Source organism: Clostridium sp. D33t1_170424_F3 (assembly GCF_015667585.1).
GTDB lineage: Bacteria > Bacillota > Clostridia > Oscillospirales > Acutalibacteraceae > Anaeromassilibacillus.
Genome location: NZ_JADPEG010000007.1, coordinates 1 through 178175 on the forward strand (window position 1 = coordinate 1; position 178175 = coordinate 178175).

Consider the following 178175-nt stretch of genomic DNA (forward strand, 5'->3'; position numbering starts at 1 on the left):
AGTTGACCGACCGCGACTTTATTCTACCAGAAGGTTTTTTCACTATTTAATCTTTTTTACTCTCCCCGGCTTAGCCGGGGGTTGTCCTTTTGCTAAAGCTGATTAAATCAAGAAGCTGTGCCGCTCATGTTTGAGCGGCACAGCTTCATTTTGTACATAAAACCAACGGTCCTCCGGCCAACCTTCCCGACGCTCAGAGAACTGGTAAATGTAATGTGATAAATTCTATTTCCACAATGCGCTTCCGTCATAGGCCTCCATGGCGGCCTCATAGTAGCCCAGCCGCTTGCACTCCTCGATCACCAGGCGATAGATTCTCTGAAACGCCTCAGCAGTCTTTTCGGAAAAGGCGGCATAATTTCCGGCGGAGAGCAGATCGACCGCTTTTACGCATTGCTCATGAATTTCGCAGTTCACAGCCGTTTTAGTTGTATTAAGCAGGGCCGGAATACTGCGGCCAATCCGCAAATTCCTCTGCAGGAGTGCGTAAACGCCATTCAATGCGTCAATACCCGTATGCTTGATGATAAAATCCAGAAGTACGGCGGGTGTACGCCCATACAGGTACTCTTCATTCCAAAGGCGGTCAATTCTGCTTTTTACCGCCTGAATCTCTTCCTGTGTAATGCGCGGTGCGGCACAGCCGGCTGTTCCCTCAATTGTTAAGGACAGCAGTTCCAAACTGTCCAGATAGCGGCGAACCTGATTGGCAATTAAATGGGCAGGAATCTGAATTTTTTTCAATTCCTCCAGATCCATTTCTACAAAGATGCCATTCCCGCGTACCGTTTTTACAACGCCCCATTCCTGCATTATTTGAATCGCTTTGATAGTTGTATCCACACAAACGCCGTATATTTCCTGCAGCTCCTTGTGCGTGGGCAGTTTGTCTCCCCGTTTGTACCGTCCAACTGCAATCAGACCCAAAAGATCCATGTACACCGCCGCGTGTCTTACTTCGGCGCCTGATAAAAGTTTTTCCAGTTGTTTTCTTCCGAGAATGACCGCCGAGTCAGAAGGCGCATAGAACGCCGGACTGTTTCCATATGTAAATCCATACAGCCCGGACATATCGTCAAAAGGAGCGCTTTCCGGAGCGCCGTCGCCTTCAATAATCCGCATAAACCCCTGCAGCTGTTCGTAATACCTGGCCCGGCTCAAAGTGTCATCCTGCAATGGTTTAAGATCTGCAAGACCCAGACTGTCCACCGCCCGAAGGCTTAGATCATTTTCATTTCGTGCAATGAAGAATCTCCAAAAACGCTTTGATAATCGCCAAAACTCGTCAGCGTTTTCAATCCTCATATTGTTCAGAATTTTGTGCGGTATTTTCAGGTCCGCTTTTTTGCAAAGAGAAATCCCGTTTTTAATCACGGGATAACACAATAGTACGCCCGTTCTAAGTACGTCGTCTGTGACTACAGCGTCTATTTTCTCCAGTGCAAGCATGGCCGTTCGATGAACGGCATTGCAATTATAGCTTACAACAGGGCGCCTCCGCTGTTGCGTATCAATCAAGCCTTTTTCTTTCAGCATCTTCAATGCGCGGCGAATGGTCTTTTCCGAGGTCCCGAATTCCTCGCACAAATGGATGCGTGAAGGAAGGCTTGCGCCTGTTGACAGCAGCCCGCATTCAATCCTGTTCTTGAGAATCTGAAAAACCCGCTCATACATCATAATATCATAACTCAAAACCATCTTCGCCTTTCGTCATGTGGCCTCTATTCTTTTTCAGCCTGTTTCGTCCAATGCCTCTTGCATACACGCTATCCATGATGAACGGCTTCTCGTTCTGGATACGACGACGAACGCTCCTCATTTTGATTATTATAAGGCAGAGTTCCTTATTTTGCAACTGCAACGGAATCCGCCAGTCTGCACCGCCTTCGCATCAGGGCTAAAAGATAAACGCCTGTCAAAGACCAAAGCCGCGTTTGAATCTGTTTGTTCGCCACCACATTCTCTTCCGCCGGCTTATCTCGAATTGCTGTTGCAAAAAAAGGGCAATTGTACTATACTTAATTTTGGTTAGGTTCCAAGAAAAACATGTTTGCCAGAACGCACTTTCAAGCGTAACGATATGTGTTGTTTCCGATTGCAAGGGGGACTATCCCTTCAAGCTTACAGATTTGGATTCAACGGTTTTGGAGCGCCTGTACCTTCGTGTGCGGGCAAAAGTGAAATCGTGAGCGGCCGACGATTGCGGCGCAAAATCAGGGTGAAAAGGAGCGTAATGCTATGAATAGGGCGAAGCGAAAAATTTTTCCCTTGTTTTTATTGTTCGCCGTTGTCGTCACTCTGCTGTCCGCCGGCTATTGGATCTATCAAAAAAGCGTCCGGGAGGTCATACACGCCACAACCGTATCCTTTATGGAACAGATCGCCGAGCACGACCGGCAGAACATGCTCAACCAGATGGACAGCAAATGGAAGGACCTGATGACCATTACAAACCGTGTAAACGCCGCCAGGGAGTACTCGCTGGCGGAGGCTTTCACCGACATGAAACTCAACGTGGTCTCCGGAACGTTTCAGCGGCTGTATCTGGTGACGAACCAGGGAAGTGTGTATTCCCATACCGGCCTGAGAACGGCTTTAAATGACATGACCTGGAAGGATGACTATCTGACCGCTGACGGCTCCTTCGCGTCCATCTATCGCGAGAGCAGCCGCGAGCACTGGGGCGAATACATGATCTGCGGGGCGAATCTGGCCGAGCCCGTCCAGTGCGGCGAAGAGCGGGTGGCCGGTATTGTCGGCCTGGTGCCCATCTCCTCCATCGAGGCACAGATGCGCCTGGAGAGCTTTGACCAGATGGGCATGACCGTCATTATCCAGTCCAACGGCGAGATCGTGACGTCCAGTACGGTCTACGAGGCCGACAGCTCCAACAACTACCTGCGCTTCCTGGCAAACGCCGGACTGCAGAAGGGTTACACCCAGGCTGAGATCCAATCCGCCATCCAGCAGGGAGAGCGGCAGCTCTTCCGGTTTTCTGTGGACGGCAAAGGGTTTTATACGCTGATCGAGCCGCTGAATGACAAGTACCATTCCGGCTGGAGTCTGGTTGTTCAGCTCTCCGACAAGATCACAACGGATCAGGTCCGCAGGCTGCTGGTGCAGTCGCTGGTGTTCTTTGTGCTGATCGGCATCGTGTGCCTGGTAACCGTGGCTTTCATCTACCGGCAAATGAACGAGGTGAAAACGCTCCGCATTGTGGAGCAGACCAAGACCAAATTTTTGGCAAATATGAGCCACGAGATCCGCACGCCGCTCAATGGTATCTCGGGATTGTGTTATCTGATGCAGGAAAGCCTGGACGACAGGGCGAAAATGTCCGAGTACCTCCAAAAGGCGCTCGTGACAACCACATTTTTGCAGGACATCATCAACGACGTCCTGGACATGTCCAAAATTGAAAGTGGACAGCTGGAGCTGATCTGCCGGGATCTGGACCTGAACGCGTTTTTGTCTGAGATCAACAAGCTGCTGGAAACGCAGGCCAATGATAAGGGGATTGCATTTACAATGGAATACCAGGACCTGAAACAAAATTGGGTCATAGGCGATGAGATCCGCCTCAAGCAGATTCTGATGAACATCCTGGGAAACGCCATCAAATTCACGCCGGCGAATGGCTCCGTCAAGCTGACCGCCACACAGACGCTGGATAACGAAACCGCAAACACCATCTTCATCATCCGGGATACCGGCTGCGGCATGAGCCAGGAATTTCTGGAGCGGATCTGGCAGCCCTTTGAGCAGGAGAACCGGACGATCTACAAAAACGGTACGGGCCTCGGCACTACGATCAGCAAGAATCTGGTGGAAAAGATGGGCGGGACCATCTCTGCCGACAGCAAGCCGGAGCAGGGCACTGCCTTCACCATCACGATCCCTCTCCTGATTGCAAAGAGTCCCGGCCCGGCGAAAGAGCAGGCTTCCCGGAAAACCACAGTCGATGTAAAAGGCAGGCACATTTTGGTTGTGGAAGACAACGAGCTGAACAGGCTGATTATCACAACAGTCTTGGGAGCGCAGGGGTGTCTTTTGACGGAAGCCGTCAACGGCAAGGAAGCCGTAGATATTTTCGAGGCCAGCCCGGAACACGCCTTCGACCTGATCCTGATGGATGTGCAGATGCCGGTGATGGACGGGTACGAGGCGGCCCGCCGCATCCGGCAGAGCGGCCACCCGGACGCCAGGACCGTCATCATCTTCGCCGTGACCGCCAATGCGTTCCAGGAAGACCTGGACAGGGCATTGGCAGCAGGGATGAATGACGCGCTCACAAAACCGCTGGATATTGCAAAACTGTTGGATAAAATCGCATGTTTGGAAATGGAGAGAGAATGAAGTGAAGCGGATATTCTGTATATGTTTGGCGCTTGCCATCAGTTTTTCCCTGGCGGGATGCCAGTCTCCATCTCTTAACAATGAGAAGCCGCAAACGATCGCCCTGAAAATCACCACGCCCCCCATCGGGCTGGGCGACGTACCGGGCGTGGGCGAATCGGAAAGCAGCGACATGCTGGCTCTGGCAGCGGAACGGTTCAGCGCTCAGTATACGGCCTATGACGTGCAGGTTGAGATCAGCCGCTACAATTACACGGACGAGAAAGAGCAGCTGCTGGACAAGATCGGCACGGAGGACTCGACGGACATCTTCTTTGCCGGCTCCTGGAACACCTCCGCCTGGGCGGACAAGGGGTGGCTCGTCCCGCTGGACGACATCATCGACGAGGAGCTGCGCTCGGACATCAGCGAGACCCTCTGGAACCAGAACACCTACAAGGGGCATGTCTACGTCATTCCCTACCATCAGCTGCAGAATACGCTGGCTGTGAACAAAACCTTGATGGAGCGGGCAGGGCTGGACGCCTTCATCCCTGAGCCGGACACCATCGCCCACTGGTCCACGGAGGAGTTCAACACAGTATTTGCGGGCCTGAAGGCGTCCATTGCCGATGAGAGCACCTATGTGTTCATGATGTACGCCCTCAACAGCCAGGGGGACAGCCATATCATGACGCTGCTTCAGGCGATGGGCGGCAGTCTGTATGACGAAAACGGAAATTTTGCCGTGAATACGCCGGAGGGCATCGCGGCGCTCACCTGGCTGAAAACCCTCGACGAGCAGGGCTATGTGCCAAAGGCCGCGGAAAACATTGCATTGATCGACGCGCTCGATCTGTTCGGCAACGGACAGCTGGCCATCTGCATGTCCAACCTGACCAATCTGTGGGATTATCGCGCCCAGGGTCTGGATGTGTTCCCGGTCAACTTCCCCAGCATGGACGGCCGCGGTTATGCCGTCGCCACCACCAACGGCTTCTGTGTGTTCGACAACGGCGACCCGGAGAAAGTCCAGGTGGCAAAGGATTTTATCCGCTATATCTATACGGACCCGGAATTGATGAAGTATACGCTGGGGACTCTTCCGGTCAACGATTCGGTCATGGAGCAGTACGGCGATGAAATCTGGATGCTGAATGCCTACAGGGAGAACAGCGAAAATCTCACCACCATCGTCCGCCTGGACAATCTGAATTGGCAGGGGGTGCGGGATGTGTTCTATCTCAACATTCAGGACCTGCTGCGGGGAACGAAGACCCCGGCTGAAGTCGCAGCCTCTATCGACGAGACCTGCAATGCCGCGCTGGAACAGGGACGATCGGCGCCGGAGTCAAAATGACGATTCTTCCGGGATTGGCGGAGCCGCACCGGGGAAATCATCCAATAAGACAGAGAGGTGGAGGATCATATGATCCTCCACCTCTCTGTCTTATTGGATTGCCGTTTGGTTTCTCCCACCATGGAGAAACCCATTTGGGGCCTTTTTCATCTGTTTCAGCGCAGATTATCCTTGAAAAAACGCTCCAGCTTATCGAAGGGAATACGATCTGTGCGGTCGTAGAGGTCGATGTGCTCCGCGTCCTCCACCACATACAATTCCTTGGGCTCTTTCGCTCTCGCAAAGGCATTTTCACTGAAGAATTTGGAGTGAGCACGGTCGCCCACAACAAACAGGACGGGCCGGGGCGAAATCTCGTCGAGGAAACCCAGCAGGCGGAAATTCAGCAGCGCCAGGTCGCTTGTGGTGGTAAAGCCGCCGCGGGCGTTGGGGTGATGGCCCCGCTTGAGGGCGTAAAACCGCATCCACTCGTCTGTGACGGGATCCAGGCCCTCCGGTACAGTATCCAGCGCCATTTCAGGAAAATAGGGGTTGTACTCAGGGGCCCCGTTCTCCGCGTCCGCCCACCGCTGGCGGGACAACTTCTCCTTGGCGGCCTGCAACGCCTCTGCATCCATGGAGTCTCTGCCCGCCGCGCTCATGTCGTACATGCTGCAGGTGGCCACGGCCTTGATCCGGGTGTCGCACTGGGCAGCGGACAAGGCGAAGCCGCCGGAGCCGCAGATGCCGATGACGCCGATCTTTTCCCGGTCCACAAAGGGCTGCAGGCCCAGGTAGTCCACTCCCGCGCTGAAATTCTCGGTAAAAATGTCAGGAGAGGAGACGTGCCGGGGTTCGCCTGCCGACTCGCCCATAAAGGACTGGTCGAAGGTAAGCACCACAAAACCACGCCGGGCCAGTTCACCGGCGTAGACGCAGGGGCCCTGCTCTTTGACGCCGCCGTAGGGCGCGCCCACAATCAGGGCGGGGTACTGTCCGCCCCTGTCCATATCCCCGGCGGTATAGAGGTCGCCCGCAATGTCCATCCCATATCGGTTTTGGTAGCGCACGCCGGTCCGGCTGACGCCGCCGCTCAGTTCAGAAATATAGCCGCTCATGTCAGTTCCTCCCACTTCTTATCGATTTACTGTATACCGCAGCCAGACAGCGCTGCCGTCCAGCACGTCCGCACTTTTCAGGGTAAAACCCACCGGGTCGTCGGTGCTCAACCCCTCTTTGGTCTGGAACAAGGTTTGGGTGGTGGTAGAACCGTCGGCGCAGGGGGCCATTACGACGCTCACTTCATCGCACATTCCCTGCTGAATAAAGGACCAGTTGAGCACGCCGCCGCCGCCCAGCATCAGGGTTTCAATCCCAAACAGGGTTTTCAGCTTTTCCAGGGCCAAGCTGTAGTCCAGGCTGTCCTCTCCCGCCACAATATAGGAAATCCCCAGCCTGCGCAGCAGTGCCTTGTAGGCGTTGGACGCTTTCCCGGTGAGAACCTCCAGCACATGGGCGGCGGTGTCCTCATAGGTGAGGGTGTCGCTCTCCCAGCCCAGCCGGCCGGAAGGGTCGATGGAGACGTAGTACATATCCGTTTTCCTGGCTACAAAGTCTCCCTCCGGCACGGCGGGAGCATTCTCGTCCAGGTCGGGTTTGCGGTAAAAGGTGAAATTGTCGTCGGTGGTCACCCGGCCGGACAGCCAGCCCTGATGCCGGTAGGTCCGGTCTTTACCGAAAGCAATCCTGTAAAAGGCGTCTCCCGCAGGGCCGCACTCCGGCGCCTCCATATAGTTACCCATGATCTTGCCGTCCAGCGAGGTCAGCATATGGCAGAAAATATAGGGTCTGTTCATTGGTTTTCCTCCTTTAAAGTCTGTATCCAGCGGTCGACGTCCGTCTCAGAGGTGCGCAGGGAACGCCCGTCAAAACGAATATCCATCCCCTTTTTGACCGTGGCCCCGGCACAGGCTTTCTCAAAATCCTGGAATGTATGGCCGATCCAGCCGCCGTTGGTAGCAAACGGATATACGGTTTTTCCCGTCCAGTCCGCCATGGACAGCACGGTCTTAACCGCCGGGGCGAACGTGTACCACCACACCGGCGTGCCCAGAATCACCGCGTCATACCCGGCGATGTTGTGGGCCAGGGGTTTGAGTTCCGGCTCAAAGCCCGTGTTTACCTCCTGCTGCCCCTGCTCCACCACGGCGTTGTAATCGCCGGAATAAGGGGCCGCCGTTTCAATCTCCGCCATATCGCAGCCCAGGGCGGCTTGAATGCGCCGGGCAATCGAGCGGGTATTCCCACCATAAGAATAATATAAAAGCAACGTTTTCATAAGATTTGTCCTCCTGCTTGTCTGATTCTGTGTGGTCTGACATCGTATCTTTGCCAGTTCAAGGATATCTTACAACCTGGAGTGCACTTCAAGTCAAGAGGAAAAATAAAATTGAGGAAAATTTTTAAAATTCTGTATCGTGGGAAAGATGGCAAAGGAGTTGGGCGTGGTCCCTTCAACTTTGCAGCCAGAAGTAAAAATAAAACCCGGAAGCCCAACCGCATTCGTTGGACTTCCGGGTTTTATGTTTGGAGCGGGAAACGGGGTTCGAACCCGCGACATTCAGCTTGGGAAGCTGACGCTCTACCACTGAACTACTCCCGCATAGCTTCATTATTTTATCACAAAGCTCCGGCTGTTTCAAGCCTCTTTTTCCAGAAACCGGATTTTTATAATGCGAAGAGCAATGAAAGAAAACACAAAACAGGTATGCAGCCTCAAATAAACGGACTTTTTCTTAAAACTTACAGTTTTGTAAGATGCGTCAACCCCGCTGTGTCTCATAGCAATCTGCTGGTATAATACTATTATAAAAGTTTATTTACAGGGGGAACGCTACATGAATAAACTCCTGCTTTTGGAAGACGACATCAGCCTGATCGACGGGCTGCAATACGCTTTAAGAAAAAACGGCTATGCCTTTGAAACCGCGCGGACCGTGGGTGAAGCAAAGGCACTCTTGGAACAGCAGTCATTCGACCTCCTGCTCCTGGACGTGACCCTGCCCGACGGGACCGGTTTCTCCGCCTGTGAATGGGTCCGTGGTCGGGGCAACCGCGTGCCAATCATCTTCCTGACCGCTTCGGATGAGGAGGTAAACGTTATCCGCGGCCTGGACAGCGGCGGCGACGATTACATCACCAAACCTTTTCGGATGGGAGAGCTGTTTTCCCGCATCCGCGCCCTGCTGCGCCGGACCGGGCGGGCGGATGCGCCGGAAAGCGGGGAGATTTTATGCGGGGACCTTGTCATTGATCTGTTGAAGAGCCGCGCCATCCTCCGGGGAGCTCCGCTGGATCTGACGCTGGGCGAGTACAAGCTGCTCTGTCTGCTGGTGCGGAATACGGGCCGCGTGGTTTCACGCCAGTCGATCCTGGATACCCTTTGGGATCAGAACGGAAATTTTGTAGATGATAACACCCTGTCCGTCTATGTCCGCCGCCTGCGGGAAAAGGTTGAGTCGGACCCCTCGCATCCGGCACATTTGACGACGGTGCGTGGCTTTGGGTATCAGTGGAATGAGGTGTCGGTATGACGCTTTTACGGGACAAACAAAACCGATGGTATCTGCTGGCTGTATCCTTACTCTGCGCTTCTCTGATCGCAGGCTGTCTGCTGTTCTGCGCCGGGCAGGCGCAGGCGGCCCGGACGATGCTGCTGGAACGGGAACAGGCCATCGCCGGAGGACTGCTGGAACGGGACGTGCCGCAGGAAACAATCGCGGCCGCCTTGGGCAGCGAGGCGGACCGCGGACCGGGGCGGGAACTGCTGGCCCGGATTGGACGGACGGAAAACATGCCCGGACAACTGTTCCCCACGCTCCGGGCTTTTGAACAGAACACGGTCTGGAATCTTTTGCCGGGTATGATTCTGTGCGCGGCATTGCTGCTGTGCGCGGCGCTGCTGTTCCTTCTCCGGTTGGACGGCCGATACCGCGGCGCGGAGCAAATCGTCCGCTGTTTTGCATCCGGAGACTTTTCTTCCCACCTGCCCCGTACCGGCGAGGGAACGTTGGCGCGGCTTTTTGCGGCGGTGGACGCCTTGGCCTGCGCACTGCAGGCCAAGGGAGAAACGGAACACAGGACAAAAGAATTTCTCAAAAATACGATTTCAGATATTTCTCACCAGCTTAAAACGCCTTTAGCCGCTCTGCGGATGTACCATGAAATTATTGAAGAGGAAGCTCACGATTCGGCGGTTGTAACGGAGTTTTCGCGGAAAATGGAAAAGTCTTTAGACCGCATGGAGAGGCTGATTCAATCCCTCTTGAAAATCACCCGTCTGGACGCAGGCGGTATTATCTTTGAGCGAAAGCGGGTCCGCGTATCCGGCCTGGTCAGCCGGGCAATGGCAGAGCTCGGAACCAGAGCGGAACTGGAGCAGAAGGCCGTGGCTGTAAATGGGCGTTCGGAGGACACCGTCGTCTGCGACCCGGAGTGGACAAGCGAGGCCGTCGGCAATCTCATAAAAAATGCGCTGGACCACACTTCACCCGGAGGACGTATTGCCATCTCCTGGGAACTCTCCCCCGCCGTCGTCCGTATCACCGTTTCAGACAACGGGTGCGGCATTGCGGCCGAAGACATTCATCATATTTTCAAGCGGTTTTACCGCAGCCGTCATTCCCTGGACCGCCAGGGCGTGGGACTGGGTCTGCCGCTGGCAAAGGCGATTATCGAGGGACAGGGCGGCGTGCTGACCGTCCGCAGCGCGCCGGGCGAAGGCGCCGCATTCACCATCTCCTTTCTTACGGAAGCGTAAGCTGAAATTCATCTGATTGTAAGCTCCGGCTGGTATCCTTTTGTTACAGGAGGTACCGATATGAACCATTTACACTTAGAGAATGCTGTATGGAAAGGTGGAACAACTGATGCGTATGTTACTTTTTGAACATCCTGGGAAGTCTGCCCTGCTGCGGGCCGCCTTCTTCGGTCTGATGGGCAGCTTGACGCTCCTTTTTCCGGAATTTTTATTCAGCGGCGTCTTTTACGCCCTTCTGGTTGGATATTGCCTGCTGAATGGTATCTTTCGCACGGCGCGTTTCTTTCTGCGTAAGGACGCCAGAACGCCCTTATCCTACGCAAACCTGGCTGCAGGCTGCCTGATCCTGGTCTTCGGCGTCCATTGCGTCGTCTTTGCCCGCTATCTCGTCCAGGTCACGCCCGTCCTCCTGAGCAGTCTCCTGCTGTTGGAAGGCGCCGCCTATGTTGCGGCCGCCTGCCACGCGGGAATCGCTTTGCGCAGGCGCGTTCTTCTCCCGCTGGCAGTCATGACGCTGCTGGGCGCTTTGGCGGTCTTTATTTTCACCTTCGGCTTCGGTGCCGGCGGCCTGACAGGTCTTATACAGGTATCCGGCGCCTCCCTGCTGATTTCCTGTGCCTGCGGCGGGGCCCTCTGCCTGACGTACCGCCGCCCACAGAAGCTTTGCACGGAAGGAGAGAACTGATATGAATCTTTTGGAGGTCAAAAACCTGAATAAGACCTACGGAACCGGTGAAACATCCGTGCAGGCGCTGAAGGATGTAAGCTTTTCGGTACCGAAGGGGGAATTCGTCGCGGTGGTCGGGGAATCCGGCTCCGGAAAAAGCACCCTGCTCAACTGTATTGGCGGGTTGGATAACCCCACCTCCGGCACGGTGCTGCTGGACGGCGAAAACCTGTTCGCCATGAAGGAACAGGAGCGCACCGTCTTCCGCCGGCGGAATATCGGCTTCGTATTTCAATCGTTTCAACTGGTGGGCGAACTGACGGTGGAACAGAACATCGCCTTTCCCATGCTGTTGGATTACCGGAAGCCCGATCCGGGACGGATCGAAGAAATCCTGCAGGTTCTCGGTCTGCGCGAGCGGCGCCATCACCTGCCCAGCCAGCTTTCCGGCGGCCAGCAGCAGCGTGTAGCCATCGGCCGGGCCCTGGTGATGAAGCCCATGCTGATTCTGGCGGACGAACCAACTGGTAATCTGGACAGTAAAAACAGCCAGGACGTCATGGAACTGCTGGTGCAGGCCTCCCGCCGCTTCCAGCAAACCATCCTGATGATCACTCACAACGCCAGCCTGACCTCCTCCTGCGACCGTGTGCTGCGGGTGGTGGACGGCGTGCTGACCGATTTGGGCGGGGTGAGGGAATGAAACGCTATCTCGATCTTGTTCCGATCTCCGCACGGGTTCACAAAAAGCAAAACCGGATGTCCATCCTCTGCATCGTCTTCTCCGTTCTCCTCGTCACAGCAATTTTCGGTATGGCTGATATGTTTCTCCGCAGCCAAAAAATCCAGTCGTATAAGACGGACGGCAACTGGCACGCAGCCTTTAAACAGATCAGCGATGAGGACGCGGCACTGATCGCCGCACGTCCGGACGTGGAGGCCATCTCCTGGTACGACGTCTATAACTACCAGGCGGAGCCGGACTGTTCCCTCGGCGGAAAGCCAGCGGCAATCTGCGGCTTTGACGCAAGCTTTCTCTCAAAAATTCACACCGGCATTCCTCTGCTGGAAGGCCATTTCCCCGCCGGAGGACAGGAAGCCTTGGTGACGCAGAACGCGAAGAAAGCGATGAACCTCAAGCTGGGAGACACCATCACAGTGAAAATGCCGGAAGGAAATCCGCTGACGTTTACGATTTGCGGATTTGCAGAAAACACGTCCATGATGCTGCGCTTTGACGCCTACGGCGTTTTTCTCCCGACGGAACAGTACCGGGCAATTCCACAAATAGCCGCGAAAAACGCGGGGACCGTTCCCGGGATGTACTATGTCCAATTCTCTCCTTACAGCAATATTCAAACAGCCATAGCTGACATTCAATCACAGCTTGCACTTCCCGACGACCGGGTCGGACAGAACTTTAAGCTGTTGGGGCTCATGGGGCAGAGCGACGATCCGACGATGCTGGGGCTTTATCTGACGGCGGCCATCCTTGTCTTCCTGGTGCTGTTGGCAGGCGTCCTGATGATCGCCAGCAGTTTGAACAGCAACGTGGCCCAGCGCACCCAGTTTTTTGGGATGCTGCGCTGTATCAGTGCCACACCCAGGCAAATAATCCGGTTGGTGCGCACCGAAGCCCTCTCCTGGTGCCGGTTTGCAATTCCGCTGGGCCTGGGAACCGGCGTCGCGGCAATCTGGATATTGTGTGCCGTCCTGCGATGGCTCAGCCCTTATTATTTTGCAGATATGCCCGTGTTTGCCGTGAGCATCCCCAGCCTTCTGGTCGGTGCGGTTGTCGGCTTACTGACCGTTCTGCTGGCGGCCAGGGCCCCGGCCAAAAGAGCCGCGCGGGTCTCCCCGCTGACGGCGGTGTCCGGCAACGCGGATAGCGCCGCTCCAGCCCGGAAGGCTGCCAATACCGCCTGGTTGAAGGTGGATACGGCTCTGGGCATTCATCACGCCAAGGCAAACCGGAAAAACCTGCTCCTGATGGCCGGTTCCTTTGCCTTAAGCATTATTTTATTCCTGTCCTTTTCTACGCTCATCAGCTTTATGAACCACGCCCTCACGCCGCTGGATCCCACAACGCCCGATCTCTCGGTCGTCAGCCCCGACAGCACCCGTTCCATCAGCGGCAAACTTTTGGCGTCTCTGCGGGACAACCCGGCTGTAGAGCGCGCCTACGGTCGGATGTTCGCCTACGACGTCCCCATCACGCGCGGCGAGCTGCATGGCACCGCCGACCTGATTTCCTATGAGGAGCATCAGTTCCGGTGGGCGGAACAGGCGCTGCTGGAAGGGTCGGTGGAATCGGCTGACTCCGATACGGGGACCGCTCTGACGGTCTACAGCCCGGACAATCCGCTGCGGCTGGGCGACGTTGTCACGCTGGATTGCAACGGTACACCCAAAGAGTTGAAAATCGTCGGCGTCCTCTCCGACAGCGTCTTCAGCACCGGCAAGGGACTTGGAAACGTGATCTGCTCCGAGGGCACCTTCCAGGACCTCTTTGGTGCGGGAGGATATACCATCATCGACCTGCAAGTCTCCCGGGAGATCACCGAAAACGAGGTGGAGGCAATCCAAACGCTGGCCGGACCGAATGTGAAATTTTCGGATCGCCGCGCCAGCAATGCCGAAGTGACCGGGGCATATCTCGCCTTCTCTCTCTTTGTTTACGGGTTCCTGACCATGATTGCACTGATTACCGTTTTCAACGTCGTCAACAGTCTCTCCATGAGCGTTTCCGCCCGAATGCGGCAATACGGCGCCATGCGTGCCATTGGCATGAGCGGCCGTCAGCTCATCCGAATGGTAACGGCCGAGGCGGCAACCTATGCCACCGCAGGCAGTCTGGCAGGCTGCCTGCTTGGCCTGCCCGTCCACTGGTTTCTCTTCAGCAAAATGGTGACATTCCGCTGGGGTGACCCATGGCAAATTCCTGCCATCCCTCTCTGCATGATCATCGCCCTGGTCGCCGTAACGGCATTCCTTGCGGTGCGCGGGCCGGCAAGGCGCATCCGGGCGTTGTCCATCGTGGAAACCATCAGCGCAGAATAGCATTCTATTATTTAAAGGGAGCACACGTTTTTTGCTACGTGCGCTCCCTTTTTTGCGCTACAATGATATGTACTGCTCCGTTTTGCCGAACACGGACAAGTTCCATATATTTTTTATTCTATTATTTCAACCGGTATCCGCCGGATACAACGGCATTTTCTTCCTTATCGTTTTTTGCCCAGCACCATTTTCACCACTTATAAAATTATGCCAATGTGTTTTATTTTACATAATCCCTGTATTTCCCTCCATCCCCATTGGGCTGGAATAAAGAATTCCACATTTTCCACTGGGTTTTCAACCGGCTAAAGAGGCAACTCTGCCCTGTTTCTATCGCTTTTCCACCACTTTGTTATGTTCGCAAACAGAAAACCGTTGAAAATCTTGACCGTTTTCCACTTTACATAATCTTAACAAAATCCGACAACCGCCCGCAAAACAAAAGGAGCGCCGGTTCCACATCCCGGCACTCCTTTTTCATGAAAAAGCTATTTTTATTTTCTTACGCTTTGTCGGCAATTTCCTGCTGTACCTTGGCGATGAATTCTTCCACGCCCATACTGCCCAGGTCGCCGTCTTTACGGCTGCGGACCGCAACGCTCTCCTGCTCCGTCTCCTTATCGCCGACAACCAGCATATACGGAACCTTCTGGAGCTGCGCCTCGCGGATTTTATAGCCAATCTTTTCGCTCCGCAGGTCGTTCTCCACACGCAGGCCAGCGCTGACCAGCGCCTTTTCCAGCTTCTCCGCGTATTCCTGGTTGCGCTCGGAAATCGGCAGGATTTTGACCTGCACCGGAGCCAGCCACATCGGGAACGCGCCTGCATAATGCTCCGTCAGGATGCCGATAAAGCGCTCAATGCTTCCAAATACCACACGGTGAATCATGATCGGGCGGTGCTTTGCGCCGTCCGCGCCGGTGTATTCCAGTTCAAAACGCTCCGGCAGCTGGAAGTCCAGCTGGATGGTGCCGCACTGCCAGGTTCTGCCGATGCAGTCGGTCAGATGGAAGTCGAGCTTCGGGCCGTAGAACGCGCCGTCGCCCTCGTTGACCTCGTAATCGTAGCCCAGTTCCACAATGGCGTTGCGCAAAGCTTCCGTCGCTGTTTCCCAAACGGACTCGTCGCCCATGTGGTCCTCCGGCATCGTGGAAAGCTCAATGTGATACTTAAAGCCGAAGGTGCTGTACACCTGGTCGATCAGGCGGACAACGCCCTTGATCTCATCCTTGATCTGGTCCGGCGTCATGAAGATATGCGCGTCGTCCTGCGTGAAGCAGCGCACGCGCATCAGGCCGTGCAGCGCGCCGGAAAGCTCGTGACGGTGCACCAGGCCCAGCTCGCCGATCCGCAGCGGCAGATCGCGGTAGGAATGCAGCTTCGTCTTGTATACCAGGATGCCACCCGGGCAATTCATCGGCTTGATGGCGTAATCCTCGTCGTCAATGACGGTGGTATACATGTTCTGCTGATAGTGGCCCCAGTGGCCGCTGCGCTCCCAGAGCTTGCGGCTCAGAATCATCGGGCTGGAAATTTCCTGATAGCCCGCCTCGCGGTGAATCTGGCGCCAGTAATCGACGAGCAGGTTTTTCAGCACCATGCCCTTCGGCAGGAAGAACGGGAAACCCGGGCCCTCGTCCATGATGGTGAACAGCTCCAGATCCTTGCCCAGCTTTCTGTGGTCGCGCTTCTTGGCTTCCTCCAGCATGGTGACATACTCGTCCAGCTCGGACGCCTTCGGGAAGGAGATGCCGTAGACACGCTGTAACATCTTGTTGTTCGCGTCCGCGCGCCAGTAAGCGCCTGTGCAGTTGAGCAGTTTAACCGCCTTGACCTGGCCTGTGGTCATCAAATGCGGACCGGCGCAGAGGTCTGTAAAATCGCCCTGCTTATAGAAGCTGATCTTCTCCCCCTTGTTGGAGTGCTCTTCAATCAGCTCCACCTTATAGATCTGGCCGTCCTTCTCCATCATCTCCTTGGCCTCTTCCGGAGTCAGCTCAAACTTCTCCAGCGGAAGGTTCTCCTTGATGATCTTCTTCATCTCGGCCTCGATCTTTTCCAGATCTTCCGGCGTCAGGGTGCGCGGCAGGTCCATATCGTAATAGAAGCCGTTATCAATGGCCGGACCAATGGCGAAGACCGCGCCCGGGAACAGGTGCTTAACCGCCTGCGCCATGATGTGGGAAGACGTGTGCCAATAGGCGTGCTTGCCTTCCGCGCTGTCAAACGTAAGGATTTCCAGTGTGCAGTCCTTTGTCACCGGGGTGCGCAGGTCAACCGCTTCCCCGTCAATTTTTCCGCCGCACGCGGCTTTGTAGAGGCCCGCGCCGATGGATTTTGCAATTTCCGCGACGGTTGTTCCAGCCTCATACTCCCGGACGTCGCCTTTTAATGATACTTTTACCATATCCGTTACTCTCCCTTGTCATAGAATCTTTCCAAATGAAATAAAAAAAGCCCGCCCCTCGCAAAAGGGGCAGGCTGTTCCTGCGGTTCCACCCTGATTCGGCAGCAAAGTGCTGCCCTCATTGCGGCCTGTAACGCGGCCAGACGGCATGCCTTACACGAACCATTCGCTTGCGGCACGCACTCAGAGGCGGTGGCCCTTGCAAACTTCCCTGCCGCACACGCTTTCAGCTATTGCGCGCGCTCTCTGCTGCACGGAATCCGCGGCTTCCTCATCAACGCTTTTTCCTTTAAAATTCATTTTAATCTTAGCACCCGTTATCCGGATTGTCAAGTGAAAAGTCCTTCCCTTTTTTCTCCTCTTTTAGAACAATCTTCCCCATTTAATTCTACATAATAACAAAATAATATTTTATTCATAATTTATACATATTGCCCTTAAAATTCTTGACATTCAGGTATAAAACGTAATACAATTACTTCTATGATGCAAATGTTTTGCACCGTGGGCGTAACGCACCCACGCAATACCATTGTAACGATTACAAAATTTTCAGAGGATGGCCGTTTATAACGCCGGCCATCCCCTGAGGAAACGCTGAAACAACCCGCATACAATCACGCCGGCGGCTTTGCACCCCGGATTTTGTGTTAAAAATACCTTGAAATAACGGAATAGGATGGATAGGCTTATTTTTTGCGCGCTTTTTTACCGGATAACACCGGCGTAATTGCGCACGGTTTGCGTCAGCGCTTCCTTGCAAAATCAAGACAAGGAGGTGCCAACAATTTTGATTCCTATTGTAGTATGTATCATCATCGCGCTGCTGTGCGCGGTGATCTCTGGCGTAATCGCTTTTTTGGCAGGTGTGTCCCACCGGAAGAAAATTGCTGAATTTACCATCGGCTCCGCGGAGCAGGAGGCCAAACGGATTGTGAGCGACGCGATCAAAACCGCGGAGGCCAAGAAAAAAGAAGCCGTTTTGGAAGGCAAGGACGAAATCCACCGTCAAAGAGCGGAAGCGGAAAAAGAGCTGAACGAACGCCGGAAGGAAGTACAGCGGCAGGAGCGCCGCATTCAGCAAAAGGAAGAAACACTTGACAAAAAGCTGGAGAGCTTAGAGGCAAAGGACGAGATTCTTAACAACAAAAACAAGCAGGCAGACGAACGATTGGCAGAAGCGGAAGCTGTAAAGAAGAGCCAGTTTGAAATGCTGGAGCGCATTTCCGGTTTCACTGTGGAACAGGCAAAAGATTTCCTCATGAAAAACCTGGAGGATGAACTCACGCATGAAAAGGCCGTCAAACTCATGGAGTTTGAACAGCAGACGCGCGACGACGCGGAAAATTCCGCGCGCGAGATTATCTCCATGGCCATTCAGCGTTGTGCGGCAGATCATGTGGCGGAGGCGACGATTTCTGTTGTGCCGCTGCCCAACGACGAGATGAAGGGCCGCATCATCGGCCGTGAGGGACGGAACATCCGCGCGATCGAGACGATGACCGGCGTCGACCTGATTATCGACGATACGCCGGAGGCCATTACGCTGTCCAGCTTTGAGCCGGTCCGCCGCGAGGTGGCCCGCATTGCGCTGGAAAAACTGATCTCCGATGGCAGAATTCACCCCGCCCGCATTGAAGAAATGATTGAAAAGGCGCGCCGCGAGGTGGACGCCACGATCAAACAGGAGGGTGAGCGCGCCATCATCGAGGCCGGCGTAAACGGGATTCATCCCGAACTGGTCAAGCTGCTGGGTCGTCTGCGTTACCGCACCAGCTACGGCCAGAACGTTTTGAACCATTCCCTGGAGGTCGCGTACCTGTCCGGCGTCATGGCGTCGGAGCTGGGGCTTGACCCGACCATTGCCCGCCGCGCAGGCCTCCTGCACGACATCGGCAAAGCGCTTGACCATGAAATTGAAGGCTCGCACGTCGACATCGGCGTGGATGTGGCCCGCAAATACAAGGAAAGCGAAACCGTTATTCACGCCATTCAGGCCCACCACGGAGACGTGGAAGCCAAGACCGTTATCGCCTGCATCGTACAGGCGGCGGACGCCATTTCGGCTGCAAGGCCGGGCGCGCGGCGTGAAAACCTGGAAAATTACATCAAACGTCTGGAGAAGCTGGAGGGAGTCGCTTCTTCCTTTGAAGGTGTGGAGCGCTGTTACGCCATTCAGGCGGGCCGCGAAATCCGCATCATGGTGAAACCGGACATCATTACGGACGACCGGATGATCCTGCTGGCGCGGGACATCTGCCAGAAGATCGAGAACGACCTGGAATACCCGGGCCAGATCAAGGTCAACATCATCCGCGAGAGCCGCGCAATCGAATACGCAAAATAAACAGACCAGGGGCGGGCAGCAATGCCCGCCTTTTTATTTTAAAAAGCAGTTCTCAGGCAATACTGATACAGGGGGCGATTCTATGCCGCGCTACGCCATGCTGGCGCAGGGACGAGTACAGGGCGTCGGGTTTCGCTGGGCCGCCCAGCGGGACGCACAAGCACGCGGGCTGACCGGATGGGTCCGCAACCGGCCGGACGGCTGTGTAGAGCTTGAGGTACAGGGGGATCCCCCCGCCGTTTCGGCGTTCTCCGCCGCCCTGCGCCGCGGAACCGGCTACAGCCGTCTGGAACGCCTGGATATCCGCGAAATCCCGGAGCTTCCGGAGAAACAGGGGTTTCGTGTGCGCGTTTGACTGAAAACAGAAAAAGGGATGAAACATATGAATATTCTCGCAATCGGGGACGTGGTCGGCAGCATCGGCTGCAAATTTCTGCGCGCCCATCTGCCCCAGCTCAAAAAGTTCAAGGGGATCGACCTCGTGATCGCCAACGGAGAAAACTCGGCGGACGGCAACGGGATCACTCCCACGTCTGCAAATTTTCTCTTTGACAGCGGCGTGGACGTAATTACAGCGGGCAACCACACCTTCCGCCGCAAGGAGAGCTATGAATTTTTCGACTCCTGCGAGTCGCTGCTGCGCCCCGCCAATTTTCCCGCAGGCGCGCCGGGCCGCGGCTTCTGCGCAGTGGATATGGGCCGCATCCAGGTGGGCGTGATCAACCTGATGGGCGTTGTATACATGGAAAGCATGGATTCCCCGTTCGATATTGCGGACCGCATTTTATCCGAAGGGACGCCGAAAATCACGCTGGTGGACTTCCACGCGGAAGCCACCGGGGAAAAACGCTCCCTCGCCTATTATCTGGACGGGCGCGTCTCCGCTGTATTCGGTACGCACACGCATGTGCAGACGGCCGACGAATGCATCCTGGAAAACGGCACGGGCTATATCTCCGACCTGGGGATGACCGGCCCGGTCCACTCCGTCCTGGGCGTCAAACCGGAACTTGTGATTCAGAAAATGCGCACCAAAATGCCCGTCCGGTTCGACATCGCGGACGGCCCCTGCGAGATGGACTGCGCGCTGTTCCAGATCGACGAAAAAACTGGGAAAACGCTGGAAATCGAGCGCCTGCGCCTCGCCTGAACCCGACAGAAAGCAAGATAATTCCCATATATTTTCCGCATCATATTGCAAGTCTATGCAAAATGTTTTATGATTAGAGTGTAAAAATTCATAGGACGTAGGAGGGATGGCTATGGAACCTTTAAAAGTGTCATCAAAGTCCGCACCAAACGCAGTCGCCGGCGCGATTGCAGGGGTCATCCGAGAGTCCGGCGCCGCCGAGATCCAGGCGGTTGGGGCTGGCGCCGCCAATCAGGCAATTAAAGCGGTTGCCATCGCACGGGGGTATCTTGCCCCGGCAGGGATCGACCTCATCTGCATTCCCGCTTTTGCAAGTGTAGAAATCGACGGCGAGGAACGCACTGCTATCCGTTTGATTGTCGAACAGAGATAGTACGGAAACAACTTTGACAGTAACCATCTCACCACTCACATAATACCAATTCCTCCACTACGTTTCCATAAAGCATTGAGTTCCCCGTTCTTTACAGCGGGGAACTCTTTTTTTGATAAACGCCGATGTTTTCGACTATCTCCCCCTTTTTCTGGCAATAATATCGATTGAATCTGCTGCAAGAGTATGTTATAATATTCAAATAAATGTCCGGATAAAATAGCGTATAGGAAAAATAAAGAGAACCGTATATGAAAAATGTTACCAAGGGAGTGTTCGCAGTGATAAATGGAATTGAGTTGAGGGACGCCATGATTTCCGGCGCCAACAATATCGCCAAGTATAAAACCTCTGTCGATGAGCTGAATATTTTCCCCGTGCCGGATGGAGACACCGGAACCAATATGAGCATGACAATGGCTTCCGCCGCGCGGGAATTGGAGAATGCGGAAGGCGGCGCCGGTGAGATTGCACACAAGGCGGCTTCCGCTCTTTTGCGCGGAGCCAGAGGCAATTCCGGCGTCATCCTCTCCCTTTTGTTCCGCGGCTTTTCCAAAGGCATCGAGGGCTGCAGCACCATCAGCGGAACCGATCTGGCCAACGCGCTTGGAATGGGCGTGGAAGCCGCCTACAAGGCCGTGATGAAACCTACCGAGGGCACTATCCTGACCGTCTCCCGCGTTGCCTGTGAAAAGGGCAAGGCGGCGGCGGAGATCGACGACGACCCGGTTTACGTCTGGAGCGCCATCTGCAAGGGCGCGGCGGAAGCGCTGGAAGAAACCCCGGAGCTGCTCCCCGTACTGAAAAAGGCAGGCGTTGTGGACGCGGGCGGCAAGGGCCTTTGCCATATCTTTGACGGCATGATGTCCGTCTTCAAGGATCACACCATCATTCTCAACGATGCGGCGGAATTCAATAACAACCTCACTGCAGATGAATTCTTCCGCAACGCGGCGGCAGAATTCGACCAGGAAATCCACTTCACCTACTGCACGGAGTTCATCGTTGGACGCGACCCGGACTGCGTAAAGGACCCGCAGGACCTGCGCCAGTATCTGGAGGGCATCGGAGATTGCGTCGTCGTTGTGGACGACGAAGAGATCATCAAGGTGCATGTGCACACGGAGGAGCCGGGCAACGCCCTGCAGGCGGCGCTGGTCTTCGGACAGCTCCTGACCGTTAAAATAGAAAACATGAAGGAACAGCACAGAAAGGCGGCGGAAGCAAACGAGGCCGCAAAGGCAAAGGCCGCAAAAAAGTCCCTGGCCCCTGCTGAGCCGACGGAAGAGATCGGCTTTGTGGCGGTGGCCGCGGGCGACGGATTGCAGACGCTGTTCACCGACCTCGGCTGTACCCATGTGGTCAGCGGCGGACAGACGATGAACCCCAGCACCAACGATATCCTGGAAGCGGTGCGCGCCACACCGGCTAAGACGGTCATCGTTCTGCCCAACAATAAAAACATCATTATGGCGGCGGAGCAGACCGTTCCGCTGATCAAGGACCGCAAGGTCATTGTTCTGCCGACCCGCACCGTCCCGCAGGGGCTCTCCGCGATGCTGGCGTTCGATCCGGACGTTTCCACCGAGCAGAACGCCGTTTCCATGATGGAGGCCGCGGGAAACGTACAGACCGGCACCGTCACCTTTGCGGCGCGCGATTCCGAATTCGGCGGTCACAAAATCCGCGAGGGCGACATTCTGGGCCTGCGCAACGGGAAAATGGAACTGATTGAAAAGGACATTGTCCACACCTGCAGCAAGCTGACCCGTTCCATGGTCAACCGCAGTACCTCCTTCATCACCATTATCTACGGTTCCGACATCACGGAGGCACAGGCGAACGACGCGTACAATCGGATTAAAACCAAGATCAGCAGCGACATCGAGGTCACGCTGGTCAACGGCGGCCAGCCCGTCTATTACTTTATCGTTTCCGTTGAATAAAACTGTCTGTCCAATATAAAACAGAGGCTGTTTTATATTGGCAGCATACACAAATAACCGGCCGCATTTGATGATCCCCCCGCCCTTAGCGGGGGGAATCGCTTTTCTACTGCCAATCTTTCATGTAAGGCGCGTTGTGATACGGCCACTTCATTTTTGCACTGTTCTGGAGGTGAATTTCTTGTCGTTGTTTCACAGGCCCATACGGGAACTGAAGGGTGTAGGCGAAAAGCGCGCCAAACTGTTCGCCAAAATCGGCGCGCCGAGCGTCGGAGCGCTGCTGCGCCTCTACCCCCGCGCTTACGAGGACCTGTCTCATCCCTGCCTCATCCGGGAAGCGCCGCTGAACGAACCCTGCGCGATCCGCGCGACCGTATACCGCACGCCGTCGGAAACGCGCATCCGCGGCGGGATGCTGCTCTGCAAACTGCGCGTCACAGACGGCGCGAGCGATATGGAGGTCACCTTTTTTAATAATCCCTACGTCAAGGACCGGCTGCAGGAAGGAGAAACCTATCTGTTCTACGGCAAAGTCCATTCCAACTTTTTAAAGCGCGAAATGCTCGCCCCGGAGTTTTATCCCATCGGCGCGTATCCGGCCATCTGTCCGGTCTACCGGCAAACGCAGGGACTCAGCTCCCGCATCATATCCAACGCGGTGCGCAACGCCTTTCTTCTTCTTCCGCAGGAGCTTCGCGACCCCATTCCGGAGCCGCTGCGCCTGCAATACGGCCTGTGCCCGCTGCGGACGGCGCTGGAACATATCCATTTTCCCGATACAATGGAACAGCTGCGCGCCGCGCGCTACCGCCTGATCTTTGAGGAACTGCTTGTTCTGCAGCTGGGCCTGCTCCGCATGAAGACACGGGAAAAGGAGGAAAACCGCCTCCGCTTGACGCAGGACTGCACGGAAGCGTTTTTCCGGCTGCTCCCTTTTACACCCACGCAAGCGCAAAAACGCGCCGTACAGGAAGCCATGGAGGATATGCAAGGCGGCCATCCGATGAACCGGCTGGTGCAGGGCGACGTCGGTTCCGGTAAAACAGCGGTCGCCGCCGCGCTTTGTTATTGCGTGGTGGAAAACGGGATGCAGGCCGCGCTGATGGCGCCCACGGAAATCCTGGCCCGCCAGCACTTTGATTCCCTCTCCGCCATGCTCGCTCCCGCCGGCATCCCGGTCGCCCTGTTGACCGGCTCCATCCCCGCCGCACAGAAAAAGAAGCTAACGGAACAGCTCAAAGCAGGGGAAATTCGCTTTGTCATCGGCACGCACGCCCTGCTCTCTGAGGGGGTTTTCTTTCAAAAGCTCGGGCTGGTTGTCACAGATGAACAGCATCGCTTCGGCGTGGCGCAGCGGGCGGCGCTGGCCTCCAAGGGGGACAACCCGCATCTGCTCGTCATGAGCGCTACGCCCATTCCCCGCACGCTGGCGCTGATGATCTACGGCGACCTGGACCTCTCTATCCTGGATGAGCTGCCCCCAGGCCGGCAAAAGATTGAAACATATGCCATCGACAGCGCCAAGCGGCCGCGCGCCTTCCACTTTTTGCAGCAGCATATCGCACAGGGACAGCAATGCTACATCATTTGTCCGATGATCGATGAGAGCGACAGCGACATGGCTTCTGTGACGCAATACGCGGAAAAGCTCCGCACGGAATGGATGCCCCACTGCCGCGTCGGCCTGCTGCACGGCCGCATGAAAGCCAGGGAGAAAGAATCCGTCATGGGGGACTTCTCCGCCGGACGGATCGACGTACTGGTCTCCACGACCGTTGTGGAGGTCGGCGTGGACGTGCCAAACGCAACCGTCATGCTGATCGAGAACGCGGAGCGCTACGGTCTTTCCCAGCTGCATCAGCTCCGGGGGCGCGTCGGGCGCGGGACGCAGCAATCCACCTGTATTCTGGTTTCCGATGCGCAGAATGAGGAGGCGCTCACGCGGCTGTCCGTGATGTGCCGCACCTCAAACGGCTTTGAGATCGCCGACGAGGATTTAAAGCTGCGCGGGCCCGGCGATTTCTTCGGCTCCCGCCAGCACGGCCTTCCGGACATGAAAATAGCCGACATGGCGCAGGACATGGAGACGCTCAAACATGCGCAGGAGGCCGCGCGCGGCATTTTGACGCAGGATTTCTCGCTGGAAAAACCGGAACACCGCGGCCTGCGCGCAGAAATCAACCAGCTTTTTCAAACGCTTGCGGGCGGATAAATAAAGCCGCTGTCAGATAGAAAATCTGACAGCGGCTGTTTTCGTTTTAGGGACGTGCCCTTCCACTTCTCCTGGTTCTTTATTTTAAAAGTTGCCGGAACTAATAAATTACTGTATCTGAATTGCCGCCGTACTGCCGCCCTCCGGATTTTTACCGACAACAATCTGCGCCGCGATGCGGTTTTTCAGCTCGCTCACATGGGAGATGATGCCGATGGTGCGCCCCATGCTCTGCAGCTGCGCCAGCGCCTTCATCGCGGTATCCAGCGTCTCCTGATCCAGCGTGCCGAAGCCCTCGTCGATGAACAGTGAATCGAGGTGCACGCCGCCCGAATAGCTCTGTACCACGTCGGAGAGGCCGAATGCCAGCGACAGAGACGCCAGAAACAGCTCGCCTCCGGAGAGCGTCTCCACCGCCCGCGCGCCGCCGGTATAGGCGTCAAACACCTGCATATCCAGCCCGCTCAGCGCATTGCCTCCCGTTGGCCCGGTGACGCGGTTCAAACTGTACCGCCCGGAACTGAGCGTGGCAAAAAACTGATTGGCGGAGGTGAGAATATCGTCCAGCATAACGCCCAGCACAAACTGCTGCAGCGGAATTTTATACGCGTTCTTTCCGGAGAGCAGCATTGCCAGACGGCTGCTGCGCGCATACGCCTGTTCCACCTGTTTCCCCTCCTGCTCCAGCCGTTCCAGCCGTTCCAAAGACTGAAGCGCGGAAGCAAGGCCCTGCTCCAGCTTGCCGGACGATTGCGCCAATTCTCCCACGCGCTTCTGTGCCTGTGCCTGCGCCTCTCTGACAGCCGCCAAATCGGGCATCGTCTTTCCTTCCAGCTCCGTTTCCAAGGCGGAAATCTGTTGGCGGGCGCTTTCCCGTGCGGCCTTATAAGCAGTCAGCGCCTGTTCCAACATCTGGATCTGTTCCGGCGGAAGCAGAAGCGCCGCGTAATCCTCCTCCGGGTGCAGTCCGGCCTGCAGCACGGCGTCATCCAGCTGCTTTTGCGCAGCCTGTACGGCTGTCTCCGCCTCTTTTTGCGCCGTTTCCATCGCTTTACAGGCTGCTTCCGCCGCTGCCGCTGCGCTTTCCGCATGCGCAGCGTTTTGTTCCAGCTCTTCCGCGCGCGCCGCACTGCCCCTGCTTTGTGCGCGCACCTCTGTAAGCTGCCGGTCGATCTCAGGCAGGGCCCGCAAATCGCCCATCGTTTGCTCCAATTCGCGCAGGGCCGCGGCCTGTCCTTCCAGCATATTCCGCAGAGCGGAAACGGCGTCCTTGCCCGCGTCGCAGTCCTTCCGCGCCTGTTCCCGCTGCTCCTGGCGCTCTTGCAACCGCTTTTGCGCGCGTTCCAACCGATCGGCGGACTGCCGCGCCTTTTGCAGCGCTTCCTGCGCCGCCTGCAATCGCGTGCTGGGACGCGCCGGGGCCGGATGATGCGCCGACCCGCAGACCGGGCAGGGCGCGCCCTCCTGCAAATGCTCCGCCAGCGCGGCGGCCGCATCCGTATCCATCAGCCGCTGTACTTCCTGCAACAACTGCGGCATGCGGGAAATCTCCCGCTGTACCCGCTGAATGTAGGTATTGCCGTCCCGCAGCTGCTGCTCCGCCGTCTGCAGCCGGGCAACGGCTTCCTGTTGCTTCTTTTCCTGCTCGTTGATACGCTTTTGTGTATCCGCGCAGCGCTTCTGGACATCCTGATACCGTACGGCGCTTTCCCGGATACGCAACAAATTGGCTTCCTTCTGGGACAACAGGGGCAGGTTTTGCCGGCATTGTTTCGCCAGCGGAAGCTGTTCCCGTGCCGATCGCAACGCCTTCTCCGCCGCCTGGAACCGTTCCCGCGCCGCCTGGAGTGACCGCTGTTTCAGGGCAAGCTCCTTTTGCGCCGACTGGCAGGCGGTAAAGTAAGGATAGACGCCCGCCGCGCGCCGGGTCTGTTCCAGCTTTGCGCGGTTCTTTTCCATTTCGGCCGCCCGGCCTTCCAGTTCCTCCCATCGCTTTTTCAGCTTGCCCAGAGATGAAAATTGCTCCGTGAGCGCTTCCGCCGCGCGCACGGACGCATTCTGCTTTTGCAACGCTTCCTCCGCCGCCTGCCGCTCCTTTTGAACCTGTGCCAGCTGCTTTTCCATCTCCGCTTTTTTCTGCTCCAGCCGCGGCAGATTGTCCACGGCCTCCTGTTCCAGGATGGATTTCTTCGCCGCCTCAAGCTCCCCAGCCTCCCGGCTGAGCGACGACGCCATTTCTTTTAAGTTGCGCGTCGCGCGCTCCCAGCGAACGGTTGCAAACAGCGTCTGGAAAATCTGCGTCTTGTCGCGCGAACTGGAGAGCAGCAGTTTTAAAAAATCTCCCTGCGGCAAAACAATGACCTGGGAGAACTGTTCGCAGGTCAGGCCCAGCAGCTCTTCCGCCTTTTCCCGCACACGGGCTTCCGCGCCGGAGAGCAGAAGCTCCCATTCGCCGTCCTTCAATCGGTAGCAGGCGTGCGACTCCTTGGTTTTCAGCGCACCGCTTCCGCGCGCCTCGTACAGCGACTGGGATCGGGCAAAACGGTATCTCTCCCCCGCCAGCTGAAAGGTAAATTCCACCAGCGTTTCCGCACCCATGGGCGCCGCTGCGCTGCGCATGCTGCTCCAGCTTCTGCGGCCGCCCGTCGCCTTGCAGTACAGGGCAAAACACATCGCGTCCAGAATGGTCGTCTTCCCGCCTCCGGTGGCCCCGGTGATCAAAAAGATCGCGTTGTCGCCCAGTTCGGTGAAGTCCACAACCGTGCGATTCAAATAAGAGCCGAAGGCCTGCATGGTCACGGTAATCGGCTTCATTCCTCCGCACCCTCTTTCCCGTTCATCGCCCGCCGGAACAGCGCGCGGTCCTCGTCATCCGCCTGTGTGCCGCAGATCTGCTTAAGGAATTCCTCAAAGATGGCGGTATCGTCCGTCTTGCGGTGCAGCAGCTGTTCCCGCAGGCCCGCGTTGTCCCCGCTGCCCGCGCGCGCCAGCCACTCGGAATTCAGCCCCAGCAGATTAGGGAAGTATGGGCGCAGCCGGTCCATCGGCATATAGACCGGGGATTCGTCCAGCAGATGCACATAGAGATAGTCCTCGCTTGGATTCTCCCTCCCCTGCGCCAGAAGCGTTTCCATCGTGCCGGAAAGCAGGCGCAGGTCGCGCAGCGGCTGCACCGGAATCTGTTCCGTTTCCACCGTTCCATCTTCAATGTGCACCATGGCGACCGATTTCCTGTGGTCCGCCTCGTCAAAGGAATACTTGAGCGGCGAACCGGCGTACCGTCCGTTCGGCCCCGCCTTCTGCGGCCGGTGCAGATGCCCCAGCGCCACATAGGAAAAGCCCGCGAAGCAGGCGGGCGGAACCTCGGAGCTGCCTCCCACAAAGGTAGGGCTTTCAGAAGAGGAGGTTTCGCCGCCCATTACAAAGCAGTGCGCCGCCAGTAAATTGACGGCGTCCGGCTCAAACGACGCGCGCAGCTTGTCCAATACCGCCTGGTATGACTCCTGAAAGCCCCTCACCTCTTCCCCTAAAAACTGCCGCGCCTGTACAGGGTCAAAATACGGAAGCAGATACAGGTTGACATGCCCCGGCAGCCGGACCGGTGTGAAAGCGTCCTCAATCTTTGTGGCAATGGTCACGCCGCACTGGCGCAGGAGGTCTGCGCCCAGCGTCATCCGCTCTGCGCCGTCGTGGTTGCCGCTGATCACCGCCAGCGGTATATGCAGGCGGTGCGCCTCCGAGACAAAGCGGTCAAACAGCCGGATCGCCTCCGTGGGCGCGATCTGGCGGTCGAATACGTCGCCCGCCAATAAAAGTAAATCGGGGCGCTCCCGCTCCATAAGGGGCAGGAACACCCGGTCGATGAAATACGCCTGGTCCTCCAGCAGGGAACGCCCAAACAGCATTTTCCCCAGGTGCCAGTCGGAAGTATGCAAAATTTTCATAGCGGCACAACCTCGTTGAATACGGAGTAGGTCTTGGCGGTGATCTTCCGGTCGATGTGCAGCGAGCCAAAGAACCATTTGTCATAGTCTACACGTTTGACCAGCTCGTCAAAAAAGGCGTCCAGCTGGTTGGTACTGTCCTTTGGGTTGACTTTCATGGCAGGCATCCCGGGCGCGGGCTCATGCGTAAGAATGTAATCCACTTTAAATGCATGTTCACGCAGGCGGTTCACCGCCTCGCGCAGTTCCGTCAGGCTGGGCATCTCCCGTTCCCACCACTTCCCGGCATCCACATACATCTGTTTTTCAGCGCTTTCCCCGCCGCCGAAGACAAAGAGCTTTTTCCCCTCGATCTCATAAATCTGGCCGCGCAGCAAATGCAGCACATTGTCGTTGATCTTCTGGACCTTTCCGCCGTTCCAGTCCGTCTCCGGATACTGGTCCAGAAGGTCAAAATTCTCGTGCGTACCGTCCACAAACAGAATCCGGTACTTCTTACCGCCGAGCTTTTTCAGGTTCTTTTCCTCTTTTGGCCCGCCATCCCAGAGGAATCCAAAATCGCCGCAGACAATCAGCGTGTCCCCCTTTTTGAGCTTCCGCAGGCGGGAATCCTCGAAGCGCGCCATTTCCCCATGCATATTCCCTGTGATATAAAGCAAAGAGCATCCCCCTTTTAGCCTGCCGAACCGCAGGCAATGGTTTTCTGAAGAAAAGATGAAGATTTTGATACGAACCTTTATCTTTCCATAAATAACTGGTATACTTTTACAAGACTTTCCCTGTATTGAAAGATCTGATATTTTATAATCATATCACATTGGAGGCAAAAGTTCCATGAAAAAAAAGCTCTTTCCCCTTTTGTGCCTGATCCTGATGGTTTGTATGCTTGTGCCGTCCTATGCAAGCGCCGCCACGTTTAATATTGACTTTGAAACGAATTCCGCGGCGATCGAGCTGATCAACCTGGACACGGACACCATCGTCTACCAAAAAAATGCGGACGCAAAACGGGCGCCGGCTTCCACCACCAAAATCATGAGCTTCATCGTCGTCAGCGAGCAGATTGAAGACCTGGAAAACACACAGGTTACCGTGACAAAGGAAGTGGTGGACCGCTTGCTGGGGACCGGCAGCTCCCTCTCCGGCATCAAGGAAAACGACGTGCTGACCGTGATGCAACTGCTCAACTGTATGATGGTCCCGTCCGGCAACGACGCCGCGCTGGTGCTGGCCGACTATATCGGCAACGGCAACGCCGACGCCTTTGTGGAACTGATGAACCAGAAGGCACAGGAGCTGGGCTGCGTCAACACGCATTTTATGAACCCGCACGGCCTGCACGACGACAACCACTACACGACGGCGCACGACCTGTATCTCATTACAAAATATGCGATGACCCTGCCGCACTTTACCGATATCACTGACCAGACCCGCTATACTTATACGCCCGCAGGCGGACCGGAAGCCGGTCAGGAGCGCACACTTGTCACCACGAACCGGCTGATCGACCCGAACCTGGACCCCAGCCTTTATTACCGCTATGCGCGCGGCATCAAGACCGGGTCCCACGACCAGGCGGGCTATTGCCTCGTTTCCTCCGCCACCAAGGGCGGGTACAGCTACATGTGCGTCGCGCTGGGTTCCCCCAGTGTGGATGAAAACGGCAACAAGATTACGAACCGCGGCGAGATGATCGACAGCAAAAACCTCTACGAATGGGCCTTTAACAACTTGGAAATGAAGGATGTGCTCAACAGCGAGGATTCTGTGGGAGAAATCCAGCTGGACTATGCCTGGAACAAAGATAAGCTGCTGCTGGTCCCCGCCAAAAACTATTCCACCATCATGCCGGACAGCGTCGACGTCTCCAGCGTGATCCTCACCAAAAATCTGCCGGAAAGCGTGGAGGCCCCGATCAAGAAGGGCGATAAAATCGGCACCGCCACCCTGAGCTATGCGGGACAGGAGCTGGCCACGGTCGATCTTGTCGCCGCGGAATCCGTGGAGCGCAGCGAGCTGCTCCACTCCGTGGATACGGTTAAATCCATCTTCACCTCCACCTGGTTCCTGGTGATCGCAGGAATTATCCTGGTACTGGTTCTGATTTATATCGTACTGGCGCTGATTTACAACCGCAAAAAGAAAAATCTGCGCAAGGTAAAGAAATACAGGCGCATGTAAAAAAGTATAAACGCAAAGAGGCCGGGAGTCTTTCCATTGGTTTGGGAAGATTCCCGGCCTCTTTCATGTTACAGCAATGCTATAAAATGCCCTGTTTGCGTTCCTGCAACCGTTTCTCCCGGCACAAAAAAGCCCCGCCTGTTTTCACAGACGGGACTTTGGTTACGGAAGAAATTATTTCACTTCGACTTCTGCGCCTGCATCGGCCAGCTTCTTGCTGATCGCATCCGCATCGTCCTTGGAGATGCCTTCCTTGACAGCCTTCGGAGCGCCGTCGACGACTTCCTTGGCTTCCTTCAGGCCCAGGCCGGTGATCTCGCGGACAACCTTGATGACAGCGATCTTGTTTGCGCCAGCGCCCTTCAGGATGACGTCAAACTCGGTCTTCTCTTCAGCAGCCGGAGCAGCGCCAGCAACCGGAGCGGCAGCAACAGCAACCGGAGCAGCAGCGGAAACGCCGAACTCCTCTTCGAGAGCCTTAACGAGCTCGGAGAGCTCCAGAACGGTGAGAGCCTTTACATCTTCAATCAGCTTAACAACTTTATCAGACATGATAATACCTCCATAATTTTAAAGTAATTTTTGGTGCGCCAGCGGCGCCGGTTTGGTAAAAAAACAATTACGCGTTTGCAGCCTGTTTCTCTGCAATTGCATTCAGCGCGACAACCAGGCCCTTCATGGTACCGTTCAGCACGGTAACAAAGCCGGTAATCGGTGCGTTTAAGCCGCCCAGTGTCTGTGCAATGAGCACTTCCTTGGAAGGCAGCTTCGCAAGATTCTTGACGCCTGCTTCGTCGATGACGTTGCCGTCTACGAAGCCCGCTTTAATCTTAAAGGTCTTGCTTTTCTCAGCAAAATCAGAGAGTACCTTGGCGCTGCCAACGTAGTCTTCATTGCTGATCGCGATCGCTGTGGTGCCCTCCAGAACGGAATCGAGACCCTCGATGCCGGCTTCCTTCAGCGCCAGTTTCAGCAGGGTGTTTTTCACGACCTTGTAGTCGCCCACCTCGCGCAGCTGCTTACGCAGTTTTGTATCATCCGCAACCGTGATGCCCTTGTAATCTACAATGACGCCGGTGCAGGCAGCTTTCAGATTCTCAGCAAGCTCTGTAACGACCTGCTTTTTTTGTTCCAGTATCTTCTCGCTTGGCAAATGGATTCACCTCCGTAACCGAAATTGCATTTCATAACGGGTCGGGCAAATAAAAAGCCCTTCCCAAAACCGGGAAGGGCGTAAAAACAAACTGAATCAAAAAAATCCAGAAGGTTTCTCCGGCTCTATCCTCGGCAGGCTGGGATTCCCCATTACGCAATGCGCCTGCTGTCTTTGAATAAAGAACAGCGAAATATGGAACTTTCCTGTTTACACGGGAAAGCGATATTAATCATAACACAGGGACAATCCCTTGTCAAGGGTTTCAGCCAACCTTGTTCGGGTTCATCTTGACGCCGGGGCCCATGGTGGTGGCAACCACGCAGGACTTGATATACTGGCCCTTCGCGGCGGCCGGCTTTGCCTTGATGATTGCGCCCAGCAGCGTATCGAAGTTCTGCTGGAGCTTTTCCGGACCAAAGGAAACCTTGCCAATGACGCAGTGAATGATGTTGGTCTTATCCAGACGATACTCGATCTTACCGGCCTTGGCGTCTGTAATCGCCTTGCCGATGTCGCGGGTAACGGTGCCGGCCTTCGGGTTCGGCATCAAGCCGCGCGGGCCGAGGATCTTACCGAGACGGCCGACCAGACCCATCATATCCGGGGTTGTGATCAGAACGTCAAAGTCCATCCAGTTTTCGCTCTGGATCTTCTGGACCATTTCTTCTGCGCCTACAAATTCTGCGCCGGCAGCTTCTGCGTCTTTCGCAGCGTCTCCTTTGCAGATTGCCAGAACGCGCACGGTTTTACCGGTGCCGTTCGGCAGAACGATCGCGCCGCGGACCTGCTGGTCTGCATGGCGGCTGTCAACGCCCAGCTTTACGTGGACCTCGACGGTCTCGTCAAACTTGGCGGTGGAAGTCTTCACGCATGTTGCAAGCGCTTCGTCCGGATCATAAAACTTGGAACGGTCAATCAGCTTGGCGCTGTCGACATATTTCTTACCGTGTTTCATTGGTTTTCCTCCCTATTGAGTGGTAAAATCGGATTTGTTCCTCCCACCCGGGTGATCAATCTACGACTTCAATGCCCATGCTGCGCGCTGTGCCCGCGATCATGCTCATCGCAGTTTCCACAGAGGCCGCATTCAGATCCGGCATTTTCTGTTCCGCAATCTTCTTGACCTGCTCACGGGTAATCTTTGCTACCTTTTTCTTATTCGGTTCGCCAGAAGCGGATTCAATTCCGCAGGCCTTCTTGATCAGAACGGCCGCAGGCGGCGTTTTTGTGATAAAGGTAAAAGAACGGTCTGCATAAACCGTGATGACGACAGGGATAATCAAACCTGCGTCTGCCTTTGTGCGCTCGTTGAATTCCTTTGTGAACGCCATAATGTTGACGCCATGCTGACCGAGAGCCGGACCAACAGGCGGCGCCGGCGTTGCTTTGCCAGCCGGTATCTGGAGCTTAATCAAGCCCGTAACCTTTTGAGCCATTTACTTGCACCTCCAAAATTCGTGGTAGATGGCGGAGCGGGCGTTTCACCCGTTCCTCCCACAGGGGGCAGAGCCCCTCATAATAAGCGGTCTCCCGCGTATTATTGTTACCATGACGCGCCGGACGCTGTGAGTAGGCCGTCCGCCGGACTTATTCCATTGCCTCCGCCTGGTCGAGCTCCAGCTCCACCGGCGTTTCGCGTCCAAACATGCTCACAGTTACACGGACGCGGTTCTTTTCCAGGTCGACCTCTTCCACCGTGCCGACAAAGCCCTCCAACGGACCGTCGACAATCTGGACGGAGTCGCCCACGCTGTAGGAAACCTCTACCTCGCGCGTCTCCACGCCGAGCTTCGCCACCTCTTCGCTGGTGAGCGGGATCGGTTTGGAGGACGGGCCGACAAACCCGGTGCAGCCGCGGATATTGCGCACCACATACCAGGACTCGTCCGTCATCACCATCTTCACCAGCACATAGCCGGGGAAGATTTTGCGCTCGACTTCGCGCTTTTTGTTGTCCTTGATCTCGGTCACCGTCTCCGTAGGGACACGGATTTCCTGGATCAGGTCGTGGAGCTGGCGGTTTTCCACCGTCTTCTCCAGATTCGAGGCCACCTTGTTTTCATACCCGGAATAGGTATGCACAACGTACCATTTTCCCTCTTCGGGCATAGCAATTCCTCCGCTCCTTACTTGGCGATGTTCATGATCAGACCAAGCAGGTTCATAAACGCGGTGTCCAGGCCGAAGATGAACAGACCAATGATGATGATGGTCACCAGCACGACGCCTGTGTTTTTAAACACGCTCTTCGGAGCAGGCCACACGATCTTCTTGATTTCACTTTTGACATCGCGAAGGAACTTTGCCGTGTTCTTGAAAAACCGGACGAAAGCGTTGTCTTTCTTCTCGGATTTTTCAGCTTTTGCGGCTTTGTCGGCTTTCGCCGGCTTCTCAGCAACGTTTACTGATTTCTCAGTATCTTTTACTGACTTTTCCGTGTTTTCTGGCATCTCTTTGTCCCTCCGTCCGGATTACTTCGTTTCCTTATGAAGCGTGTGCTTCCTGCAGAAACGGCAGTACTTGTTCATTTCCAGCCTGTCCGGATCATTCTTCTTGTTTTTCATGGTGTTGTAGTTGCGCTGTTTGCACGCTGTGCAGGCTAATACGATTTTCACTCTCATGACGGCACCTCCCGTTATACGGAACAATATTTAGACTCTCTTTTTGGAGTCACAGCCTCCCTCTGAAAAGGGCGCAAAAAAATAACCCCTTTATGAGGTAGTATTACTATACCATAGCGCGCCCTGTTTGGTCAAGGGAAAATTTGAAAAAAGCGAGGAACCGCGCGCGGTTCCGTCGGAAAACGCACGCCCTCCCCGCTGTGATTCCACCGTTTACCGCAGGTCGTTGAGTTTCTCTGCGGAATATTTCTTTTCCTTCTTCTTTTTCTCCGGTTTGACTTCCTTGCCGCGGTATTTCAGCGCCGCCTTGTGCGCCTCCTTCAGCTCCTTGCGGAACTGCGGCTCCATCTTTTCCTTCACGCCGCCCTGGTCCCGCATTCCGTTGAGCAGCACGATCGTGATGATGGAGCGCACGTCCATGTCGCCCGCCACATACATATCGCCCAGCACCTCACAGAGCTTGCGGAGCTTATCCGGATTGCCGCCCGCGAGCAGGGATTCCATCTTCGGCAGCACATGCTCTCTGGCAAACGTTACGCCGCGCACCATGCCGTACCATGAGCGCTCCTCGGCGATTTCCGAGCGCAGGTCCGGGAACACGCCGACCAGGCGGTTAAAGAAGAACAGCGGGTCCGCGTTGTTCTCGTCGCCCTTGCGGCGCTTCTTCGCCGTCTGCACGGCGGCAATGCGCTTGGGGCCTTCGATCGTCTCTATAAAGTCGTTGGCAATGCTCTCCGCCTCCGACATGCCGCTGGTTCCCGCCTCCGGGTCGAACAGCCAGCGGGAGATCACTTTCCAGTTCTCGTCCGGGCCTTCGTCCGTCATCGGGCAGGTGCGCAGCTCAAACTGCTTTTTCTTTTCATCAAAAAACACGCTGTACGCGAGGTTTTCCCCGGTAAACAGCGCCGTCGTGCCGGCGCCCTCCACAGCGGACACCCCGCCCTTCTGGAAACCCTGCGGCGCGAGCGCCTCCCCGGTTCTGCCGGCGATCAGGTCAAATACCTTCTGTTCCAAAAATCATCACTCCTGCTTTTTCAAAATCGGGGCTGTTGCAGGGCCCCGAACGGTTTTCATCTGCTCTGTCTTTTCCAGAACCCATGCGGACGCGGCCTGTGCGGGTTCAAGTCCTGTCACCCGCACCACGAACCGTATTTCACAAACCGGCCGGAAAAGAATGTCCTTTTGATTATACTACATATTCCTTTTTTTGTCACCATACATTATATAGAGGGAATCCGGCCCGTTTTCATATTGCCCACGGATTTCCCCGGGCGGCCCGATTATTTGGCGAATGTAGTGATTGCGCGGGTTCCGGTGTTGTGTTATCATATATATTTACAGGACCCGACGAAAAGGGTCCCGGGCCAACTGTATCTGAAAAACATATCAGGAGGTTCTATTCTATGGAAAAACGCAGAATTGTCGTGATCTTCGGCGGCTGTTCCTCCGAGCATGAGGTCTCCCGCCTCTCCGCAAAGTGCATCATCGACAACCTTCCAAAAGATAAATACGAGGTGCTCACCCTGGGCATCGACAAAGCCGGGCGCTGGCTGCTGACGGACAGCGCCAGCGACGACATTGCCAGCGGCGCGTGGGAGCAAAACCCCAACAACCGTCCCGCGTCCCTCTCCCCGGACCGCTCCATCGGCGGGCTGCTGGTGCTGGACGGCAGCGGTCGCTGCGAGATCGTCAAGATCGACGTGGCCTTCCCGGCGCTGCACGGCAAGAACGGCGAAGACGGCACCATCCAGGGGCTGTTCCAGCTCTCCGGCATCCCGTTCGTCGGCTGCCGCACGCTGGCTTCCGCCGTCTGCATGGATAAAGCCGTGGCCCACACACTGCTGACCGGCGCGCGCATCAAGCAGGCCAACTACCTCTGGTTCTTTGCCTGCAATTACAAAACCGGCGCGGATAAGATCAAGCTGAAGGTGGAAGCGCGCCTGGGCTATCCGGTGTTTGTCAAGCCGGCGAACGCGGGCTCTTCCGTGGGCGTCAGCAAGGTCAACTGCGAGGCGGAACTGGACGCTGCCGTCGCCAAGGCCGCCAACGAGGATGACAAGGTGGTCATTGAGGAATGCATTGTCGGGCAGGAAGTGGAGTGCGCCGTATTGGGCAACGAAAAGCCGGAGGCCTCCATTGTGGGCGAGATCGCTCCCTCCGCCGATTTCTACGACTACGACGACAAATATAAAAACGGCACCTCCCAGCTTTATATCCCGGCGCACCTTTCGCCGGAGGTCAGCGAGACGCTGCGCCACACTGCGGAGCGCGCCTACCGCATGCTGAGCTGCACGGGCCTGGCCCGCGTGGACTTCTTTGTGCGGAACGGCGACGAAATCCTGCTCAACGAGATCAACACCCTGCCGGGCTTTACCTCCATCAGCATGTATCCTAAACTTTGGGAAGCCTGCGGCGTCTCTATTCCGGAGCTGCTGGACCGTCTGGTCGGCCTGGCCTTTGAGAACCAATAAAACAGGAGCGGGAAAGCATGGATAACCGACCAATCGGCGTGTTCGACTCCGGCCTCGGCGGCCTGACCGCCGTCAAAGAGCTGCTGGAGATCCTGCCGCAGGAAAACATCATCTATTTCGGCGACACCGGACGCGTCCCCTACGGCTCGCGCAGCCGGGAAACCATTTTGAAATATGCCGCGCAGGACATTCATTTTTTAAAGGAAAACCAGGTAAAGCTGATTGTCGCGGCGTGCGGCACCGTGAGCTCCGTCATCGGCGCGGCCGGCCAAAAACCGGACCTTCCGTTTGTCGACGTTCTGCACCCCACCGCGCTCGCGGCCTCCAAGGCGACCCGCAACAAGCGCGTTGGGGTGATCGGCACCACCGCCACCATCCGCAGCGGCTCCTATCGCCGGGCGCTGGCGGAGATTGACCCCGGCATCACGGTGTACGACCGCGACTGCCCGCTGTTCGTCCCGCTGGTAGAAAACGGGTTTGTCGACCCGGAGGACCCGGTCCCGCGCATGGTGGCGGAGCGGTATCTGACGGAGCTGCGGGACGCCGGCGTGGATACGCTCATCATGGGCTGCACCCATTACCCGATCATCAGCCGCGTCATCGGCGCGGTGATGGGCAGGGACGTGACGTTGATCGACAGCGGGCGCGAAACCGCCTTTTTCTGCGGCGAGCTGCTGCGGGAGCAGGGGCTGCTCTGCGACCGGCCCGCCGCCGGGGACTGCTCGTTCTACGTCAGCGACCACGTGGAAAACTTCTCACATATCGCGGGGATTTTCCTGGGCCGCAACGTGGACCAGGACGTCCGGCAGATCGACATCGACCGCTATTGACCCCCACAGGGAGGATGAATAAATATGCAGGAAAATTATCTGATCGATATTCTGGGCCGCCAGAAGGTGGACGACGAATCGGGCGAAATCCAGGTGACGACGCTCGGCTCCTATGTCAAAAAGGGCAACAACCGATATATTACATACAAGGAATATGACAACGAGGAAAACGGCAAACCCATCACTTCCGTGCTGAAGATCGAGGGCAGCCAAAAGGTGACGCTGATGCGCGGCGGTGCGGACGGCACCCGGCTGGTTCTGGAGAACGGCAAGCGCCATCTCTGCCAGTACGACACCGGCTACGGCCACATGATGGTGGGCATCTTCACCAGCAGGCTGCATTCCAGCCTGACGGACGAAGGCGGCAAACTGGAAGTGCGTTATACGCTGGACATCAATTCCAACCTGTCCAGTTCCAATGAAATACTGATTACCGTCAAGGAGGCAGAAAACAAAGATGTCAAAATTAGTGCAGCAGGCAACCAATAATCTACGGGAAGTGATCCTCGCGGCGATTGCCCGCGCGGCAGAAAAGGGCGAACTGCCCGAAGCGGAGGCCCCGGCTTTCACGATTGAAGTTCCCGCGGACCGCGCCCACGGTGATTGGGCGACCAACGCCGCCATGGTGAGCGCGCGCGCGTTCCATATGGCGCCCCGCAAGATCGCGGAAGCGATCACCAACAATCTGGCGCTGGACGGCACCTATTTTGACCGCTTTGAAATCGCCGGTCCCGGCTTTATCAATTTTTTCCTGAACCGCCAGTTCTATTCGGATGTTCTCAAAGACATTGAGGCGCTCGGCCCGGATTACGGCCGCAGCGATTACGGGCAGGGCAGGAAAATCATGGTGGAGTACGTCTCCGCCAACCCGACCGGTCCCATGCACATGGGCAACGCGCGCGGCGGCGCGCTGGGCGATTGTCTGGCCTCCGTGCTGGACGCGGCGGGCTATTCCGTCTGGCGTGAATTCTATGTCAACGACGCGGGCAACCAGATTGAGAAATTCGGCAACTCTCTGGAAGCGCGCTACCTTCAGATTTACAAGGGCGAGGACGCGGTGGAATTCCCGGAGGACGGCTATCATGGCGACGACATTAAGAAACGCGCCGCGCAGTTCGCGGAAGAGAACGGCGACCGCTATGTGGACGCCAACCCGGCGGAGCGTCAGAAGGCACTGGTCGCCTTCGCCCTGCCGAAGAACATCGCCAAAATGCAGGCCGATCTTGCCAAATATGGCATTCAGTACGACGAATGGTTCCTGGAAAGCCGCATCCACAACGACGGCGAGCTGGAAGAGACCATCCAGATTTTAAAGGACAAGGGCATGACCTACGAGAAGGAGGGCGCGCTCTGGTACCGCGCAACCGACTTCGGCGCGGAAAAGGACGAGGTGCTGGTGCGCCAGAACGGCAACCCCACCTACTTTGCCGCGGATATCGCCTACCACCGCAATAAATTTGCGAAGCGCGGGTTTGACCGCTGCATCGACGTCTGGGGCGCGGACCACCACGGCCACGTGGCGCGTATGAAGGCCGCAATGGACGCCGTCGGCCTGGACGGCAGCAAGCTGGACGTGGTGTTGATCCAGCTGGTTCGTCTGGTCAAGGCGGGCGAAGTCGTCCGCATGAGCAAGCGCACCGGCAAGGCGATCCAGCTGGCGGATCTGCTGGACGAGGTCCCCGTGGACGCGGCGCGCTTCCTGTTCAATATGCGTGAGGCCACCTCCCAGATGGACTTTGACCTCGATCTTGCGGTACAGCAGGACTCCCAGAACCCGGTTTACTATGTGCAGTACGCGCACGCACGCATCTGCAGTATCCTCAAGGCGCTGGAAGCCGAGGGCATCAAGCCCCGCACCTGCACCGATGAAGAGCTGGCGCTGCTGACCTCCCAGGAGGAGATCGAACTGATCCGTCACCTCTCCGCCTACACGGACGAAATCGTGGCCGCCGCAAAGGATTACGACCCGGCGCGCATTACGCGCTATGTCATCACGCTGGCCACGCTCTATCATAAATTTTACAATACCTGCCGCGTCAAGGACGCGGAGGACGGCCTGCGCGCCGCGCGCATCTGCCTCTGCAAGGCGGTTGCGACGGTCATCCGCAACGTGCTGTCCCTTCTCAAGATTTCCGCACCGGAAGTCATGTAACCACTGATTTTTACATTAGGAGACAAGAAATGGACGATTTCCCTTATCCGTTACCCCTTTTGCTGGACGGCGCGACGGATACCAACCTGATCGCCGCGGGCATGCCCGCCGACATCCGGCGGCCCGGCGGTCCCGGCATGGAACAATGGATTTTAGAACATCCGGAGGCCCTGACCAGGCTGCAAAACGCCTATATCAACGCGGGCGCGCGGGCCGTCTATGCCCCGACGTTTGCCGCAAACGCCGCCTGCCTGTCTCTGTATGGGCTGGAAAACGAGGTGGCGCGGCTCAACACGGAGCTGGTCAGGCTGAGCCAAAGCGTTGCCAAACCGCGCGGCGTGCTGGTGGGCGGCAACGTCTGCCCCAGCGGGCTTTTTGTCCCCCCCTTCGGAGAATCCGACTTCGACGACATTTATGATCTTTACCGCGAACAGATTCGCGCATTGGACGAGGCGGGTGTGGACTTCATCGCCATCGAATCGCAAACCTCACTGGCAGATATGCGCGCGGCGGTGCTGGCGGCCCGCGCGACCAACCTGCCCACCTTTGTCACACTGACGCTGGACGAAAGCGGGCGAACGGTGACCGGCTGTTCCCTGTTGCCCGCTCTGATTACATTGCAGGTGATGGGCGCGGACGCCGTCGGTCTGAACGGCCCCGTCGGCCCCATGCTGGAACAGCTGGAAGAAGTGCGCGCGCATACCGCGGTTCCCATCATCGTCAAGCCCTCCGCGCTGGCGGAAGACGGTTCCCTGCTCTCTCCTGAGCAATTCGCGGAGCATGCAAAGCAGCTTTTGGAGGCGGGGGCGCATATCTTTGGCGGATGCAGCGGCGCCACCCCGGCGCACATCGACGCGCTGGCGGAAATGCTGTGCGAATGCTCCCCGATGCGCGTACCGGAGGAGCCCGATTCCTACGCCGCCGCGATCGAAACGGAGGCTTTTTTCCTGGGCGACGACATCGTCTTCAGCGAACCGCTGGCCTGTACCAGCCATCTGGATGAGGATCTGATCGACTTGGACGACGACCGCTGCAACGCGGCGCTGGTGGAGGTGGAGAGCGTGGACGACGCACTCATCCTGTCGGAAAACAGCGGTATGACGCGGCTGCCCATCGCCGTACACTGCGACAGCGCGCCCGTACTGGAAGCCGCCCTGCGCTACTTCCAGGGCCGCCTGATTGTAGACAGCGAGTGCCAGCTGGAAGACGAGGTACTGGAACCGCTGGCTTCCAAATACGGAGCCATTCTCTATTAAATATCAGAGAACAGCCACGATATGGTCACTCTGAATCCTGTACAAAAACCGGCATTTCCGGAGCCTTGAAGGCTTTCGGAAATGCCGGTTCTTTTATTGTCTCTTATATCTTACGTTTCCTCGCCAAGCACAAGATCGTCCCGCCCGGTGAACACCTCCATGGTCATCCGCACACCAAGCCGGTAGCCGTGAATGAAACGGTCGGTCTTCGACAACGAGCTGAGCGCCGTCTCCGCCTCGATCAGCTTCCCGAACAATTCCTTTTCCGGCTCGTTCAGCGCTTCCCGGAGCATGTCCTCCGCTTCGCAGACCTGTTTCAGCGCCTTGTCATACACGGACCCGCGCCGGAAGGTCCGGTCCCGTATTTGCAGATTGCCTTTTGCAAACTGTTCCAGATAGCTTGTTTCCATATGTACCATCCTTTACATGATTTTTCACAACGCCTTGCCAGACCGCGGCGCACATGGTACAATATTTGTGCGGCGGTCCGGCAAGGGCTGTTGTGGGGGGAAAGTGGTGTTTACGTTGTTCGACGGTGCGCACCGCTTTCCTTTTTTATTTTTCGAGGGCTTCTATTCCATCACGTAATCCCTGAGGCCGCGAAACGCCCTTTTTCCTACAGTATTCATCAAGCTTTTTTAACTCTTCCTCTGTAAGGCGTACATCCACTCGCAAGTTTTTTGGATTCTCTGCAATGGGGCGTCCTCTCTTTTTGTTTGGCATGTACTCCCCCCTTTCCTGCCAACATAATAATCATAAATGTTTACCGCCAGAAAGTCAAGAAATATTTTACCGCCAAAAAATATTTGCTAATCTACATCCTTCTTATTTTTCCTGACCGTCATACATCATTTTAATACCGCGCCGGATCACTTCCGCTTTGGAAATTTTCATATTCATGCTGCATTCTTCCAACCTTTTAGAAGAATCTTCATCCAAGCGGATTTTCAGTACGATATTTTTAGGATTGTCTGTCGGTCGGCCTAATTTTTTCTCGCCCATTGTGTACCTCCTTTTTTATGAATCATTAGTAATACCATACTTTACAGGCCCATGAAAATCAATCCTATTTTGCTTATGTGAAATAATTTTACCTGATATATCCAATATCCTTCTTTATATCTGAAACAACCTAAAAAGAGGACGCTGCATCGCGTCCTCTTTTTATTCTCTTATCATGCCGTTTCAAAAAACTGCTTTTCAGGAAAGAGGCGTTTCGCCCTCTTCCTTTTCTTTACATAACTCTTCTATTTGCTCCCACTCCACGAGCGTATCGGGAGATTCTTCTTTCTGTTCGGCATATTCCAGCCCGTCGGTTTCCTCCGGCTCTGGGGTCGGCCGGCCCCGCGGCGAATCCGTCCAGCTGGAGAAGGCAAGGTAGATACCGGTGCAGGCCAGAAAAACGGCAACAATCGAGGCGGCCACGGACCAGTTTTCGATCCCGGCCGGCCCCAGCACCATTGCCACCAGACAGAGGATGGTCCCCACCTCATAAAAAATAAAGGAAAGTTTATGATCCGTCACTGCAATTCCTCCCGAAAAGATCGTTTAAAGGCGTTCCAACGCCCGGCTGAGGGCGGCAAACTGCTCCATCGTCAGCTGTTCCGCCCGCGCGTTCTGCGCGATACCAGCCGCGTCACAGGCCGCGGCAATTCGCTCCTTGGGAATTGACAAACCCGCTGCAATCGCATTAAGAATGGTCTTTCTGCGCTGGCCAAACGCCGCTTTGACCAGTGCGAAGAACTTCTTCTCATTGGGAATATCAATTGCGGCCTCCGGGCGCACATCCAACCGGATCACTGAGGAATCCACGTTGGGCGGCGGCAGGAAGCTCCCGCGCGACACCTGGAACAGCACACGCGGCTCCGCATAATACTGCACCGCCACGCTGACCGCGCCGCACTCCCGTTTGCCGGGCTGGGCGCAGAGCCGCTGCGCGGCCTCCTTCTGCACCATCACCGTCAATCCCGCGATGGGCAGCCGCTCCTCCAACAGACGCATGATGACCGGCGAGGTGATGTAATACGGCAGATTGGCGCAAACCACCACCTGCATCCCGGGGAATTCCTCCCGCAACAGCTTTTGCAAGTCCACCTTTAAAATATCGTCGTTGACCACTTTTACATTGCCGTAGGGCGCGAGCGTCTCCTCCAACACCGGGAGAAGCCGTTTGTCCAGCTCGACGGACACTACTTTTTCCGCGCGCTTCGCCAGCTCCACGGTCAGCACGCCGATGCCGGGGCCTACCTCCAACACGCCCACACCCGGCGCCGCGCCGCACTCCTCCGCCATACGCGGGCAGACCGACGGGTTGATTAAAAAGTTTTGGCCCAGAGACTTGGAAAACGTAAACCCATGGCGGGTCAGCAGCGCTTTGATGGCGCTGGGATCGGACAACCTGAATGTTTCCTGCAAAATGGCAACCTCCGAACGCCCGGATTGGGCTGATTTAGTATAAGTTTTAGTATATCATATTAATTTCCGATTTGCCATTGATTCCACCGTGAAAATCCTCTATCATAAATGTTGACCATATTTCGACACAGAGAGAGGGAACACCTATGCAGCGAACTGACAAAGAAAATTATTATCTGGATATTGCCGAAACCGTTTCCGAACGCGGCACCTGCCTGCGCCGCAATTTTGGCGCTATTATCGTTCACAATGACGAGATTGTTTCCACCGGTTACAACGGCGCGCCGCGCGGCCGCAAAAACTGCATCGATACCGGCGTCTGCATTCGGGAAAGCCTCGGCATCCCGCGCGGGGAACGATACGAAGTCTGCCGCGCGGTACACGCGGAGGCCAACGCCATCATCAGCGCCGCCCGGCGCGATATGATCGGCTCCACCCTGTATCTGGTCGGCAGGGACGCCAAGACCGGAGAATATGTGGAAAACCCGTCCAGCTGCTCCATGTGCAAGCGGCAGATCATCAACGCGGGCATCGCGCGCGTGGTCATCCGCCTGAACAAGACGGAGTTCACCAGCGTGGACGTCATGGACTGGGTCACCTTTGACGAATCACTGGAGGGCATCTTCGGCTATTGATGCATTTTCAGCATATAAAAGCAACCGTTCTTCGGTTCGGAAATCCCGCGAAGACATGTTTTTTATCCGGACATGAAAATTGCATATAAGAAAGGAAAGAGTGAACGGGCCGCGCATTCCGTTCACTCTTTCCTTATACGAAAATAAACCTTGTAATCTGTTCCATAAGGAAAACCGCCGCCGTAGACCCTACCGCCACGGTGAGCAGTCCCTTGTCCCGGTAAGCCAGCAGCAGCGCAACGACCATCCCGATGGAGGCGCACAGCACACTCTGCATCGTCACCGCTTCCGCAGTGGAAAACAGAATAGCCGGGAAGGTCATGGCCGCCAGCACCGCATACGGCACATAGGCCAAAAAGGAACGGATAAACCGGTTCTGAATTTTCTTTTTAAAAATCGCCAGGGGCAGCACGCGGATCACGTAGGTAACAACCGCCATCACAGCGATGGAAAGCAGGATACGCGTGTAGTCGATCATCCTTCCCCACCCGCCTTTTCCGGTTCCGGCGCTTCCTCGTCGATCGGGTAGCGCGCCGCCGCATAAGCGGATACCAGCACGGCGCAGATAATGATTACCCAGCCGGAGGAAATCTGGTTCAGCAGCGGCAGCCATTTAAACGCACAGCTCAGCACGATGGACAGTACGACAACCACAGCGACCGGCCTCGCCTTGCGGGCGGGCGGGATAATGATCGCGATGAACATGCCGTAAATCGCAATGCCGAGCGCGTCGCGCAGGGACATCGGCAGCAGCCCCGCCGCCGTCGCCCCCAGGAAGGTCCCCAGCGCCCAGCCCGCATAGGGGGTAACAATCAGACCGGACAGATACTTCGCGCTGACTTCCTCCTTCTGCTGGATCGCCACGGCGAAGATTTCATCCGTGATGCCGAAGGCCAGGATCCACCGCTGCAAATTTGTCATTTTCGCCTCCACCTTTTGGGAAAGGGAGAGCGACATCAGCATATAGCGGATGTTGATAATAAACGTAGTGATTGCAATTTCTATGTACATACCGCCCGTCAAAATGAGCTGCGTACCCGCCACCTGGCCCGCGGAGGTCAGATTGGTCATGGAGATCAGCAGCGCCACCCATACGGGCAGGCCGCCCTGCGTCGCCAGGATGCCGAACGCAAAGGACACGCTGAGGTATCCCAGGCAGATCGGCATGCCGTCCTTCAGCCCTTTTTGAAAGGTCAATGTTGATTGTTCCACTCTTTTGCTTCGCTCCAATATTTCTTTTTACAGCAGGCTGCAGACCAGGTCTCCCATCTCCTCGCAGGTCACGGTCTTCATGCCTTCCCTGGCGATGTCCGCGGTGCGTGCCTGCTTGAGGGCGGCGGAAACCGCGTTTTCAATCGCCTTGGCCGCTTCGGGCTGGTTCAGGGAATATTGCAGCATCATCGCAACGGAGAGGATCGTCGCCAGCGGGTTCGCCTTGCCGGTGCCCGCGATGTCCGGAGCGGAACCGTGGATCGGCTCATACAGGCCTGACTGGTCCGCGCCCAGGCTGGCGGAGGCCAGCATGCCGATGCTGCCGCTGATCATGGACGCTTCGTCGGAGAGGATGTCTCCAAAGATGTTGGAGGTGACAATGACGTCAAACTGCTGCGGGTTGCGCACCAGCTGCATGGCGCAGTTATCCACATACATGTTGCTCAGTTCCACATCCGGAAACTCTTCCGCGCCGATGCGGGCGACCGTCGCACGCCACAGGCGGGAGGATTCCAGCACGTTGGCCTTATCCACGCTGCACAGCTTCTTGCCGCGCTTGCGCGCCATGTCGAACGCCACGCGCGCGATGCGCTCAATTTCCGGCACGGTGTACATTTCGGTATCGTAGGCCGCTTCCGCGCCGTCGACCTCTTTGCGGCCGCGCTCGCCAAAATAGATGCCGCCGGTCAGCTCGCGCACCACCATCACGTCCAGCTTGCCGCCGATGATTTCCGCCTTCAGCGGAGAAGCGTCGCGCAGCTCGTCAAAGATGACCGCCGGGCGCAGGTTGGCAAACAGGCCCAGCGCGCCGCGGATCCCCAGCAGCCCCTTTTCCGGCCGCTGGTCGCCCGGCAGGGTATCCCATTTAGGGCCGCCGACCGCGCCCAGGAGCGTGGAATCCGCCGCTTTGCACTTGTCAATAGTGTCCTGCGGCAGGGGCGTGCCGGTTGCGTCGATGGCGCTGCCGCCCAGCAGGGCTTCGTCGTAGCTAACGCGGAAATCGAATTTTTCCGCCGCCCGATCCAGCACCTTGACCGCCTGATCTACAATTTCCGGGCCGATTCCGTCGCCCTTCAGCAATACAATTTTATATTCGTTCATCTATGATTTCCTCCTGATTTTTCTGTATGATATTTACGCATCCCTTCGGGAACAACCTATGTCTGTCCCGCGCGGGCAAAGCGTTAATTTATGCCTCTTGCTCGCCGCTGGCGCGGTTGATGGCGCAGATGATACCCTTGATGGAGGCCAGGCTGATATTGCCGTCCATACCGACGCCAAAGACCGTCTCGCCGTTCGGCGCCGTCAGCTGGATATAGGAAATCGCCTTGGAATCCGCGCCGGCGGAAACGGCGTGTTCACGATAAGTGATGAATTTATAGTCTTTAATCCCCACGGTGCGCAGCGCCTTAAAGAACGCATCAATCGGGCCGTTACCGGTCGCACTGACAATGTGATCCTCATGCATGAAGCGCAGATTGCCTTCAAAGTGCACGATGGTCTCGCCCTCTGCGTCGTTCTCTTCATACAATTTGTATTTCTTGAGATTGTAGGGATACCGCAGGTCCAAATACTCACGGCGGAAAATCGCAAAGATTTCGTTGGGCTGCATCTCGCGTCCCGCCTCGTCGCAGGCCGCCTTGACCATTGCGCCGAACTCGGGGTGCATCGCCTTGGGCAGCTCGTATCCAAAATTCTGCTGCATGATAAAGGCCGCGCCGCCCTTGCCGGACTGGCTGTTGATCCGGATGATCGGCTCGTATTCTCTGCCGACGTCCGCCGGGTCGATCGGCAGGTACGGCACCTCCCAGTATTCCGTGCCGCTCTGGCTCATGTATTCGACGCCCTTCTTGATCGCGTCCTGATGCGATCCGGAGAACGCCGTAAACACCAGGTTTCCCGCATAGGGATGGCGGTCATGCACCTTCATGCGGGTGCATTTCTCATAAATTTCACGCACGTCCTTGACATGGGAGAAATCCAGCTCCGGATCGACGCCCTGGGAATACAGGTTCATCGCCACATTCATAATATCGGCGTTACCGGTGCGCTCGCCGTTGCCGAAGAGCGTTCCTTCCACACGGTCCGCCCCTGCCAGGATGCCCAACTCCGTCGCGGCGGTCGCGGTGCCGCGGTCGTTGTGCGGATGCAGGCTGATAATCAGGCTGTCACGGTCTTTGATCTTACGGCAGAAATATTCGATCTGATCCGCATGATGGTTCGGGGTGCTCATCTCGACGGTGTTGGGCAGATTCAAGATCAGCTTGTTTTCCGGCGTGGGCTGGAGAACATCCATGACCGCTTCACAGATTGCAACGGCGTTATCCATCTCCGTGCCGGAAAAGCTCTCCGGAGAATACTCGTAGCGGATATTCATGCCGGTGCGCGCGACTTCCTCGTCGGTCAGTTCCTTGATGAGCTTTGCGCCGTTGACCGCAATATCGATGACGCCCTGCATATCGGTCTTGAAAACCACCTTGCGCTGCAGGGTGGAAGTGGAATTGTAAAAATGGACGATGACATTTTTTGCGCCCTTGATGGCTTCAAACGTCTTTTTGATCAGATGCGGACGCGCCTGCACCAACACCTGAATGGTCACGTCGTCCGGAATCAGGTTCCGGTCAATCAGCGTGCGGCATATTTCATATTCCGTTTCGGACGCAGACGGGAATCCAATTTCAATTTCTTTGAACCCGATGTCCACGAGGGTCTGGAAAAAGAGCAGCTTTTCTTCCAGATTCATCGGGTCGATCAGCGCCTGGTTGCCATCGCGCAGGTCCACGCTGCACCAGGTCGGGGCCTTTGTAATCACTTTGTCCGGCCATGTGCGGTCCGGCAGTGCGACCGGCTCAAAGGGAATATACTTTTTAAAGCGTTCGTACATATCAATTTCCTCCTATTAAAATAAAACATATAATACAGAATAAAAAAGCCCCGAACTTCTATCAAGAAGTTCGGGGCGAATCATCAAATCCGCGGTACCACCCAAATTCAGCGCAAAAGCGCCCTCAAGCCTCCAACAAGGCCCCGGCCTGTAACGCCGCCACGCGTCCGGTTCTACCAAAGAGTTCAAACCGGCAGCTCAGGGATGAGCTATACACACGCATCTTCCCACCGGTTCGCACCAATCACCGGCTCTCTGGAGAAAAGAAACCTGTCTTATTCCCGTCATTGCCTTTTAATATGTTACTATCATAATAGCGCCGCCGTCAAAAAATGTCAAGGGGTTTTCTCATCTTTTTCAATGTAACGGCTGAATGCGCGGTCCGCCGCCTCGCGCGCAATATCCGTCAGCTGCTTTTCCTCGGTCTTCTCCTCTCCATGTCCTTTGGGAAGGATGTCGTACACCTCCGCCACCATGGAGCGCATCCAGAGGCCGGGCGTAATGCGCATGGAATAACCGCAGCCGTTTTCCGTCATCCAGTCATAAAAACTGGCGCGCGGCAGGCCGTACGCGGAAAGAATGGACATCAGCGTGCCGCCGTGCGCGACCACCACTGCGGAGGTCGTGCCGGAACGCAGCATATCTTCCACCAGCTTTTCAAACGCTTTACAGGTGCGGTAGACCAGCTGCGCGGTGCTTTCCCCATTGGGCGGCGCGGCGTTATGACCGTTCTCCATCCATTTGAGGAAATTTTCATCCTCCGCCGCAAGCTGCTTGGCAGTCTTGCCCTCCCAGTCGCCAAAGTCGCATTCCCGGAAGTCGTCGATCACCTCCGGCCGTGCGTCCGGATACAGAATGCGCAGCGTTTCCCGGCAGCGGGTCAACGGGCTGGTATAATACGTCTGCGCCAGCGGATAGCCGTATTTCTCCTTCAATTCCTGTAACGCGTCGATTCCCTCCTGCGCCAGCGGAGAATCGGTTCTGCCCACATATTGTCCCAAGAGGTTTCCTTCCGTCAGCCCGTGACGGATCAAATGAATGGTGTAAGATTTCATACGCAGCGGCGCTAAACGGCTAAAAAACATCCTTTTCCCTGCCCTTGCGCCTGCAACCACCTTTCCAGATTGTAAATTATGGTTTATTTTTACAGTTTAACCGCTGAGTCTTGTGCCGAAAAATTTGTCGCATACTGTATCTAGCGGTTTACAAAATGTTGTATTTAGTATATACTTTACTGTACGTTATCCCATTTTACCTGCTATTTCGACAAGCGCCGCAGGCCTCTGCGGCTTAAGTGCGCCCATTTTGGGGCGCCGGACTGCGGTGCTTGTAACAATATCCAACAAACGGGGTGGAGGATCGAAAATGAATCATCATTTTCCCAGGATTATTACGCTCTTGCGCAAGGAACGCGGCTTGAGCCAGAAAAGCGCCGCAGAACAGCTCGGCGTTTCCCAGGCGTTGCTTTCGCACTATGAAAAGGGCATCCGCGAATGCGGGCTGGAGTTTGTCGTCCGGGTTGCGGACTTTTATAATGTTTCCACAGATTATCTTCTCGGCAGAAGCCCGCACCGCACCGGCGCGATGATCACCGTCGAGGACCTCCCGGAGCCGGACGCCGCCGGCAAGGAAAATGTATTTAAAGGCAGCTTGCTGCCCACGCTGAATAAAAAGCTGATTGCCAATTCCCTGAACATCATTTACAGCATCCTGCAAAAATGCAATAACAAGCACCTGACCACGGAGATTTCCGCTTTTTTGAGCGTTGCGGTCTACAAGGCGTTTCGCCTGTTGTATTCCTCCAACGGGAAAAATCCACAGGGGCTGTTTTCCATTTCACAGAGATTGAGCAACGGCCGCGCCAATGCAGCGCAGGAAGTGGCTATCTCCAACGCGGAAGCGCTTTCCTGCGGCGAAAACGTGGACGATATGGAGGGATTGGACAAGGAATTGCTTCCCGTGCTCTCGCCGGAACAGCTTTCCGCCGAATATCCGCTGTTCTCCTCCTCCCTGTTTAACCTGATCCAGAATGCGGAAGCCCGCATGGGCAGCAAAAAGCAGGGAAACACGCCGCGTACAAAAGCCAAAAAATAGATGATTTTATTATAGCAGATAAATAGTAGAATGCAACCAGCAGATCAGACAAGCCGTTTGTTTTAAAACAAACGGCTTTTTATGATTCCTCCAGCAAACAGGCCGCTGGCTCTGCCGGTGATAATCTGAATCCATGATTCAAATTATCTTTTCCCCATCGTGCGGGCAATCACAAAAACGCCCGCCAGCGTTTCGCCTATAGACAAGCCTAATAGCAAGCCTGAAACGATGTCACGGGCCACCGATCCCGCGTAAAAATGTGAAGCAGCGTAAAAAATGATTCCGACACAAATGAGGACTATACCCAGCAACAGATTTTTTTGTTTATCCAGATTCTGTACGCGTTCCAACATGTCCAATATCTGCTGTTCGTCATAAATGCGAATACTGTCCTTTTCCTTCATTTCTCCATCCATTAATTCAGCAACTGTCATGTCCAATTCTTTGCACAGCGCTTCTATTACGCCATAGTCGGGCATGCATTTCCCGGTTTCCCATTTTGAAATGGTTTTGTTTGACACGTTAAGCTTTTCAGCAAGCTGTTCCTGCGTCAGGTTTTTTTCCTTGCGCTTTTTCATGATGAATTGCCCGATTACAATTTGATTCATTCCACACGCCTCCGATCTGTTTTATGCTGATTTTACTATTTTCAACTTGAAAATCACATCCCCTGTTGAGCGAATCCGGGTGGAATCATGGTTTTCTATTCATGTCCAACCGGTTTTCTGTGGACTTTTCGCGTTTTCAAGGCTGTAATATCGGTATTTGCTGATAGTCTGTCCCACATCTTTTCCCGCAATCTTACAGACCATCTTGCCCCATGGAAAATATGATTCTATAAAGTTAAATACCGAATAGACAATCCCGCCGGTTCATGGTAGAATAAAGCAAAATCAAGAATCATAAAGAAGGGCATATTGTGATGAAAAGAACGCTGATTGCTGCTTTTTGTATATTCGTAATGCTTTTTAACGTCTTTGGCTGTTCCGCAGACATAAGCGAGGAGGACGCCCGTCTCCTGTCTGATACAACGGATATTTCCGGTATCGAAATCCCGGAAAATGTCCGGGTGGTCGCTTTGGGAGAATCCACACATGGGACAAAGGAATATCACATCATGCGCAAAGACGTGTTCTCCCATCTGCTGGATACCTACGGCTGCCGGACGTTTCTTTTGGAGGCTTCCTTCGGAAGCTGTTTGTATATCAATCAATATATCCTTGGAGGTTCTGAACCCGGCACCGCGGGCGAAGCCATACAATATCTGGAGTCCTGGGTATATCATACAAACGAATTCAAACAGCTTATCGAGTGGATGCACGATTATAATCAAACCGTGGAAAAGGACAAACAACTCCATTTTTACGGCGTCGATATGCAGGAAGGCGCCCACGCCAGTGCGTATCTGTTATCCTATATCCGGTCTGTTTTCCCTGATAAGGCCAACGATTATGAGCCGCTGCTGTCTGTATTGAAAGATCCGTCTTACCCGTTAGAGGGACAGGACACATCCCCTGTCAGGAACGCTTTGGAACAGATTCAGGTGGAGATGGAGCAATCACAGGATCAATACATAGAAAACAGCAGCCTATCTGAGTTTCAAATCGCCCGGGAATGCATACAGGCATTAAAAGAATTCGTTATGAGCCTTTCTTTTAAATATGTTGACCCGGAAAAGGACCTGGAGAAATTTGCCGAAGGCTGCGCATTGCGCGACTCCTGTATGGCGGCCCGCGTTGAAACGATTCTGGCGTTGGATCAGGCCGATATGGTGTTCCTCACCGGGCACAACGCTCATGTAACACGCCGGTCCGCCATCCGGGAGGGGATTCCCCCTGTAAAGGCGATGGGCGAGCTTTTGTCAGACCGGCTGGGCGATGCATATTTTTCCATTGGCACCGCGTTTTGTGAAGGAACCCTAAAGGCAATTGACTATAACCAGGGCGGTTTTAAAGAGTTTTACGTCAAAGAGACACATCCGTTTATCAAACTTTTCGCGAATCTGCCGGGTCAAAATTGGTACATAAATTTTTCCGATATAAAAGAAAGCGATCCCGCCATGCAATACCTGGAAGAAGAACACGACATCCTGAATGTGGGCGCCGTGTACAGCCGGGAGCTGGACTTTGAAGGGAACAAGGACGTCATGGCCGTCCGTTTTCCAGCCACTCTAAAAAATGAATGGGACGGGATGCTCATTTATAAAAAGACCAACCCCACGATCATCCGCACACGATTTTAAAACATGAATTCGTTTCTGCTGCCTGACAGGAGAATCGCTGAGTGTATAAAGCAAGCCGCTTTGTTGCTGGACAAAGCGGCTTTTCCATTTTCAGATTTTGTTAAGATTTTCGTCAGATAAAAATGAAACAACACTTCCCATCCTGTGGTGTAATAGCAATCAGAAAGGGAGTGTTCTTTTTGTCTTACGAATCCAATGTCAACCGCCGCAGAACCGCTTCTTATGGAAAACGGCCAAAAAAGAAGCGGCCTCCGGTTTTTCTTTTCATCCTGCTTTGCGTACTGTGTATCGTTGCATTTATCACCGTACGGGATTTCAATCCCCCGCTTCAGACAATTTCAGGCCATCGCGCGGAAAACGTGCAGAGCTTGCTTTCTTCCGGGACTCTGCCAGCCGTCGCGGAGCCGGAGTCCCTGTACAGCCGCTGTGTTGTGCTGGAGGATTTACAGAGCGGCGCCGTTCTGCTGGACAAGCAGGGCGCGGAAAAAGCCTATCCCGCATCTCTCACCAAGATGATGACGGCGCTCGTCGCCCTGGAATGCTTTCCAGACCTCAGTCAGACCGTCGTTTTGACAGATCGGGACTTTGCCGGCCTGTTTGAACAAAACGCTTCCATGGCCGGTTTCCAGCCGAATCAGGAGGTGCAGATCCATGACCTCCTATACGGCCTGATGCTTCCCTCAGGCGCGGAGGCAGCCGCCGCGCTTGCCAACCACGCCGCCGGTTCACAGGAGGCTTTTGTCGAACTGATGAACCAGAAAGCCCATGCACTGGGAATGGATGACACGCACTTTGTCAACGTCACCGGCCTGCACGACTCGGAACACTACACAACCGCAAGGGATATGACCACGCTTCTGTATACCGCTTTGCAAAATCCTGATTTTCGGGCAATCTTCACCGCTGAACGCCGCTCCACGCGTGAAACCGCCACCCATCCGGGCATCACCTTTTACAGCACCCTGTTTCAGGACTTGGACTCCCCCGCTTTTTCCGGCGGACAGCTTCTGGGCGGCAAAACCGGCTATACACAGGAAGCGGGCCTGTGTCTGGCAAGCCTGGCGGAAAAGAACGGCAGGGAGTACATCCTCATCACCATGGACGCGCCGGGCGATCACAATACAGAGCCACTCCACATTCTGGACGCACTCACAGTCTATGAAGCCATATTATCGTGACAGACGCTCCATTCTCCTGCGGGCCAGCAGCTTTCTGACCGCCCGCCGTCCCTGGAGAGTCGGCGCTGCGTAGCCCTTGCACAGGCATGGCAGGTTAAAAAGATTGTCCGGCATCTGCGCCGCCTCCAATGCGGTTTTGCACAGCAGCGCATATAATTCGCTTTTGTAATAGATTGTATGGTCGCCGGCGACCACGGCCGGGGCATCAAAATGAATTTGAATGAAACCGGCTTCTTCTAGCTCCCGCAGCGCGGCGCTCCGCTCTTTTACCGTTTCCATCGAGTCCTCTGGTCTCTGAATCCACACGTTGTCCAGCGCGGTCATTGCCAGATCCTCTTCCCGGTCGTTGCGCAGTTCAAACCGGGCTACCGGGAATCGCTCCCAGCGCATCTTTAATAGCATCTTTTTCTGTAATGTTGACAGGTGCATTTATTCCACATTCCTTTCAAGATCATATAAGGCCGTACTGTATTTCATCGCCAGGATACGCAGAACCGATTCATCCAGCCGTTCTTCCGAGACGACGCCGTCCTGCACCGCCGTCAGCAGCGCGCGGTAATCCGCCTCGATACTAGAAGACAGCAGCAGGTCGTTTCCCGCGTTCACTGCCGCGGGGCAGGGGTTTTCTCCATCTGTATACGACGGAATCGCCTGCATGGAGAGATCGTCTGTCAGAATCAAACCGGTAAACCCCAGCTTGTCCCGCAGGATTTCATGCACCTGTGGGGAAAGCGACGCCGGCCGGTCCGGGTCCATACACTCCACAATGTTGTGGGAAACCAAGACCATCGGCGCGCCCGCCTCGATCCCCGCCGCAAACGGAAGAAAATCTTCCTGTTCAAACGTTTCATAGGGCCGTTGGTCCACCGCCACGCCGGTGTGCGTATCTACATTATTCCCATATCCGGGAAAGTGTTTGAGCGTACAGGCCATCTTCTGACTATTATACGCCAGGACGGAGGTTTTTACAAAATCCGCCGTCTCCCTGCCTTCTTTGCCGAAGGAACGCGCATAGATAAAATCGGACGGATCCGTGGAAACGTCCGCGTCCGGCGCAAAGTTTACATTGATCCCCAGTGATTGCAGCAGCTTTACTTTTTGCAGGGTATCCTCCGTAATCCCCTCCATCCCGCCGCTTTGGAAGACCGCCTGCGGGGAACGGAATGGCTTCTCCGCCAGCATGGGCTTCCGGCTGACGCGCACCACCGTGCCGCCCTCCTCATCTACCGCCAGCAGCATGGGGATTTCACTCGCCTGCTGATAGGCGTCCAGTTCCGCCCGCACCTGCTCCGCCGTCTTACCGTCGAAGTCCCTGGCAAACAGCATAAAACCGCCCGGCTGATATTGCCGGACCGTATCCAGGGCATCTTCCGCCGGACAACGGAATAAAAACATCTGCGCCACCTTTTCCTCCAGCGTCATCGTATCCAGCTCTTCCCTTGCTGCCGCATAGCCCTCTGCAAACAGGCCGTAGGACGGCTGCTCTTCTTTCTGTTCCGCTTCGCTGGAACTTATCGGCTGCGCATCGGACGACGGCTCTGCCGCCTGTGCGGAGCTGCTCTGCACAACGGAAGCAGATGGAGCAACCGAGCTGTCCGCTTCCACATCTGCCGTTCCGCATGCTGAAAGAACGCAAAGCAGCAAGGCAGCCAACAGGCACGCAAAATCTTTTTTTAAATGAAACATTTTCCAATTTCCCCTTATAAATTCGAAAGGGCTGAACCACAATTGACAGAGCACACAAAAACCGGCCAAATTTGATGATTCCCCCCGTTAAAGTCGGGGGGAATCATTCTTATCCTGCCAATCGTTTGTGCAAAACCTGCATTGTGGTCCAGCCACTTATATTGACGCCAACTCCGTTTATTCCTTGACCAGCTCGCGGTAAACGCGCATATAATCGTTGGCGGATTTGCCCCAGCTGTTGTCGCAGCGCATGGCGCGCTCCACCAGGATTTTCCATCCCTCCTGATTATAATAGCCTTCCAGCGCACGGTGCACCGCATGGAGCATGTCGCCGCTGTTGTAAGTGCGGAAGGTAAAGCCGTTTCCGCTGCCGTCGCCGCTGTCCTGAATAGAATCCTTCAGTCCACCGGTCTCACGCACTACCGGAATGGTTCCATACCGCAGAGAGATCATCTGGGACAACCCGCAGGGCTCGCTCTTGCTGGGCATCAGGAAGATGTCCGCACCCGCATAGATTTTACGAGAAAGCTCCGGCACAAAACCAAAACAGGCGCACAGGCGGCCTGGATACTTGTTCTGCATCTCGCGGAAGAAATTTTCGTACTCAAAATCACCGGAACCCAAAATGGCAAACTGCATATTGGTCTCCCACATCAGCTGATCCAGCGCTTCCTTGACGAGGTCGAGCCCCTTGTGGGACACCATGCGCGTAACCATGCCAACCAGCGGCACATTCGCATCCTGCGCAAGGCCCAGACGCTCCTGCAGCGCGCGTTTGTTCTCCGCCTTATTGCTGAAATCATCCGCCGAGAAGTTTGCATAAATATCCTTATCGGTAGCCGGGTCATAGCTGATGGTGTCGATGCCGTTCAGAATACCGCAAAGCTTCCAGGCCCGCTCGCGAAGAATGCCGTCCAGCTCATGGGAATACCATGGGTCCAGAATCTCCTGCGCGTATGTCGGACTGACGGTCGTGACCTTGTGGGCTGTCTCAATCGCGCCCTTCATCAGGTTAACGCAGTCGTCATACTCCAAAATATGGTTTTCGGACTTCGGGATACCCAGAACGTCCTCGACCAGCTCCTTGCCGTACTTGCCCTGGTACTGGATATTGTGAATGGTGATAATCGTCTTAATGCCGCGGTACCACTCGTTATTCGCATAGAAAATGCTGTAATAGATCGGCACCAGAGCGGTCTGCCAGTCGTTGCAGTGGATGATGTCCGGCTTAAAATCGATATACGGCAGCATTTCCAGCGCCGCGCGGGACAGGAACGCAAAGCGCTCCGCGTCGTCGTAGTGGCCGTACAGGCCCTTGCGCTTGAAATAGTACTGGTTGTCGATCAGGTAGTAGATGACGCCGCCGGAGCGCGCCTCAAAGACGCCGCAATACTGCCTGCGCCATGCCACCGGTACAGAAAGGCTGGTAACAAACCGCATATTATCGCGCAGTTCCTGCGGAACCTCCTCATACAGCGGCATCACAACGCGGCAGCCGACAAGCCGCGCGCGCAGCGCCTGCGGCAGGGAACCCGCCACATCCGCCAAACCGCCGGTCGCTGCAAACGGCCGGGCCTCACTGGTACAATATAGAACTTTCATACTGACTCCCCCTTTTTCTCACACCGTGCATACACCGGCAGATTTTTTATACAACGCTGCCCTTGCTGATAAAGACCGGGTAGGACTGGAAGCCCATCAGGGACCGGTCGTTCTTGATGACAACGTCCTTGTCGATGACGACATAATTCAATTTGCAGTTCGGGCCGATCACGCTGTCCTGCATGATTACGCAGTTTTCCAGCTTAGCGCCTTTGTCCACGCGAACCCCGCGGAACAGGACACAGTTTTCAACCGTGCCCTCAATGATGCAGCCGTCCGCAATCAGAGAATTGCTCACACTGGAGCCCAGGCCGTATTTGGCGGGCATATTGTCGCGCACCTTGGTGTAAATCGGCCGGTTGGGGTCGAACAGCTGGGTGCGGACCTTCGGCAGCATCAGCGCCATGTTCGCCTCAAAATAGGAATTCATGGAGCAGATGTTCTGCACAAAGCCGGTGTACTCGTAGGCATAGATGCGGTAATTCTCAATGTTGCGCTGCAACAGGTCGCGCTTGAAGTTGTACAGGTTGCGGCTGACGCAGTCGTTGACCATCTGAATCAACAGATCGCGGCGCATCAGCAGCATGCTCATGCCAAAATTGCACTCGCCGCTGACCTTCGGATTAATCAGCAGGTCGCGCACACGGCCGTCTGGATCGATAGAGTAGACCGTGGGATCGTTGATCATCTTCGGCAGCTTGCCGTAACGGTATACAACGGTAATATCCGCGCCATTTTTGAGGTGCGCCGTCATCACTTCGCTGTAGTCGATGTTACAGATGACGTCGCAGTCGCTCAGAATCACATATTCCTCCTGGGAATTATTCAGAAAACGCATGACGGAAGCCAGCGACTCGATCCGGCTGTTGTAAACAGTGGATTCATGCCCAAACGGCGGCAGCATAAACAGGCCCGCGCTCTTGCGCGAGAGGTCCCATGCTTTGCCGGAGCCAAGATGATCCATCAGGGACTGATAGTTACCCTTGGTAATGACGCCGACCTTGTTGATGCCGGAGTTTACCAGGTTGGAAAGCGGAAAATCGATCAGACGGTACCGGCCGCCGAACGGCACGGAACCCATGGTGCGTTTTTCCGTCAGCTCGCGAATTTTTTCCTCATGGACGTTTGAAAACAAAAGTCCCAGTATGTTGTTTCCGCGCATCATTTTGTCCCCTCCTCTGCAAGCGTTTCCGCATCAATCATTGCCTTGGGGGGCACGGTGGTTCCCGGCGCAATCACACAGCCGTTACCAACGACCGCAACGCCCCATTCGTCCTTATTTTCAATATCTTCCGGCCGCGCGCCAACCACGCTGCCCTTGCCGATCACCGCGTCCTCCGCAATGATCGCGTATTGTACGATCGCATTTTCCTCAATGCGCGCGCCCGGCATGATAATGGAATCCTTCACCTGCGCGCCGGGAGCAATATACACGCCGGCAAATAGCACGGCGAAATCGATCTCTCCATAGACGTTGCAGCCCTCCGCAACAAGGGAGTTCTGCACCTTGGCATCCTTCGCCACATAGTGCGGCGGCATAACCGGGTTGCGGGAATAGATTTTCCAGCTCTCCTCGCTCAGGTCGAGGTCCACATTCGGATTGAGCAGGTCCATATTGGATTCCCACAGGCTCTCAATGGTGCCGACGTCCTTCCAGTAGCCCTGGAAGGGATAGGCAAACATGCGCTCGCCGGCGTTCAGCATGGCGGGAAGCACGTCCTTGCCAAAGTCGTTGGAGGACTTGGAATTGGCCTCGTCCGCCTCCAGGTACTTGCGCAGCTTGCTCCAGGTGAATACATAGATGCCCATGGACGCCTTGTTGCTCTTCGGCACCTTCGGTTTCTCGTCGAACTGATAGATGGAACCGTCTTCGTTGGTATTCAGAATGCCAAAGCGGGAGGCCTCCTCCATCGGAACCTCAATCACCGCAATGGTACAGGCCGCGTCGTTTTCCTTGTGGAACGCCACCATTTTGGAGTAGTCCATTTTATAGATGTGGTCGCCCGAAAGCACCACGACGTATTCGGGATTGTAACGCTCAATAAAATTGATATTCTGATAGATGGCGTTGGCCGTGCCCTTGTACCAGTCGGACTTTCTGCTGCGCTGGTACGGCGGAAGCACCCGCACGCCGGCATTCATGCTGTCCAGGTCCCACGGCTGGCCGCTGCCGATGTATTCATTGAGCAGAAGAGGCTGATACTGTGTAAGAACTCCTACACTCTCGATACCGGAGTTTACACAGTTTGAAAGCGGGAAATCAATGATCCTATATTTTCCTCCGTACGGCACCGCCGGCTTTGCCAGGTTTTTGGTCAGCACACCGAGTCTGCTGCCCTGTCCACCCGCAAGGAGCATCGCAACGACTTCTTGTTTTGGCAACATGTTAATTCCTCCTTGGCTAAAATATTTTCTATTTGTTTTCAAGCGTCCGCTAAAGTACGACTCATCCCTCTTCCGTCTCCACTTTCTTTTTACGGGTCCGGGTAGTTTTCGGCTTTGGCTCTGTTTCCCCTGTTTTAGCTGTTGTGCTCTTCCGGGCGGAAGTGCTCCTGCTCTTTGGCTTTGCCGCCGCCTTTTTTGTCGTTTCTCCCGCAGCCGCGGTCGCTTTGCTGGTGCGTTTTACTTTCTTGCGTTTACATTTGAGATAGATAACAGACATAGGCGCCAGGTGCAGGCTGATGCTCTGCTCGCTGCCGTGCATCGGCTCCTTGTCCCGCGTTTTAATATTGTCCCCGTTTGTAATGCCGCTGCCGCCGAACACCGCTGCGTCGGTGGAAAACACCTCCGCGTAAACGCCCGCATACGGCACGCCGATACAGTAGGACTCCCGTTCAACCGGCTGGAAATTACAGACCGCGATGACTTCGCCGCCTTCCCTGTCGATGCGGCGGAACGCAATGACGCTCTGGTTATAGTCGTCGTTGGAAATCCACGAGAAACCGTCCCAGGCAAAATCCACTTCCCAAAGGGATGGGTTTTCCAAATAGAACCGGTTGAGTGCTTTGGTAAACTCCCACGCCTGTTTATGATGCACATCGGAAAGGCAGTCCCAGTCCAATCCCTTTTCAAAATTCCATTCCATATCCTGCGCAAACTCGTTGCCCATGAAATTCAGTTTTTTGCCCGGATGCGCCATCATATAGCTCATAAAGGTCCGGAAGCCGGCGTACTGCTGCTCCAGCTCCCCGGGCATCTTTTTCAAAAGGGAGCATTTGCCGTGCACAACCTCGTCATGGGAGATCGGCAAGACATAGTTCTCCGAAAAAGCGTAAAAGAAGGAAAAAGTGATATTGTCGTGATTAAACTTCCTGTAGATCGGGTCCAGAGACATGTAGTGCAGCATGTCGTTCATCCAGCCCATGTTCCACTTGTAGTTAAAACCAAGGCCGCCGCAGTAAACCGGTTTGCTGACCATTGGCCAGGAGGTGGATTCCTCCGCGATCATCATAACCTCGGGGAACAGCTCAAAAATAGACTGGTTCATTTTCTGCAGGAACGCGACCGCTTCCAGGTTCTCCTTGCCGCCGTTCTTATTGGGGACCCATTCGCCGTCCTTGCGGCTGTAGTCCAGATAGAGCATGGACGCGACGGCGTCCACGCGGATTCCGTCAATGTGGTATTTCTCCAGCCAGAACACCGCGCTGGAAATCAGGAAACTGACCACCTCGTTACGTCCATAATCGAATACCAGCGTGCCCCAGTCCTTGTGCTCTCCCTTGCGCCAATCAGCGTATTCATAGCAGGCTGTGCCGTCAAATTGTGCCAGTCCCACTTCATCCTTGGGGAAATGCGCCGGAACCCAGTCCATGATGACGCCGATTCCCGCCTCGTGCAGCTGGTCCACAAATTTCATAAAATCCTTTGGCTCACCGTAGCGGGAGGTCGGCGCGAAATAGCCCGTTACCTGATACCCCCAGGAGCCGTCAAATGGGTATTCCGTGATCGGCATCAGCTCCACATGCGTGTAGCCCATTTCTTTTATATAGGGAATCAGCTCTTCCGCAACCTTTTCATAGGAAAAGACGTTTCCGTCTTCGTACAGCCGCCAGGAGCCCAGGTGCAATTCGTAAATGTTAACCGGCTGGCTGTAATGCGGTTGATCCTTTTTGTGCTGGTACCAGGCTGCGTCGTTCCACGCGTAACCATCAATATCATAATAACGGGACGCGTTACCGGGACGCGTCTCAAAATGATACGCGTACGGATCGCTTTTCATGACCTTTTTTCCGGTTTTTCCGGTAATACTGAATTTATAAATTTCAAACAGAGGGAGAGCAAACGGCAGATAACATTCCCAAACGCCGTCGCTGATTTTTTCCAGCGGATGCTTTGTCTCATCCCAATCGTTAAAAGGACCTACGATGGAAACTGCCTGTGCGTTCGGCGCCCATACGCGGCATGCCATCGCCTCTTTTCCATCCACTTCCGTTTTATGTACGCCCATGAACTCATAGGCCTTTATGTTGGTCCCCTGATGGAACAGGTAAAGCGGGAAATTATTTTCTTCCGTTTTATTGACATTCGGCATTGAAACCAGCTCCCCTTCAGACATCTTTTTTCTTAGATTTATCATACCACAAATTGACAAAATAGCAAGCCTTTTTGGTTGTTTAATTGGATTTTCTATGGATGTATATAAAATATTTTGGTCACTTTGTTACAAAGCGACTAAGTTTTCCGATCCAATGTACGCTATTTCCAAAGGAAATTATAACACAGGGCCCGTGTCGCAATTTGTAAACAAGCCCTGCAGAAAGCCAGACATTGAAAATCGCCTGTGGAAATTCTTCTGTTCCCTGTTTACAGGAAAAGGCGTCCCCGCTTTCCTTGTTATGGAAAACGGGGACGCCTTTTCAAATCACAGGGAATCCAACAGGTTATTAAAGTCTTTTTTTACATTGTGAACACACCGGTCCTTGATCCGGCACAAAAACGCCATTGCATGGTCGAACTGCTGGCAATACCAGTACGAAATGGTTGGCAGCAACGGACAAAGCTCTGATTCCACCAAGTTATTCCATCCCATTTCCGTCAACGCATACCCTTCATAATAATCGACAAAGCGATTAAACGTCTCATTATAATTCGCTGGAGGCTGCGGCCGAAAACCATTCAGCTTGCTGATCATTGCAAGCAGATTAATGTACATATAGTTTTTTGCAATCCTGCCGTCTCTGATCAGAAAACCAATGGAAGGGCCGTCGACAATCCCCTTATCTTCCAGCGCCTCATCCAAAGTAATTCCATCAAAAAAGTAAGCTAAGAGCCATTCGTAGGAACGGTTTTTCGCTTCAAATCTTCTTGCGATCTGATTCAGCAACGGCAGAAACAGATTCCGTTCGCAGCGTCCCGGCTGCATATCATACAACATGAACAGGAAATTTTCCTCCCGGATTCGATAGCTGTTATCACACACCCATTTTTGCAGCAGCCTTCCCTGTGTCTCATCGGAAAGGCTTGTCGTATATACCGCCGCAAAATATTCCTGAAAAGACCGGTGGGAAAAGCGCAGATTAACCCCGTCTTCGATCAGCATACAGACCGAATGCGTCAGGTCGTAGATGAAATTCTGTACATCCAGGCCGTCCATACACAGTTTGATGCGGGTTTCGTTCAGAAACGCGTGCAGCTGCGCCTCCGTAAATTCATAGACCCCTTTAAAATACGTCTTAAAACAAAAGTGCGCAAAAACATTTTTAAATTCATTATAGGGCAGGCGGCTGCGGATATCCCGCACAAACGCGCCTTTTGTCGCGTCGTGGCTGTTAAAAAGCGTCAGAAACGCCTGCTCATAAAAATCGTTCAGCCGGTCCGGAATGGAAGCATGCTCCTCATAGGTCAGCAGCATGATCGTCAATAGCAGCGGATTGGAAGCAAAAGACTCGTGCTCGTCGTACAGAGAGCGGTCCAAATCCCGCAGGAATTTCCGTTTGACCTCCTCGTCGTATTGCAGCTTGCGAACCAGCGACAACGCCTGTTCCTTCGTCAGATTTTCCGCCTCCAATTCCAAAAAGCTGTTCCAGCCGATAAATTCGCGCATGGGGCGGGAGGAAATAATGAAATAGTTATCCGGGTACCGGTCGGAAAGCGCCACCAACGCCTTGGCCAAGGCATCCATCTTTTCCTGTTTGATCTCGTCATACCCGTCAAACAGGAACACGTAGCATCCGGCTTCCAGACTGTAGTCAAAATACTTTTTTTCCATCTGAAAGCCCAGTAAACACATGTTGCGGTAGATGCATTCATCCAGCTGGATATCCTGCTCATTCATCGAACGCAGTTCCACAAAAATTGGAATGAGATTGGTGTTTTGAATCGTATTCAGAAAAAAATGCTTCAGCATGGTTGTTTTTCCGATGCCGCCCGTCCCACTGATAATAATATTGTGTCCAAGATTCAAAATATTCATGATCTGCCGGGTAGAAATCTCTTTCCCGCTCATGGACACGCCGACGCACTCGTAAAAATCATACAGATATTTTGACTCCTTGCGGTACAGCAGCGTCTTCATCTTGCTGCACTTTTCAAACGCCTGCTGCAAATACTGCGTAAAAGCGTCCCGGTAATCGATCTCCGATTTTGCCGCGTTTTCCTGCAGCTTATCCCGAACCGTTTCAAAAATTTTCTTTGCGCAGACCTGTACCAGCTTGGAAATAGAATCCGATGCAATTTTGTTTATATCAACCGGCTGTGTGTAGCTGATTCCGCTGTCCGCCATCGCCCGTTTCCACCCTTCTTCCGCATTTTCTTTCATTATCCTACAAAAGAAAGCGCACTGTCAAGGCAAAGGAAATAAAAAAGCGCCTCTGTTCTCCGCAAATGCGGAGAACAGAGGCGCTGTACCATTTCAGTGGAAGAATGGCTGCAAGCCATTTTTCAGCAAACGCTGAAATCAGGCGTTGTCCACCTTGACCATGTGCTGGATGAGGTCGAGAACCTTATTGCTGTAACCCCACTCATTGTCGTACCAGGAAATCAGCTTGACAAAGTGGTCGTTCAGCATGATGCCGGCCTTCTCATCAAAGATGGAAGTGTGCGGATCGCCCAGGAAGTCGGAAGAAACAACAGCCTCATCGGTGTAACCGAGGATGCCCTTCAGCTCGCCTTCGGAAGCTTCCTTCACAGCCTTGCAGATCTCTTCGTAAGTGGTCGGGGTGGCCAGGCTCACGGTGAGGTCGACAACAGAAACGTCCAGGGTCGGAACACGCATGGACATACCGGTCAGCTTGCCCTTAACGGACGGGATAACCAGTGCGCAAGCCTTCGCAGCGCCTGTGGAGGACGGAATGATGTTGCCAGCCGCCGCACGGCCGCCGCGCCAGTCCTTCATGGAAGGTCCGTCAACAGTCTTCTGGGTAGCGGTTGTGGAGTGAACCGTAGTCATGAGGCCTTCCACAATGCCGAACTTGTCGTTGATAACCTTGGTCAAAGGAGCCAGGCAGTTGGTGGTGCAGGACGCGTTGGAAACAACGGTCATGTCCTTGGTGTAGGTGTCGAGGTTTACGCCGCATACGAATGTGGGCGTTTCCTTATCCTTTGCAGGAGCGGAGATAACAACCTTCTTTGCGCCGGCCTTGATGTGAGCGGAAGCCTTTTCGGTGGTGCAGAACACGCCGGTGGACTCCACAACATACTCAGCCTCAACATTGCCCCACGGAATATTGGCAGGATCCTTTTCCGCAAAGACGTTGATCGCTTTGCCATTGACAACGAGCTTGCCGTCTTCCGCCTTGACGCAGCCGTCAAAACGACCGTGCATGGTATCGTATTTGGTCATATAAACCATGTAGTCGAGGTCGATGAACGGATCGTTGATGCCAACAATCTCAAAGGTTTCCGGCTGTGCAACGGCAGCACGGAAAACCAGGCGGCCAATGCGGCCGAAGCCATTGATGCCAATTTTAATAGACATAGAACTTGTACCTCCTGAAATTTATAATTAGTCTGTCCTACTTATTATTCTAAAGCATTTGCCCAGAGAATACAATACTTTGACATAAATTTAACTTACATTTTTTCAAATATTTTTCCTGTTTCCGGCTTATTCTTCTTCTTTCAGGGTTTCCGCCGCGGCAGAAAGGCTCCACTCCCCCTGCGGGAGATGGCGCGCGGCCAGCAGGAAAGCAGCAATATATCCAGCCATCGCCAGATTGACCAGATGCATGCTGTTCGTCAGTAAGCCGGGAACGGTCCTGCCCATCACCGCCATCAGCAGTGTCGGCACGGACGTGACCAGGGAAAGCAGGATCGCCGGCAGTCCCATCCCATAGAGTAAGCGGCCGCTTTTTCGCCCCTCTATTCCGGCAAACAGCTTGGACTGCGCAAACAGAAATAGCAAAAGCAAAACCATGGAGAACATATCGTAGACGTTCTCTGAAACGTTGACCACCGCTGTGTAGGAGATAAACAGATAAACCAGGCTGACGCATCCCCAGAGCGAGGGGAGCAGCGCGACCAGCGGGTGCTTTCCCATCGGATTTCCGCCAGTTCCAAAACCGTAGGCAGTCAGCAGCAGGGAGACTGCCGCCGCGATTCCGACCACCGCCAGGAAGATGCCCACCACATAGACCGGCATGATGTTTTTTTCTGCGGCGACCGCCTCTGCGAGCCGCTGATTGTTTGCAAAGATGCTTTGAATGGAGTCAAACAAAATCAGCACGCCCGTCAAGCCGGAAAGAACCGCGCACGGCGCGCTTTGCAGCGGCGCGTAGCGCACGGGCGTATCCTTGCTCCTCGCGCTGATGATCAGGCATGCCACGAATGCCGCCAGCATCACGGCCACCAATACGACGGTTGAAACGGCGCCGCCGTTCAAAAATCCGGTATCCTCGTCCAAAAGCGCAAGCAGCTGGTATAAACGCACGGGCAGCGCAACCGCCAGAGCAGCGCAGAAAACAATCCAGGCGTGTTTGATTGACATGATCGGACTTCCCCTTCTTATGTAAAATCGTTGTATGGTATCATTTTTTAAAGCGGACTGTTATTCATTGTACACAATCGCACTTAGTTTAATTTTCTTATACAATATATTCACAAGAATATTCCAACGAAAAAGCGGCTCCCCACGCATGCGCACGAGAAGCCGCCGGTGTTTTTGAGGACGCACTCAGCCCCGTTTCTCAATCGGCATATAAAGTCGGTTCTGCGCCAGCGAACGGTAGGCCGGGCGCATGATACGCCCGCAGGTTTCCATTTCTTCAATGCGGTGCGCACACCAGCCCGCGATACGGGACACTGCGAACATCGGCGTATACAGATCGCTGGGAATCCCCAGCATCTCATAGACCAGGCCGGAATAAAAATCGACATTGGCGGAGATCACTTTTGTATCGTTCTTCACCTTAGCAAAGACGTCGGGCGCCAGCTTTTCCACACGCTCGAACAGCTCGAATTTGCGGAGCAGGCCGTGCTTCTCCGCCATTTCGCGGGCATTTTTCTTCAAAATAACCGCACGCGGGTCGGAAAGCGTATATACCGCGTGCCCCATGCCATAGATCAGGCCGGAGCGGTCGCCAGCCTCCTTGCGGACGATCTTTTCCAAATAACTTTCCACCTCGTCCTCATTCTCCCAGTTCTCCACATGCTCCATCAGGTCGTCCATCATCATCATGACGCGGTGGTTCGCGCCACCATGGCGGGGCCCCTTCAAAGAGCCGATCGCCGCGGAGATGGAAGAGTAGATATCCGTGCCCGTGGAGGACAGCACGCGCGCCGTAAAGGTGGAATTGTTGCCGCCGCCATGCTCCGCGTGCAGAATCAGACAGATATCCAGCAGCTTGGCCTCTTCATCCGTAAAGACGCGGTCCGGGCGGATCGCATTGAGAATCGCCTCCGCAGTGGAGTGGTTCGGATTGAGCGGATGGAAAAACATGCTTTCTTTGTCAAAGTGGCGGCGTTTTACCTGATAGGCATAGGTCATAATGGCGGGCAGACGCGCAATCAGCTGGATCGCCTGCCGCATATTGTTTTCCAGGGAAGAATCGTCCGGCTGTTCATCGTAGGAATACAGGGCCAGCACAGAGCGCGCCAGCTTATTCATGATGTTGCGGGACGGCGCTTTGATAATCATGTCCTCCGCAAAATATTCCGGCAGTTCCCGGAAGCTGTTTAAAAGCCTGTTAAATCCGTCGAGCTGGTGCTGGGCCGGCTGCTGGCCGAACAAAAGCAGCCAGACCACCTCTTCAAAGCCGAAGCGGTTCTCTCTGGTACAGCCTTCCACAATATCGGAGACACTGATGCCGCGGTAGGTCAGTTTGCCTGCGTCCGGAATCCGCTCCCCGTCGTTGATCAAATAGCCATGTACATTACAGATGCGGGTCAGGCCCGCCATGACGCCGGTTCCGTCCGGATTACGCAGGCCGCGTTTGACCTGATACAAATCGAATTTTTCCGGTGGAATCTGGTTGTTGGCGCGGAACTCCTCGCACAGCGTCTGAAATCCAATCCGCTGATCCTGCTGCATATCTCCCATATTAACGCACTCTCCGTTTCTCAGCCTGCCGCAGAGCCGATCCGCGTTTCCACGCGCCCTACAGCGACAAATTTATCCATTTCGTTACAGTACCATATATTTTATAGGAACACTGTGTTAAAGTCAATTCCAGATTGGGCAATCTTGGCCTTCTTCATGCAGTGAAAATTGTTGAATATTTCATTTTTATTTCTATTTCAAGCGGTATTGCGCGAATTTTGGAATCCGTATGCATAATCCATGAAAAACGCATGTAAAAATGGAATAGCCCACCATGATACTGAACATGCAAACCACGTTTGCGGAGGTGTAAATATGAAAGGTACAACCATTCTGTGTCTGCTCCTGTTCCTGTCCATGCTGTTAATTCCCTTTCTATCGGTTGGCGCCGAGCTTTCGGACAAGACGCTCCCCAACGCACCCAAGATAACGGAATCCGCTCCTGCCGTACAGCCGACAGGCGATTCGTTCCGCATCCTGGACGAATCCACCCAGCAGGTCCTAACCGTCAGCGATGCCGACTTTCTATACGGCGCTATCGTTACGGAGATGGGACCCGCCAGCGAACCGGAGGCTTTGAAGGCGCAGGCTGTCGCCGCCTATACCTACTACAGCCGCCTGCGAAAGCAGGCGCAGGAGAAAGACGCTGATTCCGATTTTACCGCCGACCCGCAAAACTGGAAGGTCTACGTAACCAGGGAACAGATGCAGCAGCGCTGGGGCGATCAATTCCAAGGCTATTACGATAAGCTCACCTCCGTTGTCAACGACGTCGCGGGCAAAGTGCTGGAAAGCGACGGCGAGTTAATCGACGCCACCTACTTCGCGATCTCTTCCGGCAAAACGGAAAGTTCGGAGGACGTCTGGGGCGGAAAGCTGGATTACCTGGTCCCGGTCGCCAGCCCCGGCGACATGCTGGCAAACGGATACCAGACCACCGTCACCCTCTCCGCGGAGGAATTCAAAAACGCTGTTCTGAAGGTATTGCCTGAGGCGAACCTTTCCGGCGATCCCTATTCCTGGGTGGGCAACGCACAGCGCACCAATTCCGGTACGGTGGAAACCATCGCCATCGGCGGGCAGGAGATGAAAGGCGACGCGGCACGTTCCGCCTTCGGCCTGCGCTCCGCCAACTTTACTGTCAGCTATCTGGACGGCGTATTTTCCTTCCTTGTCAAGGGATACGGGCACGGCGTCGGCATGAGCCAGACGGGCGCGCAGTTCATGGCGGAGCACGGCGCGACCTATGAGGAGATCCTCGCCTGGTATTATCCCAATACCACACTGACCAACTTGTAAGCGCTTTTTTCCGCTAAATTCGATTCAAAAACACTTATTATACGTATATATTAAATAGATTATTACTACTTGTATTATAGCAGCCATAAAAAAACCGTATTGGGAAAACCCCAATACGGTTTTTCAGGTTTTGAAACATCTATCAACTATCAATTTTCAAAGATAGGACAGGTTATTGGACCATACCTGTCAGACTATCATTCTCTATTTTTCTCAGATAAAGATTTTATCATATCTTTTACCAGGTTTTTATCTTCGTCGCTTAAAGAGCGGTACTTCTTGAGAAACCACTTGGCTTCTTCGTCAAGCATTGCATCTTCAAATGGCTGATCACTTGCCCAAAAGTCCAGAGATGTATCAAAAAATTTGCTGATTTACGCAATGTCGTTAATTTCATTCCCTCGCACCCTTTTTTATACCAACCGTCTATTATTTGTATAGGGTATACCATATGCTCGAAGAATACAATCCCATAAAAAGCGCGGAGATTGCCACCGAGCAAAATTACAACACGATCGACGGTGTTCTGAACAACCAGCTACCCGCCCCGGAGCAGAAGAAAAAGCCGGATTAGGTAAAATCGTATTTGTGTGATTTCTGAAAAAGTATGCCGCCGATCGGTGGAAAAACAACTAATTAAAAAAAACTTTGAAACACCTTTGCCCCAAGGTAGTCTTATGGTCGAGGAGGTGAATAAATGACGGACTTTGAGAACATCTACAACGAATACTTTCACGACGTATATAAGTATATGTTGTCCCTTTGCCAGAATGAGACGATGGCAGAAGAAGTAACACAGACTACATTTTGCAAAGCGATGGAGGGCATGAACAATTTCAAGGGAAATTGCAGCCATTTTGTCTGGCTATGTCAAATAGCAAAAAACACATATTTTACATTATACAAAAAACAAAAAAGGGATGTTTCAACATCTGAGCTTGATGCATCTTTGGTGGCACTTCCCAATTTTGAAAATGAGTATATAGATAGCGAAACTTCAAAGCGATTGCACCAATTACTTCACGAGTTGAATGAGCCATACAAGGAAATTTTTATGCTAAGAGTATTCGGAGAATTACCTTATTCCCAGATTGGGGAACTATTCGGCAAAACCGAAAGCTGGGCACGGTTAATTTTTTATCGTGCAAAAAAAGAGTTATGGAGGCGATTAAATGAACATAAATTGTGAAATGATCTGCGATTTACTACCACTGTATCACGATGATGTTTGTAGTAACAGCAGCAAATTATTGGTAGAGGAACATCTGCAAAACTGTGAGGCTTGCCGCAAAGAACTCGCTATGATAGATGCAGAACTGGCGGCACCGCATATAAAGCCAGAAAGCGAAAAAGCCTTTAAGGCCGTTTCATCTGCATGGAAAAAAACAAAGAATAAATCTTTCGCTAAGGGAATTGCTATTGTAGTAGCGGCGCTTCTTGTTATTGTTTCCGTGTTTCATTTTTCATTCTCACTCAAAACTATGGAGGGGGCAAGTATGACCGGGTATATTGATGATGGTGATATTTGCCTTGTATCAAAATTAGCATACAGTACAAATGCCCCAACTGCTGGTGATGTGATTTTTGCAAGAGTTGAAATTGAGGGGCAAGTTTATGATGATATTGTCCGGATTGTCGCACTTCCCGGAGACACACTCTCCATAGAGAACGGAACATTGTATGTAAACGATAAAGTGAACTCCTATTACGGGAAAGGTACTGTGTTGCCGTTTGATATGGATGGAACAATTACGCTCAATGCAAATGAATATTTTGTTATGGGTGACAACCAATCACACTCCATTGACAGCAGAAGCACATCCTATGGCTTACTTTCCAATGATGAAATCAAAGGGAAAGTTCTTTATGTATCTTCGCCGCTTTCAAACCCGTTTATTGAGGAAACAACCGCCAGTGCGGTAAATTGAACAGGCTTTTGACAGAGTACCCTTGTTCAGCTTATCTCTATCCATTGTTGATAAAAAGCAAAAACATATTCTTCCCTGCGCCATAATCAAAAAGGGGCTGTTTTTTTGCTAACGCCCGATAAGGAAGTTATTTGAAAACACATCAGAATACTAACCATTACGGGCGTTGCAAAGGCGAAAGACACCGAGAAAGGTAGAGATACTTTTCTCGGTGTCTTTTCTGTATAAAAAATCAAATCGCACATTCGTAATTATTCTCCCGCTTGTTTACAATATAAACAAGGAGGTCAAAGCTATGCGAGAACAGAAATACTATTTGGTTTTTGATGAAATTGAGCGAGGTATTATTATACGAAGTCTGAACGAATTGCGTAACCGCTTGCTTTCAGAAGGCAGATACACAGATGCAGTGGATGAATTGCTCATAGAATTTGCAAATACCAAGAAAAAGAAATTCAAAATCATATAAGGAGGACAACACAATGGCAAAATCAATCTTTGAAGAAATGGGCTGTACATACGAAATGCAGGGCGATTACCGTATTCCCTGCCTTACCTTACCAACCGAAAAGGAACAGCCGATAGGCTTATTCGGGAAGCGGCACTTGCGGTATCTAAAGGAACATCACAGAATTACATACACCAATCTGCTCACAAGCGGCTGGCTGAATACTTACCTTGCCGACATTGACAGGCAGGCACAGGAACGCTACGAAACGCTCACGGAGCAGATGAAACAGGCACAGGGTATCACGGAGCAATTAAAGGCAGAAAACGCTTTAGAATGGACAGGGCGAATGAATAACATACGGGCGTGTGCGATGGAGATTATCAACGAGGAAATCATTTACTCATAGTAAAAATAGCGACAGGGATGTTTTAAGTCCTTGTCGCTATTTTCATACATAGCCTATGTTAATTTGTTTTTCATCTCATCAACAAGTAATTCGGCAATCGGGGTAAACACTTGATATTTTTTCCATATTACATACATCTTTGTTTCAAGAGGTGGATTCAACGGACGAAAAGTGAGAGGGCTGTTTGTGCCTGTATCAACTAAATTATCGAAAGATAGCATATAGCCGACGCCCTCTTTCACAAAAACAGAGCCATTGTAGGCAAGGTTGATTGTACCCGTCAAATCTAACATATCTGCCTTTTCTCCGCACCACCTCGGAATATCAACCTGCATAGCCTGAGCCGAACAAATAATAGGAAGTCCTATTAAATCGTCTACTTCGATACTGGTCTTGCTTGTCAATGGGTCGTTTTTTTTCATAACAAGACCCCAAGCATTTGTTTCAGGCACTTCGATATAGTTGTACTTTGACAGATTGGGCGGCTCAACAATTACCGCAAAATCTATAAGCCCTCTGTCAAGGCGTTCTACAACCTGTTCTGTGTTTCCACTTGTCAGATGATAGCGAAACAGCGGATAATCCTCTCTAAATTCTTTAATTATGCGTGCCAAATATTTAATTTGGTGAGATTCTGCACATCCGATATGCACCTCGCCGCCTGTGACTGTATCAAGAGCATTAAACTCATCGGTGGTTTTATCAACCATATCCAAAATATCTTCGGCTCGCTTACGCAGCAGCATTCCCTCATCAGTAAGTGTAAGCCCCGCACTTCCACGGCGAAACAACTTTTTACCGAGTTCTTTTTCTAATTCTTTCATTTGCTTTGATAAAGTCGGCTGTGAGATGTGGAGTGTTTCGGCTGCTCTCGACATATTGCCAACTCTTGCAATTTCCAAAAAGTAACGAAGTACACGAATTTCCATAATTAAATTCTCCTGTTTAGATTACTGCTTACATTATATCAAGCTTGTGTTATTCCTGTCAAGAATAACACGATATGATTTATAAGTATTAGACATATCAGGATTGCGTGGATATAATTAAATTACAGGAGGTGCAAATGATTGGCTGAAGCAACGGATACAAAAGGTATTATTTATCAAAACTTAAAAGACGCAGGCTGTGATGATGTACTTACTGAAAAATGTATGTCCTTTTTAGAAAGCGGTGACGCAGGGGATATGCTACCTCTGCTAAAAAAATACAAGCGTAGCTTACTCGGTAAAGTACGAAAGGAACAACAGCAAATTGATTGTCTTGACTATCTGATTTATAAACTTCAAAAAGAAACAATTTAGGAGGCTTTTATTATGATGAACTTTAATTTTAACAACCCCACAAACCTTTATTTCGGCACAGGTGCTTTGAATGAACTTGGCAACCTTGCAATGCCCGGCAAGAAAGCAATGGTACTGATTTCAAACGGCAAATCCACAAAGGTAAACGGCTATCTTGACCGCACCCTTGCACAGCTTGAAAAAGCAGGTGTGCAGACGGCGGTTTTCGATAAGATTATGGAAAATCCCATTCGTGAGGTAATTATGGAGGGTGCCGCTTTTGCAAGAGAAAACGGCTGCGATTTTATTGTTGCTCTCGGCGGCGGTGCGGTGCTTGACAGCTCTGTTGCCATTTCTGCAATGGCAACCAATGACGGCGACCTTTGGGATTATGTTGTCGGCGGTACAGGTAAAGGGCAGCCGCTTGTAAATAAAGGACTTCCCATTGTTACCATTACCACTACCGCAGGAACAGGCTCAGAAATGAATTGTTGGGGTGTTATTTCAAACCTCGAAACAAAGGAAAAAATCGGCTTCGGCAATCCTGTACTTACCCCTGTTTTAGCAATCGTTGACCCTGAACTAATGGTAACAGTACCACCGAAATATACCGCTTTTCAGGGCTTTGACGCATTGTTCCACAACACAGAAGTTATGATGTCAAACGGTGTCAATATTTTGAGTGAAACGATTGCTTTTTCTGCAATCGAAAATATTGCAAAGTATCTGCCCCGTGCTGTAAAAGACGGAAAAGACCTTGAAGCAAGAGAACATATTGCCTACGGTAGCACAATGGCGGGTATTACGATGCAACTTACTTCTACTACTGCACAGCACAGTATGGAACACGCGATGAGTGCATACCACCCTAATCTTCCTCACGGAGCAGGCTTGATTATGATTTCAAAGGCATTTGCAGAGTATTTTATTGAAAAGCACGCTTGCGATGACCAGTTTATCAAAATGGCTAAGGCTATGGGAATAACAAATGCCGATAAACCAGAGGACTTCATCACGGCACTTGTAGTTTTGCAGGAGGCTTGCGGTGTTGCCGACCTAAAAATGAGTGATTACGGTATTGAAAAATCCGAGTATATGACTTTGGCCGTAAACGCCAGAGAAACAATGGGCGGTTTGTTCCTTGCTAATCCTTGTGAACTGAACGATGAGGACTGTGCAGGTATTTTTGAGAAGTCATATAGGTAAACGAGGAACTATTTTATGAATATGCAAGAGGCATTAGAACGTTTAAGAAATGGACAAATGGCGGCAGGCGGCTCAGAACTGCATAGCTTTATGCACCAACTTGCAGAAGAAGCTATGCAGATAACGGCAGAACTGAACGGCGGTTATCACGAAGTGGCGGAAATTCGCCGCCTGTTCTCAAAGCTGATAGGCAAGCCTGTTTCCGATACATTCTCAATGTTTCCACCCTTTTATTCGGAATGTGGAAAAAACATTTTTATTGGTGAAAATGTTTTTATCAACTGCTGCTGCCACTTTCAAGACCACGGCGGTATTTATATCGGTGACGGCTCTCTGATTGGGTCAAATGTTGTTATGGCAACAATTAACCACGGTCAAAATCCGATAAATCGGTCAGACAATTACCCTGCACCTATCCACATAGGCAAAAAGGTATGGATAGGCTCACACGCTACTATTTTGTCGGGTGTAACTATTGGAGATAATTCGATAGTTGCCGCAGGTGCGGTGGTCACAAAAGATGTGCCTGCAAATACGGTGGTAGGCGGTGTACCTGCTAAAACAATCAAAAAAATTTTAGAGGAGTGATAAAAGTATGCTGAGAAAACTATTGTCATTTATTCTTTTGCTTACAATATCCTTTTCTTTAGTGGCTTGCAGTTCAAATAAAACTAATTTGTCTAAAGAACACCAAGACCCTACTTCAAAAGCAGAAGATGTTGAAAGTCTAACACCAACAGAAGGTATTGAAAACAAACCAACGAAGGAGGAGAACAAAGTGTTAGTTGTCTATTTTTCTGCTACAGGTACAACTAAAACATTGGCAGAGTATTCTGCTGACATTTTGGATGCAGATATTTATGAAATTGTGCCAGAAATTCCTTATACAGAAGCAGACTTAGCTTATTATACAGGTGGTCGTGCCGATAAAGAACAAAATGACCCGACTGCTCGCCCCGCTATTTCAGGTAGTGTAAAAAATATGGAACAATACGACACCGTGTTGCTCGGCTATCCGATTTGGCACGGACAGGCACCGAGAATTATCAGTACCTTTTTAGAAAGCTACGATTTTTCGGGAAAAACTATTTTACCATTCTGCACTTCTCATAGTAGTGGAATTGGGTCAAGTGCTGCCGAGCTTCAATCTCTTGCAGAAAATGCTAAATGGCTTGAGGGTAAGCGTTTCTCCGCCGATACCTCGAAGGAAGATATAGCGGCTTGGCTTGAAGGAAATGGGCTACACAAAACTTCTACTGCACAGGTGGGAAAATTCGATTTTGAAAAACATACCGTGCTTCTCAATAGTGGTTACGAAATGCCGATTATGGGGCTTGGAACTTACAGCCTTTCAGACGAGGATTGCTATAATTCCGTAACCACGCTGTTAGAGAATGGTGGTCGTTTGATTGATACTGCCTATATGTATCACAATGAAGCAGCCGTCGGCAAAGCCGTGAGAGAGTCAAGCGTACCGAGGGAGGAAATCTTCGTTATAACAAAACTATATCCCAACCAATTTTCGGATGCCGAGAGTGCCATAGATGAAGCTTTGGAGCGTATGGGACTTGATTATGTGGATATGATGTTACTGCACCACCCCGGTACAGATGATGTAGCCGCATACAAAGCGATGGAACAGGCAGTTAAAGATGGAAAAATTCGCTCTATCGGTTTGTCTAATTGGTATGTGGAAGAATTAGAGGACTTTTTACCACAAGTGAGTATCACACCTGCGTTGATACAAAATGAGATACACCCTTATTATCAGGAAAATGATGTAATTCCGTATATTCAAGAAAAAGGTATCGTGGTACAAGGTTGGTATCCGCTCGGTGGCAGAGGTCATACCGCAGAGCTTTTAGGAGATAATACTATCTCCGCTATTGCAAAGGTACACGGAGTATCGTCCGCACAGGTAATTTTGCGTTGGAATTTACAAAAAGGTGTTATCGTTATTCCAGGCTCAGGTAATCCAGACCATATCAAAGAAAATCTTGACTTGTTCGGCTTTGAGTTGACAGACGAGGAAATGAAACAAATTAACGCACTTGACCGAAACGAAAAGCACGATTGGTATTAAATTTTATGGTTACAAAAACAGAATGGATACTCTGTCCTGTCTGCGGAAGCAAAACCCGACTGCGAATAAGGAAAGATACAGAACTTAAAAATTTCCCCTTATACTGCCCTAAATATAGACAGGAAACACTTATAGAAGTGGAAAATTTTCAAATAACCGTTATCAAAGAGCCAGACGCTTTGGACGCAGAGCCGATGAACAAGTGAGCAATCACAGTTTGTTGGCTCTGTTTTTATAACCATAGCTAGGATAAGCCCACCGAATAAAAAAACGGTGTTTTGGTGGGCTGTCTTGTCACGCCCGAACAGAATGACGATTACCCTCCAGACCCGTTTTTGAGTTTGGAGAGATTTTTTATGTGTTGGTCGGTTTCGGCTACACCGCTGCTTATCAGAAGCAGCAGCTACCTATATAGTATCACGGATAAGTGAGGATAAATCGTTAAAAAAATCCTCGCCTGTGTGTGGTACTCTTATACTTTACAAGTAGAAGTTACAAATCTGCTTTATAGAAACAATTATGATTATTGCCGTAAGGGTTATTGTACCTTTGCGGCTTTCTCTGTTGGTTGTCGTTCCCCACCTCTCAATCTGGATTTTCAAAAAAATTCAGATTGGAGGAAATAAAGAATGGCATATAACCACGGCAAAGAGGAACGCAAGTGGCGTATCTGGAAAGAAGCCGAAGAAAAGATATTAAGGAGCTGCGGTGTACCCGAATGTATCATCGAGCAGCTCCGCACCTATGACCGAGCAGATTTTAATTCTAACAGACGGTTTTATACGCACTCGCAGGAAACAGATACATACCTTGATATGGTTGCGGAAACGGAAAGTCGTATTGAGGTAGATACTGTTTCTGACCTGCTCAATGAAATCGAGAATGAAAATCTATATCAGGCATTGCTCACGGTGGACAAGCGTACCTTACAAATTGTCCTGCTGAAAATGCAGGGCTATTTATTCCCCAAAGGAGATTGCCCCGATTGTCGGATTGACAACAGGTGCTATCTACGCAAGGTTAGACCACCTGCGGAAAAAGCTGAAGCAATTTAAGCGTTAAGGATAATATCGCACTTTCCCACGGGCTATTGGGTGAGAGGTCGGACAAACCTCTCACTCAATTTTTTTCGGGAGGAAAGGACAATGGCGATACCAAAAAGGGCATATATGCTTCAAACGATAGAAACGGAGAACGGAATGAGTTGTTACACCGAGCGATTGCCACCCTGCCAGAAATTCAGAAGCGACGGTTTCTCTTATACTATGAATACGATTTTAATTACTATGAGATTGGAGCAATGGAACATTGCACACCGCAGTCGGTAAGGAAATCCGTTGTGATTGCCAGAGAAAAGATAAAGGCACAGATGAAAGATTATCTCTGTGCCTGATTGTAACCCTCGCCCTTGTGTCTTTGGATATGAGGGCATTTTGTTTAATGCTTTCTAATGGGATAAGAAAAACACACGACAAAATACAGAATTGAAAAAATTTTAACTTTACTGCCCGAGGTGCAAATAACAGAGCTAACACCAATCCTTGTTAATTCACTTATTGAGCGTATTGAAGTCCACAACAACGATAAATCAAGCGGTCATTGCTATGTAAAGGTGGATATTTACTTTACGGCGGTAGGAATGATAGATATTCCTACCGAACAGGAAATCCTTGCTATGATGGAAGAACTACGGGAAAATCCGCAGGACTTCCGCTTCGTAGCATAATGGCAAAAGGAAACGGTGCAACCCCATTTCTGAGGTTACACCGTACCTTACATAAAAACTTCCTTATAGGGCGTTGCCATTGCAACAGCCCCTTTTTTACCTGTTTTTCTGTTACCCGCCCAAATATGCCTTGCGCACCTGTTCATCCTGGCTCAGCGTCTTGGCGTCGCCGGACATCGAGATGCCGCCGGTTTCCAGCACATAGGCGCGATTGGCGATTTCCAGCGCCTTTTTCGCGTTCTGCTCCACCAGGAGCACCGTTACGCCCGACTTGTTGACGTCCTGGATGATGCTGAAAATCTCATTGACCAGCAAGGGAGATAAGCCCATGGACGGCTCATCCAACAGCAGCATTTTCGGGCTTCCCATTAACGCACGGCCGATCGCCAGCATCTGCTGTTCGCCGCCGGAGAGCGTACCGGCAATCTGCTTACGGCGTTCTTTCAAACGCGGCAATCGTTCGAATACTGCCTTATAGTCGGCCTCCACCGCCGCCTTATCCTTGCGGATATACGCACCCATCTCCAGATTTTCCTGCACAGTCATCTTGGCGAAAATCCGGCGGCCTTCCGGCACCTGCGCCAAACCCAACCGGATAATCTTATGCGGCTCCGTGGTGCGCAGATTGTTGCCACAGAAGTCGATGGAACCGCTTTTCACCTTCACCAGCCCGCTGATTGCATGCAGCGTAGTGGTCTTACCCGCGCCGTTTGCACCGATCAGCGTAACAATCTCCCCTTCGTTGACCTCAAAAGAAATGCTTTTAATCGCATGGATGGAGCCATAATATACCTCTAAATCCTTTACGGACAGCATTGCCATATTATTCCCCTCCCAGATAGGCCGCAATGACCTTTGGATTGTTGCGGATTTCTTCCGCGCTGCCTTCCGCGATGATCTTGCCATAGTCCAGCACAAAAATATGCTCGCAGATCCCCATGACAAAGCTCATGTCGTGTTCAATCAGCAAAATAGAAATTTCAAACCGGTCCCGAATAAGCTGGATGGTTTCCATCAGCTCTCTGGTCTCCGTCGGATTCATGCCTGCGGCCGGTTCATCCAACAGCAGCACCTTTGGATTGGTCGCAAGCGCCCGCGCAATTTCCAGCTTGCGCTGCTGGCCGTACGGCAGATTTTTCGCCATATCGTCCGCCTTACCGTCCAGATGGAATACTTTCAGCAAATCGAGCGCCCGCGCCTCCACCTCTTTTTCTTCCCGGCGGTAAGCCGGCGTACGAAAAATGCCAGAGAGAACAGAATATTTCATCTGGAAGTTCATAGCAATCTTGACGTTATCGATCACGGAAATGTCTTTAAATAACCGGATATTCTGGAAGGTGCGGGAAATACCGTTCTGTGTAATCTGATAGGTCTTTTTGCCGACAATACTTTTCCCCTCCAGCTCAATGGAACCTTCCGTGGGAACATAGACGTCGGTCAAAAGGTTGAACATCGTTGTTTTACCGGCGCCGTTCGGCCCGATCAGGCCGACAATCTCCCGCTCACCGATGGAAATCTGCACATCCTCCAGCGCGCGCAGGCCGCCAAACGCGATTCCTAAATTTTTCGTCTCAAGTACAGCCACCTATCACGCCTCCTTTTCCGCATCTGCTTTTTTATGGACCAGTTTTTTGAAAATTCTCGCAATGGAGAATTCATACTGTCCCAAAAGGCCCGAGGGCTTAAACAGCATCACACAGATCAAAATAATAGAATAGATCAGCATGCGGTACTCGGAAAATCCACGCAGCGCTTCCGGCAGCAGCGTCAAAACCACCGCCGCAATGACGGAACCGGTGATGGAACCCATGCCGCCCAAAACCACCATGATCAGGATTTCAACGGAATAGTTAAAATTAAACTTGCTGGGGTCCAGCACGCCGATATGATGCGCATACAGTCCGCCCGCCACGCCGGCAAAGAACGCCGCCATGACAAACGCCAGCAGCTTATAATAGGTCGTGTTGATACCCGCCGCCTCCGCCGCGATTTCATCCTCACGAATGGCAATCACCGCACGGCCATGACGGGAATGAATGAAGGCAAAAATAATACCGACCGTTAAAATCGCCAGGATAAATACATAAGTAAAGGTCGTCAGCAGAGGAATCCCGGATAAACCCGCCGCACCGCCTGTAAACGGCACCGCCAAAATCAGTACGCGGATGATTTCGCCAAAGCCCAGCGTCAGGATCGCCAGATAGTCGCCCTTCAGGCGCAGGGCCGGCACACCGATAATAACGCCAAATACCACAGCCACCAGGCCGCCCACCAACAGGGCGATGGGAAAGCTGATGATCTGCGGTAAACCGGAATACATGGTGAACAGCGACGCCGCATAGGCGCCCACGCTCATAAAGCCCGCGTGACCCAGCACCAGCTGTCCCAAAAATCCGGTGGCAAGGTTCAGGCTGACCGCCAGAATGACATTGATGCACACCATGGTCAGGATTCCCGAGTAATACGGGTTGATGACATTGGTGGAAATCAGTACGGAAAGAACTACATAAAGGGCCAGCACCAGCACCAGAATGATCACGTTGGGTATCCACTTTTTCGTTTTCATGACGCCGCCCCCTTTATACCTTTTCTCTCGTGTTCTTGCCAAACAAGCCCGCGGGCTTAACCAACAGAACAAGAATCAGGATGCCGAATACAATTGCATCCGTGATCTGCGAACCGCCTGCCGCCGTGGTCAGGCTCTCCGCCACACCCAGGATATACCCGCCGAGCATCGCGCCCGGAATACTGCCGATGCCGCCCAGCACCGCCGCAACAAAAGCCTTCAGGCCCAACATACCGCCCATGTACGGGGTAATCTGGTGGAAGGTATTGCAATACAGCACCGCACCGACAGCCGCCAGCGCAGAGCCGACGCCAAACGTAAATGCAATGGTGGAATTCGTACTGATTCCCATCAGCTTGGCCGCGCCCGCGTCCTCACTGGTCGCGCGCATCGCCTTACCAATCTTCGTCTTATTTACCAACAGCTGCAGCGCAATCATCATCACAACGGACGTGCCAATATTCAGCAGCGTGTTGGAGCTGACCTGCAGCGCTCCGAGCTCCAGCATGCCGTTGGGAAACATCGCCGGCATGGATTTTGCACTGGAAGAAAACAGAAGCTGCGACAAATTTTGCAGAAAAATACTGACGCCGATCGCCGTGATCAACAGGGAAATGCGCGGCGCGCCTTTTTTCAAAAGCCGGCTGTAGGCCAGCTTTTCAATCAAAACACCCGCAATACCGCAGAACAGGATGGAAATCAGAACCGCCGCCCAAAGCGGCACGCCCGCCGTCACCAAACCGACATATGTCACATATGCGCCAACCATGATGATATCGCCATGTGCAAAGTTGATCAACTGCACAATACCGTAAACCATACTGTAACCCAGCGCTACAAGGGCGTAAATGCTGCCGATGCCCAAGCCGTTGAGTACCTGCGTCAAAATATCCATGACCGCCCCTCCCTCAGTCTAATAACCGGAAAAGAGGGTGACCTGCATCGCCCTCTTTTCCAATTATACATTCTGTTTTATAAAGCTAACTTATTTCTCATAGTATTCAACAAATTGATATGCGCCATCCTGAATCTGTGTAATTGCGGCACTCTTGATCGGGTTGCGATTTTCGTCGAACACCATGTGACCAGTGAGGCCGGTGAAATCGATCTCCGCCAACGCCTTTGTAACTGCCGCGGAATCGGTGGAACCTGCGTTGGTAATGGCTTGCGCCAGCATCATCATCGCGTCATAGCCCAGAACGGCAAATTGGCTTGCTTCGTTTCCATAAAGTTCTTTATACTTCTTCAGGAATTCCTGCATCTTGGGATCGTCGCTCTGCGCGGAATACTGACTGCAGAAATACGCGCCGTTAACCGCATCCATATTGCTCGCGTCCACCTGACCGGTAACGCCGTCCCAACCGTCCGCACCAAGGAACTGCGCGGTGATCCCCAACTCTTTTGCCTGCACGGCGATCAGCGCAACATCCTGATAATAGACCGGAAGAAAAATGACGTCGGGGTTTTTGCTCTTGATATTGGTCAGCTGTGCTTTGAAGTCCACTGTACCTTTGCTGTAACCCTCTACCTGCACAACCTCCAGGCCCAAATCCTTTGCGGAGGCCTCAAAAGATTCATATAAACCCTTGGAATAGTCGTCGGAAATATCATAGATGACAGCCGCCGTCTTTTTACCCAGCTTCTTCGCCGCATAAGACGCCATCAATTCGCCCTGGAACGGATCGATAAAGCAGGCGCGGAAAATATTTTCTCCGGTTGCGGTAATGTTTTCCGCTGTGCCGGAAGCAGTAATCATGGGGATTTTGTCTTTGACTGCCTGCTGTGCGACCGCCAATGTCGGCTTGGAAGTAACGTCGCCAATGATTGCCACCACTTTATCGCTCTGCACCAACTTATTGTAGGCGTTCACCGCTTCCGTAGCATCGCCTTTTTCGTCATAAACAATGTAATTAATATCTCTGCCAAGTATGCCGCCATTTGAATTGAGCTCATGAATCGCCATCTGCACGCCGTTATCCACGGCAATACCATAAACGGAAACATCGCCTGTCAGGGGCGCCAACCCGCCGATTTTGATATCGCCGTCATCGGAACCGCCGTTGCCTGCTCCTCCCTGATCGCCGCCGCAGCCCGTCACCGCGGTCAACATCATTGCCGCTGCCAAAAACATTGCCAGTAAACGCTTTTTCATGTTCTTACCTCCAAAATTTATTTTGGATCAAACCGTCCGCGGACCACCCGCATCATATAAAAACAGCCGTATGTCCCGCATGTCCGCTGACAGGCGCGTCACAATTTGCAGATTTCTGTAAATTGTCAATTACCAGCGGCACATTTATGTCCACACGGCATCCGTTCGATCCATTGGAATCCTTATTATTAAAAATTATACTACGCGCCTACTCAATTTGCAATATGAAAATCGGAATGATGCGCCGATTCCCGACAGAATCAGCGCACTGCCGCGCTCGCCGCACTGTTAAACATTGGCCCATACAAAATCTTGCATAGGAAGCCTATTTTCCCTTCACTTCTTTTGAGCTTGCAGCACGTTACTCTGTTAAAATAGAAATATACCTGTAGAACCGCTTTTTACAGGTATACAGCAAAAAGGCGCCCCGCATATGCAGGGCGCCTTGATGTTGATGAAACCTGTTAAAATTATGCCTTTGTGCAATACATGAAGAACTTGTAGCCGAGCGGAGAATCCCAATAGCCGTTAATGGTATCTCTCTTCAGGAACGTATCAGCATAGTAGAAGATCGGAGCGCCGGGCATATTTTCCGCCCAAACGTCTTCCGCTTCATGGAGCAGTGCAAAGCGCTTATCTGCATCCGGTTCCGCCTTCGCCTGATCAATCAGCTTATCAAAGTCAGCATTTTTCCAATGGCAGTCGTTGTTGCCGTTGTCGCTCTTGAAGATTTCCAGGAAGGTAAGCGGATCATCGTAGTCTGCAATCCAGCCGTCACGGGCAACTTCAAACGTACCTGCCGGGCGGGTTGCCAGGAATACGTTCCACTCCTGCTGTGCAATCTTGCACTCGATGCCGAGATTTTCTTTCCACATGTTCTGCAGTGCCTCTGCAATGCCGAGGTGCAGGGTCGCGGTATTGGTGGTGTACTCAAAGGTCGGGAAGCCTTTGCCGTCCGGATAGCCGGCGTCGGCAAGCAGCTGCTTCGCTTCCGCGACATTCTTCTCATAATCTTCCGGTTTGATGGAATAGTAGTCGCCGCCGTTCTCACGGAAGCTCTTATCGTTTTCAGAAACCTTTGCTGCAACGATTGCGGAAGCCGGGAGCTCGCCCTGCTTGGAGACGGTTTCAACGATGTAGTTGCGGTCGATCGCCAGGGACAGCGCTTTTCTGACTCTCGGATCGTCAAACGGCTTCTTCTCCGTCTGGAATGCCAGATAATAGGTGCCGATCTCGTTGATGGTGCCGAACTCCGGACGCTGCTTCAGCGCGTCGATCTCGTCGATCGGAAGCTGGAATACATAGTCGAGTTCGCCGTTGTCATACGCAGCCATCTTCGCATTGTCATCCTCCAGGAGGACAAAGTTGATCGCGCTGTTGGTAACCTTGTCAGCGTCGTAGTAGTAGGGGTTCTTCACATAGGTGATGCTTTCCTTGTGCTTCCACTCTTTGAGCATCATCGGGCCGTTGCCGATGAAGGTAGCAGCGTCCTGTGTCCAACCGTCGTTGCCTTCTACAACATCCTTGCGAACCGGATAATAAATCGGGAATGCAAGAAGCTTATCAAAGTAGGGGCAGGGAGCTGCCAGCTTGATCTGCATGTTTCTGTCGTCAACCTTGGTGACGCCCAGGGTGGACGGATCCGCTTTGCCCTGATAGACGTCCGCGCCGCCTTCGATCACATCGAAGAGGTTTGCATAGTCGGAAGCGGTCTCCGGGGAAGCCGCACGCTGCCAGGAGAAGATAAAGTCGTCAACCGTGACGTCTTTGCCGTCGGACCATTTGATGTCGTCGCGCAGGGTGATGTCCCAGGTAAGGCCGTCTTCGCTGACTTCCACTTTTTCCGCCTGGCCAGGAACCGCTTCGTTCTCGCTGTTAAACTTGTAGATACCCTCAAATGCATGGATCGCATAGCAGGCGCCGTCCACAGACTTATTCAGTGCCGGATCAAGCGTCTCGGGCTCCGGACCGATGCAGGCGTTGATGTCTGCAGCCTCAACCGGCTGGCCGCCGTCTGTGCTGGCATCCGGGTTCTTACTTCCGGCTTCCTCGCCGGTGGGAGCTCCGCCGCAGCCGACGAAGGTGGTAGCAAGCATGGCCACTGCCAAGATGGTTGCAAGTATCTTCTTCATTAAGTATCCCTCCATTTTAATTTTGGATAGTTCTATTTTAATCCACTGAAGCGCAGATTAAAACCCTAAGAAGCACAGGAATTTTACCAAAAAACAAGGTAAAATTTGTCATACCTGTCCAATTCGGTGACACGCTGCATAATGTCCGCCGCCATAATCCTTAAACTCCGGCACTTCCATCGCACATTGCTCTGTTGCATAGGGGCAACGGGTGCGGAAGCGGCAGCCGGACGGCGGATTGACCGGGCTGGGTACGTCGCCCTCCAGAACAATACGCTTTTTCTCGCGGCTGACCTTCGGGTCCGGAATCGGGATTGCAGAAAGCAGGGATCGCGTATAAGGATGCAAGGGGTTCTTGTACAGCTCCGCGCTTTCCGCCAACTCAACCAGTTTTCCAAGGTACATCACGCCGATGCGGTTACTGATGTGCTTGACAATAGCCAGGTCATGCGCAATAAACAGGTAGGTCAGTCCCAGTTCCTGCTGCAGGTCTTCAAACATGTTGACCACCTGCGCCTGAATGGAAACGTCCAACGCGGAAATCGGCTCGTCACAGACAATGAACTCCGGATTGACCGCAAGCGCGCGCGCAATGCCGATTCTCTGCCGCTGGCCGCCGGAGAATTCATGGGGATAGCGGTTTGCATGCTCGGAGTTCAGGCCTACACGCTCCAGAAGGGACATGATCATGTCGTGGCGTTCTTTCTTGCTGCCCGCAAGCTTGTGAATGTCGATCGGTTCACCGACAATATCGCCGACGGTCATACGGGCGTCCAACGACGCATAGGGGTCCTGGAAGACGATCTGCATCTTTTTGCGGTACGGTGCAAAATTAACGTGCGTGATATCCTCGCCGCGGTAGATAATTTTGCCGTCCGTCGGTTCATAGAGGCGCAGAATGGTACGTCCTGTCGTAGTCTTTCCGCAGCCGGACTCCCCAACCAGGCCAAAGGTCTCTCCTTCGTCAATATGGAAATTAACGTCGTCTACAGCCTGTACAAAGGTCTTCTGAAACATTTTTCCCTTGACCGGGAAGTATTGTTGGAGGTGCTGCACTTCCAAAAGTTTTTCAGGCATCGTGCTTCCCTCCTTGCGTCTTCTCAAACTCATCCTTCTGAATCAACCAGCATGCGCTGACATGGCCCTCGGAAACCTCCGTATACGGCGGCATTTCGCGCAGGCAAATCTTCATGCACTTGTCACAGCGGGAGGCAAACGGACAGCCCGCCGGCAGATTCAACAGGTCGACCGGGGTTCCCTCAATCGGAATCAAACGCTCATGCGTGTCTTCGTTAATCTTCGGGATCGATTTCAGCAAACCGACGGTATACTGGTGTTTCGGGTTATAGAAAATATCGTCCGTTTTACCGATTTCCACAATTTTGCCCGCATACATGACTGCGATGCGGTCGCACACATCCGATACGACGCCCAGATCATGGGTGATGATGATAATGGACATGTTGATTTTCTTTTTGAGCTCCACCATCAGCTCCAGAATCTGTGCCTGGATCGTTACGTCTAACGCGGTGGTTGGTTCGTCTGCGATCAAAAGTTTCGGCTCGCAGGCCAACGCCATGGCAATCATGACTCTCTGCCGCATGCCGCCGGAAAACTCATGGGGATATTGCTTCATTCGCTTTTCCGGTTCGTTCATGCCAACCAGGCCCAGCAACTCGATCGCGCGTTCCTCGCATTGCTTTTTTGTCTTATCGGTATGCAGGCGGAGCATCTCCGTCAGCTGGTTGCCAATGGTATAAACCGGATTCAAAGAGGTCATCGGGTCCTGGAAGATAATGCTGACTTCACTGCCGCGCATCTTACGGAATTCCTTCTCCGTCATCTTCTCGACCTCGTGGCCGTTAAAATTGATACTTCCGCCTACAATTTTACCGGGATCGGCAATAATTCCCATCAGGGAATAGGCGGACACGCTTTTGCCGCTTCCGGATTCTCCAACAATTCCAAGCACCTCGCCGTGCTCCATGGTATACGTCACGCTAGTGACCGCTTTTACCTCGCCGGCTGGTGTAAAAAAGGAAACATGGAGATCTTTTATATCGAGCAATACATCAGAATTTGTATTCATGTTAAAAATCTCCTATTATTTCTTCATCTTCGGGTCAAACGCATCCCGCAGGCCGTCACCAAACAGATTAAACGCCAGAATGATGATGCTGATGGCGACTGCCGGGACGAACAGGCGATACGGATAGGAAGCGATACTGTTGATCGCGTCCGCCGCCAGTGAACCAAGGCTCGCCATGGGAGCAGCGACACCGAGTCCCAAGAAGCTCAGAAAGGCTTCCGTAAATATGGCAGAAGGAATTTGCAGCGTCGTGGTGACGATCAAAGTACCGATGCAGTTCGGCAGAAGATGCTTGCGGATAATCCTGCCGTTGCTGGCGCCCAGCGCCCGCGCCGCCGTGACAAATTCCTGTTCTTTCAAAGTCATGATCTGGCCGCGCACAATACGGGCCATGCTTACCCAGTAAAGCAAACTGAAGGTAATAAAGATACTGATTAATCCGACGCCCACACGGTTCAATCCGTCAAAGATTGAACTGCTGTCAAACAGCGCCTGCAAGGGCGCCTTTAACGTAACCTGTAATAGAATGATAATCAAAATATCGGGGACCGAATAGATGATATCCACGATACGCATCATAATCAAGTCCACTTTGCCGCCAAAATAACCGGCGACAGAACCATAGATGGAACCGATCAGCAAGACCAGCGCACTGGCCACCAGGCCAACCAGAAGCGAAACGCGCGCACCGGTGAGCACACGGATTCCCAAATCACGGCCCAGCTTATCCGTTCCAAAGATATGCGGGAATACATCCTCGCCCGCGTCGATCCTGGCCTGTTCCGCCTGCGAATACTGCATCGGCCACAGGTTTTCACTTCCGCGGACCATCTGGTCATAGTCATAGGGATAAAAATTCGGCACAATGAACGCGAGAATCATAACCAAAATAATGACAACAAAGGCAACCATCGCCACCTTATTTTTAGAAAAACGTTTGAGCGCATCCTTCCAGAACGTGGTGCTCTCCCGCATAATGTCCAGCTGCTGCTTCTCATCTTCGCTTGCGGGGAGAAAATCGTCCGCGTCCAGATGAAAGCTCAACGGGTTCTTCTTCAGCTTCATGTCTTCCATAAAAAACGTTCTCTCCCTTCTTATTTCAATTTGATGCGCGGATCCACAACTTTATAGAGGATGTCCACAACAACATTCATCAGTACGAGCAGAGTCGCAAGAAAAATCGTGGTGCTCATCACCATTGGGTAATCACGGCCGGTGATGCAGTTGATAAATTCACGGCCCAGTCCAGGTATGTTGAAAATCTTTTCAACAACAAAACTGCCGGACACTGTATAAGCGAGCAGCGGACCTGCATAGGTAATTACCGGAATGATCGCGTTGCGAAGCGCGTGCTTAAACAACATGCTGAATTTGCTGACGCCTTTCGCCCGCGCCGTGCGGATATAGTCCTGATTGAGTGCATCCAGCATGCTGGAACGCATCAGACGGGTGATATATGCCATTGGGTAGAACGCTAATGTAAAGACAGGCAAAATATAATGCATCGGCGTCGACAAGCCCATGGTTGGCAGCCATTTTAACTCCACACCGAAAATACGCATCAGGGTTGACGCCACCACAAAGCTTGGTACGGCGATACCCAATGTGGAAACCACCATGATCAGCTGGTCGCCCCATTTCCCGCGCAGCCTCGCCGCCAGAGAGCCCAAAGCTGTTCCCGCAACGATCGCCAGTAAAATGGAGATACCGCCCAACTTTGCGGACGTCGGGAACGTGGAAAAGATGATGTCGTTTGCGGTTCTTCCCTTTTGCTTCAGGGAAAGACCCAGGTCGCCCTGCAACAGCCCGCTCATATAATTGATATACTGCTGGGGCTTGGACACATTTAAGCCGTACTTGGCCTCCAACGCGGCCTGCGTAGCCGGCGTCACCGCTTTTTCACTCATAAACGGACCACCGGGAATCAGGTTCATCAGAGTAAATGTGATGACGGAGATCAGAAAAATGGTCAAAAGTGCGTAGCCAATACGCTTGCATACATATTTAGTCAATGCTTTGCCACTCCTTAACTGTTTTTTTGCATTTTCTTCCCTCTGTAAAATCAAAATTCCATCTCTGTCAAAGACCGTAGGGTTCTGCGTCTTGCCATGACATAAACCCACCCGCAACCATTCTGTACAAGACGACGATGTAAAACAAAGCATATCTTACAGAAAATATGTCGAAAAATGGAATAAAATATTAACATTTTTATATTGTAACATAGATACAAACGCAATTCAATAGGAATTGATTGCTATAATACCAAATAGGGCACCTCCATCCTCGGACGTACCCTATCAATGGTTACCATTATACCAAGCACGTCTCTGTTTTGCAAGATGCAAATGATGGATTTTCATAATCATAAATAATATATTCACAAACTCTGGAAAAGCAGTGCGTTTTTCCAAAAATCATTGTCTGCGTAAAAATAATTTGCAGGATAATTTTAGAAAACTTGCAAATAGTCGCTTTATATTTCTAAAATAAACATTATCAGGGCATTATTTGTCACTGAAAGCTTTGCATTATTTATCAGAGTCAATGCAAAGCGTATATTTCTGAATCGAGATGTAAAATATTTTATCATAGCTGATCATCCAAACAATTCCAATTATGCAGGAAAATCAAAAAAATGTATATACAATTTGTATTTTAGACTTCAATTATACAAATACTTATTGTGACTGAAAATAGTATGAAAACAGGTCCCTGAAAGAATTCCTTCCAAGGACCTGTTCATATTTTCTTATTTCTTTTTATAGGTCATAACCGTCGTCTGTCCCGCCGTGACGTCCCCGGTAATGGCGTCAAAACTCTTCAGGTCGTCCAGATTGGTAATGATGCAGGGAGAAATTGTCTGGAAACCCTTTGCGGAGATTGCGTCAATATCCATATCCATCAGTTTATCACCCACAGAAACATGGTCTCCCACTTTAACATGGCAGGTAAAACCCTCTCCGTTCAGCTTAACTGTATCAATTCCCAGATGCACAAGCACCTCTACGCCGTCGTCCGTCTCGATGCCGAGCGCATGGAAGGTATGCGCCACCTGCGCAATGGTACCGGAAACCGGGGAAAGCACCGTATTGCTGGACGGAATCACAGCGATGCCGTCTCCCAAGACCTTTCCGGAAAACACCGGATCCGGCACCTCTGTAATCGGCACAGCCTTACCTGTCTGCGGCGCCATCATTTTGCTTTCTTTTTTACCAAACAGTCCCATACTAAATACCTCCTATTTGTCTTTCAATATCTTTCCAACAATCCAAAAGGTTATCCATGTGAAAACAGCAGCCCCCCTTGTTCGCATGAGGGGGACTGCTGTGCATCAAAGAGCCAATCCGGCTCCTTTCCTATCTTACAGGAATTTCTTCATCGCATCGACAAGGGCTTCCGCCTTTGTGCCAACAATAACCTGTGTAACCTGATCGCCAGCCTTCATAACGCCGGAAGCGCCCAGTGCCTTAAAGGTTTTTTCTTCGATCTTCTTGTTGCTGACAAGAACCAGACGAATGCGGGTAATGCAGGACTCGATCTCTTTGATGTTCTCTTTGCCGCCAAGAGCCTCTATGTACTTTTTGGCAAGGCCGTCATAGCCCTGGTCTTTGACCAGTTTGGAGAAGCCTTCTGCTTCTTCATCGTCGTCATCCTCACGGCCCGGAGTCTTGAGGTTGAACTTGACGATGCAGAAACGGAAAATGACATAATACAGAACGCCGACTACCAGGCCGATCGGAATCAGCATCCACGGATTCTGCGCAAGCGGCACCCAGGAACTGAAGAACAGATCTGCAAAACCTGCGCTGAAATTAAAGCCTGCACGTACCGGCAGAGCTGCAACAACCGCCATGGAAATACCGGTCAGAATCGCATGAACCACATACAGAGCCGGTGCAAGGAACATGAATGCGAATTCCAACGGCTCGGTAACGCCGCTGACGAATGCGCACAGTGCGCCGGAGAAGAGAAGACCGCCGGCAATGCTCTTCTTGCTGGGCTTCGCAGTGTGATACATTGCCAAAGCAGCAGCCGGAAGACCAAACATCATGACCGGGAAGAAACCGGACATATACATACCAGTGACGCCATATTCGCCGGTGCCGCCCCAGAAGTTTCCAAGGTCATTGATGCCGGCAACGTCAAACCAGAATACGGAGTTCAACGCATGGTGCAGACCAACCGGGATCAGCAGTCTGTTGAAGAAGCCATAGATACCGGCTCCAACTGCACCCAGGCTGATGATGGACTTACCAAGCGCTACCAGCGCGTTGTAAACCACCGGCCATACGAAGAAGAGGATCAATGCCAAAACAATGCTGAACAGCGCGGTAACGATTGCGACAGAACGCTTGCCGCTGAAGAAGGACAGCGCCTCCGGCAGCTTGGTGTTCTTAAACTTGTTGTAGCAGATTGCGCCAACAACGCCGCACAGGATACCGATAAACTGGTTGTTTACTTTGCTGAACGCCGCGTCGGCTTCGCCGCCGATCAGAACGCCGACAACGCCGGGGCTCAGGATCTGCTGAACCATCAGCCAGGAAACCAGACCAGCGAGAGCAGATGTGCCTTCATGATCATCACTCAAACCAATTGCAACACCAATTGCGAACAGGATCGGCATGTTGTCGATAATTGCGCCGCCGGCTTTCACCAGGAAGAACGCAATCGGGTTGGGATCGCCTACACCGGACATAACAGAAGAACTGATCATGTAACCAATGCCCATCAGGATACCTGCTGCAGGCAAGCAGGCGATTGGAAGCATCAAAGCTTTACCTAGCTTTTGAAGCTTTGCAAGGACTTTTTGCATAAGTTTTACCTCCTCAATAAAATGAATTTAATATCAAACCAGGCCGGAGCCTGGTTTTCGACTTAATCCAGCTGCTGCACCGTCTTACGCAGCTCTAATACCGCAGACGGCGTAACGGAAAGCTCATCCACGCCGATTTCCAAATAAAATTTGGTCAACGCCGTATCTGCCGCGGATTCTCCGCAGATTCCAATCCAGATACCGGCCTTCTTCGCGTTCTCCACAGACATTTGAATCATGCGGAGCACCGCGGGATGGCGCGGGTCGTACATCTCGGATATGGAGGGATTCATGCGGTCTACCGCGAGGGTGTACTGCGTCAGATCGTTGGTGCCGATACTGAAGAAATCCACCTCTTTTGCAAGCAGGTCGCTCAGCACCGCCGACGCGGGCGTTTCAATCATAATACCCAATTCAAAATCGGGCGCAAACGCAATCTTTTCTTCTTCCAATTCGTGTTTAACCTGTTCCACCATACCTTTGATTTCCTGTACCTGCTCCACCGATGTGATCATCGGGAACATGATGGCCAGCTTACCAAAGGCGGAGGCGCGAAGCAGGGCGCGGAGCTGTGTGACAAACAACTCTTTTCGATCCAGGCTGATGCGGATCGCACGATAACCCATAGCCGGGTTCTCTTCCTTGGGGATGTTCAGGTAAGGCACCTGTTTATCCGCGCCCAAATCCAGCGTACGGATAATGACGCGCTTCCCGTCCATCTTCTCCAGGACCGTCTTGTAAGCTTCAAACTGCTGTTCTTCCGTCGGGAAATCGTCGCTTTCCATGTAAAGGAACTCACTGCGGAACAGGCCGACGCCGTCCGCGTCGTTTTCCAAGACCATTTCGACGTCGCTCGGATGGCCGATATTGGCGTTGATCTCAATTTCCGCGCCGCTTTTGGTAACGGCTTTGGTTCCCTTCAACTGCTGCAGCTCCTGCTGATGCTGTAAGAACTGCTCTCTCTTTTGCTCATAAGCCTTCAGAGTAGCTTCGTCCGGGTCAATGACAATCGTACCCTCGCTGCCGTCCACAATGGTCACCACGCCGTTCTGAAGGGCCGCAAAACTATCGCACAGGCCAACCACTGCGGGAATTCCCATTGTGCGCGCCAGAATGGCGGAATGGGAGCTTTTAGAGCCCTGCTCTGTCACAAAGGCCAGAACCATACTTTTGTCCATCTGAACCGTCTCGCTGGGCATTAAATCGGACGCCGCGACGATCGCTTCTGTTTTAAGACTGTCCAGTCCGCTTTCCAGTTCGGGATTCAAGCATCCCAAAACCCTCTTGGATATATCTATGACGTCCGCGCTGCGGGCTTTCATATATTCGTCGTCCATCTGCGCAAACATTTCAGAGAACTGTTGCGCGGCCTTCCAAACGGCATATTCCGCGTTAACCTTCTCATCTTTGATGCAGTCCTGAATCGCATCGAAGAAATCGTCGTCCTGCAGCATCATGATGTGGATCTGGAAGATCATCGAGTTTTCTTCTCCCACGCGCTTCAGAGCTTTTAAATAAATTTTGTTCAGCTCCTTGACCGCTTCTTCTTTTGCGGCGTCCACGCGTTCCAATTCCTTCTCCACATCTGTAATGGACTGCTTGCTGATTTTATCGTCAAGTTTCACACATAATTTTAATTTTCCAATTGCCACGCCTTTTGAGGCGGCAATTCCTTTTATGGTATTCACATCGCTCACCACTTTCTATCCGTTTTCACGGTCCATGCAACAACTGTGAACATTCTGTTAATGTAATATTTATATTAAGGCTTTTTCATGAAATTGTCAATATGTTTCAAAAAAAAGCAGACGTATTGGTAAATCTTGTCCATTTTCGTACAAAATGCCTTGCCATCCATGGCGCTCCATCCATAAAATGACAAAAAAAGCATTGATCAAACAAAAACCGTCAATCAAATCGAACGCCGGATAATGGAAATGCGCGTTTTTCCTATCATATTTTGTTTATGAATCGTCACATTGTACAAATGCCTGCATTTTACCATTGATTAGCGCATCCACATATTGCCGAAAAAATTTAAAAAGAAATGGCGGCCCAAGCTTTCGCTTGAACCGCCACTCTAATAAACACGGCCGTTATACAGTCATGTTCGATTGTTTAAAAGGTTCTTATTTCACAGTAACTGTGCAAACCTTCACGCCATTGACATAGACGCCGGTGCTCTGGCCAGCAACGTTCTGCGCATAAACTGCGAAGTAGTAATCGTTGCCGTCGATCTTGCCAGCCTGGGTCTTCAGAACATCGCCATTACCAACGGTAAAGGACGGAGCTGCCGGAGCAGTGATCTTGAAGACATAGCGGCTGCCAGCGGTCAGGTCAAAGTCAACAGTAGTATCGGAGGTAACAACCGGAGCTGTAACCTTGATGACAAACAGCTTGGTAGCAACCTGGCCAGGAACAGTCGCGTACACACCAGCGGTGGTGCCGACAGCGCCCGTAGCCTTAATAGTGTAAGTTGCCTGCGCGTTCGCAAACGGAGTCTTTACAGCGTGAACCGCAACATCAGCAGTGCCGATGGTTACCGGAGCCTCAATAGAGGAGTTCACAACGAAGTCCTTGGTGGAGCCCTGCGGAACCTCTACGATGCCGGAGAGATCGCTGGAAACCGGAACTTCCTTAATCGCGTTTACGGTGCACTTAGCGGAATCATAATCTTCCAGAGCGTCGCCATCTTTGTCAACAACAGTTGCATAGAGATCGAAGCTGTTGGAGGTTGCATAAACATCGTCATAATCCTTGACAGCGATGTTCAGAGTTGCGCCATCTGCAGTGATATCAAAGATATCCTTGTCAGCGTCGCTGAAATCCCAAACAACGGAAGCGCCAGTCGGCAGAGAGGTGCTTGCCGGATAATTGGAAACAGTAACGGTATTGGAGAAGCCCTTAGCAATCGTGACCTCAGATTTATCCAAAGCAACGCCTGCAAAGGAAACGCTCTTTACGAGGAAGGAATCTGTGTCCTTATCAACAGACTTCTTCTCCATCTTAAAGCCGATACCCTCGAAGGAATCTACATCAGCTGCATCTTTAGCCGCTGTGAAAGCAACATCGCCAACATTGACATTTGCACCAGCCAGTCTGAGTTTCACACTACCAGAAACGCCATCTGTGATGTGCAGTTTGCCAGCCGGAACAATCAGTTTACCATCGCCAGAAAGGCTCTCAACAGTCACAGAATCTTTGAACTCAATGGAACCATCTTCAGCAATATCCAGTGTATCCATGTTGGAAGCACCTTCAACTACAACGGTGGAATCTTCATCAACTGTAACATCACCAGCATTTACAATGCTCGGCAACTTGCCTTCAAAGCTCTCAAAGTTTACAGCACCTTCATAAGCGCAGTCCAATTTGCCAATTTCAATACCGCTGTCGGACAAAGTCAACTCGCCATCGTCCTTCAGAACAACATTAGCAATCTGAATCTTTGCATCGTCGCTGTCCTTCTCAACCTTCAGCTTCTTCGCTTCAATTGTACCGGAGATAACGGTATTAATATCATCATCTTCCGCATTGATGGTAACACCATCATCACTATCATTTGTGATATTGCCGCTTACAGTACCACCCTTAATCTCGATCGCACCGTCCGCCTCAACAGATGTTACACGGCCTTCGGTCATGTCGAAGTCGCCCAGAATATCGATTGCACCAGCAGTAGCACCCTCACTAATGGAAACATCAGTTACATCGCTGATATCGCCAACCTTCGTTTTCTCAGTAGTTGTAACCGAAACAGTAACTCCAGCAGGCTTATCGCTTGTGATCGCGCCAACACTAACATTTTCGCCCAAGCCGATAACCATCTTCTTGGCCTCACCTGTACCTGCTGCAGACGCAAGAACATTAATGTCATAGCCGGAAACATTAACTCCGTCCATGTCGCCCCAGAACTCGACCTGCTCAGCCTTCTCTCCGGTTGCATAAACCGGTTTGCTGGCATTGCCATCTTTATCATACTCAACGCTGGTCTTTACACCATCGCCGCCAATAGTTGTTTTACTATTGTTTTTCTCAACACTTACTGCACCAAAGATATCGATCTTCTTCTGAATCGAAGCAGTGGTAGAGTCTTCTGTTGTATTGAACTTATCCTTGCTCTTGCTCTTAATGTTGAGCTTCATGGTACCATAACTCTTGCCCACATTGCGGATTGCAACAACAGCTTCGTTATCAATAGCAGCCAACTCTGCATCCGGTGTGCCTTCAAGCTTGGCAACATCTCTCTTAGTAAGAACTTCGAAGCGATTATTACTCGGAGCCTCAACGCGAAGATCATCGCCATCGCCATTAATGTCGGTTACCTGATAATTAGCAACCAGACCGTCGCCAGCGTAAGCCTCGTAAACAGCTACATCTTTCCAAGACTGATCATTGAAAGAAATGTCAAGACTCGGAACCTGCTTACCAGCTTTACCTTCCGGAACACCCTTGATGCCTACGAACAGCGTACCATTCTTGACAACATGAATAGTAATCTCCTTCTGGCCCTTCAGAGTAATGTCTTTGTCGTCACGAGTAATCGTCGCTTCACCGTAAACCATAATGGTCTCAGTACCGGTCTTGTCACTCTTAACCTTTGCTTCGCCATCTTTATTGATGGACAGCAGGCTGTCGCCCTTAGCATGGCGGAAAGAAAGGTCATCGGTCTCGACTTCAACATCCTTTTCTGCTTTATCAGCAGTCGTCAACGTCATGCCACCGATCAGTTCCTTCAGATCAAACAGATTCGTATTCTGGTTTTTGGGATCCTTTACCAGAGTAATCTCATCTTCAGAATCAAAGTTAGAATACTTACCGCCGCCTGTGAAGCTTGCACTACCAGCCTTCTCTGTCTTAGAAGCAGCGAAAGCAAATGTTCCCGAAAAGCTGGAGGTAATCAGCGCCATTGCGAGCACTGTAGCCAGAGCTTTTCCTGTAATTTTTCTCATCCTTTGTGTCCTCCTTAAAATCGTCGTGTGCGTTTTGAAACGCAATACTTAAAAAACAACATATTGAAAAGTCACGGACGTTAACAGGATGGCCCCTGACGAAGATGCATCCGCTGTGTCCTTCCAGATGGCGCTAGAACAACACGAATCAAACACATCTCTCATATGTTTACTTGGATTATAAGATATTTGTTTCGCAATGTCAAGTGCGTAAAATACAATATTTTTTCATTTATCAGCCGAAAAAGCCGCATCAGCGCTGGCTTTCTGCCGTTTTGGCAGCATTTCCATTAAAATATTGGCAGAGCTGCCATCGCACGCCAGTCACTATTCCGCCGCCGGTTCCACGGGAAATTCATCACACAAGCAGGAGCGCTCGCCTGTGTGGGTGATTACATAAATACCACACGGCGCGCTTCCCTTGCGGTTCTGGCAGCGCGGACATTTGATCGTCAGCCCCGCGCCCTGCGGAAGCTCATAGCAGCAGGCCAGACGGTTGCAGGAGCAGCCGCTGGACTGGTACCAGCCGCAGGCCGTACAGTTGGTGCAGTGCTTGACCGCCGGCAGGTCGATGTATTCCTCTGCGATCTTGCCGCCTTTCTGATATTCGCCGTTGCTGATCAGAATATGGGACGCCGATAGCTCCGACAGCAGGTGGCTCCAGTGGCTGGCCGTCCCGTGGTGCGGCGCCTTTATAATGTAATAATCGCTGTACAGGCGGTCCGCCACCGCGTCCAGGCTCTCCGGCGTGGCGTCGCCGGTCATCAGGATGTCGTCCAGGCTGGCCTCGCTGGTGCGGCGGTTGTGGAAAATGATCCCCGCGGCGTTTAGTTCGTCCGAATAGGCCGTGCGCGTGACGGCGTCCGTGAGAATCTGCACCACGTCCGGCGCGGAGGGAAGCAGCATCAGCTCCGGGATCATCGCGTCCACATCGTCCAGGATTTCATCCAGACGGGCGATGCGTTCCGGCGCCAGCGGCGCGGTTTTGCAGCATTCCGCATACGCTTTGCAAAAGACCTCCTTCTTCTCCAGAAAACGCCCCGCGACCTCCGGCAGGAAAGGGGACGAAAGGCAGACGTCCAGATTTTCCACGATGGAGGAGAACAGACTGCTGAAGGGATAGCCGGACGCATCCGGCCAGACGACGTCGTAGGTTACGCCGTCAAAGGCAAAATCACTCCCGGCCGCCAGAGGATAAACCCGCTCCGCTCCCGCCAGCTTTGCAACGCGGCTGAAAATGCGCAGCGCGCTGATGTTGACCAGCGCGTAGTCGCTGTGGCGCGGCAGGAATGCATAGACAAACAGGGCAAATTCCAGCAGCAGGGCCCTCCCCCGCGCGTCCGCCGGAGAAACCGGCAGGAAGATGCGGTCAAAATATCCGCCGCGCCTGGCGAGTATCTGGTACAGGCCGCACAGGTGGTCCCGGTGGTAATGCGTAAGCAGGAACTCCTTTCCGGTGCATCCGGCGTACCGCTCCAGCAGCACCGGGTCCACGTAGGAGGTAAAGCTGACGTCCCCCTCACGGATTTTCTGGTTGATGCTGCCGCAGTCCACCATCAATATATCGTGATGCGCGCCGCCCAGGACGATGCACTCCCCGTACTCCACATTATGTAACTCCAGCCACTGCAAGCCCGATCCCCCCGCTTCTATAAAAGTTCTTCCAACCCCTGCGCTTTTCCGTCCACAAACCGGCCGGACAGCACGGTTCCATTTGCCAGCGTCAGCGTCCCCTGCCCATGATACCGGTCTTCCTTCCATTCGCCCGCGTAGCGGACCGCGCCGTCCCGGTACTCCGTGCCGTAGCCGTTGCGCTTCCCGTCCTTCCATTCGCCGGTATAGATCAGGTTGCCCTCCGCGTCAAAGGCGGTGCCGCTGCCCGTCGGCACGTTGTCCTTCCATTTTCCCACAAAGACGGAACCGTCGCGGGAACTGAAGGAGATCCCCTGCCCGTGGCGGAGGTTTTCTTTCCAGTCCCCGACGTAACAGATTTTACCCGATTTATAATAATAGGTTCCAAAGCCGTCTCTCTGATCCGCGCGGTAGCCGCCCTCATAGGCCGTATGCCCGTTCTGCATTTCCGTGCGGCCCTGCCCCTCGCGCAGGCCGTTGAGCAGCTCGCCAAAATACGCGTAGCTTTCCTCCGCGCTGATAATGATCTGTTTGACCGCCGGGGCCGGCGTCTCCGGCACTCTCCAGCCGGGGTCCTCTCCCTGCGCTGCGGACTTCTGTTCCAGCTCCGGCGCATGCACCACCACCCCGTGGCGGTTCTTGGACGCCACGGAATAGCGGCCCGACTGCCCGGGCGCGGCTTCGCGCACGACCGGCTGCGGCGGTTCCTTCGGCTCCTCCCGCACGGGGGGACTCTGCTGCGCCTTCAGCTCCTCCTGCACCAGCTTTAAAAGCTGGGACAAGCCGGAATTCAGCGCCGGGAGCGGCAGCTCCTGCTCCAATATCGTATGGGGAAGCTCCCCCGTCTCCTTTTCGCCCGGGTCGATGCTGAGCAGCTCATGGTCCGCCGCATAGTCCTGCGACGGGACCGCTTTTTCCTCCGGCGTAAACGATTCGTCCACCGCAAACGCTTCCATCGTCAGCACCGCTTCCTCCGGCTCCGGATCCACTGCGGGCGGCACCGAAACCTTTTCCTGTTCCTGCTCTGATGCGTTTTGGTTCTCTATATATGTAAAGGACGCAAACGGGACCGCTTCCTCCAAGTTCTCCGTCCGCAGAGTGATGTCCTCCGGCAACGTTTCCGCTGCGCCCTTCATGATCGTTTCGCGGAGCCGCGCCTCCTCCGGCGTGCAGTAGCAAAAATCTCCCGCGGAGGTCTCCGCGTAAATCTGCGGCTCGCCCAGCCGGGCGTCCGCCAGGCTCTGCTCCACACTCCCGCGCCGCATCGGACTGGCCTGCAGGAGGGTTCGCTTGTATTTGCGCATATCCGCGTCCCATTCCAGCAGCACAATTCCGTCCCCATCCTCTCGCGGGCTGAGGACCGTCGTCGGCGTGTTTTCCATGCCCTCCGCGTAGTAAGCGGTACTCACCCACCGGTGATCCCTGGAAAAGCGCATCTTGCTGACCAGGCCGCCGCGCCGGTTCCAGCTGGCGACATAATAGCCGTTTCCGTCGGTAAACGCTTTTTGCAGGAACTGTTTTTCGCATTTTTTGCTCCATGCAAATCCGTTTTTGCTGATCCTGCAGACGCTGCTGATCTTTTCCCCGGATGCGACGCTGTTTTCCTTGCGGGATACATGCCCGCCAGATGTAAAATATTCCCGGCGCGCCGCGCTCAGCAGAGAATTCCCCGCCGAAGGGCCGTCATAAGTCCTGTTATATATTTGATAAATACGAATGGTTTCGTCCTTCTGCATGTTCTGTCCTTCCTTGCACAGGGAGCTTTCCCCGCGCCTTGACCACGGCGGCAAAGGCCGCACAGTTGATAGACTGCTATACAAGATTATTATACACGTTCCCCCTTTTTTTCGCAAGAACTTCTCCCCGCCCGGTTGTATCCGGAACGCCGCTTCCGATCGCTTTAGAAATCCTATCTATGTATCCTTTGTTTCACCATCCCGTAAAAAAGCAGGCTGTCCGGATACAACCGTCCGGACAGCCTGCTTTTGCCTGCAGCGTGTTACGCTTTGAACATGTGCTCCACGTTTTCCAACACGTCGCCCACAGCGTGCATCGCCTTGTTTGCGTCGCGTTTGAGATGCTTGTTGTTTTTCATCATCTGATTGCCAACGGCAGCCACCGCCACAGCGGCAACCACGCCCGCGCCAATACCCTTGACAAAGCCCATTGTTTCTTTGTACATCATATACGACCTCCACATTCCGTTTATTCTTTCCAACAGAGTACCCAGGGAGAATCCCCGCATTATTTTTCCCTCCTTCTTTTTAATTATTGCTTCCAAGTTTTATTGCGGCAAACCGTCAAGGATTGACTGGTTTGTGCTTTTGCAAGCCGGGTGATATAATAGGAAAAACATGTGCAAAATAGAAACGGGGTTAACAAACGTATGGCAACACTCAATATCGTACTGGTAGAGCCGGAAATTCCGCAGAATACCGGCAATGTGGCCCGCACCTGCGCCGCAACGGGCGCGCGCCTGCATCTGGTCGGGCCGATGGGCTTTAAAATTGACGATAAAAAATTAAAGCGCGCCGGTCTGGATTACTGGCATCTTCTGGACATTTCCTACTACGATAGTTTGTCCGATTTTTTCAATCGCAACAGCGGCAATTTCTTCTACTTCACCACCAAGGCGAGACAGATTCACTCGGAGGTTTCGTATCCGGATAACTGCTATCTCATTTTTGGCAAAGAAACAGCGGGACTACCAGAAGAACTCCTGGTGCGGCATCCGGATTCCTGCGTGCGCATTCCCATGCTGAACCACGCGGACGCGCGCAGCCTGAATCTCTCCAATTCCGTCGCGGTCGGCGTCTATGAGACGCTGCGCCAATGGAATTATCCGGAACTGCTCTGCAAGGGGAACCTGCATCGCCTCTCCTGGGATGAACCAGCGGAAAAAGCCCATGGAAGCGGCCTTTCCGGTCAAACGGAATAAAACGCCGCCGTGTGGTTCGGGGGGGACTGTCTAACATTTGACAAAAATGTGCATTGACGTGCTTCCCTCTTGAAAATAACTCCCATTTATTGTATACTGGGAACAGTGTTTGAGACTCTGGAAAATTCAAATAAAGGAGCGCAAAAGAGTATGAATTACCTCAACAAAAAAACTGTAGAGGACATTGACGTATCCGGAAAAAAGGTTCTTGTCCGTTGTGACTTTAACGTGCCGTTTGACGCGGAGGGCAATATCACCGACCCGAAGCGCATCAACGAAGCACTCAAAACCATTAAATATCTGATCGACCACAAGGCGAAGGTGATCCTTTGCTCCCACCTGGGCCGTCCGAAGGGCGAGTTCAACATGAAGTATTCCCTGGCTCCGGTCGCCGCCTATCTTTCCCAGGCGCTCGGCCAGGAAGTCAAGATGGCGAAGGACGTCGTCGGTGAAAGCGCGAAGAGCATCGCCGCTTCCCTGCAGGACGGCGAAGTCGAACTGATCGAGAACGTCCGCTTCCATAAAGAAGAGGAAAAGAACGATCCGGCGTTCGCAAAAGAGCTGGCTTCCCTCGCGGAAATCTATGTCAACGACGCGTTCGGCACCGCGCACAGAGCGCATGCCTCCACCGCCGGCGTTGCGGATTATCTCCCGGCTGTTTGCGGCTACCTGATCCAGAAGGAAATCTCCATCATGGGCGGCGCTCTGGCCGACCCGAAGCGTCCGTTCGTTGCGATCCTGGGCGGCGCGAAGGTTTCCGATAAGATCGGCGTCATCACCAACCTGCTCGACAAGGTTGACACGCTCATCATCGGCGGTGGCATGGCATACACCTTCATGAACGCGCTGGGCTATTCCATCGGCACCTCCATCTGCGAGAGCGACAAAGTAGAGATGGCGAAGGATATGATGGCCAAAGCAAAGGACAAGGGCGTCAAGTTCCTGATCCCGGTGGACAACATCGTCGGCCTGGAGTACAAGCCGGACACCGAGCACAAGCTGGTTGAGTCCGATCAGATTCCGGACGGCTGGATGGGCCTTGACATCGGCCCGAAGACCCGCGACCTCTTCACCGAGGCGGTCAAGGACGCCGGCACCGTTGTCTGGAACGGACCGATGGGCGTTTCCGAGTGGGATAACTTTGCAGCCGGCACGATCGCCGTTGCAAAGGCGGTCGCCGAGAGCGGCGCCATCTCCATCATCGGCGGCGGCGACTCCGCTGCTGCGGTTGAGAAGCTCGGCTTTGCCGACAAGATGACCCACATCTCCACGGGCGGCGGCGCTTCCCTGGAGTTCCTGGAAGGTCTGGAACTGCCGGGCATTGCCTGCCTGAACGAAAAGGAATAATCTGATCCGGACCCCGGTCGGGTTTCGGCCGTGGAACCAGGTTCTGGTTCTTTCCGCGCCGGTCCGGCCGCGGGTCCGTTTTTATTTTATATTTTAATATATCTTTGATAAGGAGCAGACATATCATGAATAAAGCACTGAGAAAAGCCGTCATTGCCGGCAACTGGAAAATGAATAAAACCCCCGCGGAGGCAAAGGAACTGATTGAGAGCATCAAGCCCCTGGTCGCCAATGCGGGCTGCGACGTCGTCGTATGCGTCCCCTATGTGGATCTGGCTGCCGCTCTTGAAGCTACCGCCGGCAGCAACGTCGGCGTCGGCGCGGAAAACTGCCACTGGGAGGCCTCCGGCGCTTATACCGGAGAAATTTCCGCGAATATGCTCACCGCGATGGGCGTAAACTATGTCATTATCGGCCACAGCGAACGCCGCACCTATTTTGGCGAGACGGACGTCACGGTCAACAAGCGTGTTCGCGCGGCGTTGGACAACGGCATGACCGTCATCCTCTGCGTCGGCGAATATCTGGAGCAGCGTGAACAGGGCATCACTGCCGAGCTGGTCGCCCTCCAGACCAAAATCGCGCTGCAGGGCGTCAGCAAGGAAGAGCTGGCCCGCGTGATCATCGCCTACGAGCCGGTTTGGGCCATCGGCACCGGCAAAACGGCGACCGCACAGCAGGCAAACGAGGTCTGCGCCATCATCCGCGCAACCATCCAAGAGCTGTACGATGCAGCGGCAGCGGATGCAATGACCATCCAATACGGCGGTTCCATGAATGCGGCCAACGCGGCGGAACTGCTGGCGCAGCCGGATGTGGACGGCGGCCTGATCGGCGGCGCTTCCCTCAAACCCGCGGACTTCGCGGAAATCGTCAAGGCGGCAACAGAGGGATAATCTTCCCGGCTGTTTTGAATAAGATTAGGAGATTTTCATACTATGAGTAAAAAACCTTTGATTTTAATGATTCTGGACGGTTTCGGTATTGCCGGCGACTACGGCAACGCCATCAAAGCCGCCAGTAAACCGAATCTGGACCGCATCTTCAGCAGCAACCCGATCACACAGATCGGCGCGTCCGGCATGGACGTCGGCCTGCCGGACGGCCAGATGGGCAACTCCGAAGTCGGCCACACCAACATCGGCGCGGGCCGCATCGTTTATCAGGAGCTGACCCGCATCACCAAATCCATCAAGGATGGCGATTTCTTTGAGAATTCCGCCTTTATTTCCGCGGTGGACAACGCCATCGCCAAGAAGACGGCCCTGCATCTGATCGGCCTGCTTTCCGACGGCGGCGTGCACAGCCACAACAGCCATCTGTATGCGCTGGTGGAACTGGCGAAAAATCGCGGCCTGAAAAAGGTCTACGTGCATGCGCTGCTCGATGGACGCGATGTTCCCCCGTCCTCCGGCAAGGACTTTGTCGCGGAATGCGCGGCGAAGCTCAGGGAGATTGGCGTGGGCGAAATTGCCACGGTGATGGGCCGTTACTACGCGATGGACCGCGATAACCGCTGGGAACGCGTGGAAAAAGCGTATGCCGCCATGGTTTACGGCGAAGGCGTCCAGTGCGCCGACCCGGTCAAGGCGGTGGAAGATTCCTACGCGGCGGGCGTCACCGACGAATTTGTCGTTCCAACCGTATGCGCCAAGGGCGCGGAGATCGGTCCGGACGATTCCGTCATCTTCTTTAATTTTCGCCCCGACCGTGCGCGTGAGATTACCCGCACCTTTGTGGACCCGGATTTCACCGGCTTCGAGCGCAAGAAGGGCTTCTTCCCGCTCAAGTACGTGTGCATGACGCAGTACGATGCGACCATGCCGAACGTCCTGGTCGCCTTTAAACCGCAGTCCCTGAAAAACACCTTTGGCGAATATATCTCCGACAAGGGTCTGACCCAGCTGCGCATTGCAGAGACGGAAAAGTACGCGCACGTGACGTTCTTCTTCAACGGCGGCGTGGAAAAGCAGTATCCGGGCGAAGACCGCGTACTGGTCAACTCCCCAAAGGTTGCAACCTACGACATGCAGCCGGAGATGAGCGCTTACGAAGTCACCGACAAACTGGTGGAACGCATTGAGAGCGGCGCTTACGACGTCATTATCCTGAACTTTGCCAACTGCGACATGGTCGGCCATACCGGCGTGTTCGAGGCGGCAAAGGCGGCTGTGGAAGCGGTTGATACCTGCGTGGGCCGCGTTGTAGACGCGATCCGGAAGCAGGAGGGCGTCGCACTGATCACCGCCGACCACGGCAACGCGGATAAGATGTACGAGGAAGACGGTTCTCCGTTCACCGCGCACACCACCAATCCAGTTCCGTTCTGCGTTGTGGGGTATCCCTGCAAGCTGCGCGAAAGCGGCAGACTGGCGGATATCGCGCCGACCATGCTGAAAATTCTGGGCCTGCCCCAGCCGGCCGAAATGGACGGCCGTTCCATTATTGTGGATTAAATTTTTCCCTGCGTATAAGGGGGCGGTTGGAAACAGGCTTCCGTCCCGTTTCAGCGGACTTTGTCCGCCATATTTTAGATGCAAATCTGTCCTCCAAACAGCAAAAGGACGGTTTCCCGGATGGGAAACCGTCCTTTTGCCGTGCATGCATATTTTTAATATGCGGACATACTATGATTATTGGATTTCTGTTTTCCAAAGGCCGTGCAGGTTACAGTACGCATAGACGGCAATCGGCTCGTCGTCCTGCAATGCAAAGGTAACCACCGGATGTTCGCCCGGCTTGATCGCTTTTCTCTGGCCGCCGTGTGCGGTCTCCAGATATATCCAGGCGATGAAATGCTCTTCCGTGGACGGATGTTCCACGCTGCCAACGCTGACATTCACCAGATTGTCGACGACCTCTACCACCGGCAGATGCTTCTCCGTCGCGCCTTCAGATGTATTGGGAACCAACTCATGCATTTTTTCCCCGCAGCAGACCATCGGGACGCCCCCGTTATTGATTAAGCCCACGATATTGCCGCAGTGTTTGCAGATGTAAAACTTTACTCTCTGATCCATCTCTTTGACCTCCGTTCATTACGCACGGCAAATTGCCATGCAAATTTTTTGCAGGACGTATCTTCCTGTTATTTTATTATACCCTAACCATAGGACAAAAAACAGATGCCAATCCAGCGAATTCCCAAAATATTCCGTTTTATCAAAAGTTCAGTCCCACAGCAACCTTACGATTGTGTGACATTTCCATCCCCTCGATTGCAACACTTGGGAAAAGATGTTAAAATATAAGCACTTTGATCGAAATATGCTATATTTGACTTTAATGATAGATAAGGAGTTGACCGGATGAAACGACTGGCGGCGGTGCTGCTCTGTTTCTCCCTCCTATTGTGCGTTACCTCCTGCGAGGAAAAAGCGCCGAGCAACGCCAATAAATCCTTTCAATACCATTTGGACGCGGAACCGAAAACACTTGATCCGCAGATTGCCAACGATACATCGGGCACAATCCTGATCCAGGCACTGTTTGAAGGCCTGACACGGCTGGACGCGGATGGTAATCCAACCCCCGGCGTGGCAGAAAGCTGGACTTCCAACCATACTTTCACGGAATTCACCTTTACCCTGCGGCAGGACGCCGTATGGAACGACAAAGAAAAAACGCCTGTCACAGCGGACGACTTCGTCTACGCGTTCCGCCGTGCGCTTGATCCCGCAACCGGCTCCACCACCAGTGATCCGCTGCTGTGCATCCAAAACGCCCGGGCGGTCCGCAGCGGGGAGCTCCCTTTGGAACAGCTGGGCGTAACCGCAGCGGGAACGCACAAACTTGTGGTAACTCTGGCTTATCCGTACGAGGATTTTCCAAAGCTAACCGCCTCCGCTGTCTGCATGCCGTGCCATGAACCGTTTTTTGAATCTACCAAGGGCCGCTACGGCTTGGAGAAATCCACCCTGCTCGGAAACGGCCCGTTTGCTATCGACGGAATCTACGGCTGGGAACACGGCTCCTACATCAACCTGCGCCGGTTCTCCGGTTATTCCGGCGACATAAAGCCGCTGCCCTCCGACATCAAATTCAGCATTGGCAGCAAAAAGGCAGATGTCTCCGACCCCATTGCCGCATTAAAAGACGGCACGGTGGATGCAATTGCCATGCCGGCCGAGCGCGTGGAAGAAGCCAGGGAAATGGGCTGCACAATCACCCGCTTTGAGGACACCACCTGGGGGCTCTGCTTCAATACGCAAAACGCGCTGATGCGGAATCTGAACATCCGAAAAGCGTTTACCCAGTCGTTTGACCGCGCAAAGGTCCTTTCTCACCTTCCTGCCGGAACCACAGCGGCGGAAAATATTATCACGCCGGATACCAAGCTGTTTGGAAAAAACTACCGCGAGCAGGCGGGCAGCGCTTTTTATCTACAACAGGACAATCAAGCGGCGCAGTTTCTTGCCGCCGGTATTCGGGAACTGGGGCTGGAAACGCTGCCCAAGGTGACGATCCTCTGCCCGGACGACCCGGAGGTGCGCCTGATGGTCAACGAAATGCTGACCGAATGGAACGCCCAGTTTGACTATTATTTTAATATGGAATCGCTTTCTAAAAAGGAACTCGCTTCCCGCATCGCCAGCGGCAATTACCAGCTTGCCATCTGCTCCATCACACCGGATGCGGAAGGGCCGCTCGCTGTTCTGAACCTCTTTAAAAGCAGCAGCCAAAACAACCCCGCGGGCCTGCGCTCCGCCGGATACGACGAACATCTTTCCGCCGCGGAACATCAGAACGGCGCGGAGGCGGCCGCCACCTGCGCCGCCATGGAGCGCTATTTAAACGAACAGTGTATCTTTTACCCGCTCTATTACGAAAGCCACTATTTCGCCTCTGCGCCGGGCGTGACCGGCATCGTCTTTCATCCCTACGGCGGCGGGGTCGATTTCATCAGCGCTGGCAAGGGCTGATTGCATGCAAAAAGGAAGGAATGGATATGATTACCTCTATGACCGCTTTTTATCCCTGTCTTGACCTCGCGGAGACACAGGACTTTTACACGCGGGTGATCGGCCTGCAAACGGTTTTCTCCGCAGAGACAGTCCGTATTTTCGGCGCAGGGCACGGCTCGTTTGCATTTGTCCAATATGGCGACGGCCAGACCGCCTCGGGCAAACTGTGCCTGTCCCTGAATTGTGCCAGCCGGGAGGATGTCGACGCGGAATACCGGCGCATCCTGGCGCTGGGCGTCCAACCCAAGAGCTGTCCGGCACAGCATCCCTCCCAACCGGTTTACTCCTTTTTTCTGGAAGATCCAAACGGTTACACCGTCGAATTTCAGAAAATCGACGGGCTGAACCTTTGATTACAGGACTGCCAAAATGAAAAACGCCATAAAATTAACATACGAACCGGCTAACGCAGCCGATGCTGAAGCCATCTTTCTCCTGAACAAAGACCAGATTGACCGCTATGAAGACCTGCAGTCCATCGATTACGAAAAAGCGCTGACGTGGGTACGGCAAAAAATCACATCGCATATCGGAGCGTATATTCGCATTCTCTATGAAAACCAAAAGGCCGGATACTGCTATTTCCATCCTGTCAATGGCAAAATGGAACTGGATGACCTGTGTATTCTTCCCGCCTTTCAAAACAGAGGCATTGGTACTGCCGTTTTGCTGCAATGTTGTTCTAACACCGATTTGCCAATCTATTTGTATGTCTTTACCGCCAACATCGGAGCGGTCGCATTGTATACCAGGTTGGGATTCCAGATTCGGAATACCTTTTCCAGCGGAAGGCTGCTTCTGCAAAAAGACGGGTCCCGCTGATTTTATGTCTTACCCTTCCCCAAAAAATTGCAGAAAATACCGCTTTGCCATGTACATGGCAAAGCGGTATTTTCTATCTGTATCAATCTTTTAAAAATTACATTCCGTAGATTTCTTCCGCACTCAAAATGGTGATGCCGTTTTCTTTGAGCACCTCCACGGCGCGGTTGCTGTCGTCCACGCGGAGAATTACAAACGCCTTGCCGTGTTCGCGGCTGACAAAGGCGTACATGTATTCCACGCCGATGGTATTGTCCGCCAAAACGCGCAGCGCCTTGGCAAACTCGCCGGGCTGGTCGTTGATCCCCATGGCGATGACGCTGGTGAGGGATACGGTCATGCCCTTCTCTTTCAGCGCTTCCACCGCTTCCTTCGGTTTGTCGACAATCAGGCGGAGAATGCCGAAATCGCTGGTGTCTGCAATGGAAACCGCGCGGATATCCACGCCCACTTCCGCGACCGCCTCCGTGATCTCCGCCAGCCGGCCGGATTTGTTTTCCACAAAAATCGAAATCTGCTGGATCTGCATGCCAATTCCTCCTTTAACCTTTGTTTCGTTTGTCGATGACGCGTTTTGCTTTGCCCTCCGAACGCGGAATGGACTTGGGTTCCAACAGGCGGACCTTCGCCGCGATGTTCAGTGTGGACTGCAAGGCGTTGGCAATCTTGTGTTCCGTGCTCTCCAGGCTGCGGACGGTGTCGCTGAACATATCCTCCGTCATCTCCACCTGCACTTCCATGCAGTCCAGATTGTTGATACGGTCGATCACCAGCTGATAGCTGGGCGCCATGCCGAGCTCCAGCAGCACGCTTTCCACCTGGGACGGGAATACGTTGATGCCGCGGATAATCAGCATATCGTCCGTGCGTCCGCGCGGTTTGCCCATGCGGACCAGGGTTCTTCCGCACTCGCAGGTTTCGTGGTTCAGCGTACAGATGTCGCGCGTGCGGTAACGGATCAGCGGCAGCGCCTCTTTGCCGATGCACGTAAAGACCAACTCGCCGAACTCGCCGTCCGCCAGGGATTTGCCCGTCTCCGGGTCGATAATCTCCGGGAAGAACATATCCTCGTTGACGTGCATGCCCGCCTGCATCTGGCATTCGCAGGAAACGCCGGGGCCGGCAATCTCCGAAAGGCCGTAAATATCGTAAGCGCGGATGTCGAGCAGCCGCTCAATCTCGCGGCGCATCTCCTCCGTCCACGGCTCCGCGCCGAAGATTCCGGCGCGCAGCTTCAGCGATTTGGGATCGATCCCCATGTCGCGGACCGTCTCGCCGATATACATCGCATAGGACGGCGTACAGCACAGGATGTCGGAACCGTAATCCTGCATAATCTGTACCTGCCGCTTGGTGTTTCCGGTGGAAACCGGGATTGCCGTCGCGCCCAGCTTTTCCGCGCCATAGTGGAGACCCATGCCGCCCGTGAACAGCCCATAGCCGTAGGAAACATGCACATAGTCCGACTTGGTGCCGCCCACCGCAACAATACTGCGGGCCGCGCTGCGGGCCCACACGTCGATGTCATGTTTGGTATATCCCACAACCGTCTGTTTGCCGGTGGTGCCGGAAGACGCGTGGATGCGCACCAGCTGTTCCTTCGGCACGGCAAACATGCCAAAGGGATAGTTGTCGCGCAGGTCGTCCTTATAGGTAAACGGCAGCTTGCTGATGTCGTCGATCGACTTGATATCCCCCGGCAGCAAGCCGATCTCATCAAACCGCTTTTTATAAAGCGGTACGTTGTTATAGGCCATATGGACCATTTTTACCAGCTTTTTGGACTGGATATAATGCAGCACCTCGCGGGAAGCGCATTCCAGCTCCGGCTCAAAATAATTCCCGTGCATTTGTTTCATCCCTCTTTTCAAAAACTGATCCCCTTATATTTCAGACCTCAGCATTGTAGCCCAGTTCAAAGGCTTTCAGGTTCAGGTCAATAAATTTCTGCGGCACCGTGGCCTTGATGGTGTCGATCCAGACCTCTTTGGGCAGGTCGAGCTTTTTGGCCATCGCGCCGATAAGCACTACATTGACCGCCTTGACGGAGCCGGCCTGTTCCGCCAGCCCCAGCGCGTCGATGGCGACCATCTTCGCGCCCTGCTTTTTCACCTCGCCGAGGATATCCTCCGGATATTCCTTCTGGCCTGTGACGACGGACATCGGGTCCATCTGCTGCGTGTTGACGATCACAGTACCGTCCGGCTTGAGCCACGGCAGGTAACGCGCCGCCTCCAGCGCCTCAAAGGCGAGCAGGATATCCGCGCCGCCCTGCGCGATGATCGGGGAATAGACCTTTTCGCCATAGCGCACATAGGTCACAACGGAGCCGCCGCGCTGGCTCATGCCGTGCACTTCGGAAACCTTTACGTCAACGCCCTGGTTCAGCATGGCGTTGCCCAAAACGCGGCTGGTCAACAGGGTGCCCTGTCCGCCCACGCCGACAATCATAATACTTTTTACGTTGCTCATGCCTGTACCTCCTGCTCTGTGATGGCTGTCTTCGGGCACAAGGTCGTACACACGCCACAGCCCACGCACTGGGTGTAGTCGATCGCGGCCTTGCCGTTCTTCACGCTGATGGCCGGGCATCCGATGCCCAGGCAGGCTTTACAGCCGATGCATTTCTCCGTATCCACCACAAGGGAGGGCTTATGCTTCACATATTTCAGCAGCGCGCACGGACGGCGGCTGATGATCACGGAGGGTTCCTCCGCCGCCAGCTCCTCCTTGAGCGCGGCGTCCACCGCTTTCAGGTCGTACGGATCGACAACGCGCACGCGGTTGATGCCGACGGCGCGGCAGAGCGCCTCCAGGTCCACCTTTGCGGTCGGGTCGCCCTTGATATTGTAGCCGGTGGTCGGGTTCTGCTGGTGGCCGGTCATACCGGTGATGGAGTTATCCAGAACAATCACGACGGAATTGCTCTGGTTGTACGCAATGTCGATCAGGCCCGTGACGCCGGAGTGCATAAAGGTGGAGTCGCCGATGACGGCAACGCTCTTCTGCTCGGCCTCCTTGCCGCGCGCTTTATTGTAGCCGTGCAGCGCGGAGACGGACGCACCCATGCAGACGCAGGTGTCGATTGCGCTCAGCGGAGCGGACGCGCCCAGGGTATAGCAGCCGATGTCGCCGCTGACATAAACCTTCGCCTTCTTCAGCGTGTAGAACAGGCCCCTGTGCGGGCAGCCGCAGCACATGACCGGCGGGCGCATCGGGGTTTCCACCTCCACAGACATGACCTCCGGCTTTTCTTTTAACATACAGGCGCGGATGACGTTCTGAGAGAACTCATCGCAGCGCGGGAAGACGTCCTTGCCGTGTACGGCGATTCCGTTCTTGCGGCAGAAGGTCTCAATTACGTCGTCCAGCTCTTCAATGACATAGACTTCCTTCACTTTGGAAGCAAAGTTCTGGATCATATGGAGCGGCAGCGGGTGCACCATGCCCAGCTTCAAATAGTTGACCGTATCTCCCAATACTTCCTTTGCGTACTGGTAGACCGCGCCGGCGGCGATCACGCCGATTTCCGCGCCGTTGTCCTCCACCGTGTTGATTCCGGAGGTTTCCGCCCAATCAGCCAGCTTGACCAGCCGCTCCTCTACCTTATGATGTTTCGGCTTTGCAAAGGCGGGCAGCATGACGTTCTTGGCCGGGTTTTTCTCATATGGTTTGAGCTCGTGCTCCTCGCGCTCATGCAGCTCCACCGGGCTGCGGCTGTGCGAGATGCGTGTGGTCAGGCGGACAAAGACCGGCGTATCGAACTCTTCAGACAGATCGAATGCCAGCTTGGTGTAATCGCGGCACTCTGCGGAATCCGCGGGCTCCAGCATTGGCATTTTGGCCGCGATGGCATAGTTGCGGGAATCCTGTTCGTTCTGCGAGGAGTGCAGGCCGGGGTCGTCCGCCACGCCAAACACCATGCCGCCGTTGACGCCGATGTAGCTCATTGTGAAAAGCGGGTCCGCCGCCACATTCAGGCCCACGTGCTTCTGCGCGCAGAAGGAACGCGCGCCCGCAAAGCTTGCGCCCGCCGCGACCTCCGCCGCGACCTTCTCGTTCGGCGCCCATTCGCAGTAAATTTCATCATACTTTGCCGCGGTTTCGGTGATCTCCGTGCTGGGCGTGCCCGGATAGCTGGACACCACCTTGACGCCGGCCTCATAGAGGCCGCGCGCGACCGCTTCGTTTCCCAATAGTAATTCTTTCATACGATATCTCCCTTTATTATGCCTTTTCTTCCGGCTGATTGCGCAAATCCAGCACGCGCTTTGCTTTGCCCTGGAAGCGCTCCAGGGACTTCGGCTCCGCCAGCGTGACCTTTGTCTCCAAACCAAGTACGCTCTTGAGGCGGTCGTGAATCTTGCGCTGAACCGCTTCCAGCTCTCCGTAGCTGCTCAGCAGTTCCCCGCTCGTCAGCTCCACCTTCACTTCCAGCGTATCCAGGAAGTTCTGTTTGCGCACGATCAGCTGGTAGTGCGGGCCGACATGTTCCATGCCAACCAACACGCTTTCGATCTGGGACGGGAAGACGTTGACGCCTTTGATGATGAGCATATCGTCCGTGCGTCCCATTACTTTATCCATACGCGCGTGGGTGCGGCCGCATGCGCACGGCTCGTAGTTGATGCGCGTAATGTCCTTGGTGCGGTAGCGCAGCACCGGCATGCCCTCGCGGGACAGGGTTGTCACTACCAGTTCGCCGACCTCGCCGGGGCCCTTCTGCTCCAGCGTGTCGCGGTCAATGATCTCCGGCAGGAAGTGGTCTTCCGCGAAGTGCAGGCCGCAGCGCAGCTCGCATTCGCCGGAGACGCCGGGACCGCCCAGCTCCGTCATGCCGTAGTTATCTGTAACAAACATGTGCAGGTTCTTTTCAATCTGCGCGCGCATTTCCTCGGTGCAGCCCTCGGAACCCAGCAGGCCCAGACGCAGCTTATAGGCGCTGGCCGGATACGGGGATTCCTTGACCATCTCCCCCAGGTACAGCGCGTAGGAGGGCGTCGCCACCAGCCCTGTCACGCCGAAGTCGCGGAACATCATCAGCTGCTTCGCCGTATTGCCGGAGGACGCCGGAATAACCGTCGCTCCCAGCTTTTCCAGGCCGTAGTGGAGACCCAGCGCGCCTGTGAACAGGCCGTAGCCAAAGGAAATCTGGATAACATCGTCCTGGGTTACGCCGGACGCCGCCGCGATGCGCGCGATCAGGTCCGCCCAGACGTCAATATCCCCCTGTGTGTAGACGCCCACCGTAGGCTTACCCGTGGTGCCAGACGACGCGTGGATGCGCACAATGTCCTTCATCGGCCGCGCCATCATACCAAAGGGGTAGTTGTCCCGGATGTCGTCCTTTGTGGTAAACGGTATGTACTGAATATCCGACAGGGTCTTTATCTTGTCGCCGGTCACGCCGGCCGCCTGTAACCGCTCGTGATAAAACGGGATATTGTGATAGCAGTAGTCCACCATCTTCTTCAGCTTTTGCAGCTGAAGCGCCTCAATATCTGCGCGGCGCATGGTTTCCACGTCTTTTTGATAGAACATGGCGCTCCCCACCTAACCTAAAATTTACCGCACCAAAGTTCAGCTTTGGTGCGGTTCTCTTTTTGTTATTTTAACTCTTTTTCTGACAAATTGCAACCGTCTTTTTGTGAAACCCCCACGAATTAAAGCAAACTGTTCAGATTCAACAGCACTTTTTATTGATAATAGCCAAAAGCGCATGCCAAGGCGGCATGCGCTTCCAATTTTCACCACGCTATAACTCTTTAAAGCAATGAATTGTCCGTTCCATTCTTCGCAGCCAGCGGCAGAATGACGGTAAACGCGGTGCCCTTTCCGGGCTCGCTTTCCACGCCGATTTCGCCGCCGTACAGGGCGACCAGGTGCTTTACGATGGACAGCCCCAGCCCCGTGCCGCCAATCTCGCGCGAACGGCTGGTATCCACGCGGTAAAAACGCTCAAACAGGCGCGGCATATGCTCTTTTGCGATACCGATGCCTGTGTCGCGGATGCGGATGACCGCCGTCTGCCGCTGCTTCTGCGCGGTGACAAAAACCGATCCACCCTGCACATTGTACTTGACGGCGTTGGTAATCAGGTTATCGAAGAGCTGTTCCAGCCGGGTGGGCGTACAGGCAACATACAGGTCCGGCGACGCGTCCAGATGAAGCTGCACCCGGTTTTCCTTTGTCAGCGGCACGGCGCGCTCCAGGCAGCGCTCCAGCGCCTCACCCACGCTGCATGGGCGCATGGAGGGATCCTCCTTTGCGTTTTCAATCTGGGAGAGTACCAGCATGTCGTCGATCAGATGGTGCAGACGCTCCGCCTCAATGTCCAGCACATCGTAGAAATACCGGCGGGTCTCCTCGTCCCGGTTGCCGCTCTTGAGCAGCTCAATGCTGCCGCGGATGGAGGTCAGCGGCGTTTTCAGCTCGTGCGTCACATTCGAGACAAACTCGCTGCGCAGCTGTTCCAGCTTGCGGATGCGCGTCACGTCCGTCACGACGGCGAGCGCGGCGGGCGTCTTTTGTCCATCCATCGGCGCGGTATAGACGGTGTATTTTTGATCCTCCGGCAGGTCTGAAAGCTCGTGGCTGGCCGGTTCGCCCGTCCGGACGGCCTCCGCCAGCAGATCCGCCAGACGCGTCAGCAGCAGGCTGCCGTCCAGCTTATCGCCCGCTTTTAAACCCGGACAATCCAACAAAGAACAGGCACGCCGGTTCAAAAACAGGATTTCATTTCGATCGTTCACCGCCAGAACGCCGTCGTTCATCCCCTGCAGCACACCCTCCAGCTGGTCCTGTTTGGTGCGGAGCAGCTCCACGGCGTTCTCCGTATTATCCGCCATCTGGTTGAAGGACTGCGCCAACTCCGCGAACTCGTGATTGAATTTGCCGCGCACCCGGGTTTGAAAGTCCCCCCGGGACAGTTTCTTCGCCGCCTCGCTCATGCGCCTGAGGGGCTGGCTGAGCCACGACACAAACAAACTGGAAGCGATGCTGACCATGATGACGCCAAACAGAACGCCTAACAGCGCATCCAGCCACATCTTGCGGATGGTCCGCTCCAGGTCCTCCAGCGGCAGCGCGGCGCGCAGATAATAGCCGCTGCCCAGCTGCACCGCCGCATAGTAAAAGGAAACCCCCACGCTGGCGCTCCTGCGGGTATCGTATCCATAACCGCCTTCCCTTGCCTGGACAATCTCCGGACGGTCGTAATGATTTTCCCTGATATCTTCTTTTTCACTGTCTCCGACGACGTTGCCCATCCGGTCCAGCACGGTGATGCGCATGGGCTGACCGGCACTGTGCAGCGAGTTACCCATCTGCAGGGCCAGCTGCTGCGGATGGCGCGTTACCTCGTCCTCCTGTGTGGAAATCACCGCCAGAGCCGCGTTCAGCCGGTTGGTAAACTCCTCCTGGTACTGGTTTTGCACCAGGACGGTCGCCGTCAGGAACGCCGCTACAAAGCCGATGAGAATGATTCCCACATTGCACAGCAACATCTGTTTTTTCATATGTACGCCCTCCCCGTAACGATGACAAAGGATCTGTACCGCAATACAGGTCTTGCATCAAAGATCAGCAGAACAGGAGCGGCTTCCTCCACCAAAGCCGGGGGAATCCGCCAGATTCATCCATATTTTATACACGCCGCCAACACGGAACACGCCCGGCGCTATTTCAGGTCCGCAAATTTATAGCCCACGCCGCGCACTGTCTGAATCAGCACCGGTTTATCCGGGTCGTCCTCCACCTTCTGGCGCAGGTAGCGCACGTGAACGTCTACGGTGCGCGTATCTCCAAAGTATTCCACTCCCCACACTTTATCCAGCAGGTTGTCGCGGGTCAGAACCTTGCCGCGGTTCTTCATCAGCATGGCAAGCAGATCGAACTCCTTGGCGGTCAGCTCAATGTTCTCGCCGTTTTTCTCCACTGTGTGCCGGGTAATGTCCACCTTCAGTCCGCCGCACTCCAGCGTCTGTTCCGGAATTTCCGCCGCGCGCTCCGCCCGGCGCAGCACCGCGCGCACACGGGCACACAGCTCCTTCATCCCAAAGGGCTTTACTATGTAATCGTCCGCGCCCAGTTCCAGACCGAGTACCTTGTCGATCTCCTCCCCGCGCGCGGTCAGCATCAAAATCGGAATATTTCGCGTCTCCGGGGACGCCCGCAGGGTACGGCAGACCGCCAGGCCGTCCGGCGGCGGCATCATCCAGTCCAGTACAATCGCGTCCGGCCGGCGCGCCTGCACACCGGCCAGCAGCTTTTCCCCATCCGCGAATTCCGCTGAATCAAAACCCTCGTCCTTCAAGCCAAAAACAACCAGCTTGCGGATATTCGGCTCATCGTCCGCAACATAAATCAAAGGCATAGAAACAGCCCTCTCTTCCTCATTTTGTATTCAGCTCCGGATGCTCGCCCGTCTCCATATAAATCACCCACTCCGCGATATTGGTGGCATGGTCCGCCATGCGCTCCACATATTTGGTGATGAAGATCAGGTCGACGTCGCACATGACGTTCTGCGGATTTTCCGTAATAATATTGCAGACCTCCAGCACAATGCGGGAGAACATCGCGTCCACGTTGTCGTCCGCTTTGCAGATGGCGCGGGCGGTTTCCACATTGCGGCTGAGGAATACGTCTATGGAATCGCGGAACATGGCGCGGGCGGCCTCCAGCATCTGGACCACATGGGAGAGCGCCAGACTGTTGCGGTCCAGATTGGCGATCATCAGGATATCGCAGATGTCGGCGCACTGGTCTGCCTCGCGCTCCATATCGGTCAGGATTTTCAGGCAGGCCGCGATGATGCGCAGGTCGCTGGCAATGGGCTGCTGCAACGCGATCAAGTTCATACAGGTCTGTTCGATCGCGTGCTCCTCGCTGTCAATCTCATTGTCGTTCTGCGCCACCCACTTGGCCTTCTCCATATCCTGTGTGCGCAGGGCCTCAATGGTCGTCTGGACGCGCCCGTCCACCGTATTTCCCAAATCCGTCATACGGCGGATCAGATCGTTGATTTCGCGGTCAAAAAGCTTTCTGGGCATATAATCCCTCCTAGTTATCTTTATTATACAGCATCCATCTCTGCAGGAAAAGAGAAATCAACCAAAGCGGCCCGTGATATAGCGTTCCGTGCGCTCATCCTTCGGCTGGTTAAACATCGTTCTTGTATCGCTGTACTCCACAATCTCACCCAACAGGAAAAACGCCGTGTTGTCCGCGATACGCGCGGCCTGCTGCATGTTGTGCGTCACAATGATAACCGTATACTGAGAGCGCAGGTCGTCCATTAAATCTTCAATTTTCAGCGTGGAAACCGGGTCCAGCGCGCTGGTCGGCTCGTCCATCAGGATCACGTCCGGCTCCACCGCCAAGGCGCGGGCGATGCAAAGGCGCTGCTGCTGGCCGCCGGAGAGGCCCAGCGCGGACTTTTTCAGGCGGTCTTTCACCTCGTCCCACAGGGCGGCGCTGCGCAGGGAGCGCTCCACAATTTCATCCAGCTTCTGCTTGCTTTTGATCCCGTGGACCCGCGGCCCATAGGCAATGTTGTCGTAAACGCTCATCGGGAAGGGGTTTGGCTTTTGGAACACCATGCCCGCGCGGCGGCGCAGCATCGTTACGTCGGTGCGCGGGTCGTAGATGTCCTCACCGTCCAGCAAAACCTTGCCCGTGATCTTACAGCCGTCGACCAAATCGTTCATGCGGTTCAACGTTTTCAGACAGGTGGACTTGCCGCAGCCGGAGGGCCCGATAAACGCGGTGACTTTATGTTCCGGGATTTCAATGCTCACACCCTTGAGCGCGTGGAAATCCCCGTAATATAAGTTGAGGTCCTCAATCGTAATCTTATTTTTACCCATTTCCATTTCTGATTCAACCCTTTCTGAAGGTCTCACTGCTTTTGCAGCACTTTCGTGACCAGCCTGGTCAGACAGTTGAGCAGGAATACCAGGATCAGCAGCACAGCGGCGGTTGCAAAGGCGATGTTCATCGCGTCGGGCGTGGACGCTTCGCGCGCCGTCTGGTACAGGTGCAGCGTCAGTGTGCGGCCGCTGGTCAAAATCTGGCGGAAGAAATCCTTCGGCATATTGTAGCCAATACCGGACGTAAAGAGCAGCGCGGCGCTCTCGCCCACGATGCGCCCCACCGCCAGGATCACCGCCGTCAGCACGCCGGGCATGGCGCAGGGCAGGACGATTCCCAAAATCACGCGCAGCTTGCCCGCGCCCAGCGCCAGAGCCCCCTCTTTAAAGGAGGACGGCACCGCAATCAGGGATTCCTCCGTCGTGCGGATGATTGTCGGCAGAATGCAGATGGTCATGGTCAAACAGCCCGCCAGAATGGACACCTGCAAGCGGAACAGCACACAGAAGACCGTATAGCCAAACAGGCCGAAGATGATAGACGGGATGCCGGAGAGCACCTCCGTTGTAAACCGGATCGCTCTGACCAGCCTGCCCTGTTTGGCATACTGTGTCAGGTAGATCGCGGAGGAGATGCCGATCGGTGCGGAGATCAGCAGGGTAATCACAACAATGTACAGGGTATTGATAATCATCGGCAGAATGCCTTTCAGCTCCGGATTCATCTCGGAATACGGGGTGGAAATAAACTTCCAGGTGATGTACGGCACGCCGTTGACCAGAATATAGCCGAGAATGCCGACCAGCACCACAACGGTCACTGCGGCGGCCAGATAGATCAGGGTTTTCAGGACGGAATCCGAAACATGCTTATGCTTGCAGTATAAAGACTTACTCGGCATCCATCTGCACCCCTTTCTTTGAGATATAGGTAAAGCTGATATTGACAATCATTATAAACACAAACAGCACCAGCCCGATGGCGAACAGCGCCTGCCGGTGCAAGCCGGAAGAGTAACTCATCTCCATCGCGATGCCCGTCGTCAGAAAACGCACCGGGCCGAGCAGGCTCGGCATATTCGGGACGTTGCCTGCCACCATGATGACCGCCATGGTCTCACCGATCGCGCGGCCCACGCCCAAAATGACGCCCGCCAGAATACCGGACTTCGCCGCCGGGACCGTCACCTTGAAAATGGTCGTGGTCGGCGTGGCGCCCAGCGCCAGAGACGCCTCGCGGTAGGAAACCGGCACGGCGTGCAGCGCCGTTTCCGACACGTTGACAATCGTGGGCAATACCATGATCGCCAGAATCAGGATCGCGGCCAGCAGGCTGTCGCCCGTTGTGCCGCCCTGAAAGGGCGGGAAGGTGCGGATTGCCGGGACGATCACCAGCATGCCGAAGAAGCCGTAGATGACCGATGGAATGCCCGCCAGCAGTTCCACCGCCGGACGGACCAGCCTGGCCACGCCGGGGCGGGCCGTTTCCGAGAGAAAAACCGCCGTGAGGATGCCGATCGGCACGCCCAGCAGGATCGCGCCCGCGGTACCCGCGATGGAGGAGAGGATCAGCGCCAGAATTCCGAATTTTTCCGAGCTGGCCGCCCACTCCCTGCCGAACAGGAATTCGCCCAGACCGATCTGCGCAATGGCCGGCGCGCCCGTCACCAGAATATAAATTGTGATGACCGCAACGGACCCGACGGAAACGCAGGACGCCACCTTGAAGATGGACTCCGCCAGCCGTTCCGTCCCCTGCGTCCACAGGCACAGCACCGCGCTGACAATCCCCAAAAAGAGTGTGCCCAGAAACGGCCAGAGATACTGCACGGAAATCTCACTGATATTCAGGGATGTGACCGCCGTCTGGATATTGGAGGTGGTAATCAGCACAATCAGCGGGGTTATGCCGGAAAGGATATACGCCGTTCCCGCAAGTACCGGTTTCCGCAGCAAAAGCAGCGCGATACCGAGCAGCGCCAGCGCCACCCCGGCGATCACCGCGACCCGCGTCAAAAGGGGAATCGTAACCAAACCGCTCATCTGCGGGCCGGCCACACGCATCCCCCGCACAGTCGCAAGCTGCAGCCCGCTCAGGGCGTAGATACTGTCTTTAAAAACAAACCTGATGTATGGAAAAAAGAAGGAAAGCGCAATCACCGCGCCCAACGCCACCGCAACGATTTTTTTCGCCCGGTTGGCTGTTGCGCGCTTGTGTTCCGCTCGTTCGTTTGTCAATGTCGCTTGCAGCATAAAATGCCCTCCGTTCGTTTCGAACTGTCTGGACAGGACAAAATGCTTCGGCGCAGCATGGGCGCCGGAGCATTTTAATGAGCGTATCTACAACTTTTGCATGGTGGAGCTGTATCTGCGCCCCTGTTCCTGTTTTTATTCAGCGGTTACCAGGCCGACGCTCTTGATGATTTCCTGACCCTCGTCGGAATAGAGGAAATCGAACCAGGCTTTGACCAGCTCGCTGTCGGAACCCTTTTTATAAATCTGCACGAAGGGCCTCTGCGCTTTGTAGGAGCCGTTTACGATGTTTTCTTCGTTGGCCTCCACGCCGTCCACCTTGCAGGCGATGATGGAATCATTGACGGAATCAAGAGAAACATAGCCGATTGCGGACGGATCGGAACCGATCTTTGCGACCACTTCGCCGGTGGAGGTGATCTCCGCCGCATAGACGCAGCTTTCTTTGCAGTCAAAGATGGATTCAAAGCCGTCTCTGGTGCCGGAAGCGGCCTCACGGCCCAGCACGGTGATCTTCTGATCGTTGCCGCCGAGCTCTTTCCAGTTGCTGATCTCGCCGGTGAATATCTTTGTGATCTGCTCGCTGGTCAGTTCGGTGACCGGATTCTCTTTATTCACAGCAATCGCGATGCCGTCGATGGCAATCTGCTTGATCTCAAACTGGCTCGGGTCCTCTTCGTCCTTCAGGTTTCTGGAGAGGTCGCCGATCAGGGCCGTACCCGCAAGCACCGCCTTCGGCGCGTCGCCGGAGCCGTTGCCGCTCTTTGTAACGGTAACGTCCGGATATTTTACCTGGAACGCCTCACCCAGCGCCTGGCAGACCTTTGCCATGGAAGTGGAACCGTTCAAGGTCAGGTTGCCGCTGATGGAGGGCGTTTCTTCCGAGGAAGACGGCTCCGTATTGGAAGGCGTGTTCGCGTCGGGTGTGGACTGGGAAGACGGGGTGGCCGACTGGCCTTCAACCTCGGATGCGCAGCCGACAAACGCCGCGGTGGAACAGATCATTGCCAATACCATCAGGATCGAAAGGATCTTTTTCATAGTTTCATTGCTCCTTACATTTTCTTCATCTTGTTTCGCTTTTTCTTAAGTACGGGTTCATTCTACCGGGGCAATGTTAAAATCAGGTTAAGCTTAGTTTAGATGAAAATAAAATAAATATGCGCTTCCTCCCAAAATCCTTCCGGACGCAAAAAATCCCCTGCCGCGCACAAATGCAGCAGGGGATTTTGATCTTTTTTATTTAGTTTGCCGGGTGGTACTTTTCACAGGTGCATTTCTTAAACTTTTTGCCGCTTCCGCAGGGGCAGGGATCATTCGGGCCGATCTTTTTGCCCTTGCGCACCGGCTGGTTGGCGTCCGTTCCGTCGGCGCTGGTCGCCGTCGGCTTCGCCACCTGCTCGCGCTTCGGCTCCTCCTGCGTGCGCAGCTGCACGGTAAGCATCATGCGGGCGGTATTCTCGCGGATGGTCGCGATCATCTCGTCGAACATATCAAAGCCTTCCAGACGGTATTCCACAACCGGATCGTGCTGACCGTAAGCGCGCAATCGGATGCCCTTCTGGAGCTCCTCCATTGCGTCAATGTGGTCCATCCACTCGCGGTCGACGTTCTTAAGCAGGATCACGCGCTCCAGCTCGCGCATGACCGTGTCGCCATACGCCTTTTCACGCGCTTCGTATTGTTCCATCGCCTTCTTGGTCAGCTCTTCCTGTACGAATTCCGGCTCCAGACGTTCCAGTTCGCTTTCGTCGTACACCAGGTCATCCGGGCCGATCATCCAGCCCATGTAGTGCTCGCGCAGCCCGTTGAGGTCCCAGTCCTCCTTGAGGGTCTCCTTCGGCAGGAACTTCTGCACCTGCGCCTCGATGGCCTGCTCGATCATCTTGACCACCTGCTCGCGGATATCCTCGCCGTTGAGCACCTGATCGCGCTGGCCGTAAATGATCTCACGCTGGCGGCTCATAACGTCGTCAAACTGGAGAACATTTTTACGGATGGCAAAGTTGCGGCCCTCAATCTTCTTCTGCGCGCCCTCGATGGTTTTGGTGAGCATGCCTGCTTCAATCGGCGTGTCCTCGTCTACTTTAAGTGTATCCATCATCGTGGTGATGCGATCGCCGCCGAACAGACGCATGAGGTCGTCTTCCAGAGAGATATAGAAACGGCTCAAACCGGGGTCCCCCTGACGGCCTGCACGGCCGCGCAGCTGGTTATCAATGCGGCGGGACTCATGGCGCTCGGTGCCGATGATGTACAGGCCGCCGACCTTCCGGACTTCCTCCGCTTCGACTTTGGTAATTTCACTGTATTTTGCCTTAAGTTCCTGATACACCTTGCGCGCCGCCAGAATCTCTTCGTCGTCCGTCTCATAGTAGGAATCCGCCGCGCTGATCATCTCTTCCGTATACTGCATGCGGCGCATTTCGGACTTCGCCATGTATTCGGCGTTGCCGCCCAGCATAATATCGGTACCACGGCCGGCCATGTTCGTCGCGATGGTGACGGCGTTCTTGTGGCCCGCCTGCGCAACGATTTCCGCTTCCTTCTCATGGTACTTCGCGTTCAATACTTCGTGCTTGACGCCGCGGCGCTTCAGCAGCTTGCTCAGTTCCTCAGACTTTTCAATGGAGATGGTGCCGACCAGAACCGGCTGGCCCTTCTCATGGTGCTCAACAATATCGTCAATGACGGCGTTAAATTTGCCCTTCTCGGTCTTGTAAACGACGTCCGGCAGATCCTCACGCGCCAGCGGACGGTTGGTGGGGATCTCAATGACGTCCAGTTTATAGATTTCACGGAATTCCGCTTCTTCCGTCATCGCGGTACCGGTCATACCGGAAAGCTTATCATACAGGCGGAAGAAGTTCTGGAACGTGATCGTCGCCAGCGTTTTGCTCTCGCGTGCAACCTTCACGCCTTCCTTTGCCTCGATGGCCTGGTGCAATCCCTCGTTATAGCGGCGGCCGTACATCAGACGGCCGGTAAATTCATCGACAATGATGACCTCGCCGTCCTTGACGACGTAGTCGATATCCTTGGTCATGACGCCGCGGGCCTTAATCGCCTGATTGATATGGTGCTGCAGGGTGATGTTGTCCGCGTCGGTCAGGTTTTCAACGTTGAAATAGGACTCGGCTTTCTTGACGCCCTTCTGCGTCAGGGTCGCCGTCTTCGCCTTCTCATTGACCAGATAATCCGCGTCCTCGTACAGGGCGTCGTTATCCTCTTTTTCGTCCAGCTCCGCAACCTTGACAAAGTGCAGGGTCTGCGCGAACGCGTCCGCGATGTTGTACAGCTCGGTGGACTTGTCCCCCTGGCCGGAAATAATCAGCGGAGTACGGGCCTCGTCGATGAGGATGGAGTCCACTTCGTCGACGATGGCAAAGTTATGGCTGCGCTGCACTTTATTCTCTTTATAGATGACCATGTTGTCGCGCAGGTAATCGAATCCGTATTCGTTGTTGGTACCGTAGGTAATATCCGCCTGATAGGCGCGCTGACGGTCCGCGTTGTCCATATCGTGCGCGATCAGGCCGACGGAGAGGCCCAGGAAGCGGTAGACCTTGCCCATCCACTCGGAGTCGCGGCGGGCCAGGTAATCGTTGACGGTGACTACATGGACGCCCTTTCCGGAGAGCGCGTTCAGATATGCCGGCAGGGTCGCGACCAGGGTTTTACCTTCACCGGTCCGCATCTCCGCGATCCGTCCCTGATGGAGCACGATACCGCCGATGATCTGCACCGGGAAGTGGCGCATGTTCAGCACACGCCAGGACGCCTCGCGGCAGACGGCAAACGCATCCGGCAGGATGTCGTCCAGCGTTTCACCCTTCGCCAGGCGCTCTTTCAGCACGGGAGTCTGCGCCTGCAGCTCCTCGTCGCTGAGCCCCTTATATTTTTCTTCCAAGGCAAGTACTTTGTCGCAAAGCGGCTGCACGCGCTTCAGCTCGCGCTTGCTGTAATTGCCGAAAAACGCTTTTAAAATGTTTCCCATGAAATGTCACCTCAAACAATTTATTATATACCGGTTAAAAAGCCCGTCCGCCAACAGAGATTCCGCCTGGCTCCCAACGGAGGGGCCTTAATCTCTTCAGATCAAGCATACGGGCATTATTATAACATAGCCGGGTGAAAAAAGGAAGAACAAATCATGAATTTGGCTGTTCGATTTGTGGAATTTGTCAAACATCCCCAGACTGAAAACCATTCGGGAACAATTAAAAATGGGTGGGAAAACCATAAAAAATTTTCCCGCCCATTCTATTTTTCATATTTGTATTCCACCAGATCGGAAAGATCGCAGTGCAGCGCGTCGCAAAGCCGCATCAATGTGTCCAGCTTCAAGGTCTCCACATTGCTTCCCCGGAACAGCTTATTAATAGAATTCCGGCTTACGCCGGAGCGCTCCATCAGCTCGGTAATATCGTCTATCTTCTGATCCGCCATGCGGTGCCGGATATAGTTTTTCAGCATTCTTCTCGCCTCGTTTTTATTATTCTGATAAAAACTATAACGATAAAGAGAAAAAGTATCAATATAAAGTTAGAAATTGCCTTGACAAAAACCACTACAAGGTTATAATATAGCTCTATAGAGTTAATAAATTATTTTATAAGAAGGTGAGAAAATGCGCAGAACATTAGAAAATCTCTACTACGGCAACATTAATCCAACTGATAAGACCATTGTCAGAGGTTCCCCTTACGACAAAGGGCTTCGGGCCATGTCAGAATTGGAAACTAAAATCGAACTGCTGCTAACGGCTCCCATTCGAGAGCTTTTTTCGGAATACAGTACCATTTCCTCCGACATAATGCAGATTACCGCACTGGAGTCCTTTATTGAGGGATTCCGTCTGGGGGCAAATATCCTGTTGGAAACGCTGCAAGAGGACGACGGCAGCTTTCAATCCATTGATTGAGAATGTTGTCGGATTGCCGCCCAGTATGTTATCATTTAAATACAGATAAATCACCTTTTACCGCTTGTCTATTTTAAACCATTTGTTATAAACAGATGGAGTACAGAAAGGAGTATGGATAAGTTGTTATCAAACAAACAATTGAAAGAAAACCCGTCTAAAAAACATATAAAGCGATTCTTCCTTTCAACCTTATGTATTCTGTCTGCAATTATCCTTTTGGTTGTTTTTTATCAATACCGAACCACCAACTTGTACGCAAAAGTCGTCGCTCCCATTACAGAGGATCGGATTCCCGCATTTCTGGAAAATAAAGACGCCTATGTTCTGGGTTTAAACTCCTTTGGAACGCCTGTCTTTGAAAATCCCGAAGAGGCTTTCCAACAGGCATGCACCGACTATTCATCCGGAATTGCGGCCATCCAGCAGCAATTCCAATTGGAACCCATTTCGTCATCCAATTGGAAGCCCTATGGAGTATACGGTACGCAAATCATCACGGAAGATCAAACACTTCAAGAGGAATGCTTGAACGTTTCGAAATTTTTTGACTACTACGAAAACAGTTTCCCGGACTCCTGACATTTTCTTTTCAGCTATGCACAAATGTGCTAAACTTTAAAAGCCGCTGTTGCTCCAAATATGATGTCCGGAGCAACAGCGGCTTTCTATTCGTATTTTATCCGTCTATCCTTTTCCGCTTAAGCAGCAGCGAATTTGTCACAACCGACACGGAGCTGAACGCCATGGCCGCGCCCGCCACAATCGGGCTCAAAAGCCCGAACGCCGCCAGCGGCACTCCAATGGTATTGTAGATAAACGCCCAGAACAGATTCTGCCGGATTTTGCTCATGATGGCCTTGGAAAGCGTGATCGCCTTCGGCACATCCAGCAGGCTGCCGCTCATGATGACGAGGGAACCCGCCTGTGCCGCCACGTCCGTACCGGTGCCAAGCGCCATGCCGATGTCCGCGGCAGCCAGCGCCGGGGCGTCGTTCGCTCCGTCGCCCACCATGGCGACCACGCCGTGTTCTTTCAGCTCCGCGACCTTCTCCTTCTTGTCGCCGGGCAATACCCCCGCGATCACATGGGTAATACCGACCTGCGCCGCGATGGCTTTTGCTGTCGCCTCGTTGTCGCCGGTGACCATGTAGACTTCGATGCCGCGCTCCTGCAATTTTTGAACCGCTTTCGCAGAGTCCTCCTTAACCTTATCCGCTACCGCGAAAACCGCGGCGGGCCGTCCGTCCACCGTCAGCGTGACGGCCGTCTTTCCCTGCTGCTCCAGCTGGACGGTCGCATCGTTTGCAAATTTGCCGATATAAATCTTATGGCCGTCCACGGCGGCATGTACGCCGCTGCCCACCTGCGCGTTGAATTCCTCCGCTTCCGGAACCGCGCCGGCGTGTTCCGCGCAATAGGTATAGATCGCCTGGCCCACCGGATGCTCGCTCAACTTCTCTGCCGCGGCGCCGTATTGCAGCAAAGTTCTTTCATCAAACCCTTCAAACGGCACAAAATCGGTCAGCTTTGGCTGGCCCTCCGTGATCGTGCCGGTTTTGTCCAGCACAATGCTTTTGATTTTGCCGGCCAGCTGCATGGAATCCGCGTCCTTGATTAGAATTCCCGCGTTGGCCGCCATGCCGGTGCCCACCATCAGCGCCGTGGGCGTCGCCAGACCCAGCGCACACGGGCACGCGATCACCAACACGGACACCGCATGATAGATGGCGGGTGCGACGTCCCCTGTCACAAACCAGGTAATGGCGAAGGAAACCAGCGCAATGACCAGAATAGACGGCACAAAGATGGACGCCACTTTATCCACCAGCTTCTGTACCGCCGGTTTGCTCTGCTGGGCGGAGCGCACCATTTTTACAATGGAGGAAAGCATGGTGCTTTTCCCCACACCCGTCGCTTCAAACTGGAACGCGCCCTGGCGGTTGACCGTGCCGGCAAAGACGCTGTCCCCCACCGTCTTGTTGACGGGGATGCTCTCGCCGGTCAGCATGGATTCATCAATCGCAGAGTCGCCCTTGACGATTTTGCCATCCACCGCGACGCCCTCGCCCGGACGCACCAGCACGATTTCGCCCGGCACAATTTCGCCTGTGGGAACCTGCTGTTCCGCGCCATCGCGCAGGACCGTCGCCATTTTGGGCTGCAACTGCAGGAGGCTTTCCACCGCGGAATTGGCGCGGGCTTTCGCCTTTGTCTCAAACAACTTGCCCAGCAGCACCAGCGTAATGACTACGGCGCAGGCCTCAAAATAGTAGGTGTGCCCACCCGTCAATACATTATAAAGGCTGTACAGATAGGCCGCCAGCGTGCCAAGGCTCACCAGCACATCCATATTCGCGCTGCCGGAGCGGATGGACTCCCACGCGCCCACAAAAAAGCGCCAGCCGATGCCGAACTCCACCAGCGTCGCCAACGTCAGCTGCAGCCAGCCGTTGTGCAGCGTGTGCATCAGCGGGGCGTTGGGCGCGGCAAACATCAACACCATTTCGACCATAAAGGGCAGTGTCAAAACGGCGGACACAATGAAGCTGATCAGCAGCTTCTGAAATTCCCGCTGCTGGAACGCGCCTTTGTCTTCCACCACCACATAGCCTGCCTGTTTGACGTTCCTGGAAATATTTTTCAAGTTGACCTTTTGCTCGTCAAAGACGATACGCGCGCTTTCCGAAGCATAGCTTACGTCCGCTTCCTGCACGCCGTCCAGTTTTTTCAGGGATTTTTCCACTGCCGCGGCACACATGACGCAGTGCATACCGCCGATCTCTACAGTCAATTCTTTCATCGTAAAACTTCCCTCCGCCCTTCTGGGTCAAATGTTCTCACTGGAATATTCTCCGCAGCCGCTTCGGTTCTATTCCTAAAATTTGTCTGTTTTTAATATACACTAAATTTATCCACATTGCAAGCGGTAAGGAAATGTATTTTCCACTTGCACAAACCGCCGGGCGGCGATAGAATGGAACTTGTGAATCTACTATCCCGGGCTTCCGGAATGAAACATAGAGAAAGAAGGCATTTTTCATGAAAACAGTTCCTGAACGCATTGCGGCCCTGCGTGCCGCAATGCAAAACGCGGGCGTGGACGGCTATCTGATCCCCTCCTCCGACCCGCATATGAGCGAATACCTCCCCGACTGCTACGGTGCGCGCAGCTGGTTCTCCGGCTTTACGGGCTCCGTCGGCACGCTGGCCGTCACGGCGGAAAAGGCCGCGCTGTGGGTGGACGGGCGCTATTTTATCCAGGCGGAGCACCAACTGGCGGGCAGCGGCATTGAATTGATGCGCGTCGCCGTCAAGGGCACGCCGGAAATTCCCGCCTGGCTGGCAGAGAACCTGCCGCAGGGCGGCGTGATGGGTCTGGACGGCATGATTACCGCCATTTCCACCGTGGAAAAACTGGAGCAGGCATTTACAGAAAAGAAAATCACCATCAAAGACATTGATTTTGTTTCCCCTCTGTGGGAAGGCCGCCCGCCCGTGCCCGCCACCACCGCGTGGCTGCTGGAAACAAAATACGCGGGTAAAACCGCCCGCGAAAAGCTGGAACAGCTGCGCGACGCGCTGGCGGAGCACGGCGCGGACGCCACACTGCTCTCCCGCCTGGAAAGCGTCGCTTGGGCGCTCAACCTGCGCGCGGACGACATTGCCTACAACCCGTTCCCCCTCTCCTACTGTCTGGTCCTGCCGGAAAGCGCCACGCTGTTCATCAACAAAAGCCGCGTTCCCGCCGAGGTAGAAGACGCGCTCAACGCGGAGGGCGTACAGGTTGCGCCCTATGAGGACGCCGCCTCTGCGATTGCCTCCGTCAGCACGCCGGTCACCGCCCTGTACGAGCCGGAGGGAACCAGCTACACGCTGTACCATGCGATGAAGGCCAACGCTTCCATCAAGCTGCAGGCGGGCGAGGAGCCGGTCCAGCCGCTCAAGGGCGTCAAAAACGAGGTGGAGATTCAAAACATCAAAAACGCGCATGTAAAAGACGGCGTTGCAATGGTCCGATTCCAAATGGCCCTGGAAGCGAAAATGACCGCCGGGGAAACCGTGACCGAATGCGACGTCGCGGACATGCTGACCGCCCTGCGCAAAGCGCAGCCGCTGAACCTGGGCGACAGCTTCGATACCATCGCCGCCTGCGGTGCGAACGCCGCCATGATGCACTACCACGCACTGCCGGAAACCTGCGCTGAACTGGAGCCGCACGGCTTCCTGCTGGTGGACAGCGGCGCGCAGTTCCGCGACGGCACCACGGACATCACCCGCACTTACACGATGGGCGATCTGACCGATGAAGAAAAGACTTATTATACACTGGTTCTCAAAAGCCATATCGACCTTGCGCGCGTCGTTTTTCTGGAGGGCTGCACCGGCGGCAACCTGGACATCATGGCCCGGAGCGCTGTGTGGCGCCACGGCATCGACTACCGCTGCGGCACCGGCCACGGCGTCGGCTTCGTCGGCGGCGTGCATGAAGGCCCGCAGAATCTGCGCATCACCAACAATGTGGCGTTTGTCCCCGGTATGACCGTCACGGACGAACCCGGCATCTATGAGGAAGGCAAAGTGGGCATCCGCATTGAAAACGAGCTGCTGTGCAAGGAATGGGGCGTCACGGAATACGGCCGCTTCCTCTGCTTTGAGCCGATCACCTACTGTCCCATCGACGTCAAGCCGGTAAAGGTTGAGCTGCTGGACAACGACGAGCTGGACTGGCTCAATGAGTACCACGCGCTGGTTTACAAAACGCTGGAAAGCAGCCTGACGCCGGAGGAACAGGACTGGCTGAAGGCCGCCTGCGCGTCGCTCGCCCGTTAAAACCGAATGAACGTCTTTATTGTCATCCTGCTGCTGTTCGCCCTGCTGGGCGCGGTGGATAAGATCATCGGCGGGAAGCTGGGCGTTGCGGAGGAATTCGACCGCGGTCTGGCCTCGATGGGGCCGCTCTGCCTCTCCATCAGCGGCATCTATTGCATTGCCGTAACGGCGCTCAGCGCACACCCGGAGGCCATTGCGGGGCTGTCCGCCGTTCTCCCGTTCGACCCTTCCCTGATCGCCGGGGCTTTGCTCGCGCCGGACATGGGCGGCTATGCGATTGCCACCCAGTTGGCGGCCTCTCAACCGCTGGCGCTGTACAGCGGCCTGATGGTATCGTCCACGCTGGGCTGTTTGATCAGCTTTGTCCTGCCGATCTCTCTGGGCGGCCTGCCCAGCTACGAAGTATCCGGATTTATGCAGGGCGTTTTGTGGGGCATCATCGCGCTGCCTGTGGCGTTGGCCGCCGGCGGGCTGCTGCTGGGCCTTCCCCTCCCCATTCTGGTATCGAATACATGGCCCGTCCTGCTGCTCTGCGCGGCGCTTTGCCTGGCCCTGCGGCTGGTTCCGCGCGGCTGCATCCGGGTGCTGTCCGGGTTGGGACAACTGGTGCGGATCGCGGGCATCCTCCTGTTCTGTGTTGTAACGCTGGGCGTTTTTGTCCCCGCCTGGTCGGTTGCGGACAGCGCGCTCTTTCAGGAAGTGCTGGTGATCGTCTTTAAAATTGCCGTGACATTGTGCGGCTCCACCGTCGCCTGCGGTCTGCTGCTGTCCCACTGCGGCGGCGCAATCGACGCCGCTGCGGAAAAGCTGGGCGTCAACCGCTATGCCGCCGTCGGACTGTTCGTCAGTCTGGCAACCAGCGTCTCCATGATCCCGCTGTACAGCCGGATGGACGCGCGCGGCAAAATTCTGAACGCAGCCTTTGCGGTAAGCGGGGCGTTTGTCTTCGGTGGACAGCTCGCATTTGTCTCCAGTGTGGAGAGCGGTTCTGTTGGCGCATACATGGCCTGCAAGCTGGCTGGCGGAATTGCCGCCCTGCTCCTTGCGGGAGCCTTTACCAAAAATGAAAAACCGGCTGCGTCCGGCATATAAAAGACTTGTATTTCTGCGCAGGTTATACGCAAAAAGTTCAGGCTTAATCTCCGTCCAAGACGGGGATTAAGCCTGTTTTTTGTATCAACTGCAAATTGTGATTATGTTCCTTTGCCTAAAATCTCTTTTATGAAATCTGCGGATCGGGCTTCTGCGCCTCCTCCTCATAGGTGGTGATGTAGCGCCGCACACGGAACTGCGCGCCCGTTTCTTTACAGAGGGCCTCGCACGCGTCCAGCTCCTCCCGCGGCGTATCGTTGTCCACCACGGTCATAATGACCTCCGGCACGTACCGGCCTACTTCCTTTGTAAACTTCAGGACGGCGGGCAGCGCGTCCAGCCCGAATTGGGAGTGACAGATCGCGTCGTACTTTTCCGGCGTGGAGGCGTTCAGGCTGACGGAAACAGCGTCCACCAGCCCATAGAATTCCGGCGCGGTGTTCCTGCCATTGATCAAATCGGAAAGCCCGTTCGTATTGACGCGGATCGGAATATCGCGCAGGCCGCGGACCTTTTTGCAAATCCACAGCAGGTCGTCCAGGCGGCAGGTCGGTTCGCCGTAGCCGCAGAACACCAGCTCGCGATACCGGCCCAGGTCGTATTCTGCCAGTGCGTTCATCACGTCGGTGCGGTGCGGCTCTTCGTCCAGCCAAAGGTTGTCCCCGGAACCGACGCTTTTGCTGTGTGTGCGGATGCAGAAATCGCAGGCACACGGACAGCGGTTGGTAATATTCAAATAGAGCGTATGGCCCAGCACATAGGCAATATTGTTGCTCATCAGCCGTTTTCCTCCAACGGGATGCCGAACAGCCGGGAGGCGTTCCGCATCGATGCCTTTAATATCTCTTCTGTGGAAACGCCGCGGATATCCGCCACACGGGCCGCCGTGTGTGCAATCAGGGCGGAATGACAGCGCTTGCCGCGGAACGGAACGGGCGCCATGTACGGCGCGTCCGTCTCCATCAGGATGCGGTCCAGCGGAAGGTCCGCCGCCACCTCCACGGGGACGCGCGCGTTCTTAAATGTGACCGCGCCCCCCAATCCGATATACATACCCAGCCTGACGACCTCGCGCGCCATTTCCACGCTGCCGGAAAAGCAGTGCAGCACGCCGCGCGGCTTGTATTTGCGCAGGATGTCCATCGTATCGCCGTGCGCGTCACGGTCATGAATCACCACGGGCAGGCTGTGGCGCGCCGCCAGCTCCAATTGCGCCTCAAAATATCGGATTTGCTCCTCCCGTGGGGCATTGTCCTCAAAATGGTAGTCGAGGCCGATCTCACCGACCGCCACAACCTTCGGTTCCGCCAGCAGAGCTTCCACCTTTTCCAGGGAGCCCGCCGGCGTATCGCGCACGCACTCCGGATGGATGCCCACCGCGGCATAAATATACGGGTACTTTGCAGCCAGTTCCACCGCGTCATAGCAGCCCTGTAAGTCCGCTCCCACATTGAGCACCCGGCAGACTCCCTGTTCCGGCAATCCGGCCAGCAGCTCCGTGCGGTCCTCATTGAACGCGTCGTCGTCGTAATGGGCGTGAGAATCAAAAATCAATCGTTCCATGTGACTCCTTCTGTTATCCATCAATCAGTGAATGCGGGAACCCGCCGGGATGCCGTCCACAAAGAGCACGCGCACGTCGTCCTCCGACGCGTCCGCCGCCAAAATCATGCCCTGGCTCTCCACGCTGCAGAGCTTTGCGGGCTTCAGGTTCGCCACCAGCACGATGCTGTGGCCGACGAGCTCCTCCGGCTTGTACCACTGAGCAATGCCGGACACCACTGTGCGCTCGCCCTCGCCGTCGTCCAGTGTGAGCTTCAAAAGCTTTTTCGCGCGCTTCACCGGCTCGCAGGCTTTGATTGTCGCCACGCGCAGCTCCACCTTGGCAAAATCGTCGATGCCAATCTGCGCCAGGCCCTCGATATGCGGCTTCTCCGCCTGCTTCTGCTCCATCGGGTTGGGGATCAGATTGTTCAGTTCCTCAATCTCTTTATCGACGTCGATGCGCGGGAAGAGCGTGTCGCCCTTGGTGATGGCCGCATCCGCCGGGAGCAGGCCCCACTGTGCCGCAGCCTCATACGTGAGAATATCCGCCTGCGCGCCCAGCTGCTGCTGGATCTTCGGCGCGGTCTCCGGCATAAACGGGGTAATCAGGATGGAAACGATGCGCAGGCATTCGCACAGATTGTACAGGACTGCCGCCAGACGGGCCTTTTTCGCCTCGTCCTTGCCGAGCGCCCATGGCATGGTTTCATCGATATACTTGTTGGAGCGGGCAATCAACCGCCAGATTTCCGTCAGCGCGTTGGAGAACTGGTAGCCGTCGATCGCCGCGTCGCACTTGGCGCGCAGGGCGCTGGCCATTGCGATCAGTTCATCGTCCGGAACGCCCGCCTCGCGCTCCGCCGGAATCGTGCCGCCAAAGTATTTCTGCACCATCGCCGTGGTGCGGGAGAGCAGGTTGCCCAGGTCGTTCGCCAGATCAGAATTGATGCGGCTGATCAACGCCTCGTTGGTGAACACGCCGTCGGAACCGAAGGGGATTTCACGCAGCAGGAAATAGCGGATGGCGTCCACGCCGTAGCGGTCGCACAGGATCATCGGATCCACGACGTTGCCCTTCGACTTACTCATCTTGGTGCCGTCGCCAAACAGCAGCCAGCCGTGGCCGTAAACCTGCTTGGGCAGCGGAAGATCCAGCGCCATCAGCATGGCAGGCCAGATGATGGTATGGAAGCGCACGATCTCCTTGCCGACAAAGTGCACGTCCGCAGGCCAGTATTTTTGATAATCGGAATCGTCGCCGGAACCGTAGCCCATGGCGGTGATGTAGTTGGTAAGCGCGTCCAGCCAGACATAAACGACGTGCTTCGGGTCAAAGTCCACCGGGATACCCCAGGTAAAGCTGGTGCGGGAAACGCACAGGTCGCCCAGGCCCTGCTTGATGAAATTGATCATCTCATTTTTGCGGCTCTCCGGCTGGATGAATTCCGGATGCTCCTCATAGAGCTTCAGGATGCGGTCCCCGTAGTTGGACAGACGGAAGAAATACGCCTCCTCCTCGGCCCATTTGACCTCGCGCCCGCAGTCCGGACATTTGCCGTCCTTGAGCTGGGTCTCCGTCCAGAAGGCCTCGCAGGGGGTACAATACCAGCCCTCATATTTGCCTTTATAGATTTCGCCTTTGTCATACAGCGCCTTAAAAATCTGCTGCACTGCCTTGACGTGGTAATCGTCCGTGGTGCGGATAAAGCGGTCGTTGCTGATGTTCAGCAGCTTCCACAGATCCTGGAAGCCCGCGACGATCTTGTCCACATATTCTTTGGGCGTCACGCCCGCCTCGGCGGCCTTCAGCTCAATCTTCTGCCCATGCTCGTCAGTGCCGGTCAGGAACATCACGTCGTAACCCTGCAAACGCTTATAGCGCGCGATCGCATCGCTGGCAACGGTGCAATAGCTGTGGCCGATGTGCGCCTTTCCGGAGGGATAGTAGATAGGGGTGGTGATATAAAAGGTTTTCTGATCCATAACTGTTTCGCTCCTACTGTTTCAGTTTACACGTTTCCACAGGGTTCCATCGCGTTTGCAGGGGAAGCGTGCAGAGTTTTATCCTATATAGTATACCCATTTCCTTCCTCTTTTTCAAGGACGTTTCCAGAAGGCCGGGCCGTATCCTTTGAAATGGAACGGCTGCTGCACTGTCCATGGCAATTCTCTCTTGCCCGTTGCGGCCGGCAGGTCTAGGAACCAGAACGGTCCCTTTCATTACCGCCTGAATGTACAAAAACAACGCCGCGGCGCCTGCTTTTGCAAACGCCCGGCGTTGTTTTTTCAGCCCTGTTCTGGCAAGGTCCGCCGTCAGGCAGGCGATACCATGAAGATGATGGATACGTCGTCAATAATATACGTGAATGAGGCGTTATCGCCCAACGCCACTTTTACATCCTGCTCGCCCAGCACATCGCCCAGTTTTTCATCGATCTCATATTTGCGGTCCGGTTCAAATCCCGCGATTACACTGGAACGCAGGGCTGCCAGCAGCTTCAATTCCCCGTCGCTTGCTTTATCTGTACTGACGCCGACAAACAGGCTGAACAGGTTGCCACTCGACGGGTTTTCCCGCAGCAAAACGCTCAGGCCGTCGCTGTGCTTATAAGTGTGCACCAGACTGCCGTCCTCATCCGTTTCCGAAGAGGTTTGCCATGCGGACATTTTTCCGTCCCCATATTCCTCCGTTACCGCGTCCAGCTCGGAAACCATGCTGGATACCATCATGGAAAATTCTTTTTTGGCCGGGCTTTCGGCCCCATCCGAAGAACTGCCGGACCCAAACGATTCCGGCGGAACCACGCTGATGTACATGGCGCCGTTCTGGAACCCCAGGCTGAACGCCGCCTGATCTCCAAACGCATACTCATTCACTGCCAGCTGATCGATGATCTCCGACGCCTTCCCCGGCTCAAACTGGTCGATCACCTCCGCCTGCAGGGCCGTGACGAAGTCAGCTTCGCCATCCGTCAGGTCGTCCAGGTTTGCAATCATCATCACCTGTACCAGCTTACCGCTCTGCTCCTCCCTGGCCAGCGCCAACTGAAAAGCTTTCTTATAATCGTAGATTTGCATCGGGTTGCCGTCCAGGTCCGTACTCTCCGCCGTATCCCAGGTGGAAAGCTTCCCGCCGCTGAACGCGTCCGAAAAGCCGTCCAGATACTGGAACAGGCTGTCCGCCGTCATGGGAAGCACCGGCGTTTTGGGCGCTTCGGAAGACGGTTCCGAGCTGCTCTCCGGCGGCGCGCTGGAGACTGCCGCGCTTTCCGGCGCGGAAGACGCTTCTGAAGAAGACGGCTGCCCACCGCTGTTCCCGCATCCCGTCAGTATCAGGCATAACACTGTAACAATTGCTGCCAATTTTTTCATATTAATTCCTCCTTGGGAGAAATCATACCATAGATTTTTAACAAAAACAACAACCCAGGTTTTCAGATCGGGTGAAATGTTATCACTTTTTTACAACTATCACAAAAAAGGAACGTACCGCGGTACGTTCCTTTCCATGTCTTTCTATCAGGAAAACACACACATGCGTTCCTCCACCGGCTGAAACAACTTTTCCCCTGGCTCTCCCGCAGGCGCGCCAAACGGCATCTGTGCGATCAGCAGCCAGCTCTCCGGCAGATCCCATTCCCGCCTGACCGCTTTGTCAATCAGCGGGTTGTAATGCTGGATCGTCGCGCCCAGCCCGGCGTCCTCCAGCAGGTTCCATACATTATATTGCAGGATTCCATTGGACTGCTGCGCCCAGACTGGGAAATTCTCTTTGTACAGCGCAAATTTTTCGCCATACCTATTTGTGACAGCGGTATCGTCAAAGAACAGAACCGTGCCGTACCCGTCGGCAAAGGACTGAATCTTTTTCTTTGTCTGCGCGAACTGGGCTTTCGGCACTTTGTCCCGCAGCGTTTCCAGAACAATGGACCAGAGGCGGTCGTGATGTTTTCCAAATAACACAACCGCGCGGCTTCCCTGCATATTGAAGGATGACGGCGTATGCAGCACCGCCTGCTGCACCAGCTCCACAATACGTGCATCCGGTATGGGAGAGCTTTTCTCGATACTGTAAATACTTCTACGGCTTTTTATGGCTTCCAGATATGTTTTCATGTGGTTCCTCCTTCTGTCCCGTGTGACAGATTAATCAACTGTTACTTCTTAAATTTTTTACAAGCGCTCCATGTTTATCATATCCGTATCATGTAAAAAAAGTCGGCGGTTCTTGTCTTTTTCCCGGTTGCCATGATTATAGATTTTAACATGATTTTGTTTTTAATCGTCAACTGGATATTGTGGGTTGCCTCTTAAACACGCGAGTGCATGTACGCATTTGCGCAACACTTTCCAGAGTCTGTTTTAAGGCGATGGATATGAAATCGTCTTCCGTTTACAGGATCTGCAAAGGGGCACACAATCCGGCAGTTCCCTATACCGGATCGTATGCCCCTCTTATTCTACCGCACGCGGTTTTTTCCGCCGGCATGCCCCAAGGCAAAGGTAATGAAGAAAATAGCCGCCGCGATCAGCACCACGGTGCCGCCTGCCGCCGTCCCCATGTAATAGGAAGCGATCAGGCCGCTGACGCCGGAAAACATCGAAATGCCGATGGCCCAGAAATGATAGGAGCGCATGCTCTTTGCCAGATTGCGCGCAGATGCTGCGGGCAGCACCAGCAGCGAATTGATAATCAGAATGCCCACCCACTTGATGGAGATGGTCACGATCACCGCAATGATTACCACGAACAGTTTTTCCACCAGGCGCACCCGGATATTCTTGCTGGCCGCCAGATCGGAATTGACGCTAGTGAGCAGGAACCGGTTAAAAAACAGCACCCAGACCAGCACTACCACCGCCAGCACCACCGCCAGCATCAGGATTTCCGGCGGCTGCACCGTAAGGATATCTCCGATTAAGTAACTGGAGTATTTGGCAAAGCCCCCCGTCGCGGAGAGCAGCACCACGCCCAGCGCCAGCCCCGTACTGGAGAACACACCGATAATCGTATCCGCGGAGGAATTTCCGGAACTCATCACCGCCGAGATGCACAACGCGAACAGCAATGAAAAGCCCAGCATGGAGAGCAGGTAATTGTCCACGCCCATCAGCACGCCGATGGCGATGCCCGTCAGCGCGGAATGCCCCAGCGCATCGGAAAAGAAGCTCATTTTATTGTTGACGACCATCGTCCCCACCAGGCCGAACAGCGGCGTAATCAGCAGAATAGCAAGAAACGCATTTTTCATATACGCGAACTCCGTCCACTCAAACGGCAGCAGGCTGTCAATCAAATGATACAGGAACTCCATTACCGCACCTCCCTTGCCAGCTTCAGGCCAAAGGCTTCCTGTACTTCCGGCGAGCGCATCACTTTGTCGACCGGCCCGCTCACCACGATGGTGCGGTCCAGCAGCGCCGCGCGCGTTGCATACCGCTGCACATGGGACAAATCGTGCGAAACGAGGATGACCGGCATGTGAAACTCGCTGCGAAGGGACGTAACCAGATCATAAAACACCTCGATGCCCTTGCGATCCACCGCGGAAACCGGCTCGTCCAGCAGCAGCAGGTCGGGCATCGGTTCCAGCGCAAAGGCCAGCAGCACGCGCTGCATCTCGCCTCCGGAAAGGCTCCCCAACCGCTTATTCAGCAGGTGATAGCCGCCCACCTTCTCCAGCATGGTGTTGGCCCGTTCCCGCTTTTCCTTCTGATGTCCCAGCCAGACGGGAATTTCCGAAAGGTTCGCGCAGAGCATATCCGCCACCGTCATGGGGGTCGAGCGGTCAAAGACCATATTCTGCGGTACATAGCCGATGCGCGGCTTTTGTACGCGTTCTCCCATCGGGTTGGTGAACACGATGCTTCCGGAATACGGGATGCGCCCCAGAAGGGCTTTTAACAAGGTGGTCTTGCCCGCGCCGTTGCGCCCGATGAGCGCCATAATTTCCCCGTGATGCACGTCCAGCGAAACGTCGTGGATAATCACTCCGTCGCGCTTGTGCACGGTCAGATTGCGAATTTGAGTGCTGCACTTACATTGTTCCATGTTTCAATCTCCAAAAGGGTGATTTTTGTATTATACTGTCAATTTTATACGTATTGTATTGATAAATTGGCTTTTATCAGGCAAGCGCCTCTTTCAGGACTTCCATATTCTGCTCCATCGCGCGCAGATAGGCGTCTTTGTCGTCGTCGCCTGTAACGGCCGGATCCAGAATATAAACATTTGCGCCGCTTTCGTCTGCAACAATTTTGGCGGCAGAGGCCGGATACTGTGGCTCTGCAAAAACCGCTTTGACGCCCGTCCCGCGGATCAGGCGGATGGTGTCCGCCAGCTCCTTTGCGCTGGGCTGGCTGTCCGGCTCCCGGTTGACCACCTTGACGATGTGCAGGTCAAACTCCTCCGCAAAGTAAGGGAACGCCTCATGAAAGGTGATAATCTCCCGGTTCGGCAAGTCGTCCAGTGCCGCATGCATCCGGCCCCGCAGATCGCTCAGCTTTGCGATGTACTGTTGCGCGTTTTCCTGATACGCGAGAGCGTTTTCCGGGTCGGCCTGCGCCAGACCGTCCGCAATGTTCTGAACCTGCCGGATACTGTTTGTGATGGAAACCCAAATATGCGGGTTGACTTCCTCATCCTCATGGTCTTCGTGCGCTTCATCGGTCCCATGGCTGTGCGCTTCCCCCGCTTCAATCAGCGGAAGCCCATCGCTGGAAACCAGAACGTGAAGATCGGGAAGCTGCGCGGTCACCTTTTCCATAAAGCTTTCCATGCCGCCCCCGTTGATGACAAATACGTCCGCCTGCTCGATATTTTTCATATCTTTGGATTGCAGCTGGTAATCGTGCAGGCAGCCTGCCTGCTGCCCGGCCATATTGTCCACCTGTACGCCTTCTATCCCATCTGTAATATTAATCGCCATAATATACAAAGGGTAGAACGACGTCACCACATGAAAGCGCGGTTGCTGGTCTGTTTCCCGTTTTGCGCAGCCTGCCAACGCAGAAAGCAGCAGGCAGAGAGCCAATACAACCGCCCCTATTTTTTTCAGATTGAAAACGCCGGTACAACCGGCGTGAAATACTTTCTTCACAGAAACCTCCTAAATGCAAATGATTTGCATTTACTATCATACTCCCGCCGTGAAAAGCTGTCAAGCCCTGCATGTATTCTATTGTGCTGCAAAGATCGGCTGATTAATCCAAAAAAAGCGCAAAAAGGACATTGTCCTACAACAGTGTCCTTTTTACACATAGTTAAGTTTTATTGCAGGTCAATGGTCCAATTCAGCTCACTGTCTATCTCGTCCAACGCTTCCGCATACCCGGAAATCAAGGCTATTCCGCCGATTTCAATGGATCGGATCGGCGCGGCCGGATTTTTCTCCAGCAAAATCTCATTTGACGTTCTATTCCAGCTGTGTGCAAACTGCGTCGTCCCACGATAGCGATTTCCCTCTTCATCCACAAACATGACCGACTGGGGCAGCAAGCGCCAAATTACCGCATCGTCCGAAGGGGGTTGGTCCAGGCTCATAAAAATCCGCCTTCCATCCTGGCTCACGGAGGTTATCAGCGTTCCCTGCTCCAACTCCATGGTGTACTGGGTAGCAGACTGTTCCTCCGCCTGATCAGTCAATTCCAACGATAAAACCTGTCCCGTTCTTCTGGAATCGTCTCGCAAAAACAAATCATACTGCCCGTTTCCTTCCTGAAAAGTCATACTGCACATTGCCAACGCGCCATATTCTTCATAGCGCTTCGGAAGCGCAAGCCCCCGTTCCGCAAATTTCTCCGTCCATTCTTCCATGCTCATAAACGGAGTCGTACTGTGTTCCCCTTCCTGGATCCAGTCTTTCCCCAAATAGGATGGAAGGTATTTTCCATCCTCCGCCAGCTTCGCCCAAAAGGTACAGTCCGTCCCCACTCTGCCGGCGGACGTCAGTGCCTCCACCACCAGATGGACATATCCATCCTTTTGAAACGCACCCTCCACACGATAGGTAACGTCGTTACAAGTCCATTCCACGGGCTCCTTTTGAACCAGAACGCCTCCGCCCCCCGTCACCACTCCCACGCCGGAAATATAGCGAAAAAGTTTCTCCACACCTGTAGCTATTGTCCCAATATTCGCCAGGCAGAACACCAAAACCATACCGGCGGCAATGGCACACAGGCGGCGCCAGATAAGCGCTTTCTTTCGTACCGGCGGCGCCAGCGCTTCTTTCGTCAGCTCCAGCAAATCATCCCGTGTCAAAACCTCGTCCCATTCGTATCGCTTCATCCCTTTTCCTCCTTCTCTCGCATCCCCAGTCCCTGTTCCTCCAGCAGGGGCCGAAGCTTTTTCCGCAGTCGGGATACGCGTGCATCCACCGCACCGGACGTGAGGTGCAGCTCCCGCCCGATCTCCGCCGAGGACCACTCATAAAGGAAGCGCAGGGTAAACAACTGCCGTTCCGCAGGCTCCAACCGTGCCAGCGCCCGCCGAAGCCCTTCCCGTACCGCGGTAGATTCGGTTTCGTCCGCGGCGGTCAAGGTGCACGCATGGTCTTCGATCGGCTCGGTCCGACCGATGCAAAGCCGCCTGCGGCGATCCAATGCCCGGCTGCGCACCATAACGCAGAGATATGTTTTTTCGCCGCCACGAGCTGTATCCAGCCGTTCCCGGTGATTTACATAATCCCAGACGGCGTCCTGCACGCATTCCTCGCAGTCCTCCGGGTAGTCCCGCAGAACAGCCCTTGCCACTGTTACAAGCAACCGGCGGTACTGTAGAAAGATACGCTCCGCCTCCTGTTCCCGGTTTTGCTGCAACATAAAATACACATCCATGTACGCTCCCCCCTTCACCTTATAGTACGGCGAAAAAGGACCGTTCCTGACGCTGCGAACGTCAATTATTTGAAGAAAAAATTTTGGGATTTAAAAAGGCTTTTTGCCGTCCAGCCAGCCCTGCTCTTTCCAGTAGCGCCAGTCCACACTGTCTTTTCTCTGTATCCGTTTCATAGCGGCAAATAAAATGCGCGTGCGGAAGGAGGCGCGGGGCTTCTTTTGCAGCGTACGGTAAAACTTCCCGGCGGTCTTTTGCAAACGCCGCTCCAATTTCTGTTTTCTGCCTGCCGGGATCCCATCCCAACCCATGGCATAGATGGATATTCCTGTGCGGAAAATCCTGCTGATCCCCCAATAGCGAAGAATGCGCGCGACGGATTGGTTGGCTTCCCTGGTTCCGCCGCCCGCCGCAGTGGAGATGACCCACGCCGGTTTTTGAAAAAACGCCGGATAAGGGCGATGTACCATAAAGAAATAGCCGGTATGGTCAAAAAACGCCTTCATCTGCGCCGTCATATCCAACACATAGACCGGCGTGGCAAAGATCACGCCGTCCGCCCGCAGCAGCGCCTCAAGGATTGGCTGGATTGTTTCCGCATGCGGGCATTTCTTTTCTCTGCCCAGGATACAGGAAAAACAGCCGCGGCAAAAATTCATCTGCTCTTCCTGCAAATAAAACTCTGTAAACTGCACGCCGCCCAAGCGCAGCAGTTCCTTTTTCACTTCCTGCACAACGGCATAGGTGTTTTTCCTGCGCGGGCTTCCATGTATGATACAGATTTCCATATGAACCCTTCTTTCATGCGGCCTATACACTTCCGGATACGCATTTTATATGCACAACCGCAGCCTGCTATGCGCGCGCAAGGATCTCCCGTATCGCATCCAGCTTCGCCTCACAATCCCGCACACCCATTTCATAGATCAGATCCAGGCGGTCCGGGTCCTTCTCATACCGCCCGGTGATAATAGGACTGCTGGGCCGGATAATGACGGCGGCGCCCGCCTGCTCCAAACGGCGGCAGATTGCCAGCTCATTGTTGTAAACCTCCGCGCGGTTCATCATCGCATAGACAAAATTGGGATAGTCGCCATATTTGACGTTCAACACCGCACGCGGAAATTCCGGACGCGGCTTTTTCCGGTACGAGCTGTCCCGCGTCAGAACGATTACATGCCGATTATTGCCGTCGAAGATCGAGCGTTCAATCGGGATCGGCATGGAACAGCCGCCGTCCAGCAGTTCCTTTCCCTGATAGCATACGACCTCCGAAACGAACGGCAGCGCGCTGGAGGCGCGCACCGGCGTGAGCATCTCGTCAAAATCTTCCTTGCCAAAGAAGACAGGCTGCCCGGTGCGCAGGTCTGTCGCGCCGGCCTTCATCTGGATGGGCGAGTCGAAAAAAGCTTTGTAATCAAACGGAAGCAGATTGTGAAACAGCTCCCCGAAAATGAAATCAAAACCGAACAGGTTTCCAGTCCGGCGCAGGCTGGCAACGCTCATATAGCGGTCGTCCCGAATATACTGATAAAAAATGTCACGGTTGCGGTTCTCCTGCCCGGAGACATAACTGAGCGCGTTGCACGCGCCCGCGGAAATTCCATAAACCGTCGGGAACATCAGCTGGTTCCGGCTCAGGACGTCCAACACGCCGCTGGTATACGCACCGCGTGTGCCGCCGCCCTCCAATACGAGTCCAATTGACATTGATACGCAGCCCCTTTCCATTTAAGTCATGCGCTGAATCCATGATTTTGAATGCATCCAGTATAGAGCAAACAAAGAATTTTTACAAGCATCCCACCCCCGGCACAATTTTTATGCAAAAAAATTTAAAAAACCTCTTGATTTTTGCCGATTCATAGGATATACTAATGAAGCACTTGAGAAAAGCATCATCCTTTAGTCCTTATTCAGATACCGTCTGTCAGGGGACGGCAATCGTGCAGAAATGGACGTTTAGCTCAGTTGGCTAGAGCATTCGCTTGACGTGCGAAGGGTCACAGGTTCGAGTCCTGTAATGTCCACCAGAATGAATCCCGGAAATCCAGCAGCGATGCGGATTTCCGGGATTTTTTTATTCCGCTGTGAATCGGTGTTTATTTGGTCTTTATGCGTCAAACCCGCGGAAGCTGCTCCTTTGCGAACAGATGCAGCAAACCCAGATCTACAGCTCTATATTGTTAGAAAAGCGTTTTGATAATGGAATTCACAACGCGACCCTCACATCATAGATTCGACCCGCTAAACTACATTGCCTGCATTTTTACCTTTTACAAATATGCAAACGTTTTTTACCGCCATACAAATAACGCGCGTCAGGTCATCGAAATGAAAACCTGACGCGCGTTTCTTATTTTATTGGCTGGCGCCGCCGTTGAACCAAACGGCGGTTCATTGTTTTTGGTTCTGTTTTGGATCGGTTCATTATCAGCCGCAGCTGAGCAGTCGAACCGGATTGGACAGCTCCTGATGCGCGGCATAGGCGCTGGCTCCCAGCAGGGAGGGGCTTTCGTGCAGCTGGTTGACTTCAATAGATACGTTCTGGATTACCAGCGGATTGACATTGTTTTCGATCCGGCGGCGTACAACATCCAGTAAAATGCCCGGATGGATTTCCGCCAGTTCGTCCCCGATGATTACCCGTCCCGGGTTGAGCTGATTGACCAATCCAACGATGCCTGTAGCAAGAAAATCGCATACCTGCCGGTACGCCTCGCATGCGACATGGTCTCCCGCGCGCACTGCGGTGGCGATCGCCTGTGTGGTCAGGCGGATTTCCGTTAAGCAGGAGCTTCTGCCGGAACGGAGCAATTCCAAAATACGTTCCCGCAGCGCCGTTATAGAACAGTATTTTTCCAGGCAGCCCCGGTTACCGCAGGCACAGGGCAGTCCGTTGAAATTGATGCTGCTGTGTCCAAATTCACCAGCGATACCCTGCTGTCCCAGAATCAGCTGGCCGTCCACGATCATACCGCATCCGACGCCTTGTCCGGCCAGCACATACACCATGTTTTCCACCCCTTGATCCTTGCCACGGTACCAAAGCTGCGCAAAGGCGCTGGCGTTGGCGTCGTTAATCACGTACAGCGGCAGGTCAAGGCCAGCAGAAAGCGTTTCCCGGATGGGATAATCCTTCCACCCGTCCAGTTCTGTCACGAACAGCAGGCGGTCTTCCCTTTCCCGGTAAGGTCCGGGGACGGCAATGCAGGCGGAAAGGATTTCGGTTTCCGGATACTGCTGTGCGGTCTTCTGGATTGCCGCGCGGATACAGGTAAGGATGGAAGACACGCTTTCCCGTGGACCGATGCCGTACTCATGTATGCTGTACAGCCTGCCGGAAAGTCCTGCCACGCAGAGATAAAAGGCGCTGCGCGTCATACGGATTCCAATCACCTTATACCGCTCGTCGTTCAGGGTGACGCCGATGGAACGCCGGTTCTTCTCCCCGGAGATCAGTCCAGTCTCCACCACCAGCCCACATTGAATCAATTCTCCTGCAATATTGGTGATGGTCGCCTGTTTCAGTCCGGAGAGACGCGCCAGCGTTGCACGGGAGCATACGCCCTCCTGACGCAGCAGGCTGAGGATCAGGGATCGATTGATAATCTGACTTTTTTCCTGATTAATACTGATTGCTTCATACATTGCCTGTTTCACCTCCCCTGACGAAATACCGGTGTAAACAGCTGCTGTTTAACCGCTATTCTTTTGATTTATGACGCGCCTACGGCAAATGGTTGCCGTAAGCGCGTCTTTCCTGTGGATTTTCAGTGGAAACTGCTTGTAAGATAAGACACTTTTAAGCTCTGTTCCTGAAGAGGCATCAGTGCCAACGATCAGCCAATCGTCACCGTACAATGTTTCTGAGCATTCTGGCCCGGCAGGGTCGTATAAACGCCTGTACTCTGGCCCGGTGTTCCGACTGCCCACACTCTGTAATAATAGTCGTTGCCGATCTTCGTTACAAACTGGGTCTTGAGCACACTGCCGTCGCCGACGGTGAAATTCGGAACCAACGTATTGCTGTTTTGCACCGTCATCTTGAAGCAGTATGCGCTGCCTCTCCTGAGGGTAAAGTTCACGGTTGTATCGGAAACCACGCTCGCTGTTGCAGCAACAGAGGTTCCTGTCGTTACCACAGCCGTTCCTTCAGAACTGTAAACGTTGCTGGAAGCGCTGGAACCGGAGCTGCCCTTGGAGGAAGAGCTGCTGTGGCTGGCGGTGTTCTTTGTCTTCAGATCATCCTTTGCATCCTGCAGATCGGCCGTCATTATATCGACCTGCTTCTGATCCTCTTCCGTCAGGGAAGCGTCTGCCGCCATTGCTTTCGCCTTTGCCAGTATGGTATTCAGATTGGATACGGAAGCCGCTGTATACTTGCTCAGATCCATTTTTTCAACAGAGGCAATGGCCGCGTTGAGAGCGTCTTTATTTGCAAGCTTCCGCAGAGAATCCAGAGCCGCACGCAGATTGGCAGTCGCCGCATCAACGTCTTCCTGCGCCGCTTCGTCGTCTGCGGCAACAGCTTTTGCCGCTGCGAGGGCTTCGGTCAGCGCCGCGGCGCTTTCCTCTGTATATTTGCTCAGATCTTTGCTTTCCGCTTCTTCTATTACGGTGTTCAGGGAGGTCATATCCGCCTTGCGCACCAGGGAGGTCATGGCTTCGGTCAGGCTTGCAACCGCTTCCGCCACATCGTCCTTCAACGCCTCGTCGTCCGCCGCAACGGTTTTTGCGTTTTTCAGGGCAGCGCGGAACGCTTCTGCGGTCTCTGTGGTATAGAGCTTGTAATCCACTTTTTCCGCCATTGCAATCAGCTTGTTCAGATAGGTCTTATCGCCTTTGACAAAGTTAAAATACTCCATTGCGTCAAGCAAATCGCTCCACGCGCCGTCTATTTCATTTTGTGTGGCGGAGAGGTTGTCTCTGACGGTCTCTGCCGCGGCAATGGCAGCCTCAATCTTCGCCTGTACGGATTCCACCATGGTTCCCTCTTCAATGCCGGCCAGTTCTTCCACTGCCGCATCGATGGTGGAGCACAGATACGTTTTGTCTACGATGGTGAATACAAAGGATACGTTGCCGTCCGCCGGATCATACGCATAGGTAAAGCTGCTGCCGTCAAAGTCTTCCAGCGCAGACAGGTCCGCCGCCTCGCCGTTAATCTTGACGCCTGCAATTTCTCTGCCGTTCAAGGCCGGAACAAATTTCAGAGTTGCCGCTTCTTCCGCGTCATAGCCGCCGATGAGGTCCGCAATCGGCTGTGCAACGCCGTCAACGCTCAGGTTGACGTTCATGCTGTAGGAAACGTTGGTAAACGCCTCGTCATCTTTTTCTTTATCAACGACGTTGATGGACTGGGTCAAGAGAATGTCGTCGTCTGCCGCGCCTGCGCTGACATAGACGTTTCTTTCGCCTTCCGCTACGATCCACTTGTCCTTCGTACCGTCTTCACGAACCTGATAGGCGCTGTTGGTATCCCAATAGGAAAGGGAACGTTTATTGATATGAATGGTTACGTCGCGGGACTCGCCGGGCTCCATATTCTCCAGTCGTGCAAAGCCCGCCAGCTTTTTCACCGCCATCTGGACGCCGTCCGGAACATCCGCTTCGCCCAGGTAAACCTGTGCAACCTCGTCGCCCGCTACATCGCCTGTATTGGTGACGGTGAAGGAAACGTCAAACCCGGTTTCGCCTTCCGCCTCGGTGACGGTCATGTCGGAATAAGCAAACGTCGTGTAGGAAAGGCCCTCGCCAAAGGTAAAGGCTGCCGTTGCATTGGTGTTGTCAGGGTCTTTGTCATAGTAACGGTAACCGGTATAGATGCCCTCTGTGTAATTTGCGGTATATTCTCTCTGGCTGGTATCGCCTGCGCGCTCCACGTTGATCTCATCGGAAGCGGTCAGAACGGTATCTGTGTTGGTCAACGGGAAGGAGATATTCAGCTTGCCGCTCGGGTTTGCTTTGCCGGTGAGGAGGTTGGCTGTCGCCACGCCGCCGGACTGTCCCGGGAACCACATTTCCAGGATCGCGTCCGCATCGTTTGCCCAGTTGTAGCCTTCATCGTCCTCGATGGCGATGGCGCTGCTGGTGTTCAGCACCACGATCAGCTGGCCGCCGTTGGCCTGCACAGCCGCGGTAATGTCCTTCAGGAGTTCCTTCTGGTCTTCCGGCAGGGAAATATCATTGCCTGCGCCGAACGGTTCCCGGTTGTGATAGGCAAAGAACAGAACCTTGTCGGCTTTGGATGCGGCTGCAACCGCGTTGTCATAGTTGGCCTGTTTCTGAGACGGGGTGATCCAGGTCAGTTTGATCTGCATGTCCTTCTGCTCGTTGTCACCAAGATCGGAAGGATTGTTTTGGCCTGCAATCACAACCTTATAGCGCTTGCCCGCTTCCAGTTTGACCGTCTTCGGGATAATGTCCATACCGGACGGGGAGGTAACGATGGAGTTCCAGCCCCACTGTGCGGACTGACGGGAAGAAGGAGAACCGAGGGAAACGGAATCGCTTCCGCCGCCGCCCATCCCCGGGAATCCGCCGCCAGAGCCGACGCTTTCCGCGCCATAGATTTTACCGTTGATGTTGCCGCCGATGCACTGCATGTTCAGGGTATAGGTGCCGGTTTCCGGAGCTTCCAGATAGCCGGTCCAGGTGTAAGCGTCTTTCTCGCCGTCCCACGCATTGCCGTTCTCCAGATTTTTAAAGCTCTTGCCGCCGGTTGTGAAATCGATGGTCGCGTCTACGCCGGCAGTCTCGCCGATTTCATGATTCGGCATAACAATGTTTCCGGCTTCATCTTTATCGGGGTTGATCACGCCGGTGCCTCCCTGGCCGGGGATGAATCCGCCGCCACTGGACTGATCTTCTTTCAGGATTCCGTAGCTGCGCACCCAGCCCGTTGCATCGCCTTCTTCATCCTGATAGACAACTGCTTCCGGAACGGTATCGCCAACGATATCGAGGCCGACTTCACCAACGATGTTGGCGTCTTCTCCCGCAATTTCCTTGACTGCGTCATACGGGCTTTCCATGTACTTCAAAACGCCGAAAGAGCGCTCTGCACCGATACCGGAAATTTGGTTTACCGCGCCCAAACCGATCATGGCGACGGCATTGTCGCCGGTGTAATCGCTCTCAGTCAGCGGAAGAGCCGCATTTTCATTCTTCAGCAGGACGCCGCCTTTTTCCGCGATTTCTTTGACCGCTTCGTTGTTTGCATCCTGCAGATCACCGTCTGCGGTATCCTCTTCGTAGGTGTCCATCAGCTTGATAACCTCGGTGCGGTTGCGTTCCTCTTTGCAGAGGCCTGTTTCCGCGTCGACTTCCACCAGATAAAGGTACCCGGCCTTCGCATACATATACATGGTATGGCGGATGGCATTATCCACATCGTCCCAGGTCAGTTCTCCGTTGGCAATCGCGTTTCTGACATTCTCTTCACTGGCATTGTTTGCGCTTGCCATCTCAATGTCCTGGCCTTCCGCCAGGCACAGCTCTTTACAGCCGCCCCAGTCGCAGCAGGTCGCGCCCAGGAAGCCCCACTCGTCCCGCAGAATATCCTTCTGCAGATAGGCGCTGTGCGAGGTCTGCTCGCCGCGGAATTTATTGTAGGTGGTCATAACGGCCGCTGCGTCGCCTTCTTTGATAGCCGCTTCAAATGCCGGGAAATAAATTTCATGCAGCGTCTGTTCGTCAACTTCCAGGTTGACGCTGCCGTCTCCGTTGGTGCCGTATGCGGCAAAGTGCTTAATCATCGCCGCGGAGCCTTCGCTCTGCACGCCCTTAATCAGTTCCACACCCAGCTGGCTGGTCAGGTACGGGTCTTCCCCCATCGTATCTTTGGTACGTGCAAAATGCGGAGAGCGATTCATATCCAATTGGGTTCCCAACTGGACGTTTGCGGAAATGGACACGTTGTCCGCGCCCAGGATTTCACCATATGTACCCGCAAGCTCCTCGCTCCAGGTCGCTCCCAGCGACATCTCCGTCGGGAATCCGGTCGTCTCATAGATTGAGGTAACGCCGGCCGGGCCGTCGTGCATGCGGTTTTCCGGAACGCCCAGACGGGGGACGCCGACCATATAACCCGGGTTGCCCAGCTTTGCCGTTCCGGAATCATCTCCGCCCAGCATGGCGAATTTTTCAGCGTCCGTCATGGTTTTGACCAATGCTTCCACTTTAATCGCCTGCGTATCCTCATCTTCAATAACAATTGCCTCACGCGGATAGTAATCCGGGAAGGTTGTATCGCCGCCGCTCGGGGATTTAATCGCCGCGGATGCCGTCATGGGAATGCTTGAAAGGATCATCATGCCGGCCAGGACTGTTGATAAAAGTCTGTTTGCCTTTTTCAATGCGAATACCTCCTGCTCTCTTCTTGTATTTTTGTTATGTGACTCTTTTCGGACCGGTTGCGGGTTTTGCAAATGAATTGCGGCCTGATTCCTCCTTTCTATAAAAAATTACGCTTCATTCGATTCTTTTCAAGCTGCGGACCGGATCATAAATAACAACGTTTCGGGCTTCTGTTTTGCTGTTGGAGGCTGTCCTCCTTTGTTGTATTCCGGTGTATTGCGTTGTTGAATTGAATCTTGAACCGGCCATAGTATAGCAACGAAAAATATACATCGTCAATCATCGCTATTTCTTAGCCGCATCATTTTTAAAAAATGGTACAAATGACGGCAATCTGAAAAAATGCAGGAGCTTGAAAAACCGTATTTCAGAACGGAAAAAGCAGCGTTTTACGCTGTTTTACCAATTTTTAAGCCTTTACCGTTTTTCAATTCCACCCTGTTTTTCTAAAAACAGCCTCATTTTCCGGTTCAGATGCATTCGTGCAATTTACAAGGAGCAGGGTTTGCTTTATAATAAACTTGTCTCTTTTATGAATTTAACATAACTTTTATCTGAGATATAAAATGATTTTATCCGCTTTGCCGGATATATAAAAAACTGCTTGGAGGAATCGCCATGAAAATCAGCCGGAAATCATACCGGGGAAGAAGCTTTTATAAATTGATGGGGGCCTTTTTCGTTGTGATCACCCTGTGCGCCTCTGCAATCTCCTGGCAGTTTCTCGCCGCAGCGGATCAGAGCCGCGCAGAAAAAGAGGCATCGTTTGACGCGATGGCCGGCAAGGCGATGGAAAACGAAGGCATCACCTGGATTCATTTCCAAACCATCTGCTCCAGGTTGGCGGAATCCAATACCATTCGCTCCTTAGCGGAGCAATCGCATATTCCGTTGGATTCTCCGGAGGGGGCCGCTTTTTGGGAAACATACGCCGATTGCTACTGGCGGGACATGCCTTCCACCGGGAACACCGCCTACGTCTATTTTAAAAAAAGCGGGCGCTGTATGGGGATGGGCGGCCCGCAGGACGACCCGCTCATCTCCGGAGAAATCATGGAGGAATTCGGGCTGGACGACGACCTGTGGAAACGGATTAAATTTGCGGGGGAGGAACCCTTTACCGCCAACGTCAAAACCATCAAGATGAACAACCAGCTTCGTCTCTTCGCCCGGGAGATTGTTCCCGGCGTGGTATTCTTCGTAGGAACCAAAACAGATTACGTCTCTGAACAGATGCGCATGTATTACCTGCCGGTCAATGCACAGCTGCTTTCCATGACGGTCAACGACGAGTGCATCGAGGCTTTCCCCGGCAGCTTTGTCAAACAATTTCCCTACACTTTTGCGGAACTGGGCTCCATGGAGGAAAAATCCAGCCAGGTTGTTGACGGCCTTCCTTACTTTATGTATCATAAAGAATTCGGAGACGGCACCGTACAGCAGATCGTCCTGATTCCGGACACAGTCAATCAGGGCCGCACGGAGAGCATTGTACTGGTGATTGCCATTACCGTCTCTATCTGGCTGCTGGTAGGCGGCTGTTTTTCCTACCTGTTCGCCGCAACTTTGTATAAGCCGGTGGAACGGATGATGATGGCGCTGCCGGAAAAGGAGCACACGAAAAAAAACGCCAGCGAATTCCAACTGGTGAGCCGTACATTGGAAAGCCTGGTAACGCAAAACCGAACATACGAGGAGCTGCTTGCCATACAAAACCGGCGCCTGGCAGACAATCTTTTTATCCGCCTGTTGAAAGGCGAGCTGCCGTTTACAGAGGACATCGCCGCGGTACTGCAAAACGCCTCTTTTCCGACAGATCTCTCTTGTTACACGGTTCTTCTTTTGCAGGCAGACTCGGTTACAGAGGAAGCTGTCCCACAGGCAGAATGGGCCGCGTTCTGTATTTCCTTTTGGATGAACCGCGGCGTCCGCGCCTTCTGGGCGGAAGAACAGGACATCCGGATTGCCCTGCTGGATACAGGCGGCAAAACGCTGGAAGAATCCCTCCTGCCTGCAGCGGCGGATTTTCAGGAGGAATTGACGGATGGGCTGCATCTGGTCTGCTCCGCCGCTTTCAGCCGGATTCATATGACGCTGGAGGAGCTTCCGGAAGCGTATCAGGAGGCGGTACAGGTAATGGACTATTGCCTGTTGGCTGGCATACATGGCGAGTCCACCATTTATGAGGACATCGCCAACCTGTTGGATAACGCCGGGCCGGACGACAAACTGATGGAGCAGACGCACAAGCTGGCCAATTTCATCCAGGCGGAAAAGTTTGACGCCGCGGCCTCGCTGCTGCAGGAGCTTTTTCAGGGATTCCAGGACCGTTTCCCGTATTCCGCCCAAAGCGTGCAGTCACATGTCTCCTATGTATTGGATACGCTTCTTCTCTCACTCGGCTGTACTGACCTGGACGCCGCCGCACTGCGTGAACTCGCCGCAAAAAACAGACAGCGCACACAGAACCTGGAAACGCTTTGTTCCAGCCTCTGCGCCAACTTGAAAGGACTGCAAAGCCAAACGGAGAAAAATAACAGCAGGGCAAACAAAGCGGAACAGATCGTGCGCTATATTCAGGAGAACTATTCCGATACCAATCTCTCCGCCAGCACCGTGGCGGAGCGGTTCCATATGGGGCTTTCCAGTCTGTCCATGCTGTTTAAGCAGGAGATGAACATTGGATTCCTGGATTTTCTCCATAAATGCCGAATCGATCAGGCAAAACACTTGATTCAAACGACCGATCTTACAATTGGTGAAATTTCTGCCCGCGTCGGATATGCAAATACCATCACAATGAACCGCGCGTTCAGACGATACGAGGGCGTTGCCCCCAGCTGGTACCGGCAGAAAACGGAGTCTTAAACGCCAAAAACAAAGAATACAGGGCAGGGAAACCTCTTTCTCCTTTGCGAATCAATCTGAGTATTTGCGCCGGAATAAAAGCAAAAAGTGACCATCGCCTAAAAGATGTCCGCAGCACATAAGGAACCACACTATCAGGCCGGCGGACAGAGAAAACCGCCCAGCGCGCGCGGAAACCCGGCTGCTTCATCCGGCTGTACTATGTGGGTTTGGGCACGTCCGCAGAAAGCCTGACTTTTTATACGGTATACGGAGCTGCAAATCCGTCCTTTCGCATCCGAGTTCTGCCATGTCCACCAGAAATAAATCCCGGAAATCCAACTGTAATGCGGAATTCCGGGATTTTTTATTCCGCTGTAGGTCGGCGGTTACGCATCAACCTGCATAAGCTGCTTTGTAAAACACGGCATGGTTTGTTTTCTCATCCTCTGCTGTTTAACTTTTTGGATGCCCATCATGTACTTTATATATATGCCCTGTAGGATAAAAGAAACGCCCCGGCAGTCGACAGTATTTGATACTGCAAACCGCCGGGGCGTTATTTCATCATTCCGGATCTTTACACGATGGCTGACATGCAGCGTTGTTCGTACCCGGAATAATTTTTATTGGCAGCAATCAGCCAATGGTCACCGTGCAGTGTTTGACCGGGTCTTGACCAGGCATTTGGGTGTAGGCTCCCGTGCTCTGACCCGGTGCGCCGATCGCCCAGACTCTGTAATAGAAATCGTTTCCAATCTTTGTCACAAACTGCGTCTTAATCACACTGCCATTGCCCGCGGTGAAGCTTGGGACCTCCCCGTGTCCGCTTACAACGGTGGTCTTGAAACAATATGATTGTCCGCGCTTCAGCACAAAATCGTTTACCGTGTCGCTCAGCACACAGGCCTTTCCCGTTGAAACGTTTAGCGCCGCGGCGAGCAGCGGATTCACAGCGACAATTCCTGCTGCTCCATAGGAATTGGAATGGAACAGCGAGCCGCTGCTCTTCTTGCCGCTGGGCTTGGGATCGGACTTTTTCAAGGCTTTTTCCGCCTCCTGCAGGCCGTGGAACACAGTCGCAAGGGTTTTGTCACTTGCGGTTTCGTCCGCCGCGGCCGCTTTCGCGATGCGCAGAGCCGCTTTCAGATTTGCAACGCTCCGGCTCGTGTAGCCGTTCAGGTCTAACTGCTCGAGTTCTGCAATGTAAGCTCTCAGCTCTTCCCTGCTCGGAATCTTCCGCAGGCCGGCCATCGCACGGATCAGCTGGTCGGCCGCTGCGTCGATCTCCTCCTGAGACGCGCTCTTATCCAGCGCCTTCGCCTCTTCCAACGCGCTCGCAAACGCCGACTGCCCGTCCGGCAAATACTTATCCAGCGCGATTTCCGACGCAATCTCTTCCGCGCGCGCTATGAGCGCTTCCAGTTCGGAGAAATCCGCCGCGGGTACAAGCAGGTTGAACGCATCCATCAACCGGTTATAAGCCTCGGTGATGTCGTTGCTCAAGGCCTCGTCGTCTGACAAGACCTGTTCCGCTTCTTCGAGCGCCGCTTCAAACGATGCCCAGTTTTCGCGGTAATCCTCTTCCTTGAGGTTTTTCAGCGTTTCACACAGCTCCATAAGCGCGCTTTTGTCGCCCGGCTTGAATTCCAGATAATGAATTGCATTGAGCAGACCGGACCATGCGCTGTTGATTTCCGCCTGTGTGGCAGCCGGGTCGTCCATCACTGCTTCTGCTGTGTTGTAGGCCTTTTGGAACACCTTTTTCACGCTGCCGATCAGCTGATCGACCGATCCATCCTCCATATAGGTCTTTGCATAACTGTAAACCTGCTTCAGAATGGACTTGTCGACCACTTCCAACACGAAATGGAGCTCCATATCCCGATCGCCCATTGTGACCGAGTATGTGTATTGATCGCCTTCGATCAATACTGGTTCCGTGTCTCCAATCGTGACGGAACGGAACGTGCGGCCCTCGATGCGCGGCGCAAAGGTCAGTTCCATCTCTGTTCCCGCTTCTACATTCTCCGCCACATACCTGCCGGTCAGGTCCGCAAGCTTCTGCGGTTCGCCGTTTACCAGAAGGCTCACATCCCTGCTGTTATAGGTAAGGGACAGCGTCCGGGAACCCACCTGTTTTTCTTCCACTGTTACGTAACAATGATCGGTAAAGTTCCCATCCTCGGTTGTAACGGTAATAACGGCGATTCCTTCTGCAACGGCGGTAACCGCTCCGTTCTGATCCACCTGTGCGATCTTCGGATCATCCGACGACCAAGTGATCTTTTGGTTCGTCGCATTCGTTGGCAGCACCGCAGCGGTGAGCGGTACGGGCGCATCGCCTGTTTTGAGGGAGAGGGTCTTTTGATCCAGCGCAACGCCGGTTACTGCAACCGTTCCCGTCGGAATCTTCTCAAACTGCGCGGCCACGGTAACATCGTAAGCAGGCATTGTAAACGCGTTGTCGAGCAGCGGTACCAGCGTGCTGCTGTCGCCCGTTCTGAACGCCTTCAAGCTTCCTTCCACCAAGCGGTAGCCTTCGTCCGGCTGGACTGCCAACGCAACCTTTTCCCCTTCCGCCGCTGTCTTTGGATTCGCCGTTACGTTTCCGTTGGTAATCCCATCGGCAAACGAGACCGTGTACTTCTGTTCCGGCGGAACCTGCGGGGTACCGTACACTTCAAATTCAAAGATGGAAGAGCCATAGGGCGTTGCCGCTTTGATACTCTGCATTTTGATATACCGCCCGGAAGCGTTGATTTTCCAGGTGTGCCGCAGGCCGTTGTACTGGACGCCGTTGACGTCTACTTCTTTATAATGGATGTCATCGTCGGAGACAAGCAGCTGATATTCCGCAGCTACTGCCGTCTCCCAAAGGATAAACACCTCATTCAGGTCATAAACAGCTCCCAAATCCACCTTGAGCCATGCGTCGTTCACATCTCCCCGCATCCAGTCGGAACACCAGCGTGTGGAATCCTTTCCATCGACTGTTTTCTCCGGCGAAAGAGGCGGATCGTCGTCCACATTATAGGAGCTTGCGGTCGCTTTCTTATGAAGTGCGACGTTTTCCATGTAAGGCTCGATCACCAGGGTATACGGAACGATACTCGTAACCGGGTTCCCCGAAAACGACGCGTCATCCATCAGGAAAACCAGATGATATACGCCCACTGTCCCCTTTTTCGGCGTTCCGCTGATGGTCATTGCCGAGGAATCCGCCGTCATGACAAGCCCATCCGGCAGAGCGTCACTGGTTTCATGGAGCTCATATTTTTTCTCCAACATAATGCCGCCGGCAGCTTTAAATTGCTTTTTAAAGCTTCTCCCCTCCTGTGCGGCAAATATGGAATGGGGCGCGGGATCGATTGTCAATCCTCCTGCAATATAAAGCGAATAGGACTTCGTACAGGTGTGGTTCCCGGAATCAACCGCCTTGATGACGAGTCTGTACTCGCCGGCAGATGTATACGCGGGCGTACCGGACAGCACGCCGTCTTCGCTCAGCTGCATTCCTGCCGGCAGGGAATCCCCGCTGGCATCCACAAAATAGGATACTGGGGCAACCCCATTTTGAGAGGAAAGGGCCACGTTCTCATACTGGATACCCGCTTTTCCGTCCTCGAGGCTCCCCAGGGTCATCATGAACTGATCCCGTTCCGGGTCGCCAACCTGGAGGGTAAACACCTTTTCATCGGTCAGACCCATCTCATCTTCCACCGCAACTGTGAACTGGTAGATACCCGTCAGGGAATCCGGCACAAGCTGTTTATACAACATGCCGTCTCGATACTGGCCGTAAACAATCCTGTTTCCATCCAGCACAAAGCCCTCCGGCAAATATTTGGCGCTCCAGCGATAGGTCCCCATACCATGGCTGGCCTCCAGCAGCTGCACGTAATTGGCGCCCACTTCTGCGGCTGCGACGTCCGAGGTGTCGATCTGGACTTCCTGTTCAATGACCTGTACGACATAATCTCGAGCTCCGGTTTTTTCTCCGTCTATGGATTTTGCCGATACCGAGAATGCAAAGGACCCGTTTCCGATTTCCGTACAGGTACCGGACAGCAATCCGCTTTCCGAAAGCGTTATGCCTTTGGGAAGCGCGCCCTCCACGGTAAATACAGCCTCCACATTCTGTCCGCTGCTGTCCTTCACGGTCAGCTGCTGCCGGTAGGGACGGTCTTTGACGATGGCCGGCAGCTGCTCCGGCGCAAAGCTGAGTTCGCCCACAACAGTCAACGCCAACGTTTTCCGATCCGTATTTCCCCGGTTGTCCTGTACCTGGAAGGTAATCTGGTATTCGCCTTCCTGGCCCGGTTTTACCTTTCCGGAAAGGGTTCCGTCTTTCCGCAGGGTGAGGCCTTCGGGCAGCGCGTCAGGTGAATTCTGCGCCACGCTGAATGCGTACTCGGAGCCGTTTCCACCGGCGGCAACCAGAGGATTCGTCTTTATCTTCCCGTATTCATCGTTGCTCTTGGCGTTGGGAAGCGAGGTGGAAAGAATTGTCAGCTTCTCCCGGAAGCGATGTTTCCCATCCATGCTGGAAAGGGAACTAGCCAAAAGACTTTTCACAAAGCCATAGGCGTTCGTCCGCAGCTGCTGCATCGTGAGCTTCCCGCTGCGCAGGCTTTCGCGCATCTGGTCAGGGAACGCCCACATCTGGTGGTCGCCGCGCATAATCACGTTAACGCCCGCCGCCATCATCTCTCCGCCGTGGGCAATCGCGTCTGTCTCGCCCCAATCCGTAACGACAAATCCGTCGAATCCCCACTCGTCCCGCAGGATTTTTGTCAGCAAATCATGGTTGGAGGCCGCATATTCGCCGTTAAGCTGATTGAACGACGACATCACGTTTTTAACGTCTCCGGTTTTCACCGCAATTTCAAAGGGCTTCAAGATCAGTTCCCGCAGCGCGCGTTCCGTCGCAATGACGTTCAAAGCGTCTTTACTGGTACCGCTCGCTTCCGTGCTCTTATTGTAATGTCCCCTTCGATAGTATTCCTGGTCATTTCCGGCATAGTGCTTCAGGCAAACGGTGACGCCGCTCTCCGAAACGCCGCCGGCGACCACGCCCGCCAAAAGGCCTGATAAAATCGGATCTTCGGAATAATACTCGTTGTTCCGGCCGTTGAGCGGATTCCGGTGGAGGTTGATGCTGGGCGCCAGCCAAACGTCACAGTTGATGTCCACCATGTCCTTACCCATCTTAATCGCATATTCCCGGATCAATTCCTTATTCCATACACAGCCAACCGCAGCCGCTCTCGACCAGCCGATATTCCCGCTGAAGCCGATACCCGCGGAGCCATCCGCGAATACCAGAGACGGAATTCCCAGCCGCTCCATGCTTCTGGTGAGCCCTGCGCCGGAGATTCCTCCGTTTTTAGAAGCAAAATTCAGAGGAATTTCCCTGTCGTCCGTATAGTAAATATGTTCCATGCCAAACCAGGTATTTCCGGAAAGCATCATGATCATTTCGTCTTCCGTCATCTGCGAGACGAATTTCTCAACGGAAACCGCTCCGGACTGCACGTCGCTCCATGTATAGACCGGCTCGTCCTTCCCCCGTTCCGGGAAGGAAACCGTCCTCTCCAACGGAAGCTCCGTGCGCGTTTCCACATTTTCCGCACGTACGGTCACGGCAGTTTCACGCGCAGCTTTTTTCTCATCCTCTTCCGACGGATAAGAGATCGGCGTGGCGCCCTGATTGCTCAAAGCCTTCTGATCAAAAAGCGCTTTTGCGTTGTCCGACATCGTAAGGCGGTTTTCCAGCTGTTCCACCAGGATTTCTTCCGGGACATAAAAAGCGCCCGCAATCTTCGTCTGGCGCGAAGACGACCCCACGCGGAGATAATAAACCCCCGGCTCCAGGATATAGGCCGCTTTTTCCTCGCTGTAGGAGGCGCAGTCCTTCAAAGGAATCGACAGGGCCAGCGTCTGGCTTTCTCCCTTTGCCAGCTTTTCCGTCTTCTCAAAGTCCAGAAGCTTCTGGTAGGGCTGCTCCAGTTCTCCCTGTGGTGCGGAGATATATACCTCCATGACCTCCTTGCCGGGAGGCAGCGCGTCGTCTTCCGACACATTTACAATGGTCGCTTCCACACGGACCACCCGGTTCTCCTGGTCAAGGGACACCGACATATTCTGGAAATCAAAATCAGAGTAGGACAGGCCGCTGCCAAATGGATACAGGACTTCTTTTCCAAACGTATCAAAATACCGGTAACCGATATAGACGCCTTCCAAATAGGTGCTGATCGGATCGTTATCCCCAAATTTTGTCCGGTTCAGCGCACCGCTCAGGCCCATATCCTGATAGGTGACGTACCCAAACGTGTCCGCCGTCGGATGTTCTTCATAGGTCTCCGTGATCGTATCCGCAAGCTTTCCGCTCGGATTTTCCACTCCGTAGACCAGGTCCGCCAGGGCGAAACCATTTTGGGAACCCGCGCCGTAGGAAATCATTACCGCGTCGACGTCATATTCCTTGACCCAGGACATATCGATGCTCCCGTTGACGCTGAGAATCACGACTACATCGTCAAACTTATCCGTAACCTGATCCAGCAAAACCCTTTGCGAGGGGTCCAAATACCAGTCTCCGTTCTGCTTGATCCGATCCATTTCCTCCGCGCCGGTCGTCTGTGTGATAAATACGACGGCTTTCTTTGCATTTTGCGCCGCGCGCGCCACCAAACCGTCCTCCGTCACTTCCCCGCCGTCCAGCTTCACTTCCGGCGTGTTCAGGCCGGCCGATTGGGACCAGGTGGTTCCGGACCATGTTTCCTGCCCCCATTGGCCGGGATACTCGGTTTGCTTATTCCAGCCGTGATCAATTTTTGACCAGCTCACTCTTTCCTTATAATAGTCTAAAAGCTCCTGGTAAGGCTGGATTCCCAGCGCGGTCAAACCGTCAATAAAGCTGGAGGTATACGCGCCGTTGATCGCGCCGGAGCCTTTTCCGCCCGTTGCCGGCACAAGCTGGCCGCGGCCGAAAACAGCCACTTTTTCTTCTTTGTCCAAGGGAAGAATCCGGTTGTTGTTTTGCGCAAGTACAATGCCTTCCGTTTCCAGCTCCCGCGCCAACGCGGTGGTGGTATCTCCCCATTCCCCCTCCGGGATCTTTACGGCGCAGGTGCTGTCGTTCAGCTCGATATAGTCGATATCGCAGCCAAAGCCCGGCACGATCATCAGCTTTGCATGCGCGGGAATATCCATACAACCCGTTGCATAGCGCGTATTGTCTTTTATGGACCAACCACCCGTGCTTTTATAGGGAAGATTGTACGCCGTATTCTTTGCATCATTCAGGATCAGATGAAACACGTCGTCCGGATTATTGGTGGTGTAACGAATGAGGATACCCGTTTTGGGCTGATCCGTCATATTTTCCAGGACAACGCCGCGTTCCATATTGTCCAGGTTTCCATAATACTTTCCGCCGCTGGCATCCCCGTTTCCAGCGGGCTGATGATCCTCTATCCGCAAACCGGTGTAGGGGCTTACAATATAGCCGGACTCCGCCTCAATGCGCACAATCGATTTTTTGGTTGGAATGGTCGGCAGCTCCTTTTCGTCGCCTAAAATAATATAATCGATGTTTGCGCCGTACCCGCTGGCGGCAATCCGAATTCTTGCGCCGGCTGGAATATCGATACTGCCCGAAACCTCCGTGCCCACGCTCATGGACCAGCCGCCACAGGTATGGAACGGCAGGCTGTACGGTTCTGTTTCATCATTGATGTAAATGTCGAAAAAGCCGTAATTGCCGTCGGAAGCGGTATACCTGATTTTCAGCGAAGAACGCTCCACATCCGTCGCATGGTCAAATACCAGACTCCGGTTGTCCCAGCTCTCACCGATACGGCCGACGACCTTCCCATTGCTGGCGGTATCGTCCGACTGGATCACGATCTCCCCGCCCTGGTAGGGTTCCCCATCCGCTGTGACAACGACGCCATTTTCCGCTTCTAGCTTCGTTTCTTCCCCGACGGACGCGGAGAATGCCGTCACTCCCGACCCCACCAGGATCGCCATGGAAAGAACTGCGGCAACTGCCCTCTGGAATGGTTTTACTGTTCCGCTCTTTTGTTTTGACTTTTGTTTTTCACTTGTTTTTTTAGGAAAAGAAACGCTTTCTCTGTCTTGCTTCTCCTCACGCTGCCTGAAAGCAGCGTATTTTTGAAGCGCCATGTTAAATTTTCTCCCTTTAAACATTACTTTTCAACTCCTCCTGTTTCCAAAAACTCCTGCAATTGTTCTTTCCTCCTGCCCTCCTCTTTTTATCTGTTATATATGTAGGAAATGGTATGGCACCATTCAGCTTAAATAAATCGGCCCAGTACGAACGTTTCTTTCCTTTTAAAATACTTCTTTTTAAATAACATTATTTTTCGACAAAAGGTCTTCTCTCATTCATCCTATTTAATCATTATTTGTATTAACTTATTATATTATAAACTATATATAAATTCTCACAAATTGTCAATCATTTTATTCTATATAGATAATATTATTATTTGGCATAATATTTTATTCTTTAACGGTTCCCTGTATGCAGCGGCGCTGTTTACCAATCCGACGACCGCATGCCGTGACATGACAACACCTCCTGCTGTAGTTTTTATCCTACAACAGGAGGTGCTTTCTTTTTCTGTTTATTTTCTAGGATACGATCCGATTCCGGGCGGAAGCCGCCAGAAACAGGTCCGGGGTGGACAGTGCCTGCTGCGCGGCATAAGCGGCCGCGCCCAAAAGGGACGGGCTTTCTTTCAGGCGGTTTATTTCAACAGCCATATTTCGGGAAATCAGCGGATTGACGCTGTTGTCGATTGTCCGCTTTACCGCATCCAGCATCATACCCGAATGGATTTCAGCCAGCTGATCCCCAACGATAATCTTGCCTGGATTCAGCTGGTTGATAAGTCCGACAATTCCCATCGCCAAAAGGCCGCATACCCGCCGGTATGCTTCGCACGCCACACGGTCGCCGGCGCGCACCGCCTGGGCAATCGCGGGGACAGTTATAAAGCCTTCGCGCAGGCAGGAGGAAGCGCCGTTCCGGAGCTGCTCCACAATTTGTTCCTGCAGCGCCGCTACAGAGCAATACTGTTCCAGGCAGCCGCGGTTGCCGCAGGTACAGGGAGCGCCGTCAAAATAAATACTGCTATGTCCGAATTCCCCGGCGATGCTCTGCTGTCCCAGCAGGAGCTTTCCATCCACGAGCATACCGCAGCCAATCCCCTGACCGGCCAGGATGTACACCATATTCTGTGCTTCCACACCGCCGCCGCTGTACCAGAACTGTGCGAAAGCGCCTGCGTTGGCGTCGTTGATCACCTGCAGCGGCACGGAGAGTCCTTCCGATAAGGTTCCATGCACGGCACAGCCCTTCCAGCCGTTCATCCCCGTCACAAAAAGCAAACGATCCTCGCCCTCATGGTAAGGGCCGGGAACGGCGACACAGACGGATAATATTTCGGAGTCCGGGTGTTCCCGAATCAAGTCTTGTATGGATAACCGAACGGCCCGCAGCGAAGACGGGAGGTTTCCCTCTATATCGGTCCGGTGTCTCCATATGCCGTGGGGTTTGCCGGACAATCCTGCCAGGCAGATGTCGAACTTTCCCCGCGCCAGCCGCACGCCGATGACTTTAAACCGCTCGTCGTTCAGCCGCACGCCGATGGCGCGCCGGTTCCGTTCCCCGGAGATCAGGCCCGTTTCCACCACCAGCCCGCAGTGGATCAGTTCCCCTATGATGTTGGTGATCGTCGCCTGCCGCAGCCCGGAGAGCTTTGCCAGCGTCGCGCGGGAACAGATTCCTTCCTGCCGGATCAGGCTGAGGATCAGGACGCGGTTGATGATCTGGATTTTTTCCTGATTTACACTGGTTTGATACATGTTTGAGGTCACCTCCCCGGATGAAAGTTACAGATATAAACCATTTGGTCATTGGAACGCGCCCACAGCGGCTGTCCGCTGTGGGCGCATCCATAAAAGAAGGATATAGAGTGTTTTGGATAAGGAATGAACAGGGAAATCAACCGCAACGCTTACGCAATTGTCACTGTGCAATGCTTGACAGCGGAAACGCCGGCCAGCGTGGTATATACGCCCGTACTCTGGCCCGGTGTGCCGACGGCATACACTCTGTAATAATAGTCGTTGCCGATCTTTGCAACAAACTGGGTCTTGAGTACGCTGCCGTTGCCGACGGTAAAGTTTGGCGTCAGGTTACTGCCGCCTGTCACGGTCATCTTGAAGCAGTAGGCGCTGCCCCTCTTCAGAGTAAAGTTCACGGTGGTATCGGAGACGACCTTTGCCGCTGTCTGCGCCGTGGCTGCCGCGCCGACGACCGCCGTGCCAGCTCCGCCGTAGACATTGCCGCTGGAGCTGCCGGAAGATTTACCGCTGGATTTACTTGATGTGCTCTTGGTCTTCAGATCGTCCTTTGCATCCTGAAGGCCTGCGGTCATCGCGTCGACCTCCGCCTGATCGTCCTCGCTCAGACCAGCGTCCGCCGCCATGGTCTTCGCCTTTGCAAGAACATTGTTCAGGTTGGAAACGGAAGCCGCGGTGTAATTGCTCAGATTCATCCTCTCGATAGCTGCGATCAAAGCGTTCAAGGCCGTCTTGTCTGCAAACTTGCGCAGGGCTTCCATCGCCTCGTTCAACGCGTCTGCCGCAGCCTCTACTTCCTCCTGAGAGGCCTGATCGTCGTACAGGACTTCCTTCGCCTGTGCCAGCGCCTCTTCAAATTCTGCCTGTCCGGCTTCCACATAGTCCTTCAGATCAAGGCTGTCCGCCTTGTTGATGACCGTGCGGAGCATATCCTTGGCGGAGCCGCGCACCAGTCCGAGAAGCGCTTCTTCCAGTGTGTTTGCCGCCGCGGTGATCTCGTCCGCAGTGGCGTCTGCATCGTCATAGACCTTCTGCGCCGCTTCATATGCGTCTTCAAACGCTGTGACGCCTGCGATAAAGTCTCTGGTGTCGATCGCTTCCGCGACGGAGAGCAGGTATTCCAGATAGGCCTTGCTGCCCGTCTTGAAGGAAAGGTAATGCATGGCGTCGATCAGGTCGCTCCATGCCTGGTCAATCTCCGCCTGCGTAGCGGTATTGTCTTTGTACACGGTGTTCGCCGCGTCGAGCGCCGCCTGGAATTTTTCCAAGACGCTGGGGATAACGTCTTCGATCTCATCCTCGCAGGCATTTGCCGCTTTAATAACCGTGCGCAGAATCTGCTTATCAACCGTGGTGAAGGCAAAGGTGTATTCTCCCGCTTCGCCTGCTTTGACGGTATAAGTAAAGGAATCGGTTTTGCTGAAGTTCACAGACTTGCCGTTGACCGTCACGCCTGCGATCTCTCTGCCCTCGACAGCAGGTTTGAATGTCAGGGAAACACTTTCTCCCTCTGCAAAGCTGCCCTTATAGTTTCCAACCAGATTGGCGATCTTCTGCTCCTCGCCGTTGACAAAGAGCTTCACGTTGGTGCTGAACAGGACGGACAGATTCTTGCTGTCCTTCTCCTCGTCCGGCGCCTTTACGTTGACGGAGGTTTGCAGCGGGAGGTTGTCGGAGCTGGCGCCCGCCATAATGGCGCGTTCGCCCTCTGCAACCGTCCATTTGTCCTTGGTGCCGTCCTTGCGGGTCACAAGCTCGCCGGCTGCATTCCAATAGGACAGGGAACGCTGGGAAATTTGAATGCTGACCTCGCGGGACTCGCCCGGCTGCATGTCTTCCAGGCGGGCAAAGCCTGCCAGCTGTCGCTCCGCCATCTGGACGCCGTCCGGAACCTTTGCCGCGCCCAGGTAAACCTGTGCGACCTCGTCGCCCGCGACGCTGCCGGTATTGGTGACGGTGAAGGTAACGTCATAGCCGTTCTTGCTGTTCTCCGCAACTTTCATATCGGAGTATGCAAAGGTGGTATAGGACAGGCCGTGTCCAAAGTCGAACTGCGGCTCAATGCCCTCGCTGTCATACCAGCGGTAGCCGGTCATGATGCCTTCGGTGTAGTAAACGGAATTCTTCGGCTGGTCCACGCCGTTGCCGGTGACTTCGCTGCTCTTCTTGAGGCGCTCTTCAAAGTGCTCCTGGCTGTCGGTGACCGGGGTCTCATTGTCGTGCTTCATAAAGGTCTGGGAGAGCTTACCGCTCGGATTGACTTCGCCCAGCAGGATTTTTGCGGTTGCAAGTCCACCCTCCTGGCCCGGATACCACATCTCAAGGACGGCGTCCACACTGTCAACCCATTTGTCCATCGTTACGGCGCCGCCGTTGTTCAGAACGACTGTGACCTTGTTGCCGTTCGCTTTTGCCGCTGCGATGACGTCCAGCAGCAGGGCTTCCTGATCATCCGGAAGCGCAAGGCTGCAAGCCTCAATGGTATTGCCCTCTGCGCCCGTGGAACTCCATGCAAAGAACACGACGTCTTCGTTCTCGCTGGCAATGCGGATGGCTTCATCATAGTTGGCCTGCTTCTGGCTCGGAGTGATCCATCCCAGGCTGATCTGCAGGTCTTTCAAGTCCATGGATGCGACGCCGGTGACCTTCACCTTATACAGTTTGCCGGCTTCCAGCGTCACATTTGCATTGCTGATATTCATGCCGGTCGGGCTGCAAATGACATTGTTCCAAGGCCACTGGGTACCCTCGCGGAGCGTCAGGCTGCCGATGCTTGTTTCTTTGCCGTCGACGGTGATTTTTGCGTTGCCTGTGCCGCCGATTCCGGAGAACACAAGGGTATACTGTCCATCTTCCGGCGCTTTCACATAGGTTTCCCAAGTGTAAGCCGCACCCTTTTCAAAGGCGCTGCCGTCCGGGCCGTTTTTATAGGTCTTTGTGCCGGTGGTGAAATCCACCTGGCTGTCGATATTTGCAAACTCACCCAGCTCATGGCCGTCCATCAGCGTCTCGCTGGAGCCGCCGCCGGGGAATCCACCGGGGAATCCGCCGCCACCGCCGCCGGCAACACCGTAGGTGCGCACAACGCCGTTTGTTTCGCCGTTTTCATCCTGATACAGGTTTTCCGCCGGGATCGCGGTTCCCACAATGTCGAGACCCGCTGTTGCTTCAATATTTGCATCGCTGCCCGCGATTTCCATCATGCGGTCGTACGGACTGACCATGCGGCTCAGGGTTCCGAAAGAACGCTCCTGTCCGGCGCCGCCCGCAATCGGGTTGACCGCGCCCAGGCCAATCATGCCGATGGAGGAATCCGCAGCATTCAGCGGCAGAGCCTCATTGTCGTTCTTCAGCAGAACGGCGCCCTTTTCTGCCACTTCCAGCGCGATTTCCTGGTTCTCTGTCAGCAGGCCGTCTTCCACTTTTTCTTCATAGGTGTCCACCAGCTTGATCGGATCGGTGCGGCCCGGCTCTTCCTTGACATAGCCGCTGCCGTCCAGTTCGACCAGGTACAGATAACCAACCTTGCCATAGCCGTTGAGTACGTGGCGGGCCGCCTCGTCCACATCGTCCCAGGTCATTTCACCGTTGGCAATCTTCTCTTCGGTGTTCTTCTGGTTGTTGTTGCTGGCGGAAGGCATCTCAATATCGGTGCCCTTGTCCAGCGTGTAGCTGTGGTTGCCGCCCCAATCCGTCATGGTGAGGCCGTCATAGTTCCACATATCGCGCAGAATATCAATTTGCAGCTCGCTGCTGGCGGAAGCCCACGCGCCGTTTACGCCGTTGTAGGAGGACATAATCGCCGCCGCGTCCGCCTCCTTCACCGCCGCTTCAAACGGGGCAAGGTAAATCTCGTGCAGAGTCTGCTCGTCGACCTGTACATCGACCGCGCCGCCGGGCGTGCTGTCCTGCGCAAACACGGCGAAGTGCTTCAGGGTCGCCATAACGTTCTGGTCCTGGATGCCCTCGGTCTCGCTGACCGCCATGCGGGAAACATGGTACGGGTCCTCGCCAATCTGATCCTTGCTGCGTCCGAAATGCGCCGTGCGGGTAATGTCAAACTGGGAGCCCAGCTGTACGCTGCCGGAAATCGCTCTGTTCTCCGAACCGCTGATCTTACCGTAATCATAGGAGAGATCCGTGCTCCACGTAGAACCCAGCATCTGCTCAATCGGCGGGTTCGTCGTATCGTAAATGGAGGTAACGCCGGCCGGTCCGTCAAACATACGCATTTGCGGAACGCCCAATCTCGGAACGCCCGTCAGGGTGCCTGCATCCGCAACCGTGCCGTTTGCGCCGCCGCCCAGCAGGGCAAATTTCTCCTCTGCTGTCATGCTGTTGATAAGCGCATCCACTTTTTCATCGCGGATTTCCTGGCTTTCAACCACCATGTATTTCTCACCGTATGTATCCGGGAAGGTGGTCTTTTCCAGCTTCGGGTCGCCGATGTCCGTGTACTTCGCGGTGCGTTCGTCGGAAATCTGGCCGTCCCAATTCAGGCCGAATCCGAAGCAATAGGCATTGCCGTCGCTGTCCTTATAGACCTCCATGTCGTGGTATCCGTCTTCATAGGCGGTTTCCACCGCTTCCATGCTGGCCGGCATATTGACCGGCAGCAGGCCGCTCGGCTCGCTCTGTCCGGAGATCACTTCCAGGAACGCGTCCGGGGAAACGCTTGTGCCAATCAGCAATGCGTCCACAACCGGCTCAAATTCAGAGACGACCATCGGGTTCTCCATGCCGAGGATGAAGATAATCGGCTTATCGCCCATCAGCTCCACCGTCTCCTGGATCATTTCCAGATTTTCCGGCGTACCCGCATGGGTATTGCCCTTTCTGGAACGGTTGGATTTATAGTCGCCCTTGGACTCGTCCGGCGTCTCATTGTACTGTACCAGGGTACCGTCCGCATGATACCAATCGTAACCGATGCTGGTTTCACGCATGGCATCCGCGGTGTACTCGCCATAGGTCAGGTTCTGCGGGCGTCCGTCCGTGTACTCCATCGCCATGCTGGGAGAATCCAGCTTGATAATGGCAAAGTCGGCCTCATCCGCCGCCTGTTTCTTCGCCTCATCGGTCGGCATCTCGCCGTTTTCGGCCGCCGCTACCAATGTATCGGAAACGTTATAATATCTCTGCGTTGTATCGAGGTCTAACACCGCCGAGACAGTGGTGGTGGCAGGACCCCACCAGCCGCCGCTGGTCGATTCCTTCAGCGGGATATAAGCGGTCAGCTTTTTGCCGTCTTCCGCTTTGAGCGGCAGGGTGCTGTCGGAGTTTTTCGCCATGATCACGGCGTTCTTATGCGTCTCATACGCGTCCGCGTTCAGCTCCGAAGAACCAACAAAGGACTTCGCATAATCCGGGTCCGCATACGGATCTTCAAACAGGCCCAGGTTAAACATGACCTTCAGGATGCGGGTGGCGGAAGCTTCGGTCAGCTCGTCCATGAAGTCCTCTCCAAGGGCCTCAATCCCGTACTCCTCGCTGCCGTTGGCGCCCATCTCATAGGCCGCCATCATATCTTCCGCTACATATGTATCGCTGTCCAGGCCGCCCATCTGGTCCACGCCCGCCAGCATGCTGGCCAAAACGCGGTAGGGACGGTCATAGCCCTTGCCGGGCTCCAGGCCCCACGGGGTGTCCGCGCCGCCCATGCCCTCGTGGCTGCCGTGAATTTTCCAGTCTGTGCAGACAAGGCCGTCATAATTCAGGTCCTCGCGCAAGCGCTGCTGCACAATGTATTTGCTGAAACCGTTTGCCACGTTTTTGCCGCTCGGATCCTGATCGAACGGGATCGTGTAGTACGGCATCACGCCGGCGGACTGTTTGGTGGTTCCCTTGTACTCCTCCGCGAAGCCCGCGCCCTTTACAAAGTATTGCAGGATGGTTTCAAAATTTCCCGCCGGATAAACGCCGAACTTGCCGTCATCCTTATGGGCGTCAAAGCCGAATTCGCCGGTACCGCCGCTGGGCCAGTGTTTTGCGATGGTAGCAACGCTGCCGGTACCCCAGCCCGTATCAACGCCCCAGTCGCTCTTCTCATAGTCGGAATCGGTCTGCATGGCCTCGATAAAGGCGCTGGCCATATCCGCGTTCAGCTCCGGGTCTTCCGAAAAAGTGCTGCTGTTTCTGGACCATCTGGGTTCCGTGATGAGGTCCATCTGCGGGCCAAGCATCATCTGAATGCCGATCGCGCGATATTCCGCGGCGGTCACAGCGCCGTATTCAGCTGCGGTGTCTGCGTCAAACGTAGCCGCGATGCCCATGTTGTTGGGCCATTTGGAAACGGTGCCGCCCGGTTCTGTTGTTTCAATGGTTCCGGAATCGACGATACCCGTGTGACGCGGGTCGGTACTGGTCACAACCGGAATACCGAACATCTCCGGCGTGTCCTCCGCCCAGTATTGCAGCTTGTTGTTTTCCTCCGCCATCACGTCGGCGGCCGAGGTGCTTCTGGTCAGGTTGAAGCGTGTTCCGTCCTTCATCCCTTCCTTGGTCTTGCCGGTGGAACCATGGGTCATCAGCGCCAGCCGCTGTTCCGTACTGAGCTGTGCCGCCAGAGACTTCGCACGGTCTAAACTGGAAAGACGCCAGTCCTCGTAATCGTCCAGCTTGCCGTTCTGGTTTAAATCCTTGAAGTAATAGCCGGAGGCCTCTTCGTAAAGGATGTCCACATTGGAAGCGGATGAATGCGAAAGGGTTGCGCCGCCCTCGTTTTCCACATAGAGAACGTCTTTGTAGTACTCATAGGTGCTGTTGGGAACCTCCACGTTGGTGAAATCCGTTCCCATGGAGACGACCTTCTTTTCCTCCTGCTGCGCGGCCTGCGCTTCGCCGATTGGCGCCGCAACCGTTGTCCCTAACAGGGCCGCTGCAATCAAAAAGGAAAGAATCCTATTTTTGTTCATGCTTGCTCCTCCTTTTTCTTTCTGGTTCTTCGTTTCAAGGGGTCATATGAATGGATAAAAAAGAATCACCTCCGTCTGCTTTTTTGTCAGTGTTGTTTTCCTTGATACTTAACCTACCAAATTATCCAAATCAAATCAATAATTATGCGCGTAAAGTCGATATGGGGCGCAAATGGATTCCGACACCTGCCGGAGAACGTCTCGTTTTGTGGATTTTAACAACAATCTTTCCCTGTTACATTGACTTTCCATGCATTTTCCGATATGCTGATAATGATTTCTGATACGCCTGCCGTTCGGCCATCGGATCGGAGGCACGCGTCAAAGGGCAGGAAAGCTGCAAACGGACCATATGAATTCATGTGAAAGGGTGGGGTTTTATGATTTCGATCGCGTACTGCGACGATGAACGCGCGGCCCTGAACCTTTATTCGGAACAGGTGCGCGCTGCCTTCCAGCATTACCGCCGCTCCGTGGAGGTCGAGCGCTTCCAGAGGCCGGACATGCTGATGGAACATATTGCCGCCAACAACTGCTTTGACCTGCTGTTTTTGGACATCAGCATGCCGGGCATGAATGGGATCGAGCTGGGACGCCAGCTGCGCAAAATCGCGGACGACGTGCTGATCGTCTTCGTCTCCAGCCATGAGGAGCTGGTCTTTGAATCCTTTCAGGTGACGCCCTTTCGGTTTATCCGAAAAGGCCATTTCTACCAGGATCTGGAGGAGTGCATACCGGCAATTATCTCGGAGCTGGAAAAACGCCAGACGGAATTGCAGATCGACAACGGCAAGGAAATCTATCGGATTGCCCCTTACAGAATCCTATATATTGAAAGCAGCGATAAAATCCAGAAACTCTTTACCCTGCAGGGCCTGGTGGAAATCCGTTACAGGCTCAGAGATCTGGAGGCGCTTTTGGTTGAATACGGCTTTATCCGCGTCCACAAGGGATACCTGGTCAACGCGCGCTTCATCGCCTGCGTCAACAAACGGGAAGTTGTTTTAACCACCGGAGAATCCATCCCTCTTAGCAAATACCGCCTGGAACAGGTGATGGAAGAATTGGAACGGGTGATTTGAAATGGAAATCTTTTGCCGCTGGTCCAACCTGTATCTGGAAGCATTTTCCCTGTTCTGGCTGTTGGAGCGAAACTACAAATTCCGTTGGGACACGCCATGGCTGAAAAGCGTCAAATACCTGTTGGCGTTACTGTCCATCGGGCTATTCCGGCTGGATCCCAGCACGGAATATTTTTCTACGCCCAATTTTACGTTGTATTTTTCCGTACTGGCCGTGGGCGGCCTGCTGTTCTGCCTTCTTTTGTGCGGCAATCTGGCCTGCAAGGGATTGACTGCCATTGTCTTAATCAATGTTCTGATTGAAATCCATCTTTTTATCGGCACACAGCTTTACTCAAATCTTCCTTCCCATTCGCAGTTGATTTACCTGCTGCTGACAAAAGGCATGCTGGCTGTCGTGCTGTTCCTGATGGTGCGGTTTCCCATCCATGCGGAATATACCCTGCCGCGCAATTACTACTTTCTGATGTTCCTTGCGATCGTTGTCACGCTCACAATCCGCTTCACCACTCTGTTCCTGCGGCTGGACGCATTAAATAATCTGTGGCTGCTGGTCCTCTATCTGGCGCTGTACTGCACCTACAGCAAGCTGCTCCAGGATTACGGCAGGAAGGTCTATTTTGAGCTGGCCAATAACCAGCTGAGCATGCAGATCAACAGCTGGAAGGATATTGAGACCATGTACCGCGAGCTGCGGGAACTGCGGCACGATTTAAAAAACCACATGCTTTACATGCAGGCGCTGCTGGACCAGCGGGATTACGAGGCGCTGAGCGCCTATTTCAGCCAGCTGAACGATCCCCGCCTGCTGCTCAAGCAGGTCATGCAGACCGGCTGCCCGGTCCTGGACGCGGTGCTGAATACCAAAAGCGCCCAGTGCTCGATGAAGGGTATCCCGGTTGATATGAAGGTCCTGCTTTCCCAGAAGGTCGAGCTGCCGGCGGAGGACCTGTGCGCCATCCTGTGCAACCTGATCGACAACGCGGTCGAAGCGTCGGAGCACCTCCCGGTAAAAGACATCCGTGTGGAGGTCAAAGCGGCCAAAGGCTGTCTGTGGATAAAAGTATCCAACCGGTATCCCTGCGATCCGCGTGAAAAAAACCCGGAGCTGGCAACCACCAAGGAAAATCCGGAGCAGCACGGGATCGGTATTCAAATTGTCCGCGACCTGGCCAAAAAGCATGAAGGGCAGTTCCGGTTCACATTTGAGGACGGTCACGTTATCGCCGGGGTGACCCTCCCGATGGGAGCCTCAGACGCCTCCGTTCTGGCGTCCTGAATTGTACAGACTAAAAACGCCCACTGATACATCTGTCAGACTGTATCAGTGGGCGTTTTACGTTATGAATAAAAAGTGGACGTTCCATTATGGACGTTTGTTTCCATAATATGGACAATTGAACCACAGGCTCCGCAAAGGTTGACAGCCTGAAAATAATTTTATATTGTTAGTACAGGAGTTATCCATATTTCTCTCTTTTATTAGACAAAACGATTTATTTACGAAAGGAGGACAGTCCCATTTACCCAGGTAAAAGAGGAACAACACACGAGCGGACTTTATAAAGAAAGAAAAACGATTATGACGCTTTTGGGTGAAGGAGAAAGTAAAGTTATGAAAAGGCTTCAAAGAGTACTATCCAGCCTGTTGACCTTGTCTCTGCTGATGGGAATATGCTCATCCAACATGGCCTACGCAGACACGGCAGGAATTGTCAGCAGGGAAGCGGTGCTTTCCTCCGGTGCCTCCATCGGGGAGGAATACACGCCTGCCGAAACAGCCCGGCAGCATTTGAACTTTAACCGGGAATGGAAGTTTCAGTCAAAAACCGTAACAGCGGAGAATCCTTCCGCGCCGGATTTTGGCGGGGCGGCTGCGCCGGATTTTGACGATTCTGAGTGGGTGGACGTGGGATTGCCGCACAGCTTCAGCATCCCCTACAATATGGAAACCAGTTTCTTTGTCGGCTACGGCATGTACCGCAAAGAATTTCAGGTGCCTGAGGAGTGGCTGGCCGGCGGCAAACGCGTCAGCATTGAATTTGAAGGCGCCTTTATTGAAACGGAGGTCTTTATCAACGGTGAAGCGGCGGACAGCCACCTTGGCGGCTACACCGGCTTTACCTTTGACATCACAGACCTGCTGCACGCGGGGGAAAACACGATCGCGGTCCGCGTCAACAACCTCTGGCGGCCCGACCAGACGCCGCGCGGCGGCGACCACCAGTTCTCCGGCGGCATCTACCGCGACATCTACCTCAACGTGACGGACCCGGTGCATGTCGCATGGTACGGCACGGCGGTCTCCACGCCCGCGCTGAACAACCCCGGCTTTGACGAGGATGCGGACGGCGACGGGCAGATCGATTACGATTATGAAAACATTGACGAAACCGCCTACACGCCGGTGGAAGAAATCCGCGAAAACATCGCGCAGAAGCGTTCCGACGTGCGGGTGCAGACGGAGGTGGAAAACGATTCTGATACGGCGAAAACCGTCGTCGTCAAGCAGGAGGTCGTCGACGTCTCCGACAACACGCTGGTGGCGTCCTTCGCCTCTGATCCGGTGATTGTCGCAGCCAACAGCACGGCGGTTGTGGACACAAAGAGCGACTATATCCAGGACGTCAAACTCTGGAGCCCGGAATCCCCCAACCTGTACCGCGTGTACACCACGGTGTATGACGGGGACGGCAATGCGGTCGACCTGTTTGATTCCCCTCTCGGCTTTCGCTGGGTGCAGTTCCTGAAGGATGCGTTCTTCCTCAACGGCGAGCAAACCGTGCTTTTTGGAGCGAACGTCCATCAGGACCATGCCGGATGGGGCGACGCTGTAACAAATGAAGGCTTCGCACGCGATGTGCAGATGGTGAAGGACGCGGGTATGAATTTTATACGCGGCTCCCATTATCCGCACGATCCGGCCTTCTCCGCCGCCTGCGACGAATCCGGCGTGATGCTTTGGTCCGAAGCGGTCTTCTGGGGCGCTGGCGGAAACAGCCGCCCGGACAATCAGATCACCTATACCGCACAGGATTGGAAGGGAACCACCTACCCCAAGGATGAAGAAAACGAAGCCCGGTTTGAGGAAAGCTGTATGCAGGAGATGGAAGCGATGATCCGCATCCATCGGAATCATCCTTCCGTCATCGTGTGGAGTATGGGCAATGAGGTTTTCTTTGACAGCCAGGTTGCCAAGTGCAAGGCGCTGGTCAACGCGATGCGCAACCGCGCCCATGAACTTGACCCCACCCGCAAAGCGGCGATGGGCGGCGTGCAGCGGCAAAGCTTCGATTCGCTGGACGTCTGCGACGTGGCGGGCTACAACGGAGACGGCGGCAGCTTCGACACCTACCATATGTCCAGCATCGCCTCCGAATACGGTTCCCACACGGCCAACCGCGGGGAATCCGGCGACCAGTTCCGGCCCTATTTTGATCACATGCAGAACGGCGGCAATATTTATGATTATACTCTTAAGGGCAACCGCTCCGGCCTGGCGTTATGGTGCGCGTTCCATCACGGCAGCGTACTCGGCTCCGGCCTGGCACAGATGGGCTTTATCGATTACAGCAGGCTCCCGCTCAAGGCGTGGTATTGGTACCGCGAAACCTACACCGGCGTGCCCGCCGAATTCTCCATCGACGGAGAAGCAGACCACCTGACGCTGGAACTGTCCCAGGACACCATTTCAAACGACGGCACGGCGGATACGCACTTAATTGTTACCATGCGCGACAAAGACGGCAATTGGGTCAATCAAAACGCCAATGTAACGTTGGAAGTGTTGGACGGCCCCGGCGTGTTCCCAATCGGTAAAATCTTTACGCTGAAAAGCGGCAACACTCTGCGAGACGGCAAGGGCGCGATCGAGTTCCGCTCCTTCTATGCCGGAACCACCATCATCCAAGCCACGGCGGCCGATTTGGAACCGGTGGAAATCACCGTTGTGACAAAGGACGTCACTGGGGATGAGACCGGCGACGAACCCGACGGCTTTATGGAAAGCGGCAGCAGGGACAACACGCCGAAGATTGAAGACCCGGGTACTTACGGCGGCGTCAGCTTCTCTGCAAACCGGCCCACCTTCTCCAGCAGCGGTGACGCCAAACTGGCAAACGACGGCGACATGACCACTTCCTGGGTGGCGAAAAACGCAGGCTCCGGCGAATATTGGATGCAGGATTTGGAGCAGAGTCCACTGCTTTACAAAGTAAAGCTTTCCTTTGACCGCGATCCGTACCCGTACCGGCTGGAAGTCAGCGGCGACAAAAACGGCCCCTGGACGGAAGTCGTCTCCTATGACGCGGACACGGTGAAAAACCGCCCGTATGAAGAGAGCCTGCCCGGTACATACGCGCGATTTGTGCGCGTGGTCTTTACCGGTGTGCCGGAGGACAAGCACGCGTTCCTGACGGAAGCGGCGGTCTACGCGGTGGACTCCACACAGGGTCCCATGCCGGACGAGCAGCCCGACCTCTCCTATGCGACCGGTTCCGTCTATGTTTCCGACCTGCAGCCCGCGAAACCGATCACCCAGGGCTGGACGGGCAAAACGCCGGGCATCGACGTATCTATTGAAGGCAACCCCATCCGGATCGCCGGTACGGAATACGCAAAGGGCCTCGGGCTTCATGCAAACAGCGAAGCGGTATACGAGCTGGACGGTCGATACGCCCGGTTCCAGGCGGTCATCGGCATCGACGATGAGGTAAGCGGAACCGGCGACGCAATTTATCGTATTTACGCCACGGCGGGAAACGGCGATGACGCAAAAGAGCAGCTTATATACGAGGCTCAGATTTCCAGCGGCCAGGCAGAAAAAATCGATCTCAGCATCCGGGGCGTCACAAAGCTGCGCCTGGTCACCGACGCAAACGGCGTAAACTCCAACGACCACACCGACTGGGCGGACGCAAAGCTCCTGGGCGCCGTCCGCAATATGACGAATCCGGATTCCGGTTATATTGTGTCCATGTCCAGCAATACACAGGGGCTGGAAGCCGGTAAAACCTTTGAAGCATATCTTTCCCTGAAAAACAACGGCGCCAGCAACATCTATGGCGCGTCCCTGGCTCTGTACAATCCGGAAGGAAAGCTGGTCAAACTGGTTAAAGAGGAAAACCGCCTGTCCAAAAAGGCGGACGGACTCCTGACTCTGAAACTTCCCGTACCGACGGATGCGGCGGACGGTTACGAAGCGCGCTTGAACCTCTACGACGTGAATACGCTGGAGCTTCTGGCAGAAACCGTACACTTCGGTATGCAAATCGAGTCAGTGTCTCCTGCTGTTTCCTCTTCTCTTAAAAGAGCGGCGTTTGCCGCCGCTGCGGAAGAAGAAAACGTATGGAGCAAGGTGGACGGCGAGGACGCCGCGGTCATCAAAGAAGGCTCCTGGGGCAACTGGCCCGGAAGCGGCGCCTATATGACCACGGAAACCTATGTGGGCGACAGCTATCCCTGGCAGAATACTTCCATTTCCTGTTCCTTCACCGGCTCGCAGGCCGCTGTGGGCGGCAAAATCGACGGCAGCCAGGTTGGTGCGGACGTCTATCTGGACGGCGAGCTGGTAGATCATATCAACAGCAACAGTTCCGCGCAGGGCGGCAAAAACGGGTACTATGAGGTATGGCGCTCCGAACTGCTTCCCTACGGAACGCACATCATCAAGCTGGTTCCCACCGGGAAATTCAGTGTGGACTATTTCTCTTATCTGACGGAGTCCCCATGGAGCAAAATCGACGGCGAGGATAACGGTGTAAAAAAGACGGGAACCTGGGGCCTTTGGAAAGACAATAGCGCCTACAAGGGCACGGAAACCTTTGTCGGCGACAGCTACCCCTGGCAGGGCGCTTCCATCTCCTACACCTTTACAGGCCTTCAGGTCTGTGTGGGCGCAAAGGCAGACGGCAGTCAAGTCGGCGCAAAAGTCTACATCGACGATGTGCTGCTGGGCGTAATCCACAACAAAGAAGAGGACAAAACGAAGCAGGGTTACAAGCGCGTATGGGTCTCCCCTATTCTGGAAGAGGGCGAACACATCATCCGTCTGGAGCCCATCGGCAAATTCGGCCTGGACTACTTTGAATACCTGAAGTCCGGCTTCGGCGACCTGGTTGAGCCGCCGACGGTTGATTTAAAAGACCTGCTGGCGCAGATCGCGGACGCGCAGAGCCGTTCCGAGGACGCCTACACAAATGACAGTTGGGCCGCCATGCAGAAGGCTTTGAAGACAGCGACAGCGGTGCGCGACCAGTCCATGCCGACGCAGGAAGATGTGGACAACGCGGCGGAGGAACTGCAGGCGGCGATCGCCGCGCTGGTTCCCTATACTGCGCCCTCCGACGCAGAACGGGACGCTTTCCTGCAATCGCTGGCGGACGTCCTGCGCTTTATCGAATCCGATACGGCAGGACAGTACAAGGCGGCCGGTATCGAAACGCTGGCAAAGAGCTTCCAGGATGCGTACCGGCTATATATCACAGCCAAGCCGGAGCAGGAAGCAATCGTCTCCATGACTTCCACTCTGCAAAACAATCTGCATGCATTGGAGAAGCTGGAACCGGAGGAAACGGAGCACACCCTCAGCGTCATCTTCCCGTCGAAGCACGCCCAGCTTTCCATTGAAGGCGAGGATGTCAAGCTTGCCAACCTGATTGGCAGGTACGAAGCAACGGTTATGGCGGACGACGCTGTAACGTTGACCTTCACCCCCACGGCGGAGGGCAGAGAGTTTGCGGGCGTGACCGTGAACGGGGAACCGGCGGCCCTGAAAGATACAGAATCCTACACCTATACCGGCAAGATGCCGAACGCGGATACCGCGCTGGACTTTGCGTTCACTGTTGTGAATAAGCAGGTCCTGCGCACCGTGATCGAGATTGCGGAAAGCCTCAAGGATGGCGATGAATACAAGGCGGCGGTGCCGTCTGTACAGAAGCTGTTCGATGCGGCGCTCGATAAGGCGGCTGCAGTCGAGGCGCAGGCGGACGCATCGCAGAAGGACATCGACAACGCATGGGCAAAGCTGCTCAACGTCATCCAGCATTTGAGCTTTGCGAAGGGCGACAAGACCGTCCTGAAGGAAGCGCTGGACACTGCGGCTGCTTTGGAGCAGGATGACTACACAGCCGAAAGCTGGGCGGCGTATGAACTGGTTCTGGCGGCGGCGCAGGAGGTCTATGACGACGCGGACGCGATGGACAAGGAGATCAGGGAAGCGGCGGCGGA

At 54.0% G+C, this 178175-nt stretch carries 140 protein-coding genes, 2 tRNA genes, 2 pseudogenes and 2 other annotated features; of the genes and pseudogenes, 54 read left to right on the plus strand and 90 right to left on the minus strand.

Features of this window, described 5'->3' with window-relative positions:
- Window positions 1-225: 225 nt before the first annotated feature.
- Complete coding sequence (locus I4V53_RS14175; RefSeq protein WP_353616489.1) at window positions 226-1161, minus strand: GntR family transcriptional regulator; 936 nt, start codon at window positions 1159-1161, stop codon at window positions 226-228.
- Between the two features lie 342 nt (window positions 1162-1503).
- A pseudogene (locus I4V53_RS14180) lies at window positions 1504-1698 on the minus strand (GntR family transcriptional regulator); the annotation flags it as partial.
- A 540-nt stretch (window positions 1699-2238) separates the two neighbouring features.
- Here I4V53_RS14180 and I4V53_RS05975 point away from each other — a divergent pair.
- Entirely contained in the window at window positions 2239-4356 is a 2118-nt protein-coding gene (locus I4V53_RS05975) for a hybrid sensor histidine kinase/response regulator (RefSeq protein ID WP_195984547.1), read from the plus strand.
- A gap of 1 nt (window position 4357) precedes the next feature.
- Complete coding sequence (locus tag I4V53_RS14010) at window positions 4358-5695, plus strand: ABC transporter substrate-binding protein (RefSeq protein ID WP_195984550.1); 1338 nt, start codon at window positions 4358-4360, stop codon at window positions 5693-5695.
- A 155-nt stretch (window positions 5696-5850) separates the two neighbouring features.
- Here the strand turns inward: I4V53_RS14010 and I4V53_RS05985 are convergent, their stop codons facing one another.
- The 4 genes from I4V53_RS05985 to I4V53_RS06000 form a co-directional block, all read right to left on the minus strand.
- Window positions 5851-6792 (minus strand): alpha/beta hydrolase, encoded by a 942-nt coding sequence (locus I4V53_RS05985; RefSeq protein ID WP_195984552.1) that lies wholly within the window; start codon window positions 6790-6792, stop codon window positions 5851-5853.
- Between the two features lie 18 nt (window positions 6793-6810).
- Window positions 6811-7530 (minus strand): dihydrofolate reductase family protein, encoded by a 720-nt coding sequence (locus I4V53_RS05990; protein WP_195984554.1) that lies wholly within the window; start codon window positions 7528-7530, stop codon window positions 6811-6813.
- Window positions 7527-8012, minus strand: coding sequence for a flavodoxin (locus I4V53_RS05995; RefSeq protein WP_195984556.1), 486 nt, complete (start codon window positions 8010-8012; stop codon window positions 7527-7529). Before I4V53_RS05995 ends, I4V53_RS05990 begins: the two co-directional genes overlap by 4 nt.
- Before the next feature lie 249 nt (window positions 8013-8261).
- A tRNA-Gly gene (locus I4V53_RS06000) sits at window positions 8262-8336 on the minus strand.
- Window positions 8337-8571: 235 nt separating this feature from the next.
- Between I4V53_RS06000 and I4V53_RS06005 the strand changes: the two genes are divergently transcribed.
- From I4V53_RS06005 to I4V53_RS06025, 5 genes are all read left to right on the plus strand, one after another.
- Window positions 8572-9267 carry a response regulator transcription factor gene (locus tag I4V53_RS06005; RefSeq protein ID WP_195984558.1) on the plus strand — a complete coding sequence of 232 codons (696 nt, stop codon included), beginning with the start codon at window positions 8572-8574 and terminating at the stop codon, window positions 9265-9267.
- Window positions 9264-10493 carry a sensor histidine kinase gene (locus I4V53_RS06010; RefSeq protein WP_195984560.1) on the plus strand — a complete coding sequence of 410 codons (1230 nt, stop codon included), beginning with the start codon at window positions 9264-9266 and terminating at the stop codon, window positions 10491-10493. Before I4V53_RS06005 ends, I4V53_RS06010 begins: the two co-directional genes overlap by 4 nt.
- A 109-nt stretch (window positions 10494-10602) precedes the next feature.
- Window positions 10603-11178, plus strand: a complete 576-nt coding sequence (locus tag I4V53_RS06015) for a hypothetical protein (RefSeq protein ID WP_195984562.1) — start codon at window positions 10603-10605, stop codon at window positions 11176-11178.
- Between the two features lies 1 nt (window position 11179).
- Entirely contained in the window at window positions 11180-11863 is a 684-nt protein-coding gene (locus I4V53_RS06020; protein WP_195984563.1) for an ABC transporter ATP-binding protein, read from the plus strand.
- The gene (locus I4V53_RS06025; protein ID WP_195984564.1) at window positions 11860-14220 is read left to right on the plus strand and encodes an ABC transporter permease; all 2361 of its coding nucleotides are present in this window, start codon (window positions 11860-11862) and stop codon (window positions 14218-14220) included. The genes I4V53_RS06020 and I4V53_RS06025 overlap by 4 nt, the downstream gene beginning before the upstream one ends.
- Window positions 14221-14722: 502 nt before the next feature.
- On the opposite strand, the gene thrS is transcribed toward I4V53_RS06025, so the two are convergent.
- Window positions 14723-16627, minus strand: a complete 1905-nt coding sequence (gene thrS, locus I4V53_RS06030; RefSeq protein WP_195984565.1) for a threonine--tRNA ligase — start codon at window positions 16625-16627, stop codon at window positions 14723-14725.
- A gap of 790 nt (window positions 16628-17417) precedes the next feature.
- Here thrS and rny point away from each other — a divergent pair.
- The 6 genes from rny (at window position 17418) to recG (ending at window position 24655) form a co-directional block, all read left to right on the plus strand.
- Window positions 17418-18974: a ribonuclease Y gene (rny, locus tag I4V53_RS06035; protein WP_207747850.1), complete on the plus strand. Its 1557-nt coding sequence runs from the start codon at window positions 17418-17420 to the stop codon at window positions 18972-18974.
- A gap of 82 nt (window positions 18975-19056) precedes the next feature.
- Window positions 19057-19329 (plus strand): acylphosphatase, encoded by a 273-nt coding sequence (locus I4V53_RS06040; protein WP_195984567.1) that lies wholly within the window; start codon window positions 19057-19059, stop codon window positions 19327-19329.
- 27 nt (window positions 19330-19356) lie between these two features.
- Window positions 19357-20124, plus strand: coding sequence for a TIGR00282 family metallophosphoesterase (locus I4V53_RS06045; protein WP_195984568.1), 768 nt, complete (start codon window positions 19357-19359; stop codon window positions 20122-20124).
- A 112-nt stretch (window positions 20125-20236) separates the two neighbouring features.
- Complete coding sequence (locus I4V53_RS06050; protein ID WP_195984768.1) at window positions 20237-20497, plus strand: stage V sporulation protein S; 261 nt, start codon at window positions 20237-20239, stop codon at window positions 20495-20497.
- 281 nt (window positions 20498-20778) lie between these two features.
- Window positions 20779-22443 carry a DAK2 domain-containing protein gene (locus tag I4V53_RS06055; protein WP_195984569.1) on the plus strand — a complete coding sequence of 555 codons (1665 nt, stop codon included), beginning with the start codon at window positions 20779-20781 and terminating at the stop codon, window positions 22441-22443.
- Between the two features lie 172 nt (window positions 22444-22615).
- Window positions 22616-24655, plus strand: coding sequence for an ATP-dependent DNA helicase RecG (gene recG, locus I4V53_RS06060; RefSeq protein ID WP_502709360.1), 2040 nt, complete (start codon window positions 22616-22618; stop codon window positions 24653-24655).
- 108 nt (window positions 24656-24763) lie between these two features.
- On the opposite strand, the gene I4V53_RS06065 is transcribed toward recG, so the two are convergent.
- From I4V53_RS06065 to I4V53_RS06075, 3 genes are read right to left on the minus strand one after another with little or no spacing between them, the layout of a single operon-like run.
- A complete protein-coding gene (locus tag I4V53_RS06065) occupies window positions 24764-27469 on the minus strand; it encodes an AAA family ATPase (protein ID WP_195984570.1) in 2706 nt (901 codons plus the stop codon).
- Entirely contained in the window at window positions 27466-28599 is a 1134-nt protein-coding gene (locus I4V53_RS06070; protein WP_195984572.1) for an exonuclease SbcCD subunit D, read from the minus strand. Before I4V53_RS06070 ends, I4V53_RS06065 begins: the two co-directional genes overlap by 4 nt.
- Window positions 28596-29258 carry a metallophosphoesterase family protein gene (locus tag I4V53_RS06075; protein WP_195984574.1) on the minus strand — a complete coding sequence of 221 codons (663 nt, stop codon included), beginning with the start codon at window positions 29256-29258 and terminating at the stop codon, window positions 28596-28598. Before I4V53_RS06075 ends, I4V53_RS06070 begins: the two co-directional genes overlap by 4 nt.
- Window positions 29259-29433: 175 nt before the next feature.
- On the opposite strand from I4V53_RS06075, the gene I4V53_RS06080 reads away from it, so the two are divergent.
- Complete coding sequence (locus I4V53_RS06080) at window positions 29434-30783, plus strand: D-alanyl-D-alanine carboxypeptidase family protein (RefSeq protein WP_195984576.1); 1350 nt, start codon at window positions 29434-29436, stop codon at window positions 30781-30783.
- Window positions 30784-30957: 174 nt separating this feature from the next.
- Here the strand turns inward: I4V53_RS06080 and rplL are convergent, their stop codons facing one another.
- The 8 genes from rplL to I4V53_RS06120 form a co-directional block, all read right to left on the minus strand.
- Window positions 30958-31335: a 50S ribosomal protein L7/L12 gene (rplL, locus tag I4V53_RS06085; RefSeq protein WP_195984578.1), complete on the minus strand. Its 378-nt coding sequence runs from the start codon at window positions 31333-31335 to the stop codon at window positions 30958-30960.
- 67 nt (window positions 31336-31402) lie between these two features.
- The gene (rplJ, locus tag I4V53_RS06090) at window positions 31403-31936 is read right to left on the minus strand and encodes a 50S ribosomal protein L10 (RefSeq protein ID WP_195984580.1); all 534 of its coding nucleotides are present in this window, start codon (window positions 31934-31936) and stop codon (window positions 31403-31405) included.
- A 41-nt stretch (window positions 31937-31977) separates the two neighbouring features.
- Window positions 31978-32132, minus strand: a sequence feature (ribosomal protein L10 leader region).
- Between the two features lie 69 nt (window positions 32133-32201).
- Complete coding sequence (rplA, locus tag I4V53_RS06095) at window positions 32202-32894, minus strand: 50S ribosomal protein L1 (RefSeq protein WP_050697324.1); 693 nt, start codon at window positions 32892-32894, stop codon at window positions 32202-32204.
- Window positions 32895-32949: 55 nt separating this feature from the next.
- Window positions 32950-33375 carry a 50S ribosomal protein L11 gene (gene rplK / locus I4V53_RS06100; RefSeq protein WP_050697323.1) on the minus strand — a complete coding sequence of 142 codons (426 nt, stop codon included), beginning with the start codon at window positions 33373-33375 and terminating at the stop codon, window positions 32950-32952.
- 151 nt (window positions 33376-33526) lie between these two features.
- Window positions 33527-34048: a transcription termination/antitermination protein NusG gene (gene nusG, locus I4V53_RS06105; protein WP_050697322.1), complete on the minus strand. Its 522-nt coding sequence runs from the start codon at window positions 34046-34048 to the stop codon at window positions 33527-33529.
- A gap of 17 nt (window positions 34049-34065) precedes the next feature.
- Window positions 34066-34389, minus strand: coding sequence for a preprotein translocase subunit SecE (gene secE, locus I4V53_RS06110; RefSeq protein WP_074017407.1), 324 nt, complete (start codon window positions 34387-34389; stop codon window positions 34066-34068).
- Window positions 34390-34410: 21 nt separating this feature from the next.
- Complete coding sequence (rpmG, locus tag I4V53_RS06115) at window positions 34411-34560, minus strand: 50S ribosomal protein L33 (protein ID WP_050697321.1); 150 nt, start codon at window positions 34558-34560, stop codon at window positions 34411-34413.
- A gap of 213 nt (window positions 34561-34773) precedes the next feature.
- Window positions 34774-35574: a DUF7674 family protein gene (locus I4V53_RS06120; protein ID WP_195984582.1), complete on the minus strand. Its 801-nt coding sequence runs from the start codon at window positions 35572-35574 to the stop codon at window positions 34774-34776.
- Between the two features lie 389 nt (window positions 35575-35963).
- On the opposite strand from I4V53_RS06120, the gene I4V53_RS06125 reads away from it, so the two are divergent.
- From I4V53_RS06125 to I4V53_RS06145, 5 genes are read left to right on the plus strand one after another with little or no spacing between them, the layout of a single operon-like run.
- Window positions 35964-37031 carry a D-alanine--D-alanine ligase family protein gene (locus tag I4V53_RS06125; RefSeq protein WP_195984584.1) on the plus strand — a complete coding sequence of 356 codons (1068 nt, stop codon included), beginning with the start codon at window positions 35964-35966 and terminating at the stop codon, window positions 37029-37031.
- Window positions 37032-37048: 17 nt separating this feature from the next.
- The gene (murI, locus tag I4V53_RS06130; RefSeq protein ID WP_195984586.1) at window positions 37049-37861 is read left to right on the plus strand and encodes a glutamate racemase; all 813 of its coding nucleotides are present in this window, start codon (window positions 37049-37051) and stop codon (window positions 37859-37861) included.
- Window positions 37862-37885: 24 nt separating this feature from the next.
- A complete protein-coding gene (locus I4V53_RS06135; protein ID WP_195984588.1) occupies window positions 37886-38350 on the plus strand; it encodes a YwiB family protein in 465 nt (154 codons plus the stop codon).
- A complete protein-coding gene (argS, locus tag I4V53_RS06140) occupies window positions 38319-40013 on the plus strand; it encodes an arginine--tRNA ligase (RefSeq protein WP_195984590.1) in 1695 nt (564 codons plus the stop codon). The genes I4V53_RS06135 and argS overlap by 32 nt, the downstream gene beginning before the upstream one ends.
- A 29-nt stretch (window positions 40014-40042) precedes the next feature.
- Window positions 40043-41269: a homocysteine S-methyltransferase family protein gene (locus tag I4V53_RS06145; RefSeq protein WP_195984592.1), complete on the plus strand. Its 1227-nt coding sequence runs from the start codon at window positions 40043-40045 to the stop codon at window positions 41267-41269.
- 110 nt (window positions 41270-41379) lie between these two features.
- Here I4V53_RS06145 and I4V53_RS06150 read toward each other — a convergent pair whose 3' ends face one another.
- The 5 genes from I4V53_RS06150 to rsmA all read right to left on the minus strand — a co-directional run bounded on the left by I4V53_RS06150 (window position 41380) and on the right by rsmA (window position 43684).
- A complete protein-coding gene (locus I4V53_RS06150) occupies window positions 41380-41679 on the minus strand; it encodes a DUF6809 family protein (protein ID WP_195984594.1) in 300 nt (99 codons plus the stop codon).
- A 145-nt stretch (window positions 41680-41824) separates the two neighbouring features.
- The gene (locus I4V53_RS06155; protein ID WP_195984596.1) at window positions 41825-41992 is read right to left on the minus strand and encodes a ribbon-helix-helix protein, CopG family; all 168 of its coding nucleotides are present in this window, start codon (window positions 41990-41992) and stop codon (window positions 41825-41827) included.
- A gap of 102 nt (window positions 41993-42094) precedes the next feature.
- Window positions 42095-42271 carry a CopG family transcriptional regulator gene (locus tag I4V53_RS06160; protein WP_195984598.1) on the minus strand — a complete coding sequence of 59 codons (177 nt, stop codon included), beginning with the start codon at window positions 42269-42271 and terminating at the stop codon, window positions 42095-42097.
- Between the two features lie 198 nt (window positions 42272-42469).
- Complete coding sequence (locus tag I4V53_RS06165) at window positions 42470-42793, minus strand: hypothetical protein (RefSeq protein WP_195984600.1); 324 nt, start codon at window positions 42791-42793, stop codon at window positions 42470-42472.
- Window positions 42794-42817: 24 nt separating this feature from the next.
- A complete protein-coding gene (gene rsmA / locus I4V53_RS06170; RefSeq protein WP_195984602.1) occupies window positions 42818-43684 on the minus strand; it encodes a 16S rRNA (adenine(1518)-N(6)/adenine(1519)-N(6))-dimethyltransferase RsmA in 867 nt (288 codons plus the stop codon).
- A gap of 146 nt (window positions 43685-43830) precedes the next feature.
- On the opposite strand from rsmA, the gene I4V53_RS06175 reads away from it, so the two are divergent.
- Window positions 43831-44319 carry a deoxycytidylate deaminase gene (locus tag I4V53_RS06175; RefSeq protein WP_195984604.1) on the plus strand — a complete coding sequence of 163 codons (489 nt, stop codon included), beginning with the start codon at window positions 43831-43833 and terminating at the stop codon, window positions 44317-44319.
- Between the two features lie 133 nt (window positions 44320-44452).
- Here the strand turns inward: I4V53_RS06175 and I4V53_RS06180 are convergent, their stop codons facing one another.
- From I4V53_RS06180 to I4V53_RS06200, 5 genes are all read right to left on the minus strand, one after another.
- Complete coding sequence (locus I4V53_RS06180; protein WP_195984607.1) at window positions 44453-44797, minus strand: AzlD domain-containing protein; 345 nt, start codon at window positions 44795-44797, stop codon at window positions 44453-44455.
- On the minus strand, window positions 44794-45486 hold the full coding sequence (locus tag I4V53_RS06185; RefSeq protein WP_195984770.1) for an AzlC family ABC transporter permease: 693 nt from the start codon (window positions 45484-45486) through the stop codon (window positions 44794-44796). The genes I4V53_RS06180 and I4V53_RS06185 overlap by 4 nt, the downstream gene beginning before the upstream one ends.
- 72 nt (window positions 45487-45558) lie before the next feature.
- A complete protein-coding gene (gene leuB / locus I4V53_RS06190; protein ID WP_195984609.1) occupies window positions 45559-46632 on the minus strand; it encodes a 3-isopropylmalate dehydrogenase in 1074 nt (357 codons plus the stop codon).
- A gap of 88 nt (window positions 46633-46720) precedes the next feature.
- Window positions 46721-48415, minus strand: a complete 1695-nt coding sequence (leuA, locus tag I4V53_RS06195) for a 2-isopropylmalate synthase (protein ID WP_195984611.1) — start codon at window positions 48413-48415, stop codon at window positions 46721-46723.
- A gap of 68 nt (window positions 48416-48483) precedes the next feature.
- Window positions 48484-48712, minus strand: a binding site (T-box leader).
- 38 nt (window positions 48713-48750) lie between these two features.
- Complete coding sequence (locus I4V53_RS06200; protein WP_286167051.1) at window positions 48751-49500, minus strand: histidine phosphatase family protein; 750 nt, start codon at window positions 49498-49500, stop codon at window positions 48751-48753.
- Between the two features lie 280 nt (window positions 49501-49780).
- On the opposite strand from I4V53_RS06200, the gene I4V53_RS06205 reads away from it, so the two are divergent.
- Window positions 49781-50509 carry a helix-turn-helix domain-containing protein gene (locus I4V53_RS06205; RefSeq protein WP_195984613.1) on the plus strand — a complete coding sequence of 243 codons (729 nt, stop codon included), beginning with the start codon at window positions 49781-49783 and terminating at the stop codon, window positions 50507-50509.
- 143 nt (window positions 50510-50652) lie between these two features.
- Here the strand turns inward: I4V53_RS06205 and I4V53_RS06210 are convergent, their stop codons facing one another.
- Window positions 50653-51117 carry a helix-turn-helix domain-containing protein gene (locus tag I4V53_RS06210; RefSeq protein ID WP_195984614.1) on the minus strand — a complete coding sequence of 155 codons (465 nt, stop codon included), beginning with the start codon at window positions 51115-51117 and terminating at the stop codon, window positions 50653-50655.
- A 314-nt stretch (window positions 51118-51431) separates the two neighbouring features.
- On the opposite strand from I4V53_RS06210, the gene I4V53_RS06215 reads away from it, so the two are divergent.
- Both I4V53_RS06215 and I4V53_RS06220 read left to right on the plus strand, forming a co-directional pair.
- Entirely contained in the window at window positions 51432-52751 is a 1320-nt protein-coding gene (locus I4V53_RS06215) for an erythromycin esterase family protein (RefSeq protein ID WP_286167056.1), read from the plus strand.
- A 179-nt stretch (window positions 52752-52930) separates the two neighbouring features.
- The gene (locus I4V53_RS06220) at window positions 52931-53929 is read left to right on the plus strand and encodes a D-alanyl-D-alanine carboxypeptidase family protein (RefSeq protein ID WP_286167052.1); all 999 of its coding nucleotides are present in this window, start codon (window positions 52931-52933) and stop codon (window positions 53927-53929) included.
- Here the strand turns inward: I4V53_RS06220 and I4V53_RS06225 are convergent.
- The 10 genes from I4V53_RS06225 to I4V53_RS06270 form a co-directional block, all read right to left on the minus strand.
- Window positions 53921-54358, minus strand: a complete 438-nt coding sequence (locus I4V53_RS06225; RefSeq protein WP_195984618.1) for a hypothetical protein — start codon at window positions 54356-54358, stop codon at window positions 53921-53923. The genes I4V53_RS06220 and I4V53_RS06225 overlap by 9 nt on opposite strands.
- Complete coding sequence (locus tag I4V53_RS06230) at window positions 54359-55615, minus strand: glycoside hydrolase family 3 protein (protein WP_195984619.1); 1257 nt, start codon at window positions 55613-55615, stop codon at window positions 54359-54361. It abuts the gene before it with no gap.
- Between the two features lie 177 nt (window positions 55616-55792).
- Entirely contained in the window at window positions 55793-57217 is a 1425-nt protein-coding gene (gene glgA / locus I4V53_RS06235; protein WP_195984620.1) for a glycogen synthase GlgA, read from the minus strand.
- 46 nt (window positions 57218-57263) lie between these two features.
- Window positions 57264-58382 carry a glucose-1-phosphate adenylyltransferase subunit GlgD gene (glgD, locus tag I4V53_RS06240; RefSeq protein WP_286167053.1) on the minus strand — a complete coding sequence of 373 codons (1119 nt, stop codon included), beginning with the start codon at window positions 58380-58382 and terminating at the stop codon, window positions 57264-57266.
- Window positions 58379-59602 (minus strand): glucose-1-phosphate adenylyltransferase, encoded by a 1224-nt coding sequence (locus tag I4V53_RS06245; RefSeq protein WP_050697297.1) that lies wholly within the window; start codon window positions 59600-59602, stop codon window positions 58379-58381. Before I4V53_RS06245 ends, glgD begins: the two co-directional genes overlap by 4 nt.
- A gap of 61 nt (window positions 59603-59663) precedes the next feature.
- Entirely contained in the window at window positions 59664-61748 is a 2085-nt protein-coding gene (glgB, locus tag I4V53_RS06250; RefSeq protein WP_195984621.1) for a 1,4-alpha-glucan branching protein GlgB, read from the minus strand.
- A 330-nt stretch (window positions 61749-62078) separates the two neighbouring features.
- Window positions 62079-63974: an NACHT domain-containing protein gene (locus I4V53_RS06255; RefSeq protein WP_195984623.1), complete on the minus strand. Its 1896-nt coding sequence runs from the start codon at window positions 63972-63974 to the stop codon at window positions 62079-62081.
- A gap of 138 nt (window positions 63975-64112) precedes the next feature.
- A complete protein-coding gene (gene gap, locus I4V53_RS06260) occupies window positions 64113-65132 on the minus strand; it encodes a type I glyceraldehyde-3-phosphate dehydrogenase (RefSeq protein ID WP_195984625.1) in 1020 nt (339 codons plus the stop codon).
- 129 nt (window positions 65133-65261) lie between these two features.
- Complete coding sequence (locus I4V53_RS06265) at window positions 65262-66140, minus strand: hypothetical protein (RefSeq protein ID WP_195984627.1); 879 nt, start codon at window positions 66138-66140, stop codon at window positions 65262-65264.
- 186 nt (window positions 66141-66326) lie between these two features.
- Window positions 66327-67691, minus strand: a complete 1365-nt coding sequence (locus I4V53_RS06270; RefSeq protein WP_195984629.1) for a citrate/2-methylcitrate synthase — start codon at window positions 67689-67691, stop codon at window positions 66327-66329.
- 315 nt (window positions 67692-68006) lie between these two features.
- Here I4V53_RS06270 and spoIID point away from each other — a divergent pair, with 315 nt between their 5' ends.
- From spoIID to I4V53_RS06300, 6 genes are all read left to right on the plus strand, one after another.
- Entirely contained in the window at window positions 68007-68990 is a 984-nt protein-coding gene (gene spoIID, locus I4V53_RS06275) for a stage II sporulation protein D (RefSeq protein WP_195984631.1), read from the plus strand.
- Between the two features lie 451 nt (window positions 68991-69441).
- Window positions 69442-69564 (plus strand): DUF4316 domain-containing protein, encoded by a 123-nt coding sequence (locus I4V53_RS06280; protein WP_195984633.1) that lies wholly within the window; start codon window positions 69442-69444, stop codon window positions 69562-69564.
- A gap of 123 nt (window positions 69565-69687) precedes the next feature.
- Window positions 69688-70179, plus strand: a complete 492-nt coding sequence (locus tag I4V53_RS06285) for an RNA polymerase sigma factor (RefSeq protein WP_195984635.1) — start codon at window positions 69688-69690, stop codon at window positions 70177-70179.
- Complete coding sequence (gene lepB / locus I4V53_RS06290; protein ID WP_195984636.1) at window positions 70163-70918, plus strand: signal peptidase I; 756 nt, start codon at window positions 70163-70165, stop codon at window positions 70916-70918. The genes I4V53_RS06285 and lepB overlap by 17 nt, the downstream gene beginning before the upstream one ends.
- 295 nt (window positions 70919-71213) lie before the next feature.
- A complete protein-coding gene (locus tag I4V53_RS06295) occupies window positions 71214-71387 on the plus strand; it encodes a hypothetical protein (protein WP_195984637.1) in 174 nt (57 codons plus the stop codon).
- A 13-nt stretch (window positions 71388-71400) separates the two neighbouring features.
- A complete protein-coding gene (locus tag I4V53_RS06300) occupies window positions 71401-71775 on the plus strand; it encodes a TnpV protein (protein WP_195984638.1) in 375 nt (124 codons plus the stop codon).
- Window positions 71776-71828: 53 nt separating this feature from the next.
- Here I4V53_RS06300 and I4V53_RS06305 read toward each other — a convergent pair whose 3' ends face one another.
- Window positions 71829-72704: a LysR family transcriptional regulator gene (locus tag I4V53_RS06305; protein WP_195984639.1), complete on the minus strand. Its 876-nt coding sequence runs from the start codon at window positions 72702-72704 to the stop codon at window positions 71829-71831.
- Window positions 72705-72845: 141 nt separating this feature from the next.
- On the opposite strand from I4V53_RS06305, the gene I4V53_RS06310 reads away from it, so the two are divergent.
- From I4V53_RS06310 to I4V53_RS14185, 8 genes and pseudogenes are all read left to right on the plus strand, one after another.
- Window positions 72846-73079, plus strand: a complete 234-nt coding sequence (locus tag I4V53_RS06310; RefSeq protein WP_195984640.1) for a hypothetical protein — start codon at window positions 72846-72848, stop codon at window positions 73077-73079.
- Between the two features lie 15 nt (window positions 73080-73094).
- On the plus strand, window positions 73095-74264 hold the full coding sequence (locus tag I4V53_RS06315; protein ID WP_207747854.1) for an iron-containing alcohol dehydrogenase: 1170 nt from the start codon (window positions 73095-73097) through the stop codon (window positions 74262-74264).
- Window positions 74265-74279: 15 nt separating this feature from the next.
- A complete protein-coding gene (locus tag I4V53_RS06320) occupies window positions 74280-74852 on the plus strand; it encodes a DapH/DapD/GlmU-related protein (protein WP_195984643.1) in 573 nt (190 codons plus the stop codon).
- Between the two features lie 7 nt (window positions 74853-74859).
- On the plus strand, window positions 74860-76347 hold the full coding sequence (locus tag I4V53_RS06325; RefSeq protein ID WP_195984645.1) for an aldo/keto reductase: 1488 nt from the start codon (window positions 74860-74862) through the stop codon (window positions 76345-76347).
- 5 nt (window positions 76348-76352) lie between these two features.
- Window positions 76353-76553, plus strand: coding sequence for a cysteine-rich KTR domain-containing protein (locus tag I4V53_RS06330; protein ID WP_195984647.1), 201 nt, complete (start codon window positions 76353-76355; stop codon window positions 76551-76553).
- A gap of 423 nt (window positions 76554-76976) precedes the next feature.
- Window positions 76977-77409, plus strand: a pseudogene (locus I4V53_RS06335) (sigma-70 family RNA polymerase sigma factor).
- A gap of 142 nt (window positions 77410-77551) precedes the next feature.
- A complete protein-coding gene (locus tag I4V53_RS06340) occupies window positions 77552-77740 on the plus strand; it encodes an RNA polymerase sigma factor (RefSeq protein ID WP_502709359.1) in 189 nt (62 codons plus the stop codon).
- A gap of 120 nt (window positions 77741-77860) precedes the next feature.
- Window positions 77861-78073, plus strand: a complete 213-nt coding sequence (locus I4V53_RS14185; protein ID WP_195984649.1) for a DUF4368 domain-containing protein — start codon at window positions 77861-77863, stop codon at window positions 78071-78073.
- Window positions 78074-78184: 111 nt separating this feature from the next.
- Here I4V53_RS14185 and I4V53_RS06350 read toward each other — a convergent pair whose 3' ends face one another.
- From I4V53_RS06350 to I4V53_RS06430, 17 genes are all read right to left on the minus strand, one after another.
- Window positions 78185-78889 carry an ABC transporter ATP-binding protein gene (locus tag I4V53_RS06350; protein WP_353616490.1) on the minus strand — a complete coding sequence of 235 codons (705 nt, stop codon included), beginning with the start codon at window positions 78887-78889 and terminating at the stop codon, window positions 78185-78187.
- Between the two features lie 7 nt (window positions 78890-78896).
- On the minus strand, window positions 78897-79658 hold the full coding sequence (locus I4V53_RS06355) for an ABC transporter ATP-binding protein (protein ID WP_195984653.1): 762 nt from the start codon (window positions 79656-79658) through the stop codon (window positions 78897-78899).
- 3 nt (window positions 79659-79661) lie between these two features.
- Window positions 79662-80639: a branched-chain amino acid ABC transporter permease gene (locus tag I4V53_RS06360; protein ID WP_195984655.1), complete on the minus strand. Its 978-nt coding sequence runs from the start codon at window positions 80637-80639 to the stop codon at window positions 79662-79664.
- 13 nt (window positions 80640-80652) lie between these two features.
- On the minus strand, window positions 80653-81534 hold the full coding sequence (locus tag I4V53_RS06365; protein WP_195984657.1) for a branched-chain amino acid ABC transporter permease: 882 nt from the start codon (window positions 81532-81534) through the stop codon (window positions 80653-80655).
- 90 nt (window positions 81535-81624) lie between these two features.
- Window positions 81625-82791, minus strand: coding sequence for an ABC transporter substrate-binding protein (locus I4V53_RS06370; RefSeq protein WP_195984658.1), 1167 nt, complete (start codon window positions 82789-82791; stop codon window positions 81625-81627).
- A 470-nt stretch (window positions 82792-83261) separates the two neighbouring features.
- A complete protein-coding gene (locus I4V53_RS06375; protein WP_195984660.1) occupies window positions 83262-84923 on the minus strand; it encodes a peptide ABC transporter substrate-binding protein in 1662 nt (553 codons plus the stop codon).
- A gap of 108 nt (window positions 84924-85031) precedes the next feature.
- The gene (locus I4V53_RS06380; RefSeq protein ID WP_195984662.1) at window positions 85032-86000 is read right to left on the minus strand and encodes an ABC transporter ATP-binding protein; all 969 of its coding nucleotides are present in this window, start codon (window positions 85998-86000) and stop codon (window positions 85032-85034) included.
- A complete protein-coding gene (locus I4V53_RS06385; protein ID WP_195984664.1) occupies window positions 85993-87012 on the minus strand; it encodes an ABC transporter ATP-binding protein in 1020 nt (339 codons plus the stop codon). Before I4V53_RS06385 ends, I4V53_RS06380 begins: the two co-directional genes overlap by 8 nt.
- 15 nt (window positions 87013-87027) lie before the next feature.
- A complete protein-coding gene (locus I4V53_RS06390; protein ID WP_407921739.1) occupies window positions 87028-88077 on the minus strand; it encodes an ABC transporter permease in 1050 nt (349 codons plus the stop codon).
- A gap of 29 nt (window positions 88078-88106) precedes the next feature.
- The gene (locus I4V53_RS06395; protein WP_195984666.1) at window positions 88107-89024 is read right to left on the minus strand and encodes an ABC transporter permease; all 918 of its coding nucleotides are present in this window, start codon (window positions 89022-89024) and stop codon (window positions 88107-88109) included.
- Between the two features lie 740 nt (window positions 89025-89764).
- On the minus strand, window positions 89765-90241 hold the full coding sequence (locus I4V53_RS06400; RefSeq protein ID WP_195984668.1) for a PTS sugar transporter subunit IIA: 477 nt from the start codon (window positions 90239-90241) through the stop codon (window positions 89765-89767).
- Between the two features lie 135 nt (window positions 90242-90376).
- Window positions 90377-91828, minus strand: a complete 1452-nt coding sequence (gene nagE / locus I4V53_RS06405) for an N-acetylglucosamine-specific PTS transporter subunit IIBC (RefSeq protein ID WP_195984670.1) — start codon at window positions 91826-91828, stop codon at window positions 90377-90379.
- Window positions 91829-91890: 62 nt separating this feature from the next.
- Complete coding sequence (ptsP, locus tag I4V53_RS06410) at window positions 91891-93516, minus strand: phosphoenolpyruvate--protein phosphotransferase (protein WP_195984672.1); 1626 nt, start codon at window positions 93514-93516, stop codon at window positions 91891-91893.
- 441 nt (window positions 93517-93957) lie between these two features.
- Window positions 93958-96780, minus strand: coding sequence for a hypothetical protein (locus tag I4V53_RS06415; protein WP_195984674.1), 2823 nt, complete (start codon window positions 96778-96780; stop codon window positions 93958-93960).
- A gap of 327 nt (window positions 96781-97107) precedes the next feature.
- A complete protein-coding gene (locus tag I4V53_RS06420; protein ID WP_195984676.1) occupies window positions 97108-98412 on the minus strand; it encodes a ComEC/Rec2 family competence protein in 1305 nt (434 codons plus the stop codon).
- 17 nt (window positions 98413-98429) lie between these two features.
- Window positions 98430-100148 carry an MORN repeat-containing protein gene (locus tag I4V53_RS06425; protein ID WP_195984678.1) on the minus strand — a complete coding sequence of 573 codons (1719 nt, stop codon included), beginning with the start codon at window positions 100146-100148 and terminating at the stop codon, window positions 98430-98432.
- A 263-nt stretch (window positions 100149-100411) separates the two neighbouring features.
- The gene (locus I4V53_RS06430) at window positions 100412-100597 is read right to left on the minus strand and encodes a hypothetical protein (RefSeq protein ID WP_242846242.1); all 186 of its coding nucleotides are present in this window, start codon (window positions 100595-100597) and stop codon (window positions 100412-100414) included.
- A gap of 201 nt (window positions 100598-100798) precedes the next feature.
- Here I4V53_RS06430 and I4V53_RS06435 point away from each other — a divergent pair, with 201 nt between their 5' ends.
- The 4 genes from I4V53_RS06435 to gpmI all read left to right on the plus strand — a co-directional run bounded on the left by I4V53_RS06435 (window position 100799) and on the right by gpmI (window position 105153).
- Complete coding sequence (locus I4V53_RS06435; RefSeq protein WP_195984680.1) at window positions 100799-101350, plus strand: tRNA (cytidine(34)-2'-O)-methyltransferase; 552 nt, start codon at window positions 100799-100801, stop codon at window positions 101348-101350.
- A 150-nt stretch (window positions 101351-101500) separates the two neighbouring features.
- Window positions 101501-102697, plus strand: a complete 1197-nt coding sequence (locus tag I4V53_RS06440) for a phosphoglycerate kinase (protein WP_050697275.1) — start codon at window positions 101501-101503, stop codon at window positions 102695-102697.
- A gap of 125 nt (window positions 102698-102822) precedes the next feature.
- Complete coding sequence (gene tpiA, locus I4V53_RS06445; RefSeq protein ID WP_195984682.1) at window positions 102823-103593, plus strand: triose-phosphate isomerase; 771 nt, start codon at window positions 102823-102825, stop codon at window positions 103591-103593.
- A gap of 42 nt (window positions 103594-103635) precedes the next feature.
- Window positions 103636-105153: a 2,3-bisphosphoglycerate-independent phosphoglycerate mutase gene (gene gpmI / locus I4V53_RS06450; RefSeq protein WP_195984684.1), complete on the plus strand. Its 1518-nt coding sequence runs from the start codon at window positions 103636-103638 to the stop codon at window positions 105151-105153.
- Window positions 105154-105330: 177 nt separating this feature from the next.
- On the opposite strand, the gene I4V53_RS06455 is transcribed toward gpmI, so the two are convergent.
- Window positions 105331-105717 (minus strand): desulfoferrodoxin family protein, encoded by a 387-nt coding sequence (locus tag I4V53_RS06455; RefSeq protein ID WP_195984687.1) that lies wholly within the window; start codon window positions 105715-105717, stop codon window positions 105331-105333.
- Between the two features lie 288 nt (window positions 105718-106005).
- Here I4V53_RS06455 and I4V53_RS06460 point away from each other — a divergent pair, with 288 nt between their 5' ends.
- From I4V53_RS06460 to I4V53_RS06470, 3 genes are read left to right on the plus strand one after another with little or no spacing between them, the layout of a single operon-like run.
- Window positions 106006-107619, plus strand: coding sequence for a peptide ABC transporter substrate-binding protein (locus I4V53_RS06460; RefSeq protein WP_195984689.1), 1614 nt, complete (start codon window positions 106006-106008; stop codon window positions 107617-107619).
- A gap of 26 nt (window positions 107620-107645) precedes the next feature.
- A complete protein-coding gene (locus tag I4V53_RS06465; protein ID WP_195984691.1) occupies window positions 107646-108014 on the plus strand; it encodes a VOC family protein in 369 nt (122 codons plus the stop codon).
- 16 nt (window positions 108015-108030) lie between these two features.
- Entirely contained in the window at window positions 108031-108483 is a 453-nt protein-coding gene (locus tag I4V53_RS06470; protein ID WP_195984693.1) for a GNAT family N-acetyltransferase, read from the plus strand.
- A gap of 97 nt (window positions 108484-108580) precedes the next feature.
- Here I4V53_RS06470 and I4V53_RS06475 read toward each other — a convergent pair whose 3' ends face one another.
- From I4V53_RS06475 to I4V53_RS06540, 14 genes are all read right to left on the minus strand, one after another.
- Window positions 108581-109012 carry an ACT domain-containing protein gene (locus I4V53_RS06475; RefSeq protein ID WP_195984695.1) on the minus strand — a complete coding sequence of 144 codons (432 nt, stop codon included), beginning with the start codon at window positions 109010-109012 and terminating at the stop codon, window positions 108581-108583.
- Window positions 109013-109025: 13 nt separating this feature from the next.
- Window positions 109026-110333, minus strand: coding sequence for a phenylacetate--CoA ligase family protein (locus tag I4V53_RS06480; RefSeq protein ID WP_195984697.1), 1308 nt, complete (start codon window positions 110331-110333; stop codon window positions 109026-109028).
- A gap of 40 nt (window positions 110334-110373) precedes the next feature.
- Window positions 110374-110955 (minus strand): indolepyruvate oxidoreductase subunit beta, encoded by a 582-nt coding sequence (locus tag I4V53_RS06485; protein ID WP_195984699.1) that lies wholly within the window; start codon window positions 110953-110955, stop codon window positions 110374-110376.
- Window positions 110952-112694, minus strand: a complete 1743-nt coding sequence (gene iorA, locus I4V53_RS06490; protein WP_195984700.1) for an indolepyruvate ferredoxin oxidoreductase subunit alpha — start codon at window positions 112692-112694, stop codon at window positions 110952-110954. The genes I4V53_RS06485 and iorA overlap by 4 nt, the downstream gene beginning before the upstream one ends.
- 16 nt (window positions 112695-112710) lie before the next feature.
- Window positions 112711-114024, minus strand: a complete 1314-nt coding sequence (locus I4V53_RS06495; protein ID WP_195984703.1) for a phenylacetate--CoA ligase family protein — start codon at window positions 114022-114024, stop codon at window positions 112711-112713.
- 224 nt (window positions 114025-114248) lie between these two features.
- Window positions 114249-116000, minus strand: a complete 1752-nt coding sequence (locus I4V53_RS06500; RefSeq protein WP_195984705.1) for an ATP-binding protein — start codon at window positions 115998-116000, stop codon at window positions 114249-114251.
- Window positions 116001-116161: 161 nt separating this feature from the next.
- On the minus strand, window positions 116162-116857 hold the full coding sequence (locus tag I4V53_RS06505; protein ID WP_195984708.1) for a winged helix-turn-helix domain-containing protein: 696 nt from the start codon (window positions 116855-116857) through the stop codon (window positions 116162-116164).
- A 19-nt stretch (window positions 116858-116876) separates the two neighbouring features.
- Window positions 116877-117536 carry a phosphate signaling complex protein PhoU gene (gene phoU, locus I4V53_RS06510; RefSeq protein WP_195984710.1) on the minus strand — a complete coding sequence of 220 codons (660 nt, stop codon included), beginning with the start codon at window positions 117534-117536 and terminating at the stop codon, window positions 116877-116879.
- 57 nt (window positions 117537-117593) lie between these two features.
- Window positions 117594-118352, minus strand: a complete 759-nt coding sequence (pstB, locus tag I4V53_RS06515) for a phosphate ABC transporter ATP-binding protein PstB (RefSeq protein WP_502709361.1) — start codon at window positions 118350-118352, stop codon at window positions 117594-117596.
- Between the two features lie 32 nt (window positions 118353-118384).
- Window positions 118385-119257: a phosphate ABC transporter permease PstA gene (gene pstA, locus I4V53_RS06520; protein ID WP_195984712.1), complete on the minus strand. Its 873-nt coding sequence runs from the start codon at window positions 119255-119257 to the stop codon at window positions 118385-118387.
- A complete protein-coding gene (gene pstC / locus I4V53_RS14190; protein ID WP_195984714.1) occupies window positions 119247-120608 on the minus strand; it encodes a phosphate ABC transporter permease subunit PstC in 1362 nt (453 codons plus the stop codon). The genes pstA and pstC overlap by 11 nt, the downstream gene beginning before the upstream one ends.
- Window positions 120609-120743: 135 nt before the next feature.
- On the minus strand, window positions 120744-121649 hold the full coding sequence (locus tag I4V53_RS06530; RefSeq protein ID WP_195984715.1) for a phosphate ABC transporter substrate-binding protein: 906 nt from the start codon (window positions 121647-121649) through the stop codon (window positions 120744-120746).
- A gap of 202 nt (window positions 121650-121851) precedes the next feature.
- The gene (gene secA / locus I4V53_RS06535) at window positions 121852-124605 is read right to left on the minus strand and encodes a preprotein translocase subunit SecA (RefSeq protein WP_195984717.1); all 2754 of its coding nucleotides are present in this window, start codon (window positions 124603-124605) and stop codon (window positions 121852-121854) included.
- A gap of 266 nt (window positions 124606-124871) precedes the next feature.
- Window positions 124872-125084, minus strand: a complete 213-nt coding sequence (locus tag I4V53_RS06540; RefSeq protein WP_195984719.1) for a helix-turn-helix domain-containing protein — start codon at window positions 125082-125084, stop codon at window positions 124872-124874.
- 154 nt (window positions 125085-125238) lie between these two features.
- On the opposite strand from I4V53_RS06540, the gene I4V53_RS06545 reads away from it, so the two are divergent.
- Entirely contained in the window at window positions 125239-125532 is a 294-nt protein-coding gene (locus I4V53_RS06545) for a DUF6809 family protein (RefSeq protein WP_195984721.1), read from the plus strand.
- Between the two features lie 114 nt (window positions 125533-125646).
- A complete protein-coding gene (locus tag I4V53_RS06550; RefSeq protein WP_195984723.1) occupies window positions 125647-126114 on the plus strand; it encodes a hypothetical protein in 468 nt (155 codons plus the stop codon).
- Between the two features lie 97 nt (window positions 126115-126211).
- Here the strand turns inward: I4V53_RS06550 and I4V53_RS06555 are convergent, their stop codons facing one another.
- Window positions 126212-128335 (minus strand): heavy metal translocating P-type ATPase, encoded by a 2124-nt coding sequence (locus tag I4V53_RS06555; protein ID WP_195984724.1) that lies wholly within the window; start codon window positions 128333-128335, stop codon window positions 126212-126214.
- A gap of 239 nt (window positions 128336-128574) precedes the next feature.
- Between I4V53_RS06555 and I4V53_RS06560 the strand changes: the two genes are divergently transcribed.
- Window positions 128575-130365, plus strand: coding sequence for a M24 family metallopeptidase (locus I4V53_RS06560; protein WP_195984726.1), 1791 nt, complete (start codon window positions 128575-128577; stop codon window positions 130363-130365).
- A 6-nt stretch (window positions 130366-130371) separates the two neighbouring features.
- Entirely contained in the window at window positions 130372-131457 is a 1086-nt protein-coding gene (gene eutH / locus I4V53_RS06565; protein WP_195984728.1) for an ethanolamine utilization protein EutH, read from the plus strand.
- A gap of 127 nt (window positions 131458-131584) precedes the next feature.
- Here eutH and I4V53_RS06570 read toward each other — a convergent pair whose 3' ends face one another.
- The 12 genes from I4V53_RS06570 to I4V53_RS06625 all read right to left on the minus strand — a co-directional run bounded on the left by I4V53_RS06570 (window position 131585) and on the right by I4V53_RS06625 (window position 143548).
- On the minus strand, window positions 131585-132235 hold the full coding sequence (locus tag I4V53_RS06570; protein WP_195984730.1) for a TatD family nuclease-associated radical SAM protein: 651 nt from the start codon (window positions 132233-132235) through the stop codon (window positions 131585-131587).
- Entirely contained in the window at window positions 132235-133020 is a 786-nt protein-coding gene (locus I4V53_RS06575) for a TatD family hydrolase (RefSeq protein ID WP_195984732.1), read from the minus strand. The genes I4V53_RS06570 and I4V53_RS06575 overlap by 1 nt, the downstream gene beginning before the upstream one ends.
- Before the next feature lie 24 nt (window positions 133021-133044).
- Window positions 133045-134985, minus strand: coding sequence for a methionine--tRNA ligase (gene metG, locus I4V53_RS06580; RefSeq protein ID WP_195984734.1), 1941 nt, complete (start codon window positions 134983-134985; stop codon window positions 133045-133047).
- Window positions 134986-135315: 330 nt separating this feature from the next.
- Complete coding sequence (locus I4V53_RS06585; RefSeq protein ID WP_195984735.1) at window positions 135316-136374, minus strand: hypothetical protein; 1059 nt, start codon at window positions 136372-136374, stop codon at window positions 135316-135318.
- A 147-nt stretch (window positions 136375-136521) separates the two neighbouring features.
- Window positions 136522-137118, minus strand: a complete 597-nt coding sequence (locus I4V53_RS06590; RefSeq protein ID WP_195984737.1) for a nitroreductase family protein — start codon at window positions 137116-137118, stop codon at window positions 136522-136524.
- A gap of 344 nt (window positions 137119-137462) precedes the next feature.
- Window positions 137463-138317: a metal ABC transporter permease gene (locus I4V53_RS06595; protein WP_195984739.1), complete on the minus strand. Its 855-nt coding sequence runs from the start codon at window positions 138315-138317 to the stop codon at window positions 137463-137465.
- Window positions 138317-139054 (minus strand): metal ABC transporter ATP-binding protein, encoded by a 738-nt coding sequence (locus I4V53_RS06600; protein ID WP_195984741.1) that lies wholly within the window; start codon window positions 139052-139054, stop codon window positions 138317-138319. The genes I4V53_RS06595 and I4V53_RS06600 overlap by 1 nt, the downstream gene beginning before the upstream one ends.
- A gap of 76 nt (window positions 139055-139130) precedes the next feature.
- On the minus strand, window positions 139131-140102 hold the full coding sequence (locus tag I4V53_RS06605) for a metal ABC transporter substrate-binding protein (protein ID WP_353616488.1): 972 nt from the start codon (window positions 140100-140102) through the stop codon (window positions 139131-139133).
- A gap of 170 nt (window positions 140103-140272) precedes the next feature.
- On the minus strand, window positions 140273-141292 hold the full coding sequence (locus I4V53_RS06610) for a hypothetical protein (protein WP_195984743.1): 1020 nt from the start codon (window positions 141290-141292) through the stop codon (window positions 140273-140275).
- Window positions 141289-141840: an RNA polymerase sigma factor gene (locus I4V53_RS06615; protein ID WP_286167054.1), complete on the minus strand. Its 552-nt coding sequence runs from the start codon at window positions 141838-141840 to the stop codon at window positions 141289-141291. Before I4V53_RS06615 ends, I4V53_RS06610 begins: the two co-directional genes overlap by 4 nt.
- Before the next feature lie 90 nt (window positions 141841-141930).
- Window positions 141931-142626 (minus strand): flavodoxin family protein, encoded by a 696-nt coding sequence (locus tag I4V53_RS06620; protein ID WP_195984745.1) that lies wholly within the window; start codon window positions 142624-142626, stop codon window positions 141931-141933.
- 67 nt (window positions 142627-142693) lie between these two features.
- Window positions 142694-143548 (minus strand): patatin-like phospholipase family protein, encoded by an 855-nt coding sequence (locus I4V53_RS06625; protein ID WP_195984747.1) that lies wholly within the window; start codon window positions 143546-143548, stop codon window positions 142694-142696.
- 246 nt (window positions 143549-143794) lie between these two features.
- Between I4V53_RS06625 and I4V53_RS06630 the strand changes: the two genes are divergently transcribed.
- Window positions 143795-143871 (plus strand) — tRNA-Val (locus tag I4V53_RS06630).
- A gap of 400 nt (window positions 143872-144271) precedes the next feature.
- Here the strand turns inward: I4V53_RS06630 and I4V53_RS06635 are convergent.
- Window positions 144272-145489: an ROK family transcriptional regulator gene (locus tag I4V53_RS06635; RefSeq protein ID WP_195984748.1), complete on the minus strand. Its 1218-nt coding sequence runs from the start codon at window positions 145487-145489 to the stop codon at window positions 144272-144274.
- A gap of 191 nt (window positions 145490-145680) precedes the next feature.
- On the minus strand, window positions 145681-150198 hold the full coding sequence (locus tag I4V53_RS06640; RefSeq protein ID WP_195984750.1) for a beta-glucosidase family protein: 4518 nt from the start codon (window positions 150196-150198) through the stop codon (window positions 145681-145683).
- Between the two features lie 619 nt (window positions 150199-150817).
- On the opposite strand from I4V53_RS06640, the gene I4V53_RS06645 reads away from it, so the two are divergent.
- On the plus strand, window positions 150818-153067 hold the full coding sequence (locus I4V53_RS06645; protein WP_195984752.1) for a helix-turn-helix domain-containing protein: 2250 nt from the start codon (window positions 150818-150820) through the stop codon (window positions 153065-153067).
- 618 nt (window positions 153068-153685) lie between these two features.
- Here the strand turns inward: I4V53_RS06645 and I4V53_RS06650 are convergent.
- The 3 genes from I4V53_RS06650 to I4V53_RS06660 form a co-directional block, all read right to left on the minus strand.
- Window positions 153686-161086 (minus strand): putative Ig domain-containing protein, encoded by a 7401-nt coding sequence (locus I4V53_RS06650; RefSeq protein ID WP_195984754.1) that lies wholly within the window; start codon window positions 161084-161086, stop codon window positions 153686-153688.
- Between the two features lie 627 nt (window positions 161087-161713).
- Window positions 161714-162949: an ROK family transcriptional regulator gene (locus tag I4V53_RS06655; RefSeq protein ID WP_195984756.1), complete on the minus strand. Its 1236-nt coding sequence runs from the start codon at window positions 162947-162949 to the stop codon at window positions 161714-161716.
- A gap of 152 nt (window positions 162950-163101) precedes the next feature.
- Entirely contained in the window at window positions 163102-169863 is a 6762-nt protein-coding gene (locus I4V53_RS06660; protein WP_195984758.1) for a glycoside hydrolase family 3 N-terminal domain-containing protein, read from the minus strand.
- Between the two features lie 50 nt (window positions 169864-169913).
- Between I4V53_RS06660 and I4V53_RS06665 the strand changes: the two genes are divergently transcribed.
- The 4 genes from I4V53_RS06665 to I4V53_RS06680 form a co-directional block, all read left to right on the plus strand.
- Complete coding sequence (locus I4V53_RS06665; protein ID WP_195984760.1) at window positions 169914-170147, plus strand: hypothetical protein; 234 nt, start codon at window positions 169914-169916, stop codon at window positions 170145-170147.
- 96 nt (window positions 170148-170243) lie between these two features.
- Window positions 170244-170945, plus strand: a complete 702-nt coding sequence (locus I4V53_RS06670) for a LytR/AlgR family response regulator transcription factor (protein ID WP_195984762.1) — start codon at window positions 170244-170246, stop codon at window positions 170943-170945.
- Between the two features lies 1 nt (window position 170946).
- Window positions 170947-172224: a sensor histidine kinase gene (locus I4V53_RS06675; protein ID WP_195984764.1), complete on the plus strand. Its 1278-nt coding sequence runs from the start codon at window positions 170947-170949 to the stop codon at window positions 172222-172224.
- Window positions 172225-172560: 336 nt separating this feature from the next.
- A partial coding sequence (locus tag I4V53_RS06680) for an NPCBM/NEW2 domain-containing protein (protein ID WP_195984766.1) occupies window positions 172561-178175 on the plus strand: 5615 nt, incomplete at its 3' end.

Excerpts from the sequence above, each read along its gene's own strand:
- I4V53_RS05975 (WP_195984547.1), top strand. The coding sequence starts at position 2,239 with ATGAATAGGGCGAAGCGAAAAATTTTTCCCTTGTTTTTATTGTTCGCC.
- I4V53_RS05985 (WP_195984552.1), bottom strand. The coding sequence starts at position 6,792 with ATGAGCGGCTATATTTCTGAACTGAGCGGCGGCGTCAGCCGGACCGGC.
- I4V53_RS05990 (WP_195984554.1), bottom strand. The coding sequence starts at position 7,530 with ATGAACAGACCCTATATTTTCTGCCATATGCTGACCTCGCTGGACGGC.
- I4V53_RS05995 (WP_195984556.1), bottom strand. The coding sequence starts at position 8,012 with ATGAAAACGTTGCTTTTATATTATTCTTATGGTGGGAATACCCGCTCG.
- I4V53_RS06005 (WP_195984558.1), top strand. The coding sequence starts at position 8,572 with ATGAATAAACTCCTGCTTTTGGAAGACGACATCAGCCTGATCGACGGG.
- I4V53_RS06010 (WP_195984560.1), top strand. The coding sequence starts at position 9,264 with ATGACGCTTTTACGGGACAAACAAAACCGATGGTATCTGCTGGCTGTA.
- I4V53_RS06015 (WP_195984562.1), top strand. The coding sequence starts at position 10,603 with ATGCGTATGTTACTTTTTGAACATCCTGGGAAGTCTGCCCTGCTGCGG.
- I4V53_RS06020 (WP_195984563.1), top strand. The coding sequence starts at position 11,180 with ATGAATCTTTTGGAGGTCAAAAACCTGAATAAGACCTACGGAACCGGT.
- I4V53_RS06025 (WP_195984564.1), top strand. The coding sequence starts at position 11,860 with ATGAAACGCTATCTCGATCTTGTTCCGATCTCCGCACGGGTTCACAAA.
- thrS (WP_195984565.1), bottom strand. The coding sequence starts at position 16,627 with ATGGTAAAAGTATCATTAAAAGGCGACGTCCGGGAGTATGAGGCTGGA.
- I4V53_RS06040 (WP_195984567.1), top strand. The coding sequence starts at position 19,057 with ATGCCGCGCTACGCCATGCTGGCGCAGGGACGAGTACAGGGCGTCGGG.
- I4V53_RS06045 (WP_195984568.1), top strand. The coding sequence starts at position 19,357 with ATGAATATTCTCGCAATCGGGGACGTGGTCGGCAGCATCGGCTGCAAA.
- I4V53_RS06050 (WP_195984768.1), top strand. The coding sequence starts at position 20,237 with ATGGAACCTTTAAAAGTGTCATCAAAGTCCGCACCAAACGCAGTCGCC.
- I4V53_RS06065 (WP_195984570.1), bottom strand. The coding sequence starts at position 27,469 with ATGAAGCCGATTACCGTGACCATGCAGGCCTTCGGCTCTTATTTGAAT.
- I4V53_RS06070 (WP_195984572.1), bottom strand. The coding sequence starts at position 28,599 with ATGAAAATTTTGCATACTTCCGACTGGCACCTGGGGAAAATGCTGTTT.
- I4V53_RS06080 (WP_195984576.1), top strand. The coding sequence starts at position 29,434 with ATGAAAAAAAAGCTCTTTCCCCTTTTGTGCCTGATCCTGATGGTTTGT.
- rplL (WP_195984578.1), bottom strand. The coding sequence starts at position 31,335 with ATGTCTGATAAAGTTGTTAAGCTGATTGAAGATGTAAAGGCTCTCACC.
- rplA (WP_050697324.1), bottom strand. The coding sequence starts at position 32,894 with ATGAAACACGGTAAGAAATATGTCGACAGCGCCAAGCTGATTGACCGT.
- rplK (WP_050697323.1), bottom strand. The coding sequence starts at position 33,375 with ATGGCTCAAAAGGTTACGGGCTTGATTAAGCTCCAGATACCGGCTGGC.
- nusG (WP_050697322.1), bottom strand. The coding sequence starts at position 34,048 with ATGCCCGAAGAGGGAAAATGGTACGTTGTGCATACCTATTCCGGGTAT.
- secE (WP_074017407.1), bottom strand. The coding sequence starts at position 34,389 with ATGCCAGAAAACACGGAAAAGTCAGTAAAAGATACTGAGAAATCAGTA.
- rpmG (WP_050697321.1), bottom strand. The coding sequence starts at position 34,560 with ATGAGAGTGAAAATCGTATTAGCCTGCACAGCGTGCAAACAGCGCAAC.
- I4V53_RS06125 (WP_195984584.1), top strand. The coding sequence starts at position 35,964 with ATGGAAAAACGCAGAATTGTCGTGATCTTCGGCGGCTGTTCCTCCGAG.
- murI (WP_195984586.1), top strand. The coding sequence starts at position 37,049 with ATGGATAACCGACCAATCGGCGTGTTCGACTCCGGCCTCGGCGGCCTG.
- I4V53_RS06135 (WP_195984588.1), top strand. The coding sequence starts at position 37,886 with ATGCAGGAAAATTATCTGATCGATATTCTGGGCCGCCAGAAGGTGGAC.
- argS (WP_195984590.1), top strand. The coding sequence starts at position 38,319 with ATGTCAAAATTAGTGCAGCAGGCAACCAATAATCTACGGGAAGTGATC.
- I4V53_RS06145 (WP_195984592.1), top strand. The coding sequence starts at position 40,043 with ATGGACGATTTCCCTTATCCGTTACCCCTTTTGCTGGACGGCGCGACG.
- I4V53_RS06150 (WP_195984594.1), bottom strand. The coding sequence starts at position 41,679 with ATGGAAACAAGCTATCTGGAACAGTTTGCAAAAGGCAATCTGCAAATA.
- I4V53_RS06155 (WP_195984596.1), bottom strand. The coding sequence starts at position 41,992 with ATGCCAAACAAAAAGAGAGGACGCCCCATTGCAGAGAATCCAAAAAAC.
- I4V53_RS06160 (WP_195984598.1), bottom strand. The coding sequence starts at position 42,271 with ATGGGCGAGAAAAAATTAGGCCGACCGACAGACAATCCTAAAAATATC.
- I4V53_RS06175 (WP_195984604.1), top strand. The coding sequence starts at position 43,831 with ATGCAGCGAACTGACAAAGAAAATTATTATCTGGATATTGCCGAAACC.
- I4V53_RS06180 (WP_195984607.1), bottom strand. The coding sequence starts at position 44,797 with ATGATCGACTACACGCGTATCCTGCTTTCCATCGCTGTGATGGCGGTT.
- I4V53_RS06185 (WP_195984770.1), bottom strand. The coding sequence starts at position 45,486 with ATGCCGATCTGCCTGGGATACCTCAGCGTGTCCTTTGCGTTCGGCATC.
- leuB (WP_195984609.1), bottom strand. The coding sequence starts at position 46,632 with ATGAACGAATATAAAATTGTATTGCTGAAGGGCGACGGAATCGGCCCG.
- leuA (WP_195984611.1), bottom strand. The coding sequence starts at position 48,415 with ATGTACGAACGCTTTAAAAAGTATATTCCCTTTGAGCCGGTCGCACTG.
- I4V53_RS06200 (WP_286167051.1), bottom strand. The coding sequence starts at position 49,500 with ATGTTTTTTAGCCGTTTAGCGCCGCTGCGTATGAAATCTTACACCATT.
- I4V53_RS06205 (WP_195984613.1), top strand. The coding sequence starts at position 49,781 with ATGAATCATCATTTTCCCAGGATTATTACGCTCTTGCGCAAGGAACGC.
- I4V53_RS06210 (WP_195984614.1), bottom strand. The coding sequence starts at position 51,117 with ATGAATCAAATTGTAATCGGGCAATTCATCATGAAAAAGCGCAAGGAA.
- I4V53_RS06215 (WP_286167056.1), top strand. The coding sequence starts at position 51,432 with ATGAAAAGAACGCTGATTGCTGCTTTTTGTATATTCGTAATGCTTTTT.
- I4V53_RS06225 (WP_195984618.1), bottom strand. The coding sequence starts at position 54,358 with ATGCACCTGTCAACATTACAGAAAAAGATGCTATTAAAGATGCGCTGG.
- I4V53_RS06230 (WP_195984619.1), bottom strand. The coding sequence starts at position 55,615 with ATGTTTCATTTAAAAAAAGATTTTGCGTGCCTGTTGGCTGCCTTGCTG.
- glgA (WP_195984620.1), bottom strand. The coding sequence starts at position 57,217 with ATGAAAGTTCTATATTGTACCAGTGAGGCCCGGCCGTTTGCAGCGACC.
- glgD (WP_286167053.1), bottom strand. The coding sequence starts at position 58,382 with ATGATGCGCGGAAACAACATACTGGGACTTTTGTTTTCAAACGTCCAT.
- I4V53_RS06245 (WP_050697297.1), bottom strand. The coding sequence starts at position 59,602 with ATGTTGCCAAAACAAGAAGTCGTTGCGATGCTCCTTGCGGGTGGACAG.
- glgB (WP_195984621.1), bottom strand. The coding sequence starts at position 61,748 with ATGCCGAATGTCAATAAAACGGAAGAAAATAATTTCCCGCTTTACCTG.
- I4V53_RS06255 (WP_195984623.1), bottom strand. The coding sequence starts at position 63,974 with ATGAAAGAAAATGCGGAAGAAGGGTGGAAACGGGCGATGGCGGACAGC.
- gap (WP_195984625.1), bottom strand. The coding sequence starts at position 65,132 with ATGTCTATTAAAATTGGCATCAATGGCTTCGGCCGCATTGGCCGCCTG.
- I4V53_RS06265 (WP_195984627.1), bottom strand. The coding sequence starts at position 66,140 with ATGTCAATCAAACACGCCTGGATTGTTTTCTGCGCTGCTCTGGCGGTT.
- I4V53_RS06270 (WP_195984629.1), bottom strand. The coding sequence starts at position 67,691 with ATGGGAGATATGCAGCAGGATCAGCGGATTGGATTTCAGACGCTGTGC.
- spoIID (WP_195984631.1), top strand. The coding sequence starts at position 68,007 with ATGAAAGGTACAACCATTCTGTGTCTGCTCCTGTTCCTGTCCATGCTG.
- I4V53_RS06280 (WP_195984633.1), top strand. The coding sequence starts at position 69,442 with ATGCTCGAAGAATACAATCCCATAAAAAGCGCGGAGATTGCCACCGAG.
- I4V53_RS06285 (WP_195984635.1), top strand. The coding sequence starts at position 69,688 with ATGACGGACTTTGAGAACATCTACAACGAATACTTTCACGACGTATAT.
- lepB (WP_195984636.1), top strand. The coding sequence starts at position 70,163 with ATGAACATAAATTGTGAAATGATCTGCGATTTACTACCACTGTATCAC.
- I4V53_RS06295 (WP_195984637.1), top strand. The coding sequence starts at position 71,214 with ATGCGAGAACAGAAATACTATTTGGTTTTTGATGAAATTGAGCGAGGT.
- I4V53_RS06300 (WP_195984638.1), top strand. The coding sequence starts at position 71,401 with ATGGCAAAATCAATCTTTGAAGAAATGGGCTGTACATACGAAATGCAG.
- I4V53_RS06305 (WP_195984639.1), bottom strand. The coding sequence starts at position 72,704 with ATGGAAATTCGTGTACTTCGTTACTTTTTGGAAATTGCAAGAGTTGGC.
- I4V53_RS06315 (WP_207747854.1), top strand. The coding sequence starts at position 73,095 with ATGAACTTTAATTTTAACAACCCCACAAACCTTTATTTCGGCACAGGT.
- I4V53_RS06320 (WP_195984643.1), top strand. The coding sequence starts at position 74,280 with ATGAATATGCAAGAGGCATTAGAACGTTTAAGAAATGGACAAATGGCG.
- I4V53_RS06325 (WP_195984645.1), top strand. The coding sequence starts at position 74,860 with ATGCTGAGAAAACTATTGTCATTTATTCTTTTGCTTACAATATCCTTT.
- I4V53_RS06330 (WP_195984647.1), top strand. The coding sequence starts at position 76,353 with ATGGTTACAAAAACAGAATGGATACTCTGTCCTGTCTGCGGAAGCAAA.
- I4V53_RS06350 (WP_353616490.1), bottom strand. The coding sequence starts at position 78,889 with ATGCTGTCCGTAAAGGATTTAGAGGTATATTATGGCTCCATCCATGCG.
- I4V53_RS06360 (WP_195984655.1), bottom strand. The coding sequence starts at position 80,639 with ATGAAAACGAAAAAGTGGATACCCAACGTGATCATTCTGGTGCTGGTG.
- I4V53_RS06365 (WP_195984657.1), bottom strand. The coding sequence starts at position 81,534 with ATGGATATTTTGACGCAGGTACTCAACGGCTTGGGCATCGGCAGCATT.
- I4V53_RS06370 (WP_195984658.1), bottom strand. The coding sequence starts at position 82,791 with ATGAAAAAGCGTTTACTGGCAATGTTTTTGGCAGCGGCAATGATGTTG.
- I4V53_RS06375 (WP_195984660.1), bottom strand. The coding sequence starts at position 84,923 with ATGAAGAAGATACTTGCAACCATCTTGGCAGTGGCCATGCTTGCTACC.
- I4V53_RS06380 (WP_195984662.1), bottom strand. The coding sequence starts at position 86,000 with ATGCCTGAAAAACTTTTGGAAGTGCAGCACCTCCAACAATACTTCCCG.
- I4V53_RS06385 (WP_195984664.1), bottom strand. The coding sequence starts at position 87,012 with ATGAATACAAATTCTGATGTATTGCTCGATATAAAAGATCTCCATGTT.
- I4V53_RS06390 (WP_407921739.1), bottom strand. The coding sequence starts at position 88,077 with ATGAAGCTGAAGAAGAACCCGTTGAGCTTTCATCTGGACGCGGACGAT.
- I4V53_RS06400 (WP_195984668.1), bottom strand. The coding sequence starts at position 90,241 with ATGGGACTGTTTGGTAAAAAAGAAAGCAAAATGATGGCGCCGCAGACA.
- nagE (WP_195984670.1), bottom strand. The coding sequence starts at position 91,828 with ATGCAAAAAGTCCTTGCAAAGCTTCAAAAGCTAGGTAAAGCTTTGATG.
- I4V53_RS06415 (WP_195984674.1), bottom strand. The coding sequence starts at position 96,780 with ATGAGAAAAATTACAGGAAAAGCTCTGGCTACAGTGCTCGCAATGGCG.
- I4V53_RS06425 (WP_195984678.1), bottom strand. The coding sequence starts at position 100,148 with ATGCAGAAGGACGAAACCATTCGTATTTATCAAATATATAACAGGACT.
- I4V53_RS06430 (WP_242846242.1), bottom strand. The coding sequence starts at position 100,597 with ATGATGTACAAAGAAACAATGGGCTTTGTCAAGGGTATTGGCGCGGGC.
- I4V53_RS06435 (WP_195984680.1), top strand. The coding sequence starts at position 100,799 with ATGGCAACACTCAATATCGTACTGGTAGAGCCGGAAATTCCGCAGAAT.
- I4V53_RS06440 (WP_050697275.1), top strand. The coding sequence starts at position 101,501 with ATGAATTACCTCAACAAAAAAACTGTAGAGGACATTGACGTATCCGGA.
- tpiA (WP_195984682.1), top strand. The coding sequence starts at position 102,823 with ATGAATAAAGCACTGAGAAAAGCCGTCATTGCCGGCAACTGGAAAATG.
- gpmI (WP_195984684.1), top strand. The coding sequence starts at position 103,636 with ATGAGTAAAAAACCTTTGATTTTAATGATTCTGGACGGTTTCGGTATT.
- I4V53_RS06455 (WP_195984687.1), bottom strand. The coding sequence starts at position 105,717 with ATGGATCAGAGAGTAAAGTTTTACATCTGCAAACACTGCGGCAATATC.
- I4V53_RS06460 (WP_195984689.1), top strand. The coding sequence starts at position 106,006 with ATGAAACGACTGGCGGCGGTGCTGCTCTGTTTCTCCCTCCTATTGTGC.
- I4V53_RS06465 (WP_195984691.1), top strand. The coding sequence starts at position 107,646 with ATGATTACCTCTATGACCGCTTTTTATCCCTGTCTTGACCTCGCGGAG.
- I4V53_RS06470 (WP_195984693.1), top strand. The coding sequence starts at position 108,031 with ATGAAAAACGCCATAAAATTAACATACGAACCGGCTAACGCAGCCGAT.
- I4V53_RS06475 (WP_195984695.1), bottom strand. The coding sequence starts at position 109,012 with ATGCAGATCCAGCAGATTTCGATTTTTGTGGAAAACAAATCCGGCCGG.
- I4V53_RS06480 (WP_195984697.1), bottom strand. The coding sequence starts at position 110,333 with ATGCACGGGAATTATTTTGAGCCGGAGCTGGAATGCGCTTCCCGCGAG.
- I4V53_RS06485 (WP_195984699.1), bottom strand. The coding sequence starts at position 110,955 with ATGAGCAACGTAAAAAGTATTATGATTGTCGGCGTGGGCGGACAGGGC.
- iorA (WP_195984700.1), bottom strand. The coding sequence starts at position 112,694 with ATGAAAGAATTACTATTGGGAAACGAAGCGGTCGCGCGCGGCCTCTAT.
- I4V53_RS06495 (WP_195984703.1), bottom strand. The coding sequence starts at position 114,024 with ATGTTCTATCAAAAAGACGTGGAAACCATGCGCCGCGCAGATATTGAG.
- I4V53_RS06500 (WP_195984705.1), bottom strand. The coding sequence starts at position 116,000 with ATGAAAAAACAGATGTTGCTGTGCAATGTGGGAATCATTCTCATCGGC.
- I4V53_RS06505 (WP_195984708.1), bottom strand. The coding sequence starts at position 116,857 with ATGCCTTTGATTTATGTTGCGGACGATGAGCCGAATATCCGCAAGCTG.
- phoU (WP_195984710.1), bottom strand. The coding sequence starts at position 117,536 with ATGCCCAGAAAGCTTTTTGACCGCGAAATCAACGATCTGATCCGCCGT.
- pstB (WP_502709361.1), bottom strand. The coding sequence starts at position 118,352 with ATGGGTAAAAATAAGATTACGATTGAGGACCTCAACTTATATTACGGG.
- pstA (WP_195984712.1), bottom strand. The coding sequence starts at position 119,257 with ATGCCGAGTAAGTCTTTATACTGCAAGCATAAGCATGTTTCGGATTCC.
- pstC (WP_195984714.1), bottom strand. The coding sequence starts at position 120,608 with ATGCTGCAAGCGACATTGACAAACGAACGAGCGGAACACAAGCGCGCA.
- I4V53_RS06530 (WP_195984715.1), bottom strand. The coding sequence starts at position 121,649 with ATGAAAAAGATCCTTTCGATCCTGATGGTATTGGCAATGATCTGTTCC.
- secA (WP_195984717.1), bottom strand. The coding sequence starts at position 124,605 with ATGGGAAACATTTTAAAAGCGTTTTTCGGCAATTACAGCAAGCGCGAG.
- I4V53_RS06540 (WP_195984719.1), bottom strand. The coding sequence starts at position 125,084 with ATGCTGAAAAACTATATCCGGCACCGCATGGCGGATCAGAAGATAGAC.
- I4V53_RS06545 (WP_195984721.1), top strand. The coding sequence starts at position 125,239 with ATGCGCAGAACATTAGAAAATCTCTACTACGGCAACATTAATCCAACT.
- I4V53_RS06550 (WP_195984723.1), top strand. The coding sequence starts at position 125,647 with ATGGATAAGTTGTTATCAAACAAACAATTGAAAGAAAACCCGTCTAAA.
- I4V53_RS06555 (WP_195984724.1), bottom strand. The coding sequence starts at position 128,335 with ATGAAAGAATTGACTGTAGAGATCGGCGGTATGCACTGCGTCATGTGT.
- I4V53_RS06560 (WP_195984726.1), top strand. The coding sequence starts at position 128,575 with ATGAAAACAGTTCCTGAACGCATTGCGGCCCTGCGTGCCGCAATGCAA.
- eutH (WP_195984728.1), top strand. The coding sequence starts at position 130,372 with ATGAACGTCTTTATTGTCATCCTGCTGCTGTTCGCCCTGCTGGGCGCG.
- I4V53_RS06570 (WP_195984730.1), bottom strand. The coding sequence starts at position 132,235 with ATGAGCAACAATATTGCCTATGTGCTGGGCCATACGCTCTATTTGAAT.
- I4V53_RS06575 (WP_195984732.1), bottom strand. The coding sequence starts at position 133,020 with ATGGAACGATTGATTTTTGATTCTCACGCCCATTACGACGACGACGCG.
- metG (WP_195984734.1), bottom strand. The coding sequence starts at position 134,985 with ATGGATCAGAAAACCTTTTATATCACCACCCCTATCTACTATCCCTCC.
- I4V53_RS06585 (WP_195984735.1), bottom strand. The coding sequence starts at position 136,374 with ATGAAAAAATTGGCAGCAATTGTTACAGTGTTATGCCTGATACTGACG.
- I4V53_RS06590 (WP_195984737.1), bottom strand. The coding sequence starts at position 137,118 with ATGAAAACATATCTGGAAGCCATAAAAAGCCGTAGAAGTATTTACAGT.
- I4V53_RS06595 (WP_195984739.1), bottom strand. The coding sequence starts at position 138,317 with ATGGAGTTCCTGTATCATTTGATTGACAGCCTGCTGCCGTTTGAGTGG.
- I4V53_RS06600 (WP_195984741.1), bottom strand. The coding sequence starts at position 139,054 with ATGGAACAATGTAAGTGCAGCACTCAAATTCGCAATCTGACCGTGCAC.
- I4V53_RS06610 (WP_195984743.1), bottom strand. The coding sequence starts at position 141,292 with ATGAAGCGATACGAATGGGACGAGGTTTTGACACGGGATGATTTGCTG.
- I4V53_RS06615 (WP_286167054.1), bottom strand. The coding sequence starts at position 141,840 with ATGGATGTGTATTTTATGTTGCAGCAAAACCGGGAACAGGAGGCGGAG.
- I4V53_RS06620 (WP_195984745.1), bottom strand. The coding sequence starts at position 142,626 with ATGGAAATCTGTATCATACATGGAAGCCCGCGCAGGAAAAACACCTAT.
- I4V53_RS06625 (WP_195984747.1), bottom strand. The coding sequence starts at position 143,548 with ATGTCAATTGGACTCGTATTGGAGGGCGGCGGCACACGCGGTGCGTAT.
- I4V53_RS06635 (WP_195984748.1), bottom strand. The coding sequence starts at position 145,489 with ATGTATGAAGCAATCAGTATTAATCAGGAAAAAAGTCAGATTATCAAT.
- I4V53_RS06645 (WP_195984752.1), top strand. The coding sequence starts at position 150,818 with ATGAAAATCAGCCGGAAATCATACCGGGGAAGAAGCTTTTATAAATTG.
- I4V53_RS06650 (WP_195984754.1), bottom strand. The coding sequence starts at position 161,086 with ATGGCGATCCTGGTGGGGTCGGGAGTGACGGCATTCTCCGCGTCCGTC.
- I4V53_RS06655 (WP_195984756.1), bottom strand. The coding sequence starts at position 162,949 with ATGTATCAAACCAGTGTAAATCAGGAAAAAATCCAGATCATCAACCGC.
- I4V53_RS06660 (WP_195984758.1), bottom strand. The coding sequence starts at position 169,863 with ATGAACAAAAATAGGATTCTTTCCTTTTTGATTGCAGCGGCCCTGTTA.
- I4V53_RS06665 (WP_195984760.1), top strand. The coding sequence starts at position 169,914 with ATGGATAAAAAAGAATCACCTCCGTCTGCTTTTTTGTCAGTGTTGTTT.
- I4V53_RS06670 (WP_195984762.1), top strand. The coding sequence starts at position 170,244 with ATGATTTCGATCGCGTACTGCGACGATGAACGCGCGGCCCTGAACCTT.
- I4V53_RS06675 (WP_195984764.1), top strand. The coding sequence starts at position 170,947 with ATGGAAATCTTTTGCCGCTGGTCCAACCTGTATCTGGAAGCATTTTCC.